Consider the following 221,699-nt stretch of genomic DNA (forward strand, 5'->3'; position numbering starts at 1 on the left):
CCGGCACGCCGTAATCTTCCGGCTTAAACGACACCGGCTTTGCGCCTTTGTCCTGCAAATCCAGCAACTCGTAGTTACGGAAGATGGTCAGCGCGCCGTCAATTTTATGCGTCAGCAGCGCGGAGACGGCGTCCATATTCAGATTTACCAGCTTCACGCTGTTAACGTCGACGCCCTGCGATTTCAGCATATTGCGGATAGCCACATCTTCCGCGCCGGGAATCGCATAGCCAATCGATTTACCGGCGAAATCTTTAATACTGTGGATATCGCCCGATACGGCTGTCAGGGTGTTCAGCGGCTGGTTAATCAGCGTGCCAACCCGGATCACCGGCACCTGCTTGTCCACCAGCTTATAGAGCTGCGGCTGATAGCTAATCGCCAGATCCGCCTTGCCTGCCGCCAGCAACAGCGGTACCGACGCGGAATCCGCCGGTGCGATCATCTCGACATCCAGCCCCTGCTGTTTAAACGCCCCGCTGTACTGAGCGGCAAAGATCGCTGCGTGGTTGGGGTTAATGAACCAGTCGAGCAGCAGCCGCACCTTTTCAGCTGCCTGCACGTTGACGGTGGCCAGCAGCAGTAACGAAGCGATGGCACGAAGAAGTCTATTCACTCAAGTTCCTTAGTATGATTGCCAGAGAAATTTTTTACGCACCAGCGCCACGGCCGCTGAGAGCAGCAGCGCCAGGCTCATTAACAGCAGCAGTGCGGCAAAACTGGTGGCCGTTTCCAGCCGCGCGTTGGATTGCATCATCAGGTAGCCCAACCCTTCGCTGGCACCGACCCACTCGCCGATCACCACCCCAATGGGTGCCAGCACCACCGCCATCTGCAGGCCGGCGAAAAACTGCGGCAGCGCAGCCGGCCAGCGTACGCGCCAGAAAATTCGCCAGCGCGAGGGATACAGCGTTTGCGCCAGCTCCAGCCAGCCGGCAGGCGTACGGCATAAACCGTCGAACAGCGACAGGCACAGCGGGAAAAACAAAATCAGCGCCGCCACCACGACTTTTGACGCGATGCCAAAACCCAGCCACAGCACCAGCAGCGGGGCCAGCGCAAATACCGGGATGGTCTGGCTGGCTGTCACCAGCGGAAACAGCACCCGACGCAGTAGCGGGCTGGAGGCCATCAGTACCGCCAGCACCACGCCGCCGCCGACGCCCAGCAGCAGCGCCAGCACAATTTCCGCCAGCGTGAACATTGCGTGATGCGCGAGCAGCTGCCGCTTTTGCCACAGAGCCTCCAGCACCGCCTGCGGTGCTGGCAGCAGAAATGCCGGTACGCCGTTGTGCCGCACCAGCAGCCATACGCCCAGCACCACCGCGATCAGGTAGATACCACTACTTAGCTTTTTCATAAGAATTCAGTCGGGAAAAGAGTTCGGCCTGCGCCTGCAGCAGTCCGGCATCATTGAGCGCGCGCGGCACCGTACCTGCCGGCACAGGCCAGTGCGTCACCTGCAGCGGCTGGCCGTGCAACAGCAGAATGTCATCGGCCATACGGCAGGCTTCCAGCGGATCGTGCGTCACCAGCAGCACCGTTTTGCCGCGCAGCAGCGTCGCGGTCAGCGTTTGCAGCTGGTGTTTGGTCATCACATCCAGCGTGGCGAATGGCTCATCCATCAGCACCAGCTCGCGCTGCGCATACAGCGTGCGCGCCAGCGCGACCCGCTGCCGCATGCCACCCGAGAGCTGTGAGGGCGCGGCTTGCGCCTCGTCTTCCAGTCCCACCTGTGCCAGCAAATGGTGCGCCCGCACGCGGTCCGGCTTCGCACCGCTCAGACGCGCCGTCAGCATCACGTTCTCCAGCACCGTCAGCCACGGATAGAGCAGATCCTGCTGCCCCATCCATGCCACGTGCTGCGCAATACCGCTCAGGCTGCCCTGCTGCGGCTGCACTAAGCCGGCCACCAGACGCAGCAGCGTGCTTTTACCAATGCCGCTGCAGCCCAGCAGCACCGTGGTTTTGCCGCCGCGCAGTTGCAAATTGAGCCGATCGCATAGCTGTTTTTCGCCCCAGGCAAAGCTCACCTGGTCAAAGCGGATGTCCTGCGTCATGGCCGGCGCGCCGCCAGAATCGCCAGCTGATTAAAGCCGCGCTGCGCCAGCGCGCTGGCCGCCTGCGCCGCCCGGATGCCGCTGGCGCAGACCAGTACGATGCGGCGATCCGCCGGTGGCTGCCAGGCGTCCAGTTCGTGCGGCAATACGCGCTCAACCCGATCGGCCACGCTGGCAGGCGCCTCTTCGCAGCTGCGCAGCTCCACAATGCAGTCTCCGGGTTGTAACAGGTGAGCATCAATAAACGGCACGCCGGGCTGGGCCGGTTCCTGTGCCGCATCAAAGCGGAACGAACGAAAGTGCCAGCTGACGAAGTCACAGTTGACCATGCAGCCGAGCGGTGAGGGTTGCAGCCCGAGCAGTACGCTGAGCGCCATCTGCGCCTGCATCGCCCCCAGCGCCGCCACGGCCGGGCCCATCACGCCAGCGGTGTTACAGTTAGCCGCGGAAGCAGGCAGCTGCGGAAACAGCGCACGATAGCTCGGCGCGCCGCCGCAAAAACCGCCAGCATAGCCCTGACGACCCAGCACCGAGGCGCTGATCAGCGGTATGCCTGCCTGGAAACAGGCATCAGACAGTTGGTAAGTCACCGCGAAGTTATCGGCGGCATCAATCACCAGATCGCACTCCGCCAGCGCCTGCGCGATATTGCTGGCGCTCAGCGCCTCGGGCACCGCTTCGATTTGCACCTCAGGATTGCGCTGCTGCAAAGCCTGCTGCGCCGCCACAGCTTTGCTGCGACCCACATCCTGCAGGGTGAACAGCGTCTGGCGATGCAGGTTATGCAGCGCGACCTGATCGTCATCGTACAGACACAGCTGACCGACGCCCGCGCCCGTCAGCTGAGGCAGCAGCGTGGCGGCCAGCCCACCGGCACCGGCTACCAGCACGCGGGCGCGAGCCAGTTTCTGCTGCCCGACGACGCCAATTTCCGGCAGCATCATCTGGCGTTGGTAGCGTTCCATTGCGCGCTCCTTAGTTCAGGTTAGCGAGGCCGAAGATCGGCGTTGAGGCCACGGCCATATCACGCTTCTCCATCAGCCCGGCCTCGCGCGCGCCCTGCCCGGCGGCGATCGCCTGGCTGAACGCGCGCGCCATCGCCACCGGATCGCCCGCTTTCGCCACAGCGGTATTGAGCAGGATGGCATCGAAGCCCATCTCCATCGCCTGCGCTGCCTGTGACGGCGCGCCGATGCCAGCATCAATGATCAGTGGAATATCGCTGAACCAGGCACGCATCGCCCGCAGCCCGTCAATATTTCGCAGTCCCTGGCCGGAGCCGATGGGCGCGCCCCACGGCATCAGCAGTTCACAGCCAGCGGCCAGCAGTTTTTCACCGACTATCAGATCCTCCGTGGTGTAGGGAAACACCTGGAAGCCGTCGGCGCACAAAATGCGTGCCGCTTCGACCAGCGCGAACGGATCGGGCTGCAGCGTGTCGGCATGACCAATCACTTCCAGCTTGATCCACGGCGTGTTAAACAATTCGCGCGCCATGTGCGCGGTGGTGACGGCCTCTTTGACCGTGTGGCAGCCAGCGGTATTGGGCAGCACGCGCACATTCAGGCCCGTCAGCAGCTCGCGAAAAGCCGCGCCCGCCGTGCCTTCGCGGCGCAGGCTGACAGTGATAATTTCACTGCCGGATGCGGCGATCGCCTGCTGCAAAATCGCCGGTGAAGGGTAGCCTGCGGTGCCGAGCAGCAAGCGTGACTGCGGCGTAAAATCGTAAAACATCGCTCAGCCTCCCTGCATCGGTGACAGGACTTCCAGCTGCCAGCCTTCCTGTAACTGCAGGCTGGCATACTGACTTTTCGGCACAAAATCGCCATTGCAGGCGGTGGCAACACAGGCCGCGTCGATTTGCTGTTCGATCAGCAATTCGCTGAGGCTGGTGGCCTCAGTGCTGATGATGCGGCCGTTAAGCTGAATATTCATGGCTAACCTCCCCGGACAGGCGCTGCATCAGCTGTTCTGCCATCATTGGTGCCAGCAGAAAACCGTGACGATACATGCCGTTAAGATAAAAAATACCGTTGTGATAGTGGATTTCCGGCAGATTAGCCGGCCATGCCGGACGCAGACCGCTGCCGCTTTCGATGACGCGCGCTTCCGCCAGCGCCGGATGAAGGGTGTAGGCCGCGCTGAGCAGTTCCATCATGGCGCGCGCGCTGATAGCGCTGGCATCGTCGCTTTCGATCATGGTGGCACCGAGCATGAAGTGGCCGTCGCGACGCGGCACCAGATAACAGGGAAAACGCGGATGGAGCAGACGAATCGGCCGGGAAAATGACACCTCATGACTCTGCAGGATCAGCATTTCCCCGCGCACCGCGCGCAGGCCGGAGAGTTGCGCTCTGGCATGGATACCGCGACAGTCGATGATCCGGCCCGATGGCTGGCGCGCATCAAAGCGGACGCCGCGCTGCAGCAGTTTGTCACGCAGTTCAGCCAGCGCGCGGCGCGGATCGAGGTGCGCTTCGCGCGGGAAAAACAGTCCGCGCGCAAAACGGTTTTCCAGCGCCGGCTCGAGCGACGCCGGATCAACCCATTGATGCGCCGTCGTCATGCGCGCGAAGCGGTTTAACTCCGGGTTATCACGCGGTGGTGCCAGCACTAACGTGCCCTGATGCACCACGCTGCTGACGCGCGTTTGCCACCAGGCCGCAGCATGCTGGCCGAGGGTAATCACCTCCGCTGGCGCGCTTTCTGCTTCACACCACGGCGCCAGCATGCCTCCAGCAAACCACGAGGCAGGCTGACGCGCTTCATCATCAATGACCTCGACGGTTTCTCCGCGCTCAGCCAGCAGCGTGGCGACACAAAGCCCGGACACGCCGCTACCGAGCACGCTCCAGCGGCTCATGAACAACGTTCCGGTAAATAATCTGGGAAATTCACATCGGCCTCTCAGTGATAACTGAGACCCGCAGATACAGGTGAAGGGAATCGACGCCAGCGATCGGGCTCGCCTTTACGCCAGACGGCTTTGCACATGAAGCCGTCAGTCTTCCTACGCCAGTATCAACTGGGTCAGGTTCAAAGGGTCGCTAAGCCGCGCAGTGCGCTATTAGCCTCTCAGTCTCTCAGGCGAGACTCCCCCGACGCGTCTATTTGTATTGCAGGCGCTGGCTGGCGTCAAGCAGCACGTTAACCGCACTGCCCGCGTTGTGGATCAAAATTGCAACATATGGTATACCAGACGGATAGTGGGCAGATGATAAAAAAGACTTTTTTATTATTCACTTATAAATTTTTCAGCTAATCATGGAAGCATTATGAATAAGTTTCGTGTGGCTTTTATTAAAGCAGGATGGCATCAGGCGATCGTGAACAACGCGCTGGTAGGATTTGAGCAGGAACTGGCAGAACAAGGCGTCGAAAATACTTTAAAAAGCTATGACGTACCCGGCGCGTTTGAAATGCCGCTGCTGGCCAAACGCCTGGCCGAAACCGGCAAATTTGATGCGATTGTCTGCGCCGCGCTGGTGGTCGACGGTGGCATCTATCGCCATGACTTTGTCGCGCAGGCCGTTGTCGATGGCCTGATGAATGTGCAGCTCGCCACCAATGTTCCGGTGTTTTCGGTATCACTCACTCCGCACAATTTTCAGCCGGTCGACGCGATTGAAGCGTTTTATACCGAACATTTTATTAAAAAAGGCAAAGAAGCCGCCCGCGCCGCTCTGATGATTCATCAGCTACAGATCGATTAATATTTTTTAAGCGGTAGCGGTAATAATTGATGGCCGGATTAAATAAAGAAATTTCTGGCCGATGAATATTTCAACGCGGGGCTATTGACGGCGGGTTATGAAGTGAAATGATTTCGCCAGCATTCCGGCTGGCGAAATCCTGAGTAACGGTGAAATTAACGGCTGACTTCGTGACCAATCAGGCCGCCGATAGCCGCGCCGCCGAGGGTACCGAAAGTGCTGCCGCCGGTCAGAACGGCGCCGCCCACCGCACCCACACCGGCGCCAATGGCGGTGTTACGGCCACGATGAGACATGCCACAAGCCGTTACAGAAAAGGCTAAAACCAATACCACTGCGATATTAAAGCTGCGTTTTAAAACCATCAAAATCCTCATTACCATTAATTCTAATGGAATGTAATAGTGTTAACTTTGTTTGTTGTTTAGCCGCCAAATACCTGGCGTAGCGTGCTTATCCTGGAGGCAAATTTAAGGGGCTTTGCATTTTTGTGGAAGGTAAAAATTCCTATTTTATGCCGGACCTGTCAGGTGCTGGTTATTATTCGTACCTTAAGGCAAATAAAAAGGCATGGCGTGAAGGTTCACGCCATGCCTCGCTGACTTACCGCGCAATGAATTAACGCTGCGGGTGATTAACTTCTACTGGTCGTAAATCAAACACCAGCACTTCAGCATTGTTACCGTTAGCGAACTGCAGCGCCGTCTCATTGCGTACGCGCGCGCCGTCGCCGGCTTTAAAGCTCACGCCATTCACTTCAATGCTGCCGCGCGCCACGTGAATATAAGCATAGCGATCGTTAGCCAGTTCCAGCGTCTGCTGCTCAGCACCGTCAAACAGCCCCGCGTAAATACGCATATCCTGACGTACGCGCAGCGAGCCGTTGTCGCCTTGTGGCGAAACAATCAGGCGCAGCTGACCGCGTTTGTCGGCTTCTGCCACTGACACCTGCTGGTAACCTGGCTCGGTACCGCGTCTGCCGGCACAATCCAGATCTGCAGGAAGTGCACATTATCCTGTTTCGAGTGGTTAAACTCGCTGTGCGTTACGCCGCTGCCGGCGCTCATCAGCTGCACGTCACCGGGCACGATAACCGAACCGGTACCCATGGAATCTTTATGCTCCAGCGCGCCTTCCAGCACGTAGGAGATAATCTCCATGTTGTTGTGCGGATGCGCACCGAAACCGCGACCCGGTGCTACCTGATCATCGTTAATCACCAGCAGATCGGAGAAACCGGTCTGTTGTGGGTCCCAGTAGCTGGCAAACGAAAAGGTATGGCGTGAATGCAGCCAGCCGTGATCGCCTAAGCCACGTTGTTCGGACAGTCGTTGTTCAATCATGGTCTGCTCCTTAAATTTTTTAGCTGGAGGGCGAAGGCCCTTCCCGTTGCTGACCAGTATACGTAAACTGATTTGCCTAACAATGCGCCGGTATGACAATGACTGTCACAGATAAGTGGACAATATGCAGATTGAAGATCTCCGGATTTACGTCGCCGTAATCAAAGCGGGCAACTTTACCGCTGCGGCTGAACAGCTGATGCTCTCCAAGCAATATGTCAGCCGGCGCATCGCCGCGCTGGAAGAGTCGCTCGGGGCGCGTTTGCTGAATCGCAACACGCGCAAACTGTCTGTTACCGACAACGGCCAGCTGTTTGCCCAGCATGCGCAGCGCATTCTGGATGATGTGCAGGAAGCCGAAATGGCGGTGTCTGGTCGTCGTCAGATGCTGCGCGGCAGTTTTCGTCTCAGCGTGCCGATGTCGTTCGGCATCAGCCATCTTTCCCCTTATATCGCCGAATTCCTGAGCCAGCATCCCGGTATCCAGTTCCAGGTGGAACTGGCCGATCGGCATGTGGATATGGTGGGTGAAGGTTTTGATATGGCGATCCGCATCGGCACGCTGCCGGACTCCAGCCTGATCGCCAAACGGCTGGGCGAATTCCGCCGCGTGATCTGTGCCAGCCCGGCCTACCTGCAGGGCGCCGGCGCACCGCGTGAGCCGGAGGATCTGCTGCAGCATCTCTGTCTGCGCTATGGACGTGAAAGCCAGACCGGCTGGGAGCTGTTTCAGGGCGACACGCGTAAAGTGCTGGCGGTCCAGGGACCGATGGTCAGCAATAACGGAGAAATGCTGCGTGATGCGGCCGTCGCCGGGTTGGGGCTGATCCTGCTGCCGGAGTTTATCGTGGCTCCGGCGCTGGCGCGTGGTGAGCTTGTGACGGTACTGGATGACTGGCATCCGGCCTCGCTGCACCTGAATGCGCTTTATCCGCAGCATCGCCAGCGCAGCGAGATCAATCGGGTATTCATGACGTTCCTGCAGGCAAAGCTGGCAGGTAAATGAATCAGCCCACTTCGCTGCCTATCGCAGCACGCAGTGCCGGTGCGGCTTCACCGCTCATCGGGCTCACCAGCGCATAGTTATAATGGCGATCGCTCCAGTATTGCGCCACCAGGTTGTCCGCCTGGCGCGACCCCTTTTCCAGCCGCACGGTTTGCGGGCGGATGTACCAGCCAACGCGCGTACCGCTGGCGGTCTGATACAGCACCAGCGCCGAGGCGCCATGCTCATTCGCCATCAGGCGCGCGCCGATGAGCTGATAGCCAAAGCGTTCCAGATTGGGCGGCAGCGTACCGTTGATAAAATAGCGGCCCAGCCAGCTGGCCAGCTGTGTTGTCTGATGGGTGTTAATGTCCATCGTCGCCTGCTGCGCGCCATCGCCGAATAACCGGTAAGCCTGTACCGCATCCTCCATCGGTAACGGGTGATTCTGCAAGCGTTCAGTCATCTGCCAGCCGGACAGGCTGCCGATCCCCAACGCCAGCACCAGCGAGCAGGCCAGCGCCAGCCGCTGATAACGCTGTCGCGCACGCCGCTGGCGTAGCTGTGCCGGTTGCAGTGGCGTAAAGGCGGTTCGCGCCATGTTGCGCTGCAGGCTTTGTTGCAAGCGCAGCTTGTCCTGACGCCAGCCCTCAACCTGGGCGGCAACGTCAGGATGCTGCGCCAGCCAGTCGCTGACGGCCTGATGGCTGGCGCTATCCAGTTCACCATCCAGCCAGGCGTGCAGCTGGTTCTCATCGGGCGGGATATTCATTTTAATCTCCTCAACGTCACCGGGGCCGGCAGGCCTTCGGTCATGTGCTGCAACTGTTTTCTCGCCCGCGACAACCGTGACATCACGGTGCCCAGCGGAATGTTCAGCGTATCAGCCGCTTCCTGATAACGCATGCCTTCAACGTTAACCAGGAGCAGCAATGCGCGACTGTCAGCCGGCAGACGGGCGAACAGCGCCAGCATCTCATCGGCGATGGCGTGATGCTCAGCCGACTCGGCAAAGGGCTCGGCGCGGCTGAACAGCGTCATAATCGCCTGCCAGCGCTTGCGGCGCCGTTCGCCATCAATGAACTGATGCCAGAGAATGGAAAACAGCCAGGCACGCAGACTGCGCGTAGGATCGCGCGCCGCGTCCAGTGCTTTGACCAGCGTGTTTTGTACCAGATCCTCAGCGGCCATGCGCTCACGCGTCAGCCCCAGCGCAAAACGCTGCAAATGCGGCAGTAAGGCGCGGATTTCGTCATCGCTCAATGCAGACATTATTTTTGCTCTCGCACCCGGCGCAGGCCGGTCATGCTACTCAGCACGCCATCCCGTAAAATCAGACCATGCAGCAGCGCGGCGGCCAGATGGGCCAGGATCAGCGCGAACAGACTAAACGCCAGCAGCGAGTGTAACGGGCGCAGCACGGCATAACTTTCCACGCTAACCGGCAGCAGCGGCGGCAGCACCAGTCCCTCGCCAATCGTCACCGGAAACCCGCCTGCCGACAGCATCGCCCAGCCTACCAGCGGTTGCGCCAGCATCAGAAAATAGAGCGCCAGATGGGTCAAATGTGCCACCGTTTGCTGCCAGCCCGGCACCGACGCGGGCATGGCGGGCACACCATAGTAACGCCGCAGCCCGATACGCACGACCACCAGCAACGCGATCACCACGCCGAGCGGTTTGTGTATCGCCAGCAGCAGCGAATGGGCAGCCGAGATATCCGCCACCATCGCCACGCCGATAAATAGCATGGTCAGCACGGCCAGCGCCATCAACCAGTGTACGATGCGCAGCAGCGGATGAAACAGAGTTGTCTGATGACTCATGATTTTTTCTCCTGCTGGCGCGCCTGTTCAGCCGTGCGCAGATTGAAAGATTTCGCGTAAGCGGCGGAGCGCGCGTTGAGCAGCGGATCGTCCGAGCCGCTGATGCCCTGCGGCAGAATCAGCGGATCGTAATTGATGTCATTGCAGCTGCCGCCCTGTTGCGGGCTGCTGTCGCGCAGCGTCAGCGTACCGGCAACAACCTGTTGCCGATCGGCTGGCCACACCTTGCTGGCATCGTTCACCGCATCACCGGGCTGAGCCACGCTGATCACCAGATCCCACTTCAGCGGTGCGGTCGCCAGCCGGTCGTGCAGGTCGCTCTGCAGATAATCCGGCTGCTGCTGAGCGGCACTGATCGGCTGCCATGGTGTACGCGGCACCAGACTCCAGCGCACAAAGCGCGTTTCCCCCTGCGCATTGGTAAAGCGGAAGGCATTCAGGCTGTTGTACTGCTCCTGTGCCCAGCTGGCGGCCAGTACGTGGGCTTTTACCCAGGCAAAGAAAGGTTTAACTTCGGGATGGGCAACAGTAAACGCCATCAGCTTTTGCGCATCAGGTTTGCCGGTCTGCGGCAGCGGTCGACTGGCCTGCTGCTGATCGTAAAAAGCCTGCGGCGTACTGACCGGGAAAAACGGCAGCGCGTTCATGCCGGTACGCCACTGCTCGCCGTGCGCCAGCTGAAATTCCAGCGCCAGGCTGCGCACCGGCACGCCATAGTCCGGCGCGTGCGGATTACCGCCGGCAATGGCAAAGCGGCCAATCACCGGCACCGTACCCGGCTGGAAAACGCTGGCGCGTGACAGAAACGCCGCGTTGCCGCTGGAGGTAAATTCACCGGTAACGCACACGCCTTTGGCATGATTGCGCCGGTATCCCGGATGCACACCGCTGTTTTGCTGCAGCGACTGCACCAGACTTTGCGCACTGAGGCGCTGCGGCGTCAGCCAACCGCCTGCAGCAAGAAACAGCACCAGCAGTAATCCGGGAATAATGACCACCAGCAGTAACAACGGCAGATGTCTGACCGTAGGTTTAAAGTTCATCTTAGCCAACTCAGTAAGGAAAAGTGGGCATAAGACGAACCAGCGCGGCGTTTATTCCCGCGCGGTAAAAATTATTTTATGGCGAGCGCCGGCGTCCGGCGCGCATCGCGCACCGCAATGGCATGAATCAGCAGCCCCAGCACGGACAGAATGGCCCCAACCCAGCCGGTGGACTGCCAGCCCAGCCCGGCGGAAATGGTGATGCCGCCGAGCCACGCCCCCAGCGCATTGGCAATGTTGAACGCCGAGTGATTAAGCGCTGCCGCCAGGGTTTGTGCATCACCGGCCACGTCCATCAGGCGGATTTGCAACACGCTTCCCAGCGCCACCATGGTACCAACCAGCATCACGTTAAGCGCGCCCGCCAGCGCATAATGCGCGGCGAAGACAAACGCGCTCAATACCAGCAGCGACCACACCAGCACAATGCGGATGGTTTTCTCCAGCCCGCGATCGGCCAGACGTCCCCCGACAAGGTTGCCGATAATCATGCCGAGACCAAACAGCGCCAGTATCGCCGGTACCAGATTCTCCGGCAGGTGGGCCAGTTCCATCATGGTGGGTTTAACGTAACTGAATACCGAGAACATGCCGCCGCTGCCAATCGCGCCAATCGCCAGCGTCAGCAAAACCTGCTTGCGCGTCAGCGCCGAGAGCTCGCGCAGTGGACTGGCCTGTTTGTCACCGGCCACATTGGGTACCCAAAGCCACACCAGTAACAGCGTCAGCAGCGCCAGTCCGCCGACGATGGCAAACGCATCACGCCAGCCAAACCACTGGCCGATGGCGGTAACGGCAGGTACGCCAATCAGATTGGCGATGGTTAATCCCAGCAGCACCATCGACACCGCCTGCGCGCGCCGCGCACGCTCCACCAGTCCTGCCGCCACCAGCGCCGCAACGCCAAAGAAGGTGCCGTGGGGAAAGCCCGCCAGAAAGCGGGCCACCAGCATCGCAGGGTAGCCCGGCACGACAGCACTCAGCAGATTACCCAGCGCAAACAGGCCCATCAGCGTCATCAGGAAATTACGCCGTGAAGCCCGCGCGCCGAGAATAGCCAGCAGCGGCGCGCCAATCACTACGCCGAGGGCATAAATGCTGATGAGATGGCCAGCTTCAGGAATGGTGACGTTCAGGCCTTTCGCCGCATCGGGCAGCAGGCCCATGATGACAAATTCACCGGTGCCGATGGCAAATCCGCCGGTGCCCAGCGCGAACAGCGCTTTTGGCACGCTGTGACGCGGCAGCGAGGCCTCGTCCGGGAGCTGAGAGAGTTGAGGTTGTACTGATGACATGTTTTTTTCCGTACCGCAGGTGAAAAAAACAGCAAAGAGGCTGGCGACAGTGTCTGTTCACCAGCCTCTTTGCTGCGGGTTTTAGCGCGTCAAGCTTAGCGCATTTAAGGTTGAATCGGGTTCAACGAAGTCTTGAGCGCAACACGGTAACCGAAAAGCGCCAGCAACGGGCGAAAGGGCAAAAGCTCAGGACGCGCTGAGCGCCTGCCGCGCCAGCAGCGCAGCGCCCACCATGCCGCCCTGATGGGCAAACTCGCCCGGCACCACCAGCGCATGCGCTGTGCTGCGCAACACGCAGCGCTGCACCGCATCATTAAGCGCAGTAATCAGCGGGGTGACCGAAGCCAGGCCGCCGCCTACCGCCACCCGTGACGCGCCGGTAATGTTAATGGTGTAGGCGAGCGGCTCACTCACCAGTTGCAGCCAGGCTTCTATCGTCTGCCGCGCCCGCGCTTCTGCCTGCTGCCAGCGGGCAATGATTTCCACGCTGCTGGCGCTTTCAGCGTGCAACACCTGATGCAGCGTTTCCAGTCCGCGCGCGCCGCCGTAGGTGTCCAGACACCCTGTCTGGCCGCACGGACACGCCTGGCGCGGCACGCGCACGCGACGATGCGCCAGCGTCACTTCCGTGAGGGTAATCGGCCCGTGGCCCCATTCGCCGGTCAGGCCGTTTTGTCCGGTGATAATGCGGCCGTCCGCCACCAGACCACCGCCCACGCCGGAACCGAGAATCGCGCCAAACACCACTTTGTGCCCTTTGCCGCTGCCGGCCAGCGCCTCGGCCAGGGCAAAGCAGTCGGCGTCGTTGTGCGCGATCACCGGCCGCTGCAGCACCTCACCCAGTTCCCGCGCCAGATTACGCCGGTGAAAAGCCGGGATGTTGCTGGCAAACATTTCGCCGGTTTGCGGTGCCACAATGCCCGCCGTGGAGATGGCGACAGCCGCCTGGCTGCTGAAATGGTTATGCTGCCCGGCGATCATCTCGCTGACTCTGGCGCAAAATGCCTGCCAGTCCGTCGCCGGGATTTTTTGCTGATCGAGCAGGGTTAGCCGATCCTGTGCATCCATCACGCCAAGCTTAATAAAGGAGCCGCCCAAATCGAGGCAGATCACGGTCGAGTGCGGGTGAGTCATAAACGTTTATCCATTACATCGCGCAGGCCGTCGCCCAGCACATTAAAACCGAGCACGGTAATCAAAATCGCCAGTCCGGGAAATAGGGAGACGTAAATATTTAGCCCGAGAAAGTTGCGGCCGTCGCTCATCATGGTGCCCCACTCCGGCATCGGCGGCTGCACGCCGAGCCCGAGAAACGACAGACTGGCGGCAGAAAGCACCACCGCGCCAGCCGTCAGCGTCGACTGTACAATCAACGGGCCAATGGCGTTGCGCAGAATATAGTGCGTGATAATGCGCGGGTATCGCACGCCAAGCATATGCGCCGCTTCGATATACTCCATGTTTTTCAGTCCCAGCGTCAGGTTGCGACTCAGACGTGCATACACCGGGATCGAGAACAACGAAATGGCGATCAGCATGTTTGTCAGCCCCTCACCGAGCACGCTGACAATCAGAATCGCCAGTACGATACCGGGGAAGGCGAAAATAATATCCATCAGCCACATAATCAGCGCATCAATCTTGCGTCCGGCCAGCCCCGAGATGATGCCGAGAGGAATGCCGATCGCCATCGAGATGGCTACGCTGAGGCTGACTTCAAACAGCGTGATGCGCGCGCCATAAATGACGCGGGCAAAAATATCGCGGCCGTAATCATCGGTGCCGAACCAGTGGGCAGCGGAAGGTGCCTGCAACGTGTTCAACAGATCCTGTTCGATGGGATCCCAGTGAGTAATCAGCGGTGCGAAAAGGGCAGCCAGCACCACCAGCAGCACCAGCCCGCCTCCGGTCGTGATGGAAGGGTTGCCAAGCAAAAACCTCACGATCTGGCGGCGGCGCGCGGGCGGCGGCTGGAGAGACGTGTCGAAACTGTTCATCAGTCGAACCTTATTTTCGGGTTGAGCAAGCCAATCACTATCTCACCGACCAGATTCATCAATACCACGCCGGTTACCGCCACTAACGTTACGCCCTGAATCACCGGATAATCGCGGTATTTCACCGAATCCACCAGCAGGCGGCCAATACCCGGCCAGTTAAACACCGACTCAGTGACCACTGCACCCCCGATCAGGCTGCCAAAATTCAGCGCGACGATGGTGACAATCGGTATCAGCGCATTGCGCAGCGCGTGTTTCCAGTTAACGCTGGCCGATGATAACCCTTTGGCTCTGGCGGTACGGATGTAGTCCTGACTGAGCACATCCAGCATGCTGGAGCGCGTCATTCGCGCGATCATCGCCATCGGGAGAATCGCCAGCGTCACGGTCGGCATCACATAGTTGCGCCACGAATCAGCGCCGAGTAGCGGCAGCCAGCCGAGCTGAACCGCAAAGTAGTTCATCGCCAGCAACGCCAGCCAGAAGTTCGCAATCGAGGCACCGGCAATGGTCAGTACCATGACGATCTGATCGGGAATGCGCTGCCGGTAAATGGCCCCGGTCATGCCCGCCGGCACGCCGATGGCAATCGCCAGCAGGTACGCCAGCGCCGCCAGTGACAGCGTGTACGGCAGGCGTTCGCTGATTTCGGTCATCACTGGCCGCTGCGACTGCAGCGACAGCCCGAGATTGCCATGCAGCGCTTCACCGGCAAACCTGACGTATTGCAGCGGCAAAGGCTGATCCAGACCGAGCCGCACGCGCATATTGTCCACCGCTTCCTGCGGCGCTTCCGGGCCGGCCATCAGGCGTGCCGGATCGCCCGGCAGCGCGCGGATGGCGATAAACACGACGATCGACACACCGAAGATAATCAACGGCAGCGAGAGCACCTTTTTTGCGACATACGCTTTCATATCAATCAGCCATCAGCACTATTTTTTCACGGCATCACGAACCACAATCTGGCCGCCAGGTTGCATTGTCACGCCACTGATATTTTTGCGCGTCGCATACAGATCGTCCTGATAGTAGAGCAGCACCTGCGGGGCGAGTCCGCTGATCCGCTGCTGTGCCTGGAAATAGAGCGCTTTGCGCTGGGCATCGTCGAGCGTGGAGGCGGCGCTATCGATTAGCTCATCGGTACGTTTGTCGCTGAAGAAGCCGAGGTTGGCCCCGCCGGGCGCAAAGCTGCTGCTGTGATACAACGGACGCAACTGCAGATCCGAGCCGTACAGCCCCGAAGACCAGGACGCCAGCACCGCGTCCGTACCCTGCGCGGCTTTCTCTTTGGCATCGGCAAACGCTGCTTTGGCCCACACGCCGCTCTCCATCTGGCGCACGCTGAGTTTGACGCCAATTTTGCTCCACATACCCTGCAGAACCTGCGCGGTGCGTGCGTCGGGTGCCTGCACGGCAATCGACATGGCGAAGCCGTCGGCATAGCCCGCTGCCTTAAGCAGGTCTTTGGCTTTCTGCACATCGTACGGATAGTCATGCAACGCTTGGTCGTAGTTGGCATCGACCGGCGCCAGCGGGGAATTGGCCGGCTGCGCATAACCAAACATCACCGCTTTTACCAGCGCCTGCTGGTCGGTCGCGAAGTTCAGCGCCTGGCGCACTCTGACATCGCTGAGGGCTTTACTCTGCGTATTGAGATCGATCCAGAATACCGCCGCGCCCGGCGACTGTTTTAACTGCACGCCGGGATTATTTTTTAACATGCCGGCAAATTGCGGCGGCACCGGGTTAATAATATCGACCTGACCGGATTGCAGCGCCATATTCATGACTGACGGCTCACTGCTCCAGGTCCATTTTATTTCGTCCGGCCCGGCAGACTTGCCCCAATAGTCCGGGTTCTTCTGCTCCAGGACAAATTCACCGGATTTATACTGCGCCAGTTTATAGGGCCCGGTACCGTCGGCTTTATTATTGATCGTGCCGGCTTTGTCAGCTTGTGGACTCACCATTAATCCCGGACCGGATGCCAGCACGGTTAAAAACGCCGGATTAATTTTCTTCAGTGTGAAGGTGACGGTTAAGTCATTTTTTTTCTGCACGTCCTGAATAAAGGTGCGAATTTTCCCACTTCCGGCGAGACCGCGCTTCGTATCCAGATGACGCTGAAAGTTTTCAACGACCGCATCGGCATTAAATGGCGTGCCATCGTGGAATTTAACGTTGGGGCGCAGCGTAAATTCCCAGTGCAGTCCGCTGTCGTCGGCATGCCAGGAGAGCGCCAGGGCCGGCATGATTTTGCCATCGTCACCGAGCCGCGTCAGGCCTTCATACATCGGGTCCAGCACCGTGCCGGTAAAGGTCGCGGTCTGATTGCCCGGGTCCATGCTGCGCGGCGGTTCGTTTTGCATAATGACCAGCTGAGCAGCCAAAACCGATGCGCTGGAAAACGACGCCAGAATACCCGCGGCAAGTGTCAGTACCCTGAAATGCTTGAGTGTGCTTTGCATGAAGGCCTCAGTGAATCAGTGACAAAGAGTGAAGAGTCATTGCCCGGCAGGCAGCTGACCGTCAATGCACGCCATCGCCTGCCATACGCTTTGGTTGTGTTAACGGCAGCAGAAGAACGGGCTCGACGCTATATAAGGCACACTCTGCAAACAAAAGCCAAGATGTCAGTTCATATATTTTACTTATAATTCGATCTGCATTCAGAAAATAAACTAAATGCGCTTGAATTTGTTTTCACGGCTGATTATTGTCGGCCAAATACAGCCTGTGCCGTGAGAACCCGGATGCTTAATGCTCATCAGCAACAAATTCTGCGTTTATTAATTGCTTCGCATGGCATGAGCCGCACGGCAATTGCGGAAAAAATGAAGCTGAGTAAAGCCGCAATCAGCACATTAATCAAAGAGATGCTTAGCGCAGGACTGCTTGAAGAGAGCATTCCGGAAAGTAACGGTCAGGGTCGGCCTTCGGTGTTATTAAAAATGCGTGCCGACAGCGCTTATTTTCTCGGTGCGTCGTTGCTCGGTGACGATGTGTATCTGGTGCTGACAGATATGCACGGCCGCATCCTGGCCAGTACCCACATGCCGCTGAATCCCGATCCTGCGCTGCTGGCTGGTGCGCTGGCCGCCGCCATTCCCGGCTTGCTTGCAGAAAAAAGTATCTCCGCCGATCAGCTCATCGGGCTGGGCGTCACGCTTTCCGGCTTTGTGGATGAAAACCAGGCGGTGTGCGTTCAGTCTGCCCTGCTGGGCTGGAAAAACGTCCCGCTGGCGGCACTGCTTAACGCGCAAACCGGTCTGGAGGTGTCACTGGAAAACGATGCCAAAGCTCTGGCGGTCAGCGAAAAGATTTTCGGCGTGGCGAAAAAGGCAAGGAATTTCACCCTGATTTCCCACGGCGACGGCATTGGCTCCGCGCACTTCTTTCAGGGACAGCTGCACCGCGGCGCGCACGGTGGGGCCGGTGAAATTGCTCACTGTACCGTAGAGCCGGGCGGGCGTCCGTGCCGCTGCGGCAAACGCGGCTGCCTTGATACGCTGGCGTCGCTCACTGCGATGCGTGAAAGCATGCGTGACAAACAGCTGCCCTGCACCAGCGTCGCCGAACTGGAAGCGCTGGCGGTAAAAGGCAATAGCGCCGCGATTGCCATTCTGCACCAGGCAGGTGACGCACTTGGCCTCGCCATCGCCAATATCATTCAGATGAACGATCCGGAGATGATTGTCATCGCCCATCAGCCGGATGCGTTCGACGGCCTGCTCAGAACCGTGGTGATGCAGGCGGTTGATAGTCACGTGTTGCCTTCAATCATGGGCAAGACGCCCATCGCCAGCATGGCGATTGATCAGTTGAGCTGGGCCCGCGCCGCAGCCAGTGTGGCGGCTTACCGTTTTATCGTTCACTTACCCGACTAGCGGAGTCTGTTATGCGCATTGCCTATGGTGGAATTCATACTGAATGCAGTACCTGGAATCCGGTGCTCAATTACGCCGACGATTTCCGCATCGTGCGGGGTGAAGCGATGACGACCAATCCCTATTTCGCCTTTCTGCAGGATTACGCGGCAGAATTTCTGCCGACCTTTCACGCCCGCGCCATTGCCGGTGGACCGGTGGCACGTGTGACCTATGATGCCTTCAAACAGGAGTTTCTCCGTCGGCTCGAAGCGTATTTGCCCGTGGATGGCGTTTACCTGGCGATGCACGGCGCGGTCTATGTCGAAGGAATGGAAGACGCGGAAGGCGACTGGATTAGCGCGACGCGCGAGCTGGTCGGGCCCGATTGTCCGATTAGCGTCAGCTACGATCTGCACGGTAATGTCTCGCAGCGCATCATCGACGCGATCGATATGTTTTCGACCTACCGCACGGCACCCCATATCGATGTGGAAGAGACCATGCGCCGATCCGTCTCAATGCTGGTCAACAGCCTGCAAAGCGGCATCCGACCGGGTGTGGTGTGGGCACCGATCCCCGTGGTGCTGCCAGGCGAGCGCACCAGCACGGAAGATGAACCGGCCAAAAGCCTTTACGCCAGCCTGCCCGGGATTAACGCACTTGAACATATCTGGGATGCTTCGCTGATGGTTGGCTATGTCTGGGCGGATGAGCCACGCGCCACTGCGGCAGCCATCATGACTGGTACCGATGCCGATGTGCTGTCTGAGCAGGCGGCCAAACTGGCGCTGGCTTACTGGCAGGCGCGTGAGCAATTTGTGTTTGGCTGCGTGACCGGCAGTACTGAAGAGTGCGTACGCATGGCGATTTCCAGCCCTGGCGGACCGGTGATTCTCGCCGACTCCGGTGATAACCCGACCGGCGGCGGCGTGGGCGATCGGGCCGATGTACTGGCCGAACTGCTGCGGCAAAATGCGCAGGATGTCATCGTTGCCGGCATTACCGATAAACCGGCCACGGAGGCGGCCTTCGCTGCTGGCGTCGGGGCCCGGCTCTCCCTGACTATCGGTGCCACGCTGGATCCTGCTGGCGGCAAAGTCAGCGGCGAGTTTGACGTGCTGCTGCTGAGTGATGATGCCCGTTCGGTTGCCCGTCAGGCGCTGCTAAAGATTGCAGGCATCACCGTGGTGGTTGCCGATCGGCGTCGTCCTTATCACAACCTGGCAGATTTCGCCCTGCTCGGACTCGATCCGCGCCAGGCAAAAATTGTGGTGGTGAAATCCGGTTACCTGTCGCCCGAGCTGGCGCCGATTGCCAATCCCAACCTGATGGCGCTGTCGGAAGGTGTGGTCGATCAGTATGTTGAACGACTGGTGCGCAAGCGCAAGCTGCAGCCGGCTTATCCGTTCGATACCGATTTTACCTTTGTGCCGGTCAGCACCCGCTCGGCGCGCTTTGTGGCGGCACAATGAATCGCGCTGACCCGCCGGTGCTGAGCATCGAAAATCTCACCGTCGCGTTTCGCAGTGATGACCGCTGGCGTGAGGTGGTGAAAAACGTCTCTTTTACCCTCGGGGCCGGCGAAACGCTGGCGATCGTCGGTGAGTCGGGCTCAGGCAAAAGTGTTACCTCGATGGCGATCATGCGCCTGCTGAATAGTCGTCACGCACGTATCAGCGGCAAAGTGCTGCTGAACGGCGTGGACTTGCTCACGCTGAGCGAACGTGCAATGCGCGACATCCGCGGCAATGCCATCGCGATGATATTCCAGGAGCCAATGACCAGCCTTAATCCGTCGTTCACTATCGGTCATCAGATTGCTGAGGCGCTGATCGCGCACCGCAAAATCAGCGCACGCGCCGCCCGCGAAGAGACCATCCGGCTGCTGGAGAAAGTGCGTATTCCCAACGCGGCCAAACGCTTCAGTGACTACCCGCACCACTTTTCCGGCGGCATGCGTCAGCGCGTGATGATCGCCATGGCGCTGGCGCTGCGCCCAAAACTGCTGATTGCCGACGAGCCGACCACCGCGCTCGACGTCACGATTCAGGGTCAAATCCTTGACCTGATCAAGACCCTGCAGGAGGAGGAAGGCACCGCCGTGCTGTTCATCACCCACGATATGGGCGTGGTGGCAGAAGTCGCCGACCGCACGCTGGTGATGTACCAGGGCGCGATGGTGGAAACCGGTAGCACCGCCGCGATTTTTTCAGCCCCGGCGGCAGAGTATACCCGCACGCTGATTGCAACCGTGCCGCAGCTGGGTGCCATGCGCGGCATCGATGGACCGCGTAAGTTTGCGCTCAACGGCGAAGCGCCGGTGGCGCAGGCGCGGCAGACGCCACAAGGGCAAACGCCGCTGCTGTCGGTGAAGAACCTCAGCACGCGCTTCAGCATTCACGAAGGGCTGTTCAGCCGTAAAACCGGTGCGGTGCACGCCGTGGAGAATATCTCGTTTGATTTGCTGCCGGGTGAAACCTTGTCGCTGGTCGGCGAATCCGGCTGTGGTAAATCCACCACCGGCCGCTCGCTGACGCGGCTGGTGCAGCCGGCCTCCGGACAGATTGCTTTTGACGGCAGCGACGTGCTCACCCTCTCCCGGCAAGAACTGCGCAAGCTGCGCTGCGCCATGCAGATGATTTTTCAGGATCCGTTTGCCAGCCTTAACCCGCGAATGTCAGTCCTTGAAGCCCTCACCGAACCTTTTTTACAGCATCGGCTGGGCAGTAAGGCCGCCGCACAGAGCAAAGCGGCTGAACTGATGACGCGCGTTGGCCTGCCCGCAACCATGCTGAAACGCTATCCGCACGAATTTTCCGGCGGCCAGCGTCAGCGCATCTGCATTGCCCGTGCGCTGATGCTCGATCCGAAAATGATCATTGCCGACGAGTCGGTTTCCGCCCTTGATGTCACCGTGAAAGCGCAGATCATCAATCTGCTGCTCGATCTGCAACACAGCCTGAATCTGTCGTATCTGTTTATCTCACACGATATGGCGGTAGTGGAGCGCATCAGCCATCGTGTGGCGGTGATGCTGCTGGGAGAGATTGTTGAGATTGGACCGCGCGCGGCTATTTATGAGAATCCGCAGCACCCATACACACAAAAACTGCTCGCGTCGGTGCCGGTGCCCGATCCGGCGCGCCGCCATTTAAAACGGCACGTGGACGTCAGCGAGCTGAAGAGCCCGGTGCGCGCCAATGGATTTGTGCCGGAAACACGGCATTATCTGGAAGTGAGCGCCGGACACTGGGTGATGCGGTAAAACGCTGGTATAAGTGCCGATGATATTCTGGTTTCATTTACCGGACATCATGCGCGACGCCACGGCTAAGGAAATCAACGTGACACGTCATAATCATTATGGTCAGCCCATCGGTTTTGCCTTGCCGGACTGGCAACCTGCCAGCTATCCGGCAGCAGAAAATCTGTCAGGGCGCTTTTGTCATCTTGCGCCATTGCAGTTGAGCCACAGCCAGGCGCTGTTTACGGCATTTTCACTCGCCCCAGACGATCGCGACTGGACCTGGCTGGGCGCCAGCCGGCCACAGTCATTGATGGAGATGGAGAGCTGGATTGAGCATAAAATCAGCGATCGCCAGCTAGTGTGTTATGCCGTCATGGACAGGCATCAGCGTGCCGTGGGCGTGGTTTGTTTTGCAAGTATTGATATGCAGAACGGCGCGATAGAAATCGGTCACATCACCTGGTCACCGCTGATGCAGCGTAACGTCATGGGTACGGAAGCCTTGTTCCTGTTGCTGCGCCAGGCATTTGCGCTGGGCTATCGTCGCGTTGCATGGCGCTGTGATTCGTTAAACCTGGCTTCACGCCGGGCTGCCGAGCGCATTGGTTTTACCTTTGAAGGACGCTTCCGCCAGGCCATGACGCGCAAACAGCGCAATCGCGATACCGACTGGCTCTCAATGATTGATGGTGAATGGCCTGTTGTTCAGCAGGCACTTACAGCCTGGCTGGCACCAGACAATATGGATGATAACGGGTGCCAGCGGCGGACGCTGGCCGCGTTTTTCACTTCATCAGCACCTGGAACTGCGGATTAAACTCATCAAAAATTGGCAGAGCCGCTGCGCCCAGGGCGGCGGTGTCGCTGCCGGTCATGCCGGTCTTGAGTCGCGTGCCGGTCAGATAGCGGCCGCGCACCGATTGGTAGAGCGGCGGCAGGCGCTGGATAATTTTATCCAGCAACACCGCTGGCATCATGCCGCCGATAATCACGCTCTCGGCATCAAAGATACATTCCAGCATGTTAATACCCTGGCGCAGCGGCGTAAGTACGGTATCGATCCAGCGATCAAACAGCGCCGGATCAACCTGCAGTAAATCTTCCGGCAGCGCGCTCATTGGGTCCAGCCCGCAGAATTCGTAAGCGGCCTGCAGCGAAACATAACGCTCCAGGCAGCCGTGATTGCCGCAGTAACACTCACGTCCACCGGGTTCAACCACCACATGCCCCACTTCACCGGCGTTGTGCGCATGACCGCTGTACACATGGCCATCCATGATGATGCCCGCGCCCAGGCCTGTGCCAATGTACAGATAAATAAAGGAATTAAGATGACGCGCCACGCCGTGAAAGCGTTCGCCAATCGCCGCGACGGTGGCATCATTTTCCAGCGTCACCGGCAGTCCGCTCATCTGAGCGAGACGCGCCGCGATATCGACGTCCTCCCAGCCGTGCAGTGTGGTCGGCCCCATTGACGAGATACCCTCCACACCAAACGGCCCCGGCATCACCACACCAATACCCAGCACTTTTTGCCAGCGCGGCCCGGTCTGCTGTTTGATCTCCGCCAGCACCCCGGCTATGCGCGCTAATGTGGCATCCGGCTGCGGTTTTTGCACCATAATAAGGCGGCGAAAGTGGATTTCACCGGTCAGGTCCACCAGCACAATCAGTAGCGTTTGATGGTCGAGATGGATGCCGATGGAAAACGCACTGGCCGGATTCAGGGTGACCGGAATCGCCGGCTGACCGCGGCCCTGCTTACGCGGCTGACGGCTGGTGAGCAGCTCCGCCTGCTCCAGTTCTGCGACGATGTTCGAGACGGTTTGCGGCGTTAACGCGGTCAGTCGCGCCAGCTCGGCACGGGTCAGCTCACCGTGCAGGCGTATCGCTTCGATAATCACCCGACGATTGTGCGCGCGCGCATGTTCCAGATTGGTTCCCGACGTTTTCATCCTGCTCGCTTCCCTCTTTTAACCACCGCTGCGGACCGCCGCCTCAATATCTATGATCGGCCACACATTTTACAACCTGTTTACCTGACAGCGGCAAAAATCTGTGCAAAGTAGTGTCGGATGGCAGCGTTGTTTTCTGCCCTGGCACGTCCCTTGCTTTAGCTCACTGCTGTCAGCCACTGCGCGCTGGCAATCTGTGCGCGATATTAAATCAATCAAATTGATTTAATTAAACACCCTCTACTGCATGAAGGCGAGAACGCAATGAAAAATCAGATGAAAGGTTGTTTTGCCGCCGTACTGTTCGCCTGCGCGGGCAGCGCGGCAGCGGCTACCACTACGCTTAACGCCCTGTTTATGACGCAGGCGGCCTACAGTGAAAACGATATCCGCGCCATGACTCAGGCGTTTCAGACAGCGCACCCGGACGTGCAGGTTAATCTGGAGTTTGTTCCTTACGAGGCGCTGCACGATAAGATCGTCGCGGCACGCGGCGCGGGCGGCAACGGTTACGATGTGGTGCTGTTTGATGCCATCTGGCCGGCGGAATTCAGCAAGTTCGACCTGTTGCAGGATGTCAGCAGCCGCATCAGCGCAGATGAAAAAGAGAAAATCTTCCCCGGCGCAATGAACACCGTGGTGTTCAAAGACAAAACACTGGGCATGCCGTGGATCCTCGACACCAAATATCTCTATTACAACAAAGCGATGCTGGAAAAAGCCGGCATCAAAGATCTGCCGCAAACCTGGCAGCAGGTGATGGATGATGCGCGCATCATTAAGCAGAAAAATATCGTTAAATATCCGCTGGTATGGAGCTGGTCACAGGCGGAAGCGCTGGTGTGTGACTACACCACGCTGGTCTCCGGCTTCGGCGGCAAATTCTATAACAACGGCAAGCTCGATTTCTCTACGCCAGCCTCGCTGCAGGCGGTGAAGCTGATGAAAAGCTCGCTCGATGAGGGCCTGACCAACCCGGCTTCGCGCGAATATCTGGAAGAGGACGTGCGCAAAGCCTTCTCCAACGGCGATGCGGCTTTCGCGCTCAACTGGACCTACATGTACAACATGGCCAACGATGCCAAACAGAGTAAAGTCGCCGGCCAGGTTGGCATCATGCCCGCACCCGGCGATGCGCCCAATCGTTTCGGCGCGGTCAACGGTTCGATGGGTCTGGGCATTGCCAAAGGCAGCAGCCATCCGGAGCAGGCGTGGCAGTACATCAGTTACATGACTTCGCAGCCGGTACAGAATAAATACGCCACGCTTAGTCTGCCGATCTGGAAAAGCTCCTATCAGGATCCCGCGGTCAGTAAGAATCAGGAGAGCCTGATCGCTGCTGCCGACAAATCGCTGAATGTCATGCTGTCGCGTCCGGAAACCGCTGATTACTCACGTCTCTCCAACACCCTGCAGCAGCAACTGCAACAGGTTCTGGTCGGCAGCGCGACACCGGAAGCAGCCATGCAGGCGGTAGACAAAAGTGCGGCGCGTCTGCGTTAAGGGGTCAGTATGCTGAGTTTGCGTCAACGCGAACAACGGCAGGCATGGGTGCTGCTGGCACCCATGCTACTGGTGATGCTGTTGCTCACCGCCTGGCCGCTGCTGCGCACTATCTGGCTGAGTTTTACCGACGCCGCGCTGATTGGCAGCGGCGGTGAAGCGCCGCAATGGATTGGCCTGGAGAACTATCTCTACGCCATTACCGATGCGGATTTTCAAACCTCGCTGTGGCGCACGCTCTACTTCACCGTGGTGTCGGTAGCGATTGAAGGCGTCATCGGCGTGCTGGTTGCGCTGCTGCTCAACCAGAAATTCGCCGGACGTAACGTGTTGCGCGTGCTGGTGATTCTGCCATGGGCGCTGCCAACCATTGTGAACGCCATGATGTGGCGCCTCAATTTCAATCCGGACTACGGCAGTATCAACGCCCTGCTGACGCAGCTCGGTTTCATCGATGGCTACCGCAGCTGGCTGGGGTCGCCGGCTTCCGCACTCAACGCGGTAATGTTTGCCGACATCTGGAAAAACTATCCGCTGGTGACGCTGCTGGTGCTGGCAGCGCTGCAGTCGGTGCCGGAGGATCTCTACGAAGCGGCACGGCTGGATGGCGCATCGGCATGGCGGCGTTTTCGTGCCATCACCTTTCCGGCGATTGTCGGATCGCTCAGCGTGGCGCTGGTGTTACGCACCATCGACGCCTTTAAGATCTTCGACATCATCTATGTGATGACGCGCGGAGGTCCGGTCGACAGCACCAAAACGCTGAGCTTTTACGTCTATCAGGAATCCTTCAGCTACCTGCGCGCCGGCAGCGGTGCGGCTTATGCCATGTTAATGACACTGCTGTGCGCAGTGCTGATCACCCTTTACATGCTATTACTGTGGCGGCAGCGCCGTCGGGGAAGTGCCTATGAAGGTTAAACTGCGTACCTGCGCTAAATACGCGGCGGCGCTGCTGGTGGCGCTCTCCGTCGTGGCTCCGATGGGCTGGCTGTTTCTGATGAGCGTCAGCGCCACCAGCGATCTGACACGCGTGCCGCTGGAGTGGCTGCCGCGCCAGTGGGATTTCAGCCGCTACGGCAGGCTGATCTCGCTGGAACCCGGCCAGCCCGGCGCGCTGTTCCTGCATGCGCTGGGTAATAGCCTGCTGGTGGCAACCGGCGTAACGCTGGTGTGCCTGCTGCTCGCGATCCCGGCAGCGTTCAGCTTCTCGCGCTATCGCGGCCGTGACGGCTGGCTGTTCGCGTCTCTGGCCATCTATATGGTGCCGCCGGTGGCGTTTGTGCTGCCGCTCTACTTTCTGCTGCAGCAGTTCGATCTGCTCAACACCCGACCCGGTTTGATCATCGTGTACTGCTCCCTGATTCTGCCGTTTCTCACCTGGATGCTGAAAAACCAGTTTGATGCCCTGCCGCAGGATATCGAACAGGCTGCGCGTCTTGATGGACTGCGCGTCTGGCAGGTGCTGCTGCGCATTACGCTGCCGCTGGCGAAACCGGTGCTGGGCGCGGCGGCGCTGTTTGGCTGGCTGCTGGCGTGGGATGAATTTTTCTACGCCCTGCTGTTCACCAGCAACATCGCCGCGCAAACCCTGCCGGTCACCATTGCCGGCTTTACCGCAGGCCGCGCCACCGACGATGGGCTGATTGCCGCCGTCGGTATTCTGGCGTCGGTTCCTCCTCTCTTTATCGCTATCTGGCTGCAAAAAACGCTGGTCAGCGGCCTTGCCAGTGGCGGGAGCAAAGGATGATGAGCAATAAGGAAGCCCGCGCCACGCTCTACGTGGTGGGCAATATCAATGTCGATGTCATCATGGGTACGCTGGACAGCTGGCCGCAGCGCGGCACCGAAGTGATGCTGCAGCACAGTGAGCTGCGTCCGGGCGGTTCGGCGGGCAACTGCGCGCTGGCGCTGGAAGCGATGCAGGTGCGCCATCGCGCCGTCGCTAATCAGGGCGATGACGGCCTCAGCGCATGGCTGGCGAGCCATTTTCCGCACAGCGCGGCGCACTGGACACGCTACCCCTGCGAAACCTCGCTCACCGTTGGCGTCACGCACTCCGATCACGAGCGATCGTTCCTCAGCAATCTCGGTCACATTGTACAGCTCAGCGCGCAGGACGTGCTGAGCCAGCTTCCGGCGCAAGCCAGCAGCGGCGATATCGTGCTGTTGTGCGGCACGTTTCTCTGCCTGCAACTGTATGACGACTATCCGCAGTTGCTGGCCGAACTGCAGCAGCGCGGGTTTATCACTGCCGTCGATACCGGCTGGCCGCCGCAGGGCTGGAGCGATGAGGTGCGTGCGCAGATCGCCCGCTGGCTGCCGCAGTGCGACTGGCTGCTGCTCAATGAAGTCGAAACGCTCGGGCTGAGTGGCGCAGATGATCTGCACACCGGCGCGCACCTGCTGGCGCAACGGCTCAGCGGGCGCGGCGGCTGCGTGGTGAAATGCGGTGCGCAGGGCGCGGGCTGCTGGCAACGTCAGCACAGCCTGCAACAGCCCGGTCGCGCGGTCGCGGTGGTCGACACCATCGGTGCCGGCGACAGCTTTAACGCCGGTTTTCTTACCGCGCTGCTGCATCAGCAGGATCTTGCCACCGCGCTGCAATGGGGCATTGCGGTGGCCTCACTGGCAATCAGCACGCAGCCACGTCGCTATCCCGACTGGCAACAACTGCAACTATGCGCACAGGAGTTTTAAATTATGGCCGGTGTTGAACTCGTTAAAGTGGCCAAGCGCTACGGTAAACAGTCGGTGCTGCATCCGCTCGACCTGACCATTCCCGACGGCAGCTTTACCGTGCTGGTTGGCCCGTCCGGCTGCGGCAAATCGACGCTGCTGCGCCTGCTCGCCGGACTGGAGAGCCTGTCCGACGGCGCGATTCTGATGGATAAAGTGCAGATTAACGATCGCGATCCCGCCGATCGCGACATTGCGATGGTGTTTCAGAGTTATGCGCTCTATCCGCACCTTACGGTGGCCGAAAACCTGGCGTTTCATATGCAGGTGAAAAAGGTACGCCGCGATGAGCAGCAGCAGAAAATCGCGCGCATCGCCGCGATTCTTGGCATTGATAAGCTGCTGCAACGCTACCCGCGCGCGCTCTCGGGTGGGCAACGTCAGCGCGTGGCGGTGGGCCGCGCCATGGTGCGTAATCCGCAGGTGTTTCTGTTTGACGAACCGCTCTCTAACCTTGATGCCCAGTTGCGTATGGAGCTGCGCGCCGAAATCAAGTCGCTGCATCAGCGTTTCAAAACCACCATGGTATATGTCACGCACGATCAGGTAGAAGCGATGACGCTGGCCGACCAGATTGTGGTGATGAAAGAGGGACGCATCGTGCAACAGGGCGCACCGCTGGCGATCTACGATCGTCCGGCAGATACCTTTGTGGCGCGTTTTATTGGTTCGCCGCCCATGAACCTGTTACCGGCACAATTGCTGACGCACGATGGCGTGCCGGGCGTGCAGTGTCAGGACTGGTGGCAGCCGCTGCCTGCACAGTGGCAGGCGGTGGCACGGGAACGTGAAGGCGCTGCCGTGACGCTGGGGGTGCGCCCGCACGATCTGTGCGAAGTGCAGGACGGCGCGCCTGCGAGGGTAAACGTGGTGGAGATTACCGGGGAATCAACTCTGCTGCACCTTGACTGGCACGGTCATGCGCTGCACATGCAGATGGCCGGACGGCATGCGGCCAGCAGTGGCGCGACGCTGCGCATCGGTTTCAATCCGCAAAAAATTCATCTGTTCGATGCCGAAAGTGGTTTACGCCTGGCGGAAAAGTAAGCGCGGCGCGGTTTTCAGGTGCCGGGGCGCATCAATGCGCACCCGGCTCAAAGACCTGTTATTACCTTGCAGGGTCAGCGTTTACGGTGACCAGAAGGGCTGACTTTTCCCTCCGGCGTCAGCCTTCAGCCGTCACGGGCTGGAACGTCCGACGGTTGACGCTGGTCAGCACCACCAGCAGTGCCATCATCAGCAACTCCACCGTCAGCGTACCGCTGATGGCTGCCAGATGATTACCATGCTGATTGATCTGGGTGAACACGCCGCCGAGCAGCATCGGTCCCAGTCCCAGCGCCGATTGCTGCACGGTGGACAGCACCGCACTGCCTGCGCCGGCCTGATGATGCGGCACACCGCTCATGCCAATGCGGTAGAAGGTGCTGACAATAAACGACTGGCCAAAGCCAATCAGCGCGGTGGCCGGAATCAACGTAACAATGCCCACCTGCGGCCACGCCAGTTGCAGCGTCGCGATCAGCGCCACCAGCCCGACCATCTGAATCGCACAGCCAGACAGTAACGTGGCACGTTTACCATAGCGCTCAACCATGCGGGTAGTACGCATTGAGCCGATAAAATAGGCCGCACCCAGGGCAATAAACGCATTGCCGGACTGGAAAGCGGTCATGCCGATGCCGGATTGCAGCGTCAGCGCCACCGCGAACATAAAGCCGCTCCAGCAGGAGAAGAACAGCACCGCCAGCGTCAGACCAAAACGCACGCTGGAAAGACGCAGCAGCGAGGGCGGCAGCAGCGGCGATCCGCCAGCGGCTTCCAGTCGCAGCGCGCTGTGACGCAGCCGATGCAGAAATAACGGAAACAGCGCCAGCAGCAACAGGCACGGCCACGACCAGTGCAGCAGCGGCCCCAGCGCGAGTGCCAGCATCAGACAGCCGATCGCGCCAGCCAGCAGTAGTGTACCGCTTACATCCACCGGCACGCGCTTGAGATTATGCGTTTCCGGCACGAAGCGGCGCGCGGTTAGCAGGACGAACAGGCAGATCGGCAGGTTGATGAGAAACACGCTGCGCCAGCCGTAGCCGCCAATATCGGCTTTGATCAAAAAACCGCCCAGCACCTGGCCAATAATAAAAGCCAGCCCGCCGATACCGCCGTACAGGCCAATCGCTCGCGCATGCGCCCTGCCCTGCAGCGTAACGTGCAGCGTGGCGAGAATCTGCGGCACCATAAAAGCGGCACCGACGCCCTGCAGCGCGCGCGCAAACATCAGCATGCCGACGCTGTTAGCGATGCCGCACAATAATGACGCAATGCCAAAGATCCAGGCGCCAGCCAGAAACACGCGACGGCGGCCAAAGTTATCGCCCAGGCGTCCGCCCATCGCCAGACAAATAGCAAAAGCGATACCGTACACCGCCACGATCAGCGCCAGCGCGATCGGCGAGGCACGCAGCGATTGCGCCATCGCATCCAGCGCGACGTTGACTATGGAAAAGTCGATCATCGGCAATAGCTGCCCGGCCAGCAGGACCACCAGTCCTGCACGTTGAAGTTGCGATGTCTGCATAGCGTTAACCTTGTTTTTAGTTTCACTACGGCATAGCATCACCTAACCATTAAACGGGTACCAGTTCTTGATTATCATGGTATAAATTCTACCCGTCTCGTCTGGAGAGCTGCTGATGAGCACCGCGCAAACCCTTACCCCTGCTGAGCTGAACAACCGTAAATTACTCGGTACCTTTTTACGTACGCGTCGTGAGAGCCTGGATCCTAACCGCCTCGGTTTACCGCGTATGCGTCAGCGCCGCACGCCGGGTTTACGCCGTGAAGAGGTGGCGCAGCTGGCGGATGTCGGCGTCACCTGGTACACCTGGCTGGAACAGGGGCGCGATATCAAAGCCTCCACCAAAACGCTGACGGCCATCGCCAGCGCCCTGCAATGCAATGATGTAGAGACGCAGCATCTGTTTTCGCTGGCCGGACACACCCTGCCATCGACGCGCGTCGCTGCTGCCTGCTGCAAGCTCGCCGGACATAATCAGCAAATGCTGGATGCCATTCAGCTGCCGGCGATCATCGAAACGCCGCGCTTCGATATCCTCGGCTATAACCAGGCGTGGTGCGCGCTGATGGGCGTCGATTTAGCCCAGATCGCGCCGGAAGATCGCAACTGTATCTGGCTGGCGTTCAACCATGCCGGCTGGCGTAACGTGATGACCGACTGGGACGAAGTAATGCCACAGATGGTGGCGATGTTTCGCGGTCAGATGGGCGAGCATCTGGGCGATCCGCACTGGGAGAGCTTCCTGGCGCGATTGCTGAACAGTTCCGATGAGTTCGCGCACACCTGGCAGCGCTACGAACTGGGCAAGGTGGAAAACCGCGTAAAACGCTTTTACCGTGCCGAAGTGGGCGAAATGACGCTGCGCCAGAATAACTGGTGGTCGGCGTCACGCAACGGCGACCGCCTGCTGGTGTATGTGCCGGATGATGCCGCCAGCGCAGCGGCGTTGCAACAACTGATTAATCCCTGAATCACCTGCGCTATCCCCAACCTTATTTATCCTGACTATGCTTATCAGACGATAATAAATTCAGGAGAGCGCATGAAACTACTTTATTTCGTTTCGCTTATTGCTGCAGCCGGTTATTTACTGGCTTTCTTACCTAAACTTCGCACCCGTCGCGAGCCTGTGGCTTATTGGGGGTGCTGGGCTTATTTAGGTCTGAACGCGGTATATTGGGCAGTATTTGCGTTTCGCTATTATTTTCTGCGCTAACCGTGGTAACGTCATGAAGGAGTTATGTTATGTCAGAAAACAATCGCGATCGGATGCCCTATTTACTCTATTTTTCCCGTCAGCGTTTACTGGTGGAAAATATCGATGGCCACATCGTTGATATTGGCGGTGCGGAAAGAGTGGGCGATCGTTATCGCTGGCAGCTGGATGGTAAAGATGCCGGAGGAGAAACGGAGCAGGAAGTGGACGAACTACTGGCCGAGGTGGAAAAACACCTGAGCTTTTTGTTCGTCGATGGCCAGTTTACCAGCCTGCCCGATGTCAGTGCTGATTATGGCGATCGGCTGGATAACGCGCCCTCACGGCAAATTGCACTACCTGAGCTCAACGACCGCGATGAAGACATCGTGCGTTAAGCCACGGAAGCAGGCTGCCGTCAGGCAGCCTGTCAGCACTCAGGCCGCCGGCGTGGTACTGGCCATACCGGGCACCAGAATCACTTTGCGGCAATCCTCTTTGCGTTTTTCAAAGATTTCATAGCCGCGCGCGGCCTCTTCCAGCGGCATATGGTGCGTCACAATCTCTTCCGGCGTCAGCAGCCCTTGCTCAATCAGCGACAGCAGGCGCGGTAAATAGGCCTGCACATGCGTCTGGCCCATTTTAAACGTCAGTCCTTTATCGAATGCATCGCCAAACAGGAAGCCGTGGATAAAGCCGGCATACACGCCCGGCACGCTGACCACACCGCCACGGCGCACTGCCGCAATACACTGCCGCAGCGCCTTCCCGCTGCTGCCCTCCAGCTTCAGATTGCTCATCACCGTTTCCGTCAGGCTGCCCTTGGCTTCAAAACCTACCGCATCGATTACCGCATCAACGCCCCGGTGGCCCTGGGTATGATCAATGATCCAGCCAGCAGGATCGTCGATTTCATCAAAATTGATCGGCGTAACCCCATAACGCTGGCGGGCAAATTCCAGTCGATAAGCGTTGTGGTCAATCATAAAGATCTCTTCCGCGCCTGCCAGGCGCGCGCAGGCGGCGCTCAGTAACCCGACCGGGCCGGCGCCAAAAATGGCGACGCTGGAGCCTTTATCCAGTCCGGCATTTTGCACTGCCTGCCAGGCGGTGGGCAGGATATCGGAGAGAAACAGCACTTTCTCATCCGGTAGCGCCAGCGGCACTTTAAACGGCCCGACATTGGCTTTTGGCACCCGTACATATTCCGCCTGGCCGCCCGGCACGCCACCGTACAGTTTGCTGTAGCCAAATAACGCTGCAGGCGGGGTAATATTTTTCTTGTTTAAAATAGCACCGCGCCCGCTATTGGTATTTTCACAGGCCGCATACTGATGCAGATGACAAAAGAAACAGTCGCCACAGGCAATAACAAAGGGCACCACAACGCGATCGCCAATTTTCACATTGGTAACCTCACTCCCCGCTTCGACCACTTCACCCATAAATTCGTGACCAAATATATCACCGTGATCGGTGCCGGGAATTTTCCCGCGATAAAGATGTAAGTCGGAGCCGCAAATTGCCGTCGCGGTGACGCGTAAAATAATGTCGTCCGGCTGCTCTAAAATCGGGTCAGGAACAGTTTCAACACGCACCCGATGTGGGCCATGATAAGTTAACGCTTTCATAATCGGCTCCTCATAAATAAGCGTAACGAAAGGCTGTCTTTATTTAACCTGAATCGCTTAAGCCTGGTAGTAATAGTCGAATAGGCAAGCGTATCGGTATCGGGTGCAGAGCGGGGTCCGGCGTAGTTGCGCTTTGTGCGATATCTCGCAGAGAGGCATTTCTTACAGTAACGGCTAAAAATAATACTGGATATGCAAACAGTATATTGTATACTTATCCAGCAGTCTGATGGACTGTTCCACGTTTGTAAGAGGTGATACTGATGATGATCTCAACGGAAAGTCTTGCTGCTCTCAACGCAACCCTGCTGATGAGCAGCCGTGAAATTGCCAGAATAACCGGCATCACGCATGGCGAAGTGAAGCGCCTGATTAAAAGCCTGGAAACCGCGCAGCGCCTTTCCCAGCCTGTCACGGTGAATCATTACGAGCATGAAGGTGAGACACGTCAGGAGTTTCAGCTGAATAAACGTGACTCGCTGCTGGCGGTTGCTCGTCTTTCCCCTGGCTTTACCGCCGAACTGCTGGACCGCTGGCAGGAGCGGGAAAAATTCACCCATTTGCCCGATTTCACTAATCCGGCGGAAGCGGCACGTGCCTGGGCAGAACAGTTTGAGCAACGCCGTGCGGCGGAACAGCAACTGGCGCTGACGGCCCCAAAGGCAGAATTCTTTGATCGCTTTGTTGATGTGCATGAGTCGCTGGGCTTTCGCCAGCTGTGCAAAATGCTCAAGGTGAAAGAGCCGGAGTTTCGGCAGTTTCTGCTTGAGCGCAACATTATGTACCGTGACAAAGGTGCGCTGACACCACAGCAGCACCATCTGCAAGCTGGCTATTTTGCGCTGCGCAGCGGAATGGGTGAAAACCAGCATGCTTTTTCGCAGGCAAGGTTTACCGCGAAAGGTGTGAAGTGGGTTGCCAGCCTGTGGGCCGGTCATGTCGCTGCACGGCCGAATGGTGTCGCCGCCTGATATTCAGCCGGTCAGGACGACCGGCTGGATTCGCTTAGCGCTGATGGCGGCGGCGCTGGAGCCGATGGCGAAACTGCCTGACCTCTTCGCGTGACCAGCAGCGAGAGGAGAGCGGCAGGCTGTCATCAACCGCCGCCGGCAGCGGCAATTTTTCCAGCGTGCCACGATTGCACATAGCACGCGCCAGCGTGGTACAGGGGATATCAAGGTAATGCGCCATCTGCGGCAGCGTCATCAGGGTGGTACGCATACTCACCTCCATTTGGCTTATGTTTCGCCTTCCATGGTTGAGCAGCCCGGCAGATGTTTTTTTGATCGCGATCAGCCTACGCCTTAATTCAGGTTAAAAATTAATCAATCCGGCACCCTGTGGTCTGCGCCATCGCTTCGCTCACTGTGCCGCCGGAAAGTTTCGCTGAATCGGTGCAAACGCGCTGGCGGTTTTGCCGATCAGCCGTTGTGGACGGAACTCTTTCAGCAGATCGCTGGGGCTGTCGCCGATCAGTTCTTGCGCCACCAGCCGGCCAATCAGCGGTGACAGCGTGATGCCGCTGTGCGTCACCGCGACATACACGCGCTGATGCGGGGTGACAAAGCCCAGCGCCGGCAAGCCATCTGCCGGACGCGCCCGCTGCCCGACGACAATCTGCTCGATCTGCAACGCACCGGCCGTGGCAAACAGCGCACGGTAGCGCTCACGAAACTGATCGGCGATGGCACTATGAGTCGACGGCGGCGCGCCCGGGTCGGCCAGATGATCGAGATCCAGCGCCTGTAACAGTAACCGCCCGCCTCCGTCCGGGCGCACGTTCAGCTGCGGAGAAATCAGGTTGGTGCCAAGCGATAACGGCTGTGGTGCGGTGCGCGCCAGAAAGCTGCAGGCCACCGCATCAGGCTTGCTGGTGTCAATCAGCGCCAGTTCCAGACCAAGCGTATGCAGCAGCTGATTGGCCCAGCGTCCGGTCGCCAGCACCAGACGATCACCCTGCCACTGCTCACCCTGCTCCAGCTGCACCGTCACGCCTTCCGCACTTTCACTGATGTGCTGAATCGCCTGATGCTGATGCAGTACCGCGCCGTGCGCCTGCGCCTCTGACCACAGCCGTGCCAGATACAGCGCTGGATAGAGCACCGATTCCGTTGGAAAATGCCAGATGCTGCCGTGTACCGCAGACGCGCGCAGTTCAGGAATTTCCTGCTGCAGCTCGGCCAGCGTCCTTTGCCGTGCCGCATAGCCAGCGGCCTGTAATGAGGTGGCACGCTGCTGCAGTTGCTGTTCGGCTTCACCCGCGCCGGCCCACTCCCAGGTGCCACAAGGTTCCAGCCAGCGCACGCCATTGGTCTGCGTCAGCTGCAGCCGGATATGCTCCTCCATCGCCAGCGCATTGAGGCGGTGATAGCTGGCAGGCTGTTTGCCGTTGGAGTTCACCCAGGCAAATGTGGTGCTGCTGGTGCCCGCGCCCATGTGTTGCCGGTCAAAGAGGGTCACCTGCGCGCCCTGCCTTGCCAGCGCCCACGCCACGGCGAGGCCGATCACACCCGCACCGATTACCGCCACTTTTTGCGTCGTCATAGCTGTCTCCTCTGATTGCCCGTCATCATAGCAGTCACCGCAGCGAAAACTGGCCTGAGGGTCATAGGAATTACTTCTCAGATTATTCAATAAATAAAAAAAGCGTGACGGTGCGTTAAAGTCGCTTCGCTCGCTGGCGCACTCCCCTTACCGGGTCTACGGTTAATTGAAAAAGCACAAGAATTTAACTAACCATGGAAAGCCGCTATGACCGCCCATGTCGATACCACAGCAAGCCAGGAAAGCGATCTCCTTCAGTTGCATCACGCATTGCAGGCTCATCTTGAACATTTATTGCCTGCCGGGCAGCAGGCCGATCGCGTTCGGGCTGCGATGCGTGCCGGCACGCTGGCACCGGGCAAACGTATTCGTCCGCTCTTGCTGCTGCTGGCAGCACGCGATATGGGCTGTGACGTGGCGCAGCAGGGTATCCTTGATCTTGCCTGTGCGGTCGAAATGGTGCACGCCGCCTCACTGATCCTTGATGACATTCCGTCAATGGATAACGCCCGGATGCGACGTGGACGCCCGGCAATCCATTGTGAATATGGGGAAAACGTGGCGATCCTGGCGGCGGTCGCGCTACTCAGCCGCGCCTTTGAGGTGATTGCCCTCGCGCCGGGTCTGCCGGCAACGCACAAAGCCGAAGCCATTGCCGAGCTCTCCTCTGCCGTGGGCCTGCAGGGACTGGTTCAGGGTCAGTTCCAGGATCTGCATGACGGCGCACACAGCCGCAGTCCGGAAGCCATCACCCTGACCAACGAACTGAAAACCAGCGTCCTGTTTCGCGCCACGCTGCAGATGGCGGCGATTGCGGCCGATGCGTCAGTGCAGGTGCGTCAGCGTTTAAGCTATTTTGCGCAGGATTTAGGTCAGGCATTCCAGTTACTGGACGACCTGGCCGATGGCTCTAAACACACCGGCAAGGACTGTCTTCAGGATCAGGGCAAATCCACTCTGGTGCAGATGCTGGGCCCGGAAGGGGCTGAACGTCGTCTGCGCGACCATCTAAGCAGCGCCGATGCACACCTTGCCTGCGCCTGCCATCGCGGTGTCGCCACCCGTCAATATATGCACGCCCTGTTTAATCAACAGCTGGCGATGTTTAACTGAAGCCGGTCATACCTATGGGGCATTTTGCCGTTATTGCGCCACCGCTCTACAGCCACTTTCACGCATTGCAGGCGCTGGCGCAAACGCTGCTGGCGCGCGGACACCGCATCACCTTTATTCAGCAAAGCGATGCACGCACCTTGCTGAGCGACGAGCGTATTGCCTTTGTGGCCGTCGGCGAGCGCACGCATCCTGCCGGATCGCTCTCCAGCGAACTCAGGCGGCTGGCCGCACCGGGCGGGCTATCGCTGTTTCGCGTGATTCACGATCTGGCCAGCACCACTGATATGCTGTGCCGCGAACTGCCCGCGGTGCTGAAACGCCTGCAGGTCGATGGCGTGATTGCCGACCAAATGGAAGCGGCGGGTGGTCTGGTGGCAGAGGCGTTACAGCTGCCGTTCGTGTCGGTGGCCTGCGCGCTGCCGGTCAATCGCGAAGCGGCCATTCCGCTGGCCGTAATGCCCTTTCGCTTTGCTCAGAATGAGAAAGCGCTGCAGCGCTATCAGGCCAGCAGTGACATCTACGACCGCATCATGCGTCGTCATGGCGCTGTCATCGCTCGTCATGCGCGCGCCTTCGGCCTGCCCGAGCGCCATGGCTTACATCAGTGTCTGTCGCCGCTGGCGCACATCAGTCAGCTGGTGCCCGCTTTTGATTTTCCGCGTCAGCAACTGCCAGCCTGCTATCACAGCGTGGGCCCGCTGCGGACTCCAGTCGCTAGCGGCGCGCTCGCCGCACCCTGGCCAGCGCTGCGCCAGCCGGTGGTATATGCCTCGCTAGGCACGCTACAGGGGCATCGCTTTCGCCTGTTTCTGCATCTGGCTCAGGCCTGCCGCAATCAGCAGCTGTCGCTGGTGGTGGCGCACTGTGGCGGGTTGACCGCCAGCCAGGCACATCAGCTCAGACTGGCCGGTGCTGCGTGGGTGACCGATTTTGTGGATCAGCGGGCGGCACTGCAGCATGCGCAACTGTTTATCACTCACGCCGGTCTGAACAGTGCGCTGGAAGCGCTGGAGTGTGGCACGCCGATGCTGGCGCTGCCGATCGCCTTCGATCAGCCCGGTGTGGCGGCACGTATTGAGTGGCACGGCGTCGGCCGGCGCGCCTCACGTTTGAGCCGGGTCGCGCAGCTGGAGCGACACCTGCAACAATTGCTGAGTGACGATCGCTATCGTCTGCGCATGTCAGCCATTCAGGCGCAGCTGCAGCGGGCCGGTGGCTGTACGCGCGCGGCGGATATTGTCGAGCAGGCGCTGTGTCAGCAGCAAATCGTGCTGGCGGAGGCCACCTGATGCGCGCACCTTATGATGTCATTCTGGTCGGTGCCGGCCTGGCCAACGGGCTGATTGCGCTGCGTTTACGCCAGCTGCAGCCCGCACTTAAGGTTTTGCTGCTGGAGAGTCAGGCGCAGCCGGCCGGCAATCATACCTGGTCGTTCCATCGCGAAGACGTCAGCGAAGCGCAGTTCCGCTGGCTCGAGCCGCTGCTTTCGGCGCGCTGGCCCGGTTATCAGGTACGCTTCCCCACCCTGCGTCGCCAGCTGGATGGAGAATATTGCTCGATTGCCTCGGAGGATTTTGCCCGGCACTTACAGCAGGTGCTCGGTGCCGCGCTACGCACCGCAGCGCCGGTCAGCGAGGTCTCGCCCACCGGGGTCAGACTGGCGGATGGCGGGATGTTACAGGCGCAGGCGGTGATTGACGGACGCGGACTGCAGCCGACACCGCATCTGCAGCTCGGCTATCAGGCATTTGTCGGTCAGGAGTGGCAGCTGGCCGCGCCGCATGGCCTGCAGCAGCCAATATTGATGGACGCCAGCGTCGATCAACAGCAGGGTTATCGCTTTGTTTACACCCTGCCGCTCAGCGCCAGCCGTTTACTGATTGAAGATACCCACTACATCAACCATGCCACGCTGGATGCCGCACAGGCGCGCCGGCACATTACGGATTATGCCCACCAGCGCGGCTGGAATCTGCGCCAGCTGCTGCGCGAGGAGCACGGCTCGCTGCCGATCACGCTCAGCGGCGATATCGATCAGTTCTGGCAACAGCAGCACGGTCAACCGTGCAGCGGGCTGCGCGCCGGACTGTTTCACGCCACCACCGGTTACTCGCTGCCTGCGGCAGTAGCGCTGGCGGAGAAGATTGCCAGCACGCTGCCCGCCGATGCTCACACGCTGAGCCACTGCATCGAATCCTTTGCCCGTCAGCACTGGCGCGAGCAGCGCTTTTTCCGTCTGTTAAATCGCATGCTGTTTCTTGCCGGACGGCCTGAACAGCGCTGGCGCGTAATGCAGCGTTTTTACCGGCTTGACGCCGGATTGATTAGCCGCTTTTACGCCGGGCAACTGCGCCTCAGCGATAAAGCACGCATTCTGTGCGGCAAACCGCCGGTCCCTCTCGGCGAAGCGCTGCGCGCATTGATGATGACCTCTCCGTTACCAGGGAAGAAATAATGAAACGCACCTATGTGATTGGCGCAGGCTTCGGTGGCCTGGCGCTGGCGATTCGTCTGCAAGCGGCCGGCGTGCCGGTCACGCTGCTGGAGCAGCGCGATAAGCCTGGCGGGCGCGCCTATGTTTATCAGGATCAGGGTTTTACCTTTGATGCCGGTCCGACGGTGATTACCGATCCCAGTGCTATCGAGGCGCTGTTTACGCTGGCAGGCAAGCAACTCAGTGATTATGTCGACCTGATGCCGGTGACGCCGTTTTATCGCCTGTGCTGGGAAGACGGCAGGCAGCTGGACTACGACAACAATCAGGCGCAGCTGGAGCAGCAGATTGCTACTTTTAACCCGCAGGATGTCGCCGGTTACCGCCAGTTTCTGGCCTATTCACAGGATGTGTTTCGTGAGGGCTATCTGAAACTGGGCACCGTGCCTTTTCTGCATTTCCGCGACATGCTGCGTGCCGGGCCACAGTTAGGTCGGCTGCAGGCCTGGCGCAGTGTCTACAGCATGGTGGCGAAATTTATTCAGGACGATCATCTGCGCCAGGCTTTTTCCTTTCACTCGTTGCTGGTCGGCGGTAATCCTTTTGCAACGTCTTCGATCTATACCTTAATTCACGCACTGGAGCGCGAATGGGGCGTGTGGTTTCCGCGCGGCGGTACCGGTGCGCTGGTTGATGGCATGGCGCGGCTGTTTCGCGATTTGGGCGGTGAACTGCTGCTCAACGCCGAAGTCAGCCAGCTGGAGACCGAGGGTAACCGCATCAGCGGTGTCCAGCTGAAGGATGGGCGCCGTTTTGCCGCCGCCGCCGTTGCGTCAAATGCTGACGTGGTGCATACCTACGATCGCCTGTTAAGCCAGCATCCTGCGGCGCGTAAACGCGCGGCAACGCTGAAGCGCAAGCGGATGAGCAACTCGCTGTTTGTACTCTATTTTGGTCTTAATCATGCCCACCCGCAGCTGGCGCACCACACGGTGTGCTTTGGTCCGCGCTATCGTGAATTGATCGATGAGATCTTCAATAGCAGCCAGCTGGCGGAAGATTTCTCGCTGTATCTGCACGCGCCCTGCTCCAGCGATCCGTCGCTGGCACCGGCGGGCTGCGGCAGTTTTTACGTGCTGGCACCGGTGCCGCATCTCGGCACCGCCGCAATTGACTGGCAACAGGAAGGACCGCGCTTGCGCGATCGCATTTTTGCTTATCTTGAGGAGCACTATATGCCGGGTCTGCGACAGCAGTTAGTGACACACCGTATGTTTACGCCGTTTGATTTTCGCGACACGCTGCACGCGCATCAGGGCTCAGCGTTTTCGCTCGAACCCATTTTGACGCAAAGCGCCTGGTTCCGGCCGCATAACCGCGATGCCGACATTGCTAACCTTTATCTGGTGGGGGCTGGCACGCATCCCGGTGCCGGTGTGCCAGGCGTGATCGGCTCCGCGAAAGCCACCGCCCAGCTGATGGTGGAGGATCTGACCGGATGAACCAACCGCCGCTGATTGAGCAGGTCACGCAAACCATGGCGCAGGGCTCCAAAAGTTTCGCCAGCGCTACCCGGCTGTTTGATCCTCCAACGCGCCGCAGTACGCTGATGCTGTACGCATGGTGTCGTCACTGTGACGATGTGATAGATGGTCAGACGCTGGGCGAAGGCGGCACGCAGCACGCGGTAGCGGATGCACAGGCGCGGATGCGCCACCTGCAAATCGAAACCCGCCGCGCCTACAGCGGTGCCCACATGGATGAACCGGCGTTTCGTGCCTTTCAGGAAGTGGCGCTGACGCATCAGCTTCCCCAGCAGCTGGCGTTTGATCATCTGGAAGGGTTTGCGATGGATGCGCGTGAAGAACGTTACGCGTGTTTCGGGGACACGCTGCGTTACTGCTATCACGTGGCCGGCGTGGTGGGGTTAATGATGGCGCGCGTGATGGGCGTACGTGATGAGCGCGTACTCGATCACGCCTGTGATTTGGGTCTGGCGTTTCAGCTGACCAATATCGCGCGGGATATCGTTGAGGACGCGGAGAATGGCCGCTGCTATCTGCCGCAGAGCTGGCTGGATGAGGCCGGACTGAGCGCCGCCCAGCTTGCCGATCCGCAACATCGCGCAGCGCTGGCCCCGCTGGCAGCGCGTCTGGTGAGCGAGGCTGAACCTTACTATCAGTCAGCGCGCAGCGGGCTGCCCGGACTGCCGCTCCGTTCGGCATGGGCGATCGCCACCGCGCGCGGCGTTTACCGTGAAATTGGCGTGAAGGTGCAGCATGCCGGTGCCCGGGCGTGGGATGCGCGCCAGCGCACCAGTAAAGGCGAAAAGCTGGCGCTGCTGGTGAAAGGGGCCGGCGTCGCGCTTACTTCGCGCCTTGCTCATCCCCAGGCGCGTCCTGCCGGTCTGTGGCAGCGTCCGCGTTGACACGACGCCCATGGCGCTGGCGCAGCGTCGCCTGCAGCTTGTGCAGCGGCGGGGCGTAAAGAAAGCCAAAGGAAACGCAGCCTTCCCGTCCCCGCACCGCATGATGCATGCGGTGCGCCATATACAATCGCTTCAGATAGCCTTTGCGTGGAATATAGCGGAACGGCCAGCGTTGATGGACCAGGCCGTCATGCACCATAAAATAGAGCGCGCCATAGGTCGTCATGCCAGCGCCAATCCATTGCAGCGGCCAGACACCGTTGACACCCAGCCAAATCAGACCAATCGACAGCAGCGCAAACACCACGGCATACAGGTCGTTGAGCTCAAATTTGCTCTCATGCGGTTCATGATGCGACAAATGCCAGCCCCATCCCCAGCCATGCATAATGTATTTATGCGACAGCGCCGCGACGATCTCCATCAGTATCACGGTAGCCAGCAGGATAAGCGCATTCCATAACCAGAGCATCATTGGTCCATTTGCGAAGAGTGAGAGTATAAAGGTGGACGTGGATAGCGAAAGGCGCAAGTCCCCGGCAAAAAAACGCACCGGCAGCGTAAATACCAGCCAGGTCACGGACGCGTGCTATCACCGTCAGATAAGCAAAGCGGCAAGAAGGTTATCCTGCATGGCGGCCGGGTGGGTCTGCTTTACATCGATTTAACAGCTGGTTAGTATAGCCAGCGGTTCAGCGGTCAAGGCTGCTGCGTACGCGTTAACGTCAATCAACGCACCATATGCAGAGACTTTCTGCCTCATTTCTATGGTGCGCAAACATGTCCCATACCGCTTTATCTGCTGATTCTGCCCTGCGTCGTTCCGGCTTTTTCCTGCTGCTGCTGTTACTGACCGCCGCCAACTTACGCACGCCCATCACCGCCACCGGGCCGGTACTGGAAAATATTCGCCTGACATTTGGCCTGAGCGCCAGCGCTGCCGGCGTGATTAACTTTTTACCGCTGCTGATGTTCGCCACGCTGGCTCCGCCAGCCGCCTGGTTTGGCAATCGCTTTGGCCTGGAGCGCAGTCTGTGGGGGGCGTTACTGCTGATCGTCCTGGGTTCACTGCTGCGAATCAGCGGCAGCGAAACGGCACTGTGGCTGGGTACGCTGATTCTCAGCAGCGGGATCGCGGCGGCCAACGTCCTGCTGCCGCCGCTGATTAAGCGGGATTACACCGCGCATACCGCGCGTTATATCGGGCTGTATGCCATGACCATGGGCATCACCGCCAGCATCGCTTCCGGCGTGGCCGTGCCGCTGGCCGAACTCAGCAGCGCCGGCTGGCGTTTGTCGCTGGCGGTCTGGCTGATTCCGGCGCTGATCGCGCTGCTGGCATGGCTGCCGCAGCTGAAAAATCCCGCGACGCATGAGCAGCGCGCGACAGAGGTCACCGTAACGCGTTCGCCGTGGCGTTCCGCGATCGGCTGGCAGGTTTCGCTGTTCATGGCCAGCCAGTCGTTACTGTTTTATACCCTGATTGGCTGGTTTACCCCGTTCGCACAGGATAATGGCATCAGTCAGCTGCAGGCGGGCGGCATGTTGTTCGTCTATCAAATTGTGGCGATCGCCTCCAATCTGGCCTGTATGCGGGCGCTGAAGCAGCTGCGCGATCAGCGTCTGATCGGGCTGCTGGCCTCGCTGTCGATCTTCATCGCGGTGACCGGCCTGCTGCTGGCACCCGCATGGTCGCTATTGTGGCTGATTCTGGCAGGCCTCGGTGCGGGCGCCTCGCTGCTGATCAGCCTGTCACTGTTTAATTTACGCACCCGGGACCATCGCCAGGCCTCGAAACTCTCCGGCATGGCGCAGTGCGTGGGTTACGGGCTGGCGGCGCTGGGACCGCTGTGCTTCGGCATGCTGCATGATGTCAGCGGCAGCTGGCAGCTCCCGCTGCTGATGCTGTTGGCAGTAAGCGCGCTGCAAATGGCGATGGCGCTGCTGGCCGGACGCGACCGCGCTATCTGACCTCAGACCGTGACGGCGTTAAGCGCCTCCTGTCGTTCCAGTTCGCGCACGCGTGGGATCACTTCACGCCCAAAGAACTCCACCTCTTCATGGAAATGCAGAAACGCCAGCAGCAGTAAATCCACGCCAGCGCGTTTCTGCTCCATGATGCGCTCAGCAATTTGCTGCGGCGTGCCAATCAGATTGGTTTTGAAACCGTCGTTGTATTGCACCAGATCCTCGAAGGAGGATTTGGCCCAGTTGCCCTCGCCTTCCGGCGACGCGCTGCCGGCATTTTTCACCTCATGCTGAAAGCCTTTCACTGCATCCGGATTGGCTTTGGCGATGATCTCCTGCAGCACCGCGAGAGCTTCCTGTTCGCTCTCGCGGGCGATGACAAAACCATTCAGGCCGATTTTAACGGCGTGCTGATTGACGGCGGCTTTGGCGCGGATATCGTCCACCTGCTGGCGTACGCCCTGTGGCGTGTTGCCGTTGGTGAAGTACCAGTCAGACACCCGTGAAGCCATGTCCCGCGCGGCGCGCGAGCTGCCGCCCTGAAAAATTTCCGGTAGCGGATCGAGTGGTTTAGGCTTGAGCGAGTAGTCGCGGAAGCGATAAAAATCTCCGGCGAAGCTGAAGCTGCTTTCACGCCAGATGCCGCGCAGGCAGCGAATAAACTCTTCCGAACGCAGATAGCGCTCTTCGTGATCGAGCCAGGGTTCACCAATCGCTTTGAACTCGCCGCGAAACCAGCCGCTGACAATGTTCACCGCGATGCGCGGACCGTACAGATGGCTGATGGTAGCGATCTGCTTCGCCGCCAGCGTCGGGTTCCACGGCCCCGGGAGCAGCGCGGCAATCACTTTAAGTTTTGTGGTGTGGCTCAGCAGATCCTGAGAGAAGGTGACTGATTCGTGCTGATTATCCGCGCCATAGCCGGCGGTGAAGCGAATCTGCGTCAGGGCATAATCGAAGCCAGCGCGTTCAGCGATTTTCGCCAGTTCACGGTTGTACTCCGCGTCCCAGCGCGTGCGCTGCTCGATCTGACTGATGACTAAACCCCCTGAAACATTAGGCACCCAGTAAGCAAACTGCAGCGGTTTTACCTGTGACATAGGTTTCTCCTGAGACTTCTTATAGCTGGATTAACGGAAAATTATCTTCATTAATGCTTTTTGCTATAAGAGGCTATGCAGTGAGCGTGCCAGTTCCTGGCAGAGATTAAACGCCTGATTTGCGGGCTAACTGAATGAGAGGATGAGGAATGTCTGTTGCGGATGCAGCAGCCGCTGTCGCCAGGCTGTTGCAATTGCAGCCGCTCCGGCGAAAAGGGCGCTACTCCGCGTGCTGAAAAGCCTGCAGCGCGCTTCGGGTGGCGGCATCGTCAACGGCGGCGCTGAGCAGCGCATCAAGCAGACCAGGAAAGCGCGCGTCCAGATCGTCGCGCCGCAGTGACAGCAGATTCTCGCGGCCAGAGGGTTTTTGCCAGATTACGCCGCTGTCACGCAGTACCCGCCAGTGATGGGTTAAGGTTGATTTGGATACGCCTTGCAGCAGCGAACCGCAGCTGCGCTCCTCCCCCTGTGCCAGCAGCGCGACTACTGCCATGCGCATCGGATTGCCCAGCGCGGCCAGCACATTCTCCAGCCTGATGGCGTCACGCGACGGATGATTTTCCAGCATTGCTTATCTCTGTAAGGGCGTAAGACAGCAAATTATCCGTGAGTCGGCGGGCGATGTATAGCGCAGTACGAGCGGTGCGCCAATCGCGCTGCGCTAATTTACGATGTCACATTGCTGCTCTATGCTTGTCACCATCCTCCACTCTTTCTTCATCACAACATGAATGCAAATCCGATAGCGCATCCCGCTGCTTTGCGGTCTCTCCAGGCGTTGTGTCTGGTCAATTTTTTCATGGCCGACGTGCGGGATGGACTCGGCCCTTTCCTGGGGATCTTTCTTACTGAACATGGCTGGAGAGCGGATGATATTGGCTGGGCGATGACAGCCGGCGGTTTAGCCGGACTGCTGGCTACGCTGCCGGCGGGTCTGGCAACCGATGCCACGCACCAGAAAAAAGGGCTGCTGATTCTGGCCTCACTGCTCATTACGCTGGCCACCCTAATGCTGTGGTGGTTTCCTTACGGTGGAGTGGTAGTTGGCTCGCAGGTGGTTACCGGTCTCGCGGCCGCGCTTATTGCCCCGTTACTGACCGGCGTCACCCTCGGCCTGACCGGCTCTCAGGGGTTCAGCCAGCAGATGGGGAGAAACGAGGCGTTCAATCATGGCGGCAATATGACTGCCGCGCTGTTTGCCGGGTTTGCGGTCTGGCTGTGGGGCACCGATGCGGTTTTTATCCTGATGACCGCGATGGCACTGTGCGCATGTTTTGCCGTGGCCGCCATTCAGCGTAACGCGATCGATGACCGCGCGGCGCGCGGCGGTGCCGGACAGCAGGCCGCAGAGCTTCCGGGTTTCTCTGCCCTGCTGCGCAATCCGGTGCTGCTGATTACCGGCCTGACGCTGCTGCTGTTTCACCTCGGCAACGCCGCGCTGTTGCCGATGCTGGGCATTCGCGCGGCGGCAACGCACAGCGGACAGCTCAGCCCGGGTGTTTATACCGCTGCAACCGTGGTGATTTCGCAATGCGTGATGATTCCCGTGGCGTTATTCGCCGCCCGAAACGCCAGCCGCCTCGGTTTCCCGCTGCTGATAACCCTCGCGCTGGTGGTGCTGCCGGTGCGTGCCGGCATCGCCTCCCTGTTCGATGGCACCTATGCGATGGTACCGGTACAGATTCTTGATGGTCTGGCCGCCGGGCTGCTGGGCGTGGCAGTACCGGGCTACATCGTCAGCGTGCTTGACGGCAGCGGACACACCAATGCCGGCCAGAGTTTCGTCATGCTGATGCAGGGCGTGGGCGCGGCATGCAGCCCGGCACTGACAGGCAGCATCGCCGCCGCCTGGTCTTATCAGGTCGCTTTCGCCGTGCTCGGCAGCATCGCCCTCGCCGCACTGATGCTCTGGAGCCTCAGCCAGCGCATCAGATGGGTTAAAAGCCGGGCGTGAGGTGATATCTTTCCACCCGGCTTGAGTCGCGCTTCGATAAGCCGGGATAATCCCTATTCCGTCCGGGCGCTGGCGCGGTTAGTGAGCTGTGCTTTGGCAAGGGTGCGCGCCAGGATTGAGGAATAAAGCGGTTTGCCACCAAAGAACTGCGCCGCCAGCGTCGCGCCCAGACAGGTGATGATCATCGGCAGAATCAGTTGATAGTTATTGGTCATTTCCAGCACCAGCACGATGCCGGTAAGCGGCGCGCGCACCGAGGCGGCGAACAGCGCGCCCATCCCGGCGACGGCAAAGGTGGCGGCTTCCAGCTGATAATGCGGGAACCAGTCGGCGCTCAACTGACCAAAGCAGGTGCCCAGCAGCGTGCCCAGCGTCAGCATGGGCGCAAAAATTCCGCCCGGCGCGCCTGAAGAGAAGCAGCAAATGGTGACCAGCGTGCGCAGCGCGAAGAGAGCAAACAGCGCCAGCGCGCCATAGTGCCCGGTAGCGAAATCCGGAATCAGCGTCGTTCCGCCGCTCACCGCCTGCGGCAGCAGTAAACCCAGTACGCCGCACAGTCCGGCCAGCAGGCTACCGAACAGCACCCAGCGCCCGGTACGTCCGAGATGCAGGCGCTGAAACTGGTCCTGTGCGAGAAATATCAGCCGGTTGAACGCCACGCCGCAGCCGCCAAACAGCACACCCAGTACCAGATAGAGCCACAGCGTCTCAGTGGGCGCGTCACGCAGCTGACCGATATTAATGATGGCTTCGTTACCGTTGAGCACGCGAAAGACAATGCTCGACATAATCACGCCAACAAACACCGCTTTTATCGATATCAGGCTATAGCGAAACTGCGGGCGCATCTCTTCGATAATGAACAAAATGCCGGCCAGCGGCGCGTTGAACGCCGCCGAAAGCCCCGCCGCGGCACCGGTCGCCAGCAGCGTATGACGCGATTCAGAATCGCGCACGCGAAACAGATCGAGGCACATACCACCGATGTTGCCGCCAATCTGCACCGTGGGTCCTTCGCGTCCCAGCACCATGCCAGAGCCCAGCGCGCCCATGCCGCCGATAAATTTAACCGGCAGCACACGCCACCAGCGCACCGGACGCAGCTCTTCCAGCGCGCCCTCGATTTCCGGAATGCCCGAGCCTCCCGCCTCTGGCGCGAAGCGGCGCACCAGAAAATAGCCGATGCCGCCCAGCAGCGCCGAGATAAAAAACGCGCTCAGCAACGCCATGGCCAGGTTATCCGCCCGCTCCGTCAGCCAGCCGATCCGCAGGTGGAGAATAAAATTGACCGCGCGATCGAAAGCCACCCCGACCAGCCCGGTGAGGATACCGACCAGCGCGGCCAGCAGCAGCAATGCCAGCGGGGTTTTATCGCGTCGCAGCAATTTTTGCAGCAGCATAAAGCGCCCGGCGCGCATCGCGTTGGCAGGCTCGGTGGCATCAGGTAAGGCAGACATCGTCATCCTCAATTACAACGGTTGAGCGCATTGGCAGCGCCGGAAAGAGTTGGGGCTTAGCATAACCAAAATTGCCTGATCGGTAACTCAATCATTCGCAACATAATTTTACCTCAGGCCGCGCAATGTGGCGTAGGCGCCAGGCTGGGTTGCGATCGGGCGCAACAAACCGGGCAGAAAATCCACAACACGGTGCAGGCTTGCTGCAGCGTGCTCACAGAATTTTGCGCGGTGGATTGACGCGCCGACGGCAAATCACCATGATCGCGCCAGGATTAGTCACCCCGGAGCCACAAGGTGTCGGAACTCAGTAATGCATTGCTTGAAGAGATTATCACGGACGTACGCCCCCTCACCCGTCAGGGCAAAGTGGCAGATTATATCCCGGCGCTGGCCGGCGTGGATGCCGATCAACTGGGCATCGCCATTGCCACCGCCGATGGACGCAGCTACCAGGCCGGCGATGCGGGCACGCGCTTTTCAATCCAGTCCATCTCCAAAGTCCTGTCGCTCACCGTCGCGCTGACGCTGTATGAGGACGCCGAGATCTGGCAGCGCGTAGGCAAAGAGCCATCCGGCCAGGCATTCAATTCACTGGTGCAGCTTGAACTGGAACAGGGAAAGCCGCGCAATCCATTCATTAACGCCGGCGCGCTGGTAATGTGCGATTTGCTGGAAAGCCGGCTCACCGCGCCGCGCCAGCGCATGCTGGAGTTTGTGCGTCGTCTGGCACAGCAGCCGGACATTCAGTATGACCGTGTGGTCGCGCGTTCAGAGTATGAGCACTCGGCGCGTAACGCCGCCATTGCCTGGCTGATGAAGTCGTTTGGCAACTTTCATAATGACGTCAGTAAAGTAATGGAAACCTACTTTCACTACTGCTCGCTGGCGATGAGCTGCAGCGAACTGGCGCGCACGTTTCTCTATCTCGCCAATCACGGCCGCACGCTGGATGATGAGTGGGCGGTGATCTCTGCACGCCAGGCGCGGCAGGTGAACGCACTGATGATGACCAGCGGCATGTACGACGGCGCCGGAGAGTTTGCCTGGCGCGTGGGCATGCCGGCTAAATCCGGCGTCGGCGGCGGGATTGTCGCAGTGATTCCCGGTGAGATGAGTATTGCCGTCTGGTCACCGGCGCTGGATCATTCCGGTAACTCGCTGGCCGGCACCGCCATGCTGGAGAAACTCACGGAGCGGCTGGGGCGATCGATATTTTAAGGCCCGGCTCATACTGAGAGTCTTCCCTGTAAATGAAAAGAGTTAAACAACGAGCCGCCCGTTTATATCGGTGCGCATAAATGCGCACCCTACGAAAATCGTGTAATTCCTTGCTGATTGCGATCGATGCCGTTCAATAAAGTTGCAAGTGACCTGATTACAACGGTCCGTATCAATGCGCCGTCATGTGTAAATCGTGCAACTGCCTACAGGCCGCAATAAATGACGTGACGCCTTGTAATAAAGCTGCAAGTGGCCTGTTTATATCGGTGCGGATCAATGCGCACCCTGTGCAAATAGTGCAAATACCTTGTAGGGTCGCCATTAATGGCGACCACAAATTCTGAGCAATGACAGTTCTTGCCATCAGACTTCACTCATCCTTAAGCAATGAGAAATAGTGTTTCTCTAATGTACTCATCAGGTTGCAATTAAGTTAACAAACACACCACGTTAAGTGACCCTTTTCAAAAGGTGTGAATTTTGTCGCTCCCAGCCTCACTTTTATTAACCCTTGTGCGGCAATCGCGTTACACTTCGGCCTCATTTGTTGAAGCACTCAGTATTTGCCATGACGTTTTCCTATCACTTTCGCCAGCGCCTGACCGCCTGCGTCGCCATTGTGGCGGTGCTGCTGCTGTTCGTCGCGCCGATTGTGTCGAAAACGCTGCTGGAGCGGCAAACGCGCATTGTCCCCGTGGCGTCGCATAGTCCATCATCTGCCATGCCAATGCACCATCACGATATGCCGATGGAGATGGCGATGCCGGGCATGATGCATCACAACATGGACGACGGCGAATTTGCCTGCGGCTATTGTGATTTGCTGGTGCATGTTCCGCTGATGATGTGGATGTTTATCCCGTTCATCTGGCTGATGCTGGTGATCTCGCGCGCCCCACCGCTGCCGCCGCTGGTGGCACCCCGGCCGCGCCGCTTCAGCGGTACCCATCGTCCGCGCGCGCCACCGGTTTTTCTTTCCTGCTGAATCTCATTAATCGGTACAACGCCTGCGCTGTGCCCTGACATTCTCTTATCGGAAGGAAGACGGCTTTGTCTGCTGTTCACTCTGCAGCACCGCGCGGCGCGGTGCTTAATCTGCTACGCCGCTTACACTTTTACATTGGCCTGTTTGTCGCGCCGTTCATCTTCGTGGCGGCGCTCAGCGGCACGCTGTATGTGCTGACGCCGCAGCTGGAAAATCTGATCTACGCTGATGCGCTCACCGCGCAGCCGCAGGGCAATGCGCAACCGCTCTCGGCGCAGATCGCCGCGGCACGCGCCTATGCGGGCGAAAATCAGCACATTTATGCGGTTCGACCTGCCCCCGCCGCGCGCGATACCACGCGCGTACAGTTCAGCGATGCCACACTCGGTCCGTCGCAGTCGCGCGCGGTGTTTATCGATCCCTACAGCCTCAAAGTAACCGGCGACATGACGGTGTACGGCACCAGTGGCGTGTTGCCGCTGCGCACCACGCTCGATCTGCTGCACAGCAGCCTGTTACTCGGTGACTTTGGTCGCAACTACAGCGAACTGGCGGCGAGCTGGCTGTGGGTGGCCGCGCTGGGCGGCGTGCTGCTGTGGCTGGGCACGCGACCAAAACGCCGGCTGAAAACCGTGCGAAAGGGGTTTGCCTTCACCCGGCACTGGCACATCACGCTGGGGCTGACGCTGCTGCTCGGGCTGCTGTTCTTCTCCGTTACCGGCCTCACCTGGTCACAATGGGCAGGTAGCAATATCGATAAGATGCGCACCGAGCTTAACTGGCTGACGCCACAGGTGAATACGTCGCTCAGCGGTGATGCGCCCGCCGCGCCGGCGGATCCTCACGCCGATCACCGCAGTATGCCGGACATGGACATGACCAGCATGCCGATGTCGTCGATGGCGAAACCGGCGACGCAGCCAGCGAAGTTACTGCCGGCAAATGCCGCCGACGCTGACTGGGATCGCGTGCTGGCGGCGGCACGTCAGGATGGCATCCGCGCGGCTAAAGTGGAGCTGCGCCAGCCGAAAAGCGAGGGCAAAACCTGGACGGTGAGTGAGATTGATCGCAGCTGGCCCACGCAGGTGGATGCGGTGTCCGTGAATCCGCAAAGCTTCGCGATTGTCGATCACGTCTGGTTTGATCGCTTCCCGCTGGTGGCAAAACTGACGCGCTGGGGTGTCGATGCGCACATGGGCGTGCTGTTTGGCTGGCCTAATCAGCTGTTGCTGGCGCTGTTTGGCCTGGGTTTATGCAGCATGATTGTGCTGGGTTATCGCATGTGGTGGCTGCGCCGCCCGGCGCTGGATCAGGCCAGCCCGGCGCAAACCCTGAGCGCAAGCTGGCTGGCGCTGCCGCACTATGCCAAAGGGGTCTGCCTGATGCTGGCGCTGGCGCTCGGTTATGCCCTGCCGGTGATGGGCGTCAGCCTGCTGGCCTTCGTGCTGGTGGATGTACTGCGCTGGCGCAGACAACAGCGTGCGCCGATGAGCGAAGCGGAAATTCTCGCCGCGCAGCAGTCGCCGCTCGGTATCGTGCGGGCGCGTTTCACGGTGAAACGCAAGGAGATGCGTTACTACCTGCGTGGGCTGTTTATTCTGGCGCTGATTGTCGGTACGGTGATGAGCAATGCGATTATCGGCGGCGTGATCGATCAATACGGCATCCCGTTCAGCCACTGGACGCTGACCATGTATCTGACGCAGGGCTTTATGATCGCGCTTTACACCACGGTGTTCACCGCGCTGATGTCGATTCCGCTGTGGTATTTCTTCCTCGGCGAAAAGGATGATTCGCAGGGATAAGGCGTAAAAACGGCGGATGATCCCCCATCCGCCGTTTTGTCTGACAAATGTCAGCGTGTTATCCGCCTCAGATTCCGACTCAGAAATCGGCCTTCAGCACCACGCGGTAATTCGCTTTACCGGCGCGTACGTGATCCAGCGCTTCATTGATTTTTGACATCGGGAACTCTTCCACCTGCGGTGCCACATCGGCGCGTGACGCCAGACGCATCAGCTTACGCAGCTGGCCCGGTGAACCGGTAGACGAACCCGTTACCGCACGATCGCCCAGAATCAGACTGAACGCTGGCACTTCAAATGGCTTCATCACCGCGCCCACGGTGTGGAACTTACCGTGCGGAGCCAGCGCCTGGAAGTACGGCTGCCAGTCCAGATCGACGGCTACGGTGCTGATAATCAAATCAAATTGCCCGGCCAGCGCGTTCAGCGCCTGAGGATCGCGGCTGTTGACCACACGATCGGCGCCCATGGCTTTGATGGATTCGGTTTTGCTGGCATTCGAACTGAACGCCGTAACTTCAGCACCCATGGCGCGCAGCAGTTTGATCGCCATATGGCCGAGGCCGCCAATACCGATTACGCCGACGCGGCTGGTAGCCGTTACATGGTGCATCAGCAGCGGTTTAAACACGGTAATCCCGCCGCACAGCAGCGGACCGGCAGAGGTAATGTCCATGGATTCCGGCAGCGGAATCACCCACTGCCAGTCGGCGCGCAGATGGCTGGCGAAACCGCCTTTGTTCATGATGGTGGGCACTGAACCGTTCTCACAGTTGACCTGCTCGCCGTTGATGCAGGCATCACAGTGCTGGCAGCTTTTCGCGGTCCAGCCGATACCCACGCGCTGACCCACCTTCAATCCTTTGTCCTGCGCCGCATCGCCGAGTGCGCTGATGCGACCAATCACTTCGTGACCGGCAATGACCGGATAAGAGGAAATGCCCCACTCGTTATCAATCATCGACAAATCAGAATGGCACACACCGCAGTAATCGACCTCAACCAGCACTTCTTCCGCCGCCAGCGGACCGGTTTCGTACTCGTACGGTACCAGCGCATCACCGGCGTTGTGTGCGGCATAACTTTTGATTTTCATTACTGTCCTCTGTTTTCAGCGTTGTTAACCCAGGAAGTCTAGCAGAGCGTATTGCATGATTATGATTAAATTTCAGCCAATTAGAGTCTGTTAAGCGCAACGGGGAAAGAAAAGCATTTCGCGTTAAAGCGAATCGTGACTGGGCGGACTGCGGAACGCATGGCGCGCCTCTTCTATCAGCTGGCTGGCGGTGACGGTGGGCGGCAAACGCGTCAGCACTTTGCTGGCCTGCCAGTAACACAGCACCATCTCCTCGTTAGTTTCGTTCTCCGCCATTTCCCTTAAGCGCCTGCGCAGGCTCAGCACGTCCAGCGTTTGCTGTTCATCCACCATCTCAGCGATGGTTTGGTTGATGACCTGATGAATGATTTTCCAGGAAAGATCGGCAAACACGTTAAACCTCGTGACGTAGTAACGGGCTCCAGGCAAATGAGGAAAAGGTGCACGCCCAGCGGCATGCAAAATAATCCAACTGGGATAACTATAGCCGCTTATTTAACCAGCAGACGGCTGGCCGCCTGTATTTGCGGTAGCTCGCGGATCGGTAGATGAATTTTTTCTCTCAGCACGCGTTGCAATGGTACTAAAACCCGGCGCTGGCGCGCGACCGCAGGATTTCGCAACAGATTTTACCTTGCGCTAAAACGGAGAATTCCGATAATCGCTATCTACTCATTTATATAGCGAAAAGGAATCTCCGCGTGAAGACGCTTACCCTACTGTTAATGACTGCCGCCGGCGGATTGAGTTTACCGGCGCAGGCCGCCATGGATATCCGCGTGACGTATGCCGGTTCGATGGGAAAAGTGATGGATCAGGCACTGGGCCCGGCATTTGCCCAACAGCATGACGGTAAGTATGAAGGTCAGGGCCAGGGGGCTTACGGCATGGCGCGCCTGCTGGCGAGCAAAAAAATCACCGCTGACGTGTTCGTGTCTGTTACTCCCGGTCCGATGCAGATCCTGAAAACCGCCGGACTGATCGACAACGCAGTACCGGTAGCCAGCACCAGCATGGTGATTGCCTATAACTCAAAAGGGCCGTTTGCGCCGCAGTTTGCCGCAGCCAAAGGCAATGATGGCCGCTGGCTTCAGCTGCTGGCCGCGCCGGGACTGAAATTTGGCCGGACCGATCCGGTAAACGATCCTAAAGGCCAGAACATTATTTTTACCCTGCTACTGGCGCAGAAATATTACCGGCAGCCCGGCATAGCTGACAACATTCTCGGCGGTTACCAGAATCCCGCACAAACCCATCTGGAGGGTGGCTTGCTGACGCGGCTCGAGAGCGGTCAGGTGGATGCGGCAGCAGGCTATGAAAGCGAAGTGATCTCTGCCCATCTGCCTTACATCGCGCTGCCCGATGAAATCAACCTCAGCAATCCGGCGATGGCGACTAAGTGGTACAACACGGTCAGCTTTAGCGTCAAAGACAGCCAGGGTAAAGATAAAGTGCTGCACACCCAGCCACTGGTCTATTACGCGGCGGTGCTCAGGAATGCGCCGCACGGTACGGCCGCTGGCAAAGCCTTTGTAGATTTCATGCTGAGTCCTTCAGGACAGGCGCTGTTTAAACAGCAAGGCTATGCCGCGCCGAAGGGCGATGGGCTTTATACGCGATGAAAATCCGCCATGCTGGCGCGCTGTGGCTGTCGCTACCCGCCCTGCTGCTACTGGCCGTGCCGTTTATCACCCTGACGGGCGTCACACACTGGCAACATCTGCGGCTGGCGTGGGGTGACAGCGCGGCGATTACCACGTCGCTCAGTCTGGGCGCGATCGCGCTGGTGCTGATTTTTCTGACCGGCTTACCGCTGGCCTGGTGGCTGTCGCAGGCGCGGGGAAAAATACGCTGGCTGGTGGAAACGCTGGTGATGATCCCGCTGCTGACGCCGCCGCTGGCGATGGGAATCCTGCTGGTCAGCGCGTACGGTCCGTACAGTTTGCCCGGCCAGCTGCTGAGCAAGCTGGGCTGGACGCTGGTGAACAATCCCGCCGCCTTTATCCTGGCGCAGTGGTATGGCGCGCTGCCCTACTTTGTCACCAGCGCACGCTCGGCGTTTATCGCGGTGCCGCCGGAGATCCTTGAAGCGGGCCGAACGCTGGGTGCCGCGCCGTGGCCACGCTTCTGGCGGCTGGCGCTGCCCCTGGCCGCACCGGGCCTGGCGTCGGCTACGGCACTGGCGTGGGTGCGGGCGATGGGCGAATTCGGCATTGTGATGATTTTCGCCTGGTTTCCCCACGGAATGCCGGCGCAGTTGTACAACAATCTGCAAAACGACGGCGTGGATGCGGTGTATGTGCTGTTGTGGCTGTTACTGCTGTTTACCCTGCCGGTGCCGTTGCTGTGCGCGCTGGCTTCCCGGCGCGCGCTTTCCGGCAACACGGCGCGGCATCATTAGAGGCTGGCGCGCTGCTCACTCTCACGCATCGCCAGCCGGACCGTCTCCAGCAGCGATTCAATCTCCAGCGGCCGGGTGAAAAAGGCAAAGGCGCCCTGAGCAAACAAGCGCCGGCAGGCCTCCAGCGTGTCATGCCCGGTCATGATGATCACCGGCAGCAGCGGATGGCGTGCACCCTGCCGGGCCAGCCAGCTCAGGCCGCTACTCTCTGGCTGTCGCACATCAAGCAGCAGACAGCCGCATACGGCTTGCTGACCGGCGGCGGCGGTTTCGAACGATGCCAGGTCGGCAAAGTCGGCGACCTCGTAGTCCACGGTTCGCAGCAGAAATCCCAGCGACTCACGCACGGATACATCATCATCCACTAACCACACCTTCGCGCCCATTACGTACTCCGCCTGTAGAAAAATGAGGAAAATTTCGGCCCTCTCTGTCGCGCGGTAACGCAACAGCAGCCAGACCTGACGGTAGCTGGTTATCGATGGACGTGAAGTGCGCGACGACGTGCACCTTCCCTGCGCCGATAAAAAAGCCCTCCGTTGAGGGAGGGCGATTTTTCCATAATTTGGCTTAGAACACCATTGGCACAAATCTGGTTAGCTGTTGCGCTGCAGGTGGCTGCTGACAAAAGCGCGACAGCGCGCCGAGATCGGTTCGCTGAACACCTGCTGCGGCGATCCGGACTCTTCGATTTTGCCCTGATGCAGAAACACCGCTTTGTTTGATACATCGCGCGCAAACCCCATTTCATGGGTGACGATAATCATGGTGCGCCCCTCTTCCGCCAGGCTGCGGATGACGCGCAGCACTTCGCCCACCAGCTCCGGGTCGAGTGCGGAAGTGGGTTCATCAAACAGTATCGCTTTCGGCTGCTGCGCCAGCGCCCGGGCAATCGCCACGCGCTGCTGCTGACCACCGGAGAGCTGCGACGGCCACGCGTTGCGCTTTTCGTATAACCCGACCTTTTGCAGCAGCGCTTCGGCCTCGGCAACGGCCTCCTGACGGCTGCGCTTCTGTACATGGATCGGTGCCTCAATGATGTTCTGCAGCACGGTTTTGTGCGGCCACAGATTGAAGCCCTGAAACACAAAGCCGAGCTGCATGCGCATCAGCTTAATGCGGCGGCGCTGTTCACGGCTCAGCTTTTCGTCCGCGTTATCGAGGGTGACCACTTCATCGCCCACGGCAATCTCACCGGCCTGTGGCACTTCAAGAAACGGGATGCAGCGCAGCAGCGTACTTTTACCGGAGCCGCTGGCGCCGATCAGCGAAATGACGTCGCCATCCTGCGCCGTCAGGCTGATGTCATGCAGCACTTCATGCCCGCTATAACTTTTTCTGAGATGGCTCAGGGCAATAGTGGGTTTATTCATTAACGTGCTCCAGCGTGATAGGGGGACAGACGGCGCTCCAGCAGCGCCACCGCTTTGCTCACCAGCACGGTCAGCAGCAGATAGATAATCGCCGCGCTGATAAACACCTCCAGCGCGCGGAAGGTTTCTGACACGATGGAATCGGCGATGCCGGTCATCTCCATCAGGCTGATGGTGCTCACCAGCGACGTGGATTTGATCATCGAGATGATCTCATTGCTGTAGGCCGGCAGCGCCTGCCGCACTGCCAGCGGCAGCGTGATGCGTCGCAGCGTAGTGAAGCGCGACATGCCGCACACTTTCGCCGCTTCCAGTGACTGCACGCTAACCGCATTCAGTCCGCCGCGCAGGATCTCGGCGGTGTAAGCCGCGTCGTTGAGAATCAGCGCAATTAACCCGCACCAGTAGGGCTCACGCAGCAGCGGCCACAGCACGCTTTCGCGCACCGCCGGCAGGCTGCCGAGGCCATAGTAAATCATGAAGATTTGAATCAGCAGCGGCGTACCGCGGAACAGCCAGACATAAAAACGCGTAACGTAGCTGCCAAGGCGATGCTGACGCAGCAAATTCAGCAGCAGCGCCAGTATTCCGCCGCCCAGCAGGGACAATACCGCCAGGTTGAGCGTCAGCGGCAGTCCGCGCAGCAGCGCCGCCAGCGTGTGCTGTAAAAAGGTGAAATCCATCGTGGCTCCTTACAACCGCGCGCGTTGTTGCCCGCGCATGGCCACTTTTTCCACATAGCGAAAGAAGAAATCTGAACAGGTGGTGATAATCAGGTAAATCACCGCGCCTACGCTGTAGAAGAAAAACGGCATCTGGGTGGAATTCGACGCGGTGGAAATCTGGTTCATGGTTTCCACCAGCCCGGTCACCGACACCAGCGCCGACTCCTTAATCACCGATTGCCACTGATTACCCATGCCCGGCAGCGCGGTGCGCAGCGCCTGTGGCACAATCATGCGGCGGAACAGCATAAAACGCCCCATACCGGTGACCGTAGCAGCTTCCAGCGTGCCGGCGGGAATCGCGTAAAACGCGCCGCGAAATACACTGCTCTGATAAGCGCCGGAAATCAGCCCGATAGCGATCGCGCCGGCAACGAAGCCGTTAACGTCAAACGGTCCCTGCAGGCCGATAGCTTCACCGATAAACCCGACCACCTGTCGGCCGCCAAAGTAGAACAGGTAGATCACCAGCAGCTCCGGCACGCCGCGAAATAGCGTGATGTAGCCGCTGGCAACACGCTGCTGCCAGCGGCCGCCACCAATCTGCATCCAGCACAGCAGGCTGCCGAGCATCGCGCCCAGCAGCCACGCACACAGCGAGACCGTTACCGTGACGGTGGCGGCGTCCAGCAGCACGCCGCCCCAGCCTTCGTCACCAAAACCTAACAGTTGCCAGTCAATAGTCATAAGCGCTCAGCATTATTCCGCAGGCGCGACGTTCTCGCCGAACCATTTCTCTGACAGTTGCTTCAGCGTGCCGTCTTTGATCATCGACACCAGCGCCTGATCCAGCGCGGCTTTCAGCTCCGGATTGTTTTTACGAATGGCAATCGCCGAGCCCTGGCCCAGTACACCGCCCACAAAGCCGTAACCGGTGCTGTTTACCGTATCCGCGTGTTTTTTCACATAAGCATTGAGGTTGGTGCGCGACGCCATGACCGCATCAACCCGGCCATTGAGCAGATCGGCGAAGGTTTCCGGGCCGGCCTGATAGGTACGGATAGTCGCGACATCACCGAGGTATTTGTTGAGGAAATCGGCCTGAATGGTAGCGACCTGCACCGCAATGGTTTTGCCTTTGAACTTCGCCTTCAGCGCGTCGATGGCTTTGTTCATTCCGGCTTCATCGGTCGCCTGTACCACTTCACCGTTGCCCGGCAGGGTATCCACTGCGCTGCCCTTCAGCGTGACGAAGCCCGATACGCTCACGGTATACTGATGGGTAAAATCCACCACTTCTTCACGTTTTGGCGTCACGGTGACGGCATCGACCACTGCATCATATTTGCCATCAGCGAGGCCGGGGATCAGTCCGGACCACTTCTGCGCGACGATTTCGTATTTGAATCCCGCGCGTTTCGCCAGTTCGGCCACCATATCGGGCTCGTAGCCGACAATTTTGCCGCTCGGCGTGGACTGGTTAAACGGCGGATAGGCCGCTTCGGTAGCGAATTTTAACGTGCCAAAATCTTTTGCCTGAACCACGGCAGCAGCCAGCAGCAACATGCCCGCGGAGGCGGAGAACAGCCCTTTACGCATCATCATAAAACCTCATTATTATCAGGAGAGTAAGTCGATCGCTATACGGGCCAGAGCCTGTGTGCCAGCGTGAATGCTGCGTTCGTCCGGCTGATAGTCGGAGTTGTGCAGATGGTCGTCGCGCCCCGGCGCGCCAGAGCCGATATGGATCTGACAGCCCGGCACACGCTCGGTAAACAGCGAGAAATCTTCCGCGCCAAAGCTGCTGCTAGGTTTTGCCACCACCGACTTGCCGAACTGGTGCGAGAGGATCGGCTCCAGTGCATCAATCAGCGCATCATCATTCATCAGCGGCGGTACACCTCGCTGATAATTGACCTCAATCCGCGTATTGAGCGACAGCGCCACTCCGGCACAGATGCGACGGAAAGCGTCTTCCATGTGAGCGCGCGCCTGCGGTGATTTAGCGCGGATGGTGCCCTGAATCAGGCAACTGTCGGAGATGATGTTATGAGTGGTGCCGCCGTGGATATGGCCAATCGTCAGCACAGCAGAGTTCGCCGGATCGAGCTCGCGCGACACAATGGTCTGCAACTGCGTTACCAGGCTGGCGGCGGCAATGATCGGATCGGTACCCATGTGCGGCCGGGCGGCGTGGGTGGATTTGCCATGAATCACTACGTCGAATTCATCGCTGGAGGCGGTGCTGGCACCGCGCGTCAGGGCGATTTCTCCTGCGGCCAGCTCTGGTTTATTGTGCAGCGTGATCGCCACATCAATGCCGTCCGCTGCGCCGGCAGCAATCATGGCTTGCGCGCCGCTCTCTGGCGTCTCTTCCGCCGGCTGAAAAATCAGCCGCACCGTGCCGAGCAGCTGGCTGCGCAGGTCCGCGAGGATCGCCGCGACGCCGAGCAGCGTAGCCGTGTGGATATCGTGGCCGCAGGCGTGCATTTTACCCGGCCAGATGCTGCTAAACGGCAGACCGGTTTGCTCATGAATCGGCAGCGCATCCATATCGGCGCGCAGCAGCACGGTTTTGCCCGGCTGCGCGCCGGTAATGTCCACCATCACGCCGGTGCGGCCCACGCCGGTTTGCGGCGTCAGCCCGAGGCGCAGCAACTCCTGCTCCACAATGGCTGCGGTGCGGACGGTATCGAAACCAAGTTCCGGATGTGCGTGAATATCGCGCCGGATGGCGATGAGGTGCGCCTGCATGCTTTCACTTCTGGCGCTGATATCCCTGGCTAAAAGAATTTTATGATCGGTCATGGTGGTAATACGGTTATGCAGGCTGTCGCCTGGCCGTTATGGCATTTTTATGAAATTCAGCGTTTTATTTATTCACAGCCCTCAGCAGATTGCAACGCACAAATCCTTTCCTTAATTGCTGAATTTGCGTGATATTTTCCTAAAACCCTGCCTGTGCAGGATAAACCTTATAAAATGCATGCTCAGTCAGTTATAACATTCATAATTCGCAGACGATCATCAGTTTTACTGATTTTGTTATTGAACATAAAAGCATCGCGTTGCTCAGCCATCAATCTTTGCTCTGCTCCGCCTGACTGAGTAGCCACGCACGAACCGCACTCACCGTTGCCTGCTCACGCGGACGACGCGGAGCCACCAGATACCAGCCGGCATCAACGGGCATCTCACGCTGCCAGGCGGGAACCAGCCGACCGCTGGTCAGATCGTTCTGCACAAAATGCGGGCTGGTCAGTGCGATACCCTGACCACTCAGCGCCGCTTCCAGCGCCAGCGCGGTCTGGTTGAAGCGCAGATGATGCTGATGCTGCAGCGACTGACCGGGGAACATAAACGCCAGGAACGCCGGCCACAGGTGATGGCCATCGTGCAGCAGCGGATAGCGCAGGCAATTTTCTGGCTGCGCCGCATCACCGTGTTGTGCCAGCAGCGCCGGGCTGACCACCGCCAGCACCGTCTGGCTAAACAGCAGCGTGGCCTCCAGCCCGCTACCAAACGGCGGCCGGCCATAGCGCACCGCCAGGTCGACGCCTTCATGGTGAAACTGCACCAGCCGTTCAGAGGCCAGCACGCGCAGGTCGATGTCCGGCCAGGCCGCGGTAAATGCCGGTAAACGCGGCAGCATCCAGCGGCTGGCAAAGGTCGGTGTTACGCTCAGCGTCAGGCGATCCGGCTCCGGGCGCAGCGTGCGCGTCGCCTCATCAATCAGCTCAAATGCCTGACGAATGTGCACCGCATAGCCTGCACCAGCAGCGGTCAGCGCCAGCGTACGCGGCAGCCGATCGAACAGTTTCAAACCCAGGCTGGCCTCCAGGCCGCGAATATGCTGCGCAACCGCACCCTGCGTCACACCGAGCTCTTCAGCGGCGAGGCGAAAATTAAGGTGCCGCGTCACGGCTTCAAATACCCGTAGCGCATTCAGCGACGGTAATGCCTGAAAGCCCTGATTCATCCTGTAGTTTTCCTATCGTCAATTGCCAGCTGAGCTGACTCTCTGCTGTATCTCCAGGCCATTATACTGGCATGACAGGATAATTAATTGATGAGGTTACTCACATGACAGTAGAAAAAGTTGCGGTGATTGTCGCAGGTGGCAGCGGTATGGGCGCAGCGGCAGCTGAGAAGCTGGCCAGCGAGGGTTTCAGGGTTGCGATTCTTTCCTCCTCCGGCAAAGGCGAGGCGCTGGCGAATCGTCTGGGCGGGCTCGGTATTACCGGTTCGAATCAGTCAGTGGACGATTTGCAGCACCTGATTGATGCCACTCTGGCGCGCTGGGGACGTATTGACGTGCTGGTTAACAGTGCCGGTCACGGTCCGCGCGCGCCAATCCTCGAATTAAGCGATGATGCGTGGCAGCAGGGAATGGAAACCTACTTCCTGAACGTGGTACGCGCTGTACGTCTGGTCACGCCGATCATGCAGCAGCAGGGTGGCGGCAGTATCATTAATATCTCGTCGGCATGGACGTTTGAACCCACCGACATGTTCCCGACCTCGGCCGTGTTCCGTGCCGGTCTGGCTTCTTTCAGTAAAATCTTTGCCGACACCTACGCAGCTGAGAATATTCGTATCAACAACGTCCTGCCTGGCTGGATTGATAGCCTGCCGAAAACGGATGAACGGCGCGACAGCGTGCCCATGCAGCGCTACGGCACGGCTGCAGAAGTGGCGGCTACCATTGCGTTTCTTGCTTCGCCCGGCGCGGCTTATATCACCGGGCAGAATATTCGCGTGGACGGCGGCGTCACGCGCAGCGTGTAACCGGCTTTGCTGTGCCTGATGGTCACAGCGGCACCTGATGTCCGCTGTGGCTGCCGCCTGCCTCATGATGAATTTCTCAGCCTGTTTTCAAGACTGGTCTTGTCGTTTCGCGGCCTTATAACACGTCAGAATGTTCTTATTCGCTGACAGAATTTTCTGTTCTCAGCTGCCAGATATTCCCGGTAAAACTTTCTGATTTGAGGTTGCTATGCCACTGCTTCTTCGTATGCGTCTGCACACGCTGCTGACTCCCGAACGCCATCTTGTCTGGCGTTTCCTGCTAACAGGTTGTGCATTTTTCTGGATTCTGCTGGTGGTTGCCGTGATGGGGCTGCGCTGAACAGTTGCTGGCTGTTGTGAGGGATGATTATGGTATTAATGTTATCGCCGCGCCTCAGTGCGCTGCTGAGTTTTTCCCGCCGGTTACTGTGCCAGCTGGCACTGGCTGCCAGCCTGCTGTTCTGGATTGGCGTGGTGGCGGCAATCGTCATCGCGTACTGACCTAATGTGCCTGTAGCCGCGCGGATAACTGTTCCGGCGGCAGCAGCGCAAAGGCGCGTTTCATCACCCGCGCCTCGTCAGCCGGGGTGCGACCAAACATCCGCTTAAACTCCCGGTTAAACTGTGAATCACTTTCGTAACCGACACGTGCGGCAGCACCGGCGGCGGTGAGATTATCGCGAATCATCATCAAACGCGCCTGATGCAGCCGCAAGGACTTGAGATACTGGATCGGCGAGGTCTGCGTGACGCTTTTGAAATGCAGATGGAAGCGCGGAACGCTCATGCCCGCTTCGCTGGCCAGATGCGGCACATCCAGCGGCTGCTGCCAGTCAGCATGAATGCGCTGCAGCGCCCGCGCGATGCGGCCAAAATGCCCCTGATAGGTCAGCGCTGCGCGCACCGCACCGCCCTGCTCACCCAGCAACACACGAAAGCAAATCTCTTCTACCCGTGCCGGGCCTAAAACCTGCGCTTCCAGCGGATCGCTCAGCGCCTGTAACAGGCGCAGCGTGCTGTCCGCCAGCGTCTCATTTACCGGCGTCGAAATAATGCTGGCTGGTGTCTCCGCCAGCGGAATGTCTGCCGCTGCGACCTGCGTCACCAGTCGCGCCAGCGTGGCCGCATCCAGACGGATAGCCAGCCCCAGCAACGGTTCGGCGGAGGTCGCTTCAGTCTCAGCGGAGAACGGCAGCGGCACCGACAACACCAGATAGTGCTGTGCGTCGTAGCGATACATTTTGTCGGCAAGAAACGCCCGCTTCGAGCCCTGACAGATAATGATGATGCTCGGCTCATAAAGAACCGGCGTGCGCGCCCACTGCCGGTCGGCACGCATAAAGCGCACGCTGTCGAGCAGTGAAGCAGTATAACCTTCCTGCGGTGCCAGCTGGCGCAGCAGCGCGCAGGTCTGCTGTTGTACGGTTTGCGACATAACGGGTTTCCGGTGAGAGGTTCAGGCAAAGCATAGCCAGGTTTCTTCCCTGCTCACAACGGTGACGAGAGAATCAGGCAATGATACGCCACAATCCGGTCTGTTCGCTTTAGCCGGCGTTTTCCACAATAGCCTCGTCAACCAACACGAGGAAACCATCATGGCTCATTCTAATGCGAAAGTGATTATTCTGACCGGCGCCAGCAGCGGCATTGGCGAAGCGATAGCGCGTCTGCTGGCCAGTCAGGGGCATAAACTGGTGCTCGGCGCGCGCCGTACCGATCGGCTGGCGATACTGTGTGATGAACTGCGTGCCAGCGGCGCGCAACTGGATTATCTGGCCACCGACGTAACGCAGCGAGCCGATACGCAGCAGCTGGCCGATTTTGCCCGCGATAAATATGGTCGGGTTGATGTAATGATCAACAATGCCGGCGTTATGCCGCTGTCGCCGCTCAGTTCGCTGAAGGTGGATGAATGGGATCGTATGCTCGACGTCAACGTGCGTGGCGTACTGTACGGCATCGCTGCCGTACTGCCGCTTATGGAATCGCAGCAAAGCGGCCATATCATCAATATAGCCTCGATTGGTGCGCTGGCGGTATCGCCGACGGCAGCGGTGTACTGCGCCACAAAATTCGCCGTTCGCGCCATTTCGGATGGCCTGCGTCAGGAATCGCGCCAGCTGCGGGTGACGGTCATTAATCCCGGCGTGGTGGAATCGGAACTGGCGGACACCATCACTGACGAGACCGCACGCGTGGCCATGCAGAGCTATCGTCAGATTGCGTTAAAACCCGAAGCCATTGCGCAGGCGGTGAGCTGGGCCATTAATCAGCCTGGCGAAGTTGATGTCAATGAGATCACGGTGCGCCCTACTGCCAGCGCGCATTGAGGCTAATGGAGCGTGGCGATTTCAGGCTGAAATCGCCCTGGCCTGCGCGTCTGGTGACAGCGCGCGCAGGCCATCACGCTTACAGCCAGCCCGCTTTTTTCAGCCGCCACCACATAACGAAACAGATCACCAGCGTGACCGCCAGCGCCGCCGGATAGCCAAAGTGGCTGTGCAGCTCGGGCATGTCTGAGAAGTTCATGCCGTACATACTGAAGATGATGGTCGGCACAATCAGGATTGCCCCCCAGCCGGCCAGTTTTTTATTCACCTCACTCTGCTGTACCGAGACCAGTGCCAGATTTACCTGCATGGCGCTGGCCAGCGTTTCGCGCATGTCTTCGGCATCAATCATGACGTGGTGCGCGTGATCCTGCACGTCGCGCAGATAGGCGCGCAGATTTTTCGGGATGATATCTTCATGGAAGCGCACCAGCTGCGGGCAGATCTCTGTCACCGGCATCGCCGCATTGCGCAACGACAGCAGCTGACGCCGCAAATGGTAAACATTCTCCAGCGTTACGCTGTCAAAGCGGGTGGTGAACATGCCGTCTTCCAGGTCAGCAATACGTTCACTCAGCGATTCGGTGATTTTGCTGTAGTTGTCGACGATAAAATCGAGGATGCAGTAGAGCGCATAGCCGGGTCCCTGGCACAGCATGGCATGGTTTTTCTCGGCTTTGGCGCGAATCGCTTTATAGCCCTCAACCGAACCGTGGCGCACGGTAATCAGAAAATTTTTACCGAGGAAAAAGTGGGTTTCGCCAAAGCTGATGCGCTGGCGATCTTCCATGTGTGCGGTTTTCACCACGATAAATACCGACTCGCCGTACTGCTCAATCTTGGGCCGCTGATGCGCCACCAGCGCATCCTCAATCGCCAGCTCATGCAGGCTAAACTCCTCCTGCAGCGTTTGCATGAAAGCCGGATCGGGTTGATACAGGCCAAGCCAGACGAACGATTTTTCCTCTTTCAGCACTTCGCTGATTTGATCGACTTCGACATGCTCTTCGCGTTTGCCGTGGCGATACACCACGCAGTTAATCACCATTTTCGCGTTGTCCTTGTTGTACTCACTATCCCTAATCATAGCTGCAAAGCCTGAGCTGCATTTCTATACACGCTAAATCCGCACCGGCCAGCGAAGAGGGATAAAGCGCCTCGCGCAGCGTGCTGAAACCGTGACGTAAATAAAAACCACTGGCATTCGGTGTCGCAGCCAGTGTCAGGTGGCTGAACGCGCGACGGCGTGCTTCAGCAATAATGGCGTGCATAATCGCACTGGCATAGCCTTTACCGTGGCAGGCTGGCAAAGTAAAAATCGCTTCAACGCTGCCGCTTTGCAGATCGAGAAAGCCGGTCGCAGCCACACCGTGCTTTGCATCATCAATCACATAAAAAGGATTATTTTTCACGGCATCGTAGTAAGCATGCGGTAATTCGTCCGGCGTCCATGCGGCAATGATCTCAGCGGAGTAAACCTCACGACAGCCATGCCGAATGGCCAGATTACGGATTCGCCATAGCGCCGGTGTTTCATCAATGTGGGCTAGTCGCGGCGTCATCTTTACTCCTGTTGAGCTAACTGCGGACTTGCCACAGTAGCAAAAAAACGTGATGAAAAGATAACGCCGCCGCTTACGGTACGCCAAAATAGCGCAGCAGCGCCGTCATCACCGCCGCACCGATGATTACCAGGATCAATGGCGCGCGACGCCAGGCGAGAAACACCGCGAACAACACGCCGGTCAGTCGCGCAACGCCGGCGAAATCGGTGCCCTCAAACAGCGCGGTGGTGACAGCGACAGCCAGCAGCAGCACCGTTGCCGCGTCGGACAGCATGTTGCGCACCCGTTCCGACATGTGCATCCGGCTGCCCAGCCGGTAACCGGCAAAGCGAATCGCATACGTGCCTGCAGCCAGCAGCGCGATGCCGGCAATCACTAAACTATTTTGCATCTTTGCGCTCCCGCCAGCTCAGCAAACCGAGTAAAGAAAACAGCACCGGCATACCGGCTGGCACAAAAGGCGTTGCCAGCACGGAAAGTAGCGCCCCGAGGGTGGCCGGAATGCGCGTGCGACGCTGGCGCAGCGCCGGGAAAATCAGCGCGATCAGGATGGCCGGAAACACCGCGTCCAGGCCAATCGCCGACACATCAGGAATAAAGCGTCCAATCACCGCACCGGCAATCACCGTGAGCGGCCAGATGGCAAAAATACCCAGTCCGCAAACCCAGTAAGCCGCCCGACGCTGCGCCAGCTTCGGCTGTGAAATACCGAACACCACGCTCTCGTCATTCATGATATGGCAGCCCAGCAGACTGCGTCCGCCCTGCCCGACCAGGTCTTTCACCGCAATGCCAAACGGCAGATGACGTGCGTTGACCAGTAAACCGGCTGCGGCAGCGGTTAGCGGACTGCCGCCGCCTGCCACGATGCCGATAAATAAAAACTCGGATGCCCCCGCCAGCACCAGCGTCGAGAGCGCAATCGGCACCCAGAGCGGAAAGCCGTCGGCAGCGGCGAGAGAACCATAGGAAAGGCCAACGATGCCGTCGGCCAGACAAACAAGGAAGATCGCTTTCAATACGCCGCGATCAAGCGGTACGGCACCCAGACGCATCACAATTTGATCTCATAACGAACAAGAAAGACGTTATAATGAACGCACCGTACGTGTTTTACAAGATGAACAAAACGTTCGATATAAAGAACAGGAGTAATTGTGACCCCGCCCATTGCTATCATTGCCGCCGGACTGGTGCGCGAACGCCAGCGCGCCGGACTTTCGCTGACGGAAGTGGCGCGCCGCGCTGGCATCGCCAAGTCAACGCTGTCGCAGCTGGAGGCAGGCAATGGTAACCCCAGCATTGAGACGTTATGGTCACTGTGTGTGGCGCTGAATATTCCATTTGCACGGCTGATGGAGCCGGAAGTGAAAAAGATGCAGGTGATTCGGCGTGGCGAAGGCATGGTGGTGTCAGCAGAGTTAGCAGACTTTCAGGCCGCGCTACTGGCAAGTTGTCCGCCGGGCGGCCGCCGCGATCTGTATCTGATTACCAGCCAGCCCGGCGCACCGCGCGCCTCAAAACCGCATCCACCGGGTTCAGTCGAACACATCATCCTGGCACGCGGCCGCGCGCGGGTTGGCCTGATGGAAGCGCCGGTCGAACTGTTCCCGGGCGATTATATTTGTTATCCCGCCGATGAACCGCACATCTTCGAGGCGCTCGAAGCCGACACCATGGCGGTACAGTTGTCAGAGCAGAATTAAAGAAATTTCGCTGCGCCTGAATATCACAATTTCCTATGACTAATGCGGATGATTGCGCTGCGGCGCGGTGGCATGCTGTCAGCATCATTGGCAGAACGGCAGGAACATATGGACATTATTCCCGCGCAGCCGCATCACGCGGCGGCGATTCAGAAGATCTACGCCTGGCACGTGCTGCACGGCACCGCAACCTTCGAAACGGAACCGCCGGCGGAGAGTGAAATGCTGCGGCGCATTAATGACGTGCATGAGCGCGGCGGTTACTGGCTGGTGGCTGAGGAGCAGGATCAGGTGCTGGGTTACTGCTATCTGGCGCCGTATCGTCCGCGTTATGCCTACCGCTTCACGCTGGAAGACTCTATCTATCTCGACCCGCAGCAAACCGGACGCGGTATCGGTAAAGCGCTGCTGCAAAAAGCGGTGGCGCTGGCCGAAGCCGCTGGCTTTCGCCAGATCATCGCGATTATCGGTGACAGCGCCAACCAGGGCTCGCTGGGAGTACACCGGGCGCTCGGTTTTGAGCACACCGGCGTGATGAAATCGGTGGGTTACAAACATGGCCGCTGGCTGGACACCGTGGTAATGCAGCGGAGTCTCGGGCCGGGTGACAGCCAGCCGCCCGATCGCTAAGCCGCTTCCATGGCAATCACCCGATGCGTGCCTTTCTCCAGCAGATCGCGGTCATGACTCACCAGCAGCACCGCGCACTGCTGCTCGCGCGCCAGTTCCACGATCAACTGCCATGTTTGCTGCTGCACCAGCGGATCGAGGCGTGACGTCGGCTCATCGGCAAACAGAAATACCGGCCGCAGTAGCATCACCCGCAGCAGCGCGAAGCGCTGCAGTTCGCCGCCGGAGAGCGCCTCTGGTCGCCGCGTCAGCAGCGCGGGATGCAAGGCCAGCCGTGCCATGAGCGCATCGCGCTGTGCCGGCGGGAGAGCGTGACGCCGCAGCACATCGTTGATGCTTTGCCCCAGCGTGCGCTGCGGCGGAAACAGCGCGGAAGGATCCTGATAGATTTTCTGATATTTCAGCGCATCCGTATCAGCGTGGTGCATTACGCGGCCCTGCTGCGGCGCGAGCAACCCTAACAGCACGTCGCCGAAGCTGCTTTTGCCGCTGCCGCTGGCACCGTGCAGGCCAACGATTTCACCGGCGTGCAGCGTGAAATCGCGTGGCACACCCAGCCTTTTGCCCCCGCGCGCCAGCATAATGTCCTGGGCGCTGATCACCGGCCTGGCACCAATCACCGTTTGTTGTCGGGCGGGCCAGACGGCCGGATCGGCAGCCAGCAGCGCGCGTGTGTATGGCTGCTGCGGTGACTGCAACACCTGCTGCGCCGGGCCCTGTTCAATCACGCTGCCTTTATGTATCACCAGCACATCGCCGCCCAGCTGGCGTGCCAGGGCGATGTCGTGGGTGATGGTCAACAGCATGCCGCCGTCGGCCACTTCGCGCTGTAACAGCTGGCTGACTTCGTCGCGGCGCGCCACATCCAGCCCTTTGGTCGGCTCATCGGCAATCAGAATCTGCGCGCCACCGGCACGGGCTGCCGCAAACGCGGCGCGCTGTGCCATGCCGCCGGAAAGCTGCCACGGATAACGCCGTGCCGCCGCGGCCAGACCAAGCTGCTGCAGATCCTGCTGCGCCGCTGCAGCGCTGGCGGCGGGCGGCAAACCGCGCACGAAGCGATGCCCTTCCGCCACCTGCTGCTGAATCGCCATGGTCGGATCGAGCGACAACCACGGCTCCTGCGGTAGCGAAGCCAGCGTATTGCCCCACAGCCGACGCAGCTGCGCCGTATCCTGCGGCAGCTGAAAGCGTCTGCCGTTGATCATCACCTCACCGCTGGCCTGCAGCGACGGCGGCAATATCCCCATAATCGCCTGCGCCAGCAGACTTTTCCCCGATCCGGTTTCGCCGAGCAGCGTCAGCGGCCGACCGGGTTGTAGCCGCACATCCACCGGCTCAACCAGTGTTTCAGTCGCTGTGGCAACGCTCAGCCCGGTGATCTGTAATCCCTTCATCATCGCTCCTTTTTCATCAGCAGATTGAGGCTGATCAACAGTAAAAACAGTGCGGCTACCGGCTGCATCAGCAGCCACGGCGCTTCCCACGCAAACGGCAGCAGTTCGGTCATCATCAGGCCCAGCTCCGGCGTGGGCGGACGCACGCCAACGCTGATAAACCCGAGCGCCGACACCGCCATGATGGCGCTGCTGAAAGAGAACAAGGTTAGCGTCAGCAGCACCGGTGCCAGCGCAGGCCACAGATGATGACGAAAACGATACCAGGCAGAGAACCCGAGCAGTTTGCTGGCCTGCATACCGGGCGCCTGCACAATTGGCCGCAGCGTGGCACGCGTGACGCGGAAAAATTCCACCCACAGCACCAGCGAAATGCCCAGCCACAGCATTTGCGGCGCATCTGGCGCAATGGCGGCCAGCAGCAGTACCAGCAGTAATCCCGGCAGCGCGAGGCACATATCGCCGACGATGCTCAGTAATCGCTCCGGCCAGCCACCGTACAGCGCACTGAGCACACCGGTGAACACGCCCGCTATCAGCGCACTGATCACGCACAGGGCTGCCAGCCCGAGTGACAGACGCAGCGCGGCGCTGAGGCGCGTTAACATATCGCGACCGAGATGGTCGAAACCGAGCAAATGGCTGCGGTTCGGCGTCTGCAACATTTGTAGCAAATCCTGCTGTAGCGGATCGCCGTGCTGAATCAGCGGCAGCACAAACGCGTAAGCCAGCAGCGCCGCCAGCAGTACCAGACCCACCCAGCGTGAAAGCGTCATCTTCATGCGCGCGCCCCCCGGGGATCGAGCAGATGACAACCGGCATCCACCAGCATGTTCAGCAGGACAAACAGCAGGCCGAGCGTCATGGCGCTGGCCTGAATTACCGGCACGTCACGCGCAAAAATGGCGTGCACCAGAGCGTGACCGATTCCCGGCCACGCAAACAGGGTTTCCACCACCACCACGCCTTCCACCAGCCAGACAAACTGCATGCCAAACCACGTCAGCACCGGCGCGCTCAGATTACGCAGGCCGTGACGCAGCAGCAGGCGCGCGGGTGACAGTCCCTTTTGCGCTCCCCAGCGATAGTAGCCGGACGACACCACCTGCCAGGTGGCTTCGCGCACCACGCGCACGCCGACAGCCGTCAGCGACAATGCCAGCGTCAGTGCCGGCAACAGGAAATGGCGCAGCTCGCCGTGACCGGCGCTCGGCAGCCAGTCGAGTTGCAGCGCGAACAGCAGGATCAGCAGCATGCCGAGTGCAAAATGCGGCACCGATTTCAGCAAGGCGGTCAGCCAGAACAGCGCACGGTCAAGCCGGCCGTTGGCGTGGCAACCGGCCCAGATGCCGAGCGGCAGCGTCAGCAGTAACGCCAGCAGCAGCGAGACGCCCGCCAGCGCCAGCGTCTGGCCCAGCTGCCAGCGCAGCTCATCCATCACCGGCTCACCGGAAACCAGCGAGCGGCCAAAGTTAAACTGCAGCAGATCGAAGAGCCAGTGCAGCAGCGCACTGCCGCCGCTAAGCGCTCCATCCAGCTCCTGCTGTACCCGCGCCACCGCGTCGGCATCGACGCGATCATAACCATAGCGCCCCGAGGCGATGCGCCACGCCATGTCGCCCGGCAGCGCCTGCACCAGCAGCCAGGTCAGTAATCCTACCGCCAGCACCACGAACAGCGCCTGCGCCATGCGCCAGCTGAGTTGTTTAATCATGGCTCCCCCAGTGCATCTGGCGCAGGCCGAAGTGGCGTTCAAACGGATCGAGCTTAACGCCCTGCAGCTGGCTGTTAACCGCCGCCGACTGCTGATACCAGGCCAGCGGAATCACCGGCAGATCCTGTTGCAGCGCGCGGGTGAGGACGCTGCGCGCCCCGGCGCGGGCTGCGCCATCGGTGGATTGCGTCAGCGTGTGGAGCGCCGCGTCGAAGCCTGACGCATGCCAGTTCATCGCCCCCCAGTCACCGCCGTGGGTGCCATAATCCTGCAGCAGCGTTCCGGTCGGATCGGGCGTCAGGGCAAAGTTGCGCGCAAACAGCGCCAGCTGCAGACGGTTATTGTGGTGCTGCGCCGGGATCTCGCTGGCGTTGGTCGCGTTGATTCGCACGTCTATGCCAACCTGACGCAGCTGCTGCTGAATCACCATCGCCATCAGCGGCAGCTCAGGGCGATCGGGATAGGTCAGCAGCGTCAGGCTGAAGCGCTGGCCGTTGCGTGTCAGTACGCCATCCGCGCCGCGTTGCCAGCCGGCCGACTGTAATAACTGAGCAGCCTGCTGCGGTTGATAGTGCAGCGGCGTGAGTGCCGTGTTGTGCCACTCTGCCATGTTAGGGGGAAACAGCTGGCTGGCTGCGCCCGGATAACGCAGCACCGCCTGCGCCAGCGCGTTACGATCGATCGCCATGCTGATCGCCTCACGCACCGGCAGTTCCGCCAGCAGCGGATCGGCCAGATTAAGCTTCAGCATCAACGTGCGCGGCACCGGAATCGCCGGAATGTGCAGCGACGCTTTGCGTGCCAGCCGCTGCCGGCTGGCGGCATCAAGGTTAAACACGTAATCTGCATCACCGCTTTCTGCCAGCAGCGCACGGGTTTCCGCGCGGCCGGTCGCCAGATAACTGGCGGCGGCAATCGCCGGTTTCTCGCCCCAGTAATCCGCGAAGCGCGCCACCGTCAGCGACTGCGGCGGCTGGAAGGAAGTGAGCGTAAACGGCCCGCTGCCAATAATGCGCGTGATGTTGCCCTGCGCATCCCAGCTGGCCAGTGCGAGGATTTGCGAGCGGCTTTCCGCCAGGACTGACAGCAGCGGCGTGAAGGGTTCACGCAGCGTGATGGTGACAAGCTGCCCTGCCCCGCTGATGTCGGCGATTGGCGTTTTGTCCAGTAAGCCCGCTTTGCCGCGTGCGGTGTTGAGTGATTTCACCACGGCAACCGCATCCAGCAGCGAGCCATCGTGAAAATGCACGCCGTCGCGCAGCTGGAACTGCCAGCGCAGCCCATCGTCAGAGACCTGCCAGCGCTGCGCCAGCGCCGCCACCGGCTCACCGCGTTCGTTCACTTCTACCAGCGTTTCAACCACATCCATGCGCAACAGAATGTCGCCGGAGAGCGCCGGATCGCTGCCTTTAATTTCAAACGGTGCGGCAATCCGCACCGGTTTTTCGGGTGTGCTCGCCGCCACAACGGCGCAGGAAGCCAGGCCGAGCGCCGCAGCGATCAGCAAATTTTGCATTGATTTCATTAAATTTTCCGAATAAACCGTTACACTATCATCGAATCAATTACGTTATAACATAACAATTCACACTTTAACACACGGCGTTTGCAGGGAATTCGTCAGCCGCTTGTTGCCTTTTAACCGTCGCGACAGGTTAACGCTGCGCGCGGCAGCCTGGCTGAGGTATGCTTGAGAAGAACTCTAACCCGTGAGGAAACGCCGTTATGCCAGAGATTGTCGTTTATGCTGCGGAAGGCCGTAGCGTTGAGCAGAAGAAAAAGTTACTCAAAGCCATCACCCAGGCGGTGGTGGATTCGTTTGAGATCGATGCTGATGTGGTCACCGTGTCGATTATCGAAACGCCGAAGCATCATAAATCCAAAGGCGGCGTGCCGTTCGACGAGCGTTAAGATCAGCCCGGTTCAGGCGTACTGAATATTCATGGAGCCGCGCTCGCTGCGGTTGACGATGGCCTCGACCTGCCACGTCCGCTGAATCAGGGCAGGCGTCAGCACGGCGGCGGGCTCACCGCTCGCCACCACTTGCCCGTGCTGCAGCACCACCAGATGCTGGCAAAATTTTGCCGCCAGATTCAGATCGTGCAGGGCCACAATCACCGTGACCGGCAGTGCGGCAATCAGCCGCATCAGCTCAAGCTGAAACTGAATATCCAGATGGTTAATCGGCTCATCCAGCAACAGGATATCCGGCTGCTGCGCGAGCGCACGCGCGATCTGGCAGCGCTGGCGTTCGCCACCGGACAGCCGCTGCCACGACCGCCCGGCCAGCGCATCCAGTTTCATCAGCGACAGCGCGTGCTGCACTGCCGTTTCATCTGCCGTCCGCCACGGGCTGAACGCATTGCGATGCGGCGCCCGCCCCAGACGCACGATGTCGCTGACGCACATCTCAGCTTCCATTTCGGCATGCTGCGGCACGAAGGCCAGCGTACGGGCACGCTGCCGCCGGCTGAGTTGGTTCAGCCGCGTGCCGCCCATCTCCAGCCCGTTATAAGCACAGGGCAGAACGCCCGCCAGCGCACGGATGAGCGTCGATTTGCCCGAGCCATTAGGGCCGAGCAACCCGACCGTTTGTCCCCGCTGCGCCGCAAAACTGATGTCAGATAACACGCTGCGCGCCTGTAGCGTCACGCTGAGTTTATCCACCGCGACATATTTCATGATTTCTCCCGGTTGCGATACAGAATCAGGGCGAACACCGGAGCGCCGACTAGCGCCGTCACTACGCCTATCGGCAGCACCTGATGGGTGATTAACGTGCGCGATACCAGGTCGGCAATCACCATGAAATGGCAGCCGCCCAGGAATGCGAGCGGGATCGTCACCAGATGACGCGGCCCGGCAATCATGCGGGTGATATGCGGGATCACCAGCCCGACAAAACCGACCGCGCCAATCGCGCTGACGATTACCGCCGTCACTAACGCAGTGGTCAGCAGTAATACGATGCGCACCGCTGAAACCTGCGTGCCCAGCGTCGCGGAAACTTCCGCGCCAAACGAGAAGGTATCCAGCGCGCGCGCATGGTAGAGCACAGTCAGCAGACCGGCGAGGGTTACGGCAAAACACAGTAATGCATCTGCCCAGCGCACGCCGCTCAGGCTGCCGAGCAGCCAGAACATTACGCCGCGCGACTGCTCAGCATTGGCCGCCGTGCTGACAATGTAAGCGGTCAGCGCATTAAATAATTGCGTCCCGGCAATACCGGCCAGAATGATGCGCGCGGTGTTTTCCCGCATGCCGCCGGAGAGCAGAACAATCAGCATAAATGCAAGACAGGCACCGCCAAACGCGCCGGCACCGGTGGTGATGGCCCCGCCGCCGATGCCAAGCAGCATCACGCACACCGCGCCGGTTGATGCACCGGCGGAAATCCCCAGCAGATAAGGGTCGGCCAGCGAATTGCGCAGCAACGACTGCAACACCATCCCACACAGTGCCAGGCCGCCGCCGCTGCTCGCCGCCATCAGCGCGCGGCTCATGCGGTATTGCCAGACGATGCCGGCTTCCAGCGCCGGCAGGTCGTAATGGGTGATGCCAAGACCATTGGTGATGGCCTGCGCGGTCAGGGTAAAGCTGATCGCGACATCGCCGGTTGCCGCGGCCAGCGTCATCATCACCGGCAGGCTGAGCGCGCCCGCAGCAATCAGCAGGCCGGTGCGCCAGTAACAGAAAGCGTGAGCGCTCATCGGGCAGGTTTGAAGGCAGCGATCTGCTGACCGATCACCTCTACAGCTTCCACATTGCGCAACGAGGGATTCAGTGACATGGCCGGTACCACCACAATGTGGCCGTTTTTCACCGCTGGCATTTCACGCGTCACCGGATCGCTTTGCAGAAAGTGTTTTTTAACCGCGACGTCATCGGCGGGATAGAGCCGCCGCGCCATGCTGGCAATAACGATGATGTCCGGCTGCGCGGAGACGATGTGCTCCCACGTGACCGCCGGCCACTCTTCGTCTGAATCGATAATGTTAGTCAGACCGAGCGTCTGGCTGATCCAGCCCGGTGCCCCTTTATTGCCGGCGACCCAGGGATCGCCTTTCAGGCGCGGGCTGGAAAACCAGTAAACCACCTTCAGTGGCGCTGACGGTGATTTGTGCAGCTGCTGCTGAACCTGTGCTATACGAGCGGCCAGCTGCTGTTTGAGCGCTTCGCCACGCGCCGGCACATCAAAAATGCGCGCCAGCGCGCTGATTTCAGCAAAAATCACCTCGATCCCATACGGTGTGGTGCGTGCACCGTCGCTATTGGACGTGGTGGTGACGGCTTTGCCGATGCAGTCGGCAGGCGAAATCCAGGTTCGGATGCCGAGCTGTTCAAACTGTTCACGCGTGGCGACTTCACCCTGCGGCCCGACGTGCCAGCTGTACTGCGCCAGCACCAGCTCCGGGCGCTGCGCCACCACCGCTTCAAAGCCTGGGGCGTTATCGGCCAGCCGTTTAAGCTGGCTGCCCTGCCCTTGCAAATCGGCGGGCAGCGCGCCAAACCACACCGAGGTTGCGGCAATTTTATCTGCCAGACCGAGCGCCAGCAGCAGTTCCGTTTCATGCTGGCCAACGGTGACGACGCGCGCAGGCGGATGAGCGAAGGTCTCTTTGACACCGCAGTTATCAACGGTGAGCGGATAGTTACTGGCATTAGCATTGAATACAGGAAGCGACAGCAGCGCCGCAATAATCAGGGAGAGCGAGTTTTTCATCATGGTACTTTCATTGTTACGTTATAACATAACAATATGCATGACCAGGTGTGGACTGTCAATAAACAGGATTGGGCATACCGACCGGGACTGCGCGCATCATGAAGAGGATGACGTTAGGGTATGAGCAGGGCTGCAACAGCAGCCCGCCCAGTTCTGATAATTAAATCGGCTCTGATGATGTCATCGAATGAAGTAGTAGCTGAAACAGAGATTTTATTCAGGATGTTGTGCGGCTGGCTTTAAAGTCCGGGCCACATACCGCCATCAAGCCTTAAATTTGAACCCGTTATGTAACCCGACAACGGGCTGGCCAGAAAGGTGATGGCGTCCGCTATTTCTTTGAGCGTCCCTACGCGCGCCATGGGCACATTGGCATACAGGGGCAATACGGCCTGTTCAATATCTTCCCATGGCGCGTCAGCTGAAAGCCCTGCATCTTTGGCCGTTTGACGAAATGCTTTTTCGAGGCTTGCACTATGAATAGTACCCGGTGAGAGAGTATTTACGGTTACGCCATCGTGTGCGACCGCTTTTGCCAGCGATGAGGTCATGGCAATAATCCCTGCTTTAGCAGCAGCATAATCCGGACGCCTGGCGGGAGGCATCAACGCTGCCAGGCTCGAAATATTAATGATTCTGCCCCATTTTTGTTCACGCATCCCAGGAAGAAAAAGATTAATGACACGTAAGGCTGAAAGGACGTTTTTATCATACCCAGCCGCCCAGGTTTCTGGCAAAGAAGACGTCCAGTCCTCTGTGGGGCCGGAGCCACCCGCATTATTAACAACAATATCAACGGATTGTACAAGCGAACAGACTTGCTGATAAAGCAGTTGAATATCTGCCTCACGGGTTAAATCTCCCGTTACTGCGTATGCTTGTCCACCTTGCTTTATGATATCGCTGGCGATATTTTCAGCTTTAGCTGGATCCCGGCCATGTATAATAACGCGGGTGCCTTCAGCGGCAAGCCCTCTGGCTACCGCTTCTCCAATACCTTTGGTGCTACCCGTTATCAGAGCAATTTTGCCGTCGAGTTTCAGATCCATTACTGTTCTCCAGAATACGTGAAAAATCTATTGGAAAATAAACTGATGAATGAATCAATTACGCACCTGAAAGTGCCTGTAGGCGATGAGGAGAAAACACGTTGTCTCGGACCAGAAGGTTCGGTCGCTTATGTCACACAATGTTTAACTATTATTTCCGGCAGATGGACACTGCAGATTTTATTCAGATTATTTGCGGAGCCTGTGATGCGTCACTCGCAATTCATGAAGAGTATGCCGGAGATATCGCATAAAGTCCTGACTCAACATCTGCGCAAGCTTGAACGTGATGGGCTGATAACCCGCACTGATTTTGGTGAACAGCCCCCACGTGTTGAATACGCACTCACGCATGCAGGCCATAATCTGATGCCCGTGCTGCTCTCAATGCGTGAATTCTCACGAGACAACCTGTCAAAACCGGGACAGGATTAATAGTGCAAAAAAAATTGCACTATTGGCAGCAGGGAAATAATCACGCATCCTCAGCAAGGTCGTCATCACGCAATTTAATGCCATTACTGATGAGGAGTATCAAACGTGATCCTGCTTTGCTTAAAATAGTCGGCCGACGAAATAATCCACGCCCAGAGCGGCATCATTTTCATCATCATTTCTTCGCCCGCGTCCGTGGCCGTATAGACGACACGCGGTACTTTTTCCTGATAATCACAACGGGATATAAGGCCGTCACGCTCAAGCGTACGCAGTGTGCGCGTCAGCATTCGTTGTGTGACACCTTGTAGTAAACGACCAATTTCTGCATGGCGCAACGGTCCATGGGTGACCAGAATATGCAATACACCCAGCGACCAGCGATTGCCGGCGTGTGAAAGAATTTCACGCTTTAATGTTTCATCATCGTGACTCAACGCCTCACAAAATTGTCTGGAAAACTGCAGCAGGGCTTCGCGATTGGGTTCCATCTCTCCTCCGGTATCACGGGTGTACCTGATTGAATCAGGGTTTGTCCGCTGTCAGGATGACGGATATAACCTAAGGAGACAAGCATGCTACCCGTTGATCAACATGTCGAAAATATTCTTATCCTCGGCGCAGGAGAATTAGGCATGGCGGTGTTAAACGCCATGGCTAAAAAAGTGCAGCAGCATCCGCTGATCAAAATAAGTGTATTACTCAGAAGCGAGGCTGCACATGCCACGTCCGGCCCACTTAAAACCCGGCTGGATGCGCTGCAAAAGCTAAATATCACGGTGGTGGAAGGCGACCTGCAGAAAAATAGCCTGAGCGAACTCTCAGCATTATTTCGCACTTATGATGCCATCATTAATTGCAGTGGTTTTGTCGGCGGGCCGGGAACGCAGCTCAGAATCACTCAGGCCGTGCTGAAGGCGGGTGTCGCCCGCTATTTTCCCTGGCAGTTTGGCGTGGATTATGACGTTATCGGCAAAGAGAGTGGGCAACCGGTGTGGGATGAGCAGCTTGAAGTGCGCCACCTGCTGCGCGCCCAAAGCAACACTGACTGGGTAATTGTTTCGACCGGTATTTTTACCAGCTATCTGTTTGAACCCGATTTTGGCGTGATCGATGCCGGGAATAAAACGGTTTATGCCCTCGGCGACTGGAACTATGCCCTGACACTCACCACGCCAGACGATATCGGGCAGCTGACAGCCGATATCTTCTTTCATCAGCCCGCTTTTCAGAACGACATTGTTTATATCGCTGGCGATACGCTGACTTACGCAGAGCTGGCTGACCTGATGCAATCTCACTGGCAAAGCGCGGTCAGGCGAGTATTACTTAGCCGGGAAAGGCTAAGGGAAGATGCAGAGCGTCATCCCCGTGACACTGGCGCGGCCTACCGGCTGGCCTTTGCCCGTCCGGACGGTGTGGCATGGCCTAAACAGGAGACGTTTAACTACCGCGAACACATTGCCACCACCAGCGCCGCTCAGTGGCTGACGAACCAGCCAGCGGAGTCCTGAGGATTTCAGGCGTAGCGAATGTCCTCAGGCGCAACGCCTGGCCTGAGGGCTATCGGGCCCTTCGCCTGAAATCCCGGCGCTTTGACAAACCGGCAGGTTGCGTCAATACTTTCCCCCGCACCGCTATCCGCCAAAATCAGTACCAGTCTAAAACAGAAAACCCGAGCTCCACGCCTGCCCTACCGTTGCAGCCCTTCCCCAAGCATAGCTCATCTAATAAATTTAGGTGATTATATGTTTTTTAATTATTTTAATTGAAATTAATCATCTCCCTGCCGATAACGCCATTGCCATCAGGCAAAAGCGTGGATAACAACAACCAGGGAGATTCACCTTAATGAAAAAAATACGTGTTTTTTTGGAAGATATCAGAGTCAGCAGAAAACTCATTCTCGGGTTTGGTGTGCTGCTTATTCTCAGCATTGCTGTAGCTTCCTGTGGCATCAAAAATCTGCACGACATCGCGGAACGTGCGGAAAAACTCAGCCAGTTGAAAGGCATCAACGATCAGTTTGCGCAGGCTAAAGATGCCCGCCTGCAATACGTAAAAACCCACGATGAAAAATTCATTGCCGACAACGAATCGCGACTGCAGGCGATTGAGGGCAGTATCAACCAGCTGAAAACCTGGCGATGGGATAGCGCGCAGACCGCGCTGATTGCCTCTCTGCCGGCTGCGATGAACCTTTATCGTCAGCATCGTGCAGAAACGGTGAACGAAGTGCATAAGCGCCAGAGCATTCTGCAGGCGCTGCGCTTCAGTGACGAAACCACGGCGGTTGCCGCGCTGGCCAGAAACTACGTCAGCACACAGCAGGATACGGCAACCGCGCTCAATGAAATCGCTAAATATCTGAATGGTATCAGTATTCGTGTAAAGCTGATGGCACTGGACAACAGTGAAGAAAACCGTCTGGCTTTGTCAGGCTTTATAGCTGAAACGATTCAACTCATTGACCAGGCTCGACCACGCCTGAGCGCTGATGACAGCAACGCGCTGGATAAAATTGCCGTAACGCTGGCGGCCAGACGCGACAGCGTGCAGGACTACAACGCCTCCGCGGAAGAAGAAGTGGAAGCGACCCGCCAGCTTGCCATCGCGGGCCTGCATCTGACCAATACCAGTAATCAATTATTTACCCAGCAGCTGGCCGCCACGCACCAGGATATCGCCCGGGCAATCCTGTGGATGTCGCTGATCCTGGCGGCGGCTGTGGTAATCAGCATTCTGATTGCGGTGTTTATCACCCGGCAGATTACCCGTCCTTTAGCGGTAACACTGAACGTCGCGCGGCAGATTGCGCAGGGAGATTTGAGCGTACAGCTGCAAACTTCGCGTAAGGACGAACTGGGCGAGCTGATGCAGGCGGTCGGTGAGATGAGCAACGATCTGCGCGGCATCATTGGTAACATTCGCAGCGGCGTGATGCAGGTCAGCCACGCTTCCGCAGAAATTGCCGCAGGCAATAACGATCTTTCCGCCCGCACCGAGGAGCAGGCGGCCGCGCTGGAGCAGACGGCAGCCAGCATGGAGCAGTTAACCGCTACCGTGAAGCAGAACGTGGAAAACATTCATCACTCCAGCGAACTGGCGCGTGCCACTTCGGAGAAGGCTAATCAGGGCGGCTCGCTGGTCAAAGGCGTGGTTGAAACCATGGACCAGATCAGTGCCAGCTCCGGCAAAATCGCCGAAATCACCACCGTCATTAACAGCATTGCTTTCCAGACCAATATCCTGGCGTTAAACGCAGCAGTAGAAGCAGCGCGCGCCGGTGAGCAGGGACGCGGCTTTGCCGTGGTCGCCAGTGAGGTGCGCAGTCTGGCGCAGCGCAGCGCTCAGGCGGCCAAAGAGATCGAAACCCTGATTGGCGAATCGGTCGCGCGTATCAGCAGTGGTTCACAGCTGGTGGGTCAGGCCGGTAAAACCATGGATGAAATTGTGCATTCCGTTGGCAACGTAACCAGCATCCTCGCCGAAATCGCGCAGGCATCCGATGAACAGAATCGCGGCATTTCGCAGATTGGCGTCGCTATCGTTCAGATGGACAGCGTGACGCAGCAGAACGCCGCGCTGGTGCAGGAATCATCGGCCGCCGCCAGCGCACTGCGCGATCAGGCGTCGACACTGGAAGGCTCAGTCGCGCGTTTCGTGGTGCGGTAAGCGGATTTTCACTGACAGAGAGAGCGGGCGGGATGCCTGCTCTTGTCGGATCACGGCTCATCAGCGGGCTGCCGATTACAGCGAATCCGACTGCGGAATGAAATAACGTTTGATGCGTTGTCCATACAACCCAACCGCCAGCCCGGTAATAATCAATACCAGCGCCACGATTTTCATCGGAGAAATAACTTCACCAAATATCATCATCGAACCGAGAATGCCGAATACCGGCACCAGCAGCGATAATGGCGCGACGGTGGAGACAGGATACTGCTTAAGCAATGAATTCCAGATCCAGTAGCCTAATAACGTATTGGGGTAGACCTGAAACAGAATGGATAATATCGCACGGGTATCCATATGGCTGATTAATGCGCTATAGCCCACGCTGCCATTAATTAATCCGTCCAGCAGAAAAAGCGGAAGCGGCGAAAAAGCGCTCGACCAAGCCAGAAACGCGAATACCTGCTTCGTGCCGGCTTTTTTCATGATGATATTGGCAATGCTCCAGGCTATGGCGCCTGCCAGCACCAGCAGCAACCCGGCAAACGTCACCGAGCCGTCGGTAATAAACACAATGCTCATCAATCCGCTGCATGCCAGCACAAAGCCAGCGATCTGATAGCGGCTGAGCTGTTCTTTAAACACATAACTGCCGAGCAGCAGAGTGAAAAAGGCACTGAACTGCAGCACCAGCGAGGCGATCCCCGCCGACAGCCCGGTTTTTATCCCCAGATTCACCAGGCCCCACAAGCCAATGCCGAATACCAGTCCGTAGCCAATCAGGTAGCGCCACGGGACGTCAGGTTTTTTAATAAAGAAGAGCGCCGGGATGGCACACAGCGTAAAGCGCAACCCTGCCAGAATAAACGGATCGATGGCGTGCAGCCCTAATTTAATCACCGAAAAATTAATGCCCCAGATGGCGGTAATACCGATGGCCAGCAGCAGGTGTGATAATTTCATGATTGACGTGTTCCATACCAGAGAATAAGTGCGCAGGCACTGACCAGTGCCCCGCCGCTGCACACGGCATACCATCCCCAGTGCGCATAGAGTTGAGTGGCAGTAATAGCGCCCAGCGCGCTGCCTGCCGCATAAAAACACATATAGGCACCGATAAGCCGGCTGGTGATAGCCGGTTTGCCGGCAATCAGCATGCTCTGGTTGATGACATGCACCGTCTGCACGGCGAAATCCAGCATGATCACACCAATAACAAGCAACAATAATGAGGCCTGCGCGAAGGCGATGGGGAGCCACGAGAGCGTTAGTAAAACCAGTGCGCATCCGCTGGCGCGCTGCCCGGTTCCCCGGTCAGCCCAGGCGCCACTTCTGGAAGCCGCCAGCGCTCCGGCTATCCCTGCCAGACCAAACAGCCCTGTTTGCGTATGGGAAAGCGACATGGCCGTGAGCGGCAAAACCATGGAACTCCACAACATGCTGAACGCGGCAAAAATCAGCAGAGCCAGCGCGCCGCGCTGACGCAACAAAGGCTCGGTGACGAAAAGACGCGGGACAGACCACAGCAGTCCGGCCACGGAAGTGGCTGTGGTCTGCGGACCGGCAGCAGGTATCACTTTCATCAGCAGCACGGTAATCAGCAGCATCAGCGCGGCTGAGGTCATATACACCGCCCGCCAGCCGGCGATATCGGCGATGATGCCAGAGACCAGCCGCGCCAGCAGTATGCCCATCACGATGCCACTGGTGACGCTGCCTACCACCTTGCCACGCTGAGCCGGTGCCGACAGGATAGCGGCCCACGCCACCACGGTTTGCGTCACCACCGCCATCAGCCCCACCAGCAGCATCGCCACCAGCAGCGCCAGCAAACTCTCTGCTAACGCCGCCGCGATCAGGGCCAGCACCGACAGCAGCAGGTGCGTGACCACCAGCTTTTTGCGATCAAAGCGATCGCCGAGCGGCACCAGCAAGAACAATCCCATGGCATAACCCGCCTGCGTTGCCGTGATGACCAGGCCGATGGTGCCGGGCGAAACCTGCAGCGTTGCGGAGATGGATTCCAGCAATGGCTGGGCAGAATAGACATTGCCGACAGCCAGCGCACAGGTCAGTGAGAACAGAAAAATGATGTGAGGCGACAGCACTGAGGTCGTCGCTGGCGAAAGAGGCGCCTCAGAGGTTGCAGGGGTATCACTGGTGCAAGTCATGTTGCATCCTTATGTGTTTTTTTTTTGAAACCGATTTATTCTATAAGTAGCAGCGGAGGTTTTTTTTTGCAACTTGTTTTGCTGAAGGCTATGCTACCGTCAGTAAATCAGCAGAGTGAGAGAGAAGATGGCAAAACAGGAAGCGCTCAGAACCAGCGAATGCCCGGTCGCCCGGACCGTGGAGGTGATTGGCGAACGCTGGTGTCTGATGATCATCCGTGAAGCGTTTGATGATGTGCGCCGCTTCAGTGATTTCCAGAAAAACCTTGGGCTGGCAAAAAATATCCTGGCGTCACGGCTGAAACTGCTGGTTGAGATCGGTGTGCTTGAGAGTTGTCCGGCGTCAGATGGCAGCGCCTACAAGGAATATTTGCTGACCGAACGGGGACGAGCCGTCTTCCCAATCGTCGTGGCGATGCGCCAGTGGGGAGAGCGTTATTTGTTTGAAAAAGGCGAGACTCACTCGGTATTGCTGGATAACGCCAACGGCGAACCGTTACCTGAACTGGCCGTGTATTCTGCCCGGGGAGAACGGCTCGATCCCGCCGACTGTCATCGCCGGCGCGTCATAGCCGGTAATCGCGCCGATCAGGCTTCGTCGATCGTGAAATAACCGGGGTTGAGGCGTCGCATTAAACCGATCCCGCTTGTTCAATCACCAGCACCCGAGCTACGCCCTGCGGATGTGCCACGTGTTCAGTGCCTTCGCTGGCATAGAAAATATCGCCGGTGGTTAATCGTTGAGTTCTCACTTCGCCCGCTTGTTTATAGAACATGTCAACGCAACCATCCATAACGGCAAACACCTCTTGTCCATCATTGATATGCCATTTATAGGGTTGATCGGTCCAGTGCAGTTTAACGCTGGTGTTATCAAAGCTGGCAATATGCTGAGAGTCCCAGGCTTTGGAACCCGTAAATTCTCTGCTGCTGTAAAAATTCATGTTTGCGTCCTGTGTGCTGCTGCGGTGATAGCTCACACATGAAATAGCAAAAGGCAGCGCCACGTACCAGATTCAGGGATTGGTTTGTCCTGATTTGGCACCAGCGCGTCCCGTTTTTGCTGCCGGGATGCCTGCTTAATGCACAATGCGTTCATTAAGCAGGCTATCAAACCGGTGAATGGAGGACATAACCGCGCGGCGGCGTCGCTGCCGTTCAGAAGGGAATGAAATGGCTGCGAATCACCGTGGTGGCGTCGGTAAAATGCACCACATCGGCCATCACCCTTTTGGTTTGTTCGGACTCCAGCGCCCGGTTGACATCCTGCTGACAGGCAAACGTGTAAACACCGATCGAGAGCCAGCCGCTGCGGTCTGAAGCGGGATAGAACGCTTCCGCCGAAATGAGCCCATAATCCTGCCAGCACGCCAGCGCCAGCGGCAGGTGCGTGTGGGTATAATAGTCGCGGTCAAAGCGATGGGTTTCATCGCCGACGCACACCACCATCATCTGATGCATCCTTTTCTCCCGTTAACGCATGCCGCCTGACGCCATCATCACCTCGCCCGTCACCCATCCGGCATCGTCGGAAGCGAGATAAGCCACAATCGGCGCAATATCCTGCACCTGGCCAATACGGCCAAGCGGTGTCTGGCTTTCGTTCCAGCGCTGAAACTCCGATCCCATCGCGCCGGTGCTGTGCGTGCCTTCGGTTTCGATTAACCCCGGATTGACCGCGTTGACGCGGATGCCGCGCGGACCGAGTTCGCGCGCCAGCACGCCGGTAATGGCATCAATCGCGCCTTTGCTGCCGCTGTAGATAGCGCTCTCCGCCAGAAATACCCGCGTCACAAATGAGCTGATATTGATAATGCTGCTGCCCTCGCCCAGATGTGGCACGGCGGCGCCTGTCACCAGCAGCGGCCCGAGCACATTGATGTCAAACTGCTTGCGATACAGCGCTTCGCTGCTCTCTTCGATCTTCGCAAACTGATACACACCGGCATTGTTCACCACAATGTCCAGCCGGCCAAACTGCGCGAGGGTAGATTGAATGAGCGCCTCAACCTGCGGCTGATCGGTGACATCCGCTGCCAGCGCCACCGCCGTGCCACCGGCGGCCTCAATAGCGGCGACCACCTTATCCGCCCCGTTTTTATCCGCGGCATAGTTGACGACGATCTTTGCACCGTCGGCGGCCAGCTGGCGGGCAATCGCCGCACCAATGCCTTTAGATGCGCCAGTTACGAGGGCAACTTTGTCCTGAAGCTTTTTCATGTTCTGCAATCCTCAATCAGTTCAGTCTGGATGATACCGTTATGGTGATAGCTACAAAGTTGTTTGAGAACTGCCATTTTTGTATATTCGACGTTCATTTTTGAACGGGGGGGAAGCGCAATGGAATGGAGCGATGTACGGATCTTTCTGGCAGTGATGCGCAGCGGATCCTATGGCGAGGCCGCGCGCCGGCTCGGCGTCAGCCATCCGACCGTGGGTCGTCGCATTAAGGTGCTGGAAGCGCAGGCCCATCAGGCGCTGTTTCGCCGCACGCCGGATGGCCTGGTGTTAACCGATGCCGGTGACACCATGCTGGGCCTGGCGGAAAGCATGGAAAATGCTGCGCTGGCGATGGAGAGACGACTGGCGGGCAATCACCCGCGACTGGAAGGTATTTTACGCATCTCCTGTGCCGAGTGGTTTGCCACCGCCGTTCTGGCGCCGGTACTGAGCGAGCTGACACAGCGCCATCCCGCTATCGTGCCGGAAATTATCGCCAGCTACCGTTTGCTCAATCTGTCGCGGCGCGACGCCGACGTGGCTTTTCGCATTGTGCCTTTTACCGAGCCGGATATCGTCCAGCGGCGCCTGATGAGCATGCCCTATGCGTTATACGGCACGCTTGAAAATGCCCGCGCATTGCAACACGATCCCGCATCAGTGGGGCTGATCCTGATGAATACCGCGCAAGCGCATTTTCCGGACGTCGTCTGGCTGCTCGATCAATTTCCACAGTCACGGCGGACTTTTACCAGCACCAGCCGGGCGGTGCAGGCGCAGATGTGCCGGCGCGGCATGGGCGTGGCGGTGTTACCCCAGCCGCTGGGCGATGCCACCGATGGACTGCAGCGGATTCCCACCCCGCAGCCGCCGCCTTCGCGCGATATCTGGGTAGGCTATCATCAGGATCTGCGGCACATGGATCGCCTGCGCGCCATGCTGGATATCGCCGATGCGCTGCTGATTGCGAACTAACTGTCGCAGGGATTAGCGCAGCAATTCAGGCGGGCCTCAGACCCGGTAACGGCTCTATGCTGCGCAGCGCATTTTCCATCAGTCTGGCCAGCAGGTTTTGCGCATTCGGTTCAGTCTGGCTGCCACTTTTTTGTTCCAGCGTAACGCCCAGCGCGCCCAGCGGCGGCAAAACATTGCCGGCGCTCACCAGATTAGCGGGCATGCCGACCCGCGTGCGCACGGTGATCCCCAGACCGGCCCGCACCGCCGCCCAGATGCCGCTCAGGCTATGGCTGACAAACACGATTCGCCATGCAATGCCCGCCCGGTCCAGACTGTCGATGGCGCGCGAGCGCATCAGGCATGGATTATCAAACATCACCAGCGGCAGCGGTTCGCCCTGGCTTATCATCGCGCTGACGTCGCAGTCGGGGTGAGCGATCCACTCCAGCGGGAACTGGCCGATCAACACGCCTTTACGCTGCAGCGGTTGTGCCTGCCACAGCAGCGCCATATCAAGAGCATCGCTGTCCAGCGCTGCAAGCAGCTCCTGATTACGCGCCACGCGGGCGATGATCTGCAGCCCGGGATGGTGACGTGTAAATTCGCCCAGAATACCGGGCATCAGGGTGTCGCCAAAATCTTCCTGCATGCCCAGGCGCACTTCCCCCTGCAGCCCTACACCGCTGAAGGTGCACAGTGCTTCGTCGTTCAATGCCAGCAGACGACGGGCATAACCCATCATCACTTCCCCCTCACGGGTTAACGCCAGATGACGCCCGCTTTTCACCACCAGCTTGCTGCCACATTGCTGTTCCAGCTTTTTTAGCTGGGCGCTGACCGCCGAAGTGGATCGACAGAGCCGCACGGCGGCCTGCGCAAAACTGCCACACTCCATGCCGATGACAAAACTGCGTAGCGCATCCAGATCCAGCGTCTGAGCTAACTTTTGCATAATCGTCCTGATTTATGGGATGAATGACGGTGTTTTATTTGATTTTCAGGATGGTTATGTTTCGCCACAATCGCGGCTGAGTCAATACGGAGAAACATCATGGCAAAAACACTTGATAGTAAAACGCTGGCGCGCATCGCGCCAAAGCTGGCCGAACTCAGTCAGCAGGTTCTTTTCGATGACATCTGGCAACGTGACGCGCTTACGCCGCGCGAACGCAGCCTGATTACGCTGGCCACACTGACGGCGCTGGGGCGAGTGCAACAGCTACCGTGGCATATCGAATTCGCGCAACAAAATGGCCTGGCACGAGAAGAGATCGTCGAAGTGTTCACCCATCTGGCCTTCTATGCCGGCTGGCCGGCGGCAGTGTCAGCGCTAAGCTGTCTGGAAGAGGCGTAACCCTCATGCCTTTTACCCGCATCATACTGCGTCAGGGTTATAGCGACGCGCAATTAACGCAGATTTCCGACATCCTGCAACAGAGCCTGGAGGACGAATTTGATGTTCCACCCGGCGACCGCTTTCAGGTATTTGAAGAACTGCCGGCGCGGCTAAGGGTATTTGATCGCCACTATAAAAGCCGCGGGCGTTCAGAGAATTTTGTTCAGTTCATGATTACTGCGGGCAAGCCGCGCAGCCGCGAACAGAAGCACAAGCTGTGTCGCAGATTGTGTCAGCAACTCTCGCAATCGCTGGATATCGATCCGCAGGATGTGATGGTGATTATTCAGTTTAATACCGTCGATGACTGGAGTTTCAGCGACGGATGTCTGATGTCCGAAGAAGCGCGTATTAAGAAGTAACATAGTCAGTATTGCTGGCAGCGCGGGTTAGCGCGCTGCCAGCAATCACTGTCCGGCTTCAGTGATGGGCGGTGGAGATTAAAAATACCACCTCATTGACGACCAGCAGATTGCAAAGCGGCGCGTTGCCGGTCGCGCGTGAAGATCTGCCACGTCACCGCGTCGTCACTCAGGGTAAAAACAGCCGTGGCGAGGGTATTTTCCTCATCCGGATCCTGCGGTGACAGCCGGTAAATCGGCAACGCTGCATCCTGCTGATCCGATAAAATCGCCTTAGCCGCCGCGCCATCTACCGCCGTTTGCGTCGTCAGCCATGTCTCCAGACGCTGCTGGCGCGAGCCGGAACTGGCGGTAACCACCTGTTCGACGGCGGCAAGCTGCGGGTGAATAAGATGGTTAGCGTGCCCGAAAGTCGCAGTCAGTGGGATCACTGAACAGCCTGAGCCTGTCGCTTCAATACTGATCAGGCGGCTATCGCCCTGCTGCCCCAGCGTATGGTGAAACGCGCCGGCGCGCGGTGTGGCGCTGAGTATGGCGATCGCTTCATCCAGCGTGGTCGCGTTCAGCGACGCGCGGGCGATGATCTGGCGCGGCATGCCATCCGGACGATGCTTTGCGCGAATGTTATTGACGGTATTAACGATGCCCTTCTCATTAACGGCAAAAGTGTGACCGCAAAGTGATGCCGGATAGGCGAAGCTGGTGAACGCGAGGCCGTCATCGGAGGTCACGGTGACCAGCGCACAGTCGTCACGCAGCTGGGGAAAGCCATCTTCGTTGTGCGCAATGATCAACTCCCCGCTGGCACTTTTCCCCGCCACCGTGGTGCAACCATCCGAAGTTGAACGCACCAGATCGCCCCGGCAGTTCCACGCAAACACCTCGTCAATCGGCGCCTGTAATCCTTCAGCCAGCCCTTCCAGCTCCTGCCAGATCAGCGGAAACTGGTGCTGGACCCGCGCGCGCATACTGCGGATTTGCTGCGTATCTTTCATGGCGGTAACCGTTTGCCAGAGACGGGTATGCGTGAGTTTGTTATGCCAGGCATCACGGCCAAAGTCACCGAGTTGCTGACCAATAACAAAAGCCGAACCACGGAAGTCGAGTTTTTTCATAGGGTTATTTCACTTCATTTCAGGATACATGTTGCAAAAATTCTTTCAGACGCGGATTACGGCTGGCAGTCAGCAGCATATCAGGTGGCCCATCTTCGGCAATGGTACCGCCATCAATAAAGATCAGCCGCGAAGCCACATCGCGGGCAAAGCCAATCTCATGCGTCACAATGACCATGGTCATGCCCTCTTCAGCCAGCGAGCGCATCACTTTCAGCACTTCATGACGTAACTCCGGATCCAGCGCGGAGGTCGGCTCATCGAACAGCATCATTTTCGGCCTGACGGCCAGTGCCCGGGCAATCGCCACGCGCTGCTGCTGGCCCCCTGAAAGTTCAGACGGATAGTGGCTGGCGCGATCGCGCAAGCCAACGCGCTCCAGCAGCGCCAGCGCCTGCTCGCGCGCCGCGGCTTTCGTTTGATGACGCACGCGAATCGGGCCGAACATCACGTTCTCCAGTGCAGTCAGATGCGGGAACAGGTGAAACTGCTGAAACACCATGCCGGCTTCACGGCGGATATCACATTCATTCGCATGCGGGTCGGTGATGTGCATTCCGGCGACCAGCAGCGTCCCGGATGAGATCTCTTCCAGTTTGTTGATGCAGCGTAACAGCGTTGATTTACCCGAGCCTGAAGGCCCAATAATCACCACCACCTCGCCAGCCTCAATTTTTAAATTGATATTGTGCAGGACCTGCGTGGCACCGAAATTTTTCGACACTGCGTTAAATTCAACCATGCTCATAAAATATGGATCCTTTTTTCCAGCTGCTTCAGTAAAAAGCTCAGGCATAACGTCACCAGCAGATAAATCATGGCGACCGCCGTCCACACTTCCAGCGCACGGAAATTACCCGCAATGATCTCCTGCCCCTGACGCGTCAGTTCTGCCACGCCAATCACAATAAACAGTGAGGTATCTTTAATACTGATAATCCACTGGTTACCCAAAGCCGGAATCATGCGGCGTAACGCTAAAGGCATAATGACATACCACAGCGTACTGCGCTGCGATAAGCCCATCGCCAGACTCGCTTCTTTAAAGCCTTTATTAATTGAGAGGATCGCGCCCCGGGTAATTTCAGCAATGTAGGCACCGGAGTTAATCACAATGGTCACGATCGCGGCGGTGACGGGATCAATTCTTATCGGCAACACCATCGGCAGTGCAAAATAGATAAACATTACCTGCACCATGATGGGCGTACCGCGAATAAGCTCGACAAAAATAAGTGACAGCGTTTTGGCGATTTTTCCGCCCAGAGCACGGCAGGTTCCCGCCAGTAAGCCAATAATAAAACCGCCCAGCAGACCTGACAGCGAAATAATCAAGGTCAGCTGCAGACCCTGCAGCAGTAGCGGCAGAGATTCCCAAATATATTTACTGTCAAAATTCATAATTTAACCTGTAAACGCTAAACAAGGCCGGAGGGCTCCGGCCTGGCAGGATTATTTCGGCTGCTTAGCAAACCATTTCACGTAGATTTTGCTGTAAGTCCCATCCGCGCGCAGGGCCTGCAGCGCGGCGTTGATCTTAGGCGTCAGGCTGCTGTTTTTCTGCATGGCAAAGCCATACTGCTGCGGCAGAATCGTGTCGTTTTCACCGCTGGCTTTGACTTTACCATCGCCCGCCGTTTTCACGTAGTACAGCACATTGGGCGAGTCGTGGACCACCGCATCAAGGTTGCCAGCCTGCAAATCCAGATAGGCGTTGTCGATATTAGGAAACTCAACATAATTTGCCTTGTATTTACTTTTCATAAAGCTGGCTGCGGCCGTGCCCTGTTTCAGACCCACTTTCTTGCCGGTTAAATCGCTGAATTTCTTAATGCTGTTATCATCGCTTTTGACAGCCATTAATAAGTCGGCGTCATAATAACCGTTGCTGAAATCCACCACCTGCTTACGCGCATCGGTAATGGTAATGCCTGCCATCGCGACATCCAGATTCCGTGATTGCAGCCCCGGAATCAGGCCACCAAAGTCCATTGGGTGTAATTCATAGCTGACATGCATTTTCTTCGCGATGGCATCCCATAAATCAATGTCAAAGCCGACGTATTTATCACCTTGCTTAAATTCAAAAGGAACAAAAGCCGTATCAACCCCGACGGTTAATTTATCCTGCGCCGCAGTGATAAAACTGGCGGAACAGGCCAACAATGCCAGTGTAACCTTTAATTTATTTAAAAATGCAGACATAATAACCCTCAGCGTCAGTAATGTAGCGTGCAATGATCGTCATCCAGTGAAATAACCCGGCGGACATGGTCAAAGAAGGTGGTTAATATAATGGGCGCATCAGGTACGCCCGGAGTAATGCGACAACTTATGCAGGAAGCAAGTGATCCTGCGTAAAGGGTACCGGCGTCTGCGCGCCGTTCATGATCATCGAGAGAAAACTGTAATAGCCGTTAATGCCTATCAAATCCACCACGCCCTTCTCGCCCCATAATTCGATGGCTTGCTGCCAGGTGGCATCACTGATTTTCTGTTGCTGATGTAACTGCTGGCAAAACTGATAAATCACCCACTCATCAGGCTGCAAATCCGCGGGCTGACGTTTTTCATTGATGGCCTGCACCGCTGCAGCAGAAATCCCCTTTTCGCGCGCTATCGGCGCATGGATTGCCCACTCTACCGGCTGTGACCAGTGCCTTGCCGTCATTAAAATCGCCAGTTCCGATAACCGCTGGCCCAGCGCACTGCGATAGCGCAGATATTCCCCCATACGCTGTGCATGTGCCATTAACTCGGGGCTGCGCAGCAGCGGCTCAAACGGAGGCAGCAGCGCGCCGCGCGGCCCGTTGATTATCTCTTCCGCGAGCGGACGTTGCTGCTCATCCCAGTCCTGCTCCGCCAGCGGCGGTAATCGGTTAATCATAATTTGCCGGTCTCTTCACGTATCACGGTGTTCAGCGTATCCACGACAAAATCCAGTTGTTGCGGGGTGACGATAAACGGTGGGGCAATTAAAATATGGTCGCCATATTGCCCGTCCAGCGTGCCGCCCATCGGATAGACCAGCAAACCGCGCGCCATACAGTTGGCCTTGATAGCTGCGTGAAGTTTCACCGCCGGGTCGAACGGGGTTTTTGTGGCTTTATCACGCACCAGCTCCACACCGGCAAACAGGCCGCGGCCGCGCGTATCCCCCACGTGCGGTAACTCCCCCAGCACGTCGCGTAGCGCCTTGTGCAGATAAGCGCCCTGCTGCTGAACCGCCTCCAGCAGATGGTCGCGCTCAATCACCTGCTGTACTGCTAACGCCGCCGCAGCGGCTGTCGCGTGACAGATATAAGTGTGTCCATGCTGGAACAGACCGCTGCCGGCCTGCAGCGCAGACACGATCTTCTCACTGGCCAGCACCGCGCCGATGGGTTGATAACCGCCACCCAGTCCTTTGGCGATGGTAACCAAATCAGGTACCACGCCATCCTGTTCGAACGCGTGCAGTGTGCCGGTACGCCCCATTCCGCACATCACCTCATCGGCGATAAACAAAATGCCGTACTTGTCGCACAGGCGACGTACACCCTGCAGATAGCCCGGCGTCGGCGGCGTGGCACCGCTGGTAGCACCGACTACCGTCTCCGCGCAAAAACCAATAATCGTTTCCGGGCCCGCATCAACAATCGCCTGCTCCAGCTCGCTCAACAGCCGCTGGGTATATTGCTGCTGGGTTTCATCGGCACGGCGATCGCGATACTCATTGCAGGCGGAAACGCGAATCACGTCGATTAACAGGGGCGCGAACTGACGCCGGCGCCATTCGTTGCCACCCACCGCCAGCGCGCCCAGCGTATTGCCGTGGTAGCTCTGTTTGCGGGCGATGAAACGGGTACGCGCGGGCTGTCCGATCTCAACAAAGTATTGCCGGGCCAGTTTCAGTGCGGTTTCCACTGCCTCAGAACCGCCCGACACGAAATAGGCATAGTTAAGATCGCCCGGTGCGGTGCGCGTTAACTGTTCGGCGAGCTGTTCAACGGTATCGCTGGTGAAGAAACTGGTATGCGCATAAGCCAGTTGATCGATTTGACGATGCATGGCTGCGAGGACGTCAGGATGGGCGTGGCCCAGGCAGGAAACAGCGGCGCCACCGCAGGCATCAAGATACTGTTTTCCCTGTGCATCAAAAATGTAGGCCCCGTGTGCGCGCGTGGCCACGGCGGGCACGCTGCGCAGGCTGCGGTGAATGATACGGCTCATGCTGGTCCTGCTCCTGAATACGCTTCGTTGTTGAAACGTATCTTGCAGGATCCATTTGAATCACGTCAACGCAATAATGATTCAATCGCATTCAATATTCTTATGACAGATACAAATGAATCATCTGTCAGGATTTGCCGGCATGCACGTAAGCGCCAGAATCGATTAAATAGCGTTCGGCGTTTTCAATTTTACTGACCGCATCACGTCCATGACGGGCCACCAGCATCGCCAGCAGGCACTCTGCCAGGCCCATGCCAGAGACGACTGACGGGAAGAACGATGGGCTATCCAGTGAAAACCGGAGCGAGCAATCAGCGGCCTGCGCCAGCGGCGAGACCGGTGAGTCGGTGATGGTGATGATCTTTGCGCCCGCCTGCTGCGCTGCGCGCAGTACATCCAGTGATTCGCGTGAATAAGGGGCAAAGCTGGTAAGTAACAGGCAATCTGAGGCGGTCAGTTCACGTGTGAAAACTTCGATGTTGCTCGCCAGACCATCCACCAGTGATACCTGACGATTGAACAGCCGATACACATAAAATAATGACCAGGCGATCGGAAAGCTGGCGCGGAAGCCGCAGATGTAAACATTGTCAGCCGCATCGAGTAAGGTCACCGCCTGTTCCATTGCCTGGCGGTTTTCGTTCTGCGTAAAGGCCAGGTTGGTCTGATGGGCCTGAAACATCGCATCATACAGCTGCGGTTGCGTGCCGGCGGCCACCAGCTTTTCCGCTTTCGAGACATAGGTATCATTGCGCAGGCCGATGTCATCGATGAATGCGTCTTTGAGTTCACTCCAGCCGTTATAGCCCAGCCGTTTCGCCAGGCGCAGCAGCGTTGCCGGTTTCACTCCGGCCTGCTGCGCAAAGGTGCGCATGGATTGCACCACCAGTTGATTGGCATTCTGCAGTGAGAATTCGGCAGCCCGCTGTAGTTCTGGCGATAATTCACTGAACTCACGGACGATAGTTTCCTTTAGATTCATGGCAACAATTCACTGGCTTTGACGTTGAGGTATCTAAACACATTTGAGATCAAGACTCTAGGCGCGGATATCACACCGGAGTGACGGCCTGAAGCAGGGCGCGATGCGTCGCGCCGCGACAATCAGGCTGCTCATGGTGGTTGACTTAACTGAGCGGCCTGTTGCTATGGAGGGCGAACCTGAGGTTAAAAATTTACTTTATTGACGACTCAACACCAGTTTCAGTCCGGCAATGGCAAAACAGCAGGCTAATAGCGCATCTAATCCCCGGCGGATACGACGGTAAAACGCGTTCATTGCTGCGGTGGAAAATATCAGCGCATAGCCGCAAAATACTGCGACGCAAATCGCCGCACAGCCGAGAATAATCAGCGGTAAGGTCGAGGCTGCAGCGTCCGGTTTGAGCGCGACGGACATGATCGCGACCCAGGTTAAAATGGCTTTCGGATTACCGACGTGCATCAAAATTCCCTGCCGAAATAACGCGCCATACGCAACACGGTAATCGCTGATAACGGTTTTATCGGCAGCAGTGCGGGTTAACGCAGATTTACCGGCTTTGTATGACAGCCACAACAGATATAACCCGCCGCCGATTTTCAACACCAGCAGCAATTGGGCAAACGTCGCCAGCACGGTTAATACCCCGCAGGCCGCCAGCAGCGCCCACAGCATTGAGCCGCCAATTACCCCGCCCGCAAGCGCTAAGGCGGCACCGCGCCCTTTATTCATCGCCGTTCCCATAATCGCCATATTACTCGGACCAGGGCTGGCCGTTGCCACAAAATAAGTGGTGTAAATCAGCATTAATTCGTGTGAAAGCGCCATGATATCCTCTGCAGGTAAAATGTCCTCAACCTGTTATATCGGCTTGCTCAGAAATTTACTATGTCTTGTTGATATGAAGAAATGCCGGACGCTGTTCTATTCTGTGGACTGCTGCATGAGCCAGGCTCTTACTTTTACCACGGCAGAACGCAGCAGCGCTTCGTGGGGCGTAATAAGCCAGTACGCGTGTCCGGTATTCAGCGTATTTGGAAACGGTGCCACCACTTCACCGGATGCCAGGTTTGCCTGAACAAATCGCCTGCGCATCAGCGCTACGCCCATGCCGGCAAGCATCGCCAGCCACGCCCCGCTGCCATCGCTATACAAAGGCCCTTTGCCGGAATCAATATGCCCGACGCCGGCTTCAGCGAGCCAGCGCTGCCAGTCTTCCCGGTGCATATCATGCAGTAACGTGACGCGACCGAGTGCGGCAAGTGCCGGCGGTTCTCCCAGCTGCTGCGCCACAGCAGGAATGCAGACTGCAAGGTAGTCGTCGTCGATCAACTTCTCACTCACGCAACCCTCACAGAAACCGTTGCCATGCCGTACGGCCAGGTCGATACCATCCGTGGCGAAAGACTGGATGCGGGAAGTGGCACTGATGCGCAGGTCGATATCCGGACAGGCACGTTCAAAATCAGCCAGTCGCGGCAGTAACCAGTGGGTCGCAAATCCGGTGGTGCAGGCCAGCGTAATGGTATTTTTTTGTGTCTCCTGCACCAGCGTTTCGGTAGCTTCACGCATCAGGCTGAAAGCCGAAGCAATCGAGTAGTAATAGTCCTGACCGGATGCCGTCAGCGCCAGCTTGCGTCCATTTCGCTGAAACAGGGGCAGGCCCAGTTGCCGTTCCAGTTCCCTGATGTGCAGGCTGATCGCGCCGGGCGTGACGTGCAACTCCTGGCCTGCAAGGGTCATGCTGAGGTGCCGGGCAACGGATTCGAACGCCTTCAGGGCGTTAAGAGAAGGCAGGCTATTTCGCATTGTTTAGTTTTCCTAAAAAACAGGCGGAAATTAAATCGTTTTTATTTCCTCTCCGTCAACGTTATTAATAGGCATATAGCACGCGTTGCCGTGTCGTTTTTATCTTAAAACTGTTGAGTTATATTGAAATTTTAAGAGAGAGTACCGTTTCACGCACCACGCCTCCACACGGAAAAATGATCAGTTACCACGCCCTTTATGGCGATTAACCTTAATCAGGCTTGAGTTTTTGTCGTGTCAGGGAGGCAATAAATGGAGACAGAATGCAGATGAAGGATATCGATGTTGGATTTACCCACGTTGCGTTTATGGTGAGGGATCTGGAGAAGAGCATGGATTTCTACCGCCGCTATGCAGGAATGAAGGTGATACACACCCGTGAACCTGACGTCCCGGCTGCCCGCAAGGTGGCATGGCTGAGCGATCATACCCGCCCTTTCGCGCTGGTTCTGGTGCAGGCGGATGACGTGTCAGATACGCCACTGGGTAAATTTGGACACTTAGGCATTGCCTGTGCGTCACGCGAAGAGATCGATCGTAAAACAGCGATGGCCGTCGCCGAAGGCGTGTTACGCAAAGCCCCCGAAGAGGCTGGCGAACCGGTGGGATATTACGTATTTTTTGCCGATCCTGATGGCAATACGCTGGAGCTGTCTTTCGGGCAGCGCGTCGGGCTTGAAGCGATACGCACCGCTCCCGGTTTACTTTAACTCGCCTGCACGCAGGCAGCGGAGAACATATGGCACTGACGTTGCCGATTTATACTCAACGCCTGGTGTTGCGCAAGCTGACAGTGGCTGATTTGCCGCATCTGTCGCGCTATCGCAATCTGCCAGACGTTGCTCGTTATCAGAGCTGGGAAGAATTTACCTGGCAGGACGCTGAGAAATTATATGCGCAGCAGGATGCGCTGCCATTCAACAGCGATAACACCTGGTTTCAGCTTGCCGTAGCACACCAGGAAGACGACCGGCTAATAGGGGACATCGGAATTCATTTTTTTGATGAAGGAAGACAAGCTGAACTCGGCATGACATTTGATGCCGGATTTCAGAAACAGGGTTTTGCGCTTGAAGCAATGAGTGCCATCGTTACCCTGCTTTTCACGCAGTTTGCAAAACACCGGCTCATTGCCGTGGTAGACACACGTAATACTCGCGCTATAAACCTGCTGGAAAAGCTGAATTTTCGCCGTGAAGCGCACTACCGGCAGAATATTTTTTTCAAAGGGATGTGGGGCGATGAATATCTTTATGCGCGGCTGGCCAGCGATTAGCGCAGGCATTGCGTTAAGCCATCGCGTTGGCATGTTAAGGAGGCATAGTGACAATTAGCGAAGTAAGCAAGGAAGAGTATCACTTTCTGATTCAGGTCTGGGAGGCTGCCGTCCGGGCAACGCATCATTTCCTGAATGAACAGGATATCCTGCGGCTCAGACAGCTTATTCTGGAAAATTATTTTGATGCCGTTGATTTGAGAAAGGTGACCGATGAAAACCATGACATTGTCGGATTCATCGGCGTGCAGGATGAGAATATCGAGATGCTTTTCGTCTCGCCCGCTCATCACAAAAAAGGGGTCGGTGCACGGTTAGTCCACTACGCAATCCGTTATCTTTCAGCGAAAAAAGTGGACGTTAACGAACAAAATACCGCTGCGCTCGGGTTTTATCAGCATCTGGGCTTTCAGGTGACTGGACGGTCTTCCGTTGATGGTGAGGGGAAACCGTTTCCCCTCCTCCATCTGAAGCTGATGCAATAATTCGGCACAGGAATCAGGAGAAATAATGAACGGAAGTTGTCTCTGTAAACGTGTGCGCTACGAATGCGATCGCCTGGCGGGCAGCATTACGCATTGCTGCTGTCATACCTGCAGGAAAGCGCACGCCGCCGCTTATACCTCCACAGCGCGCGTGCGGCGTGAGGATTTCAGGTGGACCCAGGGAGAAAAATTTCTGACGGCCTTTAATTCTTCCCCGGATAAGTTGCGTTATTTCTGTTCAGTCTGCGGATCTCATCTGATGGCTGAAAGACCTCATCAGAGCCACGTGATTCTGCGTGTGGCCACGCTGGACGACGATCCCGCTCAGACGCCGGTTTCCTATATCTGGTGCTCGCACACCGTGCCGTGGCTAACAGAACGCGACCATTTGCCTCATTATGAGCAGGATAAAGAGACATGATGACTGGTCAAAACGCCGCTGGCGAAACGGTGCACCATCAGTGCCGGTGGATCATTCACCGGAGGAACCCGCTGGCTGCCAAACCACAGCGGGTTCGCCGGGCAAATTGAGCCACAAATATAAGCCGGAACCCCTGCAAACATGCCTGCTGCGGGCCGGTGCACATGCCCGGCTGCAATAGCCAGTATTCTGACCCGGCTGCGTCTGAGGGTCGACTCAAGCTTATCAAGCCCGCGACACATTGATTCATCCAGCGTCGGTATGCCCGATGCGATAACCGGATGATGCAGAAAAAGCAGCGCTGGCAGCGCAGGCGTATTGCTGAGTTGTCTTTCCAGCCATTCCAGATGATCCCCGACGCTGCCAAAATTCTGTTTATTCACCGTGGAGTCCAGCCCCAGCATACGCAAACCGCCCATATCCTGAACAAAATGCAGCGCGTCTGCCGGGGTGTTTTTCGCCCAGTGATTTTCATGCCATGTCGTTTGCATGAGTCGTCGATCATCGGCGTTGCCCGGCAATATAAATGCAGGGTAATGCTGCTGGCGCAGTTGCTCAGCTATCTGCCAGTAACCCTGCCGCCACTCGCCATCAACAAGATCGCCTGTTAATACCAGCGCATCCGGTTGCACATGAGTGAGCCACGCCAGCGCGCGCGCCAGGCGCAGCAGGTGATCATTGTCCGGTGCGGCATGGATGTCTGAAATCTGAGCGATTAACATAATGTCTCCGGAAATAAACAAGCGAACCAACAGGGCCGTCTGGCAGCATAGCACCCGCACCGTCACGCGACGCTGGCTGCGCGCCGCATTAAAATTCAGTATTATAGCGGTTCCTGCCGCTGACCCGAGTGAGTGCCCTGCCCGCTATGACTGACCACAATGCGCTGTTGGCGCGGTTGACCACCACGCTGGCGATAGAGAGCCGCACGCCGCTGTATAAACGCTTTGCCAGTGCGATTAAAGAGGCAGTGCGCGATGGCACGCTGGTGCACGAGGAGATCCTGCCGGGCGAGCGCGAGTTCAGCCAGTCGCTGAACATTTCGCGCATCACCGTGCGTAAAGCCATGGACGAGCTGGAAAAAGAGGGCGTCGTGTTTCGTTCCCGCGGCTACGGCACGCAGATCTGCAGCCAGTTTGAATATTCACTCAAAGAACCAAAAGGATTGTCGCAGCAGGCGGTGCTGCGCGGTAAAACGCCGGACACCGTGTGGATCAATAAAAGCAAAATTGCCTGTAGCGCAGAGATCGCCGAAAAGCTGGGGCTGAGCACGGGCAGCGATGTCTATCTGCTGAAACGTATTCGCTATGTTGACCGCCAGGCGGTCTCGGTTGAAGAGTCGTGGGTACCGGCGCGCTACATTGCCGATGCCGATGAGATTGGTATTTCGCTGTATGACTATTTTCATCGCCAGCAGATCCTGCCGGTGAAATCCCAGAGCCGGGTCAGTGCGCGTATGCCGGACGAAGCCCTGCAGCAGCAAATTGCCCTGCCCGCCAATGTGCCGGTGCTGGTGATTAAGCAGCTGGCACTCGACGCACAGGGCAATCCGCTGGAGTACAGCATCAGCTACTGCCGCAGCGATATGTACGTGTTTATTGCTGAGTAAGGCGTTGCTGCCAGTAAGCGCGCAGTGTGGCGCGATCGGGCGCACAGTCGCCGCCGCGCCGGGAAACCACATACGACGCCACTGCGTTGCCCAGCGCAACGCTCTCCGCCAGTGACCAGCCGGACGCTAATCCCGCCAGTAATCCGCCAGCATGGCTGTCGCCCGCGCCGATAGTATCGACCACCGTTGTCGCCAGTGCGGGCACCCAGCCCTGCGCCTCAGCGTCGATGTATCCGGCACCTTCGCTGTCCAGCCTTAACACCATTGCGCCGCCAAACTGCTGCTGCCAGCGCGCCATCAGCTGATGGGCGTCGAAAGGTTCAGACTCGCGCAGACGCTCATGCCACAGCAGCTCCGCTTCCTGCCTGTTCACTGTAATCAGTGGCTGCAACGCCATGATACGCGCAAACTGCGCCTCGCCGATGTCCGCCAGCCGCGGGCCAAAATCCACCAGCAGCTGATACGGCTGTGCCTGCTGCTCCAGCCAGTCGATCAGCACTTCGCCGCTTTTGCTGGTGAGCTGATAACCGGAGAGATAGATCCAGCGCTGCGCCGGCTGCGGCAATGTGCGCAACAGCGCGGCGTCCCACTGGTTTTCCACGCCACTGACGGAAAGAAAGGTGCGCTCGCCATCCGGCTCGACCAGCGCCAGACACCAGCCATTATCACCGTGCGCATTTTCCAGTACGCTCTTCACACCGTATTCCGCCAGCTTCTGTCGCACGATACTGGCCCAGATACCGTTCCCCAGCGGCAGCGCGTTGATAGAAGGAATGCCGAGACGATGCAGCGCAATGGCGACGTTGAGCGCACAGCCGCCAACGTTCACGCCCTGCTGATGCAGTTCGATGTCGCTGCCGCGATACGGCAACGTCCAGGCATCGGCAATCACATCCACTACCGCCGCCCCCACCACGCACACCGGCAACCGGCCCGCCAGTCGGGACAGATCGTCAGGCGTCAGCATAGGCGGCCTCGCGCTGCTGGCGGAAACGGACAAACGCACGGCTGTAATGGGTGAAATCCAGCGCGTTAGCGGCATCCAGCTCCGCTTTTAGCTGCGCATCGATCGCGTCGATACCGTGCAGCGCGCCGCAAATGGCAACCGCCATCGCGCCGATGGTGTCCGTATCGCCGCCGAGATTGGCGCACAGAATAGCGCAGCGGTTGGGATCGGTGGCTGCCAGTTCGACCATGGCGATCGCCGCCGGTACCGATTCAATGGTGCTGGTGCCGGTACCGACCAGATCGTAGATCTGCTGCATGGTCGACTCGGTGCCCCTGCCCTGCGCCACCACCTGCAACGCCAGTTCGATGCGGGCCGCCATCGCCGCACTGAAAGTGGTGACGCGCCGCTCCTGCGCCGCGCGGGCAATCGCCGGCAGATCGTCACGAATCGTTGCCCAGTCGCTACCGTCAATCGCGCGGGAGATTGCCCAGGCGATCGCGGTGGCACCGGCAATCGCCACGTCGGATTTGTGCGTCGGACTGGAGGCCAGCGCGACAGCATCAATAAAAGCCGGCAGGTCACGCGCTGGCAGCAGACAGCCCAGCGGCGACACACGCATCGCCGCGCCGTTGGTCAGGCCGTTATTTTCCAGCTGCGCCACCGGCGTACCGTTTTTCAGCGCGTTAAGCGCGATTTTGGAGGTGGGCCCGAGTACATTTTTATTAAAGGCATCAAACGCTTCCGCCCAGCGCAGAATATTGGCGCCGATGGTTTCCGCATCAATCTCGCCGTCGTGGCTGATAATGGCATCGGCCAGCGCCAGCGCCATTGAGGTGTCGTCAGTAAAAGCCGCCCGGCCAAAGTAGCAGGCGGCATTGTTTTCTGCCGGGCCGGGCAGGAAGCGATCGATCCAGCCGAAGTGCTGTTTCACGCGGCTGCGCGGCCACAGTTCCGATGGCATGCCCATCGCATCGCCCAATGCCTGGCCGTAAAATGCGCCCAAAATCCGTTTTTCCTGGTGTGTCATCGTCATGGTTACATCTCTTATTTATGGCTTTCAGCGGCTGCTGAGTTTTCAAAAGCGGTTAATTCATCACTGCGTTTTTTGCCGTCGCGGAACAGAACGATAAAGGCGATGGTGATGATGACTATCATCACGCTGCCAAACATCCACATTCCCGCCCAGTTGAAGGTCTGACCGTTGCGCGGCTGGTCATACGCGAACATCTCCTGCATCAGATAGCCGCCGAGGCGGTAACCCAGCAGGCTGCCGATGCCCTGACAGGCCAGGGTGATCAGGCCCTGCGCAGCGTTACGCATCGCCACCGGCGCTTTCTTATCCACATAAATGTAGGCGGTGATGAAGTAGAAGTCGTAGCTGACGCCGTGCAGCAGAATGCCCATAAACAGCAGGCCGAAGGTCAGCAGGTTTTGATCGCCGCCGAACACAAAGAACACGTAGCGCAGCGCGGCGGTGACCAGACCGAGCAGCAGCACTTTGCCGATGCCAAAGCGTTTGATAAAGAACGGCAGCGCCAGCAGGAAGAAGATTTCTGATACCTGGCCGAGCGTCATCCAGCCGGTGGCGTGGGGCAGACCGACTTCGGTCAGATATCCCTCAGCGAAGATGTAGTAGAACGCCAGCGGCATACTGAACAGGAATGAACAGACGAAAAATACGAGGAAGCTGCGATCTTTAAGCAGATGCAGTGCGTCGAGGCCGAGCGCCACGCGCAGGCTGAACTTGCCGGTGCTTTTGGGTTCGGTGGCTGGCAGGGTCAGGGCGAACAGGCCAAGCAGCAGCGAACTGGCCGCGGTGATCAGCAACGGTACATTGCTGGCGGAGATATCGCCAAAGCCGAGCAGCGGCGGCAGGAAACCGCAGGCGATGCCGGAGGCGATCCAGCCGATAGTGCCCATCACGCGGATGCGCGGATAGTCGCGCTCCACGTCACCGACGTGGGAAAACGCAATACTGTTGGTCAGTGCAATGGTCGGCATGTATGTGAGCGCATATAGCAGCAGCAGCGGAAAGAAGCTGCTGAAGTGCGTCTGCTGTGCGCCAAAAAACATCAGAATCGCGCCGGCGATGGTCAGCAGCGATAACACTTTCTGTGCCTGGAAGAAACGGTCAGCCAGCGAGCCGACCAGAATCGGTGACAGGATGGCAGCGATGGAGGTACAGGCGTAGCACCAGGCGATCTCAACCGGCGAAAAACCGTTTTTGCTGAGAAACGCCCACAGCGGCACGAACCATGCCCCCCAGATAAACCACTCTAAGAACATCATGAACGACAGCTTTGGAATTGTAGTTTTCATCGAAATAGACTCCCCGGTGTTGGTAGAACCAATCTAGCACCAGAATAGATACCTTTATAATACCTTTAGCTGATAGTTTGAGCTATCCCACAAGATTTTTACCTTATGGATAACCGATAAGCGAGGAGGATTGGGTGCGGATGGGGGTGACGGTCTGGCGGGGTGTGGAGCTGCATTCTGCGGCTGTGAGGCGGTCGCCATGAATGGCGTAATCCTTGTCAGTTATCTTTGAATTTGTACATAAATGATTGCACTTATCGTAGCGGCGCAATTTATTGCGCGATGAATCGCGCCGCTACGAATTTGTGCGTATTGCAGTTTCTGAACTATTCGGCATTACGCCATCGATGGCAATCCATCAGCGATCGTTCAAATAGGTAAGGTATTCGCTACCGGTTCACCAGCTTCGCTGGCAGCGCGACCACCAACAGCGAGCTGAGCAGCAGACACACGGCGAAGAACCACAGCGCGCCGTTGCTGCTGCCGGTGAGGTCCAGCGCCACGCCCATCACGGAATTACTCACCAGTCCGGCGATATTAGCGATCGAACAGGCCAGCGCAAAACCCGCCGCGGCCGCCGTACCTTTCAGGAACGTAGCGGGCAGACTGAAAAACACCGGCACCGCCCCGATAATCATCGCCTGCGCAATCGAGAACAGCAGCACGGTCATCGCCACGTTATGAGCAAAGAAGGTGCTGGTCCCCATCGCTGCCGCGCCAATAATAAACGGAACAATGATGTGCCAGCGGCGTTCACGCAGGCGGTCTGAGCTGGCACCGATCGCCAGCATACCAATCAACGCCGCCAGGCTGGGGATCGCCGTCAGATAGCCAATGGTGGTGATATCGGTGGTGCCGGCATTCTTGATAAAGGTCGGCATCCAGAAACCCATGGCGTAAGCGCTGAGCAGAATCGAGAAGTCGATGCCGCCGAGCATCACCACGCGAATATTCAGCAGACCATCGCGCAGGCTGTGTTTCAGCCCTTTGGCGTCACCTTCATCGCGCGCCAGTTCGCGCAGCACCGCCTGCTTCTCACTGCTGCTGAGCCAGCTGGCGCTCTCGACGCTGTTCGGCAGCAGCCAGAACGTCAGCACACCCAGTAATACGCTGGGCAGGCCTTCCAGCAGAAACAGCCACTGCCAGCCGCGCATGCCGTAAACCTCATGAAAATGCCCCATGATCCAGCCGGAAAGCGGTCCGCCAATCAGGCTGGAGAGCGGCAGGCCAATCATAAACAGCGCAATGATGCGGCTGCGGCGCCACGAGGGAAACCATTTGGTGAGATAGAACAGCACGCCAGGCAGAAAACCGGCTTCGGCCGCGCCGAGGAAAAAGCGGATGATGTAGAACTGGGTCGGCGTTTGCACCAGCAGCGTGGCGGTCGAGAGCAGGCCCCAGGTAATCATAATGCGCGCGATCCAAATCTTCGCGCCGACCCGCTGCAGGATCAGGTTGCTCGGCACTTCAAACAGGATATAGCCGACAAAAAACAGCCCGGCACCCAGACCAAACGCGGTCTCGCTCAGCGCCAGATCGCTCGCCATCTGTAGTTTGGCCAGGCCGATATTGATGCGATCTAGGTAGGCCGCGAGATAACACAGGCAGAGAAACGGAATCAGCTTCCAGGTGATTTTGCGATAAATCGAAGCGGTGTCTTCGGCTGCCAGCGCAGCAGGACGGGTTGAAACGTCAGTCATGGTGTTCTCCGGGCGCAATAACCCCGTCGTCGGGGAGATGTTGTTATGCGTCTCAGCCGCAGCCGAAACGGACTGTTTGTGCGCACTCCGTGCAGGTGAAACGCGCCCTTAACGGGCGCTGAACTTCCCGAGATACTCCAGCGCCGCGGCTTTACTTACCACGTCGCCATATTTACTGTCGATATCAAACAAATTGGCCTGATGCGGCGCATCATGGCGATCGCCCACGCATTCACGCACCACCATGGCGCGAAAACCGTATTGCAACGCATCCACTGCGCTGGCGCGGATGCAGCCGCTGGTGGAGCAGCCGGCGATCAGCAGCGTATCAATGCCCTGCGCTACCAGCATCGATGCCAGAGACGTGCCAAAAAACGCGCTGGCATACTGTTTGGTGATCACCACTTCTGCGGCAAGCGGCTGCACCGCCGGACAAAACGCGGCCAGCGGATTGCCCTCCACCATGTCACGCATCACCGGGGCTTTCTGCACCCAGATCCCGCCGTCCTGCTGATGCTGCGGATGGTAGCGAATCTGCGTATGGATCACCGGAATCGCGCACTGGCGCGCCGCCGCCAGCAGGCCCTGTGCGGCGGCCACCGCCTCCACTACGCCCGGGGCAAATAGCGCGGCACCCGGCGTGGTGTAGCCCTGCAAAAAGTCGATCATCAGCAGCGCCGGGCGCTGACCAAAACCGATGCGGTTGCCCCAGACACCGGCGTAGTTATCACTGACACTCTGGCTCATGGTTTCTCCTTACCACGCACCGGACAGCAGTGCGCCCGCGCCCGGCACCACCGGCTCCAGCTCCAGCGCCTTCAGCAGAGCATACGTGGTGGCAATGGCGGCCGTAATTACCGGCTTGCCGGTCTGCGCCTCCACTTTTGCCACCGCCGGCAGCGATGGCATCTGCACGCAGGCCGACAGCACCACCACATCAACATCCGTCAGCGTCATGTCCGCCACGATGCCAGGTAAATTGGCCGGGTCGTGGCGGGCGACGGCGAGGTTATCGGCAATTTCCAGCGCGCGCCACTGCTTTACCTCAATCCCTTCGCGCTGGATGTAATCCACCACCAGCTCGGTCAGCGGCTTCATGTAGGGCGCCACCAGCGCGATCTTCTTCGCGCCCATAACATGCAGCGCATCGACCAGCGCGCCGGCACTGGTGATCACCGGTGCCAGCGCCTCGTTGTCGCGCGTGACCTGCGTCAGACGCTGCTGCGACTGGCGATGATAGCCCGGGCCCATCGCCATGATCGCCACCAGACAGGCATAGCCGAGCACGTCAACGCGCGCGTCGGACAGCTCCAGCGCACAGCGGTCGGACTCTTTATCCATCGCCGCCAGCTCATCTTTATTGACATGTTTCATGCGCATACGGCTGGAGTGGAAGGTAAACCGCTCCGGGCGAATCAGCTGGCGCGCCTGCAGCATGGCGGGAATTTCGGTTTCCATGGTGATGTTGGAACTCGGCACAATCTGGCCGATACGATACGAACGCGTCATGGCTGCGTCTCCGGAGTCAGTGAGGGGCCAAGGAAGGTGCCAAAAGCGTTGAAGAAGCCGTGAAAATCATCCCACGGGATCATGTGACCGGCGCCGGCTACCCGGCTGATCTCAATGGTCGGCAGCAGCTCGCGGATTTCGGCTTCATCTTCCGCCTGAATGACGCCGCCCTTGCCTGCCACCATCAGCAGGGTTTTTGCCGGCAGCTGAGGGAAATATTGATGGATATCGAGCTGGTGAAAATCGTCATAGGCGCGACGGATGGCTGGCGTATAACAGGTGTGCAGCCACTCGGCGCGCAGCTGACGCTGGTCATCGCTCCAGGCCGGGCAGTATTGCTTCATGGCTTCAGCGTCCATGCCGCGCTGCGCGTCGCGAATGGAATCTTCATACCACGGCCACTGCCCCGGATAGAGACGCCGTCCCGGACCGGAAACCGGCGGATCGATCAGCGACAGCGACAGCACGCCGGCTGGCTGTTTCACCGCCGCACGCATGATGAAGCGCGCGCCCATCGAATGGCCAACCAGGTGATAGCGCGTCAGCCCCAGCGCATCCGCGAAGGCGTTGATGTCATCGGCGCAGCTCTCCATGCCGTAATCCAGCCCTTCACCGCTGCTGGAGAGCCCGCGACCGCGCACGTCCAGTACCCAGGTATCAAAATGCTGCGCAAAAACTTCCGCCACAAAACCCCAGGTGATTGCCGGGCTGGTGATACCCGGTACGAGGATCAGCGCGGGCCCGCTGCCGCCGTAGCGCAGATAGTGCTGGCGAATGCCGTTGGCCTGTACCTGACCGCCGTGCATAAAACGGCTCATGAAGTCACCTCGCTTTTCAGCGGCGCGGCAAACACGTCGTAGCCGTACACCCAGGCCGGATCTTCCTGGGTGCGCAGGAAAGTATTGGCGTTAGAGACGGCCTGCACGCGCGACGCACGTTCTTTGCGGTTGGCTTCATACAGGCGGAATGCGGTGCGATAATCATCAAGACCGGTTTCCGTCAGGCAGCGCGACAGCATGGCGGCATCTTCAATGGCCATCGCAGCGCCCTGCGCCATGTGCGGTTTCATCGGATGGCAGGCATCACCCAGCAGCACAATGCGCCCTTCGCTCCATACCGGCAGCGGCTGGCGGTTGAGCAGCGGCCATTTGGTGACCGATTCGCTGCACTCGATCAGCGCCTGTACCACCGGATGGTAGTGACCAAAGGTTTCCAGCATCTCCTGCTGACTACTGTCAACGAAGCTGCCTTTGATATCCCACGCCGGGTGCGGCACACCGGAGACGTAATAATATTCGTCGCGCGCTTTGGTGGTGTAATAGACCATCAGATGACGATCTTCAGACCACCACTTCACGCAATCTTCAAAGCTGAGGTTGTATTTACGCAGTTGTTCGCCGCGGATCAGCGCACGGTGCGCCACCCAGCCGCTGTAAGTGGGCGCTTCCACCCCCAGCAGATGCTCACGCAGTTTTGAGTTAATGCCATCCGCGCCAATCACGATATCCGCGCGCGCTTCGCTGCCATCCTGAAAACGCAGCACCACATCGCTGCCGCTGTCTTCGACGCTGCTCAGGCACTTACCGAACTGGACGCTGCCCGGCTGCAGACTGGTCATCTGCATGGCCTGCAAATCGCCCCGGTGCACCGTGACATAAGCCGCACCGTACTCTTTGCGCGCATAAGCGCCCAACGGAATGCGTGACAAATACTCCCCGGTCTCGCCGTCGCGGCTGAACCAGAAATCGGGATGCGAAGCCAGATCCTCCAGCTGCTGTTCGATGCCCATGCGGCGAAACACCTTGAGCACGTTCGGCCCCATGTGGATGCCGGCACCCAGACGGGAGAAAGCCGGGCTTTGTTCGTAGACCGTGACATGAAATCCCGCTTTCTGTAACAGCGAGCCGGCGGCAAGCCCGCCCAGCCCGGCGCCGATCACTGCGATGCGTTTCATATTGCTCATATTTTCCTCTCACACTGACGCTGATTTGAAGGTATGCACGCGGATAAACGATCAAACCCGACGCTGAATTTATAGTGCATACACTTTAATTATTGAGGTTATGACACTGTTAAAAGCAACCGTATTTACAGTGAAAACTCGATAACATGATGTTAATCACAGCCTGATGATAAGGTTAAATAGGCTTTTCTTATGTCAAAAAGAAATGCTTGCACTGTTCTTCGCAACACGTCTATAACAAACATATAAAGCGTGTTCGCTATAAATAGCTGAAGTTTTGCGCAGCAAATTGTCTGACATCTAACCCTGAGAGGAAACCGCTATGGCAGTAAATCAGAGCCAGTTAGGCCAGATGTTCGAGCAGGTTTTACGGCTGTCGAAAGTCGACGCCAGCCAGAGTGTCGCCATCCTGAAAAGTCACTATTCCGATGCACGCACCGTGCAGGCCGCCACTGATGCTGCACTACGATTGGGCGCGAAGGTGTACTGCATTGAGCTGCCGGCCTTCAATCACCCGACGGCAATGGGTAACGACATGACCGCCTACTGTGGTGATACCGCGCTTACCGGCAACATTGCCGCACAGCGCGCGCTGGAAGCGGCGGACCTGATCGTCGATACCATGATGCTGCTGCATTCGCCGGAGCAGGAACAAATTCTGAAAACCGGGACGCGAATTTTGCTGGCCGTCGAGCCGCCGGAAGTGTTGGCACGAATGTTGCCCACTGAAGAGGACAAGTCGCGCGTACTGGCCGCGGCGGCGGTGCTGGAAAAAGCGCGCATGATAACGGTGAAATCGCCGGCCGGCAGTGATTTTTGCGCTCCGCTCGGCCAGTACCCCACGGTAACGGAATATGGCTACGCGGATGAGCCAGGCCGCTGGGATCACTGGCCGAGCGGCTTCCTGTTTACCTGGCCGAATGAAGATCAGGCTGAAGGCGTGCTGGTGCTGGACGTCGGCGACATCCTGCTGCCGTTTAAATCTTACGCGCGTGAACGTATTACGCTGGAGATCGAGAAAGGTTTTGTCACCCGCATTCACGGTGGCTTTGAGGCTGAGTATCTGCGCGATTACATGCGCTACTTCAACGATCCGGAAGTGTACGGTATTTCCCACATCGGCTGGGGGCTGCAGCCGCGCGCACAGTGGACGGCGATGGGATTACACGACAAAAACGACGGCATGTGTATGGACGCGCGCGCCTTTTACGGCAACTTCCTGTTTTCGACCGGACCGAACACCGAAGTGGGCGGTAAGCGCAAAACGCCGTGCCATATGGACATTGCTCTGCGCCGCTGCGACATCAAAGTGGACGATTTGCTGGTGGTGGCGGAAGGTGAAGTGGTGGCACCGGAGGCCTCACGCGCGCGTTAATCGTGCGCAGGGAACGGCTGTCAGCGCAGTGACAATGCATTACACTGCCTGACAGTTTCCGGGAAAAAGGATAAAGGCATGTCGCACCAGCAGGATCCGCGCGCAGACCAGCGCTATGACTATACCGAGCAGGTTGGCCATCTGTTGCGCAAGGTGTATCAACGCCATGCGGCGATTTTTCAGCAACACGTCGGTGATTCACAGATCACTGCCGTGCAATTTATTACCCTCTGTGCGCTGCGCGATCGCGGTCCGAGCGCACAGAACGATTTAGTGCGTTATACCGCCGTCGATCAGGCCACCATTCGCGGTGTGGTTGAGCGTCTTAAGGCGCGCGATCTGGTCAGTCTGGGTCCCGATCCCACCGACAAACGCAAAGTGATTGTCATGCTGACCGATGCAGGCCACCGCCTGATTGACAGCACGACAGACAACGCGATGCGCATCACCGAAATGACTTACGGGCAGCTGAATCCGGCCGAACGGGTCGCGCTGATTTATCTGCTGAAAAAAATGCTGGACGATACGAGCCAGCCCTAACCCGGGGCGCTTAGCCGCCTCGCTAAGGCGGTTAATAATGAAAATGCTGGCACATCAGACTGCCACACCGGTTTCACCTGCATCCACGTGCCATTACGCCCTTGAGGTGAACGGTGCGACTCACTCCATCAGCAGCTATCGCGATACCTCGCTGCTGCTGGTGCTGCGTAATCACCTCCAGCTTAACGGTCCCAAATATGGCTGCGGCCTGGGTGAATGCGGTGCCTGCACCGTGCTGATCGATGGCGTTGCCGCGCGCGCCTGCGTCATCCCGGCGTATGGCGTGCGTCAGCGCGCTATCACCACGCTGGAAGGGCTGGGCAACCGCGAAGCACTGCACCCGGTGCAGCAGGCGTTTATCGAGGCGCAGGCCGCACAATGCGGTTACTGCCTTAACGGCATGATCATGACCACCGCCGCGCTGCTGCGCGCTCAGCCCTGCCCTGATGACCGGCAGATACGTGCGGCGCTGAGCGGTAACCTGTGCCGCTGTGGCACCCATCAGGAGATCCTGTGCGCAGTGAAGCGTGCCATCACCTTATGCCTGCAGCAGGCGGAGGCGGCATCATGAGTACGGCTAACGTCCCCACGCAGCAGCAGTTGCTGGCAGCCAGCGACATCCTGTTGATTGTCGATGAGATTCAGCCGCCGCCCGGGCTGGTACCCAAAGGCCAGACGCCGACGCTGAAAGCCAAAGAGCGGGCTCTGTTTCTGGCTATTGACGGTTCCGGCAGCGTCTGGGCCTTCAATGGCCATGTCGATCTCGGCACCGGGGTGAAAACCGCGCTGACGCAAATCGTCGCCGAAGAGCTCAATCTGCGCATGGATCAGGTGCAAATGGTACTGGGCGATACGCTACGCGTGCCCAACCAGGGTGCCACCATCGCCAGCGCCACATTGCAAATTTCTGCCGTACCACTGCGTAAAGCGGCTGCAACGGCGCGCCAGTGGCTGTTACAGCAGGCCGCCGCGCGCTGGCAGCTGCCGGTGGAGAGCATCACGCTGGACGGCGGTTTCCTGCAGCACCCCAGCGGGGTGCAATTGTCATTTGCCGAACTGGTGCAGCAGCAGCGCAGCATCGTGCCGATTGATCATCAGGTAACACTCAAGCCCGCCAGTGAATATCGCCTGGTTGGTACCAGCTCGGCGCGGGTGGATATTCCCGCCAAAGCCACCGGCGAACTAACGTGGGTGCATGACCTGCGCGTGCCCGGTATGCTGCACGGCCGGGTCATTCGCCCACCGTATGCGGGCTATGACACCGGCAGCTTTGTCGGCACCTCATTGCTCAGCATTGACGAAAGTTCGATCGCGCATCTCGAAGGCATCGTGAAAGTGGTGCAGATCGCGGATTTTGTCGGCGTGGTGGCGGAGCGCGAGGAGCAGGCCATCGCCGCGATGGACGCATTACAGGTGCGCTGGAAGCCGTGGGAACACAGCCTGCCGGACCTGCGCGATATCGAACAGGCTATTCGTGATAATCCCCGCACCTCGCGCGTGGTGCATGACAGCGGTGAAGTGGATGCCGCGCTGGCGAATGTCGCGCAGCGTTTTACCCGCAGCTATGTCTGGCCTTATCAGCTGCATGCGTCGATTGGCCCTTCCTGCGCGGTGGCCGACTATCAGCCTGATTCGCTGCAGGTGTGGAGCGGCACGCAGAACCCGCACCTGCTGCGCGCCGATCTGGCATGGCTGCTGGAGAGGCCGGAAGAGACTATTGAAGTGAACCGCATGGAAGCCGCCGGTTGCTATGGTCGCAACTGCGCCGATGACGTGGCCGCCGATGCGGCGCTGTTGTCGCGCGCGGTGGGCCAGCCGGTGCGGGTACAGCTGACGCGCGCCCAGGAGCACGTCTGGGAACCGAAAGGCACTGCACAGCTGATGGAGGTGGACGGCGGGCTGGACGCGCAGGGCAATCCGCAGGTGTATGATTTCACCACGTCTTATCCGTCCAACGGCGCACCCACCCTGGCACTGCTGCTAACCGGCCGTGTCGATCCGGTGGCGCTGGCGTATGAAATGGGCGATCGCACCTCCATTCCACCTTACGATTTTCCCCATCTGCGCGTCACCATTGAGGACATGGCGCCGATTGTGCGCGCCTCGTGGATGCGCGGCGTTTCGGCCCTGCCCAACACCTTTGCCCATGAATCCTATATGGATGAGCTGGCCCACGCGGCAGGCGTCGATCCGGTGGAGTACCGGCTGCGCTACATTCAGGACGATCGCGCCGCCGAGCTAATGCGCTCCACCGCTGCGCGCGCAGACTGGACGCCGCGCACCGCCATTCAGCAGACCGCCAGCGAACCCGGCATTTTGCGCGGACGCGGTTTTGCCTACGCACGCTATATTCACAGCAAATTTCCCGGCTTCGGCGCCGCCTGGGCTGCCTGGGTCGCGGATGTCGCGATTGATAAGCAGAGCGGCGAGATCGCCGTTACGCGCATCACCGTGGGCCATGATGCCGGCATGATGATCAACCCGGAAGGGGTAAAGCATCAGATTCACGGCAATGTCATTCAGTCCACCAGCCGGGTGCTCAAAGAACAGGTGACGATTGAAAGCAACCTGATCGCCAGCCAGGAATGGGGCAGCTACCCGATCCTGACGTTTCCGGAAGTGCCGGATATCGACGTGATGATGGTGCCGCGCCCGCACGAACCGCCGCTCGGCGCGGGGGAATCCGCGTCGGTGCCCAGCGCCGCGGCCATCGCTAACGCGGTGTTTGATGCCACCGGTATCCGTTTTCGCGAATTGCCCATTACCGCTGACAAACTGCGTCAGGCGCTGAACGGCCCCGATCCGCAGCCGGAGCCACAGCTGGCCGCACCGGCCCAAACCGCCCGCCGCCGCCGCCGAAAATGGGCGCTGGGTGGCGTAACAGGATTGCTCGGCCTCGCCGCTGGCGTGGCGATTAACGCGCTGCCGTGGCGCGCACCGATTGCGCCCGTGACACCCCCGGCCGCCGGAAGCTGGTCGGCAGAGATGCTGGAACGCGGCCGTCAGGTGGCCGCCGCCGGTGACTGCGCGGTATGCCATACCACGGAAGGCGGCGCGACCAATGCCGGCGGCCTGAAGATGGAGACACCGTTTGGCACGCTGTACACCACCAACATCACGCCAGATAAACAGACCGGCATCGGTAGCTGGTCATTTAACGCCTTCGATCGCGCCATGCGCGAGGGCATCAGCCGCGACGGCCATCACCTCTATCCGGCGTTTCCCTACACCAGCTTTCGCCAGCTGAGCGAAGGCGATATGCAGGCGCTGTACGCCTGGCTGATGTCGCAGCCGGCGGTACAGCAGGCACCGCCAGAAAACCAGATGCGCTTTCCCTATAACCTGCGCTTCCTGATGGCGGGCTGGAACGCGCTCTACCTCGGGCGCGGCGAATATCAGCCTGACCCCCGCAAAAGCGCCGAATGGAATCGTGGTGCTTATCTGGTGAACGGAGCCGGACACTGCGGTGCCTGCCACTCGCCCCGTAATTTGCTGGGCGCGGAGAAAAGCGGGGATAATTTCCTCGCCGGTGGCTGGGTCGACGGCTGGGAAGCGCCCGCGCTCAATCAGCTGAATAAAGCCCCGCAGCCCTGGACGGCGCAGTCGCTGTATAACTATCTGCGCAGTGGTTACGATGCGCAGCACGGCGTTGCCGCCGGACCGATGGCACCGGTGGTAAGCCATCTCGCCACCCTGCCGGAAGCCGACGTGCGCGCCATGGCCAGCTATCTGGCAGACATTAATGGTCAGGCAGCGCGCCCTGTCGCTGTGCCGGCGGCAAAACCGGCATGGAACACTGCCGCGGGGGAACGGCTGTTTAAAGGCGCCTGTCAGGCCTGCCATAGTGCCAGCGAGGGCGGACCGCAGTTGTTTGGCGTCAGCCCATCGATGGCCAACAGCAGCAGCATAACCAGCGCGACGCCGGATAATCTGTTACAGGTGGTGCTGCACGGTATCGACAAACCGGCAACCGAGGCGCTCGGTTATATGCCCGGCTTTGCCGCCAGTTTGTCGGATAAGCAGGTTGCGGATATTGCTGCCTGGCTGCGCCAGCGCTACGCACCTGACCAACCGGCGTGGCAGAATCTGAGCGAAAAAGTGGCGCAGGTGCGCGCTAATCCCGGCAGCCACTGACCCATTCAGGCGCGCTGCAGGTCAGCGGCTTGCCCCGGATCGTGGCAGATCCGCGTCGCGGATCGTGCCCTGATGGGCCGGCAGAGTGATGAGAATGGCCGGGTCGAGCAGCGCGCGGGCACCGCTGTCGCCCTGCAGTTGAGCGAGCGCCGCGCCATAGTGCGCGGCAAATCCCACCGGGTGGCCCGGCTGATTTTGCCAGCTGAGCCGTACCTGCGGCGCACCGTTGCGCAGCGCCTGGGCCACACATTGATGATCCTCCGCCCTCACCCACGCCATATCACCCGGTACGATCAGCCAGCCATGCCAGTGGGCAGTGGCCCGCACGCCAGCGGCAATGCTTTCGCCACTGCCGGCGCTGGCAATAGTGCAGGTCGCGACGCCGCACTGCTGTGCCAGCTGTTGAATGGCACCATCTTCCGGCCGGATAATGAGGAGAAGCGGCAAACCGCTGCGCTGCGCCTGCTGCAGCGTCAGCTTCAGCAGCGGCTGAGGCACGCCATTATCGTCAGGATACGGCGCCAGCAGTTTATGCCCGGTACCGCCGGCCTGACGAAAGCGGCTGCCGAGACCGGCAGCAAGGATGAGAATGCCTGGCGTCTGCATACAAGGATTGCTTCCGGAAGTTGGGGCGCACAGTATGGCGCGCCCCGGCCGGGTTAGCGACGGTTTTTCCACACCGTCTGGATGTTACAGAACTCGTGGACGCCGAAGCTGGAGAGTTCGCGGCCATAACCACTCTTTTTCACGCCACCGATAGCGACACGCGGATCTGAGGCGCCGTTGCCGTTGATAAACACCGCGCCGGTTTCCAGCTGCTCTGCCAGTTCCTGCGCCAGCGCTTCATTGCCGCTCCACACGGTGGCGCTCAGGCCAAACTCGCTGTCATTCGCCAGCTGCAGTGCATGTTGCGCATCGCGCGCGACGGTGATCGCCGCCACCGGCCCGAAGATCTCCTGACGAAAAGCGGTCATCGCGGGCGTGACGTCAGCAAGAATGGTTGGCGCATAATAGTTGCCGACGCCCTCGATCTTGTGGCCGCCCAGCACCAGACGTGCACCCTGCTGCAGGGTTTCCTGCACCTGATGATCCAGTTCATCACGCAGATCGTAGCGTGCCATCGGACCGATATAAGTCTCTTCCTGCAGCGGATCGCCCACTTTCAGTGCCTGCACGGCTGCGCTAAAACGCGCCTCAAACGCTTCTGCGATGCTCTCTTCAATAATGAAGCGTTTGGCTGCCATACACACCTGCCCGCTGTTCTGGTAGCGTCCTGTGACCGCTGAGGCCACTGCTGCATCCAGATCGGCATCCGCCAGCACGATAAAAGGATCGGCGCCGCCTAACTCCAGCACGGTTTTTTTCAGTACCGCACCGGCCTGTGCGGCGATAGCCCCACCCGCGCGCACGCTTCCGGTCACGGCGATGGCCGCGACGCGCGGATCTTTTATGGCGGCAGAGACACCGTCGTTTTCAACGTTGATTACATTGAATGCGCCGCGCGGTAAATCGGTCGCAGCAAACAGTTCCTGCATCAGCCGGGCGCAGCCCATGACGCTCGGAGCGTGTTTCAGCAGGTAGGTATTGCCCGCTAGCAGCATGCTGACCGCGCCGCGCAGGACCTGCCAGTAAGGGAAATTCCACGGCATCACCGCGAGGATCACACCGAGTGGACGAAACGATTGCCAGGCCTGCTGGTTTTCCACCAGCGTGGGCTGATCGGCCAGCATTGCCGGCCCGTGTTCAGCATACCAGTCACACAGGCTGGCGCATTTCAGGACTTCGGCACGCGCCTGCGCAATGGGTTTACCCATTTCCAGCGTGGCGAGCGTAGCCAGTTGATCCTGACGCTGGCGCAGCTGCTCACCAAGCTGACGCAGTACCTTTACGCGCTGTGCCATCTCTGTGTTACGCCACTGCGCAAAGGCGCTGCCGCTTTGCTGTAAAGCCGTTTCCAGCTCGGCTGCACTCTGCAGGGGATAAGTGGCAATGATTTCGCCGCTGGTGGGATTACGTGAAATAACGTGATCAGTCATAAGATGCCTTCGTCAGATAATCGGGTTGATCAGAGTGGGATCTACCTTACGCCAGCCATCAGGTGATGAAAAATGAATAGATGAGAGCAAGTTGTTCACCTGAAATGAATTGAGAGGCAGCGCAGGCTGAAGATTTTCACTTTCCACCCTCACAGGGTGATTTAAAGACGTAAGCGAATATTCTGCAGGTTACGCTTATCAGCATCAGTCGCCTCAACGGGTTATCCACTTATACAGTGATTAGATCTTAAAGAAAGATCATAAAGAGATCTAAAAAGAGATCCTAAGAGATCCCCGATCGCGGCAGGCCGCACCCGACAAGGGCTGAGAAGGTGATCGTGTTCACTATAATCAGTAAAGTATCCACTATAGTCAGTACTTTATTCACTATAGACAGTAGAATGTTCACTATAAACAGTGTTAATGTTCACTGTAATCAGATACCGATCCTTTTCATCCACAGAATGAAGATCTCAGGCTATGGCAGATAAAGAGAGTGAAAACAAGGCGTTACTTGAACCTTTTCTGTCGGTGACGAAAAATAGTGGTGAAGTTATTCAGCTTCATCCCAATAAAAATAACACCGTACAACCGGTCGCACTGATGCGCCTGGGTCTGTTTGTTCCTACCCTGAAGTCAACGGCGCGCGGAAAATCCGGCGCGATGGCTTCAACCGATGCCACCAAAGAGCTCAAAAACCTGTCGCTGGTGAAAGCGGAAGGCTATGAAAAGATTACCATCACCGGCGCACGGCTGGATATGGATAATGATTTCAAAACCTGGGCCGGCATCATTCAGTCTTTTTCGCGTTATCCGTCGAAGGGCGACACCGTCACGCTGCCGTTTATCGATTTCGTCAAGATGTGCGGTATTCCCTCGGCCAACTCGTCCGCGGCGCTGCGTAAGCGTCTTGACGCCTCGCTGCGACGCATCGCAACCAATACCCTGTCGTTTGAGGGGAATGGTAAAGCCTACCACACGCACCTGGTGCAGTCGGCTTACTACGATCGTGAGAAAGATCTGGTGCGCATTCAGGCCGATCCTAAGCTGTTTGAGCTGTATAACTTCGACCACAAGGTGCTGCTGCAGCTGCGTGCTATCTCGCGCCTCAAGCGTAAGGAGTCGGCGCAGGCGCTGTATACCTACCTGGAAAGCCTGCCCACTAATCCGGCGCCTATCTCCCTGGCGCGCTTACGCATGCGTCTTAATCTCGGCTCAAAAACCACCACGCAAAACCATGTGGTGCGGCGCGCCATGGAGCAACTGAAAGAGATTGGCTATCTGGACTACTCCGAAGTGAAACGGGGCCGTTCGGTATTTTTCATCATCCACAGCCGCACACCCAAACTCGATGGTATCAGCAATCTGGAAAGTATCGATTCGCTGGAAGACCTCGATTTCGAAGACTGACTTCCCCCATTCACTGTAATCAGTCAGCCCTCTTCCCGCAGTGTCACTAAGCCTAAAAGTGACACTGCAGCTTTCCTCTCATTCACTGTAATCAGCACAACCTGATCTGTTCACTGTAATCGGTAGCATTCACTGTAATCAGTGGTCGCTGCCGGTATCGCCTGTTCCCTGAAAATCCTTAAACCTTCCTTTCTATGCATAACAGTGCTTTTATTGATAGTGGGTACTTACCAGGTGGGTTGACAGACATCTGGTCTGTGCCTTCAGATACCGTCTGGCTGATTACAGTGAATGTCTGGTCTGCCGGGCGATTCTGCTGACCACAGTGAACACAAATGCATACGACCTCACTGATTACAGTGAACGCTTTATCGTATCTGACTGAAAATTAAAGTTAATAATCGATATACTGCAATACATTCACTGTATTCAGTAATTATGCTGTAAAAGTAACCAGTAAAAGTGACAGGGTTGGTCACTATCACTGATTACAGTGAATCGTGGGAGGGATTACCGATTATAGTGAACGTCATTTCATGACGAAACGGCCCTCTGCGTTGTCTGACTTTTACTGATTGCAGTGAACGTTCTCAACACTCCCCTACCCTCACCGTGGCCGCTGCCCTGTAAGAAAGAGAAAGCCAGTTACTGACTACAGTGAACGTTATCGAGCTGAGGCTAAGCGGGCATGTACTGATTACAGTGAACGTGTGCGTCAGGTACTGCTGCCTCAAAGCGCAGCGCGCGCGAACCCGGCTACTGATTACAGTGAATGTTGTTAGCTGAGTGCCCTTCCCTGTCCCGCACCAGCATCCCTCGACCTGGCGCGATAAAGATGATCGGGTTTACTGATTACAGTGAATGCTCAGTCAGGCAGGTCAGCAATTCAGGCTTAAACGCGCTTTTCCTTCTACTGACTACAGTGAATGCGCCGCAGCGATCAGGTTATGAATATCTGATAACGGTCACATTACTAATTACAGTGAACATTGACGAAAAGGCATTCATAGTTTACTGACTTCAGTCAATGTCGGTGGCATAGACGTCGCAGTTTACTGACTACAGTGAATCTTATATCTACATGAATCGATGCGCTGGCAGATTACCGCCAGTAAGGTGGCTCTAAACATGGCACTGCACGATGCTCGCCGCGACGCAACCCAATCTTCCTGCAGGCGATGCTCCCCAGCCCGAAATCGCACACCGCGTAATTCTCATCGTGTGCAGCTTCTCCCCTTCTCACTGGCTGGCAGCACCCCCTCATACCGTGCGTTGCAGGCAGTTAGTGAGGGAAGAATGTAGTGGGCTTGTGCTGACTACAGTGAGTCCTGACCATTCGGTGAGCGGATGTTGCGCGGAACCACTGACTACAGTGAACATTTACTTTTGCGCACTGGCTCGCCCTGGCGCCGGTAGCGCTGTCCCTGCGCTAAAGGATTACTGATTACAGTGAACCTTCCGGCAGGGTTACTGATTGCAGTGAATGTTCTGCCGGGTACAGTGAACGCAGTTCATTCCTTTTCGCCACCCGCTGATTACAGTGAACGTGCGGACTGCTCTGTAAGGTAACGGCGCGCAGTATTTCACCGTGATCGCCCGCTTCAGCCAGATAGGTCGGTTACTGATTACAGTGAACAGTGGCAGAGGGCCGCCCTTTCACCGATCACATTTTCATCAATTGATGGGTTATCAACCAGCTCGCATTACTGACTCCAGTGAACGTGTCGTTTAAACCTCTCTTGCAAAAGGTCTTTTTACAACGCGAGCCGATGATGAACAGATGAGATAGATTTGCCTCATGTGCAGGATTTCGGTATAAAGTCATAAATCCTACATGTGTGGAGCAAGTATGGCTAACGATGAGAAGCAGGTTTTGAAAGTCGCTCAACGCTCAGAAAGAATGCTGATGAGCCTGACGGAGCAGATTCAGGCGCAAAAAGAAGAGTTGCACGAGAATACTTTTTACCAGGTTTATGCCAAAGCGGCGTTAGCCAAGTTGCCCAGGCTGACGCGCGCCAGTGTCGATTACGCGGTTAACGAGATGGAAGAAAACGGCTATCCGTTTGATAAGCGCGCGGCCGGCAGTTCCACCAAGTACGCGATGTCGATCCAAAATATTATCGACATCTATCATCATCGCGGCGTCCCGAAATACCGCGATCGCCATCCTGAAGCGTTTACGCTGTTTGTCGGTAACCTGAAAGGCGGTGTGTCTAAAACCGTTTCCACCGTATCACTGGCGCACGCGCTGCGCGCGCATCCGCACCTGCTGTTTGAAGATTTACGTATCCTGGTTATCGATCTCGATCCGCAGTCTTCGGCCACCATGTTCCTGAATCATGAACGTTCGGTCGGTTTGGTTGAGGCCACCGCAGCACAGGCGATGCTGCAAAACGTCAGCCGCGAAGAGCTGAAAAGCGAATTTATTGTGCCATCGATTATTCCTGGCGTTGACGTACTGCCCGCCTCAATCGATGACGCCTTCATTGCTTCACGCTGGGAAGAGCTGTGTGCGGAGCATTTGCCGCAGCAAAACGTGCATGCAGTGCTGTATGAAAACGTGGTGGCTAAGCTGAAAAAAGATTACGACTTCATCTTTATTGACAGCGGCCCACATCTGGATGCCTTCCTGAAAAACGCCATTGCCGCTTCCGATTTGCTGATGACGCCGGTGCCGCCGGCACAGGTTGATTTCCACTCCACGCTGAAGTATCTGACGCGCCTGCCCGAGCTTATCGACATCATTGAAGAATCGGGTGCTACCTGCCGGTTGCAGGGCAACATTGGTTTTATGTCTAAGCTGTCGAATAAAGCGGACCACAAGATGTGTCACAGCCTGGCGAAAGAGATATTTGGTGGCGATATGCTGGATGCGGCGCTGCCGCGGCTGGATGGCTTTGAACGCTGCGGTGAATCGTTCGATACGGTTATCTCCGCCAACCCATCTACCTATGTCGGCAGCAGCGAAGCCCTGAAAAACGCGCGTTCGGCGGCAGAAGACTTTGCCAAAGCCGTCTTTGATCGTATTGAATTTATCCGCCTGAACTGAGGTTATTATGAGCGCAAAAAGAATCACTATTGGCCGCACCTTCAGCCAGAGCCCGTTACAAAATGAACCCAGCGAGGATGCCCACTCTCAGACGTTTATCCTTTCCACCGGTAAACGCGCCCTGTTCACCCTGGAACACATCACGGCTAAAGAGATAGAAGAACGTACGTACGTGGTGATGGAAACCAACGGCCGTGACCAGTCCGGTCTTACGCCAGAGTCACTGCGCGATATCATCCGTACCATTAAACTGCAGCAGTTCTTCCCGGCCATCGGCGTAAAGCGTGGCGATCGGATTGAAATCCTCGATGGTTCGCGTCGTCGGGCGGCCGCGCTGCACTGTAAAACCGGGCTGGATGTGCTGGTTACCGACGTTGCCATCTCTGCCGAAGAAGCCCGTCGTCTGGCGCAGGATATCCAGACCGCGCGTGAGCATAATCTGCGTGAAGTCGGCATGCGTTTGCTGTCCCTGAAAGACAGCGGCCTGTCGCAAAAAGAGATTGCGCAGAGTGAAGGGCTGTCACAGGCAAAAGTGACCCGCGCGCTGCAAGCTGCCAGTGTGCCGCTGGAGCTGGTCACCCTGTTCCCGAACCATTCAGAGTTGACCTATCCTGACTACAAAACGCTGCTGCAGGCCTACGAAAAACTGCAGGAAACCGGTCAGACGGTCGATGCTCTGATTGAAACCATCGGTATGGATGTGGACAGCGTCTGTGCGCGTGAAGGCCTGGCGGAAGATGAAGTCAAGAATGGCATCCTGCGGCTGGTCCGTAACGGCAGCCAGACGCTGGTGCAGGCGCCGACAAAAGATAAAGTGGTGGCGACACCGCTGTGGACCTTCGCGGATAAAGACCGTTACGCCCGCAAGAAAACGCGCGGACGCATGTTTAGCTACGAGTTTAACCGTCAGTCCAGAGAGTTACAGGAAGAGCTGGATCGCGTTATCACCGAGACGCTGAATAAGTATCTCAATCAGTAGTAGCGCTTTAACACCGATGACCAGCAATCTGTAGCAGCATAATCCCGTACATCCTGAACCGTGCCGCTACAGATTGTTACCACACTCTCCTGATATCTCCCCCCGAAATTTCATCCTTCGCCAGCGTGATTTCAGCGCTAAGTGCATGAAATCAAATTAACCTTAGCCGGAATTTCAGGCTGAAATCGCCAGCTCAGCAATGTAATACGGTGAAACCGCGCATCGCCGTCTTAGTCTTTGAAAATAGCCAGCTTTGCTGGATGCGAAAGCAACAGTGAAACCAGCAGGGAGAATCCTTAACGGAATTTGCCGGAATCAGGCGACATTCGCCATGGCGATTTTACCTCTAACTGTTTGAAAAAATGGTTTTTATTAGCAGGATTTCAGGCTGAAATCGCCCGAATTTCACAGTAAATCCTTATGCTGTCGTGAGAATAACGGGGATTTAGCCAGACGATATTCAATGTGTTATCCACAGAAAACGTGGATAACTTTTACTGTAGCTCCTATGCCATAAGCGCCGTCTGTCTGGGCGACTGCCACACGGCATCGCGCACGCGCACCGGTTTATGAATCAAACCGAGCGCATAAAAGCGGTCAGCGATAGTTTGCTGTTCTTTGATGACGTGGAAAACCATGGCCCGGGTCTGGTGGCTGCGACGGGATAAGGCACGTTCCACGGCTGCGAACTCCAGCCCCAGTTCCTGCGCCAGCATAGTGGCGGCTTCATGGCGATGATTATCGATAAAGGTCCCGGTTTGCTGCAGGCTCGTTACCAGCTGCTGCACGATATCGTCATGCTGCTGCACATAATCATGGCGCGCCAGATAAAACTGGTGGTTGCGCACCCGGCCTTCGCCCTTCTCCAGCACGCGCAAATCGGCGTTGCTTTCTGCGGCACTCAGCAGCGGATCCCACATCATCCAGGCATCAACGGCCAGATAATCGCTGGCTGTGAGCGGATATTTCGGCGGCGTGTACACCACTTTAATTTCATCCAGACCGATGCCGGCTTCCTCCAGCAGCTGCAACAGCAGCCAGTGAACATTTGATCCTTTATTGACCGAGATACGCTTACCCCGCAAATCTGCCAGGCTGTGGATACTACTGTCGCGTGGCACCACAATCCCGACGCTGCCCGGTGCGGGTGGCTCCCAGGCGATATAAGTCACGGCGTTACTGCTGGCCTGAGCGAAGATGGGCGGCACCTCACCGGTGGTGCCGAAATCAATCTCATTATTCTGCAACGCATACAACAGTTGCGGACCGGCAGGAAACTCACTCCACACCACGCTGATACCCTGCTGGTTAAAGCACTTTTCCAGCGTCTGGCGCGCTTTCAACACGCCAAGATTGCCAAATTTCTGATAGCCGATACGCAACTCGCGTTCAGGGCGCGCGGCCCCGCTGGCGTGCGCGAAGGCCATGACGGCAGACTTGCGCCGCCCTTTTATGACGCCCATCTGTGCCAGATGCGTGCGCAGCGTGTGCCGGCTAATGCCCAGCAGCGTGGCGGCCTGCGTCTGATTGTTGTCCGCAATTTCCAGTGCGTTACTGATCAGACTCTGAATCACCCGATCAAACAGCTGTTGCGGTTCGCGTGTAATCTGCTGGCGCAGGAAACTATCCAGCGTCGAATCGTCCGATTCGCTGTATCCACGTTCACTGTAACCTGCCAGCCGCAGCTGCGTCGGTGTCAATGTCTCATCGCGACTGAGCAGCACCGCATTGTGCAGCGTATTCTCCAGCTCACGAATATTGCCGGGCCAGCTGTAATCGCGCAGCGCTTCCAGCGCGTCAGGCGACAGGCGACGCGCCGGACGGCCAAGGCGGCGTGCGTACAGGGAGAGGAAATGCTGTGCCAGCAGCGGGATGTCCTCGCGACGCTGGCGCAGCGGTGGCAGGGGAACAACGGCGATGTTCAGGCGATAAAACAGATCTTCACGAAAACGCCGTTCGCGAATTGCCTGCGCCAGATCGACATGGGTTGCGGCGATAACCCGCACGTCTATTTTAATGGCCTTGCGTGAACCGACGCGTGTGATCTCACGCTCCTGAAGGACGCGCAGCAGTTTGACCTGCAGCGGCAGGGTCAGTTCGCCGATCTCATCCAGCAGCAGCGTGCCGCCCTGCGCCGCTTCAAACCAGCCAGGGTGCGCCTGAGTCGCGCCGGTGAAGGCACCTTTCTCATGTCCAAACAATTCAGCTTCTGCCAGACTTTCCGTCAGGGCGCCGCAGTTGACGGCCAGAAACGGGGCATGCCGGCGTGGACTGTGGTGATGCAGATACCGCGCGACCACCTCTTTGCCGGTGCCGGTTTCGCCCACAATCAGCACCGTGGCGTCGGTGGGTGCGAATTTATCCAGCAGCGACTGGAAAGCCAGCGATGCCGGGTCGACCAGGCGAGGTGAATCCGGTTGATTGTAAGGTGTCAGCATGAGGGTGGCTCCTGTAAAGGTCTGCCATCACGCTAAACCCGGTAAGTGGCAATGAACAGCAGGAAAAAAGCATAAGCAGTTGCATATGCAGCAAATGCTGTTGGCGTTGCGTTGCAATTGCAACAGACATTACGCGCTCTGATGACCTAACTGACTGAAAATGCACAATCTCTGTTTCGTTAAAAGCTGGCATGCTTTTCGCTTACGCCTATATAACCAAATAGAAAGTTATGAATGAACGTTTTCTCATAAAGTTATATAGGATAAGCATAATGGCCGATTCTGCGCACGAGAGCATAAATGTCTTCTGGTTCCTGCCGACGCACGGCGATGGCCGCTACCTGGGTACCACAGAAGGCGGACGCCCGGTTGATTTAGCCTATTTACAGCAGGTCGCGCTGGCCGCCGACAATCTGGGCTTTTACGGCGTCCTCATTCCGACAGGGAAAAGCTGTGAGGATTCCTGGCTGGTGGCTTCCGCGCTGGCACCCATGACGCGCCGGCTGCGCTATCTGGTCGCCGTACGGCCAGGATTGCAGCCACCCACGCTGGCAGCGCGCATGGCCACCACGCTGGATCGTCTGTCGGAAGGCCGTCTGCTGATTAACGTGGTCACCGGCGGCGATCCGGTGGAGAAGCAAAGGCGACGGCATCTTCCTCAACCACAGTGAACGTTATGAAGTGACTCGCGAGTTTCTGGATGTGTATAGCCGGCTGATGCGCGGCGAAAAAGTGGATTATCAGGGCGAGCATATTCAGGTTGAAGGCGCTGAGGTGCTGTTTCCACCGGTGCAGGAAAACGGTCCACCGCTCTACTTTGGTGGCTCATCGGAGGCAGCGATCGACGTGGCGGCGCAGCAGATTGACACCTATCTCACCTGGGGCGAGCCACCGGCGCAGGTAGCAGAAAAACTGGCGGTCGTACGTGAGCGCGCTGAGTCACGCGGCCGGAAACTCGAATACGGTATCCGCCTGCATGTGATTGTGCGTGAAACCGAAGAAGAAGCCCGAGCGGCGGCGGATAAACTGATTGCCCATCTGGATGACGACACCATCGCTCAGGCGCAGAAGATTTTTGCCCGCATGGATTCCGCCGGTCAGGCGCGCATGAGTGCGCTGCACAACGGTTCGCGCGATAATCTCTACATTGCGCCGAATTTGTGGGCAGGCGTCGGACTGGTGCGCGGCGGTGCCGGCACTGCACTGGTGGGCAGCCCGCAGCAGGTCGCTGAACGCATTCGGGAATACCAGGCGCTCGGCGTGACTAACTTCATTCTTTCGGGCTATCCGCATCTGGAAGAGGCCCATCGCGTGGCTGAATTGCTGCTGCCGCTGTTACCGCTGGCCCACGGTCAGCAGCAGCGCGCCCGTACCATTAACACTGGCCCGTTTGGTGAAACCATCGGCGGCGATAAGCGCCCATCGGCGAAACAGACGAGCGCCAGCTGATGCAGGAGAAGGCGATGGCAACAGCGCACATCATTATTGTCGGCGGGGGCTTCAGCGGCACAGCGCTGGCGATCCACCTCGCCCGCACGTCGCTCGCGCCGCTACTGATTACAGTGGTCGAACCGCGCGCCAGCCTCGGCGCCGGTGTTGCCTATTCCACGCCGGAACCGGCACACCGCATCAACGTGCCGGCTGCGCGTATGCAGCTCAGCGGAGAAGAGCAGGGCGCCTTTGATCGCTGGTATCGTCAGCAACCGGAATGCTCACTGGATTCAGCAGCACACTGCGCCGATGGCGCGGTGTATCCGCAGCGTGCGCTGTTTGGCCGCTACCTGGCGCAGCAGTTTGCCGCCGCTGCTGAGGCGCATCCGCATGTCACTCTGCGTCACGTCCAGGCGCGTGCGCTGGCGTGGGAAGGGCAACAACTGCTGTTGAGTAACGGTGAAACCCTGACTGGCGACATCCTGGCGCTGGCGATCAGCCATCCACCGCCGTCGCTGCCACGCATGCTACAACCGTTTGCCGACCATCCGGCGCTGATTGCCAACCCGTGGCAGCCAGGCGTGCTGGATAACGTTGAGCCTGACGCATCGGTGGCGATTGTCGGCACCGGCCTGAGCATGGCTGATGTGGTGGCTTCGCTGGCGACGCGTCAGCATCAGGGGCCGCTGCTGGCGTTCTCACGGCGCGGACAGCTGTCACGCGCCAATCTCAGCGGCGAATGGCCGGAGTGGACGCTGGCCGCGCAACCTCAGCCCAGCGCGCGTCACTGGCTGCGGTATATTCGTGATGAAGTCGCTCGCGCCGCCGCGCAGCAGCTGCCGTGGCAGCGTGTGCTTGATGAGGTGCGTGTGCAGGGGCAAGCCATCTGGCAGTCACTTCCGCTGCCTGAACAGCGACGCTTTGCGCGTCATCTGCGTTCATGGTGGGATGTGCATCGCTATCGCATTGCCCCGCAGGTCGCCGCCGTCATCGCCCGGCGACAGCAGCAAGGTAGCCTGCAGGTGTTGGCCGCTCGCCTCGTGGCGATTCACACTCACCCGCAGCAGCTGGAAATCACCCTGCGTCAGCGCGATGGCACCCGGCAAAATCATGTGCTGGATAAACTGATTGTCACGACCGGACCGGGACATGAAGCGCTGACGTCCAGCCAGCCGCTGCTGCAATCGCTCAGCGAGCAGGGCCTGATCCGCGCCGATGCGCTCGGCTTCGGCATTGATGTGGATGATCGCTCGCGCACCCTCAACCGGTCCGGTCAGCCCAACGCACGCCTGTTTGTCGTGGGCCCGGCGGCGCGCGCCCGCTTTGGCGAGCTGATGGGGTTGCCGCAGGTGGCCGATCACGCGGCCGCCGTAGCGGATGAAATTCTTAAGGTATTGCCTGTCGCTCACGCTGAGCGATGTCCCCCTTCCGCCTCCTGAATACTCAACATCCTGAAAATTAACTGACGAACGCCGGGTCGCTGCACGATCACGGCCTCGCTATGGAGATTGCTATGCCATCGCAACGCGAAATACGCCTGAATGCCTTTGATATGAACTGTGTCGGTCACCAGTCGCCCGGACTCTGGGCCCATCCCCGTGACCGCTCCTGGCAGTATAAAGATCTGGAATACTGGGTTGATTTGGCGCGCCTGCTGGAGCGCGGCAAGTTTGACGGCCTGTTCATAGCCGATGTGCTCGGCATTTACGATGTGCTGAACGGCAACGGTGACGCGGCGATACGCCAGGCCACTCAGGTGCCGGTGAACGATCCGCTGGCGTTGATTACGCCGATGGCGCTGGTCACAGAGCACCTCGGTTTCGGCTTAACCGCCTCGCTGTCGTTTGAGCATCCTTATCCGTTCGCGCGCCGTTTGTCGACGCTGGACCATCTGACCAAAGGCCGCATTGGCTGGAACATCGTTACCTCCTATCTGGAGAGCGGCGCGCGCAACATTGGTCATAAAGCGCAAACCGATCATGACAGCCGCTATGACTATGCCGATGAGTACCTGCAGGTGGTCTATAAACTGCTGGAAGGCAGCTGGGAGCAGGATGCGGTGCTGCGCGATCGTCAGCGTCGCATTTTCAGCGATCCCAGCAAAATCCATCCGATTAACCATCAGGGTACGTTCTTCAACGTACCGGGCATCCATCTATGTGAACCCTCGCCGCAGCGCACGCCGGTGCTATATCAGGCCGGTGCATCGAGCCGCGGCAAACAGTTTGCCGCTGAGCACGCAGAATGTGTGTTTGTCGCCGCGCCGTCCAAAGTGCTGTTAAAGAAAACCGTGGCCGACATCCGGCGTCGTGCAGCCGAAGCCGGTCGCGATCCGCGCAGTATTTTGATCTTCAACCTGCAGACGGTGATTGTCGGTGAAACCGATCGGGCGGCACAGGCGAAGTGGCAGGAGTATAAAAACTGGGTCAGCTACGAAGGCGCGCTGGCGCTGGTCTCCGGCTGGACCGGCATCGACTTTGGACAATATCAGCCGGACCAGGTGCTGAAATACCTGCATACCAACGCCATTCAGTCAGCGGTTGAAACTTTCTCTACTGCCGATCCCGATCGTCAATGGACGGTGAAAGCGCTGGCTGACTGGGTGGGCATCGGCGGTTTTGGCCCGCTGCTGGTGGGCAGTGCGGCAACGGTGGCGGATGAGCTGCAGAGCTGGGTAAAAGAGACCGACGTGGATGGTTTCAACCTGGCGTATGCGCTGACCCATGAAACCTTTGAGGATGTGGTCGAGCTGCTGATTCCGGAGCTGCAAAAACGCGGCGTTTACAAACAGGATTACGCCGCGGGCACGCTACGTGAAAAGCTGTTTGCCGCCGGGCCGCAGCTCAGCGCGCCGCATCCGGGTGCTGGCTATCGTGTACGCAGCGCGCAGCAGCAGGAGGTTATATGATCGAAATCGAGCGCCTGAGTAAGCACTACCGTGCGCCGGACGGTCGCGTCACCGACGTGCTGAAAAACATCACGCTGCAGGTGCCAGAAGCCAGCATCACCGCGGTGGTCGGACCGAGCGGTGCCGGAAAATCTACGCTGGCGAAATGCATCAGCCTGCTGGAGCAGCCGAGCGGCGGCAGCATCCGGGTTAACGGCAGCGATTTATCCCGGCTGGATGGCGAAGCGCTGCGCCGCGCGCGTCGCGCTATCGGCACGGTATTTCAGTCTTCCGCGCTGCTGCAGCGTAAAAGTGCCTGGGAAAATATCGCGCTGCCGCTGCGCTATCTCGGTGTGGTCGAGCGCGATATCCGCGCCCGCGTCGGCGAGCTGCTGGAGAGTGTCGGGCTTAGCCACAAAGCCAGCGCCTTTCCCGCCCAACTCTCCGGTGGGCAGCGGCAGCGCATCGGTATTGCCCGCGCGCTGGCGCTGCGTCCCTCTGTACTGCTGGCCGACGAAGCCACCTCCGGCCTCGATCCGGAAGCGACGCTCACCATCCTTGAGCTGCTGAAAAAACTGCGTGACGACTACCGGCTGGCAATCGTGCTAATCACCCATGAAATGGATGCCGTACGGCAGGCGGCGGATGCGGTTGCCGAGATTCGCGATGGAGAGATAGTGCAGTATGGCACCGTCAGTGCGCTGCTGGCACAGCCGGACAGCGCGCTCGGCCAGCGGCTGCTGCCGCTGACGGCACAAGTCAGTGATGCCGGACTGGTGCTGCAGCTTAGCTACCGTACCGATGTCGCGGTGGCCAGCGACTGGATTTCGCGCATCAGCCAGCAGTTCGCTTTAAAGGTGGATCTGCTGGGTGCGCATGTCGAGCGGGTCAATGGCATCCAGGCCGGACGGTTGCAGGTGGGCATTCATTTTCAGCAGGAGCAGGTGCCGCTGGCACGGTTGCTGACGCAGCTTGAGCACTATGGCCTGGCGGCCAGCGTTGCTGTCAGCGTGCCGCCGTTACGGGAGGCGGTATGAGCGTATCCGTGATAAGCCAGGACACACCCTGGTCTGAAATTCCGGCACTAATGCTGCCGGCGCTGGGTGAAACCGCGCTGATGGTCGGCATCGTGATGCTGTTTGTGGTGAGCCTCGGTGGCGTGGTCGGCGTGGTGCTGTTTAACACCTCGCCGCGCGGACTGTTTCCGCAGCGCGGTGTGCATCGGGTGCTGAGCTGGATCGTCAATATGGGGCGCTCGTTACCGTTTCTGGTGCTGATGGCGGCCATCATTCCGTTTACCTTCTGGCTCACCGGCACCACCATCGGCATTCCGGCGGCGGTGGTACCGATGATCGCCGCCGGGATTCCTTTCTTTGGCCGCCTGGTCGACAACGCATTACGCGAGCTGCCCGGAGAAGTTACCGCCGTAGGGCTGGTGTGCGGCGGGTCGCGCTGGCAGATCATCCGCTCCGCCCAGCTGAGTGAAGCGCTGCCGGCGATTGTCGCAGCCATCACGCTGAACCTGATCTCCATGATTGAGTACTCGGCCATCGCCGGCACCATTGGCGCTGGCGGCATTGGCTACCTGGCGGTGGTGTATGGCTATCAGCGGTTCGATAACCACATCATGATCGCCACCATCGTGGTGTTAATTGCACTGATTCAGACCATTCAATTTTTCGGCGACCGGCTGGTTGCGGCCTTGCGCCATCCTCAGGGGACATCGTTATGACAACACAAGAGTTTGAATTACGTAAAACACGCCGCTGGCCGTGGCTGCTGCTGATTATAGTGGTCATTTTGCTGGCCGCCGCTGGCTGGTTCTGGCGCAGCCAGCAGCCGCAGGCGGTAGTGTTTGGCACCACGCTGAAAGTGCATTATGAGCCGGCAATGGCCGGTGAACAGAAGCTGATCGACTATGTGGGTGAGCATATCGCGCCGGACTACGGCCTGAAGCTGGAGGCGGTCGGTGTGCAGGATCCGGTGCAGGCGGACCGTGCGGTAGCAGAAGGGCAGTATGCTGCGACGGTCTATCAGCATCAGTGGTGGCTGAAGCAGGTGGTCGATGCTAACGGCTTCCAGCTCACTTCCAGCCTGCCTCTGTTCCAGTGGGCTTTTGGTATTTACTCCGATCGCTACCACTCGGTGGCGGATCTGCCGCAGGGCGCAACCATTGTGGTGCCCGACGATGGGGCGAATCAGGGCCAGGCGCTCTGGCTGCTGGCGCGTCAGGGATTGATCACCCTCGATCCAACGGTAGAACCGCGCACCGCCAAACTGAAAAACATTGTCGGTAATCCGCACGGTTTCGTGTTCAAAGAGCTGGATCTGCTGACCATGCCGCGGGCGCTTAATTCGGTCGATGCGGCAATTGGTTATGTGTCGCAGTTTGACGCCGGTAAAGTCCCGCGTGACAAAGGTATTCTGTTCCCGCCCGCGCCGCGCACCTTTGCCTCGCAGCTGGTGATCGGTACGCCTTACCTGGAGCAGGAGAACATCGTCAAACTCAGGCAGGCTTTTGCCGATCCGCGCGTACAGCAGTGGCTAAAAACCACCGATGACCCGCTGGTCAAAGGCGTGCTGGTGCCGGTTTCAGCTGAATAACTTTACTGCCGAATACGCTACCCGGACCCGCATTGCGCGTCCGGGTTTTAGTGTTGATTTATTTGTTATCTTATTGATTATATTGTAATTAATAGCAAATATTGTTGCTTTGGTTTCCTGCATAAAGCGCTTATAACCACCTCACCTGCACAACAAAAACAGACGTGAGGCGTTATGAGTACTCTTCCTTTAGAAAACACCTTGCCGGCTTCGCAACCGGTACGTTCGGTCAGTGATGTGGCAAGGCTGATCAACACCCGCAGTAGCAAAAACAACTATGCGCGCATGATTGTGTTTCTCGCGTTGGGTGGCGTGTTCCTCGACGCCTACGACCTGACCACACTGTCGTACGGCATCGATGACGTGGTGCGCGAGTTCCAGCTATCGCCGTTCACCACCGGGCTGGTCACCTCATCCATCATGGTTGGCACCATTGTCGGCAACCTGATTGGTGGCTGGCTGACGGATAAGTACGGCCGCTATTCGGTGTTCATGGCCGACATGCTGTTTTTTGTCGTATCGGCGATTGCGGCGGGCTTAGCACCCAACGTCTGGGTGCTGATTGGCGCGCGTTTCCTGATGGGCATTGGCGTGGGCATCGATCTGCCGGTGGCGATGTCTTATCTGGCGGAATTCTCTAAATTCGCTGGCAAAGGTAACAAAGCCGCACGGCTCGCGGCCTGGTGCCCGATGTGGTATGCGGCTTCCACTGTGTGTTTCCTGCTGATTTTTGGCCTCTATTTTCTGCTGCCTGAAGATCATCTCGACTGGCTGTGGCGCGCCTCGCTGCTGTTTGGCGCGGTACCTGCGCTGTTGATCATCGCGGTGCGCAGTAAGTTCATGAATGAATCACCGTTGTGGGCCGCGAATCAGGGCGATCTGACCTCGGCGGTGCGTATCCTGCGTGATTCGTACGGTATTCATGCTCACGAAGCAGAACCGGAAACGCCACCCGCGGCGGCGGCGCCGAAGGTGAGTTTTCGCGTACTGTTCCAGAAGCCGTGGCGTGAACGCACCCTCGTTGCCGGCGTAATGAATATCTGTATTTCGTTTGAGTACACCGCCATCGCCTTCTTCCTGCCGTCGATACTGGCGCAATTTCTCGGTGCCGGTGTGTTCGAGACCATCTCAGCTTCGCTGGGGCTGAACGCGCTGTTTGCCTTTACCGGCGGGCTGCTGGGGATGCGCCTGGCGTGGAAATATCCGTCACGCCACGTGGCGATCGCTGGCTTTGCGCTGCAGTTTTTTGCTCTGGTGGCGCTGGCGTTGATTGGCCACCCGCAGGCGCTGGTGGGCATCGTGTTTGCGGTGCTGATGCTCGGACTGTGGCTGTTTGCCGAAGGATTCGGGCCGGGCGCACAGCTGATGGTCTATCCGGCGCTCTCGTATCCCACCTCGATTCGCGCGACCGGCGTCGGCTTTAGCCGTGCGCTGTCGGGCATCGGCAGTGCGCTGGCGCTGTTCATTCTGCCGATTCTGCAGGCGGCGCTCGGCACCAAAATGTTCTGGGTGGTATCGCTGGCCGCCATCATTCCGATCTTTTTCCTGCTGGCGGTGCGTCACGAACCGACCCGCCACGACATCGACGACCTTTCCCCTCAGGAGTAAAACATGAGCATTCTCTCTACCGGTACTGACTATGACACGCTGGCGGCGCACTTCCGACCGCTGTTTGCCCGCATCGCGGCGGGCGCGGCGGAACGCGAGCGTACGCGTACCTTACCTTATGAACCACTGCAGTGGCTGAAGGAGGCCGGCTTTGGCACGGTGCGTATTCCACAGCAAAAAGGTGGCTGGGGCGCCTCGCTGCCGCAGCTGTTTCAGCTGTTGATTGAACTGGCGGAAGCGGATTCCAACCTGCCGCAGGCGCTGCGCGCGCACTTTGCTTTTGTCGAGGACCGGCTCAACCAGCCGGACAATGCGGAGCGCGACGCGTGGTTTCGCCGCTTTGTTGATGGCGAGCTGGTGGGCAGCGGCTGGACGGAGATTGGCAACGTCAGGCTGGGCGACGTGATCACCCGCGTTACGCCTGCCGCCAATGGCTGGACGCTGAATGGCGAGAAGTTTTACAGTACCGGTGCGCTGTTCGCCGACTGGATAGATGTTTACGCGCGCCGCGATGACAATCAGGGTGACGTGATCGCGCTGGTGAATACGCATCAGCCGGGCGTTACGCGCGAAGATGACTGGGACGGATTTGGCCAGCGCCTGACCGGCAGCGGCACAACACGCTTCGAGCACGCGCATGTGGAGACGCAGCACGTGTATGATTTTGCCACGCGCTTCCGTTATCAGACCGCGTATTACCAGCACGTGTTGCTGGCGACGCTGGCGGGCATTGCGCGCGCGGTCGCGCGGGACGGCGCGGCAGCCGTTGCCGCACGCAACCGCGTTTACAGTCACGGCAACGGAGCGGCCTCGCGGCAGGATGCGCAGGTGCTGCAGGTGGTAGGCGAGATCACCAGTCTGGCATTTGCCGTCGAAGCCACGGTGATTCGCGCTACCCATTCACTGCAATCAGCATATGAAGCGCACGTCAGTGCCGATGAAGCGGCCATCGCCGCCATCAACAACCTGGCGGAAGCCGAGGCCGGACAGGCGCAGGTGATCGCCAGCGAGCTGGTACCGCGTGCTGCCACCGAATTGTTTAATGCGCTTGGCGCGTCGGATACGCGCGTCAGCAAAGCGCTGGATCGTCACTGGCGCAATGCGCGCACCGTCTCGTCGCATAACCCGGTGATCTACAAAGCGCGCGACATCGGTGACTGGAAAGTCAACGGCACGCCGCCAACCGGCATCTGGCAAATCGGCAGGGGAGAGGGGTAACCAGCCTTGATGAGCAAACGGCGCCGTTTAATGGCGCAGAATCCGGCTGCGTCATGGAATTAGCACCTCATAAGCCGCAACCCGGCGGCTTAAGAGCGGTATTCAATAATATTGAAACCTTCATCAGCCGCTGGTGCTGAGAAATAACGGCTTATGATTTCAAACTGATCATCTGAAGCGGCAAAATCGTGGGTGCCGGCTGCGTTACGGGCACGTAATCGGCTCTTACACACCTCATCAGGGACGTTAAGGAAATGCAGGTGGTTAGCAGCACCTGATGCTTTAATGATACTCAGCATCCATTCACGACTGGCTGGTGTATTAGCCGGAAAATCCAGGACTACCGACATCCCCGCGTTAAGTAATGATACCAGATGCGGTTTCATGGCATATCTGAGCTTAGAGGAATACTGCACGTAATCCGCGACCGTGTGCATTTCATCGGCATAGAGCCCTGCAAGCCAGCGATCTTCACTGATAATGATAGTGCGCGGTGCAGCGCCTAATTTTGCGCATAACGTAGATTTACCCGACGCAATTTTTCCACATAACAGGTGAAGCGTGGCTTTTTCAGGTGATGCGACATCGGTGGTGTTCATGGCTGACCTCACTGGTTGATTACCGGTAAGGCCCGCCTTACCGGCGGGAAAATGGCAAACGTTATCCCACCTGAACGTGCAAGGTGATAATAATGATTGCGGAAGACAGAACTGAGCATGTTTTCATCTATTTAAACTAACAGGTTAAGTCTCCATAATCACCTGATGCTTTGCTTTAGCTGTGATGGCAGCGTGTTGTTGATAACGGAGTTCGCAGAGGGGAGGGCCGCTTTGTGCCAGGAGCGGACATTGTTCAGGGGGCAGGCAGGTATATCAGGGACAGATAATCCCCGGATGGCTGGCTTAATATCTGTTAAAGATTTCACACCCACAGGCCGATAAAAACAGGAGCGACAGAAACGTAAGGAGATGCGCATGTATGGAAAACTGGTTATTACGGGAATAATAGTAACGTTGTTAAGTGGATGTTCAGCTGGGTTTAGGCCTTCTCTGGAAGACTATAAAGGTTCAGATGCAGCCAGGGTTCGTGCTGCATCTGAGGGCAATACAGCCCTGCAATTTTACGAAAAACAGCCGAGTGGCTGTTATAAAAAAGTTTTAGAGCGCCGGGTTACGGCTGGTCTGGCTATTCTCGGTATTCCTGTTTCAGGAAATAAAAAAATCGGAATGCCAGAATCAAGTAACAATAAGGGGGCTTTCATTAATGAATTTACTATCAAGCCGGGGCAACTGATAAGTATAATTCATTACTGGACTCAGCCGGGCTACTATCAAAATACAGAACGATCTGTCTCCACCAGATTCATTCCTCAGCCAAATCATGATTACGATATCGTCGTCACTGGCTCAGAATTTGGCGGGGATAGCGTATCGGTGAGAGATCTGGATCCAGGCGCTAAGATAGTTGGCTGGGAAGGCAATTACTGCCCCTCCGGTATATTTGATTAATTGCATGACGCTGGTCACCGTGTGTACGCTTAAGCCCACCCTGGAGTGGGCTTTTTCATGTGTTAATAAAAGCGCCTGCTTATGCTGGAAGTGCGTCGGGGTTCAGGAAAAATCAATGACGATTAACGCACGGCAAATACTGAACTCAGGATGAAGTGCAGAAAAATAATGATGTAAGCCGTGGCACTCAGCAAGGTGCGCTTTTCCATCAGGATAAACGTCAGTCCGGACAACGCCGCACCAGGTCGCCGGATAAAAGCAGGAAATAGCCGGGCGGAGGGTGCGGGCAATAGCGGTTACGGGATTCAGTGCAAGGCTAAGTCAGCGTAGCGGTGTGGTGCGCCAGGGGCCTGGAAGAAGGCGGAGACAAAAGACGTTTAGCGAAACGGCGCTTACAATTCATAGAGTTACATAATATTAATACCACCAGTCGACTTCATGCGCTGTTCTACACTTACACATTCAATCAAGCCGTTTGATTGAAAAAGCAGCATCACTGAGAGGGAGGCGACCGCAAAGTGTCACGCAGCCGCATCCGTCATAACTGATCATGCACGTGAGGAGAACATCATGAAAGCAGTCGTCTATAACGGACCTTTTGACGTTTCAGTCAAAGAGGTTCCGGATCCCAAAATCGTTCGCCCTACCGATGTGCTTGTCCGTATTACCACCACCAATATCTGCGGTTCAGATCTGCATATGTACGAAGGACGAACCAGCTTCGAACAGGGTCGCATCTTTGGCCATGAAAATCTTGGGCAGGTCATTGAAATCGGCAGCGCGGTTGAGCGGGTCAAAGTTGGCGATTATGTCTGCCTGCCCTTTAATGTCGGCTGCGGATTCTGTGAAAATTGCGAGAAAGGGTTAACCGGCTATTGCCTGACGGCAAATCCGGGTACGGCCGGTGCCGCCTATGGCTTTGCTGAAATGGGCGAATGGGATGGCGGACAGGCGGAGTTACTGCGTGTTCCCTATGCTGACTTTAACTGTCTGGTGCTGCCGCCGGATGCGGTAGAAAAAGAGGAAGACTACGTTTTACTTTCCGACATCTTCCCCACCGGCTGGCATGCCACTGAACTGGCAGGATTGCACCCCGGAGAGAGTGTGGCAATTTACGGCGCAGGCCCGGTCGGCTTGATGGCGGCTCACTCGGCCATGATCAAAGGCGCATCGCAGGTGTTTGTGGTTGATACCCATCCGGACAGGCTGGCGCTGGCCGAACAACTGGGCGCAGTAGCGATCAATGGGGTGGGCGATGAGGCCGTAAATAAAATTCTCGAGTTAACCGACGGGCGCGGCACGGATTGCGGTTGCGAGTGTGTAGGGTATCAATGTTGCAATAAACATGGGCATGAAGATAACTCTGCCACGCTTAACAGCCTTGTCGCGTCAACTAAAGCAACGGGCGGCATCGGTGCGGTCGGCGTTTTTGTTCCGCAGGATCCCGGAGGCGCGACCGACCTGGCAAAAGAGGGCAAAGTGCCATTCGATTTTGGGAATTTCTGGTTTAAAGGTCAGTCAATCAAGACCGGTCAGTGTAATGTCAAAGCATACAACCGCCAGCTCGCAAGGCTTATCCATCAGGGCAGAGCCAATCCGGCGCAGATCATCTCCCATCGTCTCGCTCTGGCAGATGCTGCCGAAGGCTATAAGCATTTTGATGATCGTGATAATGGCTGGACAAAAGTCATTCTGAAACCCTGAAAGCCAGGTAACTCAGAAGAGCTAAGACACATTCAGGCGGTGGGAAGAGGGAGAACGAAAACTGCCTGTCTGTGGCTGGCTATCTCTTGCATGACCACATTAATGACATATCAGCGTAAATCCGGCAGAGATTTGCCCACTGCTCATCCAGTTTGATGCACATGCGCAGCATCTCTTTCGCAAGGCACGAAGCCGCACAAAGATCACCTGACACAACAGGGGGATATCAAGCTTCGAGGCATTTTGGCCATCGTCTGACAACATTCCTCCTCAGCTAAAGTTATTTATTAGGCATGAAAGAGATAACGGATTATTCAACTTTGTAATAATCAATTTTTTTAATTATCAATTTTATAATTCGCAAATTCTCGCGATGAGCGAGAAGGGGACACAACATTTATATAATAATCGTGCGAGGGAGCCAAACGCCTGGTATTATAACCATATAAATGATCATGACGGAGAAAAGGCTAATGAAAATTACACTTAAAAAAGAAAATGGAACATCCGAAACACAGGATGTTGCGTCTTTGATTATCACATTAAGTAATGGTGAAACTGTTGAAATTAGTGACGAAAGCCAGCAGTGTCCGTCACATCTTTCGGAAGGAATTACGGTGTGGGGAGGAAGCATGCCGAAAGAAGGCGCCTCCATTGACGACCTCAGGGCTTCAACGCGATCATTAGGTATTTATCCCCTGGCCGCTAATTTGATTCACCTTTTCCCACTCAGTAAATAGCCGCTAAATACAGCACTATGTGAGTTTCGTCTGGGGGCATTTGAGTCCGATAATCGTAAACATCGGCTTTTGCCATAGAACGAATTGACGAACAGACCGATGTCCGCTTTGAGCGAAAAGCGGACATCATCCGTTTGATTTGCAAGCAATTCGGGAAACAGGTTGTTTGCGTACACATGACTTTGCCGGCGATCTCTTTTAGCCGGGCTTGCAGTCTGTGGTTAGTTGAACACACCGTTAATCACGGCGGTCACAACTGCTGTGCTCAACGCAATAAGCACTAAATCATCTCCCACCGCGCGCCACTCGTAGCCGGGGTAATTAGGCAGCGCATTTATCATCGATGCTGGCAAATTTTTCTTAGCAATACCCGGTGGCAATGCTTTCCCACGCGCCACTTTCTTAGCGATTCCCGGCGGCAGAGACTGATAGCCTACCAGGCCATAGTTGACGGCGAGCGCTCGTGCCTGAGAGAAGCTGATATCAGATTGAACATGATCGGGGTGTCGGGCGTTTTTGCGATGTCCATGTTCGTTTTTCGACGATGCGTAACCCTGCTCTTTATTTCCGTGCGCGCCATTATTACCGTGATTGCCATTGCCATTGCCATTGCCATTGCCATTGCCATTGCCAGGGTTTGCATAAGCCGGTGCAACAAAAACGGCGAAACCAATCACCAGAGCAAAGGTTGTTTTAAGCGTGCGTTGCGTGAGCATGACAGATGTCCTTAATAGTATGTGTTGCCTTATTGAAATATAGAACGAGGCGGCAATCTTAACCATCACCTCATTTCTGAAATATCAGTAATGTAATAAGCCGGACATGTCTGGGACTCACTCTGAACGCGGGCATTCCACTGCTCATCCTCTGAACCCAGGGGGGCATCTGCCGGCTCGTGACTATTGAGAGAAATGTCCGTTTTTCGCTCATCGAGGCATTCGTCGGTGGAGAAGTCCGCTCCGTGCCGGCCCGTTATTTCTGTAGTCTGGCTGCGGCTTTCAGCGTCGCCTGCCGCCGCTTTTCAATAAATGGCGCAACCTGTTGCTGAGCTTTTTTCAGCTGTTCTTCAGATGCGGAGCGGGGCGAGCCACAGTCAAAGGGCGGGGCAGGGTCATATTCCATATGCAGCTGAATGTTTTGCGCGATATCCGGTCCGAACATCTCTGATACGACGCTGAGGGCAAAATCGATACCTGAAGTCACACCGGCGCCCGTTATACGGTTGCGGTCGCGTACAACACGCTCATTTACTGGCTCTGCGCCCAATAGCGCCAGCTGATCCAGCGAAGCCCAGTGCGTCGTCGCTTTATATCCCTCAAGAAGCCCGGCCGCGCCCAGCACAAGCGATCCGGTGCATACTGACGTTACCAGCTTCGCCTGTTTACTTTTAGCCCGGATAAACGACAGGACTTCTTCATCCTCCATCAGGTTTATCTGCCCCGGCCCGCCGGGAATACATATTATATCCAGCGCGGGACACGCGTCGAACATGGTGGTTGGCTGAATCGCCATCCCCCGGTCTGACACCACAAGGTCCAGATTTTTCCAGATGAGATGCACTTTCGTGTCTGGTGCCCGCGAAAAGACTTCAAACGGACCGGTCAGGTCAAGCTGCGTAAGCGCAGGGAACAGCAGCAGACCGATGGATGTAGATGCAGAATCACTCATAAATAATGCCTTCATCTAAAAGGTGATAGTGGCTTTGCCATCAGCAAAGGCAATGGTTTGTGCAATAAAAAATGGAACCCCGTTACTGTCTGTCAGATTATCGAAATTAAATTAACCACGATGACACTCAATGCCAGGCCAATCAACATCATTCCTGAGATACGTTCCAGCCAGGGTAATAAACGGGAAAAGTGCTGGAGTACCAGACGATTGCCAATGAAAGCGGCGACCAGTAAATCCCATAGCAGCACGACACTAAACATCCATATGCCATAGACGACTTTCACATTCACCATCGCATCGCCACCACCAATAAGCGTGGCCAGACTCACGTAAAACAGCGCATTCTTGGGATTGAGTATTCCGGAGAGAAAACCCATGCCCAGTTCACGGTAATGGTTCGAGGCACCAGCAGGCTGAGTTACTGATTCCGCTGTTTTGACGCTGCAGGCAGACAATGAGCTCATGCCAGCAAAGCGGATAAAAAGCAGACCGACATAGAGTAAATAAGCACAGCCCGCGAGCTGAATAACGATAAAACTGATGCTCTCAGGATGGAAAAGCGTGATACCGCTGAAGGCAGCCAGTATAAACACGCCGTTCGCTATGGCTATCCCCAGGCAGACATTGGCGGCGCGCCGCCAGCCGGCTCTGATTGAGGTGCGTGCCACGAGAAAAAAATCCGGGCCGGGCGACAGCAACGCCAGAAAATGCGCTGCTGCCACGATAAGAAATTGCTGCAACACGGTATTACCCTCTTAAAAATTTTTAATAGGGTGCAACTCCCGGGCAGGATTGTATTGAACAAAATTGCACTCGCTCAGGTTCGATAGCAGCCTGGCGTCACGCCAGTGTGGGCCTTAAATACGCGCTGAAAATGACTCTGGTCAGCGAAACCCAGCCGGTAAGCGATATCGGTAATGTCACAGCCTGACTGAAGCCAGTGACGTGCTTTGTTAATGCGCAAATTAAGCTGATAAGCATGCGGTGTCATGCCAGTCGCAGCGCGAAATGCTCTGATGAGCTGATAACGACTCATGCCTGAAAGGCTTGCCAGCTCCGACAACGCCCACGGCTGCCTTTCAGCCTGCTGCAATACTTCAATCACGTTGTGTAATGCCCGACTGATGTCAGACGCCATGACAGGAAAGGCTTTCACCGGGCCGGTGCCATATTTACTGTCGCCAATAAACTCGATTAGCGCTGTATTTTTGTCTTCTGTACTGGCAGTCGAAAACAGGAGGTTATTCAGTTCACAGAAGCGATGATAGCGCTCCTGATTATTCGTCACCCGAACTTCACCTTGACTGATGAAGCTGCCTGAAACATCGTCCATTTCAGCAAGTAAAGCATTTAACCACGCGGCATCTATATGTAACATCTGATAGCTCCAGTGCTTATGGGGCAATGGATTACAGGAGTGAACCGCGCCGGCGGGAATAAAAACCATCATTCCAGGTTGTAAAGAACAGGGGCCACCGGATGCGCCTGTGAACAGGCTGCCGCCTGCGTCAACTGCGCCGATTGAAAAGGTCGGGTGACTGTGTGGTCTGTAACATGCGCGGCTGTGACACGCGCGACGACTTTCGACAAAAACCAGCGACGGATCGCGCCAGAACTCTGTACGAGTGGCTACGCTGTCATTATCGCAATCGCAGCCGGAAGAGGGTGTGCGCGGAATGAGCATGCCTGTTTCCATCCTGGTACCAATTATCGTTGTCATGCCTGTGAGGCGTTAAGCCAGACACGATAGCATTAATTCAGATGCCTGACTCAGGCTGGCACGATGTTGTCAGTCTGCTGCGGGTAGGGCCGCCTGATGTTATGAATCACTGCATCAGACGATGCAGAGAAAAAGCGATCAGCAAGACTGGCATATTTCCCGGGCATCAATGAGTTTGTTTTATTCGCGAAAAATACTCTTGTTTGAATGACGGCGACAAGCCAAATGTCCATAAGCCTGAATGGCCGCGCTGGCATCGTCGCCATCCAGTGAAAGCATAATCACCCGATCGGAATCTCATCTATGTCAGTATAAATTTTTAACCCGCGTTCTCTGCCAATCCGTATATCGTTATCGGCGCCGTGCGACGCGCCCGGCATACGTAAGATCGCGTCGCAATGTTGAATAAGCCGATGTGCAACCGGATAAAGATAAGCCTCACTGATTTCATCACCGATTGCCTGTGAACCTGCGGCGGCGGCAAGAGGTAATGCCAGCCATTCTCCAATCACCGGCGTATGCCCTTTGTGATAAACCTGCAGAGCGGCTTCATCTAATTTTTGTATATTGGCGTGAATTAAGACCGGGTCTCCTTCGGTGCCGCTGCGCACAGGGCCGGCGATCAGGATCAGCATGGTATTGGCTCCTCAAAATGGATATTCATGGCAACGTATTGCAGTAACATGATGGTTTTCGCATCCATAATCTCCCCGCTGCGAATTGCGCTCAGCGCCTGAGTCAAAGGCCATTCCAGTACTTCAATATCCTCGCCCTCGTCGGCAAGGCCACCGCCTTTGCTCTGGCGATCGTCATCAGCATATTCGGCGATAAAGAAATAGAGTTTCTCGGTAACCGAACCCGGACTCATAAAGGCTTCCATGACTTTTTCAATATGCTGCACCCGGTAACCGGTTTCTTCTTCTGCCTCCGCGACAATGCGGGTTTCCGGCGAAGCGTTATCGAGTAGCCCGGCAGCCGCTTCAATCAAAAAACCGTGATGACCATTAATGAAAACCGGCAAGCGAAACTGGCGGGTCAGCACCACGCTGCGCTTTTGGCGGTTATAGAGAAGCACGACGGCACCATTACCGCGATCATACGCTTCACGCTGCTGCTCCTGCCACGAGCCGTCACGGCGCTGCAGTTCGAAGCTGTATTTTTTCAGGATGTACCAGTTGTCGGACAATAGCTGCTCACGGATATTGCGTATTTTCTGCTGCATAGCTTGCCTCCTGAAGATGACAAAACAGACGCTATCATGCATAATCGTGCGAATTCAAGAAAAAACGTGAGCGGTAATTATGCTATCGAGCCAGCGTAAACAACAGATTCTGAAGATTCTGGCGGCTGAAAATCAGGTGATGTCAGGTGAGCTCAGTCAGCGTTTCGGCATATCCGAGGACTCAATACGCCGCGATTTGCGGGAACTGGCCGCTGAAGGACTATTACAGCGCGTGCACGGCGGCGCGCTGCCGGTGTCAGCCGCGCTGGCATCCTTCGAAAAACGCAAAAACGTGCAAATGAGTTCCAAGCAGTGTGTGGCGCAAAAGGCGGTGAAGCTGATTCAACCCGGTCAGGTGGTGATTATTGACGGCGGAACCACCACAGCAGAACTGGTGCAGTTGCTGCCAGCAGACCTGGCTTTCACGGCGATCACCCACAGCCCCGGTATTGCGGTTGCGCTGGTGGATTTTCCGCGGGTAGAAGTGATAACGCTGGGCGGGCTGCTCTATCGCCACTCTGTGGTCGCGGTGGGATCGGCTGTCCATGAGGCGGCTGCGCGTATTAATGCTGATCTGTTTTTCATGGGCGTTACCGGCGTGCATAAAACCGCCGGCCTCACGACCGGCAACTATGAAGAGGCTGGCATAAAACGCGCGCTGGCGGGGAGAGCCGCCGAGACCGTTGTCATGGTGTCAAAAGAGAAACTCAATTCCGCCTCCGCCTTCGCGATTGGGGATCTGGATCTGGCCAGTGCGCTGATTGTCGATGGCGAGCCTGATAAAGAACTGCGCATGGTTTTAAAGCAGAAGCATGTCTCGCTGATGTAGTGCTAATCGCCGTGTTTTTGCAAAACAGATCGGTTCATGATCTTCTATGGCCTGCCGGGTAAAGCGATTGTTGTCGGCTGTGTGTCAGAAGCGGACATCGAAAACGTCACTGTTTTAATTAGAGGATAACAGATGATAATCTATGGGCTTAAATGACTAAGCTCCATTAATTCAAGCGTCTGACCATCAGGGCTTTGTAAATATATTACTCTGGTTCCCTTCATGGGGCCTGACAACACTGTCTGAGGTTTACCCGGCGTCTTCCAGCCATAGTCCGATGCTTTGCTCAACAGTGTATCAAGATCTTCAACTGTCAAAGCAAGGTGAGCGTAGCCTGGGATATAAGGTGCTGAAGGTTCTGCTGGCTGCTCTATATTACTATATTGTAGTAATTCAATTTTGATACCAGCCAGTTCAAGCAAAGCCATCCGTACATCAGCTCCCCTTGCACCTGTGACTTCATCGATTATGGGTCCAGACATTTTTCCTTCGCGTATTAATTCACCTCCAAGGATATGAGTCCAGAAGAACACGGAGTCTTCAATGTTTTTAACTGAAAAACCAACGTGATTAACACTTAAGATCATTCGATTACCTGCTGAGTTTCGAAAATTGACCATCCAACTATATGAAATGAAAGCTTTATTGCTACACAATAAATGCGATGGGATTTGTACAGGAACAAGCACTATGCAATTCGGTTTAAACTATGTATTTACGATTCATACACAGCAACAGATGTACAGAAACCAGCTTCCCATTGATAAATAAGCAACCACGCTATAAGCCTGCATTTTTGTCGATAAACAGCGGATGACCGCTTCGCGCTCATAGCAGAAATGGACTTGTGCTAAGTCCTCTGTAGGCTAAAAGCGGACATTATTATTGATGGCCGCCGATAAAATGCTGACCTTTTGCCTGATCTTACAGCACTTCCACCACTTCAAATTCTTCAGCAATCAACTCCATATCTTCTGAAAAATGACCTTCACGGCTAAAAAAGCGCTGGTGTTCTTTCTGCCAGAATTCAAGACTTAAATCGCCTTCACCTTCTTTGCGGGCAAACTCTTCTGTAACATCACAAAAACGCACCAGCCACAGTGAAATCAATCTGATCACACAGACCGGGGTATTCTGACCATCAAGAATAATGTTATAGCTCCCAATCTTCGGAGCAGACTCCTCCTGCTGGTAAGCGGTAAACGATCCGCAGGAAGCTGTTTTGATGCCTTTTTTTACCAGTTCCGCCAGCTTGCTGGCCAGTTCCGCACTGTCACCCATTTGCCAGGCATCTGCGCCAGGATACTTCTTTTTTATTTCCTCAACCGCAAACATGAAAATTCCCTCAATCGTCGGTGAATGAAAAGTTTCATCGTTTATAGCATGAACTGTACCGGTATTAAGAATCAGGCTGATCGTCGCATGTTGTGGTTCACTTTTTGCCCAACGCGGACACTTACGTAAATCCAGACGACAGGAGGCTAAGGACTAATCTGCAAACCTGCGCGAGCCAACGACACACAGGATCACGCCCAGTGTTATGAGAATCATCATCGGCCTTACCGTTTCAGACAGTAACGTTGCTGAAAGTCCGAGACCAAAGAATGGCTGCAGCAACTGTAATTGTCCCACAGCGGCGATGCCGCCCGCAGCCAGTCCCCTGTACCAGAAAATGAAACCAATCAGCATACTGAATAGCGATACATATCCCAGTGAAAGCCACGCCTGCAGGCTTATTTCGCCAATGCGCTCCGGCAAGGTCTCCAGGGTGGCAACAAGCATCAACGGCAGGGAAATAATCAGTGCCCAGCAGATAACCTGCCATCCTCCCAATTCACGCGAAAGCTTTGCCCCTTCGGCATAGCCGAGGCCACACACAACCACGGAAGCCAGCATCAGAAGATCGCCGGTTACTGATACAGAACCCTTCTGGAGTAGGGCAAATCCTATCACCAGCAGACTGCCGGCAACAGAAAAAACCCAGAAAGCCAGCCTGGGCCTTTCGCCTCCTCTGACAACGCCGAAAATAGCCGTCGCGAGGGGCAACAGACCGAGGAAGACAATAGAGTGAGCGGAGGTAACGTGCTGCAGCGCCATGGCTGTCAGAAGAGGAAAACCAACCACTACACCTGCAGCAACGACAACCAGAGAAATCAGCTGATGTCGCTGAGGACGAGCCTGACTCAAAAAGAGAATCATCATAATGGCCAGCACACCGGCAATTGAAGCGCGTGAAAAAGTCAGAAAAAAGGGATCCATTTCCCGCACTGCTATGCGTGTTGCGGGCAAAGAGCCACTGAAGATGATCACGCCTGCCAGCCCGTTCATCCAACCTGACTTCAGGCCAGTATGTGTATTTTTTACCCTGGTAGCTGTCACAAATGACCTCATTAAGTTCGAAAAATGATTTAACTGATAACGTTGACAGCGCCCATGCTAAGTAACAGCATCTATGACAATCAAATAATTGTCATAGATACAATTCATGAAAGCTCGATACAAAGTCATCGTGGATGAATTCGCTTCCGCGATACAAACAGGCGCGCTCCTGCCGGGCACCCGCCTGCCTACCCACAGAGCGCTGTCGGCTGAAAAGCACGTGTCGCTGGCAACGGCTACCCGTGTTTACGCAGAGCTGGAGGCCATGGGGCTGGTGAGCGGAGAAACCGGAAGAGGAACATTTGTCAGGGAAATTTCGCTGCCCGTAGGGCTGGGTCTGGATCAGCACGCAGTGGCGTCTGACGTGCTCGATCTGAACTTCAACTATCCTTCGCTACCGGACCAGGCGGAACGGTTACGCGAAGCAATGCGACAGCTGGCCACATCTGGCGATCTGGCTTCACTGTTGCGTTACCAGCCGCACGCTGGCAGGCAAAGCGACAGGGAGACAATCGCGCTGTGGCTGAGTAACTCCGGCCTGACCGCATCTGCTGATGAGGTTTTAATTGTAAATGGCGCGCAGCATGGTCTTAGCGTTGCTGTCATGGGGCTGCTAAAACCCGGGGATGTAGTGGCTGTAGATGCTCTGACCTATCCTGGCTTCAAAGCCCTGGCCACTCTCTATCATCTGGAACTGGTGGCAATACCCGCTGATGCCAGTGGACCGGACCTGACGGCATTCAGGCAAATCTGCCAACGCAGGCGCCTGCGCGCGGTGTATACCATGCCAACACTGCATAACCCGCTTGGCTGGGTTATGAATGATGCCCAGCGCAGGGAGCTGGCCCGGATTGCCAGAACGTTCGATCTGCTTATCATCGAAGACGCGGCCTATGCATTTCTTGTCCGTCGTCCACCGCCGCCGCTTGCCACTTATGCGCCCGAAAGAACCGTTTATGTTACCGGTTTTGCTAAAAGCGTTGCCACTGGCCTGCGCGTCGGTGCTGTGGTGTGTCCCGCTGAAATGCGAATCGCCCTGGAGCGAGCCATCAGGGCAACGACCTGGAATACTCCCTCCCTCATGGTTTCGATTGTCTGCGACTGGATTAAAGATGGCACACTTAAACGCTTTGAGGCGCTGAAAAGACGGGACGCGCGTCAGCGGCAGGCGCTGGCGCGCAAAATACTTGTGAACAGTGAATGGGTAAGCCATGCCAACGCTTACTTTATCTGGTTATCACTGCCTCAGGAAGTGAGGGCTGACAGGCTTGTACATCGATTGATGCAGCAAAATATCTCTGTTTCCACAGCAGAGCCCTTTAGCACCTCAAACTGTGTGCCGCATGCTATTCGTCTTGCTCTTGGCTCAGTCACGATGAATCAGCTGAGCGAGGCCCTGGCGAAAATTAAAGAGGCTATTGAATATGAGATTGATCTTTGAGCGCTGTCCGCTCCTCGCTCATAAGGAACCATAGCTGCGTGCATGCCCGACCTGCCTCTGGTGTGGATGTGGCTTACATCATGCCCGGGCATCTGCACAGGCAGTGCAAAACCTCTTCGCCTGCTCCCGTGACGCTGTTCACAATCCGTGCAATTTAAAAGACATCGCGGTGACTTTGCAGTCATAAAACCCGTTGCGGAGTGTTTTAAATGTAACATTATTGTTAATTAATAGATCTTTTAATGTTGTAAAATGGCAGCAGAAGCCATCATAAAGCTCAGAATCGTGCCACAACTTTCTCTAAATTAACTATTATTTAACATATTTAATCATTAATATTAACATTTATGGGCTTTGCTCACATTTCCATCACATCTGCGCGAAAACCTATGTACGGGTAAGTTAATCTCTGAGCGTGAATTAAATAGCAACCGCCTGTTCCCTATATCAGAACCTCATCAGAAAGGTACCAAAATGAAATTTAACCTCGCATTAGTCAGTGCATGTGTGGTTTCAGCGTGCATGTTATTCACAACACCCTCATTCGCTGCCAAACCTTACGATATCGCCGTGGTGGCCAAAGTTACCGGTATTCCGTGGTTCACCCGCATGGAAGTCGGCGTAAAAGAAGCCGCGCAGAAGCTGGATGTCAACGCTTATCAGGTTGGCGCCTCGACGCCCGATCCGGCGCAGCAGGTCAAGGTGATTGAAGATCTGATTGCCAAAAAAGTTGACGCCATCATTGTGGTGCCAAACGATGCCAAAGTACTGGAGCCGGTACTGAAAAAAGCGCGCGACCAGGGCATCGTGGTATTAACCCATGAATCGCCGGACCAGCAAATTGGTCAGTGGGATGTTGAAACCATCGACAGCCAGAAATATGCGGAAGCCAATATGGACGAGCTGGCAAAAGATATGGGTGGCAAAGGCGGTTATGCCATTTATGTCGGCTCTTTGACCGTGCCATTACATAATGCGTGGGCCAATGCGGCGATCAAATATCAGAAAGAAAAATACCCGGACATGCATGAAGTCACGTCACGCCTGCCAGTGGCTGAAAATATTGATAAGTCATATTCCACCACGCTGGATTTGATGAAAACCTATCCTGATCTGAAAGGGATTATCGGTTTCGGCTCGCTCGGTCCGATAGGTGCCGGCCAGGCGGTTCAGCAGAAGCGCGCGAAAAACAAGATCGCGGTTGTCGGTATCGCTATGCCGGCTCAGGCTGCGCCATATCTGATGCGCGGTGACATCAAAAAAGTCCTGCTGTGGGATCCAAAAGATGCCGGTTACGCCCTGGTTTCGGTTGCCGATCAGCTGTTGCAGGGTAAAGAAGTCACTAAAGACCTGAACATTGAAGGTCTGGGCAAAGCCGACGTCGATATGGATAAGAAAGTGATTCGCTTTAATAAAATTCTCGAAGTAACGCCAGAGAATGCGAAATCACTTGGCTTCTGATCAGAACGTTTAACACCTTAATTTAACGGAGATAGTTTATCTCCAGCGCCACACCAGGCAAATAGAAACAGATACGGCGTTGTATGTTGTGCTGTATCTGAACTTCTACTCAGAGATTGAAAACATATACCCTGAATAATTCGCGTCAGGCGCGGTGAAAGTCAGTGAAATTCGATGAGATATAAATGATTCGGATAAGCGAGCATCGCCAACACCCGGCTGGAAATAGGATGGGCAGGCTTAAGGATCTATGATGAATACGCTCAGCACGTCCCCCGCCAATGCTGAGGCCTTTATCAGCCTCGAAAAAATAAGTAAAAAGTTCCCCGGCGTATTAGCACTGGATAATGTCAGCCTGACGCTGAATAAAGGTGAAGTGCATTGTCTGGCCGGGCAGAATGGCTGCGGCAAAAGTACCATAATTAAAGTCATTTCCGGGGTTTATCAACCGGAAAAAGGCGCGGCCATCACGCTGGACGGAAAACTCTTTCATACCCTGACGCCACAGCTGTCTTCTTATTACGGCATTCAGGTTATTTATCAGGATTTGTCGTTATTTCCCAATCTGTCAGTCGCTGAAAATATCGTTATTCACCGCTATTTACCGGGCGGTGATTTCTGGGTACATCGCGAGTCAATGCGCAAAAAAGCGCTGGCGGCGATGCAACGGGTCGGCGTTGCTCTGGATCCGGATCGTAAAGTTGAAAAGCTGTCGATCGCTGACCGCCAGTTAGTGGCAATATGCCGTGCCATCGCTGCTGACGCCAGTCTGGTGATTATGGATGAACCGACGGCGTCACTGACCCGCAGCGAGGTGAATGGTTTGCTGCGGGTGGTGAATGAACTCAAAGCCGCCGGTATCTGCGTGGTGTTCGTCAGTCACCGTCTCGATGAAGTGATGGAAGTGGCCGATCGTATCAGCGTGATGCGCGATGGCAAACTGGTCGGCACCTATCCGGCCAGTGAACTCGACAGCCATGAACTGGCGTTCCTGATGACCGGGCAGCGCTTCACTTACAGCCATCTGCCGCACCGGGCGCCCGCCGATGTGACGCCACTGCTGGAAATCAGCCAGCTGAGCCGCAAAGGGCAGTACCACGATATTTCGCTGTCGCTGCGCCAGGGAGAAATCACGTCGATTATCGGCCTGCTCGGTTCGGGCCGCACGGAACTCTGTCTGAGCCTGTTTGGCATGAGCCAGCCGGACAGCGGAGAGATCCGCATTAACGGCAAGGTGGTAAAATTCCACTCTAACCGCGACGCCATTCGTCACGGCATCGCCTATGTGTCGGAAGACCGGCTGACGCAGGGGCTCATCATGGATCAATCCATTTATGACAACACGCTGGTATCGATTTTCGACAAGCTGCATACCGGCGCCGGATTGATGGATCACCGCAAAGCTGCGGCGGTGGTTAAAGACCTGATCCGTGACCTGAACATTAAAGTCCCGGACAGCAGTTTACCGGTTAAAACGCTCTCCGGCGGCAATGCACAACGTATCGCCATCGCCAAATGGGTGGCGACGCGGCCCCATATCCTGATCCTCGATTCACCAACGGTAGGGGTGGATATTGCCAATAAAGAAGGCATTTACCGCATTGCCCGCGATCTGGCGGAATCCGGCATGGCGGTGCTGATGATTTGCGATGAAATTCCGGAAGCGTATTACAACAGCCATCGCGTGCTGGTGATGCGCAAAGGCGAACTGGTAGCGGAGTTCGCGCCGCACCAGAGCAGCGAAGCGCAGATTGCGGAGGTGATTAATGGGTAACAAATCGCTATCGAAACTGTTTACCCAGCACGAATTCTGGCTGGGATTACTGGTGCTGCTGCTGGTGGTGGGTCTGAGCGCCAGCAGCAGTGAATTTATGACGCTGGGTAACCTGACAGACGTCGCCACCAGCTATGCCATTCTGGGCATTCTGGCCTGTGGACTGTTTGTGGTGCTGATTGCCGGCGGCATCGACATCTCCTTTCCCGCTGTCACCTCCATCGGGCAGTACGTGATGGCGAGCTACATCATTCATCACAGCGGCAGCTTTCCGCTGGCGTTTGCCATGTCGATGGGAATCGGTTTGCTGCTCGGCCTGGTCAACGGTTTTCTGGTGTACTGGCTGCGCGTGCCGGCCATCATTATCACCATCGCGACACTGAACCTGTTTTACGGTTTGCTGGTGTATCTGACTAACGGCACCTGGTTGTACGGTTTCCCCGACTGGTTTATGAACGGGATCAGCTGGTTCTCCTTCACCGCCGCCGACGGTTACGACTATGGCCTGACCCTGCCGCTGCTTTGCCTGCTGGGGGTGATCATCGTTACCGGCGTCCTGATGAATCGCACCCGCGTGGGCCGCCAGATTTACGCCATGGGCAGCAACCGTGACGCCGCATCGCGTCTCGGTCTGAACATCCTGCGGCTGCATTTTTACGTTTACGGTTTTATGGGATTGCTGGCGGGTATTGCTGCCGTGGTACAGGCACAAATTACCCAGTCGGTGGCACCTAATTCCCTGCTCGGTTATGAACTGACGGTGCTGGCGGCGGTGGTACTAGGTGGCACCAGCATGACCGGCGGGCGCGGCTCGCTAACCGGCACCATTCTGGGCGTGATGCTGCTGGCATTCCTGCAAAATGGCATGACCCTGCTGAGCATTTCATCATACTGGCATCAGGTGTTCAGCGGCGCGATCATTCTGGTCAGCATTAGCAGCACCGCGTGGAACGAAAAACGCAAACTGGCGAAGGGGATGTGACATGACGACATTAAACCGATTCTTCCCCGGCGACCGCATCATCCGTTTGCAGTTGCTGATCATCGTGGCCGTTGCCGTGCTGTTCTCCTTTACGCTGGGTGGCAGCTTTTACAGCGTCGGCAATTTCCAGTCGATCTCCTCGCAGTTACCGATTCTAGGCATGCTGGCGCTGGGGATGGGCATTACCATGCTGACCGGCGGGATCAACCTTTCGATCATTGCCGGTGCCAATGCGTGTTCGCTGGTGATGGCGGCGATTCTGGTGGCGCATCCGAACCAGCCGGAATATGTCGCGCTGGCGCTGCTTGCGGGTCTGGGTGTGGCGCTGGTGATTGGGGTGCTCAATGGCGCGCTGATTGCCTTTATCGGGGTTTCACCAATTCTGGCGACGCTCGGCACCATGACGCTGATCGCCGGACTGAATATTCTGCTGACCAACGGCGCGGTCATTTCCGGCTTCCCGCCGGTAATTCAGTACCTCAGCAACGGCAGCCTGCTGGGTATCCCGGTCGCCCTGGTGTTATTCCTGCTGGTGGCGCTGCTGCTGTGGGTGTTTCTGGAACACACTACGCTCGGCCGCAGCCTGTATCTGATGGGTTCCAGCGAGCAGGCGACGCGGTTCAGTGGGGTCAACACGCATAAAGTCACCATCGCAGTGTATGTGCTTTCTGCTCTGCTGGGGTGGGGCGCGGCACTGCTGATGATGTCCAAATTTAACTCGGCACAGGCTGGCTACGGCGACTCCTATTTGCTGGTGACCATTCTGGCCTCGGTGCTTGGCGGCATTAACCCTGACGGCGGTTTTGGCCGGGTGATCGGGCTGGTGCTGGCGCTCATCGTACTGCAAATGCTGGAAAGCGGCCTGAACCTGATGGGCGTCAGTAGTTACCTGACCATGGCGCTGTGGGGTTGTGTCCTGATCCTGTTTATCGCTCTGCAAAACAGAAAATCATAAGCGAAAGCTTTTCAAGAAAGGAAAGAACATGGCGAGTTATTTTATTGGCGTCGACGTAGGAACCGGCAGCGCCCGCGCGGGCGTCTTCGACATGACTGGCCGTATGCTCGGCCAGGCCAGCCGGGAGATCACGCTCTACCGCCCGAAAGCTGATTTTGTTGAGCAATCCTCTGATGAGATCTGGCAGTCCGTGTGTAACGCGATTAAAGACGTGGTCAGTCAGGCGGATATCAACCCGATTCAGGTGAAAGGCATCGGTTTTGACGCCACCTGTTCGCTGGTGGTGCTGGATAAAGAAGGCAAACCGCTGACCGTCAGCCCGACCGGGCGCAGCGAGCAGAACATTATTGTCTGGATGGATCACCGCGCGATCACGCAGGCGAACGCATCAATGCCACCGGCCATCGCGTGCTGGAGTTTGTTGGCGGGATTATCTCGCCGGAAATGCAGACCCCCAAACTGCTGTGGCTGAAACAGCACATGCCGACCACCTGGAGTAACGTCGGGCATCTTTTCGACCTGCCGGATTTCCTCACCTGGCGTGCCACCCAGGATACCACGCGCTCTTTGTGTTCTACCGTCTGCAAATGGACCTATATCGGCCATGAAGACCGCTGGGATCCGAGCTATTTCCGCCAGATTGGCCTGGAGGATTTACTGGAAAACAACGCGGCAAAGATCGGCAGTGAAGTGAAAACCATGGGTGAGCCGCTGGGGCATGGCCTGACGCAGCGCGCCGCCGCAGAAATGGGGTTGATGGCGGGCACGGCGGTCAGCGTTTCGATTATTGATGCGCACGCCGGCAGCCTCGGTATTCTTGGTGCCAGCGGCGCATCTGGCGAATCAGCGGATTTTGACAACCGCATTGCGCTGATTGGCGGCACGTCCACGGCCCATATGGCGATGTCGCGCAGCGCGCGCTATATCGGTGGCATCTGGGGGCCGTACTATTCGGCGATTTTGCCGGATTACTGGCTGAACGAAGGCGGACAATCCACCACCGGCGCGCTGATTGACCATGTGATACAGTCGCATCCGTGTTATCAGGATCTGCTCAAGCAGGGCAAAGACAGCGGCAAAACCATTTATGAAGTGCTTAACGGCATACTACGCAAGATGGCGGGTGAACCCGAGAATATTGCCTTCCTGACCAAAGACATTCATATGCTGCCTTATTTCCATGGCAACCGCTCACCGCGTGCCAATCCGACCCTGACCGGCACGCTGACTGGCCTGAAACTGTCGCGCACGCCGGAAGACATGGCGCTGCATTATCTCGCCACCATTCAGGCGCTGGCGCTTGGCACTCGCCATATTATTGAAACCATGAACCAGAGCGGTTACTGCATTGATACCATTATGGCCAGCGGTGGCGGCACCAAAAATCCCATCTTTGTACAGGAGCACTCCAACGCGACGGGCTGCGCGATGCTATTGCCGGAAGAGAGTGAAGCCATGTTGCTCGGCAGCGCGATGATGGGCACCGTGGCGGCGGGCGCATACGACTCTTTGCCCGAAGCGATGGCCACCATGAGCCGCATCGGTAAGACGATCACGCCGCAGACCAACAAAATCAAAGAGTATTACGACCGTAAATACCGCGTATTCCATGAGATGTACCATGACAGCATGAAATACCGGCAGCTGATGCAGGGAAAAGCCGAATAAATGCGGAAGAAGCAGGGCTGTAATCACAGCCCTGTGACGTAAGTGGCGGTTGCGGTTATTTTTGTCCATCTGCCTGAAGCACCCTTTTCGCCACAATCCGCATTTCTACCAGGGCGTTTTCCGGAATGAACTCTGACACGCCGATGGCAGACCATGCCGGGTAGGGGGCTTTGATATACACATCTTTGACCTTAGAAAATACCCCGATGTGTTTTTTAAGATCGATATGAAAGGTGGTCATCTCCAGTATATGTTCATAGTCCAGTCCGGCAGCGTTTAAATACACACCCAGCTTATAAAACGCATCATGGAATTGTTCTTCAGGGTGGGTACTTATCGGTTTGTCTTTCCGCGCTGCCGTCACCCCGGAAAGATACAGGGTGCCATCGGCTTCGATAACGGGAGAGAAGTGCCAGTCATGGTAATAGTGCTGAAATTCTTCAGGAACGATCGATTTTTTCATGGTTTTTTCTCTGGTTGATGACCTGGGCAATGGCCGCCTGTTTAAAACCGTATGTCTGGCGAACTGCCCGATCGGGTACTCTTAACATAAAATGGCGCAGAAGATCCGCAGCAGGTCGGTGTCATCGCCTTTTTTATTTTTCCGCAGGTGATACCGCTGAGGGAAATCGGGTTATTGTCATGGCTCACCCTGCTTAACATCAGGCCGGACACAGTATGGCAGACGGTGCCGGACGACTGAAGGAGACGACGATGCACCGGGTAGGTTTACTGATTTCCGATGATTTTCAGGTTCTGGGATTATCCACGCTGAGCATTTTTGAGTTTGCCAATCAGGTAAACGGCGAACCGTTTTATCACTGCACGGTTTATTCAGAGCGCGGTGGCACGGTGCAGTCCTCTTCCGGCTTCGGCGTGGACAGCCAGCCGATTCATGCAGAGATGGAAATGGATACCTGGCTGGTCGCAGGCGTAATGACGCCGCTGGAGCTGCCGGCCACACCGGGCATCGTTGATTTTCTGCAGGTGCACGCGCCCCGGGCCCGCCGGGTGGCCGGGATCTGTACCGGCGCATTCGTGCTGGGGCAGGCCGGTCTGTTATCGGAGCGCCGCGCCACTACGCACTGGGTACATGCCCAGAGTCTGCAACTGCTGCACCCGACGACGCGGATAGAAGAAGACCGCATCTTTATTATTGACGATCACATCTGGACCTCGGCAGGACTTACCGCGGGGCTGGATATGGCGCTGGGAATGGTGGAGAAAGATCTCGGTGCCGAAGTGGCGCGCAGCGTGGCACACCTGCTGGTCATGCATCACCGCCGCTCCGGCGGACAGACGCAGCACTCTGAAATGCTGATGCTGTCTCCGCGCAGCGACCGGCTGCAGTCGGCGCTGGAATATGCGCGCAACAATCTCAGTAAAGCGCTGACTATCGAAGACCTTGCGGATGCGGTTCACCTCAGCGCGCGGCAGCTCAGCCGCCTGTTCCGTTCTGAGACGGGCAAGTCGCCGGCCAAAGCCATTGAGGGATTACGACTGGAAAACGCCCGCTTGCTGATCGAGCAGAGCAGGCTGCCGATGGAGGTGATAGCCCGTGAATCCGGCTTCCGCGATCGCCGCCACATGCGGGAAGTGTTCATTCGCGGTTACGGCATCCCGCCGCAGTCGCTGCGCACCGGTAAAGCCTGACGCGCGCTGTCACGCCTGAACGCCTTCTGATCATGATGGCCGGAATCCCGGTCATCATGTTGTCCGAAATCACGACCTTTCTCGTCAGCCGCGCCGGTGCGCGACTGCGTACTATGAATTCACCAACCCGATAACTGACAAGGTGAATATCATGACGCAGCAGACACACACCAACCGCGGCACTGCCGTTGTCACCGGCGCCTCTACCGGTATGGGCGCACTGTACGCCGGCCGCCTGGCACGCATGGGCTATGACCTGATCATCGTGGCCCGCAATCACAACCGCCTGAACCAGCTGGCTGAACACATCACCACCGACAGCGGCCGCAGCGTGGAAGTCATCACCGCGGACCTGGCCGATGCCGCACAGCTGAACGCGCTGGAAGAGAAGCTGCGTCAGGACGCGAGCATTACGCTGCTGGTGAATAACGCCGGCATCGGCACCCATACCCCATTGCTGGACAGCGACGTGGCGCAGATGAACGCCATGATTAACCTCAACGTCATCGCGCTGACCCGCCTGACCTATGCGCTGGTGCCGGGCATGGTGGCGCGCGGGCGCGGCGCCATCATCAACATCGCCTCGATCGTCAGCATTGCGCCTGAGCTGCTGAACGGTGTTTACGGCGGCAGCAAGGCTTACGTGCTGGCGTTCAGTCAGTCGCTGCACCATGAACTGGCCGGTAAGGGGATTCAGGTGCAGGCTGTACTGCCTGGCGCTACCGCGACACCGTTCTGGGATAACGGCGGTCTGCCGGTTGACCAGCTTGACCCGCACATCGTCATGAGCGCGCAGGAGATGGTTGATGCGGCGCTCACCGGCTTCGCCCGCGGCGAGCTCATTACCATTCCGTCCCTGCAGGACGAAGCGCTCTGGACCCGCTATGAGCAGGCGCGTCAGGCCATGATGCCGCACCTCGGCAGCGACGCGCCGGCTGAACGCTATCGGCCCGTCTCTGTGCACTGAACGCCCCCCTTATTCAGAATCGCAATCCCAATAACTGTCCCATTAAGGAATCAGATCATGAAACTGACCGATAACACCATCTTCATCACGGGCGGCACTTCTGGCATCGGCCGCGCCATGGCAGAAAAATTTCATCAGCTGGGCAACCAGGTGATTATCTCCGGACGCCGCGAGACGCTGCTGCAGGAAGTCACCGCCGCCAGTCCGGGCATGGACTATGTAGTGCTGGACGTCACGCGCGCCGACAGCATTCAGGCCGCGGCACAGAGCGTGCTGGAACGCTATCCGGCCCTGAACGTGGTCATCAATAATGCTGGCATCATGCCGTTTGATAATGCGGCGGGCGAACTGGATGACGCGCAGGCGGTGACGCTACTGAACACCAACATTCTGGGACCGGTACGCGTCAGTGCGGCGTTTATCGAACACCTGAAGCAGCAGCCGGACGCGGTACTGATTAACAACAGCTCGGTGCTGGCCTTCCTGCCGCTGGCGACCAACGCGCTTTACTCGGCCACCAAGGCCGCGATTCACTCCTATACCCTGTCGCAGCGCTTCCTGCTGCGTGATACCGGCGTGCAGGTCATCGAAATTTCACCGCCGTGGGTGGATACCGATCTGATTTATAAAAGCGGCGACCCGCGCGCCATGCCGCTGGACGCCTTCATCAGCGAGACATTTGAAAAGCTGGGTACCGACACCATCGAAGCGATTGTCGACCGCGTGCTGCCGGTGCGCGATAACCCGGGCGCGAACGAGCATACGCTGGTGAATCAGTTCAACCAGTCTGTGGCGGATAACCCGATTCCTGTTCAGTAAACATTTCAGGGGCAGCGCCCCTGAAGTTTATGCCGGAGAGAAATAATGAACGCTGTCATCACCTCTTCCCAGCGCCGCGCGCTGCGTGCGCTGAGCATTGCCTACTTCGTTCAGGCTACCGGCGCGCTGTCTGTCGCTGGCAGTCTGCCGGCCATCTCAGCAGCCTGGCAGCTGACTGATGCGCAGAGCGCGCGCTTACTGAGTGTTTTCGGACTCACCTTCGCGCTGGCGGCTCCGCTGGTGCAGGTGCTGTTTGGTCACCTGCGCCGTCGCCGGCTGGTGCTCACCGGCATTGCGCTGTTTAGCCTGGGTGCCTTCGCGTTTGTGCTGTCGCCGGGCTACAACGCACTGCTCGCCTCACGCATCCTGATGGGGGCTGGCGCCGGGTTCATCGGTCCGGTGCTGGTTGCGCTGGGCTCCGAACTGGTCCATGAACAGCTACGCGGCCGGGCCATCGGCATGGTACTGCTCGGGGTATCGATGGCAAGCCTTGCCGGTATTCCGCTCGCCGCCTGGGTAGCCAGCCTGTGGGGCGCGAAAGCCCTGTTTGTGCTGGTCGGCGTGGTGAGCCTGCTGAGCGGGCTGAACATTTTGCTGACGGTGCCGGATGACAGCGCGGGGACGCGCATCCGCCTGCGTGAGATGGCCGGCGTGCTGGCCGATGGCAAATACCTGACGGCTTTCCTGGTGGTATTTTTTATTACTTCCGGCGTTTACAGCTTTTACGCTTTTATCGCGCCGCTCATTCGCGACACCTACACTGGCGGCACGCATGCGGTCTCCGCAGCGCTGGCCGTGCTGGGCGTTGCCGGCGTGCTGGGCAATCTCTGGGTCACCCGCGTGGCGACACGCTTTACCGCTGAGAAGCTGCTGCTGAGCGGCATGACGCTGCTCATCGTCGATACGGCCTTGATCGCCGTGCTGCCGAAAGCGCTGGGCGTGCTGCTGGCGGCACTGGTGGTCTGGGCGTTTGCCACCGATCTGCTCTGGCCCAGCCAGCAGCGCCGGATCGTCGAGCTGGCATCAGTCCGCCATCGCGGCATTGCGCTGGCGCTGACCAGTGCCTTCATGTTTGGTGGTATCGGCTTTGGCTCTGCGGTCGCATCATGGATATATCCACTCGCCGGCTTTTACGGGCTGATCGGCATGTCGGTGGCCTTTATTCTGCTGGCGATGCTCAGTCTGCAGCTGTCAGAAAAGCGCAGGCAACCGGTAAACATCGCTGAGTGCGGTCAGCGTCAGGCCTGAATCGGTGGATGCCTCTAACCCGGTGCCGCGAAGCGAATGTTGGCCTGGCACGCTCTGCGCATTAAATACGTTACGCCAGCGGGGGAAGGGGACCGGCTGGCTGCGGACAGGCTTTTACAGAACGTCCGGTATGCGATCCCGGCAGGCCCATGACGATGATAACTCAGGGAAACAATCTCCCGTTGACACCTTAAAGTGCCCATTGTATAAAAGCCCGCTTCGTTAATGAGTTTCATTTGCATTAAAGCGGCGCGGGCTTCTCAAAACATTATCAATGGGGATAGGGGTTAATGAAAAAGGTCATCTGCACGTTATGTTTGGTGTTTGCATCGGTTAGTTCTGCGCTGGCCACCACCTATCCTCTCACGATTGAAAACTGCGGCTATAAAGAGACCTTCACCAAACCGCCTGAGCGCGTGGTGGCGCTGGGGCAAAATACTGCAGAAATTTTGCTGCTGCTCGGCCTGCAGGACAAGGTCATCGCCAGCGCTTTCTGGCCAACCAAAGTGTTGCCACAGCTGGCTGCACAGAATGCAAAAATCAAAACGCTGACGGTTGAAATCCCCACCCTCGAATCCGTGCTGGCGCAAAATCCGGACTTCGTTCCTGCCCAGACGCCGCTGCTGCTGGGACCCGAGAGCAAGGTGGCAAAACGCGAAGATTTAATCACCCTTGGCGTGAACAGTTATGTGTCGCCTGGAATGTGCGCCACCAAAAAAGCCGCAGGGGATATGTATGGCAGTCGCCAGCAGCTGTGGGATATGACGTTCCTGTATCAGGAGATTCAGGACTTCGCCAAAATTTTCAACGTGGAAGATCGTGGCCAGGCGGTGATTGCCGATTTCAAAAAACGAGAAGCGGCACTGCGTCAGGAGTTTGGTAGCAGCAAGAAAGATCTCTCGTTTGTGTTCTGGTTCTCAAGCTCGTCACCGTCTGCGGATGCCTATGTGGGCGGTAAAAACAGTCCATCCGGATTCATCGCCAGCGTGCTGGGCGGGCACAACGCCATCACGTCAGAGACCGAATGGCCGACGGTCAGCTGGGAGAGCATCATCGCTGCCAATCCGGATGTGATCGTGGTCTCCAGTCTCGATCGCAATCGCTGGGCGCTGGATAAAGCCGAAGAGAAAATCAAATTCCTGAAAAGCGATCCTGCCGTCAGCCAGCTGGATGCGGTAAAAAAAGGCCACATCGTGGTGATGGATGGCCAGGCCATGAACCCGACCATCCGCACTATCTACGGGGCCGAACAGGTGGGTGAGCAGCTGAGAAAACTGGAACTGAACTGATGACCATCGCTGTTGTTCAGGCGCGACAGGGGCTGTTCCTGGCCGCCTCGCTGGTGGCTGCCGTCGCGTTATTATTGCTGGTGATTGCGACCGGTGTCAGCGTCGGAGAACTGTCGATCCCGCTAAAAAGCGTCTTTTATGCCATCAGCAATAAAATGGGGCTCACGCACGTTCCCCTGAGCCGCATCTACGAAAGTGTGATCTGGGACTTTCGCCTCAGCCGGGCGCTGGTGGCGGCGTGCTGTGGCGCTGGATTGGCGATTTGCGGTGCCGTATTGCAAAGCCTGCTGAAGAATGCGCTGGCTGAGCCTTATGTGCTCGGTGTCTCTGCCGGTGCCTCCACCGGGGCGGTTTCTGTCGTGGTGTTGGGCATCGGCAGCGGGGCCGTCTCGCTGTCGGCGGGAGCCTTCGCCGGCGCCTTCACTGCCTTTGCCTTTGTCGCTTTTCTGACGAAAGGGGCACGTGGCGGTAATGAACGCACCATCCTGGCTGGCGTTGCGGCTTCCCAGCTGTTTAATGCCATCACCGCTTATACCATCAGCACCTCTGCCAGTGCGCAGCAGGCGCGCGATGTAATGTTCTGGTTGCTGGGCAGCTTCAGTGGCGTGCGCTGGCCGGAACTCCAGCTGGTGCTGGTGGTAGTGACCCTCGGACTGGCCATTTGCCTCTACTATTCCCGGGCGCTGGATGCGTTCACTTTTGGTGACGATGCGGCTGCCTCGCTGGGTATTGCGGTGCCTCAGGTGCGCCTTGCGCTCTTTATCACCACCGCGCTTATCACCGCCACCATCGTCAGCATGGCCGGTTCAATTGGTTTTATTGGCCTGGTGGTGCCGCATGTTATGCGATTTTTCTTTGGCCCGCTGCATCGCACGTTGCTGATTGCCAGCGCATTGGCCGGTGCCATTCTGATGGTGCTGGCAGATATCGCGTCGCGCCTGCTGATTGCCCCGCAAAGCCTGCCGGTGGGCGTTGTGACCGCGCTGGTTGGCGTACCGTTCTTTGCGGTGATTATCTGGCGTTCGGGGAATAAATAATGAGTATCTCCGCTGACAACATTAGCTGGAAGGTCGGAAAAAAGGTCATCGTCGATAACGTATCGCTGCACATTTCCCGTGGTGAAACTGTCGGGCTGATTGGTCCAAACGGCTGCGGCAAATCTTCCCTCCTGCGCATCCTCGCCGGCCTGCGGCGCCCGGATGCCGGCTGTGTGACGCTGGACGGGCAAAATATCGCCCGCATTGCCCGCAAACAGATTGGTCGTCGGGTAGCATTCGTCGAGCAGCACGGCATGACTGACGCCAATATGCGTGTGCGCGATGTGGTGAAACTGGGGCGCATTCCGCATCATTCTCCGTTTTCCAACTGGAGCGCGCACGATGACGAAACCGTGACGGCCGCTCTGCAGCGCGTGGACATGCTGGAGAAAAGTGAGCAGGGATGGCTGAGTCTCTCCGGTGGCGAACGTCAGCGTGTGCATATTGCCCGCGCACTGGCGCAAACGCCGAGCGAAATTCTGCTGGACGAACCGACCAACCATCTGGATATCCATCACCAGATGCAATTAATGCAGCTGATCAGCGAGTTACCGGTTACCAGCATTGTCGCCATTCACGATCTCAACCATGCATCGATGTTCTGCGATTCGCTGATCGTGATGCAGAACGGTCAAATCATCGCAACCGGCACGCCGCAGGATATCCTGACCGAGGCGCTGCTTTGGCAGGTATTCCGGGTGAAAACCAAAATTGAGATCTCCCGCTTTCATGGCAAGAAGCACATTCATTTTATTTTTTAGGGTCAGGTAGCATGCTTCCGTTCTCGCTGCGTCCTGTCTCTACCCTGCGCCCGGGCGTTTTGCTGGGCAGCCAGTTTGTTTTCAACATTGGCTTTTACGCGGTCGTTCCCTTTCTGGCGATATTCTTACGCGATGATATGTTGCTCTCCGGCGGCGTTATCGGGCTGATTCTGGGATTACGCACCTTCTCCCAGCAGGGGATGTTTCTTCTCGGTGGGGCGCTCTCTGACCGGTACGGCGCAAAGATCATTATCCTGTGTGGCTGTCTGGTCCGGATTACGGGTTATCTGTTGCTGGCGCTGGGGCAATCGCTGTGGCCGATCATTCTGGGTGCCTGTCTGACGGGCATCGGCGGTGCGCTGTTTTCCCCGTCAATTGAAGCGCTGCTGGCCAAAGCGGGAACGCAAAGCGAGGCGCAAGGCAAGCGCGGCCGCGCGGAGTGGTTTGCGCTGTTTGCGGTGTGCGGCGAACTCGGTGCCGTACTGGGCCCGGTGGCTGGCGCACTGCTGACCGGATTCGGTTTCCGCCAGGTGGCACTGGCAGGGGCCGCGGTCTTTGTCATCGCGCTGATTGTCCTGTACTTTTTTCTCCCTGCTACAGGTAACAGCAAACAGGCGCTAAAAATTGTCCCCTGGTGGATGACCTTCCGCCAGCCGCGTTTTGTCGCTTTCATCGTGGCTTACAGCTCGTGGCTTTTGAGCTACAACCAGCTGTATCTGGCGTTGCCAGTGGAGATTCGGCGGGCAGGCGGCAGCGAGAAAGATCTCGGCCCGCTCTTTATGCTGGCCTCGGTGTTGATCATTGCTTTTCAGCTGCCGCTGGCGCGCTTTGCACGACGCGTGGGGACGGTAAAAGTTTTACCGGTGGGTTTTTTGCTGCTCTCCGCCGCGTTTGCCAGCGTGGCCCTGTTCGCGTCAACCGCGCCGCCTGACGGCTGGCTGCGGTTAATTCCTGCGGTGTGTCTGGTGACGTTTTTGACATTCGGCCAGATGCTGCTGGTGCCGTCGGCCAAAGATTTGATTCCCCGGTTTGCCGACCCCGCGACGCTGGGTGCACATTACGGCGCCCTTGCCACCGCCGGCGGCTTCGCGGTGCTGGCCGGAAATTTAATGTTTGGACCGCTGCTGGACAACGCGCTTGTCCCTTCAACGCAGGCTATTCATCCCTGGCTGCTGCTGGCGCTGTTTCCCCTGTGCAGCGCCGTTGCCATGACCCTGATTTGTCGCCCGCTGCGCAGCGCACCGATCGGGAAACCTGAATAACCGTTGCTGCCATTCGGGTTATAACGGCGCGGAGCATAGCCAGACGCGCACAACGCGGGCAGGGCAGGTTGCGCAGGCTCTCATCGACAAATGACCAACCCGATCATGTGTAAACTCTACCTGGTTAACAGCACCCAGAAAAACGTTTTCAGGAGTCTAGCCAGATGTTTACGCACATGCGCATTGCCAGACCCGTCACCCAGCTTGAACGATCGGTGCTGATGTTTAGTCAGGGACTGGATCTGCAAAAAATTGCCGAATTCCACGATCACGACGGTTTCAATGGCGTGATGCTGGGGCGAAAAGACCTCGACTGGCACCTCGAATTCACCTGCTGCCCGGGACATCCCGTTATACCCTCGCCAACCGAAGACGATCTCCTCGTCCTCTATTATCCGGATGAAAATGCATGGAAGCTGGCATGCGAAAGCATGGTTGAAGCGGGTTTTAAACGGACGAATTCTTTCAATCCTTACTGGGATGTGAATGGGCAAACCTTCGTCGATCCCGACGGGTACCGGGTGGTGATGCAAAACAGGGCGTGGGAATAACGGAGAAAGCCTCGTGCAATGGTTCAGTCAGGAAAAATTTGCGGTTCGTCTTGAGTGGGGCCTGCCTGCGGTAGAGCATCTTGCCGGGGAAGTCGACTGCGCTGTCATTGTTGACGTTATGTCGTTCTCAACTTGCGTCAGTATGGCTGTCAATAATGGTGCCTGTGTCTATCCGTACCCCTGGAAAGATGCTTCTGCTATTGAATATGGTTTGAAAATGGGAGCCAGCACAGCGAGTCCGGACAGACGATTCAGCGGTGAAGGTTACAGCCTATCGCCGGCTTCGCTAAGAAACATAAGCGAGGGTGAAAAACTGATCCTTCCATCGCCTAACGGTTCAGCCGTTTCATTCAAAGCAAGGGATGCAGGAGTAGCAGTGTTGAGCGGCTGTTTCAGAAACATATCTGCGACCGCGAATGCCTGCCGTTCCTTCGGCCGTGTGCTGGTAATTCCCTGCGGAACGCTGGCCCGATGGGAGCCTTCGCCCCGGTATTGAGGATTATGTGGCTGCTGGCGGAATTATCGCTGCAATGGGGCGTCAAAATTGCTCACCAGAAGCAGAGGCTGCGGTGGCTGTCTGGCAGCATTACCAGAAGCAAAACCTGGTGCTTCTACGGGAGTGTTCGTCTGCAATAGAGCTGATGCAACGTGGATTCGCCGCGGATGTCGATCTCTGCCTTGAAGTAGACAAGTCCAGCCTGGAATGTCGGCTTTGGGGTGATGCCTATAGGTCAGCATTGACCGGGCAAAATAGTTTCTAACCTGACCAGACGGCGCGCTTTGTGCCAGGAGCCGACATCAATGAATATTGCTGTAGATTTCACTCAGCGATGTTTCTCTAATCTGATATCTGTGTCATTGATGTCAATTTTATTGCCCCAGCCGAGCTGTATGTAAAATTTTGCTGCACGACTTTGTTTGTCAGTTTCAAGCCAGGCAATCTCATGATGCCTGAATAATTCCTTTTCCGCGATTTCAACAAGCCTGCGGCCTATACCCCTGCCTTCGTACTCCGGGAGAACAAAGGCAGCAAAAAGGCAGCCTTCATCAGGTAAAATCATAGAAAAACCAATAATTTTTTCGTTATCAGTCGCAACCCATGCACAGCAACTCTTTTCAATCAAATCAGCTACTACGTTTTCGGTAATCCCGATTCGCTGCATTTCCTCACGACTTAAATGATTCTCGATAACTGAGATTCTGACATGAAACATGCCATCGATATCAGCTGCCTGGGCGGTTCTTATATTTATGTTCAGAGGTATAACTCCATTCCAGGATAAGCATAAATTTTAGTATTGATGTCATTATTGTGAAGCCATTAGGGTTTCAGTCCAAAACTGCTTGTAATGTCTGTTTTTCGCTTATACCAGACATCGAAGTGTATATGAATCCGCTTTGTATCAGAAGCGGTCATAGCCAGTGGTTCCATATTCCCGCCTTTTAACTTCTGCGTTTGCTGTTTATCGCTTTTTCATGCCGATGGCTTCGCTGACACAGACACTTCGGTACCGGCCGAAGCAACATGGCTTTGTCTTCATTAAGCTGTCTGAAAATTAACGAAGGAGCGGACCATGATTGCAGTACTTTTTGAGGCAGAAGCCCTGCCAGCAGCTCAGGAGCGATATCTTCAACTTGCTTCTGAGCTGACGCCTCTTTTATCCGACACGCCCGGATTTATTTCCATAGAACGCTTCCAGAGCCTGACCACGCCCGGCAAGATCCTCTCTTTGTCCTGGTGGGAAGATGAGGATGCTGTCGCCGGATGGAAACGCAATGTGATGCATCAGGCCGCGCAGCAAGAAGGCAGGCAGTCGATTTTTTCATTCTACAGAATACGGGTAGCCAGCGTATTCCGTGATTACTCTTCTGATAAGGGAACCAATCCGCATGCATGACATTCACGTTATTCTCAAAAATAGCCCGGGCTCGCTGGGTTTACTGGGGAGTGTGTTGGGGAAAAACGGTGTGGGTCTTGAAGGGGGTGGCGTATTTACAACACCGGAAGGCGGACATGCACACTTTCTGGTTGAAGACGGTAATAAAGCGCGCACGGTATTAACTGAAGCCGGTTTTGAAGTCGGCAACCTCTGTCGTCCTCTGGTCAGAAAATTAGCGCAGGAACGTCCCGGAGAGCTGGGCGAAATCGCTGACACGCTTGCCCGGAACGGCATCAATATTCTGGTACAGTACAGCGACCACCATAACCGGCTCATTCTCATTACGGATGATGATGTCCGGGCAGCCGAAGTAACCCGAAAATGGGCAGTAGCTTCTGAATGAACCTTGTTAACCAAACGCGCGAAAGTGAGCCGGATAATGTCCTTGAAACATCAATGGCAATGGTGGCATCTGCGCTGGCAGACCCGTCAAGGGTGGCTATTCTGTGCGCGCTGATGGACGGGCGCGCATGGACAGCGACCGAACTTAGCGTAGTGGCTGGCATAGCAGCATCGACAACCAGCGGGCATCTGAACCGACTCCTCAGCAACGGTCTGGTCATTTGCATGATGCAGGGTCGTCATCGCTATTACAGTCTGGCTGGCCATCCTATCGCCGGATTGCTGGAAAACCTGATGGGGGTTTCCATGGGGACCATTAAGGCCCCCGTTTCCAGTACGCCGCTTCATCTGCGTTATGCACGCACCTGCTATGACCATCTGGCAGGCGAGCTTGCTGTCGAAATTTATGACTTTATGCTTAGGGAAAACTGGCTGGAAGCAGAGGGTTCGGGACTGACATCAGCCGGCAAAATCCATTTTGAGAACGTGGGCGTTTTACTTAACTCCCGCACACGGCGCAAGCCTTGTTGCCCCTGTCTGGACTGGAGTGAAAGGCGTTTCCACCTCGGCGGTGACGCGGGCTCAGCCCTGTTTACGCTTTTCCTGCAAAAAGAATGGGTAAAGCGTATACAGGGATACCGTGAAGTCAACGTAACCGATTCAGGCCGGGTGGCAATGAATCGGCTGTTTAAGCTGAAAATCAGCTGAATTAACGTCAGGTACCGGTCGATGTGATCAGGTGAGCCGGCATATCTTCATTGTGAAAGGTTAAGCGGAGGGCGATAAGTTTGCCCTCAGGATGCGGTAACTTACCGTCCGGCCGTAGAAAACAGGCTTACTCCGCTTCAGGTCAGGCGCTTAATCGCCAGAACATAGAGGGGTTAGTTCTTATCCAGCGACCAGGTCGCGCTGCGCACATCAACCTTCACCGGTAGCAGGCCGACGCGGGTGAAGGTGTCCGCCAGCGCCTGCTGTTCCGCAAACACCTGCGGTGACATGCGTGACGCGCCATAAGGCAGGCGTTGCAGCGTGGTCTGCCAGATGGATTTATCCAGACCGGTGGATTTCGCCAGAATCGCGGCGGCTTCATCCTGATGCTGATTGGCCCAGTCGCTCAGCTTGCTCAACTCGTCAACCACCTGCTTAGCCGTTTGTGGGTGGTTTTCGGCAAACGGGCGGCTGGCAAGATAGAAGGTGTAGTGCGGCACCAGACCTTCGGCGTTGCGCACTTCACGCGCGCCTGCGTTGGCTTCGACCTCAGCCAGGTAGGGATCCCAGATCACCCAGGCATCGATTGCGCCCTTCTGGAAGGCGGCGCGCGCATCGGCCGGCGGCAGGTAAACCGGCGTGACATCTTTATAGTTCAGCCCGGCATCTTCCAGCGCTTTCACCAGCAGATAATTGACGTCTGAACCCTTGTTCAGGCCAACGCGTTTGCCTTTGAGATCGGCCACGCTTTTGATGGGTGAGTCTTTCGGCACCACAATGGCTTCGGTTTTAGGGTTGGCGGGTGAATGTCCGAGATAAATCAGATCGGCTTTTGCCGCCTGCGCGAAGGCGGGTGGCGCATCGCCGGTGGCGGCCAGATCGATACTGCCCACGTTGAGCCCCTCCAGCATTTGCGGGCCGGCGGGGAATTCCACCCAGCGCACCGCAATACCCTCTTTTTTGAAGGTCTCATCCAGCGTGCCGCGATATTTCAGCAGCGCAAAAATGTTGGCTTTCTGATAGCCGATGGTGACGGTTTCCGGGTTGGCGGCGAAGGCGTGCGTGGCGAGCAGGCCGAAGCTGAGTGCCAGTGCGCTCAGGGCAAAACGTTGTGCTTTCATGGGACGTCTCTCGTGGTTTTTCCTACATCCTGGCAAAGTTGTTATATAACCAATAAATAACTTTTTAATATCGCTTATAACTCTAATTCCAGCCTGCATCAGCATTCACTGTAATGGGCAAGTTGCATAGAGAACCGGATAATTAGCACGGTAATAATTTGTATAACAAATCAAAATGTCAACGCCGCAGGCTTCTGTCAGGATAAGCGATAACGTTGCCTGCTATAGGTTGCTCCCGTTCTATGAAGTGGTTTTCCCGAAGCGCCGTACTGTTCTCTGCCAAAACCTGTCTGGCCGCCTTTCTGGCTTTTTATCTTGCGCTGGAACTCAACCTGGACAAACCCGCCTGGTCACTGACCACCGTGTATGTTGCCTCGCAGCTTTATTCCGCTTCGACGGTGTCCAAATCGGTGTTTCGCTTTTTTGGCACCGTGCTGGGCGGGCTGTTTACTCTGCTGATCTATCCGGCTACGGTCCAGTCGCCGATGCTGTTCAGCCTGTGTATTTCACTCTGGGTTGCTGTCTGCCTGTATCTCTCGCTGCACGACCGCACGCCAAAAAGTTACGTCTTTATGCTGGCCGGCTACAGCGCCGCCATTATGGGCTTTCCCGATGTGACCTCGCCCGGCGCCATTACCTATACGGTAATTTCCCGCATTGAGGAAATCACCGTGGCGATTGTCTGCAGCAGCCTGGTGCATCGGCTGATCTTCCCGGTTTCGATGCGCCATCTGCTCGAACAGAGCGTAGGGCTGTGGTATCAGATCGCGCGTAAATTGTGTAGCGAGCTGATGACGGCGATGCCTGCGGCAAAATCGCTGGAGCGCGAGGATATTCTGGTGCAGATGGCCAACTATCCGCTTAACGTCGAAACGCTGATCACCCACTGCGTTTATGAAGGGGATGCCGCGCGGCGGCTGGTGCGGCTGGTCAGCGTGCAGTATCAGCATCTGTCGTACCTTATCCCGACGCTCACCGCCATTGAATCGCGTCTGAATCTGCTGGCACAGCAGCAGATCCGCTTTCCCGATTATGTCGCGACGGCCTTTCAGCAATTTTTACAATGGCTGAACGGTGATGTGCAGCAGCCGGTGCGCGATCGCCTCACCGACGCTCAGGAACAGCTGCAGCAGGCCTGGCGCGCAGGGCGGCTTAACAGTGAAGAGAGCATTTTGCTCATCGGTCTGCTGGAACGGTTACTCAACTTTGTCCGTATTGCTGATGCTTACCACAGCGTCAGCGAGCGCGTCAGTGACTGGACGCCAGCGGTGAAACCGGGCAAGGCGTCACGCGCGCACAAGCATGTCGATAAAGGGCTATTGCTGCTGTCGTGCTTTACTGCCTTCATCGCCACCTTTGCCAGTTGCCTGTTCTGGATCGGTAGCGGCTGGCGTGATGGTTCAACCGCGCCGATGATGGCGGCGGTGCTGTGTTCGTTCTTCGCCGGGCTGGATAGCCCCATCGCGCCGATGAAGCTGTTTCTGAAGGGCGTACTGATCTCCATGGCGATCAGTCTGATTTACGTCACGCTGCTGATCCCGCAGGCGGTGACGTTTGAAGCGCTGGTGATTTGCCTCGCGCCGGGATTGTTTGCTTTAGGGCTGGTGATCGCCAATCCGTCCACCAACCTGATTGGTCTCATCGTCGCCACGCAGATCCCCGGTTTGATCGGCATGAGCCACCATTTCAAACCCGATTTGCAGCTTATAGTGAATGCCATGATCTCCACGCTGGTGGGCATTGCCGTTGCGCTGGTGCTGACGCTGCTGATTCGCAACAAACGCCCGGCGTGGACGGCCACGCGCGCGCTGCGTAAAGGCATTCGCGATCTGCTGCAGTTTATTACCGCGCTGCGCATGAACACCGCCACGCTGACGGCGCGGCAGCAATTTGTCGCACGCACGCTGGACAGAGTAAACGTGATTCTGCCGCGTAAACGTGTCGACCCGGCACCGGAACTGGCAGCGGGCGGTAACCTGATTGCGGAAGCCTGGCTCGGGGCTAACTGCTATGACTATTACACCCGTCATCGGCACCTGCTGCTGGCGAACCAGATAGAAAGCGCAGCCATGTTTCACGAGCTGAGCCAGTTTCTTAAGCAGCGGCTGAAAACGCTGGACAGCACGCCATCGCCGGCGCTGCTGCATGAGCTTGATGTGTTACTGCTGCGGCTGGAGGCGGCGGCGCAGCAGGAAAATGCGCTGTTTGCGCCGCTGTTCCATCTGTTCAATATCCGTCTGTCGCTCTTTCCTGGCGCGCGCTGGCCGCAGCCGCTGGCAGAGCAAAACCGCACATAGTGTGATTAAGATCGCATTTTTTGTTAGGTCGATAATAATAACAATGGTTACTATAACTCCCATGCAGAGCATTCAGCTCTGACCCAAACATTGAAGGAATATGACCATGAAAAACGTAAAAACTCTGACCATCGCTGCTGTTGCTGCTCTTTCTATGATCTCTTTCGGTAGCTTCGCTGCTGAAAGCATCTCCGTTCACGGCAGCACGCTGGATAGCGCTGAAGCCCAGGTTGCCGCTCAGGCTAAAGCGAGTGGTGCGGACAGCTACAAAATCACCAGCGCCCGCGCAGACAACGGCGTGGACATGACTGCTGAGCTGTACAAATAATAACAATCCTTTTCTCCGTTAACGTGCTTAGCCCGGGTTATCCCGGGCTTTTTTGTGCCTGCGATGCGGTTCAGCGCCGCGATGCTTTCAAGCCTTCATTGAATACCGTACAGTGCCAGACGAGCTAATTTCCGTGGGGAACGGTAACTGATGAAAATGATTGGCCTGATTGGCGGCATGAGCTGGGAATCCACCGCGCTCTATTACCGCATCATCAATGAACAGGTAAAGCAACAGCTGGGCGGACTGCACTCGGCGCGCAGCCTGATGTACAGCGTCGATTTTCAGCAAATTGAGAAATTGCAGGTCGCCGGTGAATGGCAGCAGGCCGGTGAAATCCTGGCCGAAGCCGCCCGTAGCCTGGAGAAGGGCGGGGCGGATTTCATTGTGCTGTGCACCAACACCATGCACAAAGTCGCCGATCAGATCACCACGGCCACCCGCATTCCGCTGCTGCATATCGCTGACGCCACGGCACAACGCATTCGTCAGGCCGGCGTGAAACGCGTCGGTCTGCTGGCGACCGCGTTCACCATGGAGCAGGAATTCTATAAAGGGCGCCTTGAGCAGCAATATGACATCGAGGTGCTGGTACCGGACGCTACCGGACGTAAAACGGTGCACGACATTATTTATCAGGAGCTGTGCCTCGGCGTGATCCGTGAAGAATCACGCGCGCAGTACCGTGACATCATCGCTCAGCTGGTGGCACAAGGGGCTGAAGCCATTATCCTTGGCTGTACCGAAATCACGCTGCTGGTTAAAGCGGAGGATGCGGCGGTGCCGCTGTTCGATACCACATTAATCCATGCGCAGGACGCGGTGAAGCTGGCGCTGGCAACAAATAACTAGCCTGCTAATTATAATCTGTGTTATTATGTGTTCATTGAAGGCACAACGCCGACCCGCATGGTCGCACAGGGATGTGCCAGAACTGGCTGCCAGCACTGGCAGCCTTTTTTGTGGCTGAAAAAGCGTCAGAACGCGGTTTCCAGTGAATCGGTGACGCAATAGTCATCATCCACCAACGGTAAATAACGCCACTTGTCAAATGCGGTACAGGGATGGGAAATGCCGCAGCCAATCCAGTCGCCCGGTTGCAGCGGATCGTCCGCCGGTAACTGCAAATAAGCGTGCTGATCGTTGACGTCGGTGATGCGCAAATGCGTAGCCGCGCGCGGTGCGCTGCCGTCCGCCTGACGAATCCACAGCGGATTGGGCAGATCCTGATCGAACGGCACATCGCGCCGGCCGAAATCGACAAAGGCCAGCCCCGGCTCCGGACGCGATAACACGCGGCCCCAGATCTCCAGTGCGGCGCTGAAATGGTGCGTTGCACCCGGCTGCGCAAAGGGGGCAATGCGTGCATACAAGCCGCTGTCATGTGCCATGTACGCACCGGATCGAATCAGCGGCGTGACCGGCAGCGGCAACTGTGCCGCGCTGAAGCAGGCCGCGGCCACATCAAACCACGCGCCACCGCCGGCGCTGAGAATAATTTCCCCGCTGGCAAACAGCTGGTGTTCAGCCAGCAGCGCGGCGGTCGCGATCATCATCTCGCAGTAATCTTTCACCCGCTGCACGCCTGCGGCATCGCGTCCGGCACCCAGCGCACCTTCATAACCGGCCACACCCACCAGCTGCAGTGAGCGGCTATCATGGATTGCATGGGCGATTTCCAGCGCAGCCTGCGGCGAGCGACAGCCGGTGCGGCCGCCGCTGACCGACATCTCCAGCAGTACGGCGATCTGCGCGCCGCCGAGATGCTGCTCAAGCAGTTTTACGCCCTGCAGCGAATCCACATAACAGAGGAAGCCGTGGTCGGGATGCTGCTGTTGCCACTGGCCAATCCAGCGGATCCCGGCGGGATCCACCAGTTCATTGGCGAGAAACACGTTGCGGATGCCAAACTGGCGTAGCGCGCGCACCTGGGCCGGCGTCGCTGCGCTCAGGCCCCAGGCACCGCCTTCACTGACGGCACGGCGCAGAATTGCCGGCGACATCGAGGTTTTGCCGTGCGCGGCCAGCATCACGCCGTTCTCCTGGCAGAACGCCGCCAGTTGCCGCAGGTTATTCTCCAGCGCCGATTGTTTCATCAGCATCAGCGGTGAAAAAACTTCAGGGCTGTTAAACACCGGCGTGCCGTTAGCCAGCGGCTGATTGCCCGTTCCGGCCACGGATTTAAAACGCGGCGCAGGCTGCAGCGCATCCAGCGCGCCGTCGGCCTGCAAAGGGAAGTGAATCGACATCCTGCCTCCTGTTAGTGCTCAAGCACGCGCGACAAAAACTGCTGGGTGCGCGGATTCTGCGGATTAACAAAAATCTGCTCCGGCGAACCCTGTTCGGCGATCACCCCCTGGTCCATAAACACCACGCGATCGGCGGTTTTACGCGCAAAGCCCATCTCATGCGTCACCACCACCATGGTCATGCCTTCGCGTGCCAGACTGCGCATCACTTCCATCACTTCACCAACCAGTTCGGGATCGAGCGCGGAGGTGGCTTCATCGAAGAACATGATTTTCGGCTCGACCGCCAGCGCGCGGGCAATCGCCACACGCTGTTGCTGCCCGCCGGAAAGCTGAGCCGGATAGTGATGCGCGCGCTCCGCCAGGCCAACGCGCGTCAGCGCCGCCATGCCGCGTTTGTTCGCTTCCGCTTCGGACAGCTTCTGCGCTTTAATCAGCGCCAGCGTCACGTTGCCGAGTGCGGTTTTATGCGGGAACAGGTTGAACTGCTGAAACACCATGCCGACGTGGCCGCAAATTTCACTGCTGCGTTTACGGTCGTGCAGCGGTACTTCATTGACCCAGATTTCGCCGCCGTCGGCGGTTTCCAGACCACTCATAATGCGCAGCACGGTACTTTTTCCCGAGCCGGAGGCGCCAATCAGCACCAGCACTTCGCCCGGCGACACGTCCAGGCTGATCTCTTTCAGTACCTGAGTTGCGCCAAAGGATTTGGTAATACGGCTCAGCGTAATGGCGGATTTGCTCATGATAACTGGCTCCTGGTTTGATGATGTTGAACCCAACGGGAAAGCGGAAAGCAGACAGCGAAGTAGAGCAGGGCGACCAGGCCGTAAACCACCACCGGCTGGCCAATGCGATCGACAATCGCCTGCCCCTGGTGCATCAGCTCCGACATGCCGATCATGCTGACAATTGACGTATCTTTGATCAGTGAAAGATACTGACCCACCAGCGGCGGCAGTACGATGCCGCGCGTTTGTGGCAGCACTACGCTGAGAAACGTCTGGCGTTTTGATAATCCGAGGATCCACGACACTTCCCACTGCCCTTTCGGCACGGCTTCAATGCCGGCCCGGAACACTTCAGCAATGTAAGCGCCCTGATAAATGCTCAGGCCCAGAATGCCGGCGGCGAACAAATTGATTTCATAGCCAAAATAGGCCACGCCGAAGTAAATGAACATCAGGGTGATCAGTACCGGCGTGCCGCGAAACAGCTCGGTGTACAGCACGGCAATCTCTCTGGCGATCGGCAGACGGCTGGTGCGAAGCACCGCGGCCAGTAAACCGAGCAGGGTGCTGCCGGCGATAGCGGCGATGGACAGCAGTAAGGTGATGACCAGCCCTTTCAGCAGGATTGGCAGCGAGCTGATGATAAGTTCGCTCATAACGCATTCTCCCGTTTCACTGGATTAATCAGCCATTTTTTTGCCCACCGCCAGCCGGACTTTTTTACCGGCGTCACCAGCGGCGGGTGGAACAGCCGGCGTCCGGCCACGGTGCCAAGCCATGAAAACAGGTTGCTCAGCACCAGATACACCAGGGCAACGACACTGAAGGTCTGGATATAAAGCAGAGTGCGCGCGTTGATCACCGTGGCGGTGCCGGTCAACTCCGGCAGGGCGATCGCCGAGAGCAGCGACGTACCGAGCAGCAGCTGAATCAGGTTATTGATGATCGCCGGCCAGACGGCGCGAGCCGCCTGGGGCAGCACCACGCTGAGGAAAATCTGGTGGCGCGGAATGCCGAGGATATACGCCGCTTCCAGCTGGCCCTTCGCCACGGACTGAATACCGGCGCGAAAGGTTTCTGACAAATAGGCACCCACGTTAATCCCCAGCGCCAGCACCCCGGCGGTAAAGGCGCTCATGGTGATACCGAGCGACGGCAGGCCAAAAAAGATGATGAAAATTTGCAGCAGCACCGGCGTATTGCGGATGAACTCAACATAACAGTGGCTGATCCAGCGCAGCGGCGCCAGCGGTGAAGATTTCGCCAGTGCGGCCAGCAGACCGAGCGCCACCGCCAGCGCGAACGCCAGCAGGGTAACCTGCAGCGTGAGCCACGCGGCCTCCAGAAAGGTGTCGGCGTAACGCCACAGGGTTAGCCATTGATAACTCATGGTATGACTCCTTCAGGCGGCGCAGCCTGTGCGACTGCACCGTGGGCGGACAATCAGTATTGCGGATTCAGCGGATAACGCGGTTTGCTGCCGAACCATTTCTCATACAGCTGGGCGTTCTCACCGGATGCGTTGATTTCAAACAGGAATTCGTTGAGGTAATTAGTCCATACCTGGTCGCCCTGTTTCACCCCAAAGGCGTTGTACTCCAGTGGTACCAGCGCTTCGTTGGTCACGGCCAGTGACGGATCGAGCTTCGCCTGGTAAGCGAGGAAGTTGTTATCCTCGATCATCGCATCGGCCTGGCCCTGTTTGACGGCCAGAATCGCCGCCTGGGATGAGTCGTACTCCTGAATTTTCACGTCGATGCCGAGGTTGCGCACTTCGTCGCCATTGGTCGAGCCTTTCACCGTGGCAATGGTTTTGCCGGCCATGTCATGCGCAGACTGAATGCCGCTGTTTTTGCGCACCAGCATTGCCTCACTGGCTACTACGTACGGATGGGTGAAGCCAATCTCTTTGGCACGTTCCAGATTGCGGGTGAAGTTACAAAACACCACATCGACTTTGTTGGTTTGCAGATTAGGGATGCGGTTAGCGCTGGTGGTGTTGACCATTTCCAGCTTCACGCCCATCTCTTTGGCCAGCGCTTTCGCCAGGTCAACGTCGTAACCATCCGGGTTGCCGTCTTTGTCATAAAAACCGAACGGTGCGAAGCTCAGGCAGTCACCGACGCGCAATGTGCCGCGCTGCAGCACGGTTTGCAGCGCCGACTGTGGCGCTGCGCCAGTCTCTTTTTTCTCTTCGGTGGGCGTACAGCCTGCTATCGCCAGCAAGACCAGCGCACCGGCCACGGTTTTGGCACTTAATTTCAGCGATGTTGCATTCATCTTTATGCTCTCTTTAAATGTTTGACGAGACGGCGTTATTCCGCATCACCCGTTTAATAGACGATCGCCAGCGCAGCGGCCGAACCGCGTATTTCGGGTTATTTTTTTGAAAAAGCAAATGCACTAATTAATATCAGGCTGGCCTGGTGTTGGCGAAGAAAATGAACATCGCAGCCTGGTTGAACGGTATTACTTATTTACGATCGGCGCGGAAACATTTCATGTCCACTTCGACTTTGCAGTCGACCACTAAATCCTGCACGCTACAAATACGCGCCGGTGGATGACCACTGAATATCTCACTGAATACTTTGTTGAAAGAACTGAAATAACGCGCGTCGGTCAACACCGCTGTCACATGGACCACATCCTCCACGCGATAACCCGCTTCGCGCATGATGGTGAGGCAGTTGTCGAACGCTAACTGTGTCTGTTCGATGATGCCGCCCTCTACTACTTCGCCGTCGCGCATCGGCGTCTGGCCTGAGATATACAGCCAGCCATCGGCCTCAACGGCGCGGGCGAACGGCAATTTTTGCCCGCCGGTACCGGTACCGCCCTCAATGCCATAACGTTTGATCGTCATGTCTTTCTGCTCCTTTGCACACTTCTGTTTCTGTCTGATATACCAGACTGCTATCTGCAATACCGGATAGGACGAGATTTGCACAGCTGTTGCTTTTTTGCAATATGCCAATCGGCAATTAATTTTTTGCCGTGCTGGTGCGATCGCAAAATAAAATCCAGTGCCTGATTTTTTTGAATGGAAATGTGACCGCTATCGAAATTAACAGTGAGGCTCATCCTTTTTATGCGCCACAATGGGGCCCGAAAATAGCGCATGATAAATAAAGTCGCCGGAAAGATTTTTATTATTGTGGGGATGGGTAATTCCGTTTGCCGGGTGTATCATGCAGCTCTTTTTAAACGCAGATGAGTAGCACCATAACGACAGGGGAGTGAGCGTATGCCGGATGAAAAAACGTCCCGGGCACGCGGTGTTGACCGGGTTATTGATATTTTTCGCCAGCTGCATATCGCGCGTCAGCCTATGGCGATGCGGGATTTAATCGAAGCGACCGGTGCACCGCGCTCCAGTATTTATGAACTGGTCAGTTTGCTGAGTGAAGCGGGTCTGGTTGAGCTTGATGCGGAAGGTGCCGTATTTTTCGGTCGTGAAATGCACTATTACGGTGCGGACTACATGGCCCACAACGATCTAATCCGTCGTGCACATCAGCTTATGGTTGAGATCGTGGCGCGTCATGGCGAAACCGTCCAGCTGTGTATGCTGGAAGGTAACAAATACACCGTGGTGCTGTCGGAGAGCAACGCCCATCCGTTCAAGATCACCTCTGATATCGGTGTGCGCGTGCCGATCACCTGGACGGCGACCGGTCGTTTGCTGCTGAGTAACTGGTCGGACAGCGCCATCCTCGACCTGATTCCGGAGGAGGATTACCGGCTGGCCAGCGGTCAGATTCTCGATAAGCAGACCTTCCTTGAAGAGATTCACCGAGCCGGCCAGCTGGGCTACTGCATGACCGAAGGTCTGTCCGAAAGCTTTACCTGCTGTATGGCTGCACCGATTCGCTCGCGCAGCGGCCAGGCGGTCGCGGCGATCTGCTTTATGGTCAGTCGTGATACCCCGGCGGAACGCCGACAGATGCTGTTGCAGGAGCTGATCGCGTCCGGGCAAAAATTGTCTGATTTCACCTGAGCCGTTGCTTCGCTACAGCGTAATGCGGCGGGCTCCCGGCGCCGTATTATTCGCTTACAACCGCGTGCCGTCGGGTTTATTTTGCCGTGATTAAGGTTGTGTTAAGGTAATTGATAATAATAACTATTTCTTTTACCACGGAGTTTTGGCATGAAAACGCGCCTGTTACTGGCAATGGGGATTCTGGTCTCAACCGCAGCCTGCGCGACTGACTATCCGCTCACCGTCACCGACATGGATGGTCACACGCAAACAATCAGCAAAGAACCGCAGCACATCATTCTGCAGGATGGGCGCGATGTGTTGACGCTGGCGCTGCTCGATCGCGACAATCCGTTTAAACGTGTCGTGGCCTGGAACAATCTGCCGAAAAAGCAGGATACGCAAACCTGGGATATGCTAAAGCGCCGCTGGCCTGAAGCGACAAAAATTGTCGATATGGGCTTCAGCGATCAGGGCCAGGTTAATCTGGAAAGCGTGCTGGCGCAGAAACCGGATCTGATGATTGCGCAGCTGCGCGCTAAGCCGGCGCTGGAACAATCCGGCGTGCTGAGCACGCTGAACAACCTGCACATCCCGGTGCTGTTCGTCGATTATGAACTGCATCCGGCACAAAACACCGCCCCGAGCGTCACGCTACTGGGCAAAGTGCTGAACCGCGAAAGCGAAGCCAAAGCCTACACCGATTTTTACCAGCAGCGCTTCGACCGCATCACCCAAGCCGTTGCGAAGGTCAAAAACAAACCCACGGTATTTATCGAACCCATTGCCGGTAACAGCGATAACTGCTGCTTTACCCACAGCCATAATGGCTGGGGTGGCCTGGTAGAAGCGGTCGGCGGCAAAAATATTGGTTCGGCACTGCTGCCAGGCAATGCCGGCTTTGTCGCGCTGGAAAAAATCATCGCCATGAAACCGGACGTTTACATCATGACCGGTTCGAAGCGGCCAAACAGCAATGTGCTGCCGTTTGGTTACGGCGTGCAACCGCAGGAAGTGCGTGCCACGTTCCAGACGTTATTGCAGCGTACCGGTCTGGCGCAAATCGCGCCGGTGAAGCAGGGGCGCGTGTATGGGGTGTATCATCACTTCTACAATCACCCGTACAATATTATCGGCATGGAAATCCTCGCGAAGGATCTCTATCCGCAGCAGTTTGACGATCTCAAGCCGGTGGCGGATTTCCATACCCTCGTGAAAACCTTCACTCAACTGCCGGACGATGCCATCGAACTGAGCTATCCGGACAACCAGTAATTGCCCGCAGCGGGCGCCCGGCCCGCTGTTCGCTTTCCCTGAAAGGCAAAATCCCCACAAAAAGTGCACGACGATCATGACACTGCATATTGTTATGTTATAACATATCAATATCAGCACCCCTTGAGGTGCGCGTGATGTCATTATTCAGGAGTGATTATGTCAGCTTTATCCACAAACGGCGGCTTCAGGCGGCTGCCGGTCACCGTACTCTCTGGCTTTCTCGGCGCCGGAAAAACCACTTTGCTTAACCATATTCTCAACAACCGCGAAGGCCGCCGCGTGGCGGTGATCGTCAACGATATGTCGGAAGTGAATATTGATGCCGCGCTGGTGCGCGAGGGCGGGGCGGCGTTGTCACGTACCGACGAGAAGCTGGTGGAAATGAGCAACGGCTGCATCTGCTGCACGCTGCGCGAAGATTTACTGCTGGAGGTCAACCGGCTGGCAAAAGAGGGGCGTTTTGATCATCTGGTGATTGAATCTACCGGCATCTCTGAGCCGTTGCCGGTGGCGGAAACCTTTACGTTTGCCGATGAAGAGGGGCAAAGCCTGTCCGCCGTGGCGGCGTTGGATACCATGGTGACCGTGGTGGATGGCTACAATTTCCTGCGTGACTATGATTCCAGCGAAAGCGTCCGCTCGCGCGGCGAATCGCTCGGCGAGGAAGATGAGCGCACGGTAGTCGATTTGCTGATCGATCAGATTGAATTCTGCGATGTGCTGATTCTCAACAAAACCGACCTGATTGATGCGGCGGAGCAGGCACGGTTGACCGCGATTCTGCACTCGCTCAATCCCCGTGCGCGGATTATTCGCGCGCAGTTTGGTCAGGTGGCGCTTGATCAGGTACTGAATACCGGCCTGTTTGACTTCGATGCTGCGGCACAGGCCCCCGGCTGGCTGAAAGAGTTGCGCGGCGAGCACACGCCTGAAACTGAAGAGTACGGCATCCGCAGCTTTGTTTTCCGCGCGCGTCGTCCCTTCCATCCGCAGCGTTTTTACCAGGTGATTACGCAGCACATGCAGGGCGTGGTGCGGTCGAAAGGATATTTCTGGCTGGCAACCCGCCCGCGTCACGCCGGATCCTGGTCGCAGGCCGGCGGCGTCACGCGGCAGGGGCTGGCCGGGATGTGGTGGGCCTGCGTGCCTGAAGATCGCTGGCCGCAGGACGCAGAGACGCTGCATTACATCCGCGAAAACTGGCATGAAGGCACGGGGGATGCGCGGCAGGAGCTGGTAATCATCGGTATCGATATGGATGAAACCGTGCTGCGTCAGCAGCTGCACCATGCGTTACTGACCGATGAGGAGATGGCGCTGGGGCCAGACGGCTGGGCACAGTTGCCGGATCCGTTCCAGCCATGGTTTGACTGATGCGTCGCCGCGCAGCGGGCTGTGCGGCGACGAACCTATCATCATAATCCGGTATTCACCAGCCGCATCTGGGTGCAGAACGGACACTGACAGCCGCTCACCGCCGCCGCCAGGCGCGCATGCGCTTCGGCAATCGCCAGCGGCTGCGCCTGATCGGTGCTGGCGAGCGCGTTAGCCGGTTTCAGCGCCAGCTTTAACGGATCGATTTTCGCCTGAAATGCCCCCGCTTTCGCCGAAGCAAAAGCAATCACTAACAGTGGAACGGTAACCTTCATTGCAGCAACCTCAATCAGAGCACGGGATTGTAACGATATAACATAAATGTGACGCTGTTAAGCGCCTTTATGCGGCGATCCCAGCCACATTGAAACTTCGACGCCATCAGCAAACGGCAGCGAGGTATAGAGGCGGTTGCCGTGCACCATTTCCAGATACTCCGGGCTGAAATCGGCATCATCGGCCACAATCAGGGCACCCGGACGCAACCAGGGCTGCACCAGCTGCAAAATCTCCGGATAGATCGCCTTCGCACCATCCAGCACCAGCATATCAACGCTGGCTGGCAGGTCCTGACTCAGCGTGTCCAGCGCATCGCCCACGCGAATTTCAATCAGGTCACTGACGCCAGCATCGGCAAAATGATTGCGCGCCAGCGCCACTTTGCCCGGTTCAAACTCGCTGGTGATGATGCGGCCGCCGCCGTTATCGCGCACCGCCGCCGCCAGGTGCAGGGTGGAGAGACCAAACGAAGTACCAAACTCAACGATATGCTGCGCCCGGCTGCTGCGCGCCAGCATATACAGCAATTTGCCGGTTTCCCGCGAGACCGCCAGCGGCACATCTTTTAAATGACCGTAAAGTTCGCGGTAATCGGTTTTGCTCTGCAGCAGACGCGTTTGCTCCTCATCGGACATCACGCGAAACGCTTCATTGGTGGGATGCGCCATGTTATCCGCCAGCTCAAATAAATAGTTAAGCAGCGGCGCCAGCGGCGCGGAAGTCAGGGTGTTCATCATCGTTTTCCTGCATCAGAAGATGGATTTTGCGTCAGGAACAGAATACGATGAATTACTCGCATTTCACTATTCGCGTTCAGGAGCAGACGATGGCCGCACAACGTAACGCTAAGATTTCTGAAAGAAAAAAGCCGCAGCAGGCGCGATCCAGTGAGCTGGTGGCAGCCATTTTGCAGGCGGCGACTCAGGTTCTGGAGCAGGAAGGTGCCACGCGCTTTACCACTGCCCGCGTGGCCGAACGGGCGGGCGTCAGTATTGGATCGCTGTACCAGTATTTTCCCAACAAGGCCGCTATCCTTTTCCGTCTGCAGAGTCAGGCTTGCTAGCTAGTTAGCTATTTAAATCAGTAGGATGCGTTAATGCGGTTTTGTTGTGAGGCATGTATGGGGTATTCCTGCCAAATCCGGCGTTCATGATAGTCATCTGATCCAGATTGTTCTCCTTCATCCACTTTCCATACACCGTGTAAATCATCTGCGCAGAAACGTGACCCATCTGGTTGGCTATGAAGCTTGGGTTGGCACCAGCGCTCAATGCCCAACACGCATATGTATGTCTCGTCTCGTAAGCTTTCCTGTGCCTGACACCCGCCTTCCTTAAAATAATCGCCCATGCTTTGTTTAGAGATCCGTTTACGTACCAATGCGTGACTTTTCCATTTTTGGCAGTCAGGTGCGGTGAAAAAATGAATGTGCACAAGTCCTTTCTGGTTTCACCGTTCTGCCTGAGGTTAATTTTTACCTCATGCTGAATTCCCATTCTGGTAAGTGGCATCTGGTTTTTCAGCGCCTCTATCGCGGGTTGTGTCAGATGAATTGTTCTTACTCCAGCCTCAGTCTTAGGCGGCGCGAAGTGATTGGCCAGAGCCTCTCCCCGCGTAACCTTCACGGTCCAGTTTACAGTGTCAACATCCTCCCATGCTAAGGCGTTGAGTTCTCCATGCCTCAGGCCCGTGTTCACAGCGAAGCAGATCATGTTCCTCATCTGCTCTGTCGGACAGCAGTTGAGTATCCGCTGGTACTCTTCTTTTGTAAGTGGATCCGGATCTGGTCGTGATTGCTTTAGAGGTGAGATTCCCTGGAACGGATTTTTCTCCAGATATCCATTGCATAACCCGAAGTCGAACATGCTGTATAGACGGAGCATGTATCCATTTACGGTTGTTGCCTTCCTTCCAGCCTTAGGGATGTGCGTCCTTCCTCTCGGCCTTTGCCACCCCTCCATCAATTGCTTTCTGGCAACCAGAAGATCTTCCTGTGTAACACTGTTCGCCAGCCTATCGCCATCAAGAACCTCAAACACGCTCCTGAATGATGCCCTATAATTTGAAATGGCGTTGACTGAAAGCTCCATCTCCTTAAGTTCCATCCATTTCGTGGACAGCTCGTTTAAGGTGACTGGCTTACGGTTTCCTCCAAATTTGAAAACGTTACGCGAATCAGGGAATTGCTTGCTGTAATCGAAATTTCCTGTTTTGATTGCATAGCACACCGTTGTGCGCAATTCTCCTGCCATTTTCCTGTTCCGGGGTGTATCCGGCACCCCAAGACTTTCCCTTACTCTTTTACCCTGGTAAATGAACCAGATGCGCAGGAACCCTCCATGGTTCTCTACACCAGTTGGATAGCTTGCCATTCACTTTCCTCGGTTGTTGATGGATGCGCCATTTAAGCAGAAATCCGCCGGCGGATCGCCGGTCGCTGCTTCTCAATCCAGTGATTAATTTCTGGCAGGCAATACATGATGGTGCTGTTTTCCTTGGGAGAAAGGTCTGGCGAAACGTGCCTATACTCCCTTCCTTCCATCCATGTGGAGCGGCGGGCATGCTGAATCATGTGTTTAGTCATGCCAGTCACTGTGGTGAGAACTGATTCTGAAACCCACTTATTGGGAGCCAGTTGCACAACGTTTTCCATCTCTACTCCTTTGGCGGCCATCGCCACGCAATAATCAGGGCAATAAAAAAGGCGATCCACAGTGTGATATCGCCTGGTGACAGGGTGGGGAGGGTGTTCATGATTTGGTTAGCATCTTGCTGAAATGCGCGCTCATCTCCTTTTTATATCTGTCGATGTCATCTTCCATATTTTTGAATGGAACTTGCTTCCTGCTGCGCTGCAATGTGTATCCGCATCGGGCCATGTACCAGAGAAATGTGTCGACGACATAGATATGACCATCTCTCCAGTTTCCGTTTTCATCAGCATTAGTAATGGTGTTGTGCATAGCCTTAAACAAATCTTTCTGGCTGTGGAAGTCGCGCAGGAATTCAGGCATATATTCACCACTGGTGAGCCAATCAGAAAGTAAGTCTTTTGACATAACAACTCCTCACGCAGGGCGCGATAAAGGTTAATGGGGTGGGGGATTATTCAGAGATTAAGCCGAGTTTCCGGAAGATGTCTAAATCTTCTCTGGACGGTTTTTCTTCAAAAAATGCTGCGAGTGCTTCTGTTATTAAATCCCTGTCCGCTTCACTTAGATAATCATCCTTGTAGTCGCAAAAGGCCGCAGATATTAGCGTGCCGCCACTTCCCATGAAGTTCTTGGTGAAGCTGACCAGGGGCTCCTTTCCGTCTTCGAATTCAACGACAAACGTCATTTTGCTCATGCCGCCCCCTTAAACTGCTTAGCGCGCTCTACCTTCTGGTAGTCCTCATTGCACTCCTTGCTGCAGAAGCTTCCCTTGCTGATAGCCTCCGCGCAGTAGTGGCACTGGCCGGTAAACTCAATGGCAGGGCGCTGGCGGTTCTTCAGCGCTATCTCAATGTTGAGTAATTCCAGTTCTGCTGCTGCGTCGATTTCGTCACACATTTGCGCTCTCCTTAAATGCCTGCTCACACTGCAAAGCCACGCGGTTAATGTGCTGCTCCATCGCCTGCAGCGTCTGCACATCAGACAGCTGAACATCCAGGTGAATCAGTGCAGTGATAGCCTGGCTTAGCTTTGGGTAATAGCCGACAAGCGACAGGTATTCACTTCCTGCATTCTTGCCTTCCTTGACCGTTTTCTTTTCCTGAATGATGTACTGATACTGGTCAGCGGTCAGAACGTATTTGTCGCCGATTTCGATTTGCATGGTATTTCTCCGGATAACGGGCAATAAAAAACCCCGCCGTGGCGAGGTAGATTGGAAGAGGTTTTTGGCTAAGGAAGAGTTACGTCTTCTGTGCAGTAAATTGGGAGATTATGCTTCTCAACGAGAATTTCTAATTCTACCGTGTCAAATGCATAACCAACTAAGATACCGAAAGCACAGAACCCCTTATGCTGATAATTCAGAATATACGCTGCGTAAATTTCGTCTTCATCACCGAAATCATCTCCATCGATTTCAATTTGTGGAACTCCTTTCGGCCTTTCCACAATTGTTCCATTAGCACTACCGCCAAGCAGATAATATTTGATCATTCCTTGCTCTCCTTCTGATAAACCGGGTCAGTACCGCGTGGGAACTGCAGCGCAACGTTCCGGTAGTGCTGCAGGCGCTCCTTAAAGTATTCCCGAAGCTCTGCCGGCTGCTGCATCTCTACCTCATGCGGGATAACTGGCATGTTCATGCGCTCTTTGAACGCAACGCCAGACGCGGCTAAATCCACGTTGACCTTATCGCGTTCTTCTCTGCTGCGTGCTGCTAAGTTGTGTGACATGGCGATTCCTCCTGAATGGAGTATATCGCGGCTATCGGTAAACAGGTGAGCACTCAAGCTGCGCCATTGGCCGGCGCTGCAGTATTCGCTCTTTGATGGATTCGCAGGATTCCATTGTCTCCCATATGCACTCAGAGACGGGAAAGCCTGATGAGAGGAGGAGTACGAAGCCGATTAGCATTCATCACCTCATCGCCGGATAACTTCGACGACATGACCATTGAAAGCGTCCGCGTCTTCCCTGTTGTCGTGGAAGGAGTAAGTCATACCTCCGATGCCGGCTGGAACCGTTGGGTATTCGGCAACCCATCCGTATGTTTCGGCCGATGGATTACTCATTGCCGGCATCTCTCGCTGAAGGCGCTTGATGTGTGCAGCGCTACTTCCGGCAACATCAGCCAGCGCATTGCGCTCTTCCTCAACCGAGCGAACTCGCTTACGCAGCGCCAGTAGCTCCTTCGCCATTGCTGCAATTTCTTGCCCGAGTATTGAGCCGACATGATTGATGTCAGCCAGTATCTCCAACCGCTCGTTGCTGATTTCATTGCTCATTTCTTTCCTCCGGTGGTGAAGGCAGTGGCATCCAGTGTGTGAAAACGACATCATCAGCCCCGCAGTCTGGAGTAAGGAATCCGCAGTCATAATGAGCGGTCCATATAATTCCCTCGACATCGAAGCCTAAGCATAATGTGTCATCTTCCGGCATTTGCTCGCTGCACTTAATCCACCCATCAGCCGTCAGCGCCGCGATGGCGATTTTCGCACTGTCAATCTCACGCTGCAGGTGCTTCTTAACACCCGGCGTGCTCTCTTTAAGGAATTGAGGCGTGATCGCATTTACCTTCGCGCGATTATGTCTAATCAGCTCCTGCCGCTGCGCCTCAGTCATAGCTGGGAAATTATTCATGGCTGCCATCCTTACCAGCATTGCTGGCGCGGAGTTGGGCGGCGAAAGAGCGCATTTCATTCGCTATATGGCTGGTAGCAAGAGTTCCTATTGCGCTAAATTTATCAGATAACATCTCCACCCCCTCCGCCCGCACCGCGTTCAGGTAAGCGTCAGTGGCTGGGGTGTCGCCTTTCCATCGATTCATGAGCGTAACCGCATCATTAAAACCCACAGCCTCAGCCAAAGAGACGTCGTCCATGTTGTCATTGTCTAGGTCAACATGCTTATGGTTTGGTATGGATGATTTAATGGCCACATTCTCCGCCACCACCTGATTCATCCTGCTCACCAGTTCCATCACTCCCGCCTGCACCGTATCAGCTTCAATCCCTGCTGATTTAAGCGCTTCCTGTGCGTTGGTGAGGGAGTTAGTGGTGGCGGTGAGTTGTTCGTGAAGATCGGAAAACTTGCGCACCAGATACGCGGGCAGCTGCTCATTTACCTTCATGTCACCAGGAATGCATTTTCCGGTTAGCAATCCGCGCATTTCAAATTCTGTAATTTTCATCTGAATCCCCTTATTCAATGCCGACCGGGTAAATGCCGGCCTTTATTAATCTGGCGCGACGCTGGGCCGCTTCTGTGTTTCGCTTCTGGCTGTCGTTTGTTGCCATGCCGAATGCACGCCACGAAACGACGATTGACTTAGGGTTGCTGCAGGTCTTGCGCTTTGTGCTGATGAGCGTGTAGGTGAAGTCCGTGCACCCATCAACCGGTACCGGGTCGGCAGCGGTAATGACTGCCGTTTCACCGCGCAGGCAGCCACGCATCAGGCTGTTGAATTGACCGAGAGACATATGAAAAAGGGCGCTTAATTCGCGCCCTGTCATTGATTTTTTGCTTAGCTGGAAAACTACCTTTTCCTTGAATCCCGAATTCGGGTGAGTACTGCGGCGGTAGTGGGGTAGTTTTCGCATGTCAGGAGCCACCTTTAGCGTTATTGCGGATGTGTTCTATTTCCGCATCCAGTTCGCCCAGGAACGATTGCAGTTCCTTAGTGATTTCTGCGACGAGAGCGTCGTCAAGATGAACGCGCGTTTCAAAGTAGGACAGGTCGGCAGGCAGGCGATCGTCATAACTGACGAAATCACACCAATTCCTTCCTGTGCACATCATTTGCGCGTGCATCTGCAGGATGTAGCGTCGTGGCGGAACGCCAGACTTTAGGGTTTCGAGGTGAGTCCATGTGTTAGGGCATTTGATTTCAATCAGCCCATCTTCGTTCACCAGTCCATCAGGGCTGGCACCAAAGCCAGCTATAACGGGATGGTCGATAAATCCCGTTTCCACCACTTGCGCATCAAACTGATTCAGCACATACATCTCTCTGGCGACCGGCTCAAGCTCGGTGCCGCGCTGCATTGCAGCATTGCTGAAAGTCTCCTGAATCCTTCCGGTAAGCCGCTGGCAGATAAGCTCCGCCATATAGTTCTGGCGGCTCGCTGCGTATCCTGACTTGGTTTTCGCCATGATGTCCGCAAGCCTGCTGGCCGTTACCTTTCCGCAGCGCGCGGCAAACCACTCATCTGATCGCTGCTGCATGATACTTCTCCTTGCCTAGTAAATAGGCGCGCTCAGCTTCATCAACGGTATCGAATGTCCCGAGAGAAATTGATTTCCCATTAACGCCTATTCGGGCAATGAATCGACCGCTATTAGATGCCTTAACGCCCATTGGCAGGACACGTCCTGCATAACCTATTTTTCTATTTTGCGCGTTGACAGTGACGGAAACGTCCCGGAGATTTATCCAGCGGTCGTCGGTAGAATCACCACTTATATGGTCAATGACTCCTACAGGAAATCGGCCGGTCATGAACAAGAACGCCAAGCGAGACCTCTTGTATTTCTTCCCATTAATTTGGATTATCCAGTAAGGTTTTTTGCTGTTTAATAAATATCCTGCTGGCTCACCCAGTAACTCTTCATGTTTTTTTGGTGGGTTTACCCATGTAAAAACGCCAGACTTAGGGCTATAAACCATCAATCTTTTTAGCTCACTCTGTTCCATCCGGCACCTCGCTGAATTCGGCGTCTATGGCGATGCTGTTCTTGATCCGCTCTTTCTCGGCGTTACCAATAATCTGCCGTTCTTCCTGAGTCAGGCCTTTCCATGTTTCTGCGAATCTCTCCAGGCTGACTTTCGCTGCATCTTCGCACTTACCTATCAGGGCTGGGCGGCGGTCATCGCTTTCTTTCCCTACGCTTACGCCGGCCGGCGTGTTTTCAATAATCCTTTCAGCTTCGTCCTGGTCGAAAATCCCTGCGAAACCGAAAGCCATGCGGGCGCACTGTATAAGCGATTTGTGGCGCAGCATGCGGGTGGGGTGTGACTGCCATGGCTGCGTATTCCTTTTACACTCCGCCATGTATTCTGTAACGACAGTAGGGTGATTGCGGTCTTTGCGGTAAATCTTGCATGTGGATGCCCCTTCATCCTTATCGTAAATGAACTCCATTCCGTCAAACTGCGGGTGCTCGTTGATGATGCGCGCCCATCCGTCAACGCCAACTACCGGAACAATCCCTCCCTTATCCGGGAAGGCGTATATTTCTTTTGTCCATGGATTCAGGCCAAACTGATTAGCAACGATGAGCAGGGCAGTGAACTGTTCATCCGTTACGTTGCCGCCTTTGAAAGCTGTGTTCTTCAGCGTATTCATCAGGTCGGTGCCTGGGTCCATTCCAAGACGTTCAGCCAGTTTCCCGGCCATAGTTGTTAATGCAGTTGTCATCATGCCACCTTGTTGATTAATACGTTTACGCCACGCTCCCGCTTGCCGGTGTCGACCATCAGATCGCGCAGCACTTCATCCAGCTTTATGTGCCAGTCGTCGTCATGGTCCAGCATGGCAACGGCGTTGCGGTCATAGTGCTGGTTCAGGAAAGCCAGGGCAGCCATCATCAGCGGGTTTACGTGGTGGCTTGATTGCCACTCATCCACGTAGCCGGCCACTTCCTGCAGGTCGTCATCTGGGAGTGCGTCGGCGATGCTCTGCACCTCTTGCCGGTCGCGCTGCGTTAGTCGAATGCTCATTTTCGCTCTCCCATGCCGATAGCTTTCAGCATCAGGTTGATGAATGTGTAATCCTTCGTTTTCTCCAGCATCTTCTGCCGGTCAGCCTCATCCTGATTGCGCTGGTATTGCTTAACCTGCTGCTGGCTCATTGAGGATTCCCCGGCTGTGATACGACCTGAACGAGACGCTCCCACAGCTGCTGTAAGCGGCTCTTTGGCTGCCAGTGCATAACGTCTGCGCCGGTTAATTTGAAAGCGAACTGGTTTGATACAGATGTGTTTAATGAGGAGCTACCCAGATGGGCAGCCCCAGCAGTTGCGAATTGCATGGGTAACTCCTGAAATTGGTTAATTGTTCGGTGTTGGAAAAAGAAAGGCGCCATTGCGGCGCCTAAGGATGTAACGTTCTCTTTGTTGCTCAAGGGCTCGACTCTTAAGCGTTGGTGCGGAATGCACCGTTGAGCTGACTAAGCAATCAGCTCTGTGGTGTCACTCTACGGGGTTGAGTGGCCTTGGCATCCAGTGGGTTACTTTTTAGGGCCTTCCTTTTCCCCGAATGTCGAACCACGCCCCAAGAAATTGACCATCACCTTCGTACTTCCCGTTTTCGATGTTGAATTTGTTGCATACCGGAATCAGGATTAGGACTTCTTGTCCAATATCTGGGTAGCCGTCACTGCACTTAATCCAATTCATCATTACTCTCCTGTCAGTGGTGACTGGCCGCATCGTTGCGACCGGTTTAAACTAATCTCTCCACATCACTCTCCCGTTCAGGCGCGTCATGAAGAAAAGCGAACTCCCAACAAAGGTCTGCACCGTTTGTGGACGTCCGTTCACATGGCGAAAGAAGTGGGAAAAGTGCTGGGATGAAGTGAAGAAGTGCTCTGAGCGCTGCCGGCGTAAGTGAGGTGTCAGTTGTTACTGTCCAAGCGCCTTAGCGATTACAGCCTCTGCTGCTTCCATCTGGCCCCAAGTTGACGATGGCTTGTCGGGTTGCGGATATGTGTGCTTTTTAACGATGGCTACCATCTCCTGCAGCGCCTCTAAAAGCTCAGGTGCCGATGCTATCAGCTCAAGGTCGTTCTCATTCCCATGAACCAGGTCAGTCCCCATTACGATATATCCGGCATCAGACAGAATTTCACCTTCCATTCCTACAGCCCATTTACCCGGCGTCCCCTTAAATCCTTCCATACTCACCTCTCTTAATCTCTGCTGCGTCCACGCTGGGTGAACAGCCAATAAAAAAGGCCGCCTAAGCGACCTTTCGAATTGTGTATCCGTAACCCAGATAAGCGTTGCGATCCTGCAAAATCGCAGCTGATATCCGAGCCGCGCTTTCGCCCCTGACCGTTTTAATCACATAGTCGTAAGAGTCCGGTCCATTCTCAACCACCTCAAATGATTGAAGGCTACTGTGATATTGTTCTCGCGACTCTTTCATCTTTCACCTCGCCGTTACGATGTCTTTTGATTTGCGATATCCAGCTGCGTATTTCGCTACGTCTGGCAAACACATCCCGCTGCTGATTTCCCCGCCGGCATACTTCGCCGCACCCGCCAGAATCTGCTTGTGATAATCGGTATCTGTGTCGACTGCTTTCATAACGCGATCTGCTGCCGGCCGTTTGCACTGCAGCACCACACGATTTGGAGTAGGGCGGTGCATTACCTCGGAACTGCTGCTGGCTTCGCTCTGGAGGTGTGCACGGCGTTCCCGGCGACGACCTGCAGCTGAACCAGTGAATTGAGTTCTGCGTGTCATAGATACCTCCTGAGTGAATTTTGGTGGTGTAGCGGCAGTGCGGACCGGGTTACCCGAGACCATCGCAAAGTAGCTACCCGCTACACCCCAAAACTCACGCTTTGGTACTAACTGGCTTTTCAGCCACGTAGGTGATCCGTCACCGTTGTAAAAAGAGCGTACTATCCGTTTCGTACTGCGCCAGCGTCCTGCTGATGGATTTAATATACACATTATGTGATTTTGAAGTCAATCACGATTTGTGTATGAAATGGCGGTGACACGTTATGTGTATGATTAAGATGTGAATTTATTTTTCTGCAGGCACAAAAAAGCCCGCTCAGTGGCTGGGTGCAGGTTTGGCAGCAAGGTGCAGGAGAGTGCATGAAGTGCAGGAGAATGGAAAAAGTGCAGGAGTAACCAGAAGGTGCAGGTGGTGCAGGAGCTGCAGGTATGACAAACCCGGCTCGGTGGCCGGGCTTTTCGCAAGTAAAAATGCGGTTGTCAGTTGTATGCTAGTTGAATGCCTTTAATTGTTGTTTTGCTTAGGATGTCATCAGCATAAAACTTAAAGTGCATTTTCAACAAAGATCCGAAGTACCAACTACTGGTTTGGAGAAAATCCTCAGTTAATTCATCGGTCTTGGGGCAAACAAAGAGCATGCGCATATTGATTTTTAGATGGAAATCATTTCCTTTTACACCCTCCCTACGTCCGGTTATTGATGGCGCAGCTTTGACATGGACTGTAGATTTAGACTCGTCGCCGACTAAAACACCGCCTGCCTCAAACTCAATTTCACCATAGTCAATTTCAATTGTTCCCTGCCCAGGCTCCATTAGAAGATGTTCAAACGAAATCCCAGTAGCACTAACCTCAATCAATTTAAAGTCATCAAGAACCATTTTGAACGTATTCCCTGCGTTGTGTAGCTATCAAAATCTTGACGATGTGCTTTCCTTCGGACTCAATGTGATTTGATTTTGTCTCATAAATCCTTTCAGGAACTATTTGGTGAGATACGTCTCTACCATCCTTTTTGATGGCAAGCTTAACTTCTACCCCGATCGCATGTGCGATGTCGGACAACGTGTTAAGAGTGAGGTTCCTTTTTCCATCAAAAATTTGAGTGATGTGCGACTTGGATCTACCCATCTTCTTAGCAACGTCGGCACGATTCATGCCGCTATCCTGCATAGCAAGAAGGAGATCTTCAGTGGTGTTAAAGATCAATCGTTCTCTGGCAAGCAGGGCATCGCTGATGTGTGGAAATTCGAAGTCTTCCTCAAAATTTTCAACAGTCATGTTTTCCTCTCTCGATTCGATCCCAGTTGTTGCATACTTTGGTGACATCTGAACCGTGTAATTCATCGAAATCTTTGTAAATGTAATGACTTATAAAGTAAGTCATGTCAACCCTTTCAGATTCCCAGTAATAACCACGTATAGGAATCCTTTTTATGGCCCAGAAGTTTTTTGCGGGCTTTCCGTTATAAGAGGGTAGCATTCCCTCTTTTCTTACGCTCAAGTCTGCGCTCCGTTTTCCAGATGAGAGACGCTCAATCTGCACTTGAATTGATGCCAACATTGATGCCTGCTTCTTAGTAGGCGTTACGCTTTTGAGCGCCACTGCCAATGATTTTAGAGCTCCGTTGCAGTGAACAACGGTATGGCACTCACCTTTAAAGACACCCTTGAGCATATCAACGTTCCATAGTTAATATATATGTTAACCCTTTCATTCCTTCAAGGGAATGAAGAAGTTCTTAATAAAGATTTCAAATGATATCGGCATGAAAACCTAAATCTTCACCCAAACGTCTCTTCCGGCCTCAGATCATCCCAACTTGCGCGCAAAACACCGAAGCCATAGACAGCCCATATCCGGCATAGAGGTATGATTGCTTTTTGCTACCAGCTGCGTGCATAAGACATGTTATCCCTGCGAAAAAAGAAGGGATGGCTAGTACAGTGAAAAAGCTCATTTATCCTCCTAACCAAACGTCTCTTCCGGCCACTGGGCCTTAACCACCTTCCCGATGATGCGACAGCTATGATCGCAATCCAACGTTCTATAGGCAGGGTTGAGCGGCACCAAGTAGCTTACGCCGGCATCCTTCTCATACTTTTTGAAAGTAACTTCGCTGTCACCGTTTGCCGAAGCAACGCAAAAGTCTCCAGTCTCAACCAGCTCTGCGGGGTCTACCAGAATCAGCATTCCCTCAGGGAAGCTAGGACGCACACCCTGTGGCGCTGTCATGGAATGGCCTTTCACCTCAAGCCAAAAAGCTTTCTCGCTAGCCTTTTTGGTTGTGGGCACCCATGCCTTTGCATCGCTGGCTGTATAACTTCCAACCTCTGAGAACGGCCCAGCCTGCACGTGAGCAAAGAGTGGATAGTCATACTGTTTGAAAACTGCATCAGCATCGTCTCCGAACATAATCTTAGCCGGAGAAACTCCCAATGCAGCGCCCAATACTACCGCATCATCTGCACTTACCTTCCGGGCACCCAATTCATAATTCCCAAGGCGTGACGGTGCCGCCCAGCCACAAAGCTTGGCAAGCTGTACTTGGCTAAGTCCCTTAGCTTCTCTGAGGGATTTAATCCTTTCCCCGATAAGTTCATGCATAGTTTTCATCCAACTAATTTACCACGATACGTGATGACACTCCGTACACGAATTGAGGTTGACTGCTAATCACAAATTGTGTGTAATGACTGTGTGTATAACACTAGGGAGGTTGCAATGAACAACATTGCTCAGCAGCGAAAGAAAATCGGAGTTTCGCAAGCTGTTCTCGCTTCAGCTATTGGTTGGGGGCAGTCACGAATTGCCAACTATGAGCTGAACATCCGTACCCCGAGCCTGAATGATTGTCGCTCAATCATTGCAGGTCTACTGAAGTTGGGTTGCCAGTGCTCTCTGGATGATGTTTTCCCACCTTCAAAAGATAAAGCCGCTTAAGTAACACCCGCTCTTACACAACGGACACGAAGTCCTACGTCGCTGAAAAGCGAGCAAATCAAGCAAACGATTCAACTACGTGACCGCCATATGGCTGTCGCGCAATTACTTATTCAACAAAGGGATTATCCAATATGGAACATGCAACTCAAAGCAAGAACGCCCGTCGCATTGAATCGGCGTTACTGAACAAACTGGCGTCTATCAGCCAGAAAACCTTCGCTGAAAAGCTGGGTATCGCCGAGTACCAGGTAAGCCGCATGAAGAAAAATTTCTTCCGGCAGATGAGCATGGCAATCGACATTCTGGAATACGGGATTGTTGATGATGACGCAGCTCAGCTGGCTAAAGCAGTGGCGAAAGAAGTGGCCCTAATTTTGGGCAAAGAAAAGCCCCAAAGCAGCGCGAACTGTTTTGAGGCCTGATGCGAAATGACTGGATCAAATCACAGGGGTAATTATGACAAAGAAGCACGTCGTATACCAGGAAGAAATGCACAAAAACCTTGCCAGAGTCGAATTCTGCAAAGCGTTCAACCCGAAGGTGGCTGAGAAGCTGAAGCACATTCTGGAAGAGCACAGAGCGAAGGAGAGAGGCAAATGAGCAACGTCTTAGCATTCAGACAGAAACATGTAGAGACACCGGAGGCAACCGGTAAGGGGTTTGCCTTGATTCATCGTCAATTCATGGATAGCAGGCTCTACAAGGACTCTCAGGCTGTTCACCTCTGGTTTCACTTCATCATGCGAGCGAGCCATAAAGCCAGCCTGGTAGAAACACATCTCGGAAAAATCAGCATTGGCCGCGGTCAGTTCATTACCGGACGGCCGACACTGGTTGATGAGACCGGCATTCCCGATCGCCGCATCAGAACGCTGATGGAAAAATTCGAGCGGATGGGGATGATTTCAAGCGAGCCTTTCGGTCGTTCATTCAGCCGGATTACGGTGCTGAAATACGACGAATATCAGCCAGAAAATCGGCCGATAAAAAGCCAAGAAAAGGCCAACGAAAACCCGCAGCCAGCAAGGCTTGCAGATGATTTCGAGCCAACGAAAAGCCAACGAAAGGCCAAAGATAATAAATTAAATACTAAATCATTATCTAGCGATAATGATATGTCATCTGACGATGACAAATTGTCGGTCAGTAAATCCAAGCCGATCCCCTATCAGGCCGTACTCGATGCCTACAACGAAGCAGCTGGTGACAGACTGCCTAACGCTGAAAAGCTTAATGCCAAACGCCGAACCGACATCAAGCGGCTGCTGAGTGAGCTGAAAGAGCCAACCGTTGAGGCTGCCAGTAATTACTTTCACGCGTTCATGTCTGCCGCCGGCACGTTTTACTTCGGCGACAACAACCGCGGCTGGCGGGCGTCACTCGACTACCTGCTGAGAAGCGACACGCTGACCAAAACACGGGAGGGAAGCCTGTGACCGATAACCTGATGCTGCCACCGCATAACCTTGACGCTGAACAGGCGGTGCTGGGTGGCATGATGATTGACGGCGGCGAAGAGCGCAGCCAGAAGGTTCTGGCGATGCTTAAGCCGGAAAGCTTCTACCACAAAACGCACGGCGCTCTGTTTGACGTTATGCGTGAACTCCTGAAGCGCAGTCAGCCGATCGACCTGCTCACCGTGTCAGACGAGATGGAACGCCGCGGCGCGCTGGAACAGTCAGGTGGATTTGCCTACCTGGCCGAGATGAGCAAGAACACACCGTCAGCTGCAAACATCGTCCACTACGCCGCGGTAATCCGTGATTGCGCAATGGAGCGTTACGCAATCCAGAAGCTTGCCGAAGCGACGGAGATGCTTTACCAGCGGAGCACCATCAGCGCCGCGGATAAGCTTGAGGCGGTAAGCAGCCTGACCAGCCAGATTAGCGACTACGCCAGAACGGGAAACCGTCGCGGCCTGCGCTCATTCGGTGATGTGATGGATGGCTGGGTAAGCGATCTTGAGAAGCGGTTCGACCCGTCAGGCGAGCAGCGTGGACTGAGCACCGGAATCCCATCACTCGATCGCATGCTTTCACCGAAAGGCCTCGTGAAGGGCTCGCTGTTCGTGATTGGCGCCCGGCCGAAGATGGGCAAAACCACGCTCTATAGCCAGATGGCAATCAACTGCGCAATCCGCGAGAACAAACCTGCGCTGATGTTCAGCCTGGAGATGCCGGCCGACCAGATTCTGGAAAAGCTGGTAGGGCAGAAGTCCGGCGTTAACCCGAGCATTTTCTACATGCCGGCCACTGACGACGCTGACATTGAATATCAGGGCGATTACGACAGCGATTTCGACAAGGCCATCAAAACAGCCAACCGGCTGCGCGAGCTCGACCTGCTGTACATCGACGACACGCCGGGCCTCTCGCTGGCGCACATCGTTGCAGAGTGCCGTAAAGTCAAACGCCAGAAGGGTGCTGTTGGAATGGTGCTGGTCGATTACCTGACGCTGATGACTGCCGAGAAAGCCGATCGCAACGACCTGGCCTACGGTCTCATCACAAAGGGGCTGAAGAACCTCGCCAAAGAACTCGGCTGCGTCGTTGTTCTGCTGACTCAGCTTAACCGTGAGCTGGAGAAGCGCGTCAACAAACGGCCGTTACCGAGCGACTCACGCGACACCGGTCAGATTGAGCAGGATTGCGATTACTGGGTGGGCATTCACCGCGAAGGCGCATTTGACGAAAACGTGCCGGCCGGCGAAACAGAACTGCTTCTTCGTTTGAACCGCCACGGCAACACCGGCACTGTCTTCTGCCTGCAGAAAGACGGCGCTATCTACGATATGGACCAGCACGTAGCCAAAGTCGAGCGCGATTCCCGTTCCGAAAAAGGCGGCAAGAACAAGAAGGGTGGAGGTGGATTTTGAAGATTGAGTTCAGATGGGAGCGACAGCAACAGCGCTTTGGCCATGGAGAAAACCTGATGGTTGGCAAATGGTGCGTAGGCAGCATCAGTCCAGACATTGTGAAGTCGGAGCATGGAAACATTTGCGTATATACCAACCTGCCAGGGCTGAAAACTCGGCTTAAAAATCGTCCGGACATTGAGCAAGCAAAAGCGGTGCTTGAGCATGCGGTTGCTTACTGGTTTCAAGAGTCTGGCATCAGCATTACCGAAGGAGCTACCAATGAACAACCTAACCCCCAGTGAAGCCCGAAGACTAATCGACAAGCTTCACCACAACCAAACCAAAGAGCACGGCATATCGATACTGGAAGAGAAGTATCTGGCTGCGCTGGAGATTGCGCTGACGGCGCTGGAGCAACCTGAAGGCCAGTTCTTCCTCGTCGAGCACCACAATTGCTATGAAGTCGAAACCACGCTTTTCGCTGCCATGCATCGCAGGGCAGAATTTGGCGGCCGCATCTGGGCGCTTACTGGCAGCATCGTGAAGCCAAAAACCGACACCTACCGGCAGATTGAGAATGATGGCTGGATTGAGTGGAAGGGTGGGTCTGTTGCGCCAGTAACAGGACTGGTTGAGGTTAGGTGGAGCACGGGGTCAACGGACATAGGTGACGCCGGAGTTTGGAGGTGGGAGCACTCTAAGTTCATGGTTAACCTGGTCGCCTATCGGGTGATTGAGAATGATGGGAGGGAAGGATGAGTGAAGAGTTAAAGCCGTGCCCGTTTTGTGGTGGTAAGCCTGAGGTGAGAAACTTAGTCGATGCAGGGTCGGCGATACACGTTGCTTGCCGCTGCGGCGCGCAACTGTTTGGTCGCAGATATCATTTTGGTAGTGAGTCTGAAGCCGTGGCCGCATGGAATAAGCGCAGCAAGGAGGCCTCATGACAACCCAAACCAACGGCGATGAGCTGGAGCGGAAGAAGTTTGAAAAGTGGTTTGAATCCGAATATGCCCATCTTGAAGGTTTTATCTATTCCGATGTTTTCGTGCGTATCAAGCATGGCTTCTGGATGGCATGGCAACAAGGTATGAGAAGCAATCAGGAGGATCCATGAGCAACGTAATCCCCCTAAGACCTGACCCACTCCGCAATCTCTACGAACTCATCGACAGCATCCACGACACCCAACCAACACCAGAGCAGAAGCGCATCACCGATGAGGCTTTGGCATTGGTGCAGAAGATGATTGAGTCGCGCGACGCGCCGGACATTTTATCAACGCCTAAACGCATGCTCGACGCAAAGTGGAATAAACACTTTGGCATTGGGGAGGAAGGAGATGGAGACCCAACGTTACCTGCTTCGTAATAACAGCGTCAGACAGAACTGCATCACCGCCATCCAGCAACTCCCCACCGACACCGACAAACCTCTGCAAGTAACCATTCAGGAAGATACCCGCAGCCTGGCGCAAAACAGGATGCTTTGGGCGTGCCTGCATGACATCTCGCAACAGGTCGTATGGTACGGACGGAAGCTGGATTCAGAGAGCTGGAAGAATATTTTCAGCGCCGCACAGCACCAGCAGGACACGGTGCCCGGCATCAACGGCGGCTTTGTCGTGCTTGGGAAATCGACCAGCAAAATGCGTGTCAGCGAGATGCGAGATTTAATCACCATTATCCATGCCTTCGGCGCAGAACATAACGTCAGATTCAGCGATGAATCGGCGCTTGCCGCTGAATGGGCCGGCAGATTCGGAGAGAAAGATGGGAAGAAGATTTACTGAACACGAACTCAACACCATCCGGCGGCTTTCAAATCAGTTAACCGTGAATCAGATTGGTGAGCTCATTGGACGCACCGGAGTGGCTGTTTACGACACCGCTCGTTATCACGGCATCCAAATACCCCGAAAGAGATACCGGACCCTGACCACAAAGCATGCCCGAGAGGTCGCCAGGCTGAAAAACTCAGGCATGACGTTCCGCATGGTTGCCGAGGAAACAGGCATACCCTTGTCATCATGTATTTGCCTGTACAGGGGGTCCTCTTGAAAACCACCTGGTTCATTCACCCCGAGCCCCTAGACACAAAGACCGCAGATGAACTCCTCGCCCGATACGCCGCCCGACAGGTTGAAGCAAAAAAGACACTGGCATTTGACCCGCGGTTCTGGACGGTCAGCGCTTTGCTGCCTGAAAGCCGGCACGAGCCGCGCCCGAGCAAGCAGTATCAGAACACTTTATGGAGCAGATGATGAATTACAGCGAAATGACGGACTTTGAGATTAACAAGCGCGTGGCGGAGCTAATCGGCGGCTTTATTGAAGAGGATATTTTCGAAAAAGAACAGACTATCTTCAGGCACCATGTCTCCGGCAAATACTCGCATTTCGACCCCTGCACCTCATGGGCTGATGCCGGGCCAATTATTGAAAGGCACATGATTTGCCTGGCAGCTGATGTTTTTGCAGAAACTCAGGATGGTGGAAAGTGGGTAGCCCAACCCGCTTATGGGTGGGATAGCGAACGGGTGAGGAGCGATAACCCACTGCGCGCCGCCATGATTGTTTTCCTGATGATGAAGGAGAAGCCCGATGCCGCGTGAACGCTGTCACCGCTGCTACACCATCCTCACCAGTGAAGATAAACACTGGTACGGCGTCTCATGTGAAGAATGTGAACAGGACTACCGGTATGAAGAATGGGAACGAAACTGGGCAATCAAATCAGCCTACTGGCGCTGGCGAGCCGTCTGCTTTGGCGTGCGCTGGCTGTGGTATGGCTCTCAGGCCATCGGAAGTATATGCCTGCAGCGAGTGTCTCGACTTCTGGCTGCTAACCGATCCGGCGTACGACATGACAGGAGAAGATGATGGCAAAGGCGATTAAGCCGAAGCCGCCGAAGCCCAAGAAATGCAAATGCTGTCCTGAGAAGTTCATCCCCCGTAATATCCGTCACATCTGTTGTTCCCCTGCATGTGCATATCAATACGCAATTCAGCAATCAGAGCGCAAAAAGAAAGAGCGCGAGAAAGCCGATCGCATCGCATGGAACAAGCGCAAGGCAGATGTTAAGCCGCTAAGCCACTGGATAAGCATGACCCAGCGCGCGTTTAACGACTATGTCAGGGCGCGGGACGGGGATATCTGCATCAGCTGCGGCAGCACAACGGCGGTCAGCTACCACGCCGGGCATTATCGAACCACGGCGGCGGCATCACAGCTTCGGTTCAACGAGGACAATGTCCATTCACAGTGTTCAGCGTGCAATACGCATCAATCCGGCAACATCGGCCCATACCGCATCAACCTAATCACCAAAATCGGCCTTCAGCGCGTTCTGGCGCTCGAATCCAACAACACACCTCACCGATATACCCGTGAAGAGCTGGATGGCATACGTGCGCATTACAGGGCTTTGCTGCGGGCATTGGTTAAGCAAAGAGAGGTAGCATGAAAAATGTCGTCAGCTTGTCTGGCGGGCGCACTTCTGCATATCTGGCTCACATCATGAAAGAACAGGATCCGAATACGGAATTCATCTTCATGGACACCGGTGCAGAGCACCCCAAGACATACGAGTTTATCCGCAACATCGTCAAGCATTGGAAAATCAGACTTACTTGCCTTCGCGTTATTCCGAACCCGGAAATGAACAAACCCAGCACCTACGAAATCCTCAGCATTGATCAGATAGGCCCAGACCTTGAGCCCTGGAAGCGAATGCTCAGGAAGTACGGACACCCATACGTGGGCGGCGCGTTCTGCACTGATCGGATGAAGACGGTACCGTTCATTAAGTACTGCGATGAGCATTTTGGAAGGGGTAATTACACAACCTGGCTTGGAATGAGGATTGATGAGCCCAAAAGGACATCGCCTAAGCCCGGCATCAGATATCTGGCCGAAATCAGTGATTTTGAAAAGCAGGATGTAATCGAGTGGTGGCGAGACCAGCCTTTCGATCTGGAAATTCAGGAACATCTTGGCAACTGCGTTTTCTGCATCAAAAAGAGCCTTCAAAAAGTAGCGCTCGCAACCAAAGACGAGCCAGACCTGGCAGCCCAATTCATCCAAACCCTGCAGGCCTTCGACGTAAAGCCAGACAAGGTTATGTACCGCAGCAATAACTCACTGGAGCAGGTGATTGCACTGTTCTCCGATACGGGAAGGGATGAGCTCGCATCCAGAATGACATCCATGCGCCAGTACGACACAGGTTCCTGCTCTGAAAGCTGCGAGGCATTTGGCGGACAGATGGGGTTCGACTTTTCAATGGAGGCTGCATGACCGACTACCTCAAAGCCAAGTGGCAGAAGCTACGCATTATGAAGATGCGCGGCATGGCGGAAATAAATTACCGGATCATCAGACTGGAACTGAAACTGAGAGGCAATAACCATGCGCATTGAACGAGACTTTCAGCAAATCGTCAGGCTTGCCGGTGTTCGTAGCGCTACGGATATGCGCCGGCTTTTCGGCACAGGATGGAAGACCATTAACCGATCGCAACAGGCATGGGTTCGTCATTTGCTCACCTTGTGGGGCCAGCACCTCGGCGGCGAAGATTATGACCGGGGTGAGGTGAATGTCATTGGCCGCCTGATGATGCGCTGCGAGTGGAGCGAACAGAAGGGTAAGCAGATTGAGAAAATCGTGTCAGAGCTTCACTGTGAAGGCCTGCGCGGGGAAGAGCTATTCCGCAAAGCCCGAGACCTGCTGATGCCGCAAACCTCAACCAGCAACATCATCGCTCTCGCCAAAGAATCTGATGATGCTGCTTTCGTTGAGTCAGTCATGGTGAAAACTTTTGGCCAGGATAATCCGATCCGCAACATGGCCAGATTACGCTACTGCAAACGCAAGAGCGCGCAAAATATTGCTTCCTGCCTGATTTACCACACCGGCCTGAGCGCGAAAGAGGGGCGTAACAGAACGGAATGGGCGCTGGATATCCTCGAAGGAGAAATGTTTTACGCAATTAAGCGAGAAATGGAGAAGGAGATTCCTGATTTAGCTGCTTAAATAGAAATGTAGCACAAATAGCTAAAGACAAAGGGCATGTTACTTGGCATATTTCACTTAAGCTCGGGGCGTAAAAGCGAACTGAGCAGGTAACAAATTCCATCACTCTGTGATAATCAAAAAGCCCTGCGGCCTCACCAGCTGCGAGGGCTTTTTTGTTCTTGGTTTTATTGCCATGATATAAGCCTATCCCAAACTGGAGATTGGCTATGCAATGTGAAAACCCTGAGTGCGGGCAATGGTTTAACTATCGCGAAGATGGGACTATTTTCCCTGGTGGAAAAGAAATGGAACCCATATGTTGCCCCAAGTGTGGCAAGGTAGCTATGTATGCAATGACAAGCGCTAAATTTAAAAGCTATGCGATTCAACCTCCCAAAAGTTGAAAAAAATTCAATAAGGCTCGCTTCGGCGGGCCTTATTCGTTTCTGCATTCTTGCTAAAGTGGCTAAGTATCCTTTATTCGAGCCAGATAATGCCTTGAAGTTAAAATGAACAATTAGTAATCTTTGAGTCTGTGGAGAACAGTATCGTAGTTTAACCGAGTAAAACGGCTGCTGCGGATATAGCAAGAAGTAGAAGCAGATGGTGAGTTCGATGCTCCCCGTGCTGTCGCTCCACAATCAAATCACATATCCAGGCGCTTTAGGGTGCTCGAGATTATTCAAAGGTCAGCTATAGAGCTGGCCTTTTCTTTTTGCGCCATCCCAAAACTAATTCAGACCCTCATTGCTGTGCCGGGATGTGCGCATTTTCTTATGACTACAGACGGCACCGACCTAATGGGAGGTGTGTATGGCGATTGATATGAGCAAACTGGCTTCAGGCGCAGCATACGGCGCATCTGCCGGGACAATAGCCAATGGTTTGCTAACCAAACTAAGTCCCGATGAATGGAGTGCTGTTGGCGTTCTGGCCGGTATTGTGGTCGCGCTGATTACGCTCTGTATCAACTGGTATTACAAGCGTAAGGCTACGCTCGCGCAGATTAAGGCGCTTCAGCGCTGGCCCGAGCCGCCTGTCATCGATGAGGATTAGTCCATGGCGATTTCCAGCAACCTTCGCAATAAGCTGATAGCTGTTGCGGGCGGTGGCGCTATTGCGATCGCCACGGTATTCCTCGGCGGTAAAGATGGCGTCGAGGGGAGGGTATACGAGCCCTATAAAGATGTAGCCGGCGTGTGGACTGTCTGCGATGGACACACAGGTACCGATATTATCAAGGGCAAGAAGTACACCGACCGTGAATGCGATCGCCTGCTCATGCAGGACCTGCAGCCAGTCAAGAAAGCGGTCGACGGCCTGGTAAAAGTTCAGCTGAACGAATACCAGCGCGCAGCTCTTTACAGCTTCACCTACAACGTCGGCACTTCTGCATTTTCCAAATCAACTCTGCTTAAGCGTCTTAACTCCGGTGACCAGGCTGGCGCTTGTGAGGAGATGCGCCGATGGGTCTATGCCGGCGGCATGAAGTGGAAGGGGTTGCAGAACCGTCGCGACATGGAGCGCTCACTTTGCCTGGCGGATGGACCAAATGACATCTAAAGCCATTGCAGCTCTAATTTTGTGCTTGCTGATAGGCATTCTCACCGCAGGCGGATTTGCTCTGTATTACCGCGGCAATGCCATTGACTATAAGGCCCAGCGCGACAAGGCGACAGGCGATCTAAAACTGGCCAATGCGACCATAGACGATATGACGGTGCGACAGCGTGACGTTGCCGCTCTCGATGCGAAATACACAAAGGAGTTAGCCAGTGCTCAGGCAACTATCGATCAGCTTCAGCGTGATGTTGCTTCTGGCAAGCGCCGGTTGCAGCTCAACGCGAACTGTACCAAGCAATCCGCCACCTCCACCGGCGTGGATGATGCAGCCAGCCCCGGACTTACTGACTCCGCTGAACGGGATTATTTCACCCTCAGAAGCAGAATCGAGCTCGCCGGAAAGCAAATAGCTGGCCTGCAGCAGTACATCAAAGAGCAGTGCCTACGGTAGTGGAAACAAACCCGCATTTGCAGCATTCGCTGCATAAAACTGGCAGTAAAACTAAGGGAAGTTGATGAAAAAAATAATTTTGATTGCAGGTTTACTCGCATCTTTCTCCAGCCTGGCTGAAAAGTATTCCACTTACGCCGATGCACCTGGAACCGCACAGGGTTTCGCCACTTCAGTGGTTAGCTACTCACCGGGCCCCGGCGCCTCAGGTGCAGCCACTACTCAAAGCCGCGTTCTTGGCGCTCCGGACGACGCCAATGATGGTACAGCCACAAAGAGCCTGTCTCTGGGAAAGAAGGGCAATGTCGTTGTTCAGGTCGGCCCAAATGCGCTTAAAGCAGATGGCACCTCAGCCAACGATTTGTACGTATTCGAAAGCAGCTGGTGGGAATCGTTCGACGTCTATGTTTCAACCGATAATGTCAACTTTACGAAGCTGACGCCAACCACTCAGTCTATTACCACAACAGGCAAGGGCTCATGGTTAGGCTTCAATCTTGATAGTCAGGTTGATCCTTATCAGGCATATCCGTTTATCAAAGTTGTCGATACCAGTAACAGCACCAGTACGGTGGCTGGAACTGATGGGGCTGACATTGACGCCGTTGTGATTATGAGCGCCGTTACCCCGGCAGGTAATAACGTATTTTACGACACTGATTCAGATGGCGGCTCGGTCTACAACCTATACCAGGATGCGGATACCGGCGCGGTAGGCGTTAAAGTTATTCGCGCTGACAAGAGTGTCTACTACATTCCGTTCTCAACAGATAACTCCCTGGATCCGGTAGCCCTGTCTGTTCAGACTGATTTTAACTCAGACTCTGTCAACGATATTGAGGTGCTGGTTAAGCGTAAGGCAGATAACGCGCAACTGAACATCGTGCGCTCCACCACTGGCGCGCTTATTGAGACCATCGATAACAGCGTTGTGAAGTGATAATCACAGGGCGCATTTGCAAGTGCGCTCGATAAAAAAGCCCCGTTAGGGGCTAATGGGGTGATAACGATCTTGTTTTTATGCAGACACCCCAGCTTGGCACATAAGACCATTCTAACAAGCGTAAGCGCGAAACTTTTCAAACCCTCCGACAAGGGATAACGGTTAGCCACGCTTTGAAGCGTTGCGGCATTGGTTAGATATACTCTTTTTTCAAGATGCAAATGATTTTAGAATGCCTAATCAGCCAAAATTGTTAGGTAAATTTATGAAATCGGATGATATAGCTTATTGGTCAATGATAGGTTCATGGGCATCAGGGATAGCAACTTTTTTAGCTGTTGTCGTTTCTCTCTACATCGCCAATAGAAAACCCAAAGCATCATTAACCTGTGAAGTGGGGTTAAGAACTATCTTTGGCAAAAACGAGATGGGTCAAGAGATAAATGAATATGGATTAGCGGTTAAGGTGATTAATCAGTCGACCATTCCTATCAAGATAGTTAGTGTGGGTTGGCAGTTTCCAAAGAAAAAATATTTTTATCAATTATTTGGCGACATACATTCTGACGTTCTTCCTAAGAAAATCGAATATGGAGAGCAGGCCTTTTTATGGGTAAAAGTGGATGGTACGGAATGGCTCAAGGAGTTTGCTGAAGAATTAAAAAATTATGGATGCGATATAAAAAAGATACGTTGCGCCATAAACCTGTCAACAGGTAAAACATTTTACTTTATGCCTGACAAAGACTTTATTAAAAAAATTGCCGATTTAACTTAATATTCAAACTCTCATGTGGTCGCTGATTGCGACCATTATGTTTTGTGCTGAAAACTGCATTCCCTGAGTTCATTTTTCAGCATAAACACGATGAATCATCGGTTGTCCGTTAGGTCATTGCCGAGGGCTATATCTATCTGACCAGCAGGAAATTCTAATATGGCGACCAAAGCTAAAACTGGCCGCCCTTCTGATTATCTACCAGAGGTGGCTGCTGACATCTGTTCACTGCTTGCCGATGGTGAAAGCCTACGCAAAGTCTGTGAGCGCCCGGGGATGCCGAATAAGGCAACTGTATTCCGCTGGCTCGCTCAGCATGAAGAGTTTCGCGACCAATACGCGAAAGCCACCGAGACCCGCGCCGATGCAATTTTCGAAGAGATGTTCGACATAGCCGACAGTGTTGCCGAAGAGGCCGCAGCCGTAGGTAAAGCACGACTGCGCATCGATACCCGCAAATGGGCATTAGCCCGCATGAATCCGAAGAAGTACGGCGACAAAGTCAGTCAGGAAATAGATCACAAGTCATCTGATGGCAGCATGGCAACCAAGCCGACGACCATTCAGCTTCTTCCCGTTGAGCCAAAAGCATGAGTGATGCAGTTCAGCTACCAATCCCCGCTAAGCTCGCTCCACTGTTCACCGCCATAAATAAACGCTACCGCTGTTCACACGGTGGTCGCGGAAGCGCAAAGACGCGCACGTTTGCGCTGATGACAGCTGTGAAGGCATATCAGGCGATGATGAACGGTGAGAGCGGGGTGATTCTTTGCGCCCGTGAGTTTATGAACTCTCTGGAAGAGTCGAGCATGCAGGAAGTTAAGCAGGCGATCATCTCTGTGCCATGGCTGGCTTCCAATTTCGACATCGGTGAGAAATACATCCGAACCATCGATAAATCGGTGACGTATGTTTTCGCCGGCCTGAGGCACAACCTCGACAGCATCAAGTCTAAAGCACGCATTCTGTTGTGCTGGGTGGACGAAGCCGAATCGGTGAGTGAAATCGCCTGGCAGAAGCTCAGCCCTACAGTTCGTGAAGAGGGTTCCGAGATTTGGGTGACGTGGAACCCGGAGCGCGACGGCAGCGCCACTGATAAGCGTTTTCGTAAAGAGTCCGGTGACGACTGCATTACCGTCGAAATGAATTACACCGACAATCCGTGGTTTCCGGATGTGCTGGAAGGCGAGCGCATGAATGACCAGCGTCGGCTCGACCCCGCTACTTATGCGTGGGTTTGGGAAGGCGCCTATTTGGAGAACTCCGACAAGCAGGTGCTGGCCGGAAAATACCGTGTTGCTGAATTCTCGGATAGCCTGTGGAAAGAAGCTGAACGCCTTTTCTTCGGGGCTGACTTCGGTTTTGCCAAAGACCCGAACACGCTGGTGCGCACCTTCATCCTGCACAACAGGCTTTATATCGAATATGAAGCCTATGGCCAACAGACAGAGTTGGACCACATGCCAGCTTTATACGACACCATCCCCGGCGCGCGCGATTGGCCTATCAAAGCAGACTCAGCGCGCCCGGAAACAATCAGCTATCTCAGGCGGCAGGGATTCAATATATCAGCCGCTGAAAAGTGGCAGGGGAGCGTTGAGGATGGCATCGCGCATCTTCGCGGATTCGACGAAATCATTATCCATCCGCGCTGCAAGAACGTAGCGCGTGAGGCCCGCATGTGGTCGTACAAAACGGACCGCATCACCGGTGAGGTGTTGCCGAAGCTCGCCGATGGCTATGAGCATTGCTGGGACGGTATTCGCTACAGCCTTGACGGACACATTAAGCGTAAGGGCCAGATGGCCGGGATGTTGATCCCAAAAAGATTAAGGTAAGCTAATCCAAAAGAAAATTCAGCCGATAACAATTACTCACGAACTGAATGGGAGGATTGTATGCAGGCTTGGTTCTTTGCTTATCAAATTGTAAATGACAACAACAAGGTAGTTATGCAGGGAGATGGTACTTTCGGGAGCGATAATCCGGAAACTCACCTTCTTGTTGATGAAAAACGTAATTATATAGCTATTACTGCGAGTGTAAGGCCAGACCAGGTAATATTTACGGCCTTCAATAAGCTATAACAACCCGCATCATTCAAGGTCGCTATGGCGGCCTTTTTTATTGCCAAAAATCCACCAACGGACAAACCATGACTGACAAATTAACACTCGCCGTCAATCACGCGCTGAATGACGTCAGGCTTGCCCGTGCGCGCGCAATGGCATTTAACCCCGGCATGGGACTTGATGCTAAACGTGAGAGCGCATGGTGCGAATACGGCTTCAAAGAAGAGCTGACGTTTGATGACCTGCATAAGCTCTACCGTCGCGGCGGCATTGCATACGGCGCGGTAAATAAACTGGTTTCAAACTGCTGGAAAACCAACCCGCAGGTGATTGAGGGTGAGCAGTCTGACGAATCGCGCGACCTGACAGCATGGGAGAAAGCCAGCAATCAGGTATTCACCCATCGCTTCTGGCGGGCATTTGCCGAAGCTGACAAGCGTCGACTGGTTGGCCGCTGGGCTGGCATCCTGCTGCACATCAAAGACAGCAAAACATGGGATCAGCCAGTCGTAAAAGGTAAGGCGCTTCAAAAAATTTCACCGGTATGGGCCAGCGCATTAAAGGTTGGCAGTCGCGACAATGCCGGCGTCATCACCATGTGGCAGTACACAGAATCCCTCTCTGATGGCAGCACAGCGCAACGCAACATCCATCCTGACCGCGTGCTGATTATCGGCGACATGTCAGAGGATGCTATCGGCTTCCTTGAACCCGGATATAACGCCTGCGTCAGCCTTGAAAAAGTTGAGGGTGGTTCGGGCGAATCATTCCTGAAGAACGCAGCCCGGCAGCAGAATATCAACTTCGACAAAGAGATAGATTTTAAGAATCTGGCCTCAATGTACGGAGTATCGGTTGATGAGCTTCAGGAGCGCTATAACGAAGCTGCCCGGGAGATTAACCGAGGTAATGACACGCTGCTGATAACGCAGGGTGCGCAGGTCACGTCAATGGTCAACGCGGTATCTGACCCGTCCCCGACCTATGACGTAAACCTGAAGACCTTCAGTGCTTCGGTAGACATTCCATCGAGAATCATCGTCGGAAACCAGTCAGGTGAGCGCGCCAGTACGGAAGACCAGATTTATTTCAACGGCCGCTGCCAGTCACGCCGCGGCGACCTGTCGTTCGATGCTGAGGACATGGTCGACAGGCTAGCCTACCTGCAGATTATCAAGCCGGTGGCAAAGTTCAGCATCGTCTGGGATGAGCTCAACGAGCAGTCACCATCTGACAAGCTGGATAGCGCGGTGAAGATGAGCAACATCAACCAGACATCTCTGGCCTCTGGTGAGCAGGTGTTTACGGTCGATGAGATTCGTGTGGCCGCAGGGTATGAGCCGGGCGGCAGTGAGCCATTACCGGAGAGCGAGGAAGATGGCGAAACTGAAGAGGAAGCCAAAGCCAGCGATACTGCCAGCCAATAAGCTCGACCCGACCGGCGTTGACCGGCTGGAGCGCGGGGCCATGCGTGATTACGCTAAGCGCCTGGAGAAAATCAGCGCACGTTATATCGAACTACTCAACCGCATCCCGGCTGAGCCTGCAGTAAACCAGCGATACAGCTTCCAGTTAGACCCGACCATGCTTTCAATGCTGTTGCAGAACGGCGATTCACTCGTTGATGAAATCCTGCTGCAGGGTGGTGAGTTTAATCCATGGCTGTTTCAGGACTATATATCGCCATCGTATCAGCGCGGCACGGCGCAGGAGTTTTCCAATCTGCTTCAGCAGTCTCCGGCATATGGGGCCGATCGCGGCAGTGTGCAGGAGATCCTTCTTAGCGATGCGTATCAAAACCGCCTGGCGCTTGTCAGAGCTCGCACGTTCGAAGAGATGAAAGGCCTGTCGGCCGACGTTAAGCAGAATCTTTCCCGCGTGCTGACTGACGGCATTGGCCGTGGGCAAAACCCCAAAGAAGTTGCCAGGCGTATTCGCGACCAGATAGGCATTGAGCAGGGGCGCGCCAACCGGATTGCCAGGACCGAGATAACGACGGCGCTTCGCAGGGCTCGCTGGGATGAGCACGACTCAGCCAGTGATGACCTCGGGCTTAACGTCATGCTGCTGCACCTTTCAGCACTGAGCCCCACAACGCGCCAGACACACGCTTTGCGCCACGGCAAGCTCTACACCTCGGAAGAGGTTCGAGACTGGTACAGCATCAACGGCAACGCTATCAACTGCAAATGCTCTCAGGTCACTGTGCTGGTTGATGAGAAAGGCGTACCACTTAATTCATCTGTAATCGACATAGCCAGGAAAGAATTTGCCCGGACATGGGGCAAGCGCATGGCTGCCAACAAATCAAATCACTGCTGCGACCACAAGCACGCGGCTTAATCGAGAGATAACCATGACTATGCAGGTCAATGTCACCACGAAGGTGAACAGTCAGGCTATTCGTCGCGAAATGTACAACGGGCGCCCGCATCTGGTGCTGCCAAGTTACACGCTGCCGGCGAACGTTGTGATGAACGGCGGCCTGTATCCGGAATCGGAAATAGACGCTCACTATCAGGGGTTGGAAGGCACGCTGGCGCCGCTTGGGCATCCGACTGTAAACGGACAGTTTGTCTCAGCTTTCTCACCTGAGGGCATCAACGCCGGTCACATCGGCGCATGGAATCGCAACGTCAAGAAATCCGGCAACCGCGTTTATGCGGAAAAGTGGGTCGATACCACTGTAGCGAACCAGAGCGAAGGCGGGCGGGAGTTACTTGAGCGTGTAGCCGCCATCGAACGTGGCGAAGACGTACCGCCCATTCATACCAGTGTCGCTGTGTTTCTTGACCAGCTGGAAGCTAACGCAGAGCAGAAGGCGCAGGGCATCGAGTGGGTCGCAAAGATTAACGCAATGGACCATGACGCCATCCTGCTGCATGAGGTCGGCGCTGCACAGCCAGAGCAGGGCGTCGGCCTGATGGTTAACGCTGACCAGGCTCAATCGCTGAAGGGTAATTCTGGCGCGCTGGTTGGAGAGTCCTACCGAGAACGCGAGCGCCGGCTAGAGCAGGCAGCCCGGGACAAGTTTGCAACCGGACCAGACGATTATGCGTGGATTGCTGACTTCACCGATTCACAGGCGATCGTCATCCGCAATGGCGGCGACGCACAGGTCTACGGCTACAGCGCTGATGGCGGAAAAATCACCTTTGACGATGTAGGCGCAAAAGTTACTCGTCAGGAGTCATGGGTAGCCATCGTGGCCAACAAAGTTAAATCTCTATTTACACCGCAGGATGCTCCTGCAACAAACCACCAAACGGAGGGCGACATGCCTTTAACCAAAGAAGAACTGGAACAGATCGGCAGCATGGTTAGCGAGGCTGTGGCGACCAATACCGAGAAGGCAATCAAGCCGCTCTCTGACAAGGTTGATGCGCTGCAGGCGAACCAGGACAAGCTGTCTGAAACCATTACCGCTAACTCTCGCGCAGAAGAGAAAACCAAGCGTGATGCTATTGCCGCAGTGCACGGTGAAATCGTGGCTAACGCACTGCAGGGTGAAGCGCTGGAAGCGATGTTTAAGTCGCTCGGTGAAGCGGCCCCGCTGGGCACTAACTCTGCCAAAAATCCACCCGTGACCGGCGCACCCGATCCGGCCGCTTACTTTGGAGGTGCTGCTTAATGGCACGTTATCGTCGCGTAAATATCGACGGTCAGTCTCTGTACAAGACCGAAACCCGCGTCACTGCTGCAGCTCTGCTGCCAGGTACCGCAGCTGTCATCAACGACGACAATGAGTTTGCGCAGGCTACCGCGCTGGCTGGTCGTCTCTACATCATCGATGTTGCTTACCATCAGGGTCTGAAAATCACCGAGGCAGTTCCTGCCGGCGATTCCGCTGTGGGCAATTACGTCGAAGAGGGTCGTGAACTGGCGCTGCTCTGCGTGCCGGGCACCTATGCTAAAGATGACCCGATCAAGCTGGGCACAAACGGTCAGTTTACCAAAGCTACCGCAGACACTGATTCGGTGATCGGCTACAGCCAGGACGATGCGACCATCGCGGCCAGCACTACCGATTTCATCCGCGTGCGTATGCGCGTCGGCACCGTTGCCGCTGGCGCTTAACAGGAGAATAAGAATGTATTTTACCGCTGAAACACTGGCTGCTAACAGCCGACTGCGCGGACACTGGAACGAGCTGTGGGCGAACCGTGACATCTTCAACGCTCAGCACGACATGATGGTCAACGCGTTCCGCACGCGCATGACGCATGAAATGCTGGCAGCGAATGCCATCGGCGGCTTTACCCGCGAGTTCTGGGCTGAGATTGACCGCCAGATTATTCAGATGCGCGATCAGGAAATTGGCATGGAAATCGTCAATGACCTTATGGGCGTTCAGACCGTTCTGCCAATCGGCAAAACTGCGAAGCTGTATAACGTGTCTGGCGATATCGCTGATGACGTATCTATCAGCATCGATGGTCAGGCGCCGTACTCCTTCGACCATACCGAATTCGGTTCTGATGGCGACCCAATCCCGGTGTTCACTGCCGGTTATGGCGTCAACTGGCGTCATGCTGCAGGCCTGAGCACTGTAGGTATCGATCTTGCGCTGGAATCGCAGTCGGCGAAGATGCGCAAATTCCATAAGAAGCGCGTCAACTTCTACCTGAACGGCGACGCAAGCATTGTGGTTGATGGGCTGCCGGCTCAGGGCATGAAAAACCACCGCAACACGCAGAAGATCAACCTGGGCAGCGGTGCTGGCGGTTCCAATATTGACCTGACAACTGCAACTCCGGCGCAGCTGCTGGCTTTCTTCGGCCCGACCGGCCCGTTTGGTCTGACGGCTCGCACCAACAAGGTGACGGCTTACGACAAGCTGTGGGTTAGCCCGGAAGTGTGGGCCAACATGGCGAAGCCATACCTGGTAGACATTAACACCGGCACTAACGCTTTGCTGAGCGGCACCGTTCTCGATGCGATCAGCAAGTTCATCCCGGCGAAGTCTATTCAGATGACCTATGCGCTGTCTGGTAATGAGTTCCTCGCCTATGAGCGTCGTCAGGATGTGATTTCTCCGCTGGTTGGTATGGCTGTCGGTGTAGTCCCGCTGCCGCGCCCTATGCCGCAGAGCAATTACAACTTCCAGATCATGTCTGCTGAAGGCCTGCAGATTAAAAAGGACGGCGAAGGCCTGTCCGGTGTGGTCTACGGCGCCAACCTGGCTTAAGGAGCAATCATGGCTGAGAAATACGAAGTAATTAAGCCGTGGCACGGCGTGGCAGTGGGCGATGTAGTGCAACTGGAAAAGGTTCACCCGGCGCTGAAATCCCATGTTCGTAAGCTTTCGGATAAAGCTGCTGCTGAACTGGTTCCAGCGACACCAGATGCCAGCAGCGACAAACAGGCGCGCAAAGCAGCGATCACCAAACGCCTCGACGAACTCGGGATCGAGTACAAAGGCAATCTCGGCGCTGACAAGCTGGCAGAGCTTTTGCCAGACGGCGAGTTAGAGAAGCTTTTCCCTGCCGAATAATAGCCGCCGCGATGGCGGTTTTTTTATGCCCTCTGCGGAGGGCTGATTGTTGAGGTGCGCATGATAACCACGGCTCAGGCCAAAGAATATCTGGAGTCTGTTGGCATCGCGCTACCTGACTTCATTATTGACGCACTGGTTGAGCAGGCAAACAGCATTCAGGAATGCCTGGACGCACATTACCCCGCGGCAACGGCGCTGCTTATCCAGATGTATCTGTTAGGACTGATGGGGCTGGGGCAGGGCGATCGTTATATCAGCTCTCAGTCAGCCCCATCTGGTGCGTCGAGGTCTTTCCGCTATCAGTCTTTTGCCGATCGCTGGTCTGGTTCGCTATCACTTCTTCGTGGACTGGATAAGTTCGGCTGCGCAACAGCGTTGATTCCTCCTGAGCCAGGACAGAAAGCCTTTGCAGGAATCTGGATTGGCAAAGGCGGGTGCATGTGTGGGAGCCGAAAATGAACTGGCAGCCCCCATCATCGCCACCCAAACCATTCGATCGCGTGTGGGTGAAAACTTCAACCGGGCGGCAGACAACTGGCTATGTGAACAGCAGCGGTGAGTGGGTGATAACCTGCTCGCGCATTGCGTCTGAAAAGCCCACTGTAATCAGCTGGAGGCCATGACATGTCATCATTAGCCAGCTGGTCTTACACCGCTCAGGCAACCATCTGGAAGCGCTCAGGCGAAACAAATGATTATGGCGACCCGGTGTTTGGTGCGCCTGTCGTTATTGCCTGTGATTATCAAGGTGGGCTGTCAAAGCGTCTTGGTGATATCGGCGGGGAAAAGGTGGTGAAAAATACCGTGTGGACAGAGTATGCGCTGGCCGATACCGGCGATTACCTGCTGATTGGTGTATCTACTAATCCCGACCCGCTTGCTGCCGGCGCTGATGAGGTAATGCAGGCCATTCGTTACGCTGACACCTTTGAGCGCACGGCAGATGATTACGCGATAATCACCGGAGTATAGTCATGGGCGTTAAAGTCAGAGGCATCCAGCAGGCCAAGCGTAATCTTGATGCGCTTATCGGGGATATTCAGGGGCGCAAAGCTGTGCGCGCACTGCAAAGCGCCCTGATTATCGGCTCATCCCAGGCGGCGCTCTATACACCAATCGACACATCCACCCTGATTAACAGCCAGTACCGGGAGCTTAGCGTTAACGGCAGCCGGCTTACCGGTCGCGTTGGCTATTCAGCCAATTATGCGGTTTATGTGCATGACCCCAATATCCCGCAGAACTTCCGGCGCGCTACGGCGCAAAAAGAATTCCTGACGAAGGGATTTGAGGATTCGCGCGAGGCGATTACCGCGGCTATCGCTAAGGAGATGGCGCTTTGAATCCCCCAATGCATAAGCGGGTGCGCAATTATATGGCCGATGCCGGCCTGACTGATGGGTTTAAGACGCAGCTTCTTGTCTGGAACGATACTGGCACCGCAACGGATAAGTATCTGGTATTCAGGCCGAATGGTGGCAGCGCAGTGCGAAACCAGCTTGGCGCTGAATATTACGTTCTCGTTGATGTCATCGGTGCCAAAGGTGGTAATGCGGCCATTGATGAAGCAGTGCAGGCCATTATCGAACACGTCCAGCAAAACCCCATGTCCGACAACTGCATCGGCTATCTGCAAAATCTCGGCGGCATCCCCGCGCCAGTTCTCACAACCGAAGGCAGGCTTGTCTATCGGCTTCAGTTCGTCGCCACCCACGGCGATTAATTAACGTCAAAGAGGAATTACCCATGGCAGATTGCCAGAACAGCAACGAACGTTTGTTCGGTGGCGCGGTTGTGCTTGAAGTAGCCGATGGCTGCAGTGATGTGCTGCCGCAGGAGTCGGAATGGAAAGCACTGGCCGCCGGCACCAGTAAGGGCTGGGACTTCTCGCCCAATACAGTTACATCAGACGCGGATGATGGCGGCGGCTTCGTCGAAAGCATCATTACAAACTCAGATTTCACCATCAGCTTTGAAGGTGAAGTGCGCAAAAAGGGCAAGCTAGACCAGTATGGCGTTGGCCGGTTCATCAAATACTTTGCAGGTGAACTAAAAGCGCGTCGCCAGCCCGGTATCTGGGTGCGCATGGAGTATGGCGAAATTACCTTCATCGGTTACATGGTGGTTACTGCGCTTAGTTCAGATGGCGGCACTAATGACATCGTTACCTTCACCACAGAGTTCAAAGTAGGCGATGCCAGCACCATTCAGGTTATCGACACTGACGAGACCGTACCGGCAACCGGTGTGACCGTAACTCCAGCGACTGCAAGTCTTGCTGTTGGCGCTACTCGTCAGTTGACAGGCGCAGTGCAGCCGACCGATGCAACCGATCGCACCGGTACATGGACGACATCAGATGCAACGAAGGCGACGGTAAGCAGCACTGGCCTGGTTACTGCCGTGGCCGCAGGCACCGCAACTATCACCTTCACTTCGACTGATGGCGGATACACCGCTACCTGCGCAGTTACAATGACGGGCTCGTAACCATTACAAAGGGCGGTTGCGACTGCCCTTGATAATGATTCTGGAGAAACTATGGCCCCGGCAAAAGAGATAGGCGAATGCCTGATTACAGTGGGTGAAGATGACTATTTCTTCAGGCCATCGTTCGCAAACATGATGCGAATCGGCGACCCGCAGGAGATAGTTCAGGCATTCTATGACCTTCATAATGATGAGCAATCATCACTGATTAGGCGCTCTGTCGCAGCTTTTGGCGGTATTCCAACCTGGCTTGCGAGCTATCTGAACCGACCGCAGTCCAGTAAGAAGGCTTTATACGCAGCGATGAATGTGCTGGCGGCATGCTGTGATAAAGATATCAGCACCCTGATTGGCGAGTTAAGGCCGGGGAAGTCCGGCAAGTGGCTATTCGTCTACCGGAAAGGTTTCATGCCAGTCAGTGACATGGTGCTGATCGCACAGTCACTCATCCAGCATGGAATCATCGGCAAGGCAAAGGTGAGAAAACTACAGCGCCATGAAGGCGGCCAGGCGTCATCTGAATTCAATGCTTTCGAGTACATCAATGCAGCGCGTACGCACCTCGGCATGGGCAGGGAGGAGGCGGGAAAGCTGACCATGACGGAGTTTCAGATGCTGCTGGCGGCGAAGTTTCCCGAGCAGAAGGGCTTTACGAGAGAAGAGTATGATGCTGTGGCTGATGATTATCTAGCGAGGAAGGCGAAACGCTTGGCTAAAGGGTGAAGAAAACCCGGCCGGAGCCGGGTTACTCATCTTTAGATAACTTGCCGTTCAGTTCAGAAAGCTTATTTGATATGGCCTGAAGTTGGTTGGTCATAACAGCATTGTCAGATTTGTTTTCAACCCTTGCAGATTCAATGCTTGCCCGAGTAGAAGTACCTAACGCATCAATTTTTGTATCAAGGCTAGCACGTGCAGACTCAATACGGGCTTCGGTACCAGAACGATAAGTTTCTAACTTGTTGTCCAGGTGCGTGTACATAGTCCATGCTCCGCCTAAAGCAACAGCAAGGAACGCTATACCCAAGCCCATTGCTGATTTGAAGGTGAGTGGAACTTTTAAGTGTGGTTGTTGATTAGTCACTTCCTCATCCTCCTCTAAATCAATAGTGACCTTGTCAGCAAAGTACATGGTGCTGCCATCCATGTTTTCAATGATACCACCAACTAAAACATTCGGCTTAGCGTTGCCTACGAAATTCGGAAAGTAAGCATCTATTGTTGTCATAGCTTACCTTTTGACTTCAGAAAGTCATAAACCTTAGAGGCTTCGAAGAACTTCATATCTCCACAATCAGCGCAGGCTATCGGAAATGCCCACATGCCTATACCTGGAGAAAAGGGCATTGGAAAAGTAACAACGTTTGGATTGGATGGATCGTATGGCGACTTATGGATATGCCAAGTCGTTGAATGGCAGAATGAGCACTCAGATTCACCATGCTTATGCTCAATTTCTTGGAAGAAATACTTAATCATATCAAAGGTGATTTTAGTAATCTCACTGGAGTCACGCACTTTCCCAGCATTTTTATCATGCATTTTTGTTACCTTCAATTTCCTTTCTTTAGGATGAATCCTAGCACTGGCTTGCCGGTTCGCACATCCTGATAGATGATCAGTGCTTATGGGTTAGCATAGAATTGGCGTAAAAGGTTGGTTAGCGAGACCTACTGGGAAAATCATGGACGTTAAAGACTGGATACTTGTCATTATCATTTTTGCCTGTGGCATCATTACTCTCACTGAAGCCGCATTCTTTCTGCATCGAGGCGTCTACACTTTACGATTCAAAGGTACATCCCGGCGAGAACATGTTCACAGAAGTGACAGGTATGAAGTGTATTGGCTTTACATGCTTCTCCACACTTGCGCGGGTTTGGCGATGATAGCCCTTGGCTTCTGGATTATGCAGTTGGAACCAACCGTGAACGGCTGGTATCAGGCTATTCGTGGATACTTCACTTTTTGAGAGGTGGCAATATCCAGTCTCTGACCAATTCTCACTCAACCACGAACTGAGTGAACTCTTGGGCGCTGTTGCTCAGGCCGAAATCACGCAGTTCAAAAATGATATCTTCTCTCTGTTCTGGCGGCAGCTTAGAGATGATTAACCCTATCACCATTTTGAGCTGAACAATCTCTACCTGGGCGTCGTCCAGATTGTCGAGCGCGCACTGAAGCTGGATGCGTTTTTTGACGGTAGGCATGGGCTCTCCATGTTATTGATAGCAGTGAATACAAAATATCGTGAACGAGCATGCGAGAGCAACCGGCAGGGTGTCATGTTTGCACCACCTTGCACCCACTCCATGCTACGATTTGCCCACTGTTACTTATGGGGATAGGGATATGGAGCTTCAGGGTTTTGCTCCTCAAAAGGTCGAATGGTTCAGGGATTGGGTGCTAAAAAAGAACTTCTTAGAAGTCGTCGATTTGCACTTTACCCTAACCGGGGCTGTTAAAAATCATTACCGTCAGCGTGCAGATGAAAAGCATCTGAGGATTGCGATCAGCGCCTGTGAATACATGGTCAGCATTTCGGACATCGTGATGGATGCTTTGATTGCGCAGGCCTATTACCAGATTTACGAATACGAGCAGATCATTGGCCCGTATCCTCACCCCAGAACTTTCGTCAGACCAACGAATGTCGGCTATGACCAATTAGGTGTTCTATTACGGCGTTATAAGAAGGCCGAAAGAGATGCTACCCTGAAAGAGAAAATGCTCTCTGAAGGTTGGAAGGGAGGGACGATAAACCTTTCCGAAGTCAAAGGTCGATACTTCTTACATCAAAAAGGATAAGGGTATGAAGAAACTGATTTTGGGTGCAATGGCCATAGTGGTGGTCACAACAGCGGCCAACAAGCCGCCTTACAAGTTGCACGTACCGTCAGATCCCAATGCGACCTATACCGTGCTGGAAATAGGAGCCAAAGGTAACCTCGCCACAATCATTACCAAGCGAGAAGGAAAATCGGGTACAACTTATTCTCAACGCGCCTACGATTGCAGCGCCAAAAAGGTTATGTATTTGGGTTCTGGCGAGACTTTAGGAGACATGCATTCATCTAAACCAGATGACCACCTGTCACCAATAGTTGGTGGCTCAATTGCAGATTATGTTGGCAATGAAGCCTGCAGCTAAAACTTAATCATTTATACATCAACCCGCTTCGGCGGGTTTTTTATTGCCCGGAGATCGTAATGTCAGAGAAAGTTGGAGAAATTTACTACGATGTTGGCGCTGACATTGCTCCATTGCTGCAAGGTTCAACGCAAGCCAAAGCGGCACTTGACTCCATGGGTAAAGGTGCAGATAAGGCTTCAAATAGTATGGATGGCCTTGAGCGTTCTGCGCAGAAAACAGGAAAAGCGGTCGCGCGATCTGCCAATGACGCCAGCCAGGCTTCTAAGGTTATGGAGTCACTTGGAAACCAAGTAGCAATACTCGAGGAAAAGCAGCAAAACGGCGCAAGGGCCGCTGTTGTTTTAGCAGCTGAGCTTCAGGCAGGATCTCAGGCTACTGCATCACAAAGAAAAGAGATTGCATCGCTAGCTGGCCAACTTTATGACCTCAAGAGCGCTCAAGATGCCGCTTCTTCATCAACCGAGAAGGCGACCGCTTCATCCGGCAGGATGGAGATGATGATGAACAGAGTTGGATTGGCGATAGCAGGTGCTTTTACGTTGCAAGCTGCCGGTCGCATCATTTCTATAGCGGATCAGATGTCCATTCTTCAGGCTAGGGTTGAACGGCTTTCTCCTTCAATTGAAGTTGCAAAGAGCACCATGGCCAGTTTAAGCGCTATCGCAGCTCAAACTGGCAGCAGCCTTGATGATACGGAAAGGCTATGGGAAAAATTAACTCAGTCATTGAAATCTGCAGGAGTATCAAATTCTCAGGTCCTCGCCCTTACAGAAACACTCCAAAAAATAGGCACTGTTGGCGGCTCATCCAGTGAAGAGATGAGCTTAGCCCTACGGCAATTTGGACAGTCTCTGGATGGCGGAATTATCCGGGCGGAGGAATTTAACTCGATTATTGAGCAGATGCCGGAACTGGCGCGCCAGATGGCAGCCGGTTTAGGCATATCTGTTGGTGATTTACGTAAGAGGATGCTCGAGGGCAAGTTAACAGCAGAGGATGCTCTGAATGCCATAAGATCCCAGGCTGGGAAGGTGAGTGAAGAATTCGACAAAATGCCTTCAAGCGTCGAACGCGCTAAAAACTCACTGGATGTTGCATTTAAAAACGTGATTTCAGATTTGAATGAATCCATTGGGCTGACCAGGTCTCTAGCCGGTGCCATGACCCAGCTTTCAAACAACCTGAATTACTTCAACAAGAACGCTGGGGACGCTGGAAGGCTTCCTAAGCTTCTTGAACTACAAAAGCAATACACAAGCGAGGTCCAGGAAGGGCAAAAGTGGTGGGAGACGCAGTCTGTTTACCAGCAGCGAGTAGGTCAGGCGACATTTAATCTAAAAAATACGGAAGCTGAGATCAGAAGCATTCGTGCAGCCTCCACAAAAGAACTTGAAAGCCAGTCAAAGATCGTAATCCCAAAATCCACGACTGACAGCAAAGAAGCCAAGGATCTGGAGAAGAAGTCACAACGACGCCTTGAACTATCGAAACTTGAAGGTCAGGCGAAGGCAAGACTGCAAGCTCAATATGATGCTGAAGATGCCGGCATAACTGACAGTAAGCGCGTGAAAGCGCTGCAGGATGAGTATGCGGCCACAGAGAAAAATACATCTGCAACCAAAGCTGGGAATGCAGAAGCGAGAAGGTCAGCGTCACAAGCAGAATCGGTAACCCAAAAACTTGAGGCGCTCAGAGCAAAATCAGAGCAGGTAGGCGATACGACCAAAGAACTGTCGCGAGCTCAAGCGATACTGGCTGCGGAGCAATCGCTGGGTAAAGGCGCTACCGATATTCAGATAGAGCAGGCCGGAAAGTATGCTGCAAAGATTTGGGATCAAAACAACGCCCTTAAGCAACAGGCCCAAATAAAGCAGGGCATGAAGTTCGCTCAGCAGGAGATTGCTGCATCTGAGGTTATGCCCGATGCCAGATCGGGTGCAGTGCAGAATCCAACAGCTCAGATTGACCTACAGGAACAGCAGAAACTTGAGGCGCTAGCAAAATATCAGGCCCTCGATGTGCAGAACGCGCAACTCTATGAGGACGCCAAAACTGCCATTCAGCGCCAGGCGGCCAATGCACGTCAGCAGATAGCAGAAAACGAAGCGAACATGCAGTCGCAGGCGATATCTTCAATCATTGGCTCGGTGTCACAGGGATTCGATGGGCTGGCCAATCTGGCTGCTGGTGCTGCAGGAAAAAGCAGTGGCGCTTATCAGGCTATGTTCGCGCTGAGCAAAGGCTTTGCAGTTGCGCAGGCAGCTTTGAACCTGCAGCTTGCCATCTCGCAGGCAATGGCTGACCCAACAGCATTAACTCCGGCGCAGAAGTTCGCTAACTACGCTGCGATCGCCAGTGCTGGTGCGTCTCTTCTTTCCAGTATCGGTAGCATATCTTACGGTGGAGGGCGTGAGCACGGCGGCCCCATGAATGCCAACACCATGTACCGTGTGGGCGAAGGAAATAAACCTGAGATATTCAAAGCTGATAATGGAAGCCAGTACATGGTTACTGGTGACAAAGGCAAGATGATCAGTAATAAGGATATTGGTGGGGGAGGAAGTGACGGCGGCGGAACGGTATTTAATATTGCCTTCAACATCCAGACCACCAACGGCATCGACGACGCCACCATGCAGAAAATGGCCGGCATGATGAAGCAGGTTGCGCTCTATCAAATGAAAGACCAGACGCGACCTGGTGGAATCCTCGGCCCCCGCAAATAACAGGAAATCCCATGCCAGAAACTTTCACATGGATCCCCCAAACCGGATTCACGGGCGAGCGCACGCCTGATGTAGCCGTCGTGAAGTTGGGCG

General features: G+C 56.2%; 250 protein-coding genes, 5 pseudogenes and 1 riboswitch (2 of these 256 cut by a window edge). Of the genes and pseudogenes, 131 read left to right on the plus strand and 124 right to left on the minus strand.

The window, feature by feature from the left end:
* The 7 genes in view from ABVR31_RS20695 to ABVR31_RS20725 are tightly spaced (at most 10 nt apart) and all read right to left on the minus strand, a layout consistent with a single transcriptional unit that may run on beyond the window.
* Positions 1-616, minus strand: the 5' portion of a protein-coding gene (locus tag ABVR31_RS20695) for an ABC transporter substrate-binding protein (RefSeq protein ID WP_372774374.1). Its footprint begins 314 nt before the window's first position; the window shows 616 of its 930 coding nt (coding positions 1-616); the start codon lies at positions 614-616; its stop codon lies beyond the left edge, outside the window.
* A gap of 9 nt (positions 617-625) precedes the next feature.
* Positions 626-1,360 carry an ABC transporter permease gene (locus tag ABVR31_RS20700; protein WP_058770323.1) on the minus strand — a complete coding sequence of 245 codons (735 nt, stop codon included), beginning with the start codon at positions 1,358-1,360 and terminating at the stop codon, positions 626-628.
* The gene (locus ABVR31_RS20705; RefSeq protein ID WP_058770324.1) at positions 1,344-2,060 is read right to left on the minus strand and encodes an ABC transporter ATP-binding protein; all 717 of its coding nucleotides are present in this window, start codon (positions 2,058-2,060) and stop codon (positions 1,344-1,346) included. Before ABVR31_RS20705 ends, ABVR31_RS20700 begins: the two co-directional genes overlap by 17 nt.
* Complete coding sequence (locus tag ABVR31_RS20710) at positions 2,057-3,025, minus strand: ThiF family adenylyltransferase (RefSeq protein ID WP_372774377.1); 969 nt, start codon at positions 3,023-3,025, stop codon at positions 2,057-2,059. The genes ABVR31_RS20705 and ABVR31_RS20710 overlap by 4 nt, the downstream gene beginning before the upstream one ends.
* A gap of 10 nt (positions 3,026-3,035) precedes the next feature.
* A complete protein-coding gene (locus ABVR31_RS20715; RefSeq protein WP_132463263.1) occupies positions 3,036-3,794 on the minus strand; it encodes a thiazole synthase in 759 nt (252 codons plus the stop codon).
* A 3-nt stretch (positions 3,795-3,797) separates the two neighbouring features.
* Positions 3,798-3,995, minus strand: coding sequence for a sulfur carrier protein ThiS (thiS, locus tag ABVR31_RS20720; RefSeq protein ID WP_058759017.1), 198 nt, complete (start codon positions 3,993-3,995; stop codon positions 3,798-3,800).
* On the minus strand, positions 3,979-4,923 hold the full coding sequence (locus ABVR31_RS20725) for an FAD-dependent oxidoreductase (RefSeq protein ID WP_058759016.1): 945 nt from the start codon (positions 4,921-4,923) through the stop codon (positions 3,979-3,981). The genes thiS and ABVR31_RS20725 overlap by 17 nt, the downstream gene beginning before the upstream one ends.
* Before the next feature lie 127 nt (positions 4,924-5,050).
* Positions 5,051-5,170: riboswitch (TPP riboswitch) on the minus strand.
* Between the two features lie 165 nt (positions 5,171-5,335).
* On the opposite strand from ABVR31_RS20725, the gene ABVR31_RS20730 reads away from it, so the two are divergent.
* Complete coding sequence (locus ABVR31_RS20730; protein WP_088517394.1) at positions 5,336-5,773, plus strand: 6,7-dimethyl-8-ribityllumazine synthase; 438 nt, start codon at positions 5,336-5,338, stop codon at positions 5,771-5,773.
* A gap of 155 nt (positions 5,774-5,928) precedes the next feature.
* On the opposite strand, the gene ABVR31_RS20735 is transcribed toward ABVR31_RS20730, so the two are convergent.
* Both ABVR31_RS20735 and ABVR31_RS20740 read right to left on the minus strand, forming a co-directional pair.
* Positions 5,929-6,138 carry a glycine zipper 2TM domain-containing protein gene (locus tag ABVR31_RS20735; protein ID WP_031279978.1) on the minus strand — a complete coding sequence of 70 codons (210 nt, stop codon included), beginning with the start codon at positions 6,136-6,138 and terminating at the stop codon, positions 5,929-5,931.
* A gap of 253 nt (positions 6,139-6,391) precedes the next feature.
* Positions 6,392-7,116: pseudogene (locus tag ABVR31_RS20740) on the minus strand (pirin family protein).
* Positions 7,117-7,240: 124 nt separating this feature from the next.
* Between ABVR31_RS20740 and ABVR31_RS20745 the strand changes: the two are divergent.
* Positions 7,241-8,122: a LysR substrate-binding domain-containing protein gene (locus ABVR31_RS20745; RefSeq protein WP_372774380.1), complete on the plus strand. Its 882-nt coding sequence runs from the start codon at positions 7,241-7,243 to the stop codon at positions 8,120-8,122.
* Between the two features lies 1 nt (position 8,123).
* On the opposite strand, the gene ABVR31_RS20750 is transcribed toward ABVR31_RS20745, so the two are convergent.
* The 9 genes from ABVR31_RS20750 to ABVR31_RS20790 all read right to left on the minus strand — a co-directional run bounded on the left by ABVR31_RS20750 (position 8,124) and on the right by ABVR31_RS20790 (position 16,736).
* Entirely contained in the window at positions 8,124-8,873 is a 750-nt protein-coding gene (locus ABVR31_RS20750; protein ID WP_282954456.1) for an anti-sigma factor, read from the minus strand.
* Complete coding sequence (locus tag ABVR31_RS20755) at positions 8,870-9,373, minus strand: sigma-70 family RNA polymerase sigma factor (RefSeq protein WP_125310221.1); 504 nt, start codon at positions 9,371-9,373, stop codon at positions 8,870-8,872. The genes ABVR31_RS20750 and ABVR31_RS20755 overlap by 4 nt, the downstream gene beginning before the upstream one ends.
* Positions 9,373-9,927, minus strand: a complete 555-nt coding sequence (locus ABVR31_RS20760; protein ID WP_104187562.1) for a cytochrome b — start codon at positions 9,925-9,927, stop codon at positions 9,373-9,375. Before ABVR31_RS20760 ends, ABVR31_RS20755 begins: the two co-directional genes overlap by 1 nt.
* Positions 9,924-10,970 carry a catalase family peroxidase gene (locus ABVR31_RS20765; protein WP_372774383.1) on the minus strand — a complete coding sequence of 349 codons (1,047 nt, stop codon included), beginning with the start codon at positions 10,968-10,970 and terminating at the stop codon, positions 9,924-9,926. Before ABVR31_RS20765 ends, ABVR31_RS20760 begins: the two co-directional genes overlap by 4 nt.
* A 71-nt stretch (positions 10,971-11,041) precedes the next feature.
* Positions 11,042-12,265 carry an MFS transporter gene (locus ABVR31_RS20770; RefSeq protein ID WP_278707904.1) on the minus strand — a complete coding sequence of 408 codons (1,224 nt, stop codon included), beginning with the start codon at positions 12,263-12,265 and terminating at the stop codon, positions 11,042-11,044.
* A 186-nt stretch (positions 12,266-12,451) separates the two neighbouring features.
* Positions 12,452-13,399: an ROK family protein gene (locus ABVR31_RS20775; RefSeq protein WP_372774385.1), complete on the minus strand. Its 948-nt coding sequence runs from the start codon at positions 13,397-13,399 to the stop codon at positions 12,452-12,454.
* A complete protein-coding gene (locus tag ABVR31_RS20780) occupies positions 13,396-14,262 on the minus strand; it encodes an ABC transporter permease (RefSeq protein WP_058776091.1) in 867 nt (288 codons plus the stop codon). The genes ABVR31_RS20775 and ABVR31_RS20780 overlap by 4 nt, the downstream gene beginning before the upstream one ends.
* Positions 14,262-15,182, minus strand: coding sequence for an ABC transporter permease (locus ABVR31_RS20785; RefSeq protein WP_371221287.1), 921 nt, complete (start codon positions 15,180-15,182; stop codon positions 14,262-14,264). The genes ABVR31_RS20780 and ABVR31_RS20785 overlap by 1 nt, the downstream gene beginning before the upstream one ends.
* An 18-nt stretch (positions 15,183-15,200) precedes the next feature.
* Positions 15,201-16,736, minus strand: a complete 1,536-nt coding sequence (locus ABVR31_RS20790; protein WP_372774388.1) for an ABC transporter substrate-binding protein — start codon at positions 16,734-16,736, stop codon at positions 15,201-15,203.
* A gap of 285 nt (positions 16,737-17,021) precedes the next feature.
* Here ABVR31_RS20790 and ABVR31_RS20795 point away from each other — a divergent pair, with 285 nt between their 5' ends.
* The 4 genes from ABVR31_RS20795 to ABVR31_RS20810 all read left to right on the plus strand — a co-directional run bounded on the left by ABVR31_RS20795 (position 17,022) and on the right by ABVR31_RS20810 (position 22,201).
* Positions 17,022-18,155: an ROK family protein gene (locus ABVR31_RS20795; protein WP_372774390.1), complete on the plus strand. Its 1,134-nt coding sequence runs from the start codon at positions 17,022-17,024 to the stop codon at positions 18,153-18,155.
* A gap of 11 nt (positions 18,156-18,166) precedes the next feature.
* On the plus strand, positions 18,167-19,609 hold the full coding sequence (locus ABVR31_RS20800) for a M81 family metallopeptidase (protein WP_150058885.1): 1,443 nt from the start codon (positions 18,167-18,169) through the stop codon (positions 19,607-19,609).
* Positions 19,606-21,402: a dipeptide ABC transporter ATP-binding protein gene (locus tag ABVR31_RS20805; protein WP_372774392.1), complete on the plus strand. Its 1,797-nt coding sequence runs from the start codon at positions 19,606-19,608 to the stop codon at positions 21,400-21,402. The genes ABVR31_RS20800 and ABVR31_RS20805 overlap by 4 nt, the downstream gene beginning before the upstream one ends.
* A 79-nt stretch (positions 21,403-21,481) precedes the next feature.
* Complete coding sequence (locus ABVR31_RS20810) at positions 21,482-22,201, plus strand: GNAT family N-acetyltransferase (protein WP_222952196.1); 720 nt, start codon at positions 21,482-21,484, stop codon at positions 22,199-22,201.
* Here the strand turns inward: ABVR31_RS20810 and ABVR31_RS20815 are convergent.
* On the minus strand, positions 22,170-23,339 hold the full coding sequence (locus ABVR31_RS20815) for an ROK family transcriptional regulator (RefSeq protein ID WP_282954461.1): 1,170 nt from the start codon (positions 23,337-23,339) through the stop codon (positions 22,170-22,172). The genes ABVR31_RS20810 and ABVR31_RS20815 overlap by 32 nt on opposite strands.
* A gap of 264 nt (positions 23,340-23,603) precedes the next feature.
* Here ABVR31_RS20815 and ABVR31_RS20820 point away from each other — a divergent pair, with 264 nt between their 5' ends.
* The 5 genes from ABVR31_RS20820 to ABVR31_RS20840 are packed head-to-tail and all read left to right on the plus strand — an operon-like array spanning position 23,604 to position 28,628.
* Positions 23,604-24,842, plus strand: coding sequence for an extracellular solute-binding protein (locus ABVR31_RS20820; protein WP_141495844.1), 1,239 nt, complete (start codon positions 23,604-23,606; stop codon positions 24,840-24,842).
* Between the two features lie 9 nt (positions 24,843-24,851).
* The gene (locus tag ABVR31_RS20825; protein WP_058770340.1) at positions 24,852-25,763 is read left to right on the plus strand and encodes a carbohydrate ABC transporter permease; all 912 of its coding nucleotides are present in this window, start codon (positions 24,852-24,854) and stop codon (positions 25,761-25,763) included.
* Entirely contained in the window at positions 25,753-26,592 is an 840-nt protein-coding gene (locus ABVR31_RS20830; protein ID WP_372774395.1) for a carbohydrate ABC transporter permease, read from the plus strand. Before ABVR31_RS20825 ends, ABVR31_RS20830 begins: the two co-directional genes overlap by 11 nt.
* Entirely contained in the window at positions 26,592-27,542 is a 951-nt protein-coding gene (locus ABVR31_RS20835) for a carbohydrate kinase family protein (protein ID WP_372774742.1), read from the plus strand. Before ABVR31_RS20830 ends, ABVR31_RS20835 begins: the two co-directional genes overlap by 1 nt.
* Positions 27,543-27,545: 3 nt before the next feature.
* Positions 27,546-28,628, plus strand: a complete 1,083-nt coding sequence (locus ABVR31_RS20840; protein ID WP_372774397.1) for an ABC transporter ATP-binding protein — start codon at positions 27,546-27,548, stop codon at positions 28,626-28,628.
* Positions 28,629-28,746: 118 nt separating this feature from the next.
* On the opposite strand, the gene ABVR31_RS20845 is transcribed toward ABVR31_RS20840, so the two are convergent.
* Positions 28,747-30,156: an MFS transporter gene (locus tag ABVR31_RS20845; RefSeq protein WP_372774399.1), complete on the minus strand. Its 1,410-nt coding sequence runs from the start codon at positions 30,154-30,156 to the stop codon at positions 28,747-28,749.
* Positions 30,157-30,271: 115 nt separating this feature from the next.
* Between ABVR31_RS20845 and ABVR31_RS20850 the strand changes: the two genes are divergently transcribed.
* From ABVR31_RS20850 to ABVR31_RS20860, 3 genes are all read left to right on the plus strand, one after another.
* A complete protein-coding gene (locus tag ABVR31_RS20850; RefSeq protein WP_021508896.1) occupies positions 30,272-31,126 on the plus strand; it encodes a helix-turn-helix transcriptional regulator in 855 nt (284 codons plus the stop codon).
* Between the two features lie 72 nt (positions 31,127-31,198).
* A complete protein-coding gene (locus ABVR31_RS20855; RefSeq protein WP_021508895.1) occupies positions 31,199-31,372 on the plus strand; it encodes a hypothetical protein in 174 nt (57 codons plus the stop codon).
* 29 nt (positions 31,373-31,401) lie between these two features.
* On the plus strand, positions 31,402-31,749 hold the full coding sequence (locus tag ABVR31_RS20860; RefSeq protein WP_021508894.1) for a hypothetical protein: 348 nt from the start codon (positions 31,402-31,404) through the stop codon (positions 31,747-31,749).
* 39 nt (positions 31,750-31,788) lie between these two features.
* On the opposite strand, the gene ABVR31_RS20865 is transcribed toward ABVR31_RS20860, so the two are convergent.
* Positions 31,789-32,982 (minus strand): zinc-dependent alcohol dehydrogenase, encoded by a 1,194-nt coding sequence (locus tag ABVR31_RS20865; protein WP_021508893.1) that lies wholly within the window; start codon positions 32,980-32,982, stop codon positions 31,789-31,791.
* Positions 32,983-33,245: 263 nt separating this feature from the next.
* Here ABVR31_RS20865 and ABVR31_RS20870 point away from each other — a divergent pair, with 263 nt between their 5' ends.
* A complete protein-coding gene (locus tag ABVR31_RS20870) occupies positions 33,246-33,953 on the plus strand; it encodes a phage antirepressor KilAC domain-containing protein (RefSeq protein WP_021508892.1) in 708 nt (235 codons plus the stop codon).
* Between the two features lie 34 nt (positions 33,954-33,987).
* Here ABVR31_RS20870 and ABVR31_RS20875 read toward each other — a convergent pair whose 3' ends face one another.
* Positions 33,988-34,203, minus strand: coding sequence for a hypothetical protein (locus ABVR31_RS20875; protein WP_021508891.1), 216 nt, complete (start codon positions 34,201-34,203; stop codon positions 33,988-33,990).
* A 141-nt stretch (positions 34,204-34,344) separates the two neighbouring features.
* The gene (locus ABVR31_RS20880; protein ID WP_353955807.1) at positions 34,345-35,616 is read right to left on the minus strand and encodes an FAD-binding oxidoreductase; all 1,272 of its coding nucleotides are present in this window, start codon (positions 35,614-35,616) and stop codon (positions 34,345-34,347) included.
* Positions 35,617-35,733: 117 nt separating this feature from the next.
* Between ABVR31_RS20880 and ABVR31_RS20885 the strand changes: the two genes are divergently transcribed.
* From ABVR31_RS20885 to crtB, 5 genes are read left to right on the plus strand one after another with little or no spacing between them, the layout of a single operon-like run.
* Entirely contained in the window at positions 35,734-36,639 is a 906-nt protein-coding gene (locus ABVR31_RS20885; protein WP_372774403.1) for a polyprenyl synthetase family protein, read from the plus strand.
* Positions 36,640-36,653: 14 nt separating this feature from the next.
* On the plus strand, positions 36,654-37,931 hold the full coding sequence (locus tag ABVR31_RS20890; RefSeq protein ID WP_372774405.1) for a glycosyltransferase: 1,278 nt from the start codon (positions 36,654-36,656) through the stop codon (positions 37,929-37,931).
* Entirely contained in the window at positions 37,931-39,097 is a 1,167-nt protein-coding gene (gene crtY, locus ABVR31_RS20895) for a lycopene beta-cyclase CrtY (RefSeq protein WP_222952202.1), read from the plus strand. Before ABVR31_RS20890 ends, crtY begins: the two co-directional genes overlap by 1 nt.
* The gene (locus tag ABVR31_RS20900) at positions 39,097-40,578 is read left to right on the plus strand and encodes a phytoene desaturase (protein ID WP_288444936.1); all 1,482 of its coding nucleotides are present in this window, start codon (positions 39,097-39,099) and stop codon (positions 40,576-40,578) included. The genes crtY and ABVR31_RS20900 overlap by 1 nt, the downstream gene beginning before the upstream one ends.
* Positions 40,575-41,504, plus strand: coding sequence for a 15-cis-phytoene synthase CrtB (crtB, locus tag ABVR31_RS20905; RefSeq protein ID WP_315659893.1), 930 nt, complete (start codon positions 40,575-40,577; stop codon positions 41,502-41,504). Before ABVR31_RS20900 ends, crtB begins: the two co-directional genes overlap by 4 nt.
* Here the strand turns inward: crtB and ABVR31_RS20910 are convergent.
* Entirely contained in the window at positions 41,443-41,976 is a 534-nt protein-coding gene (locus ABVR31_RS20910; RefSeq protein ID WP_022547228.1) for a sterol desaturase family protein, read from the minus strand. The two genes, crtB and ABVR31_RS20910, sit on opposite strands and share 62 nt — an antisense overlap.
* 308 nt (positions 41,977-42,284) lie before the next feature.
* Between ABVR31_RS20910 and ABVR31_RS20915 the strand changes: the two genes are divergently transcribed.
* Complete coding sequence (locus ABVR31_RS20915) at positions 42,285-43,475, plus strand: MFS transporter (protein WP_150058874.1); 1,191 nt, start codon at positions 42,285-42,287, stop codon at positions 43,473-43,475.
* 2 nt (positions 43,476-43,477) lie between these two features.
* Here ABVR31_RS20915 and sfnG read toward each other — a convergent pair whose 3' ends face one another.
* Positions 43,478-44,572 carry a dimethylsulfone monooxygenase SfnG gene (gene sfnG / locus ABVR31_RS20920; protein WP_372774408.1) on the minus strand — a complete coding sequence of 365 codons (1,095 nt, stop codon included), beginning with the start codon at positions 44,570-44,572 and terminating at the stop codon, positions 43,478-43,480.
* 220 nt (positions 44,573-44,792) lie between these two features.
* On the minus strand, positions 44,793-45,140 hold the full coding sequence (locus tag ABVR31_RS20925; RefSeq protein ID WP_104093428.1) for a helix-turn-helix transcriptional regulator: 348 nt from the start codon (positions 45,138-45,140) through the stop codon (positions 44,793-44,795).
* A 159-nt stretch (positions 45,141-45,299) separates the two neighbouring features.
* On the opposite strand from ABVR31_RS20925, the gene ABVR31_RS20930 reads away from it, so the two are divergent.
* The gene (locus ABVR31_RS20930) at positions 45,300-46,526 is read left to right on the plus strand and encodes an MFS transporter (protein ID WP_336699146.1); all 1,227 of its coding nucleotides are present in this window, start codon (positions 45,300-45,302) and stop codon (positions 46,524-46,526) included.
* A 53-nt stretch (positions 46,527-46,579) separates the two neighbouring features.
* On the opposite strand, the gene clcA is transcribed toward ABVR31_RS20930, so the two are convergent.
* Positions 46,580-47,983 carry a H(+)/Cl(-) exchange transporter ClcA gene (clcA, locus tag ABVR31_RS20935; RefSeq protein ID WP_081315776.1) on the minus strand — a complete coding sequence of 468 codons (1,404 nt, stop codon included), beginning with the start codon at positions 47,981-47,983 and terminating at the stop codon, positions 46,580-46,582.
* Between the two features lie 297 nt (positions 47,984-48,280).
* On the opposite strand from clcA, the gene glsB reads away from it, so the two are divergent.
* The 3 genes from glsB to ABVR31_RS20950 all read left to right on the plus strand — a co-directional run bounded on the left by glsB (position 48,281) and on the right by ABVR31_RS20950 (position 51,997).
* Positions 48,281-49,204 carry a glutaminase B gene (gene glsB, locus ABVR31_RS20940; RefSeq protein ID WP_058758986.1) on the plus strand — a complete coding sequence of 308 codons (924 nt, stop codon included), beginning with the start codon at positions 48,281-48,283 and terminating at the stop codon, positions 49,202-49,204.
* A gap of 571 nt (positions 49,205-49,775) precedes the next feature.
* Positions 49,776-50,192 (plus strand): DUF2946 domain-containing protein, encoded by a 417-nt coding sequence (locus ABVR31_RS20945; RefSeq protein ID WP_372774412.1) that lies wholly within the window; start codon positions 49,776-49,778, stop codon positions 50,190-50,192.
* 65 nt (positions 50,193-50,257) lie between these two features.
* Entirely contained in the window at positions 50,258-51,997 is a 1,740-nt protein-coding gene (locus ABVR31_RS20950; RefSeq protein ID WP_372774414.1) for a DUF2534 family protein, read from the plus strand.
* 79 nt (positions 51,998-52,076) lie between these two features.
* On the opposite strand, the gene ABVR31_RS20955 is transcribed toward ABVR31_RS20950, so the two are convergent.
* Positions 52,077-53,093 carry an NAD(P)-dependent alcohol dehydrogenase gene (locus ABVR31_RS20955; RefSeq protein WP_021508873.1) on the minus strand — a complete coding sequence of 339 codons (1,017 nt, stop codon included), beginning with the start codon at positions 53,091-53,093 and terminating at the stop codon, positions 52,077-52,079.
* Between the two features lie 123 nt (positions 53,094-53,216).
* A complete protein-coding gene (locus ABVR31_RS20960) occupies positions 53,217-53,486 on the minus strand; it encodes a hypothetical protein (protein WP_010616678.1) in 270 nt (89 codons plus the stop codon).
* Positions 53,487-53,818: 332 nt separating this feature from the next.
* On the opposite strand from ABVR31_RS20960, the gene ABVR31_RS20965 reads away from it, so the two are divergent.
* Both ABVR31_RS20965 and ABVR31_RS20970 read left to right on the plus strand, forming a co-directional pair.
* Positions 53,819-54,715, plus strand: a complete 897-nt coding sequence (locus ABVR31_RS20965; RefSeq protein ID WP_372774744.1) for an extracellular solute-binding protein — start codon at positions 53,819-53,821, stop codon at positions 54,713-54,715.
* Positions 54,712-55,494, plus strand: a complete 783-nt coding sequence (locus ABVR31_RS20970; protein ID WP_325924506.1) for an ABC transporter permease — start codon at positions 54,712-54,714, stop codon at positions 55,492-55,494. Before ABVR31_RS20965 ends, ABVR31_RS20970 begins: the two co-directional genes overlap by 4 nt.
* Here the strand turns inward: ABVR31_RS20970 and ABVR31_RS20975 are convergent.
* The 7 genes from ABVR31_RS20975 to ABVR31_RS21005 form a co-directional block, all read right to left on the minus strand.
* Positions 55,491-55,880 (minus strand): response regulator transcription factor, encoded by a 390-nt coding sequence (locus ABVR31_RS20975; protein WP_088517427.1) that lies wholly within the window; start codon positions 55,878-55,880, stop codon positions 55,491-55,493. The two genes, ABVR31_RS20970 and ABVR31_RS20975, sit on opposite strands and share 4 nt — an antisense overlap.
* Before the next feature lie 210 nt (positions 55,881-56,090).
* Positions 56,091-56,867, minus strand: a complete 777-nt coding sequence (locus ABVR31_RS20980; RefSeq protein ID WP_150058866.1) for an ABC transporter ATP-binding protein — start codon at positions 56,865-56,867, stop codon at positions 56,091-56,093.
* Complete coding sequence (locus ABVR31_RS20985; protein WP_058758980.1) at positions 56,867-57,550, minus strand: ABC transporter permease; 684 nt, start codon at positions 57,548-57,550, stop codon at positions 56,867-56,869. The genes ABVR31_RS20980 and ABVR31_RS20985 overlap by 1 nt, the downstream gene beginning before the upstream one ends.
* Positions 57,551-57,559: 9 nt before the next feature.
* Complete coding sequence (locus ABVR31_RS20990; RefSeq protein ID WP_058758979.1) at positions 57,560-58,279, minus strand: ABC transporter permease; 720 nt, start codon at positions 58,277-58,279, stop codon at positions 57,560-57,562.
* Between the two features lie 12 nt (positions 58,280-58,291).
* Entirely contained in the window at positions 58,292-59,137 is an 846-nt protein-coding gene (locus ABVR31_RS20995; protein ID WP_242868575.1) for a transporter substrate-binding domain-containing protein, read from the minus strand.
* 15 nt (positions 59,138-59,152) lie between these two features.
* Positions 59,153-60,340 carry a M20 family metallopeptidase gene (locus tag ABVR31_RS21000; RefSeq protein WP_058758978.1) on the minus strand — a complete coding sequence of 396 codons (1,188 nt, stop codon included), beginning with the start codon at positions 60,338-60,340 and terminating at the stop codon, positions 59,153-59,155.
* 271 nt (positions 60,341-60,611) lie between these two features.
* On the minus strand, positions 60,612-61,511 hold the full coding sequence (locus tag ABVR31_RS21005) for a LysR substrate-binding domain-containing protein (protein WP_215801026.1): 900 nt from the start codon (positions 61,509-61,511) through the stop codon (positions 60,612-60,614).
* 104 nt (positions 61,512-61,615) lie between these two features.
* Between ABVR31_RS21005 and ABVR31_RS21010 the strand changes: the two genes are divergently transcribed.
* The 3 genes from ABVR31_RS21010 to ABVR31_RS21020 all read left to right on the plus strand — a co-directional run bounded on the left by ABVR31_RS21010 (position 61,616) and on the right by ABVR31_RS21020 (position 62,821).
* Positions 61,616-62,320: an SDR family oxidoreductase gene (locus ABVR31_RS21010; protein ID WP_166710557.1), complete on the plus strand. Its 705-nt coding sequence runs from the start codon at positions 61,616-61,618 to the stop codon at positions 62,318-62,320.
* Between the two features lie 208 nt (positions 62,321-62,528).
* A complete protein-coding gene (locus ABVR31_RS21015) occupies positions 62,529-62,660 on the plus strand; it encodes a hypothetical protein (RefSeq protein WP_254919537.1) in 132 nt (43 codons plus the stop codon).
* A gap of 29 nt (positions 62,661-62,689) precedes the next feature.
* Positions 62,690-62,821 (plus strand): hypothetical protein, encoded by a 132-nt coding sequence (locus ABVR31_RS21020; RefSeq protein ID WP_254919538.1) that lies wholly within the window; start codon positions 62,690-62,692, stop codon positions 62,819-62,821.
* 1 nt (position 62,822) lies between these two features.
* Here ABVR31_RS21020 and ABVR31_RS21025 read toward each other — a convergent pair whose 3' ends face one another.
* Positions 62,823-63,755 (minus strand): AraC family transcriptional regulator, encoded by a 933-nt coding sequence (locus ABVR31_RS21025; protein WP_021508860.1) that lies wholly within the window; start codon positions 63,753-63,755, stop codon positions 62,823-62,825.
* Between the two features lie 160 nt (positions 63,756-63,915).
* On the opposite strand from ABVR31_RS21025, the gene ABVR31_RS21030 reads away from it, so the two are divergent.
* Positions 63,916-64,650 (plus strand): SDR family oxidoreductase, encoded by a 735-nt coding sequence (locus ABVR31_RS21030; protein ID WP_058781030.1) that lies wholly within the window; start codon positions 63,916-63,918, stop codon positions 64,648-64,650.
* A gap of 79 nt (positions 64,651-64,729) precedes the next feature.
* On the opposite strand, the gene corA is transcribed toward ABVR31_RS21030, so the two are convergent.
* The 4 genes from corA to ABVR31_RS21050 all read right to left on the minus strand — a co-directional run bounded on the left by corA (position 64,730) and on the right by ABVR31_RS21050 (position 67,270).
* Positions 64,730-65,698 carry a magnesium/cobalt transporter CorA gene (corA, locus tag ABVR31_RS21035; protein WP_021508858.1) on the minus strand — a complete coding sequence of 323 codons (969 nt, stop codon included), beginning with the start codon at positions 65,696-65,698 and terminating at the stop codon, positions 64,730-64,732.
* A gap of 31 nt (positions 65,699-65,729) precedes the next feature.
* On the minus strand, positions 65,730-66,212 hold the full coding sequence (locus tag ABVR31_RS21040; protein ID WP_058758974.1) for a GNAT family N-acetyltransferase: 483 nt from the start codon (positions 66,210-66,212) through the stop codon (positions 65,730-65,732).
* Between the two features lie 73 nt (positions 66,213-66,285).
* Positions 66,286-66,606 (minus strand): AzlD domain-containing protein, encoded by a 321-nt coding sequence (locus ABVR31_RS21045; protein ID WP_021508856.1) that lies wholly within the window; start codon positions 66,604-66,606, stop codon positions 66,286-66,288.
* Complete coding sequence (locus ABVR31_RS21050) at positions 66,596-67,270, minus strand: AzlC family ABC transporter permease (protein ID WP_058758973.1); 675 nt, start codon at positions 67,268-67,270, stop codon at positions 66,596-66,598. The genes ABVR31_RS21045 and ABVR31_RS21050 overlap by 11 nt, the downstream gene beginning before the upstream one ends.
* 102 nt (positions 67,271-67,372) lie before the next feature.
* Between ABVR31_RS21050 and ABVR31_RS21055 the strand changes: the two genes are divergently transcribed.
* Both ABVR31_RS21055 and ABVR31_RS21060 read left to right on the plus strand, forming a co-directional pair.
* A complete protein-coding gene (locus ABVR31_RS21055) occupies positions 67,373-67,921 on the plus strand; it encodes a helix-turn-helix domain-containing protein (protein ID WP_058758972.1) in 549 nt (182 codons plus the stop codon).
* A 108-nt stretch (positions 67,922-68,029) separates the two neighbouring features.
* Entirely contained in the window at positions 68,030-68,551 is a 522-nt protein-coding gene (locus ABVR31_RS21060) for a GNAT family N-acetyltransferase (protein ID WP_058776198.1), read from the plus strand.
* On the opposite strand, the gene ABVR31_RS21065 is transcribed toward ABVR31_RS21060, so the two are convergent.
* Genes ABVR31_RS21065 through ABVR31_RS21080 form a run of 4 tightly spaced genes read right to left on the minus strand, consistent with a single transcriptional unit; the run spans position 68,548 to position 73,187 of the window.
* On the minus strand, positions 68,548-69,948 hold the full coding sequence (locus ABVR31_RS21065; RefSeq protein ID WP_372774747.1) for an ABC transporter ATP-binding protein: 1,401 nt from the start codon (positions 69,946-69,948) through the stop codon (positions 68,548-68,550). The two genes, ABVR31_RS21060 and ABVR31_RS21065, sit on opposite strands and share 4 nt — an antisense overlap.
* Positions 69,948-70,724, minus strand: coding sequence for an ABC transporter permease (locus ABVR31_RS21070; protein WP_081049434.1), 777 nt, complete (start codon positions 70,722-70,724; stop codon positions 69,948-69,950). Before ABVR31_RS21070 ends, ABVR31_RS21065 begins: the two co-directional genes overlap by 1 nt.
* A 2-nt stretch (positions 70,725-70,726) precedes the next feature.
* A complete protein-coding gene (locus tag ABVR31_RS21075) occupies positions 70,727-71,662 on the minus strand; it encodes an ABC transporter permease (RefSeq protein ID WP_059009332.1) in 936 nt (311 codons plus the stop codon).
* The gene (locus ABVR31_RS21080) at positions 71,655-73,187 is read right to left on the minus strand and encodes an ABC transporter substrate-binding protein (protein WP_315659907.1); all 1,533 of its coding nucleotides are present in this window, start codon (positions 73,185-73,187) and stop codon (positions 71,655-71,657) included. Before ABVR31_RS21080 ends, ABVR31_RS21075 begins: the two co-directional genes overlap by 8 nt.
* Before the next feature lie 200 nt (positions 73,188-73,387).
* On the opposite strand from ABVR31_RS21080, the gene ABVR31_RS21085 reads away from it, so the two are divergent.
* Positions 73,388-73,573, plus strand: a complete 186-nt coding sequence (locus tag ABVR31_RS21085) for a tautomerase family protein (protein ID WP_021508848.1) — start codon at positions 73,388-73,390, stop codon at positions 73,571-73,573.
* 12 nt (positions 73,574-73,585) lie between these two features.
* Here the strand turns inward: ABVR31_RS21085 and ABVR31_RS21090 are convergent, their stop codons facing one another.
* The 4 genes from ABVR31_RS21090 to ABVR31_RS21105 form a co-directional block, all read right to left on the minus strand.
* Entirely contained in the window at positions 73,586-74,344 is a 759-nt protein-coding gene (locus ABVR31_RS21090; RefSeq protein WP_315659910.1) for an ABC transporter ATP-binding protein, read from the minus strand.
* A complete protein-coding gene (locus ABVR31_RS21095) occupies positions 74,341-75,372 on the minus strand; it encodes an iron ABC transporter permease (protein WP_288423615.1) in 1,032 nt (343 codons plus the stop codon). The genes ABVR31_RS21090 and ABVR31_RS21095 overlap by 4 nt, the downstream gene beginning before the upstream one ends.
* Positions 75,369-76,385, minus strand: a complete 1,017-nt coding sequence (locus ABVR31_RS21100) for an ABC transporter substrate-binding protein (protein ID WP_372774749.1) — start codon at positions 76,383-76,385, stop codon at positions 75,369-75,371. Before ABVR31_RS21100 ends, ABVR31_RS21095 begins: the two co-directional genes overlap by 4 nt.
* Before the next feature lie 242 nt (positions 76,386-76,627).
* Complete coding sequence (locus ABVR31_RS21105) at positions 76,628-77,437, minus strand: SDR family NAD(P)-dependent oxidoreductase (protein WP_058758964.1); 810 nt, start codon at positions 77,435-77,437, stop codon at positions 76,628-76,630.
* 30 nt (positions 77,438-77,467) lie between these two features.
* On the opposite strand from ABVR31_RS21105, the gene ABVR31_RS21110 reads away from it, so the two are divergent.
* Entirely contained in the window at positions 77,468-77,872 is a 405-nt protein-coding gene (locus tag ABVR31_RS21110; RefSeq protein ID WP_220094766.1) for a helix-turn-helix domain-containing protein, read from the plus strand.
* 83 nt (positions 77,873-77,955) lie between these two features.
* Here the strand turns inward: ABVR31_RS21110 and ABVR31_RS21115 are convergent, their stop codons facing one another.
* Positions 77,956-78,363, minus strand: a complete 408-nt coding sequence (locus ABVR31_RS21115) for a winged helix-turn-helix transcriptional regulator (RefSeq protein WP_372774423.1) — start codon at positions 78,361-78,363, stop codon at positions 77,956-77,958.
* Positions 78,364-78,447: 84 nt separating this feature from the next.
* Here ABVR31_RS21115 and ABVR31_RS21120 point away from each other — a divergent pair, with 84 nt between their 5' ends.
* Positions 78,448-79,386 carry an aromatic alcohol reductase gene (locus ABVR31_RS21120; protein WP_372774425.1) on the plus strand — a complete coding sequence of 313 codons (939 nt, stop codon included), beginning with the start codon at positions 78,448-78,450 and terminating at the stop codon, positions 79,384-79,386.
* Between the two features lie 337 nt (positions 79,387-79,723).
* The gene (locus ABVR31_RS21125; protein ID WP_372774427.1) at positions 79,724-81,547 is read left to right on the plus strand and encodes a methyl-accepting chemotaxis protein; all 1,824 of its coding nucleotides are present in this window, start codon (positions 79,724-79,726) and stop codon (positions 81,545-81,547) included.
* A gap of 75 nt (positions 81,548-81,622) precedes the next feature.
* Here ABVR31_RS21125 and ABVR31_RS21130 read toward each other — a convergent pair whose 3' ends face one another.
* Both ABVR31_RS21130 and ABVR31_RS21135 read right to left on the minus strand, forming a co-directional pair.
* Positions 81,623-82,513 carry an EamA family transporter gene (locus tag ABVR31_RS21130; RefSeq protein ID WP_222952217.1) on the minus strand — a complete coding sequence of 297 codons (891 nt, stop codon included), beginning with the start codon at positions 82,511-82,513 and terminating at the stop codon, positions 81,623-81,625.
* Positions 82,510-83,721, minus strand: a complete 1,212-nt coding sequence (locus tag ABVR31_RS21135) for an MFS transporter (protein ID WP_372774430.1) — start codon at positions 83,719-83,721, stop codon at positions 82,510-82,512. The genes ABVR31_RS21130 and ABVR31_RS21135 overlap by 4 nt, the downstream gene beginning before the upstream one ends.
* Positions 83,722-83,848: 127 nt before the next feature.
* Between ABVR31_RS21135 and ABVR31_RS21140 the strand changes: the two genes are divergently transcribed.
* Positions 83,849-84,334, plus strand: a complete 486-nt coding sequence (locus ABVR31_RS21140; RefSeq protein ID WP_222986921.1) for a helix-turn-helix domain-containing protein — start codon at positions 83,849-83,851, stop codon at positions 84,332-84,334.
* Positions 84,335-84,353: 19 nt separating this feature from the next.
* Here ABVR31_RS21140 and ABVR31_RS21145 read toward each other — a convergent pair whose 3' ends face one another.
* From ABVR31_RS21145 to ABVR31_RS21155, 3 genes are all read right to left on the minus strand, one after another.
* On the minus strand, positions 84,354-84,665 hold the full coding sequence (locus ABVR31_RS21145; protein WP_278427202.1) for a cupin: 312 nt from the start codon (positions 84,663-84,665) through the stop codon (positions 84,354-84,356).
* 214 nt (positions 84,666-84,879) lie between these two features.
* The gene (locus ABVR31_RS21150) at positions 84,880-85,182 is read right to left on the minus strand and encodes an EthD family reductase (protein ID WP_021508836.1); all 303 of its coding nucleotides are present in this window, start codon (positions 85,180-85,182) and stop codon (positions 84,880-84,882) included.
* Between the two features lie 12 nt (positions 85,183-85,194).
* Positions 85,195-85,941 carry an SDR family NAD(P)-dependent oxidoreductase gene (locus tag ABVR31_RS21155; RefSeq protein WP_372774433.1) on the minus strand — a complete coding sequence of 249 codons (747 nt, stop codon included), beginning with the start codon at positions 85,939-85,941 and terminating at the stop codon, positions 85,195-85,197.
* Positions 85,942-86,061: 120 nt separating this feature from the next.
* On the opposite strand from ABVR31_RS21155, the gene ABVR31_RS21160 reads away from it, so the two are divergent.
* Positions 86,062-86,916 (plus strand): LysR family transcriptional regulator, encoded by an 855-nt coding sequence (locus ABVR31_RS21160; RefSeq protein ID WP_372774435.1) that lies wholly within the window; start codon positions 86,062-86,064, stop codon positions 86,914-86,916.
* 25 nt (positions 86,917-86,941) lie between these two features.
* Here ABVR31_RS21160 and ABVR31_RS21165 read toward each other — a convergent pair whose 3' ends face one another.
* Positions 86,942-87,862 carry a LysR substrate-binding domain-containing protein gene (locus tag ABVR31_RS21165; protein WP_372774751.1) on the minus strand — a complete coding sequence of 307 codons (921 nt, stop codon included), beginning with the start codon at positions 87,860-87,862 and terminating at the stop codon, positions 86,942-86,944.
* 87 nt (positions 87,863-87,949) lie between these two features.
* Here ABVR31_RS21165 and ABVR31_RS21170 point away from each other — a divergent pair, with 87 nt between their 5' ends.
* Positions 87,950-88,252: a carboxymuconolactone decarboxylase family protein gene (locus tag ABVR31_RS21170; protein WP_372774437.1), complete on the plus strand. Its 303-nt coding sequence runs from the start codon at positions 87,950-87,952 to the stop codon at positions 88,250-88,252.
* Between the two features lie 5 nt (positions 88,253-88,257).
* Positions 88,258-88,656, plus strand: a complete 399-nt coding sequence (locus ABVR31_RS21175; RefSeq protein ID WP_372774439.1) for a tautomerase family protein — start codon at positions 88,258-88,260, stop codon at positions 88,654-88,656.
* A 92-nt stretch (positions 88,657-88,748) separates the two neighbouring features.
* Here ABVR31_RS21175 and ABVR31_RS21180 read toward each other — a convergent pair whose 3' ends face one another.
* The 9 genes from ABVR31_RS21180 to gcvA all read right to left on the minus strand — a co-directional run bounded on the left by ABVR31_RS21180 (position 88,749) and on the right by gcvA (position 96,777).
* Complete coding sequence (locus ABVR31_RS21180) at positions 88,749-89,771, minus strand: C45 family autoproteolytic acyltransferase/hydolase (RefSeq protein WP_372774441.1); 1,023 nt, start codon at positions 89,769-89,771, stop codon at positions 88,749-88,751.
* 19 nt (positions 89,772-89,790) lie between these two features.
* On the minus strand, positions 89,791-90,513 hold the full coding sequence (gene glnQ / locus ABVR31_RS21185; protein ID WP_031279957.1) for a glutamine ABC transporter ATP-binding protein GlnQ: 723 nt from the start codon (positions 90,511-90,513) through the stop codon (positions 89,791-89,793).
* Positions 90,514-90,515: 2 nt separating this feature from the next.
* Complete coding sequence (glnP, locus tag ABVR31_RS21190; protein WP_021508828.1) at positions 90,516-91,172, minus strand: glutamine ABC transporter permease GlnP; 657 nt, start codon at positions 91,170-91,172, stop codon at positions 90,516-90,518.
* 51 nt (positions 91,173-91,223) lie between these two features.
* The gene (glnH, locus tag ABVR31_RS21195) at positions 91,224-91,976 is read right to left on the minus strand and encodes a glutamine ABC transporter substrate-binding protein GlnH (protein WP_372774443.1); all 753 of its coding nucleotides are present in this window, start codon (positions 91,974-91,976) and stop codon (positions 91,224-91,226) included.
* A gap of 127 nt (positions 91,977-92,103) precedes the next feature.
* Positions 92,104-92,658: a carboxymuconolactone decarboxylase family protein gene (locus tag ABVR31_RS21200; protein WP_176428143.1), complete on the minus strand. Its 555-nt coding sequence runs from the start codon at positions 92,656-92,658 to the stop codon at positions 92,104-92,106.
* The gene (locus ABVR31_RS21205) at positions 92,655-93,983 is read right to left on the minus strand and encodes an aspartate aminotransferase family protein (RefSeq protein ID WP_088517454.1); all 1,329 of its coding nucleotides are present in this window, start codon (positions 93,981-93,983) and stop codon (positions 92,655-92,657) included. The genes ABVR31_RS21200 and ABVR31_RS21205 overlap by 4 nt, the downstream gene beginning before the upstream one ends.
* A 127-nt stretch (positions 93,984-94,110) precedes the next feature.
* Positions 94,111-94,968, minus strand: coding sequence for a MurR/RpiR family transcriptional regulator (locus ABVR31_RS21210; RefSeq protein WP_372774446.1), 858 nt, complete (start codon positions 94,966-94,968; stop codon positions 94,111-94,113).
* 198 nt (positions 94,969-95,166) lie between these two features.
* Complete coding sequence (locus ABVR31_RS21215; RefSeq protein WP_282995620.1) at positions 95,167-95,796, minus strand: LysE family translocator; 630 nt, start codon at positions 95,794-95,796, stop codon at positions 95,167-95,169.
* A 96-nt stretch (positions 95,797-95,892) separates the two neighbouring features.
* Positions 95,893-96,777: a transcriptional regulator GcvA gene (gcvA, locus tag ABVR31_RS21220; protein WP_371221260.1), complete on the minus strand. Its 885-nt coding sequence runs from the start codon at positions 96,775-96,777 to the stop codon at positions 95,893-95,895.
* 269 nt (positions 96,778-97,046) lie between these two features.
* Here gcvA and ABVR31_RS21225 point away from each other — a divergent pair, with 269 nt between their 5' ends.
* The 4 genes from ABVR31_RS21225 to ABVR31_RS21240 are packed head-to-tail and all read left to right on the plus strand — an operon-like array spanning position 97,047 to position 98,959.
* Positions 97,047-97,487 (plus strand): VOC family protein, encoded by a 441-nt coding sequence (locus tag ABVR31_RS21225; RefSeq protein WP_031279954.1) that lies wholly within the window; start codon positions 97,047-97,049, stop codon positions 97,485-97,487.
* Positions 97,488-97,522: 35 nt separating this feature from the next.
* On the plus strand, positions 97,523-98,053 hold the full coding sequence (locus ABVR31_RS21230; protein ID WP_371221479.1) for a GNAT family N-acetyltransferase: 531 nt from the start codon (positions 97,523-97,525) through the stop codon (positions 98,051-98,053).
* Between the two features lie 47 nt (positions 98,054-98,100).
* The gene (locus ABVR31_RS21235; RefSeq protein WP_215481117.1) at positions 98,101-98,538 is read left to right on the plus strand and encodes an acetyltransferase; all 438 of its coding nucleotides are present in this window, start codon (positions 98,101-98,103) and stop codon (positions 98,536-98,538) included.
* Between the two features lie 25 nt (positions 98,539-98,563).
* Positions 98,564-98,959, plus strand: coding sequence for a GFA family protein (locus ABVR31_RS21240; protein WP_371221259.1), 396 nt, complete (start codon positions 98,564-98,566; stop codon positions 98,957-98,959).
* Here ABVR31_RS21240 and ABVR31_RS21245 read toward each other — a convergent pair.
* Positions 98,935-99,681 carry a metallophosphoesterase gene (locus tag ABVR31_RS21245; RefSeq protein WP_371221258.1) on the minus strand — a complete coding sequence of 249 codons (747 nt, stop codon included), beginning with the start codon at positions 99,679-99,681 and terminating at the stop codon, positions 98,935-98,937. The two genes, ABVR31_RS21240 and ABVR31_RS21245, sit on opposite strands and share 25 nt — an antisense overlap.
* 146 nt (positions 99,682-99,827) lie before the next feature.
* Here ABVR31_RS21245 and ABVR31_RS21250 point away from each other — a divergent pair, with 146 nt between their 5' ends.
* A complete protein-coding gene (locus tag ABVR31_RS21250; protein WP_088517460.1) occupies positions 99,828-100,568 on the plus strand; it encodes a GntR family transcriptional regulator in 741 nt (246 codons plus the stop codon).
* Here the strand turns inward: ABVR31_RS21250 and ABVR31_RS21255 are convergent.
* From ABVR31_RS21255 to ABVR31_RS21290, 8 genes are all read right to left on the minus strand, one after another.
* Positions 100,555-101,535, minus strand: coding sequence for a PfkB family carbohydrate kinase (locus tag ABVR31_RS21255; RefSeq protein WP_371221257.1), 981 nt, complete (start codon positions 101,533-101,535; stop codon positions 100,555-100,557). The two genes, ABVR31_RS21250 and ABVR31_RS21255, sit on opposite strands and share 14 nt — an antisense overlap.
* Complete coding sequence (locus ABVR31_RS21260; RefSeq protein WP_371221478.1) at positions 101,522-102,544, minus strand: ADP-ribosylglycohydrolase family protein; 1,023 nt, start codon at positions 102,542-102,544, stop codon at positions 101,522-101,524. The genes ABVR31_RS21255 and ABVR31_RS21260 overlap by 14 nt, the downstream gene beginning before the upstream one ends.
* A 17-nt stretch (positions 102,545-102,561) precedes the next feature.
* The gene (locus tag ABVR31_RS21265) at positions 102,562-103,836 is read right to left on the minus strand and encodes a nucleoside permease (protein ID WP_371221256.1); all 1,275 of its coding nucleotides are present in this window, start codon (positions 103,834-103,836) and stop codon (positions 102,562-102,564) included.
* A gap of 389 nt (positions 103,837-104,225) precedes the next feature.
* The gene (locus ABVR31_RS21270; RefSeq protein WP_021508813.1) at positions 104,226-105,536 is read right to left on the minus strand and encodes an MFS transporter; all 1,311 of its coding nucleotides are present in this window, start codon (positions 105,534-105,536) and stop codon (positions 104,226-104,228) included.
* Between the two features lie 108 nt (positions 105,537-105,644).
* Positions 105,645-106,283, minus strand: coding sequence for an isochorismatase family protein (locus tag ABVR31_RS21275; protein WP_021508812.1), 639 nt, complete (start codon positions 106,281-106,283; stop codon positions 105,645-105,647).
* A gap of 9 nt (positions 106,284-106,292) precedes the next feature.
* Positions 106,293-106,994 carry an Asp/Glu racemase gene (locus ABVR31_RS21280; protein WP_207899720.1) on the minus strand — a complete coding sequence of 234 codons (702 nt, stop codon included), beginning with the start codon at positions 106,992-106,994 and terminating at the stop codon, positions 106,293-106,295.
* Positions 106,995-107,041: 47 nt separating this feature from the next.
* Positions 107,042-107,863: an alpha/beta fold hydrolase gene (locus ABVR31_RS21285; protein ID WP_021508810.1), complete on the minus strand. Its 822-nt coding sequence runs from the start codon at positions 107,861-107,863 to the stop codon at positions 107,042-107,044.
* Positions 107,860-109,008: an FAD-dependent monooxygenase gene (locus ABVR31_RS21290; RefSeq protein ID WP_058758938.1), complete on the minus strand. Its 1,149-nt coding sequence runs from the start codon at positions 109,006-109,008 to the stop codon at positions 107,860-107,862. Before ABVR31_RS21290 ends, ABVR31_RS21285 begins: the two co-directional genes overlap by 4 nt.
* Before the next feature lie 322 nt (positions 109,009-109,330).
* On the opposite strand from ABVR31_RS21290, the gene ABVR31_RS21295 reads away from it, so the two are divergent.
* The 4 genes from ABVR31_RS21295 (at position 109,331) to ABVR31_RS21310 (ending at position 115,057) form a co-directional block, all read left to right on the plus strand.
* On the plus strand, positions 109,331-110,383 hold the full coding sequence (locus ABVR31_RS21295; RefSeq protein ID WP_372774452.1) for a 2,5-dihydroxypyridine 5,6-dioxygenase: 1,053 nt from the start codon (positions 109,331-109,333) through the stop codon (positions 110,381-110,383).
* Between the two features lie 78 nt (positions 110,384-110,461).
* The gene (locus ABVR31_RS21300; protein WP_021508807.1) at positions 110,462-110,923 is read left to right on the plus strand and encodes a MarR family winged helix-turn-helix transcriptional regulator; all 462 of its coding nucleotides are present in this window, start codon (positions 110,462-110,464) and stop codon (positions 110,921-110,923) included.
* 43 nt (positions 110,924-110,966) lie between these two features.
* Positions 110,967-111,494 carry a (2Fe-2S)-binding protein gene (locus ABVR31_RS21305; RefSeq protein ID WP_371221476.1) on the plus strand — a complete coding sequence of 176 codons (528 nt, stop codon included), beginning with the start codon at positions 110,967-110,969 and terminating at the stop codon, positions 111,492-111,494.
* The gene (locus tag ABVR31_RS21310; RefSeq protein WP_372774454.1) at positions 111,491-115,057 is read left to right on the plus strand and encodes a molybdopterin cofactor-binding domain-containing protein; all 3,567 of its coding nucleotides are present in this window, start codon (positions 111,491-111,493) and stop codon (positions 115,055-115,057) included. The genes ABVR31_RS21305 and ABVR31_RS21310 overlap by 4 nt, the downstream gene beginning before the upstream one ends.
* Positions 115,058-115,078: 21 nt before the next feature.
* On the opposite strand, the gene ABVR31_RS21315 is transcribed toward ABVR31_RS21310, so the two are convergent.
* Positions 115,079-115,663: an NTP transferase domain-containing protein gene (locus ABVR31_RS21315; protein WP_372774456.1), complete on the minus strand. Its 585-nt coding sequence runs from the start codon at positions 115,661-115,663 to the stop codon at positions 115,079-115,081.
* Positions 115,664-115,716: 53 nt separating this feature from the next.
* Positions 115,717-117,093 (minus strand): aldehyde dehydrogenase family protein, encoded by a 1,377-nt coding sequence (locus ABVR31_RS21320; protein ID WP_372774458.1) that lies wholly within the window; start codon positions 117,091-117,093, stop codon positions 115,717-115,719.
* 480 nt (positions 117,094-117,573) lie between these two features.
* Here ABVR31_RS21320 and ABVR31_RS21325 point away from each other — a divergent pair, with 480 nt between their 5' ends.
* From ABVR31_RS21325 to ABVR31_RS21335, 3 genes are all read left to right on the plus strand, one after another.
* Positions 117,574-118,503, plus strand: a complete 930-nt coding sequence (locus ABVR31_RS21325; protein ID WP_021508802.1) for a RepB family plasmid replication initiator protein — start codon at positions 117,574-117,576, stop codon at positions 118,501-118,503.
* 1,849 nt (positions 118,504-120,352) lie between these two features.
* Positions 120,353-121,552, plus strand: a complete 1,200-nt coding sequence (locus ABVR31_RS21330) for an AAA family ATPase (protein ID WP_058758933.1) — start codon at positions 120,353-120,355, stop codon at positions 121,550-121,552.
* Positions 121,553-121,559: 7 nt separating this feature from the next.
* Positions 121,560-122,531 (plus strand): ParB family protein, encoded by a 972-nt coding sequence (locus ABVR31_RS21335; protein WP_372774461.1) that lies wholly within the window; start codon positions 121,560-121,562, stop codon positions 122,529-122,531.
* 506 nt (positions 122,532-123,037) lie between these two features.
* On the opposite strand, the gene ABVR31_RS21340 is transcribed toward ABVR31_RS21335, so the two are convergent.
* Positions 123,038-124,969, minus strand: coding sequence for an aliphatic sulfonate ABC transporter substrate-binding protein (locus ABVR31_RS21340; protein ID WP_372774463.1), 1,932 nt, complete (start codon positions 124,967-124,969; stop codon positions 123,038-123,040).
* A 272-nt stretch (positions 124,970-125,241) separates the two neighbouring features.
* On the opposite strand from ABVR31_RS21340, the pseudogene ssuD reads away from it, so the two are divergent.
* From ssuD to ABVR31_RS21380, 8 genes and pseudogenes are all read left to right on the plus strand, one after another.
* A pseudogene (gene ssuD / locus ABVR31_RS21345) lies at positions 125,242-126,418 on the plus strand (FMNH2-dependent alkanesulfonate monooxygenase).
* Between the two features lie 14 nt (positions 126,419-126,432).
* Positions 126,433-127,839: an FAD/NAD(P)-binding protein gene (locus ABVR31_RS21350; RefSeq protein WP_372774465.1), complete on the plus strand. Its 1,407-nt coding sequence runs from the start codon at positions 126,433-126,435 to the stop codon at positions 127,837-127,839.
* A gap of 74 nt (positions 127,840-127,913) precedes the next feature.
* A complete protein-coding gene (locus ABVR31_RS21355) occupies positions 127,914-129,308 on the plus strand; it encodes an LLM class flavin-dependent oxidoreductase (protein ID WP_372774467.1) in 1,395 nt (464 codons plus the stop codon).
* On the plus strand, positions 129,305-130,324 hold the full coding sequence (locus tag ABVR31_RS21360; RefSeq protein WP_371221246.1) for a methionine ABC transporter ATP-binding protein: 1,020 nt from the start codon (positions 129,305-129,307) through the stop codon (positions 130,322-130,324). The genes ABVR31_RS21355 and ABVR31_RS21360 overlap by 4 nt, the downstream gene beginning before the upstream one ends.
* Positions 130,321-131,019: a methionine ABC transporter permease gene (locus tag ABVR31_RS21365; protein WP_288423693.1), complete on the plus strand. Its 699-nt coding sequence runs from the start codon at positions 130,321-130,323 to the stop codon at positions 131,017-131,019. Before ABVR31_RS21360 ends, ABVR31_RS21365 begins: the two co-directional genes overlap by 4 nt.
* On the plus strand, positions 131,016-131,891 hold the full coding sequence (locus ABVR31_RS21370) for a MetQ/NlpA family ABC transporter substrate-binding protein (RefSeq protein WP_058780977.1): 876 nt from the start codon (positions 131,016-131,018) through the stop codon (positions 131,889-131,891). The genes ABVR31_RS21365 and ABVR31_RS21370 overlap by 4 nt, the downstream gene beginning before the upstream one ends.
* 174 nt (positions 131,892-132,065) lie before the next feature.
* Positions 132,066-133,499, plus strand: coding sequence for an MFS transporter (locus ABVR31_RS21375; RefSeq protein ID WP_372774469.1), 1,434 nt, complete (start codon positions 132,066-132,068; stop codon positions 133,497-133,499).
* Between the two features lie 3 nt (positions 133,500-133,502).
* The gene (locus ABVR31_RS21380) at positions 133,503-134,717 is read left to right on the plus strand and encodes an acyl-CoA dehydrogenase family protein (RefSeq protein WP_058776165.1); all 1,215 of its coding nucleotides are present in this window, start codon (positions 133,503-133,505) and stop codon (positions 134,715-134,717) included.
* A gap of 89 nt (positions 134,718-134,806) precedes the next feature.
* On the opposite strand, the gene ABVR31_RS21385 is transcribed toward ABVR31_RS21380, so the two are convergent.
* On the minus strand, positions 134,807-135,316 hold the full coding sequence (locus tag ABVR31_RS21385) for an AAA family ATPase (RefSeq protein WP_372774472.1): 510 nt from the start codon (positions 135,314-135,316) through the stop codon (positions 134,807-134,809).
* Between the two features lie 375 nt (positions 135,317-135,691).
* On the opposite strand from ABVR31_RS21385, the gene ABVR31_RS21390 reads away from it, so the two are divergent.
* The 3 genes from ABVR31_RS21390 to ABVR31_RS21400 all read left to right on the plus strand — a co-directional run bounded on the left by ABVR31_RS21390 (position 135,692) and on the right by ABVR31_RS21400 (position 138,669).
* Complete coding sequence (locus ABVR31_RS21390; protein ID WP_058776167.1) at positions 135,692-136,225, plus strand: hypothetical protein; 534 nt, start codon at positions 135,692-135,694, stop codon at positions 136,223-136,225.
* 570 nt (positions 136,226-136,795) lie between these two features.
* Positions 136,796-137,929 carry a glutathione-independent formaldehyde dehydrogenase gene (locus ABVR31_RS21395; protein ID WP_372774474.1) on the plus strand — a complete coding sequence of 378 codons (1,134 nt, stop codon included), beginning with the start codon at positions 136,796-136,798 and terminating at the stop codon, positions 137,927-137,929.
* 473 nt (positions 137,930-138,402) lie between these two features.
* A complete protein-coding gene (locus ABVR31_RS21400; protein ID WP_372774476.1) occupies positions 138,403-138,669 on the plus strand; it encodes a hypothetical protein in 267 nt (88 codons plus the stop codon).
* A 221-nt stretch (positions 138,670-138,890) separates the two neighbouring features.
* Here ABVR31_RS21400 and ABVR31_RS21405 read toward each other — a convergent pair whose 3' ends face one another.
* The 6 genes from ABVR31_RS21405 to ABVR31_RS21430 form a co-directional block, all read right to left on the minus strand.
* On the minus strand, positions 138,891-139,385 hold the full coding sequence (locus ABVR31_RS21405) for an anti-virulence regulator CigR family protein (protein ID WP_372774478.1): 495 nt from the start codon (positions 139,383-139,385) through the stop codon (positions 138,891-138,893).
* Between the two features lie 256 nt (positions 139,386-139,641).
* On the minus strand, positions 139,642-140,337 hold the full coding sequence (locus ABVR31_RS21410) for a DJ-1/PfpI family protein (RefSeq protein WP_372774480.1): 696 nt from the start codon (positions 140,335-140,337) through the stop codon (positions 139,642-139,644).
* Positions 140,338-140,429: 92 nt separating this feature from the next.
* The gene (locus tag ABVR31_RS21415; RefSeq protein ID WP_372774482.1) at positions 140,430-141,083 is read right to left on the minus strand and encodes a LysE family translocator; all 654 of its coding nucleotides are present in this window, start codon (positions 141,081-141,083) and stop codon (positions 140,430-140,432) included.
* Between the two features lie 74 nt (positions 141,084-141,157).
* A complete protein-coding gene (locus ABVR31_RS21420; protein WP_288422267.1) occupies positions 141,158-142,024 on the minus strand; it encodes an AraC family transcriptional regulator in 867 nt (288 codons plus the stop codon).
* Between the two features lie 317 nt (positions 142,025-142,341).
* Positions 142,342-142,695, minus strand: coding sequence for an NUDIX hydrolase (locus ABVR31_RS21425; protein WP_372774484.1), 354 nt, complete (start codon positions 142,693-142,695; stop codon positions 142,342-142,344).
* Complete coding sequence (locus ABVR31_RS21430; protein WP_325924475.1) at positions 142,689-143,282, minus strand: NUDIX domain-containing protein; 594 nt, start codon at positions 143,280-143,282, stop codon at positions 142,689-142,691. Before ABVR31_RS21430 ends, ABVR31_RS21425 begins: the two co-directional genes overlap by 7 nt.
* A 79-nt stretch (positions 143,283-143,361) precedes the next feature.
* Between ABVR31_RS21430 and ABVR31_RS21435 the strand changes: the two genes are divergently transcribed.
* Entirely contained in the window at positions 143,362-144,111 is a 750-nt protein-coding gene (locus tag ABVR31_RS21435; protein ID WP_325924474.1) for a DeoR/GlpR family DNA-binding transcription regulator, read from the plus strand.
* A 140-nt stretch (positions 144,112-144,251) separates the two neighbouring features.
* On the opposite strand, the gene ABVR31_RS21440 is transcribed toward ABVR31_RS21435, so the two are convergent.
* From ABVR31_RS21440 to ABVR31_RS21450, 3 genes are all read right to left on the minus strand, one after another.
* Positions 144,252-144,698, minus strand: coding sequence for a VOC family protein (locus ABVR31_RS21440; protein ID WP_325924473.1), 447 nt, complete (start codon positions 144,696-144,698; stop codon positions 144,252-144,254).
* A 337-nt stretch (positions 144,699-145,035) separates the two neighbouring features.
* Positions 145,036-145,446, minus strand: a complete 411-nt coding sequence (locus ABVR31_RS21445) for an ASCH domain-containing protein (protein ID WP_058758914.1) — start codon at positions 145,444-145,446, stop codon at positions 145,036-145,038.
* Positions 145,447-145,599: 153 nt separating this feature from the next.
* On the minus strand, positions 145,600-146,490 hold the full coding sequence (locus ABVR31_RS21450) for a DMT family transporter (RefSeq protein ID WP_370515617.1): 891 nt from the start codon (positions 146,488-146,490) through the stop codon (positions 145,600-145,602).
* 106 nt (positions 146,491-146,596) lie between these two features.
* On the opposite strand from ABVR31_RS21450, the gene ABVR31_RS21455 reads away from it, so the two are divergent.
* The 6 genes and pseudogenes from ABVR31_RS21455 to ABVR31_RS21480 all read left to right on the plus strand — a co-directional run bounded on the left by ABVR31_RS21455 (position 146,597) and on the right by ABVR31_RS21480 (position 154,771).
* Entirely contained in the window at positions 146,597-147,931 is a 1,335-nt protein-coding gene (locus tag ABVR31_RS21455; protein WP_372774487.1) for a PLP-dependent aminotransferase family protein, read from the plus strand.
* Between the two features lie 474 nt (positions 147,932-148,405).
* On the plus strand, positions 148,406-149,392 hold the full coding sequence (locus tag ABVR31_RS21460; RefSeq protein ID WP_288422277.1) for an autoinducer 2 ABC transporter substrate-binding protein: 987 nt from the start codon (positions 148,406-148,408) through the stop codon (positions 149,390-149,392).
* 253 nt (positions 149,393-149,645) lie between these two features.
* Positions 149,646-151,166, plus strand: coding sequence for a sugar ABC transporter ATP-binding protein (locus ABVR31_RS21465; RefSeq protein WP_211725598.1), 1,521 nt, complete (start codon positions 149,646-149,648; stop codon positions 151,164-151,166).
* Positions 151,159-152,148, plus strand: a complete 990-nt coding sequence (locus ABVR31_RS21470) for an ABC transporter permease (RefSeq protein ID WP_336699110.1) — start codon at positions 151,159-151,161, stop codon at positions 152,146-152,148. The genes ABVR31_RS21465 and ABVR31_RS21470 overlap by 8 nt, the downstream gene beginning before the upstream one ends.
* A gap of 1 nt (position 152,149) precedes the next feature.
* Positions 152,150-153,103, plus strand: a complete 954-nt coding sequence (locus tag ABVR31_RS21475; protein WP_058758909.1) for an ABC transporter permease — start codon at positions 152,150-152,152, stop codon at positions 153,101-153,103.
* Positions 153,104-153,131: 28 nt separating this feature from the next.
* Positions 153,132-154,771, plus strand: a pseudogene (locus ABVR31_RS21480) (FGGY-family carbohydrate kinase).
* 55 nt (positions 154,772-154,826) lie between these two features.
* Here ABVR31_RS21480 and ABVR31_RS21485 read toward each other — a convergent pair.
* Positions 154,827-155,234 carry a Rid family hydrolase gene (locus ABVR31_RS21485; protein ID WP_021508771.1) on the minus strand — a complete coding sequence of 136 codons (408 nt, stop codon included), beginning with the start codon at positions 155,232-155,234 and terminating at the stop codon, positions 154,827-154,829.
* A gap of 251 nt (positions 155,235-155,485) precedes the next feature.
* On the opposite strand from ABVR31_RS21485, the gene ABVR31_RS21490 reads away from it, so the two are divergent.
* From ABVR31_RS21490 to ABVR31_RS21535, 10 genes and pseudogenes are all read left to right on the plus strand, one after another.
* Positions 155,486-156,424 carry a GlxA family transcriptional regulator gene (locus ABVR31_RS21490; RefSeq protein ID WP_372774755.1) on the plus strand — a complete coding sequence of 313 codons (939 nt, stop codon included), beginning with the start codon at positions 155,486-155,488 and terminating at the stop codon, positions 156,422-156,424.
* Between the two features lie 151 nt (positions 156,425-156,575).
* Positions 156,576-157,391: an SDR family oxidoreductase gene (locus tag ABVR31_RS21495; RefSeq protein ID WP_315659625.1), complete on the plus strand. Its 816-nt coding sequence runs from the start codon at positions 156,576-156,578 to the stop codon at positions 157,389-157,391.
* Between the two features lie 57 nt (positions 157,392-157,448).
* On the plus strand, positions 157,449-158,210 hold the full coding sequence (locus ABVR31_RS21500; RefSeq protein ID WP_372774490.1) for an SDR family oxidoreductase: 762 nt from the start codon (positions 157,449-157,451) through the stop codon (positions 158,208-158,210).
* A gap of 45 nt (positions 158,211-158,255) precedes the next feature.
* Positions 158,256-159,458: an MFS transporter gene (locus ABVR31_RS21505; RefSeq protein ID WP_315659622.1), complete on the plus strand. Its 1,203-nt coding sequence runs from the start codon at positions 158,256-158,258 to the stop codon at positions 159,456-159,458.
* Positions 159,459-159,748: 290 nt separating this feature from the next.
* Positions 159,749-160,747 carry an ABC transporter substrate-binding protein gene (locus ABVR31_RS21510; protein WP_315659620.1) on the plus strand — a complete coding sequence of 333 codons (999 nt, stop codon included), beginning with the start codon at positions 159,749-159,751 and terminating at the stop codon, positions 160,745-160,747.
* The gene (locus ABVR31_RS21515) at positions 160,747-161,784 is read left to right on the plus strand and encodes an iron ABC transporter permease (RefSeq protein ID WP_058758695.1); all 1,038 of its coding nucleotides are present in this window, start codon (positions 160,747-160,749) and stop codon (positions 161,782-161,784) included. Before ABVR31_RS21510 ends, ABVR31_RS21515 begins: the two co-directional genes overlap by 1 nt.
* Positions 161,784-162,545, plus strand: a complete 762-nt coding sequence (locus tag ABVR31_RS21520; protein ID WP_058758694.1) for an ABC transporter ATP-binding protein — start codon at positions 161,784-161,786, stop codon at positions 162,543-162,545. The genes ABVR31_RS21515 and ABVR31_RS21520 overlap by 1 nt, the downstream gene beginning before the upstream one ends.
* An 11-nt stretch (positions 162,546-162,556) precedes the next feature.
* Complete coding sequence (locus tag ABVR31_RS21525) at positions 162,557-163,807, plus strand: MDR family MFS transporter (RefSeq protein ID WP_372774493.1); 1,251 nt, start codon at positions 162,557-162,559, stop codon at positions 163,805-163,807.
* A gap of 164 nt (positions 163,808-163,971) precedes the next feature.
* Positions 163,972-164,358 carry a VOC family protein gene (locus ABVR31_RS21530; RefSeq protein ID WP_309784386.1) on the plus strand — a complete coding sequence of 129 codons (387 nt, stop codon included), beginning with the start codon at positions 163,972-163,974 and terminating at the stop codon, positions 164,356-164,358.
* 13 nt (positions 164,359-164,371) lie between these two features.
* Positions 164,372-165,119 (plus strand): annotated as a pseudogene (locus tag ABVR31_RS21535) (2-phosphosulfolactate phosphatase).
* Positions 165,120-165,182: 63 nt separating this feature from the next.
* Here the strand turns inward: ABVR31_RS21535 and ABVR31_RS21540 are convergent.
* Positions 165,183-165,617, minus strand: coding sequence for a GNAT family N-acetyltransferase (locus ABVR31_RS21540; protein WP_031279940.1), 435 nt, complete (start codon positions 165,615-165,617; stop codon positions 165,183-165,185).
* 315 nt (positions 165,618-165,932) lie between these two features.
* Between ABVR31_RS21540 and ABVR31_RS21545 the strand changes: the two genes are divergently transcribed.
* From ABVR31_RS21545 to ABVR31_RS21555, 3 genes are read left to right on the plus strand one after another with little or no spacing between them, the layout of a single operon-like run.
* Positions 165,933-166,256 carry an antibiotic biosynthesis monooxygenase gene (locus ABVR31_RS21545; protein WP_288422290.1) on the plus strand — a complete coding sequence of 108 codons (324 nt, stop codon included), beginning with the start codon at positions 165,933-165,935 and terminating at the stop codon, positions 166,254-166,256.
* The gene (locus tag ABVR31_RS21550) at positions 166,249-166,641 is read left to right on the plus strand and encodes an amino acid-binding protein (protein ID WP_166710657.1); all 393 of its coding nucleotides are present in this window, start codon (positions 166,249-166,251) and stop codon (positions 166,639-166,641) included. Before ABVR31_RS21545 ends, ABVR31_RS21550 begins: the two co-directional genes overlap by 8 nt.
* Positions 166,638-167,348 carry a helix-turn-helix transcriptional regulator gene (locus tag ABVR31_RS21555; RefSeq protein ID WP_288422291.1) on the plus strand — a complete coding sequence of 237 codons (711 nt, stop codon included), beginning with the start codon at positions 166,638-166,640 and terminating at the stop codon, positions 167,346-167,348. Before ABVR31_RS21550 ends, ABVR31_RS21555 begins: the two co-directional genes overlap by 4 nt.
* Before the next feature lie 173 nt (positions 167,349-167,521).
* Here the strand turns inward: ABVR31_RS21555 and ABVR31_RS21560 are convergent, their stop codons facing one another.
* Entirely contained in the window at positions 167,522-168,469 is a 948-nt protein-coding gene (locus ABVR31_RS21560; protein WP_222952261.1) for a sulfonate ABC transporter substrate-binding protein, read from the minus strand.
* A gap of 242 nt (positions 168,470-168,711) precedes the next feature.
* Between ABVR31_RS21560 and ABVR31_RS21565 the strand changes: the two genes are divergently transcribed.
* From ABVR31_RS21565 to ABVR31_RS21575, 3 genes are all read left to right on the plus strand, one after another.
* The gene (locus ABVR31_RS21565; RefSeq protein ID WP_288422293.1) at positions 168,712-170,766 is read left to right on the plus strand and encodes an FUSC family protein; all 2,055 of its coding nucleotides are present in this window, start codon (positions 168,712-168,714) and stop codon (positions 170,764-170,766) included.
* A 106-nt stretch (positions 170,767-170,872) separates the two neighbouring features.
* A complete protein-coding gene (locus ABVR31_RS21570) occupies positions 170,873-171,094 on the plus strand; it encodes a YdgH/BhsA/McbA-like domain containing protein (protein WP_010615756.1) in 222 nt (73 codons plus the stop codon).
* Positions 171,095-171,244: 150 nt separating this feature from the next.
* Entirely contained in the window at positions 171,245-171,946 is a 702-nt protein-coding gene (locus ABVR31_RS21575; RefSeq protein ID WP_058758684.1) for an aspartate/glutamate racemase family protein, read from the plus strand.
* A 125-nt stretch (positions 171,947-172,071) separates the two neighbouring features.
* Here ABVR31_RS21575 and ABVR31_RS21580 read toward each other — a convergent pair whose 3' ends face one another.
* The 6 genes from ABVR31_RS21580 to ABVR31_RS21605 all read right to left on the minus strand — a co-directional run bounded on the left by ABVR31_RS21580 (position 172,072) and on the right by ABVR31_RS21605 (position 176,943).
* Positions 172,072-173,343, minus strand: a complete 1,272-nt coding sequence (locus ABVR31_RS21580; protein ID WP_372774497.1) for an alanine racemase — start codon at positions 173,341-173,343, stop codon at positions 172,072-172,074.
* Between the two features lie 11 nt (positions 173,344-173,354).
* Positions 173,355-174,092, minus strand: coding sequence for an amino acid ABC transporter ATP-binding protein (locus tag ABVR31_RS21585; RefSeq protein ID WP_021508752.1), 738 nt, complete (start codon positions 174,090-174,092; stop codon positions 173,355-173,357).
* Positions 174,089-174,733: an amino acid ABC transporter permease gene (locus ABVR31_RS21590; RefSeq protein WP_021508751.1), complete on the minus strand. Its 645-nt coding sequence runs from the start codon at positions 174,731-174,733 to the stop codon at positions 174,089-174,091. The genes ABVR31_RS21585 and ABVR31_RS21590 overlap by 4 nt, the downstream gene beginning before the upstream one ends.
* Entirely contained in the window at positions 174,730-175,467 is a 738-nt protein-coding gene (locus ABVR31_RS21595; protein WP_021508750.1) for an amino acid ABC transporter permease, read from the minus strand. Before ABVR31_RS21595 ends, ABVR31_RS21590 begins: the two co-directional genes overlap by 4 nt.
* A 53-nt stretch (positions 175,468-175,520) precedes the next feature.
* On the minus strand, positions 175,521-176,357 hold the full coding sequence (locus tag ABVR31_RS21600) for a transporter substrate-binding domain-containing protein (protein WP_141495762.1): 837 nt from the start codon (positions 176,355-176,357) through the stop codon (positions 175,521-175,523).
* Positions 176,358-176,550: 193 nt separating this feature from the next.
* Positions 176,551-176,943, minus strand: coding sequence for a RidA family protein (locus tag ABVR31_RS21605; protein ID WP_021508748.1), 393 nt, complete (start codon positions 176,941-176,943; stop codon positions 176,551-176,553).
* 381 nt (positions 176,944-177,324) lie between these two features.
* Between ABVR31_RS21605 and ABVR31_RS21610 the strand changes: the two genes are divergently transcribed.
* The 3 genes from ABVR31_RS21610 to zigA all read left to right on the plus strand — a co-directional run bounded on the left by ABVR31_RS21610 (position 177,325) and on the right by zigA (position 180,711).
* Positions 177,325-178,077: an IclR family transcriptional regulator gene (locus ABVR31_RS21610; protein ID WP_010615761.1), complete on the plus strand. Its 753-nt coding sequence runs from the start codon at positions 177,325-177,327 to the stop codon at positions 178,075-178,077.
* A 150-nt stretch (positions 178,078-178,227) separates the two neighbouring features.
* Positions 178,228-179,334 (plus strand): ABC transporter substrate-binding protein, encoded by a 1,107-nt coding sequence (locus ABVR31_RS21615; protein WP_222952267.1) that lies wholly within the window; start codon positions 178,228-178,230, stop codon positions 179,332-179,334.
* Between the two features lie 159 nt (positions 179,335-179,493).
* Positions 179,494-180,711 carry a zinc metallochaperone GTPase ZigA gene (gene zigA, locus ABVR31_RS21620; protein WP_058775549.1) on the plus strand — a complete coding sequence of 406 codons (1,218 nt, stop codon included), beginning with the start codon at positions 179,494-179,496 and terminating at the stop codon, positions 180,709-180,711.
* 41 nt (positions 180,712-180,752) lie between these two features.
* On the opposite strand, the gene ABVR31_RS21625 is transcribed toward zigA, so the two are convergent.
* Positions 180,753-180,986, minus strand: coding sequence for a hypothetical protein (locus ABVR31_RS21625; protein WP_058775550.1), 234 nt, complete (start codon positions 180,984-180,986; stop codon positions 180,753-180,755).
* 57 nt (positions 180,987-181,043) lie between these two features.
* Complete coding sequence (locus tag ABVR31_RS21630; RefSeq protein ID WP_372774758.1) at positions 181,044-181,724, minus strand: O-methyltransferase; 681 nt, start codon at positions 181,722-181,724, stop codon at positions 181,044-181,046.
* A 92-nt stretch (positions 181,725-181,816) separates the two neighbouring features.
* On the opposite strand from ABVR31_RS21630, the pseudogene ABVR31_RS21635 reads away from it, so the two are divergent.
* Positions 181,817-182,041, plus strand: a pseudogene (locus ABVR31_RS21635) (helix-turn-helix domain-containing protein); the annotation flags it as partial.
* A gap of 16 nt (positions 182,042-182,057) precedes the next feature.
* On the opposite strand, the gene ABVR31_RS21640 reads toward ABVR31_RS21635, so the two are convergent.
* From ABVR31_RS21640 to ABVR31_RS21720, 17 genes are all read right to left on the minus strand, one after another.
* Positions 182,058-183,362, minus strand: a complete 1,305-nt coding sequence (locus tag ABVR31_RS21640) for an Arm DNA-binding domain-containing protein (protein ID WP_372774502.1) — start codon at positions 183,360-183,362, stop codon at positions 182,058-182,060.
* 32 nt (positions 183,363-183,394) lie between these two features.
* On the minus strand, positions 183,395-183,643 hold the full coding sequence (locus ABVR31_RS21645; RefSeq protein WP_372774504.1) for an excisionase family protein: 249 nt from the start codon (positions 183,641-183,643) through the stop codon (positions 183,395-183,397).
* Between the two features lie 97 nt (positions 183,644-183,740).
* Positions 183,741-184,049: a hypothetical protein gene (locus ABVR31_RS21650; protein ID WP_372774506.1), complete on the minus strand. Its 309-nt coding sequence runs from the start codon at positions 184,047-184,049 to the stop codon at positions 183,741-183,743.
* Between the two features lie 46 nt (positions 184,050-184,095).
* Positions 184,096-184,338: a hypothetical protein gene (locus ABVR31_RS21655; protein ID WP_372774508.1), complete on the minus strand. Its 243-nt coding sequence runs from the start codon at positions 184,336-184,338 to the stop codon at positions 184,096-184,098.
* The gene (locus ABVR31_RS21660; protein ID WP_372774510.1) at positions 184,335-184,541 is read right to left on the minus strand and encodes a hypothetical protein; all 207 of its coding nucleotides are present in this window, start codon (positions 184,539-184,541) and stop codon (positions 184,335-184,337) included. Before ABVR31_RS21660 ends, ABVR31_RS21655 begins: the two co-directional genes overlap by 4 nt.
* The gene (locus ABVR31_RS21665; RefSeq protein WP_372774512.1) at positions 184,534-184,806 is read right to left on the minus strand and encodes a DUF5405 family protein; all 273 of its coding nucleotides are present in this window, start codon (positions 184,804-184,806) and stop codon (positions 184,534-184,536) included. Before ABVR31_RS21665 ends, ABVR31_RS21660 begins: the two co-directional genes overlap by 8 nt.
* 68 nt (positions 184,807-184,874) lie before the next feature.
* Entirely contained in the window at positions 184,875-185,138 is a 264-nt protein-coding gene (locus tag ABVR31_RS21670) for a hypothetical protein (RefSeq protein ID WP_372774514.1), read from the minus strand.
* Positions 185,135-185,377, minus strand: a complete 243-nt coding sequence (locus ABVR31_RS21675; protein WP_372774516.1) for a DNA polymerase III subunit theta — start codon at positions 185,375-185,377, stop codon at positions 185,135-185,137. The genes ABVR31_RS21670 and ABVR31_RS21675 overlap by 4 nt, the downstream gene beginning before the upstream one ends.
* A gap of 189 nt (positions 185,378-185,566) precedes the next feature.
* Complete coding sequence (locus tag ABVR31_RS21680) at positions 185,567-185,929, minus strand: hypothetical protein (RefSeq protein WP_372774518.1); 363 nt, start codon at positions 185,927-185,929, stop codon at positions 185,567-185,569.
* Entirely contained in the window at positions 185,919-186,284 is a 366-nt protein-coding gene (locus ABVR31_RS21685) for a DUF551 domain-containing protein (RefSeq protein ID WP_372774520.1), read from the minus strand. The genes ABVR31_RS21680 and ABVR31_RS21685 overlap by 11 nt, the downstream gene beginning before the upstream one ends.
* Entirely contained in the window at positions 186,277-186,834 is a 558-nt protein-coding gene (locus ABVR31_RS21690; protein ID WP_372774522.1) for a hypothetical protein, read from the minus strand. The genes ABVR31_RS21685 and ABVR31_RS21690 overlap by 8 nt, the downstream gene beginning before the upstream one ends.
* Before the next feature lie 10 nt (positions 186,835-186,844).
* Positions 186,845-187,243 carry a hypothetical protein gene (locus ABVR31_RS21695; protein WP_372774524.1) on the minus strand — a complete coding sequence of 133 codons (399 nt, stop codon included), beginning with the start codon at positions 187,241-187,243 and terminating at the stop codon, positions 186,845-186,847.
* 1 nt (position 187,244) lies between these two features.
* The gene (locus tag ABVR31_RS21700) at positions 187,245-187,868 is read right to left on the minus strand and encodes a lambda exonuclease family protein (RefSeq protein ID WP_372774526.1); all 624 of its coding nucleotides are present in this window, start codon (positions 187,866-187,868) and stop codon (positions 187,245-187,247) included.
* Positions 187,849-188,337: an HNH endonuclease gene (locus ABVR31_RS21705; RefSeq protein WP_336700075.1), complete on the minus strand. Its 489-nt coding sequence runs from the start codon at positions 188,335-188,337 to the stop codon at positions 187,849-187,851. The genes ABVR31_RS21700 and ABVR31_RS21705 overlap by 20 nt, the downstream gene beginning before the upstream one ends.
* Positions 188,324-189,061, minus strand: coding sequence for a recombinase RecT (locus ABVR31_RS21710; RefSeq protein ID WP_372774760.1), 738 nt, complete (start codon positions 189,059-189,061; stop codon positions 188,324-188,326). The genes ABVR31_RS21705 and ABVR31_RS21710 overlap by 14 nt, the downstream gene beginning before the upstream one ends.
* The gene (locus tag ABVR31_RS21715) at positions 189,061-189,363 is read right to left on the minus strand and encodes a hypothetical protein (protein WP_372774528.1); all 303 of its coding nucleotides are present in this window, start codon (positions 189,361-189,363) and stop codon (positions 189,061-189,063) included. The genes ABVR31_RS21710 and ABVR31_RS21715 overlap by 1 nt, the downstream gene beginning before the upstream one ends.
* Positions 189,360-189,494, minus strand: a complete 135-nt coding sequence (locus tag ABVR31_RS21720) for a hypothetical protein (protein ID WP_282954518.1) — start codon at positions 189,492-189,494, stop codon at positions 189,360-189,362. The genes ABVR31_RS21715 and ABVR31_RS21720 overlap by 4 nt, the downstream gene beginning before the upstream one ends.
* Positions 189,495-190,128: 634 nt before the next feature.
* On the opposite strand from ABVR31_RS21720, the gene ABVR31_RS21725 reads away from it, so the two are divergent.
* Complete coding sequence (locus tag ABVR31_RS21725; RefSeq protein ID WP_262264182.1) at positions 190,129-190,254, plus strand: DUF2256 domain-containing protein; 126 nt, start codon at positions 190,129-190,131, stop codon at positions 190,252-190,254.
* 11 nt (positions 190,255-190,265) lie between these two features.
* Here ABVR31_RS21725 and ABVR31_RS21730 read toward each other — a convergent pair whose 3' ends face one another.
* From ABVR31_RS21730 to ABVR31_RS21755, 6 genes are all read right to left on the minus strand, one after another.
* Positions 190,266-190,541 (minus strand): hypothetical protein, encoded by a 276-nt coding sequence (locus tag ABVR31_RS21730; RefSeq protein ID WP_372774530.1) that lies wholly within the window; start codon positions 190,539-190,541, stop codon positions 190,266-190,268.
* A gap of 253 nt (positions 190,542-190,794) precedes the next feature.
* Entirely contained in the window at positions 190,795-191,112 is a 318-nt protein-coding gene (locus tag ABVR31_RS21735) for an antitermination protein N (protein WP_372774532.1), read from the minus strand.
* Between the two features lie 483 nt (positions 191,113-191,595).
* Complete coding sequence (locus ABVR31_RS21740) at positions 191,596-191,997, minus strand: hypothetical protein (protein ID WP_372774534.1); 402 nt, start codon at positions 191,995-191,997, stop codon at positions 191,596-191,598.
* Complete coding sequence (locus ABVR31_RS21745) at positions 191,987-192,397, minus strand: helix-turn-helix domain-containing protein (protein ID WP_372774536.1); 411 nt, start codon at positions 192,395-192,397, stop codon at positions 191,987-191,989. The genes ABVR31_RS21740 and ABVR31_RS21745 overlap by 11 nt, the downstream gene beginning before the upstream one ends.
* Entirely contained in the window at positions 192,387-192,794 is a 408-nt protein-coding gene (locus ABVR31_RS21750; protein ID WP_372774538.1) for a hypothetical protein, read from the minus strand. Before ABVR31_RS21750 ends, ABVR31_RS21745 begins: the two co-directional genes overlap by 11 nt.
* A gap of 291 nt (positions 192,795-193,085) precedes the next feature.
* A complete protein-coding gene (locus ABVR31_RS21755; protein ID WP_141495739.1) occupies positions 193,086-193,733 on the minus strand; it encodes a LexA family transcriptional regulator in 648 nt (215 codons plus the stop codon).
* Positions 193,734-193,841: 108 nt separating this feature from the next.
* On the opposite strand from ABVR31_RS21755, the gene ABVR31_RS21760 reads away from it, so the two are divergent.
* The 35 genes from ABVR31_RS21760 to ABVR31_RS21930 all read left to right on the plus strand — a co-directional run bounded on the left by ABVR31_RS21760 (position 193,842) and on the right by ABVR31_RS21930 (position 216,449).
* Positions 193,842-194,060: a helix-turn-helix transcriptional regulator gene (locus ABVR31_RS21760; protein WP_372774540.1), complete on the plus strand. Its 219-nt coding sequence runs from the start codon at positions 193,842-193,844 to the stop codon at positions 194,058-194,060.
* Positions 194,061-194,194: 134 nt separating this feature from the next.
* Positions 194,195-194,485 (plus strand): lambda phage CII family protein, encoded by a 291-nt coding sequence (locus ABVR31_RS21765; protein ID WP_262264192.1) that lies wholly within the window; start codon positions 194,195-194,197, stop codon positions 194,483-194,485.
* Between the two features lie 174 nt (positions 194,486-194,659).
* Positions 194,660-195,499 (plus strand): DNA replication protein, encoded by an 840-nt coding sequence (locus tag ABVR31_RS21770; RefSeq protein ID WP_372774543.1) that lies wholly within the window; start codon positions 194,660-194,662, stop codon positions 195,497-195,499.
* Positions 195,496-196,938: a DnaB-like helicase C-terminal domain-containing protein gene (locus tag ABVR31_RS21775; RefSeq protein WP_372774545.1), complete on the plus strand. Its 1,443-nt coding sequence runs from the start codon at positions 195,496-195,498 to the stop codon at positions 196,936-196,938. The genes ABVR31_RS21770 and ABVR31_RS21775 overlap by 4 nt, the downstream gene beginning before the upstream one ends.
* Positions 196,935-197,222 (plus strand): hypothetical protein, encoded by a 288-nt coding sequence (locus tag ABVR31_RS21780; protein WP_372774547.1) that lies wholly within the window; start codon positions 196,935-196,937, stop codon positions 197,220-197,222. Before ABVR31_RS21775 ends, ABVR31_RS21780 begins: the two co-directional genes overlap by 4 nt.
* On the plus strand, positions 197,200-197,679 hold the full coding sequence (locus tag ABVR31_RS21785) for a hypothetical protein (RefSeq protein WP_372774549.1): 480 nt from the start codon (positions 197,200-197,202) through the stop codon (positions 197,677-197,679). Before ABVR31_RS21780 ends, ABVR31_RS21785 begins: the two co-directional genes overlap by 23 nt.
* A complete protein-coding gene (locus tag ABVR31_RS21790) occupies positions 197,676-197,864 on the plus strand; it encodes a Lar family restriction alleviation protein (protein ID WP_372774551.1) in 189 nt (62 codons plus the stop codon). Before ABVR31_RS21785 ends, ABVR31_RS21790 begins: the two co-directional genes overlap by 4 nt.
* Complete coding sequence (locus ABVR31_RS21795; RefSeq protein WP_372774553.1) at positions 197,861-198,034, plus strand: hypothetical protein; 174 nt, start codon at positions 197,861-197,863, stop codon at positions 198,032-198,034. The genes ABVR31_RS21790 and ABVR31_RS21795 overlap by 4 nt, the downstream gene beginning before the upstream one ends.
* Positions 198,031-198,288: a hypothetical protein gene (locus tag ABVR31_RS21800; protein WP_141495731.1), complete on the plus strand. Its 258-nt coding sequence runs from the start codon at positions 198,031-198,033 to the stop codon at positions 198,286-198,288. The genes ABVR31_RS21795 and ABVR31_RS21800 overlap by 4 nt, the downstream gene beginning before the upstream one ends.
* Positions 198,260-198,709, plus strand: a complete 450-nt coding sequence (locus ABVR31_RS21805) for a recombination protein NinB (RefSeq protein WP_372774555.1) — start codon at positions 198,260-198,262, stop codon at positions 198,707-198,709. Before ABVR31_RS21800 ends, ABVR31_RS21805 begins: the two co-directional genes overlap by 29 nt.
* 458 nt (positions 198,710-199,167) lie before the next feature.
* Positions 199,168-199,530 carry a phage protein NinX family protein gene (locus tag ABVR31_RS21810; protein ID WP_372774557.1) on the plus strand — a complete coding sequence of 121 codons (363 nt, stop codon included), beginning with the start codon at positions 199,168-199,170 and terminating at the stop codon, positions 199,528-199,530.
* Between the two features lie 173 nt (positions 199,531-199,703).
* Positions 199,704-199,814 carry a hypothetical protein gene (locus ABVR31_RS21815; protein WP_372774559.1) on the plus strand — a complete coding sequence of 37 codons (111 nt, stop codon included), beginning with the start codon at positions 199,704-199,706 and terminating at the stop codon, positions 199,812-199,814.
* Positions 199,795-200,382, plus strand: coding sequence for a recombination protein NinG (locus ABVR31_RS21820; RefSeq protein WP_372774561.1), 588 nt, complete (start codon positions 199,795-199,797; stop codon positions 200,380-200,382). Before ABVR31_RS21815 ends, ABVR31_RS21820 begins: the two co-directional genes overlap by 20 nt.
* On the plus strand, positions 200,379-201,215 hold the full coding sequence (locus ABVR31_RS21825) for a phosphoadenosine phosphosulfate reductase family protein (protein ID WP_372774563.1): 837 nt from the start codon (positions 200,379-200,381) through the stop codon (positions 201,213-201,215). The genes ABVR31_RS21820 and ABVR31_RS21825 overlap by 4 nt, the downstream gene beginning before the upstream one ends.
* Complete coding sequence (locus tag ABVR31_RS21830) at positions 201,212-201,337, plus strand: hypothetical protein (RefSeq protein ID WP_288444799.1); 126 nt, start codon at positions 201,212-201,214, stop codon at positions 201,335-201,337. Before ABVR31_RS21825 ends, ABVR31_RS21830 begins: the two co-directional genes overlap by 4 nt.
* Positions 201,327-201,950 (plus strand): hypothetical protein, encoded by a 624-nt coding sequence (locus ABVR31_RS21835; RefSeq protein ID WP_372774565.1) that lies wholly within the window; start codon positions 201,327-201,329, stop codon positions 201,948-201,950. Before ABVR31_RS21830 ends, ABVR31_RS21835 begins: the two co-directional genes overlap by 11 nt.
* 795 nt (positions 201,951-202,745) lie before the next feature.
* Positions 202,746-202,988 carry a phage holin gene (locus ABVR31_RS21840; RefSeq protein ID WP_059010141.1) on the plus strand — a complete coding sequence of 81 codons (243 nt, stop codon included), beginning with the start codon at positions 202,746-202,748 and terminating at the stop codon, positions 202,986-202,988.
* A gap of 3 nt (positions 202,989-202,991) precedes the next feature.
* A complete protein-coding gene (locus ABVR31_RS21845) occupies positions 202,992-203,495 on the plus strand; it encodes a lysozyme (protein ID WP_082678661.1) in 504 nt (167 codons plus the stop codon).
* A complete protein-coding gene (locus tag ABVR31_RS21850) occupies positions 203,485-203,946 on the plus strand; it encodes a lysis protein (RefSeq protein ID WP_372774568.1) in 462 nt (153 codons plus the stop codon). The genes ABVR31_RS21845 and ABVR31_RS21850 overlap by 11 nt, the downstream gene beginning before the upstream one ends.
* A gap of 64 nt (positions 203,947-204,010) precedes the next feature.
* Entirely contained in the window at positions 204,011-204,886 is an 876-nt protein-coding gene (locus tag ABVR31_RS21855) for a cell envelope biogenesis protein OmpA (RefSeq protein WP_372774570.1), read from the plus strand.
* A 235-nt stretch (positions 204,887-205,121) separates the two neighbouring features.
* Positions 205,122-205,667, plus strand: a complete 546-nt coding sequence (locus tag ABVR31_RS21860) for a hypothetical protein (protein ID WP_372774572.1) — start codon at positions 205,122-205,124, stop codon at positions 205,665-205,667.
* A 159-nt stretch (positions 205,668-205,826) separates the two neighbouring features.
* Positions 205,827-206,261 (plus strand): ubiquitin carboxyl-hydrolase, encoded by a 435-nt coding sequence (locus tag ABVR31_RS21865; protein WP_141495703.1) that lies wholly within the window; start codon positions 205,827-205,829, stop codon positions 206,259-206,261.
* Positions 206,258-207,505, plus strand: a complete 1,248-nt coding sequence (locus ABVR31_RS21870) for a PBSX family phage terminase large subunit (protein WP_372774574.1) — start codon at positions 206,258-206,260, stop codon at positions 207,503-207,505. Before ABVR31_RS21865 ends, ABVR31_RS21870 begins: the two co-directional genes overlap by 4 nt.
* Before the next feature lie 317 nt (positions 207,506-207,822).
* Positions 207,823-209,166, plus strand: coding sequence for a DUF1073 domain-containing protein (locus ABVR31_RS21875; RefSeq protein WP_372774576.1), 1,344 nt, complete (start codon positions 207,823-207,825; stop codon positions 209,164-209,166).
* Complete coding sequence (locus ABVR31_RS21880) at positions 209,117-210,082, plus strand: phage minor head protein (protein ID WP_372774578.1); 966 nt, start codon at positions 209,117-209,119, stop codon at positions 210,080-210,082. The genes ABVR31_RS21875 and ABVR31_RS21880 overlap by 50 nt, the downstream gene beginning before the upstream one ends.
* Before the next feature lie 13 nt (positions 210,083-210,095).
* Positions 210,096-211,370, plus strand: a complete 1,275-nt coding sequence (locus ABVR31_RS21885) for a hypothetical protein (RefSeq protein ID WP_372774579.1) — start codon at positions 210,096-210,098, stop codon at positions 211,368-211,370.
* Positions 211,370-211,816, plus strand: coding sequence for a hypothetical protein (locus tag ABVR31_RS21890; protein ID WP_372774581.1), 447 nt, complete (start codon positions 211,370-211,372; stop codon positions 211,814-211,816). Before ABVR31_RS21885 ends, ABVR31_RS21890 begins: the two co-directional genes overlap by 1 nt.
* 13 nt (positions 211,817-211,829) lie before the next feature.
* On the plus strand, positions 211,830-212,927 hold the full coding sequence (locus tag ABVR31_RS21895; protein WP_372774583.1) for a major capsid protein: 1,098 nt from the start codon (positions 211,830-211,832) through the stop codon (positions 212,925-212,927).
* A gap of 9 nt (positions 212,928-212,936) precedes the next feature.
* On the plus strand, positions 212,937-213,233 hold the full coding sequence (locus ABVR31_RS21900) for a hypothetical protein (RefSeq protein ID WP_372774585.1): 297 nt from the start codon (positions 212,937-212,939) through the stop codon (positions 213,231-213,233).
* A 60-nt stretch (positions 213,234-213,293) separates the two neighbouring features.
* Positions 213,294-213,695, plus strand: a complete 402-nt coding sequence (locus ABVR31_RS21905) for a hypothetical protein (protein ID WP_288444777.1) — start codon at positions 213,294-213,296, stop codon at positions 213,693-213,695.
* Between the two features lie 165 nt (positions 213,696-213,860).
* Positions 213,861-214,208: a hypothetical protein gene (locus ABVR31_RS21910; protein ID WP_262264219.1), complete on the plus strand. Its 348-nt coding sequence runs from the start codon at positions 213,861-213,863 to the stop codon at positions 214,206-214,208.
* A gap of 2 nt (positions 214,209-214,210) precedes the next feature.
* Positions 214,211-214,579, plus strand: a complete 369-nt coding sequence (locus ABVR31_RS21915; protein WP_282954552.1) for an HK97 gp10 family phage protein — start codon at positions 214,211-214,213, stop codon at positions 214,577-214,579.
* Positions 214,576-214,959, plus strand: a complete 384-nt coding sequence (locus ABVR31_RS21920) for a hypothetical protein (protein WP_372774588.1) — start codon at positions 214,576-214,578, stop codon at positions 214,957-214,959. Before ABVR31_RS21915 ends, ABVR31_RS21920 begins: the two co-directional genes overlap by 4 nt.
* A 23-nt stretch (positions 214,960-214,982) precedes the next feature.
* Entirely contained in the window at positions 214,983-215,726 is a 744-nt protein-coding gene (locus ABVR31_RS21925; protein ID WP_372774590.1) for an Ig domain-containing protein, read from the plus strand.
* Between the two features lie 51 nt (positions 215,727-215,777).
* Complete coding sequence (locus tag ABVR31_RS21930; protein WP_372774592.1) at positions 215,778-216,449, plus strand: DUF6246 family protein; 672 nt, start codon at positions 215,778-215,780, stop codon at positions 216,447-216,449.
* A gap of 22 nt (positions 216,450-216,471) precedes the next feature.
* On the opposite strand, the gene ABVR31_RS21935 is transcribed toward ABVR31_RS21930, so the two are convergent.
* The 3 genes from ABVR31_RS21935 to ABVR31_RS21945 form a co-directional block, all read right to left on the minus strand.
* Complete coding sequence (locus ABVR31_RS21935) at positions 216,472-216,954, minus strand: hypothetical protein (protein WP_283342104.1); 483 nt, start codon at positions 216,952-216,954, stop codon at positions 216,472-216,474.
* On the minus strand, positions 216,951-217,268 hold the full coding sequence (locus ABVR31_RS21940; RefSeq protein WP_283342103.1) for a hypothetical protein: 318 nt from the start codon (positions 217,266-217,268) through the stop codon (positions 216,951-216,953). Before ABVR31_RS21940 ends, ABVR31_RS21935 begins: the two co-directional genes overlap by 4 nt.
* A gap of 461 nt (positions 217,269-217,729) precedes the next feature.
* Positions 217,730-217,936, minus strand: coding sequence for a hypothetical protein (locus ABVR31_RS21945; RefSeq protein WP_372774594.1), 207 nt, complete (start codon positions 217,934-217,936; stop codon positions 217,730-217,732).
* Between the two features lie 142 nt (positions 217,937-218,078).
* On the opposite strand from ABVR31_RS21945, the gene ABVR31_RS21950 reads away from it, so the two are divergent.
* The 4 genes in view from ABVR31_RS21950 to ABVR31_RS21965 are tightly spaced (at most 59 nt apart) and all read left to right on the plus strand, a layout consistent with a single transcriptional unit that may run on beyond the window.
* A complete protein-coding gene (locus ABVR31_RS21950) occupies positions 218,079-218,534 on the plus strand; it encodes a hypothetical protein (RefSeq protein ID WP_372774596.1) in 456 nt (151 codons plus the stop codon).
* 4 nt (positions 218,535-218,538) lie between these two features.
* Positions 218,539-218,877: a hypothetical protein gene (locus ABVR31_RS21955; protein WP_372774598.1), complete on the plus strand. Its 339-nt coding sequence runs from the start codon at positions 218,539-218,541 to the stop codon at positions 218,875-218,877.
* Positions 218,878-218,936: 59 nt separating this feature from the next.
* Positions 218,937-221,606, plus strand: a complete 2,670-nt coding sequence (locus ABVR31_RS21960; protein ID WP_372774600.1) for a tape measure protein — start codon at positions 218,937-218,939, stop codon at positions 221,604-221,606.
* Positions 221,607-221,617: 11 nt separating this feature from the next.
* Positions 221,618-221,699, plus strand: the 5' portion of a protein-coding gene (locus ABVR31_RS21965) for a phage tail protein (RefSeq protein ID WP_372774602.1). It continues 272 nt past the right edge of the window; the window shows 82 of its 354 coding nt (coding positions 1-82); its start codon is at positions 221,618-221,620; the stop codon falls past the right edge of the window.

It is taken from the genome of Pantoea sp. WEP (assembly GCF_041678305.1).
GTDB lineage: Bacteria > Pseudomonadota > Gammaproteobacteria > Enterobacterales > Enterobacteriaceae > Pantoea > Pantoea dispersa.

Coding starts and splice junctions, on each gene's coding strand:
- ABVR31_RS20700 (WP_058770323.1), bottom strand. CDS start 1,360: ATGAAAAAGCTAAGTAGTGGTATCTACCTGATCGCGGTGGTGCTGGGC.
- ABVR31_RS20705 (WP_058770324.1), bottom strand. CDS start 2,060: ATGACGCAGGACATCCGCTTTGACCAGGTGAGCTTTGCCTGGGGCGAA.
- ABVR31_RS20710 (WP_372774377.1), bottom strand. CDS start 3,025: ATGGAACGCTACCAACGCCAGATGATGCTGCCGGAAATTGGCGTCGTC.
- ABVR31_RS20715 (WP_132463263.1), bottom strand. CDS start 3,794: ATGTTTTACGATTTTACGCCGCAGTCACGCTTGCTGCTCGGCACCGCA.
- thiS (WP_058759017.1), bottom strand. CDS start 3,995: ATGAATATTCAGCTTAACGGCCGCATCATCAGCACTGAGGCCACCAGC.
- ABVR31_RS20725 (WP_058759016.1), bottom strand. CDS start 4,923: ATGAGCCGCTGGAGCGTGCTCGGTAGCGGCGTGTCCGGGCTTTGTGTC.
- ABVR31_RS20730 (WP_088517394.1), top strand. CDS start 5,336: ATGAATAAGTTTCGTGTGGCTTTTATTAAAGCAGGATGGCATCAGGCG.
- ABVR31_RS20735 (WP_031279978.1), bottom strand. CDS start 6,138: ATGGTTTTAAAACGCAGCTTTAATATCGCAGTGGTATTGGTTTTAGCC.
- ABVR31_RS20745 (WP_372774380.1), top strand. CDS start 7,241: ATGCAGATTGAAGATCTCCGGATTTACGTCGCCGTAATCAAAGCGGGC.
- ABVR31_RS20750 (WP_282954456.1), bottom strand. CDS start 8,873: ATGAATATCCCGCCCGATGAGAACCAGCTGCACGCCTGGCTGGATGGT.
- ABVR31_RS20755 (WP_125310221.1), bottom strand. CDS start 9,373: ATGTCTGCATTGAGCGATGACGAAATCCGCGCCTTACTGCCGCATTTG.
- ABVR31_RS20760 (WP_104187562.1), bottom strand. CDS start 9,927: ATGAGTCATCAGACAACTCTGTTTCATCCGCTGCTGCGCATCGTACAC.
- ABVR31_RS20765 (WP_372774383.1), bottom strand. CDS start 10,970: ATGAACTTTAAACCTACGGTCAGACATCTGCCGTTGTTACTGCTGGTG.
- ABVR31_RS20770 (WP_278707904.1), bottom strand. CDS start 12,265: ATGTCATCAGTACAACCTCAACTCTCTCAGCTCCCGGACGAGGCCTCG.
- ABVR31_RS20775 (WP_372774385.1), bottom strand. CDS start 13,399: ATGACTCACCCGCACTCGACCGTGATCTGCCTCGATTTGGGCGGCTCC.
- ABVR31_RS20780 (WP_058776091.1), bottom strand. CDS start 14,262: ATGAACAGTTTCGACACGTCTCTCCAGCCGCCGCCCGCGCGCCGCCGC.
- ABVR31_RS20785 (WP_371221287.1), bottom strand. CDS start 15,182: ATGAAAGCGTATGTCGCAAAAAAGGTGCTCTCGCTGCCGTTGATTATC.
- ABVR31_RS20790 (WP_372774388.1), bottom strand. CDS start 16,736: ATGCAAAGCACACTCAAGCATTTCAGGGTACTGACACTTGCCGCGGGT.
- ABVR31_RS20795 (WP_372774390.1), top strand. CDS start 17,022: ATGCTTAATGCTCATCAGCAACAAATTCTGCGTTTATTAATTGCTTCG.
- ABVR31_RS20800 (WP_150058885.1), top strand. CDS start 18,167: ATGCGCATTGCCTATGGTGGAATTCATACTGAATGCAGTACCTGGAAT.
- ABVR31_RS20805 (WP_372774392.1), top strand. CDS start 19,606: ATGAATCGCGCTGACCCGCCGGTGCTGAGCATCGAAAATCTCACCGTC.
- ABVR31_RS20815 (WP_282954461.1), bottom strand. CDS start 23,339: ATGAAAACGTCGGGAACCAATCTGGAACATGCGCGCGCGCACAATCGT.
- ABVR31_RS20820 (WP_141495844.1), top strand. CDS start 23,604: ATGAAAAATCAGATGAAAGGTTGTTTTGCCGCCGTACTGTTCGCCTGC.
- ABVR31_RS20825 (WP_058770340.1), top strand. CDS start 24,852: ATGCTGAGTTTGCGTCAACGCGAACAACGGCAGGCATGGGTGCTGCTG.
- ABVR31_RS20830 (WP_372774395.1), top strand. CDS start 25,753: ATGAAGGTTAAACTGCGTACCTGCGCTAAATACGCGGCGGCGCTGCTG.
- ABVR31_RS20835 (WP_372774742.1), top strand. CDS start 26,592: ATGAGCAATAAGGAAGCCCGCGCCACGCTCTACGTGGTGGGCAATATC.
- ABVR31_RS20840 (WP_372774397.1), top strand. CDS start 27,546: ATGGCCGGTGTTGAACTCGTTAAAGTGGCCAAGCGCTACGGTAAACAG.
- ABVR31_RS20845 (WP_372774399.1), bottom strand. CDS start 30,156: ATGCAGACATCGCAACTTCAACGTGCAGGACTGGTGGTCCTGCTGGCC.
- ABVR31_RS20850 (WP_021508896.1), top strand. CDS start 30,272: ATGAGCACCGCGCAAACCCTTACCCCTGCTGAGCTGAACAACCGTAAA.
- ABVR31_RS20855 (WP_021508895.1), top strand. CDS start 31,199: ATGAAACTACTTTATTTCGTTTCGCTTATTGCTGCAGCCGGTTATTTA.
- ABVR31_RS20860 (WP_021508894.1), top strand. CDS start 31,402: ATGTCAGAAAACAATCGCGATCGGATGCCCTATTTACTCTATTTTTCC.
- ABVR31_RS20865 (WP_021508893.1), bottom strand. CDS start 32,982: ATGAAAGCGTTAACTTATCATGGCCCACATCGGGTGCGTGTTGAAACT.
- ABVR31_RS20870 (WP_021508892.1), top strand. CDS start 33,246: ATGATGATCTCAACGGAAAGTCTTGCTGCTCTCAACGCAACCCTGCTG.
- ABVR31_RS20875 (WP_021508891.1), bottom strand. CDS start 34,203: ATGCGTACCACCCTGATGACGCTGCCGCAGATGGCGCATTACCTTGAT.
- ABVR31_RS20885 (WP_372774403.1), top strand. CDS start 35,734: ATGACCGCCCATGTCGATACCACAGCAAGCCAGGAAAGCGATCTCCTT.
- ABVR31_RS20890 (WP_372774405.1), top strand. CDS start 36,654: ATGGGGCATTTTGCCGTTATTGCGCCACCGCTCTACAGCCACTTTCAC.
- crtY (WP_222952202.1), top strand. CDS start 37,931: ATGCGCGCACCTTATGATGTCATTCTGGTCGGTGCCGGCCTGGCCAAC.
- ABVR31_RS20900 (WP_288444936.1), top strand. CDS start 39,097: ATGAAACGCACCTATGTGATTGGCGCAGGCTTCGGTGGCCTGGCGCTG.
- crtB (WP_315659893.1), top strand. CDS start 40,575: ATGAACCAACCGCCGCTGATTGAGCAGGTCACGCAAACCATGGCGCAG.
- ABVR31_RS20910 (WP_022547228.1), bottom strand. CDS start 41,976: ATGCTCTGGTTATGGAATGCGCTTATCCTGCTGGCTACCGTGATACTG.
- ABVR31_RS20915 (WP_150058874.1), top strand. CDS start 42,285: ATGTCCCATACCGCTTTATCTGCTGATTCTGCCCTGCGTCGTTCCGGC.
- sfnG (WP_372774408.1), bottom strand. CDS start 44,572: ATGTCACAGGTAAAACCGCTGCAGTTTGCTTACTGGGTGCCTAATGTT.
- ABVR31_RS20925 (WP_104093428.1), bottom strand. CDS start 45,140: ATGCTGGAAAATCATCCGTCGCGTGACGCCATCAGGCTGGAGAATGTG.
- ABVR31_RS20930 (WP_336699146.1), top strand. CDS start 45,300: ATGAATGCAAATCCGATAGCGCATCCCGCTGCTTTGCGGTCTCTCCAG.
- clcA (WP_081315776.1), bottom strand. CDS start 47,983: ATGTCTGCCTTACCTGATGCCACCGAGCCTGCCAACGCGATGCGCGCC.
- ABVR31_RS20945 (WP_372774412.1), top strand. CDS start 49,776: ATGACGTTTTCCTATCACTTTCGCCAGCGCCTGACCGCCTGCGTCGCC.
- ABVR31_RS20955 (WP_021508873.1), bottom strand. CDS start 53,093: ATGAAAATCAAAAGTTATGCCGCACACAACGCCGGTGATGCGCTGGTA.
- ABVR31_RS20965 (WP_372774744.1), top strand. CDS start 53,819: ATGACTGCCGCCGGCGGATTGAGTTTACCGGCGCAGGCCGCCATGGAT.
- ABVR31_RS20970 (WP_325924506.1), top strand. CDS start 54,712: ATGAAAATCCGCCATGCTGGCGCGCTGTGGCTGTCGCTACCCGCCCTG.
- ABVR31_RS20975 (WP_088517427.1), bottom strand. CDS start 55,880: ATGGGCGCGAAGGTGTGGTTAGTGGATGATGATGTATCCGTGCGTGAG.
- ABVR31_RS20980 (WP_150058866.1), bottom strand. CDS start 56,867: ATGAATAAACCCACTATTGCCCTGAGCCATCTCAGAAAAAGTTATAGC.
- ABVR31_RS20985 (WP_058758980.1), bottom strand. CDS start 57,550: ATGGATTTCACCTTTTTACAGCACACGCTGGCGGCGCTGCTGCGCGGA.
- ABVR31_RS20990 (WP_058758979.1), bottom strand. CDS start 58,279: ATGACTATTGACTGGCAACTGTTAGGTTTTGGTGACGAAGGCTGGGGC.
- ABVR31_RS20995 (WP_242868575.1), bottom strand. CDS start 59,137: ATGATGATGCGTAAAGGGCTGTTCTCCGCCTCCGCGGGCATGTTGCTG.
- ABVR31_RS21000 (WP_058758978.1), bottom strand. CDS start 60,340: ATGACCGATCATAAAATTCTTTTAGCCAGGGATATCAGCGCCAGAAGT.
- ABVR31_RS21005 (WP_215801026.1), bottom strand. CDS start 61,511: ATGAATCAGGGCTTTCAGGCATTACCGTCGCTGAATGCGCTACGGGTA.
- ABVR31_RS21010 (WP_166710557.1), top strand. CDS start 61,616: ATGACAGTAGAAAAAGTTGCGGTGATTGTCGCAGGTGGCAGCGGTATG.
- ABVR31_RS21015 (WP_254919537.1), top strand. CDS start 62,529: ATGCCACTGCTTCTTCGTATGCGTCTGCACACGCTGCTGACTCCCGAA.
- ABVR31_RS21020 (WP_254919538.1), top strand. CDS start 62,690: ATGGTATTAATGTTATCGCCGCGCCTCAGTGCGCTGCTGAGTTTTTCC.
- ABVR31_RS21025 (WP_021508860.1), bottom strand. CDS start 63,755: ATGTCGCAAACCGTACAACAGCAGACCTGCGCGCTGCTGCGCCAGCTG.
- ABVR31_RS21030 (WP_058781030.1), top strand. CDS start 63,916: ATGGCTCATTCTAATGCGAAAGTGATTATTCTGACCGGCGCCAGCAGC.
- corA (WP_021508858.1), bottom strand. CDS start 65,698: ATGGTGATTAACTGCGTGGTGTATCGCCACGGCAAACGCGAAGAGCAT.
- ABVR31_RS21040 (WP_058758974.1), bottom strand. CDS start 66,212: ATGACGCCGCGACTAGCCCACATTGATGAAACACCGGCGCTATGGCGA.
- ABVR31_RS21045 (WP_021508856.1), bottom strand. CDS start 66,606: ATGCAAAATAGTTTAGTGATTGCCGGCATCGCGCTGCTGGCTGCAGGC.
- ABVR31_RS21050 (WP_058758973.1), bottom strand. CDS start 67,270: ATGCGTCTGGGTGCCGTACCGCTTGATCGCGGCGTATTGAAAGCGATC.
- ABVR31_RS21060 (WP_058776198.1), top strand. CDS start 68,030: ATGGACATTATTCCCGCGCAGCCGCATCACGCGGCGGCGATTCAGAAG.
- ABVR31_RS21065 (WP_372774747.1), bottom strand. CDS start 69,948: ATGAAGGGATTACAGATCACCGGGCTGAGCGTTGCCACAGCGACTGAA.
- ABVR31_RS21070 (WP_081049434.1), bottom strand. CDS start 70,724: ATGACGCTTTCACGCTGGGTGGGTCTGGTACTGCTGGCGGCGCTGCTG.
- ABVR31_RS21075 (WP_059009332.1), bottom strand. CDS start 71,662: ATGATTAAACAACTCAGCTGGCGCATGGCGCAGGCGCTGTTCGTGGTG.
- ABVR31_RS21080 (WP_315659907.1), bottom strand. CDS start 73,187: ATGAAATCAATGCAAAATTTGCTGATCGCTGCGGCGCTCGGCCTGGCT.
- ABVR31_RS21085 (WP_021508848.1), top strand. CDS start 73,388: ATGCCAGAGATTGTCGTTTATGCTGCGGAAGGCCGTAGCGTTGAGCAG.
- ABVR31_RS21090 (WP_315659910.1), bottom strand. CDS start 74,344: ATGAAATATGTCGCGGTGGATAAACTCAGCGTGACGCTACAGGCGCGC.
- ABVR31_RS21095 (WP_288423615.1), bottom strand. CDS start 75,372: ATGAGCGCTCACGCTTTCTGTTACTGGCGCACCGGCCTGCTGATTGCT.
- ABVR31_RS21100 (WP_372774749.1), bottom strand. CDS start 76,385: ATGAAAAACTCGCTCTCCCTGATTATTGCGGCGCTGCTGTCGCTTCCT.
- ABVR31_RS21105 (WP_058758964.1), bottom strand. CDS start 77,437: ATGGATCTGAAACTCGACGGCAAAATTGCTCTGATAACGGGTAGCACC.
- ABVR31_RS21115 (WP_372774423.1), bottom strand. CDS start 78,363: ATGGAACCCAATCGCGAAGCCCTGCTGCAGTTTTCCAGACAATTTTGT.
- ABVR31_RS21120 (WP_372774425.1), top strand. CDS start 78,448: ATGCTACCCGTTGATCAACATGTCGAAAATATTCTTATCCTCGGCGCA.
- ABVR31_RS21125 (WP_372774427.1), top strand. CDS start 79,724: ATGAAAAAAATACGTGTTTTTTTGGAAGATATCAGAGTCAGCAGAAAA.
- ABVR31_RS21130 (WP_222952217.1), bottom strand. CDS start 82,513: ATGAAATTATCACACCTGCTGCTGGCCATCGGTATTACCGCCATCTGG.
- ABVR31_RS21135 (WP_372774430.1), bottom strand. CDS start 83,721: ATGACTTGCACCAGTGATACCCCTGCAACCTCTGAGGCGCCTCTTTCG.
- ABVR31_RS21140 (WP_222986921.1), top strand. CDS start 83,849: ATGGCAAAACAGGAAGCGCTCAGAACCAGCGAATGCCCGGTCGCCCGG.
- ABVR31_RS21145 (WP_278427202.1), bottom strand. CDS start 84,665: ATGAATTTTTACAGCAGCAGAGAATTTACGGGTTCCAAAGCCTGGGAC.
- ABVR31_RS21150 (WP_021508836.1), bottom strand. CDS start 85,182: ATGCATCAGATGATGGTGGTGTGCGTCGGCGATGAAACCCATCGCTTT.
- ABVR31_RS21155 (WP_372774433.1), bottom strand. CDS start 85,941: ATGAAAAAGCTTCAGGACAAAGTTGCCCTCGTAACTGGCGCATCTAAA.
- ABVR31_RS21160 (WP_372774435.1), top strand. CDS start 86,062: ATGGAATGGAGCGATGTACGGATCTTTCTGGCAGTGATGCGCAGCGGA.
- ABVR31_RS21170 (WP_372774437.1), top strand. CDS start 87,950: ATGGCAAAAACACTTGATAGTAAAACGCTGGCGCGCATCGCGCCAAAG.
- ABVR31_RS21175 (WP_372774439.1), top strand. CDS start 88,258: ATGCCTTTTACCCGCATCATACTGCGTCAGGGTTATAGCGACGCGCAA.
- ABVR31_RS21180 (WP_372774441.1), bottom strand. CDS start 89,771: ATGAAAAAACTCGACTTCCGTGGTTCGGCTTTTGTTATTGGTCAGCAA.
- glnQ (WP_031279957.1), bottom strand. CDS start 90,513: ATGGTTGAATTTAACGCAGTGTCGAAAAATTTCGGTGCCACGCAGGTC.
- glnP (WP_021508828.1), bottom strand. CDS start 91,172: ATGAATTTTGACAGTAAATATATTTGGGAATCTCTGCCGCTACTGCTG.
- glnH (WP_372774443.1), bottom strand. CDS start 91,976: ATGTCTGCATTTTTAAATAAATTAAAGGTTACACTGGCATTGTTGGCC.
- ABVR31_RS21200 (WP_176428143.1), bottom strand. CDS start 92,658: ATGATTAACCGATTACCGCCGCTGGCGGAGCAGGACTGGGATGAGCAG.
- ABVR31_RS21205 (WP_088517454.1), bottom strand. CDS start 93,983: ATGAGCCGTATCATTCACCGCAGCCTGCGCAGCGTGCCCGCCGTGGCC.
- ABVR31_RS21210 (WP_372774446.1), bottom strand. CDS start 94,968: ATGAATCTAAAGGAAACTATCGTCCGTGAGTTCAGTGAATTATCGCCA.
- ABVR31_RS21215 (WP_282995620.1), bottom strand. CDS start 95,796: ATGGCGCTTTCACACGAATTAATGCTGATTTACACCACTTATTTTGTG.
- gcvA (WP_371221260.1), bottom strand. CDS start 96,777: ATGCGAAATAGCCTGCCTTCTCTTAACGCCCTGAAGGCGTTCGAATCC.
- ABVR31_RS21225 (WP_031279954.1), top strand. CDS start 97,047: ATGAAGGATATCGATGTTGGATTTACCCACGTTGCGTTTATGGTGAGG.
- ABVR31_RS21240 (WP_371221259.1), top strand. CDS start 98,564: ATGAACGGAAGTTGTCTCTGTAAACGTGTGCGCTACGAATGCGATCGC.
- ABVR31_RS21245 (WP_371221258.1), bottom strand. CDS start 99,681: ATGTTAATCGCTCAGATTTCAGACATCCATGCCGCACCGGACAATGAT.
- ABVR31_RS21250 (WP_088517460.1), top strand. CDS start 99,828: ATGACTGACCACAATGCGCTGTTGGCGCGGTTGACCACCACGCTGGCG.
- ABVR31_RS21255 (WP_371221257.1), bottom strand. CDS start 101,535: ATGCTGACGCCTGACGATCTGTCCCGACTGGCGGGCCGGTTGCCGGTG.
- ABVR31_RS21260 (WP_371221478.1), bottom strand. CDS start 102,544: ATGACACACCAGGAAAAACGGATTTTGGGCGCATTTTACGGCCAGGCA.
- ABVR31_RS21265 (WP_371221256.1), bottom strand. CDS start 103,836: ATGAAAACTACAATTCCAAAGCTGTCGTTCATGATGTTCTTAGAGTGG.
- ABVR31_RS21270 (WP_021508813.1), bottom strand. CDS start 105,536: ATGACTGACGTTTCAACCCGTCCTGCTGCGCTGGCAGCCGAAGACACC.
- ABVR31_RS21275 (WP_021508812.1), bottom strand. CDS start 106,283: ATGAGCCAGAGTGTCAGTGATAACTACGCCGGTGTCTGGGGCAACCGC.
- ABVR31_RS21280 (WP_207899720.1), bottom strand. CDS start 106,994: ATGGAAACCGAAATTCCCGCCATGCTGCAGGCGCGCCAGCTGATTCGC.
- ABVR31_RS21285 (WP_021508810.1), bottom strand. CDS start 107,863: ATGAGCCGTTTTATGCACGGCGGTCAGGTACAGGCCAACGGCATTCGC.
- ABVR31_RS21290 (WP_058758938.1), bottom strand. CDS start 109,008: ATGAGCAATATGAAACGCATCGCAGTGATCGGCGCCGGGCTGGGCGGG.
- ABVR31_RS21295 (WP_372774452.1), top strand. CDS start 109,331: ATGGCAGTAAATCAGAGCCAGTTAGGCCAGATGTTCGAGCAGGTTTTA.
- ABVR31_RS21300 (WP_021508807.1), top strand. CDS start 110,462: ATGTCGCACCAGCAGGATCCGCGCGCAGACCAGCGCTATGACTATACC.
- ABVR31_RS21305 (WP_371221476.1), top strand. CDS start 110,967: ATGCTGGCACATCAGACTGCCACACCGGTTTCACCTGCATCCACGTGC.
- ABVR31_RS21310 (WP_372774454.1), top strand. CDS start 111,491: ATGAGTACGGCTAACGTCCCCACGCAGCAGCAGTTGCTGGCAGCCAGC.
- ABVR31_RS21315 (WP_372774456.1), bottom strand. CDS start 115,663: ATGCAGACGCCAGGCATTCTCATCCTTGCTGCCGGTCTCGGCAGCCGC.
- ABVR31_RS21320 (WP_372774458.1), bottom strand. CDS start 117,093: ATGACTGATCACGTTATTTCACGTAATCCCACCAGCGGCGAAATCATT.
- ABVR31_RS21325 (WP_021508802.1), top strand. CDS start 117,574: ATGGCAGATAAAGAGAGTGAAAACAAGGCGTTACTTGAACCTTTTCTG.
- ABVR31_RS21330 (WP_058758933.1), top strand. CDS start 120,353: ATGGCTAACGATGAGAAGCAGGTTTTGAAAGTCGCTCAACGCTCAGAA.
- ABVR31_RS21335 (WP_372774461.1), top strand. CDS start 121,560: ATGAGCGCAAAAAGAATCACTATTGGCCGCACCTTCAGCCAGAGCCCG.
- ABVR31_RS21340 (WP_372774463.1), bottom strand. CDS start 124,969: ATGCTGACACCTTACAATCAACCGGATTCACCTCGCCTGGTCGACCCG.
- ABVR31_RS21350 (WP_372774465.1), top strand. CDS start 126,433: ATGGCAACAGCGCACATCATTATTGTCGGCGGGGGCTTCAGCGGCACA.
- ABVR31_RS21355 (WP_372774467.1), top strand. CDS start 127,914: ATGCCATCGCAACGCGAAATACGCCTGAATGCCTTTGATATGAACTGT.
- ABVR31_RS21360 (WP_371221246.1), top strand. CDS start 129,305: ATGATCGAAATCGAGCGCCTGAGTAAGCACTACCGTGCGCCGGACGGT.
- ABVR31_RS21365 (WP_288423693.1), top strand. CDS start 130,321: ATGAGCGTATCCGTGATAAGCCAGGACACACCCTGGTCTGAAATTCCG.
- ABVR31_RS21370 (WP_058780977.1), top strand. CDS start 131,016: ATGACAACACAAGAGTTTGAATTACGTAAAACACGCCGCTGGCCGTGG.
- ABVR31_RS21375 (WP_372774469.1), top strand. CDS start 132,066: ATGAGTACTCTTCCTTTAGAAAACACCTTGCCGGCTTCGCAACCGGTA.
- ABVR31_RS21380 (WP_058776165.1), top strand. CDS start 133,503: ATGAGCATTCTCTCTACCGGTACTGACTATGACACGCTGGCGGCGCAC.
- ABVR31_RS21385 (WP_372774472.1), bottom strand. CDS start 135,316: ATGAACACCACCGATGTCGCATCACCTGAAAAAGCCACGCTTCACCTG.
- ABVR31_RS21390 (WP_058776167.1), top strand. CDS start 135,692: ATGTATGGAAAACTGGTTATTACGGGAATAATAGTAACGTTGTTAAGT.
- ABVR31_RS21395 (WP_372774474.1), top strand. CDS start 136,796: ATGAAAGCAGTCGTCTATAACGGACCTTTTGACGTTTCAGTCAAAGAG.
- ABVR31_RS21400 (WP_372774476.1), top strand. CDS start 138,403: ATGAAAATTACACTTAAAAAAGAAAATGGAACATCCGAAACACAGGAT.
- ABVR31_RS21405 (WP_372774478.1), bottom strand. CDS start 139,385: ATGCTCACGCAACGCACGCTTAAAACAACCTTTGCTCTGGTGATTGGT.
- ABVR31_RS21410 (WP_372774480.1), bottom strand. CDS start 140,337: ATGAGTGATTCTGCATCTACATCCATCGGTCTGCTGCTGTTCCCTGCG.
- ABVR31_RS21420 (WP_288422267.1), bottom strand. CDS start 142,024: ATGCTCATTCCGCGCACACCCTCTTCCGGCTGCGATTGCGATAATGAC.
- ABVR31_RS21425 (WP_372774484.1), bottom strand. CDS start 142,695: ATGCTGATCCTGATCGCCGGCCCTGTGCGCAGCGGCACCGAAGGAGAC.
- ABVR31_RS21430 (WP_325924475.1), bottom strand. CDS start 143,282: ATGCAGCAGAAAATACGCAATATCCGTGAGCAGCTATTGTCCGACAAC.
- ABVR31_RS21435 (WP_325924474.1), top strand. CDS start 143,362: ATGCTATCGAGCCAGCGTAAACAACAGATTCTGAAGATTCTGGCGGCT.
- ABVR31_RS21440 (WP_325924473.1), bottom strand. CDS start 144,698: ATGATCTTAAGTGTTAATCACGTTGGTTTTTCAGTTAAAAACATTGAA.
- ABVR31_RS21445 (WP_058758914.1), bottom strand. CDS start 145,446: ATGTTTGCGGTTGAGGAAATAAAAAAGAAGTATCCTGGCGCAGATGCC.
- ABVR31_RS21455 (WP_372774487.1), top strand. CDS start 146,597: ATGAAAGCTCGATACAAAGTCATCGTGGATGAATTCGCTTCCGCGATA.
- ABVR31_RS21460 (WP_288422277.1), top strand. CDS start 148,406: ATGAAATTTAACCTCGCATTAGTCAGTGCATGTGTGGTTTCAGCGTGC.
- ABVR31_RS21465 (WP_211725598.1), top strand. CDS start 149,646: ATGAATACGCTCAGCACGTCCCCCGCCAATGCTGAGGCCTTTATCAGC.
- ABVR31_RS21470 (WP_336699110.1), top strand. CDS start 151,159: ATGGGTAACAAATCGCTATCGAAACTGTTTACCCAGCACGAATTCTGG.
- ABVR31_RS21475 (WP_058758909.1), top strand. CDS start 152,150: ATGACGACATTAAACCGATTCTTCCCCGGCGACCGCATCATCCGTTTG.
- ABVR31_RS21485 (WP_021508771.1), bottom strand. CDS start 155,234: ATGAAAAAATCGATCGTTCCTGAAGAATTTCAGCACTATTACCATGAC.
- ABVR31_RS21490 (WP_372774755.1), top strand. CDS start 155,486: ATGCACCGGGTAGGTTTACTGATTTCCGATGATTTTCAGGTTCTGGGA.
- ABVR31_RS21495 (WP_315659625.1), top strand. CDS start 156,576: ATGACGCAGCAGACACACACCAACCGCGGCACTGCCGTTGTCACCGGC.
- ABVR31_RS21500 (WP_372774490.1), top strand. CDS start 157,449: ATGAAACTGACCGATAACACCATCTTCATCACGGGCGGCACTTCTGGC.
- ABVR31_RS21505 (WP_315659622.1), top strand. CDS start 158,256: ATGAACGCTGTCATCACCTCTTCCCAGCGCCGCGCGCTGCGTGCGCTG.
- ABVR31_RS21510 (WP_315659620.1), top strand. CDS start 159,749: ATGAAAAAGGTCATCTGCACGTTATGTTTGGTGTTTGCATCGGTTAGT.
- ABVR31_RS21515 (WP_058758695.1), top strand. CDS start 160,747: ATGACCATCGCTGTTGTTCAGGCGCGACAGGGGCTGTTCCTGGCCGCC.
- ABVR31_RS21520 (WP_058758694.1), top strand. CDS start 161,784: ATGAGTATCTCCGCTGACAACATTAGCTGGAAGGTCGGAAAAAAGGTC.
- ABVR31_RS21525 (WP_372774493.1), top strand. CDS start 162,557: ATGCTTCCGTTCTCGCTGCGTCCTGTCTCTACCCTGCGCCCGGGCGTT.
- ABVR31_RS21530 (WP_309784386.1), top strand. CDS start 163,972: ATGTTTACGCACATGCGCATTGCCAGACCCGTCACCCAGCTTGAACGA.
- ABVR31_RS21545 (WP_288422290.1), top strand. CDS start 165,933: ATGATTGCAGTACTTTTTGAGGCAGAAGCCCTGCCAGCAGCTCAGGAG.
- ABVR31_RS21550 (WP_166710657.1), top strand. CDS start 166,249: ATGCATGACATTCACGTTATTCTCAAAAATAGCCCGGGCTCGCTGGGT.
- ABVR31_RS21555 (WP_288422291.1), top strand. CDS start 166,638: ATGAACCTTGTTAACCAAACGCGCGAAAGTGAGCCGGATAATGTCCTT.
- ABVR31_RS21560 (WP_222952261.1), bottom strand. CDS start 168,469: ATGAAAGCACAACGTTTTGCCCTGAGCGCACTGGCACTCAGCTTCGGC.
- ABVR31_RS21565 (WP_288422293.1), top strand. CDS start 168,712: ATGAAGTGGTTTTCCCGAAGCGCCGTACTGTTCTCTGCCAAAACCTGT.
- ABVR31_RS21570 (WP_010615756.1), top strand. CDS start 170,873: ATGAAAAACGTAAAAACTCTGACCATCGCTGCTGTTGCTGCTCTTTCT.
- ABVR31_RS21575 (WP_058758684.1), top strand. CDS start 171,245: ATGAAAATGATTGGCCTGATTGGCGGCATGAGCTGGGAATCCACCGCG.
- ABVR31_RS21580 (WP_372774497.1), bottom strand. CDS start 173,343: ATGTCGATTCACTTCCCTTTGCAGGCCGACGGCGCGCTGGATGCGCTG.
- ABVR31_RS21585 (WP_021508752.1), bottom strand. CDS start 174,092: ATGAGCAAATCCGCCATTACGCTGAGCCGTATTACCAAATCCTTTGGC.
- ABVR31_RS21590 (WP_021508751.1), bottom strand. CDS start 174,733: ATGAGCGAACTTATCATCAGCTCGCTGCCAATCCTGCTGAAAGGGCTG.
- ABVR31_RS21595 (WP_021508750.1), bottom strand. CDS start 175,467: ATGAGTTATCAATGGCTAACCCTGTGGCGTTACGCCGACACCTTTCTG.
- ABVR31_RS21600 (WP_141495762.1), bottom strand. CDS start 176,357: ATGAATGCAACATCGCTGAAATTAAGTGCCAAAACCGTGGCCGGTGCG.
- ABVR31_RS21605 (WP_021508748.1), bottom strand. CDS start 176,943: ATGACGATCAAACGTTATGGCATTGAGGGCGGTACCGGTACCGGCGGG.
- ABVR31_RS21610 (WP_010615761.1), top strand. CDS start 177,325: ATGCCGGATGAAAAAACGTCCCGGGCACGCGGTGTTGACCGGGTTATT.
- ABVR31_RS21615 (WP_222952267.1), top strand. CDS start 178,228: ATGAAAACGCGCCTGTTACTGGCAATGGGGATTCTGGTCTCAACCGCA.
- zigA (WP_058775549.1), top strand. CDS start 179,494: ATGTCAGCTTTATCCACAAACGGCGGCTTCAGGCGGCTGCCGGTCACC.
- ABVR31_RS21625 (WP_058775550.1), bottom strand. CDS start 180,986: ATGAAGGTTACCGTTCCACTGTTAGTGATTGCTTTTGCTTCGGCGAAA.
- ABVR31_RS21630 (WP_372774758.1), bottom strand. CDS start 181,724: ATGAACACCCTGACTTCCGCGCCGCTGGCGCCGCTGCTTAACTATTTA.
- ABVR31_RS21640 (WP_372774502.1), bottom strand. CDS start 183,362: ATGGCAAGCTATCCAACTGGTGTAGAGAACCATGGAGGGTTCCTGCGC.
- ABVR31_RS21645 (WP_372774504.1), bottom strand. CDS start 183,643: ATGGAAAACGTTGTGCAACTGGCTCCCAATAAGTGGGTTTCAGAATCA.
- ABVR31_RS21650 (WP_372774506.1), bottom strand. CDS start 184,049: ATGTCAAAAGACTTACTTTCTGATTGGCTCACCAGTGGTGAATATATG.
- ABVR31_RS21655 (WP_372774508.1), bottom strand. CDS start 184,338: ATGAGCAAAATGACGTTTGTCGTTGAATTCGAAGACGGAAAGGAGCCC.
- ABVR31_RS21660 (WP_372774510.1), bottom strand. CDS start 184,541: ATGTGTGACGAAATCGACGCAGCAGCAGAACTGGAATTACTCAACATT.
- ABVR31_RS21665 (WP_372774512.1), bottom strand. CDS start 184,806: ATGCAAATCGAAATCGGCGACAAATACGTTCTGACCGCTGACCAGTAT.
- ABVR31_RS21670 (WP_372774514.1), bottom strand. CDS start 185,138: ATGATCAAATATTATCTGCTTGGCGGTAGTGCTAATGGAACAATTGTG.
- ABVR31_RS21675 (WP_372774516.1), bottom strand. CDS start 185,377: ATGTCACACAACTTAGCAGCACGCAGCAGAGAAGAACGCGATAAGGTC.
- ABVR31_RS21680 (WP_372774518.1), bottom strand. CDS start 185,929: ATGAGCAATGAAATCAGCAACGAGCGGTTGGAGATACTGGCTGACATC.
- ABVR31_RS21685 (WP_372774520.1), bottom strand. CDS start 186,284: ATGAATAATTTCCCAGCTATGACTGAGGCGCAGCGGCAGGAGCTGATT.
- ABVR31_RS21690 (WP_372774522.1), bottom strand. CDS start 186,834: ATGAAAATTACAGAATTTGAAATGCGCGGATTGCTAACCGGAAAATGC.
- ABVR31_RS21695 (WP_372774524.1), bottom strand. CDS start 187,243: ATGCGAAAACTACCCCACTACCGCCGCAGTACTCACCCGAATTCGGGA.
- ABVR31_RS21700 (WP_372774526.1), bottom strand. CDS start 187,868: ATGCAGCAGCGATCAGATGAGTGGTTTGCCGCGCGCTGCGGAAAGGTA.
- ABVR31_RS21705 (WP_336700075.1), bottom strand. CDS start 188,337: ATGGAACAGAGTGAGCTAAAAAGATTGATGGTTTATAGCCCTAAGTCT.
- ABVR31_RS21710 (WP_372774760.1), bottom strand. CDS start 189,061: ATGACAACTGCATTAACAACTATGGCCGGGAAACTGGCTGAACGTCTT.
- ABVR31_RS21715 (WP_372774528.1), bottom strand. CDS start 189,363: ATGAGCATTCGACTAACGCAGCGCGACCGGCAAGAGGTGCAGAGCATC.
- ABVR31_RS21720 (WP_282954518.1), bottom strand. CDS start 189,494: ATGAGCCAGCAGCAGGTTAAGCAATACCAGCGCAATCAGGATGAGGCT.
- ABVR31_RS21725 (WP_262264182.1), top strand. CDS start 190,129: ATGAAGAAAAGCGAACTCCCAACAAAGGTCTGCACCGTTTGTGGACGT.
- ABVR31_RS21730 (WP_372774530.1), bottom strand. CDS start 190,541: ATGGAAGGATTTAAGGGGACGCCGGGTAAATGGGCTGTAGGAATGGAA.
- ABVR31_RS21735 (WP_372774532.1), bottom strand. CDS start 191,112: ATGACACGCAGAACTCAATTCACTGGTTCAGCTGCAGGTCGTCGCCGG.
- ABVR31_RS21740 (WP_372774534.1), bottom strand. CDS start 191,997: ATGGTTCTTGATGACTTTAAATTGATTGAGGTTAGTGCTACTGGGATT.
- ABVR31_RS21745 (WP_372774536.1), bottom strand. CDS start 192,397: ATGACTGTTGAAAATTTTGAGGAAGACTTCGAATTTCCACACATCAGC.
- ABVR31_RS21750 (WP_372774538.1), bottom strand. CDS start 192,794: ATGCTCAAGGGTGTCTTTAAAGGTGAGTGCCATACCGTTGTTCACTGC.
- ABVR31_RS21755 (WP_141495739.1), bottom strand. CDS start 193,733: ATGAAAACTATGCATGAACTTATCGGGGAAAGGATTAAATCCCTCAGA.
- ABVR31_RS21760 (WP_372774540.1), top strand. CDS start 193,842: ATGAACAACATTGCTCAGCAGCGAAAGAAAATCGGAGTTTCGCAAGCT.
- ABVR31_RS21765 (WP_262264192.1), top strand. CDS start 194,195: ATGGAACATGCAACTCAAAGCAAGAACGCCCGTCGCATTGAATCGGCG.
- ABVR31_RS21770 (WP_372774543.1), top strand. CDS start 194,660: ATGAGCAACGTCTTAGCATTCAGACAGAAACATGTAGAGACACCGGAG.
- ABVR31_RS21785 (WP_372774549.1), top strand. CDS start 197,200: ATGAACAACCTAACCCCCAGTGAAGCCCGAAGACTAATCGACAAGCTT.
- ABVR31_RS21790 (WP_372774551.1), top strand. CDS start 197,676: ATGAGTGAAGAGTTAAAGCCGTGCCCGTTTTGTGGTGGTAAGCCTGAG.
- ABVR31_RS21795 (WP_372774553.1), top strand. CDS start 197,861: ATGACAACCCAAACCAACGGCGATGAGCTGGAGCGGAAGAAGTTTGAA.
- ABVR31_RS21800 (WP_141495731.1), top strand. CDS start 198,031: ATGAGCAACGTAATCCCCCTAAGACCTGACCCACTCCGCAATCTCTAC.
- ABVR31_RS21805 (WP_372774555.1), top strand. CDS start 198,260: ATGGAGACCCAACGTTACCTGCTTCGTAATAACAGCGTCAGACAGAAC.
- ABVR31_RS21810 (WP_372774557.1), top strand. CDS start 199,168: ATGGAGCAGATGATGAATTACAGCGAAATGACGGACTTTGAGATTAAC.
- ABVR31_RS21815 (WP_372774559.1), top strand. CDS start 199,704: ATGGCTCTCAGGCCATCGGAAGTATATGCCTGCAGCGAGTGTCTCGAC.
- ABVR31_RS21820 (WP_372774561.1), top strand. CDS start 199,795: ATGATGGCAAAGGCGATTAAGCCGAAGCCGCCGAAGCCCAAGAAATGC.
- ABVR31_RS21825 (WP_372774563.1), top strand. CDS start 200,379: ATGAAAAATGTCGTCAGCTTGTCTGGCGGGCGCACTTCTGCATATCTG.
- ABVR31_RS21830 (WP_288444799.1), top strand. CDS start 201,212: ATGACCGACTACCTCAAAGCCAAGTGGCAGAAGCTACGCATTATGAAG.
- ABVR31_RS21835 (WP_372774565.1), top strand. CDS start 201,327: ATGCGCATTGAACGAGACTTTCAGCAAATCGTCAGGCTTGCCGGTGTT.
- ABVR31_RS21840 (WP_059010141.1), top strand. CDS start 202,746: ATGGCGATTGATATGAGCAAACTGGCTTCAGGCGCAGCATACGGCGCA.
- ABVR31_RS21845 (WP_082678661.1), top strand. CDS start 202,992: ATGGCGATTTCCAGCAACCTTCGCAATAAGCTGATAGCTGTTGCGGGC.
- ABVR31_RS21850 (WP_372774568.1), top strand. CDS start 203,485: ATGACATCTAAAGCCATTGCAGCTCTAATTTTGTGCTTGCTGATAGGC.
- ABVR31_RS21855 (WP_372774570.1), top strand. CDS start 204,011: ATGAAAAAAATAATTTTGATTGCAGGTTTACTCGCATCTTTCTCCAGC.
- ABVR31_RS21860 (WP_372774572.1), top strand. CDS start 205,122: ATGCCTAATCAGCCAAAATTGTTAGGTAAATTTATGAAATCGGATGAT.
- ABVR31_RS21865 (WP_141495703.1), top strand. CDS start 205,827: ATGGCGACCAAAGCTAAAACTGGCCGCCCTTCTGATTATCTACCAGAG.
- ABVR31_RS21870 (WP_372774574.1), top strand. CDS start 206,258: ATGAGTGATGCAGTTCAGCTACCAATCCCCGCTAAGCTCGCTCCACTG.
- ABVR31_RS21875 (WP_372774576.1), top strand. CDS start 207,823: ATGACTGACAAATTAACACTCGCCGTCAATCACGCGCTGAATGACGTC.
- ABVR31_RS21880 (WP_372774578.1), top strand. CDS start 209,117: ATGGCGAAACTGAAGAGGAAGCCAAAGCCAGCGATACTGCCAGCCAAT.
- ABVR31_RS21885 (WP_372774579.1), top strand. CDS start 210,096: ATGACTATGCAGGTCAATGTCACCACGAAGGTGAACAGTCAGGCTATT.
- ABVR31_RS21890 (WP_372774581.1), top strand. CDS start 211,370: ATGGCACGTTATCGTCGCGTAAATATCGACGGTCAGTCTCTGTACAAG.
- ABVR31_RS21895 (WP_372774583.1), top strand. CDS start 211,830: ATGTATTTTACCGCTGAAACACTGGCTGCTAACAGCCGACTGCGCGGA.
- ABVR31_RS21900 (WP_372774585.1), top strand. CDS start 212,937: ATGGCTGAGAAATACGAAGTAATTAAGCCGTGGCACGGCGTGGCAGTG.
- ABVR31_RS21905 (WP_288444777.1), top strand. CDS start 213,294: ATGATAACCACGGCTCAGGCCAAAGAATATCTGGAGTCTGTTGGCATC.
- ABVR31_RS21910 (WP_262264219.1), top strand. CDS start 213,861: ATGTCATCATTAGCCAGCTGGTCTTACACCGCTCAGGCAACCATCTGG.
- ABVR31_RS21915 (WP_282954552.1), top strand. CDS start 214,211: ATGGGCGTTAAAGTCAGAGGCATCCAGCAGGCCAAGCGTAATCTTGAT.
- ABVR31_RS21925 (WP_372774590.1), top strand. CDS start 214,983: ATGGCAGATTGCCAGAACAGCAACGAACGTTTGTTCGGTGGCGCGGTT.
- ABVR31_RS21930 (WP_372774592.1), top strand. CDS start 215,778: ATGGCCCCGGCAAAAGAGATAGGCGAATGCCTGATTACAGTGGGTGAA.
- ABVR31_RS21935 (WP_283342104.1), bottom strand. CDS start 216,954: ATGACAACAATAGATGCTTACTTTCCGAATTTCGTAGGCAACGCTAAG.
- ABVR31_RS21940 (WP_283342103.1), bottom strand. CDS start 217,268: ATGCATGATAAAAATGCTGGGAAAGTGCGTGACTCCAGTGAGATTACT.
- ABVR31_RS21945 (WP_372774594.1), bottom strand. CDS start 217,936: ATGCCTACCGTCAAAAAACGCATCCAGCTTCAGTGCGCGCTCGACAAT.
- ABVR31_RS21950 (WP_372774596.1), top strand. CDS start 218,079: ATGGAGCTTCAGGGTTTTGCTCCTCAAAAGGTCGAATGGTTCAGGGAT.
- ABVR31_RS21955 (WP_372774598.1), top strand. CDS start 218,539: ATGAAGAAACTGATTTTGGGTGCAATGGCCATAGTGGTGGTCACAACA.
- ABVR31_RS21960 (WP_372774600.1), top strand. CDS start 218,937: ATGTCAGAGAAAGTTGGAGAAATTTACTACGATGTTGGCGCTGACATT.